This window comes from Sorangium sp. So ce693 (assembly GCF_051521375.1).
Taxonomy (GTDB): domain Bacteria; phylum Myxococcota_A; class Polyangia; order Polyangiales; family Polyangiaceae; genus Sorangium; species Sorangium atrum.
In genome coordinates this window covers 9,765,404-9,996,089 of sequence record NZ_CP150347.1, presented here as the reverse complement: position 1 = coordinate 9,996,089, position 230,686 = coordinate 9,765,404, and the positions used below count along the sequence as shown (strand labels likewise).

The 230,686-nt window shown below is 70.5% G+C and carries 175 protein-coding genes, 1 tRNA gene and 2 pseudogenes (2 of these 178 cut by a window edge); 88 read left to right on the top strand and 90 right to left on the bottom strand.

Translation table 11 applies throughout. The features are described from left to right. The 3 genes in view from ribF to WMF14_RS37345 are tightly spaced (at most 55 nt apart) and all read left to right on the top strand, a layout consistent with a single transcriptional unit that may run on beyond the window. Positions 1 to 201, top strand: the 3' portion of a protein-coding gene (ribF, locus tag WMF14_RS37355; RefSeq protein ID WP_272104380.1) for a riboflavin biosynthesis protein RibF. Its footprint begins 801 nt before the window's first position; 201 of the gene's 1,002 nt are visible here — the last part of the coding sequence; its start codon lies beyond the left edge, outside the window; its stop codon occupies positions 199 to 201. A gap of 31 nt (positions 202 to 232) precedes the next feature. After that, on the top strand, positions 233 to 2,338 hold the full coding sequence (locus WMF14_RS37350; protein ID WP_437794128.1) for a tetratricopeptide repeat protein: 2,106 nt from the start codon (positions 233 to 235) through the stop codon (positions 2,336 to 2,338). A gap of 55 nt (positions 2,339 to 2,393) precedes the next feature. After that, a complete protein-coding gene (locus WMF14_RS37345) occupies positions 2,394 to 3,371 on the top strand; it encodes a hypothetical protein (protein ID WP_437794126.1) in 978 nt (325 codons plus the stop codon). Between the two features lie 36 nt (positions 3,372 to 3,407). On the opposite strand, the gene WMF14_RS37340 is transcribed toward WMF14_RS37345, so the two are convergent. The 3 genes from WMF14_RS37340 to WMF14_RS37330 form a co-directional block, all read right to left on the bottom strand. Next, positions 3,408 to 4,343 carry a hypothetical protein gene (locus WMF14_RS37340; RefSeq protein ID WP_437794123.1) on the bottom strand — a complete coding sequence of 312 codons (936 nt, stop codon included), beginning with the start codon at positions 4,341 to 4,343 and terminating at the stop codon, positions 3,408 to 3,410. 110 nt (positions 4,344 to 4,453) lie between these two features. Continuing rightward, on the bottom strand, positions 4,454 to 5,869 hold the full coding sequence (locus tag WMF14_RS37335) for a protein-disulfide reductase DsbD family protein (RefSeq protein WP_437794120.1): 1,416 nt from the start codon (positions 5,867 to 5,869) through the stop codon (positions 4,454 to 4,456). A gap of 61 nt (positions 5,870 to 5,930) precedes the next feature. Beyond that, on the bottom strand, positions 5,931 to 6,629 hold the full coding sequence (locus tag WMF14_RS37330) for a tetratricopeptide repeat protein (protein WP_272104388.1): 699 nt from the start codon (positions 6,627 to 6,629) through the stop codon (positions 5,931 to 5,933). 648 nt (positions 6,630 to 7,277) lie between these two features. On the opposite strand from WMF14_RS37330, the gene WMF14_RS37325 reads away from it, so the two are divergent. The 5 genes from WMF14_RS37325 (at position 7,278) to WMF14_RS37305 (ending at position 12,767) form a co-directional block, all read left to right on the top strand. Then, positions 7,278 to 7,547: a hypothetical protein gene (locus tag WMF14_RS37325; RefSeq protein ID WP_272104389.1), complete on the top strand. Its 270-nt coding sequence runs from the start codon at positions 7,278 to 7,280 to the stop codon at positions 7,545 to 7,547. Next, positions 7,544 to 7,879, top strand: coding sequence for a hypothetical protein (locus WMF14_RS37320; protein WP_437794117.1), 336 nt, complete (start codon positions 7,544 to 7,546; stop codon positions 7,877 to 7,879). Before WMF14_RS37325 ends, WMF14_RS37320 begins: the two co-directional genes overlap by 4 nt. 204 nt (positions 7,880 to 8,083) lie before the next feature. Then, positions 8,084 to 9,184: a hypothetical protein gene (locus WMF14_RS37315; RefSeq protein WP_437794114.1), complete on the top strand. Its 1,101-nt coding sequence runs from the start codon at positions 8,084 to 8,086 to the stop codon at positions 9,182 to 9,184. 97 nt (positions 9,185 to 9,281) lie between these two features. Then, the gene (locus WMF14_RS37310; protein WP_437794112.1) at positions 9,282 to 10,940 is read left to right on the top strand and encodes a DUF2254 family protein; all 1,659 of its coding nucleotides are present in this window, start codon (positions 9,282 to 9,284) and stop codon (positions 10,938 to 10,940) included. Between the two features lie 195 nt (positions 10,941 to 11,135). Continuing rightward, entirely contained in the window at positions 11,136 to 12,767 is a 1,632-nt protein-coding gene (locus WMF14_RS37305) for a serine/threonine protein kinase (protein WP_437794111.1), read from the top strand. A gap of 69 nt (positions 12,768 to 12,836) precedes the next feature. Here WMF14_RS37305 and WMF14_RS37300 read toward each other — a convergent pair whose 3' ends face one another. Next, a complete protein-coding gene (locus tag WMF14_RS37300; RefSeq protein WP_437794108.1) occupies positions 12,837 to 14,393 on the bottom strand; it encodes a helicase HerA domain-containing protein in 1,557 nt (518 codons plus the stop codon). A 251-nt stretch (positions 14,394 to 14,644) separates the two neighbouring features. Continuing rightward, positions 14,645 to 15,385, bottom strand: coding sequence for an FxLYD domain-containing protein (locus WMF14_RS37295; protein WP_437794105.1), 741 nt, complete (start codon positions 15,383 to 15,385; stop codon positions 14,645 to 14,647). A 736-nt stretch (positions 15,386 to 16,121) separates the two neighbouring features. Here WMF14_RS37295 and WMF14_RS37290 point away from each other — a divergent pair. From WMF14_RS37290 to WMF14_RS37280, 3 genes are all read left to right on the top strand, one after another. Then, positions 16,122 to 17,846, top strand: a complete 1,725-nt coding sequence (locus tag WMF14_RS37290; protein ID WP_437794102.1) for a DUF1592 domain-containing protein — start codon at positions 16,122 to 16,124, stop codon at positions 17,844 to 17,846. A gap of 19 nt (positions 17,847 to 17,865) precedes the next feature. Next, positions 17,866 to 19,497: a DUF1552 domain-containing protein gene (locus WMF14_RS37285; RefSeq protein ID WP_437794099.1), complete on the top strand. Its 1,632-nt coding sequence runs from the start codon at positions 17,866 to 17,868 to the stop codon at positions 19,495 to 19,497. A gap of 205 nt (positions 19,498 to 19,702) precedes the next feature. Then, complete coding sequence (locus tag WMF14_RS37280) at positions 19,703 to 20,467, top strand: hypothetical protein (protein ID WP_437794097.1); 765 nt, start codon at positions 19,703 to 19,705, stop codon at positions 20,465 to 20,467. 198 nt (positions 20,468 to 20,665) lie between these two features. On the opposite strand, the gene WMF14_RS37275 is transcribed toward WMF14_RS37280, so the two are convergent. Further along, positions 20,666 to 21,232 (bottom strand): hypothetical protein, encoded by a 567-nt coding sequence (locus WMF14_RS37275; RefSeq protein ID WP_437794094.1) that lies wholly within the window; start codon positions 21,230 to 21,232, stop codon positions 20,666 to 20,668. A 613-nt stretch (positions 21,233 to 21,845) separates the two neighbouring features. Between WMF14_RS37275 and WMF14_RS37270 the strand changes: the two genes are divergently transcribed. The 4 genes from WMF14_RS37270 (at position 21,846) to WMF14_RS37255 (ending at position 29,258) form a co-directional block, all read left to right on the top strand. Beyond that, positions 21,846 to 23,909 carry an O-linked N-acetylglucosamine transferase family protein gene (locus WMF14_RS37270; RefSeq protein ID WP_437794091.1) on the top strand — a complete coding sequence of 688 codons (2,064 nt, stop codon included), beginning with the start codon at positions 21,846 to 21,848 and terminating at the stop codon, positions 23,907 to 23,909. A gap of 177 nt (positions 23,910 to 24,086) precedes the next feature. Further along, positions 24,087 to 25,709: a DUF1552 domain-containing protein gene (locus tag WMF14_RS37265; protein ID WP_437794089.1), complete on the top strand. Its 1,623-nt coding sequence runs from the start codon at positions 24,087 to 24,089 to the stop codon at positions 25,707 to 25,709. Between the two features lie 460 nt (positions 25,710 to 26,169). After that, complete coding sequence (locus WMF14_RS37260) at positions 26,170 to 27,648, top strand: DUF1592 domain-containing protein (RefSeq protein ID WP_437794087.1); 1,479 nt, start codon at positions 26,170 to 26,172, stop codon at positions 27,646 to 27,648. A 14-nt stretch (positions 27,649 to 27,662) separates the two neighbouring features. Continuing rightward, entirely contained in the window at positions 27,663 to 29,258 is a 1,596-nt protein-coding gene (locus WMF14_RS37255; RefSeq protein ID WP_437794085.1) for a DUF1552 domain-containing protein, read from the top strand. A gap of 130 nt (positions 29,259 to 29,388) precedes the next feature. Here WMF14_RS37255 and WMF14_RS37250 read toward each other — a convergent pair whose 3' ends face one another. Further along, positions 29,389 to 29,958 (bottom strand): hypothetical protein, encoded by a 570-nt coding sequence (locus WMF14_RS37250; protein ID WP_437794083.1) that lies wholly within the window; start codon positions 29,956 to 29,958, stop codon positions 29,389 to 29,391. A 482-nt stretch (positions 29,959 to 30,440) separates the two neighbouring features. On the opposite strand from WMF14_RS37250, the gene WMF14_RS37245 reads away from it, so the two are divergent. Continuing rightward, positions 30,441 to 31,313, top strand: a complete 873-nt coding sequence (locus tag WMF14_RS37245) for a sulfurtransferase (RefSeq protein ID WP_437794081.1) — start codon at positions 30,441 to 30,443, stop codon at positions 31,311 to 31,313. Positions 31,314 to 31,319: 6 nt separating this feature from the next. On the opposite strand, the gene WMF14_RS37240 is transcribed toward WMF14_RS37245, so the two are convergent. The 6 genes from WMF14_RS37240 to WMF14_RS37215 all read right to left on the bottom strand — a co-directional run bounded on the left by WMF14_RS37240 (position 31,320) and on the right by WMF14_RS37215 (position 36,551). Further along, positions 31,320 to 32,438: an arginase family protein gene (locus tag WMF14_RS37240; protein WP_437794080.1), complete on the bottom strand. Its 1,119-nt coding sequence runs from the start codon at positions 32,436 to 32,438 to the stop codon at positions 31,320 to 31,322. 22 nt (positions 32,439 to 32,460) lie between these two features. After that, complete coding sequence (locus WMF14_RS37235) at positions 32,461 to 33,111, bottom strand: histidine phosphatase family protein (RefSeq protein ID WP_437794078.1); 651 nt, start codon at positions 33,109 to 33,111, stop codon at positions 32,461 to 32,463. A 15-nt stretch (positions 33,112 to 33,126) separates the two neighbouring features. After that, positions 33,127 to 33,894, bottom strand: a complete 768-nt coding sequence (locus tag WMF14_RS37230; RefSeq protein ID WP_437794076.1) for an adenosylcobinamide-GDP ribazoletransferase — start codon at positions 33,892 to 33,894, stop codon at positions 33,127 to 33,129. Beyond that, positions 33,891 to 34,979, bottom strand: a complete 1,089-nt coding sequence (gene cobT, locus WMF14_RS37225) for a nicotinate-nucleotide--dimethylbenzimidazole phosphoribosyltransferase (protein WP_437794074.1) — start codon at positions 34,977 to 34,979, stop codon at positions 33,891 to 33,893. Before cobT ends, WMF14_RS37230 begins: the two co-directional genes overlap by 4 nt. 86 nt (positions 34,980 to 35,065) lie before the next feature. Then, positions 35,066 to 35,138: transfer RNA gene (locus WMF14_RS37220), tRNA-Ala, on the bottom strand. Positions 35,139 to 35,381: 243 nt separating this feature from the next. Next, the gene (locus WMF14_RS37215) at positions 35,382 to 36,551 is read right to left on the bottom strand and encodes an acyl-CoA dehydrogenase family protein (protein ID WP_437324752.1); all 1,170 of its coding nucleotides are present in this window, start codon (positions 36,549 to 36,551) and stop codon (positions 35,382 to 35,384) included. Positions 36,552 to 36,890: 339 nt separating this feature from the next. On the opposite strand from WMF14_RS37215, the gene WMF14_RS37210 reads away from it, so the two are divergent. The 3 genes from WMF14_RS37210 to WMF14_RS37200 are packed head-to-tail and all read left to right on the top strand — an operon-like array spanning position 36,891 to position 41,794. After that, positions 36,891 to 37,943, top strand: coding sequence for a RimK family alpha-L-glutamate ligase (locus WMF14_RS37210; protein WP_272104427.1), 1,053 nt, complete (start codon positions 36,891 to 36,893; stop codon positions 37,941 to 37,943). Continuing rightward, a complete protein-coding gene (locus WMF14_RS37205; protein WP_437794070.1) occupies positions 37,940 to 38,695 on the top strand; it encodes an enoyl-CoA hydratase/isomerase family protein in 756 nt (251 codons plus the stop codon). Before WMF14_RS37210 ends, WMF14_RS37205 begins: the two co-directional genes overlap by 4 nt. A 12-nt stretch (positions 38,696 to 38,707) precedes the next feature. Continuing rightward, positions 38,708 to 41,794 carry an ATP-binding protein gene (locus tag WMF14_RS37200; RefSeq protein WP_437794069.1) on the top strand — a complete coding sequence of 1,029 codons (3,087 nt, stop codon included), beginning with the start codon at positions 38,708 to 38,710 and terminating at the stop codon, positions 41,792 to 41,794. A 28-nt stretch (positions 41,795 to 41,822) separates the two neighbouring features. On the opposite strand, the gene WMF14_RS37195 is transcribed toward WMF14_RS37200, so the two are convergent. Beyond that, entirely contained in the window at positions 41,823 to 42,584 is a 762-nt protein-coding gene (locus tag WMF14_RS37195; RefSeq protein WP_437794067.1) for a Uma2 family endonuclease, read from the bottom strand. Between the two features lie 66 nt (positions 42,585 to 42,650). After that, complete coding sequence (locus tag WMF14_RS37190) at positions 42,651 to 43,781, bottom strand: AAA family ATPase (RefSeq protein ID WP_437794065.1); 1,131 nt, start codon at positions 43,779 to 43,781, stop codon at positions 42,651 to 42,653. Positions 43,782 to 43,899: 118 nt separating this feature from the next. On the opposite strand from WMF14_RS37190, the gene WMF14_RS37185 reads away from it, so the two are divergent. After that, the gene (locus WMF14_RS37185; RefSeq protein WP_437794062.1) at positions 43,900 to 44,589 is read left to right on the top strand and encodes an RNA ligase family protein; all 690 of its coding nucleotides are present in this window, start codon (positions 43,900 to 43,902) and stop codon (positions 44,587 to 44,589) included. On the opposite strand, the gene WMF14_RS37180 is transcribed toward WMF14_RS37185, so the two are convergent. Together WMF14_RS37180 and WMF14_RS37175 are read right to left on the bottom strand one after the other, a co-directional pair. Next, positions 44,578 to 45,186 (bottom strand): hypothetical protein, encoded by a 609-nt coding sequence (locus tag WMF14_RS37180; RefSeq protein ID WP_437794059.1) that lies wholly within the window; start codon positions 45,184 to 45,186, stop codon positions 44,578 to 44,580. The genes WMF14_RS37185 and WMF14_RS37180 overlap by 12 nt on opposite strands. Positions 45,187 to 45,277: 91 nt before the next feature. Then, complete coding sequence (locus tag WMF14_RS37175; RefSeq protein ID WP_272104439.1) at positions 45,278 to 45,844, bottom strand: DUF2127 domain-containing protein; 567 nt, start codon at positions 45,842 to 45,844, stop codon at positions 45,278 to 45,280. 336 nt (positions 45,845 to 46,180) lie between these two features. Between WMF14_RS37175 and WMF14_RS37170 the strand changes: the two genes are divergently transcribed. The 6 genes from WMF14_RS37170 (at position 46,181) to WMF14_RS37145 (ending at position 56,205) form a co-directional block, all read left to right on the top strand. Further along, entirely contained in the window at positions 46,181 to 46,792 is a 612-nt protein-coding gene (locus tag WMF14_RS37170; RefSeq protein WP_437794056.1) for a hypothetical protein, read from the top strand. Between the two features lie 251 nt (positions 46,793 to 47,043). Then, on the top strand, positions 47,044 to 49,542 hold the full coding sequence (locus WMF14_RS37165) for a beta-glucosidase (protein ID WP_437794055.1): 2,499 nt from the start codon (positions 47,044 to 47,046) through the stop codon (positions 49,540 to 49,542). A 353-nt stretch (positions 49,543 to 49,895) separates the two neighbouring features. After that, complete coding sequence (locus WMF14_RS37160; RefSeq protein ID WP_437794052.1) at positions 49,896 to 51,662, top strand: protein kinase domain-containing protein; 1,767 nt, start codon at positions 49,896 to 49,898, stop codon at positions 51,660 to 51,662. A 1,137-nt stretch (positions 51,663 to 52,799) separates the two neighbouring features. Beyond that, positions 52,800 to 53,765: a hypothetical protein gene (locus WMF14_RS37155; RefSeq protein WP_437794050.1), complete on the top strand. Its 966-nt coding sequence runs from the start codon at positions 52,800 to 52,802 to the stop codon at positions 53,763 to 53,765. 125 nt (positions 53,766 to 53,890) lie between these two features. Next, on the top strand, positions 53,891 to 54,790 hold the full coding sequence (locus tag WMF14_RS37150) for an alpha/beta hydrolase (RefSeq protein ID WP_437794047.1): 900 nt from the start codon (positions 53,891 to 53,893) through the stop codon (positions 54,788 to 54,790). Continuing rightward, complete coding sequence (locus tag WMF14_RS37145) at positions 54,787 to 56,205, top strand: pyridoxal phosphate-dependent decarboxylase family protein (protein ID WP_437794045.1); 1,419 nt, start codon at positions 54,787 to 54,789, stop codon at positions 56,203 to 56,205. Before WMF14_RS37150 ends, WMF14_RS37145 begins: the two co-directional genes overlap by 4 nt. 42 nt (positions 56,206 to 56,247) lie before the next feature. Here the strand turns inward: WMF14_RS37145 and WMF14_RS37140 are convergent, their stop codons facing one another. The 16 genes from WMF14_RS37140 to aroA form a co-directional block, all read right to left on the bottom strand. After that, the gene (locus WMF14_RS37140) at positions 56,248 to 56,838 is read right to left on the bottom strand and encodes a PDZ domain-containing protein (RefSeq protein ID WP_437794043.1); all 591 of its coding nucleotides are present in this window, start codon (positions 56,836 to 56,838) and stop codon (positions 56,248 to 56,250) included. A gap of 320 nt (positions 56,839 to 57,158) precedes the next feature. After that, positions 57,159 to 58,763: an FAD-binding oxidoreductase gene (locus WMF14_RS37135; RefSeq protein WP_437794040.1), complete on the bottom strand. Its 1,605-nt coding sequence runs from the start codon at positions 58,761 to 58,763 to the stop codon at positions 57,159 to 57,161. A gap of 205 nt (positions 58,764 to 58,968) precedes the next feature. After that, positions 58,969 to 59,124 carry a hypothetical protein gene (locus tag WMF14_RS37130; RefSeq protein ID WP_437794038.1) on the bottom strand — a complete coding sequence of 52 codons (156 nt, stop codon included), beginning with the start codon at positions 59,122 to 59,124 and terminating at the stop codon, positions 58,969 to 58,971. Between the two features lie 111 nt (positions 59,125 to 59,235). Next, positions 59,236 to 60,795: a SulP family inorganic anion transporter gene (locus WMF14_RS37125; RefSeq protein ID WP_437794035.1), complete on the bottom strand. Its 1,560-nt coding sequence runs from the start codon at positions 60,793 to 60,795 to the stop codon at positions 59,236 to 59,238. Between the two features lie 107 nt (positions 60,796 to 60,902). Then, positions 60,903 to 61,571 (bottom strand): carbonic anhydrase, encoded by a 669-nt coding sequence (locus WMF14_RS37120; RefSeq protein ID WP_437794033.1) that lies wholly within the window; start codon positions 61,569 to 61,571, stop codon positions 60,903 to 60,905. Between the two features lie 655 nt (positions 61,572 to 62,226). Beyond that, positions 62,227 to 62,652 (bottom strand): HIT family protein, encoded by a 426-nt coding sequence (locus tag WMF14_RS37115; protein WP_437794030.1) that lies wholly within the window; start codon positions 62,650 to 62,652, stop codon positions 62,227 to 62,229. Positions 62,653 to 62,804: 152 nt separating this feature from the next. Beyond that, positions 62,805 to 63,746 carry a hypothetical protein gene (locus tag WMF14_RS37110; RefSeq protein ID WP_437794028.1) on the bottom strand — a complete coding sequence of 314 codons (942 nt, stop codon included), beginning with the start codon at positions 63,744 to 63,746 and terminating at the stop codon, positions 62,805 to 62,807. A 141-nt stretch (positions 63,747 to 63,887) separates the two neighbouring features. Further along, positions 63,888 to 64,835: a hypothetical protein gene (locus WMF14_RS37105; protein WP_437794026.1), complete on the bottom strand. Its 948-nt coding sequence runs from the start codon at positions 64,833 to 64,835 to the stop codon at positions 63,888 to 63,890. Between the two features lie 124 nt (positions 64,836 to 64,959). Then, positions 64,960 to 66,420, bottom strand: a complete 1,461-nt coding sequence (locus WMF14_RS37100) for an AI-2E family transporter (RefSeq protein ID WP_437794024.1) — start codon at positions 66,418 to 66,420, stop codon at positions 64,960 to 64,962. Continuing rightward, positions 66,417 to 66,968, bottom strand: coding sequence for an HIT family protein (locus WMF14_RS37095; protein WP_272104466.1), 552 nt, complete (start codon positions 66,966 to 66,968; stop codon positions 66,417 to 66,419). The genes WMF14_RS37100 and WMF14_RS37095 overlap by 4 nt, the downstream gene beginning before the upstream one ends. A gap of 129 nt (positions 66,969 to 67,097) precedes the next feature. Beyond that, positions 67,098 to 67,661, bottom strand: coding sequence for a hypothetical protein (locus WMF14_RS37090; RefSeq protein WP_437794022.1), 564 nt, complete (start codon positions 67,659 to 67,661; stop codon positions 67,098 to 67,100). A gap of 189 nt (positions 67,662 to 67,850) precedes the next feature. Further along, positions 67,851 to 69,935: a 30S ribosomal protein S1 gene (locus WMF14_RS37085; RefSeq protein ID WP_437794020.1), complete on the bottom strand. Its 2,085-nt coding sequence runs from the start codon at positions 69,933 to 69,935 to the stop codon at positions 67,851 to 67,853. Then, positions 69,836 to 70,984: a hypothetical protein gene (locus WMF14_RS37080; RefSeq protein WP_437794017.1), complete on the bottom strand. Its 1,149-nt coding sequence runs from the start codon at positions 70,982 to 70,984 to the stop codon at positions 69,836 to 69,838. Before WMF14_RS37080 ends, WMF14_RS37085 begins: the two co-directional genes overlap by 100 nt. Positions 70,985 to 70,988: 4 nt before the next feature. Further along, complete coding sequence (locus tag WMF14_RS37075; RefSeq protein WP_437794015.1) at positions 70,989 to 71,954, bottom strand: hypothetical protein; 966 nt, start codon at positions 71,952 to 71,954, stop codon at positions 70,989 to 70,991. Then, a complete protein-coding gene (gene cmk / locus WMF14_RS37070) occupies positions 71,938 to 72,750 on the bottom strand; it encodes a (d)CMP kinase (protein ID WP_437794013.1) in 813 nt (270 codons plus the stop codon). The genes WMF14_RS37075 and cmk overlap by 17 nt, the downstream gene beginning before the upstream one ends. A gap of 38 nt (positions 72,751 to 72,788) precedes the next feature. Next, the gene (gene aroA, locus WMF14_RS37065) at positions 72,789 to 74,165 is read right to left on the bottom strand and encodes a 3-phosphoshikimate 1-carboxyvinyltransferase (protein WP_437794011.1); all 1,377 of its coding nucleotides are present in this window, start codon (positions 74,163 to 74,165) and stop codon (positions 72,789 to 72,791) included. Positions 74,166 to 74,399: 234 nt separating this feature from the next. Here aroA and WMF14_RS37060 point away from each other — a divergent pair, with 234 nt between their 5' ends. The 10 genes from WMF14_RS37060 to WMF14_RS37015 all read left to right on the top strand — a co-directional run bounded on the left by WMF14_RS37060 (position 74,400) and on the right by WMF14_RS37015 (position 81,348). Further along, the gene (locus WMF14_RS37060) at positions 74,400 to 75,302 is read left to right on the top strand and encodes a nucleotidyltransferase domain-containing protein (protein ID WP_437794008.1); all 903 of its coding nucleotides are present in this window, start codon (positions 74,400 to 74,402) and stop codon (positions 75,300 to 75,302) included. Positions 75,303 to 75,377: 75 nt separating this feature from the next. Continuing rightward, positions 75,378 to 75,659: a cupin domain-containing protein gene (locus tag WMF14_RS37055; RefSeq protein WP_437794005.1), complete on the top strand. Its 282-nt coding sequence runs from the start codon at positions 75,378 to 75,380 to the stop codon at positions 75,657 to 75,659. A gap of 127 nt (positions 75,660 to 75,786) precedes the next feature. Next, positions 75,787 to 76,092: an ArsR/SmtB family transcription factor gene (locus WMF14_RS37050; protein ID WP_437794003.1), complete on the top strand. Its 306-nt coding sequence runs from the start codon at positions 75,787 to 75,789 to the stop codon at positions 76,090 to 76,092. A 47-nt stretch (positions 76,093 to 76,139) separates the two neighbouring features. Next, a complete protein-coding gene (locus tag WMF14_RS37045) occupies positions 76,140 to 76,613 on the top strand; it encodes an ArsI/CadI family heavy metal resistance metalloenzyme (protein ID WP_437794001.1) in 474 nt (157 codons plus the stop codon). Further along, complete coding sequence (locus WMF14_RS37040; protein ID WP_437793998.1) at positions 76,597 to 77,316, top strand: aquaporin; 720 nt, start codon at positions 76,597 to 76,599, stop codon at positions 77,314 to 77,316. Before WMF14_RS37045 ends, WMF14_RS37040 begins: the two co-directional genes overlap by 17 nt. After that, the gene (locus tag WMF14_RS37035; RefSeq protein WP_437793996.1) at positions 77,313 to 77,735 is read left to right on the top strand and encodes an arsenate reductase ArsC; all 423 of its coding nucleotides are present in this window, start codon (positions 77,313 to 77,315) and stop codon (positions 77,733 to 77,735) included. The genes WMF14_RS37040 and WMF14_RS37035 overlap by 4 nt, the downstream gene beginning before the upstream one ends. 346 nt (positions 77,736 to 78,081) lie before the next feature. Continuing rightward, positions 78,082 to 79,002 carry a hypothetical protein gene (locus WMF14_RS37030; RefSeq protein WP_437793994.1) on the top strand — a complete coding sequence of 307 codons (921 nt, stop codon included), beginning with the start codon at positions 78,082 to 78,084 and terminating at the stop codon, positions 79,000 to 79,002. Next, the gene (locus WMF14_RS37025; RefSeq protein ID WP_437793992.1) at positions 78,996 to 80,420 is read left to right on the top strand and encodes a protein kinase; all 1,425 of its coding nucleotides are present in this window, start codon (positions 78,996 to 78,998) and stop codon (positions 80,418 to 80,420) included. Before WMF14_RS37030 ends, WMF14_RS37025 begins: the two co-directional genes overlap by 7 nt. Before the next feature lie 14 nt (positions 80,421 to 80,434). Then, a complete protein-coding gene (locus WMF14_RS37020) occupies positions 80,435 to 80,860 on the top strand; it encodes a hypothetical protein (RefSeq protein ID WP_437793990.1) in 426 nt (141 codons plus the stop codon). Continuing rightward, positions 80,848 to 81,348 carry a hypothetical protein gene (locus WMF14_RS37015; RefSeq protein ID WP_437793988.1) on the top strand — a complete coding sequence of 167 codons (501 nt, stop codon included), beginning with the start codon at positions 80,848 to 80,850 and terminating at the stop codon, positions 81,346 to 81,348. The genes WMF14_RS37020 and WMF14_RS37015 overlap by 13 nt, the downstream gene beginning before the upstream one ends. A 20-nt stretch (positions 81,349 to 81,368) precedes the next feature. Here the strand turns inward: WMF14_RS37015 and WMF14_RS37010 are convergent, their stop codons facing one another. From WMF14_RS37010 to WMF14_RS36990, 5 genes are all read right to left on the bottom strand, one after another. Continuing rightward, on the bottom strand, positions 81,369 to 81,959 hold the full coding sequence (locus tag WMF14_RS37010) for a hypothetical protein (protein ID WP_437793986.1): 591 nt from the start codon (positions 81,957 to 81,959) through the stop codon (positions 81,369 to 81,371). 285 nt (positions 81,960 to 82,244) lie between these two features. Then, positions 82,245 to 82,523 carry a hypothetical protein gene (locus tag WMF14_RS37005; protein ID WP_437793985.1) on the bottom strand — a complete coding sequence of 93 codons (279 nt, stop codon included), beginning with the start codon at positions 82,521 to 82,523 and terminating at the stop codon, positions 82,245 to 82,247. Positions 82,524 to 82,584: 61 nt separating this feature from the next. Next, positions 82,585 to 83,157, bottom strand: coding sequence for a hypothetical protein (locus WMF14_RS37000; RefSeq protein WP_437793983.1), 573 nt, complete (start codon positions 83,155 to 83,157; stop codon positions 82,585 to 82,587). Continuing rightward, positions 83,132 to 84,226, bottom strand: a complete 1,095-nt coding sequence (locus tag WMF14_RS36995; RefSeq protein ID WP_437793981.1) for a hypothetical protein — start codon at positions 84,224 to 84,226, stop codon at positions 83,132 to 83,134. The genes WMF14_RS37000 and WMF14_RS36995 overlap by 26 nt, the downstream gene beginning before the upstream one ends. 388 nt (positions 84,227 to 84,614) lie before the next feature. Then, complete coding sequence (locus WMF14_RS36990) at positions 84,615 to 84,923, bottom strand: hypothetical protein (RefSeq protein ID WP_437793979.1); 309 nt, start codon at positions 84,921 to 84,923, stop codon at positions 84,615 to 84,617. 188 nt (positions 84,924 to 85,111) lie between these two features. On the opposite strand from WMF14_RS36990, the gene WMF14_RS36985 reads away from it, so the two are divergent. The 6 genes from WMF14_RS36985 to WMF14_RS36960 all read left to right on the top strand — a co-directional run bounded on the left by WMF14_RS36985 (position 85,112) and on the right by WMF14_RS36960 (position 95,692). After that, positions 85,112 to 86,140, top strand: a complete 1,029-nt coding sequence (locus tag WMF14_RS36985; protein WP_437793976.1) for a hypothetical protein — start codon at positions 85,112 to 85,114, stop codon at positions 86,138 to 86,140. A 116-nt stretch (positions 86,141 to 86,256) separates the two neighbouring features. Then, positions 86,257 to 86,856 (top strand): hypothetical protein, encoded by a 600-nt coding sequence (locus WMF14_RS36980; protein WP_437793974.1) that lies wholly within the window; start codon positions 86,257 to 86,259, stop codon positions 86,854 to 86,856. A 162-nt stretch (positions 86,857 to 87,018) separates the two neighbouring features. After that, positions 87,019 to 89,733: an ATP-binding protein gene (locus WMF14_RS36975; protein WP_437793971.1), complete on the top strand. Its 2,715-nt coding sequence runs from the start codon at positions 87,019 to 87,021 to the stop codon at positions 89,731 to 89,733. A gap of 570 nt (positions 89,734 to 90,303) precedes the next feature. Then, the gene (locus tag WMF14_RS36970; protein ID WP_437793969.1) at positions 90,304 to 91,557 is read left to right on the top strand and encodes a hypothetical protein; all 1,254 of its coding nucleotides are present in this window, start codon (positions 90,304 to 90,306) and stop codon (positions 91,555 to 91,557) included. Between the two features lie 883 nt (positions 91,558 to 92,440). After that, positions 92,441 to 93,706 carry a hypothetical protein gene (locus WMF14_RS36965; protein ID WP_437793966.1) on the top strand — a complete coding sequence of 422 codons (1,266 nt, stop codon included), beginning with the start codon at positions 92,441 to 92,443 and terminating at the stop codon, positions 93,704 to 93,706. 165 nt (positions 93,707 to 93,871) lie between these two features. Continuing rightward, positions 93,872 to 95,692, top strand: a complete 1,821-nt coding sequence (locus WMF14_RS36960; protein WP_437793964.1) for a hypothetical protein — start codon at positions 93,872 to 93,874, stop codon at positions 95,690 to 95,692. A gap of 22 nt (positions 95,693 to 95,714) precedes the next feature. Here WMF14_RS36960 and WMF14_RS36955 read toward each other — a convergent pair whose 3' ends face one another. Then, the gene (locus WMF14_RS36955) at positions 95,715 to 97,313 is read right to left on the bottom strand and encodes an ATP-dependent DNA ligase (RefSeq protein WP_437793962.1); all 1,599 of its coding nucleotides are present in this window, start codon (positions 97,311 to 97,313) and stop codon (positions 95,715 to 95,717) included. A 759-nt stretch (positions 97,314 to 98,072) separates the two neighbouring features. Here WMF14_RS36955 and WMF14_RS36950 point away from each other — a divergent pair. Further along, on the top strand, positions 98,073 to 99,110 hold the full coding sequence (locus WMF14_RS36950) for a D-alanine--D-alanine ligase (RefSeq protein ID WP_437793961.1): 1,038 nt from the start codon (positions 98,073 to 98,075) through the stop codon (positions 99,108 to 99,110). Positions 99,111 to 99,194: 84 nt separating this feature from the next. On the opposite strand, the gene WMF14_RS36945 is transcribed toward WMF14_RS36950, so the two are convergent. From WMF14_RS36945 to WMF14_RS36920, 6 genes are all read right to left on the bottom strand, one after another. Further along, positions 99,195 to 99,845, bottom strand: a complete 651-nt coding sequence (locus WMF14_RS36945) for a hypothetical protein (protein WP_437793959.1) — start codon at positions 99,843 to 99,845, stop codon at positions 99,195 to 99,197. A 219-nt stretch (positions 99,846 to 100,064) separates the two neighbouring features. Further along, the gene (locus WMF14_RS36940; RefSeq protein ID WP_437804377.1) at positions 100,065 to 100,226 is read right to left on the bottom strand and encodes a hypothetical protein; all 162 of its coding nucleotides are present in this window, start codon (positions 100,224 to 100,226) and stop codon (positions 100,065 to 100,067) included. Positions 100,227 to 100,243: 17 nt separating this feature from the next. Further along, complete coding sequence (locus WMF14_RS36935; protein WP_437793957.1) at positions 100,244 to 104,293, bottom strand: kelch repeat-containing protein; 4,050 nt, start codon at positions 104,291 to 104,293, stop codon at positions 100,244 to 100,246. Positions 104,294 to 104,347: 54 nt separating this feature from the next. Further along, complete coding sequence (locus WMF14_RS36930; protein ID WP_437793955.1) at positions 104,348 to 104,833, bottom strand: hypothetical protein; 486 nt, start codon at positions 104,831 to 104,833, stop codon at positions 104,348 to 104,350. A 151-nt stretch (positions 104,834 to 104,984) separates the two neighbouring features. Then, a complete protein-coding gene (locus WMF14_RS36925; RefSeq protein ID WP_437793952.1) occupies positions 104,985 to 107,354 on the bottom strand; it encodes an alpha-amylase family glycosyl hydrolase in 2,370 nt (789 codons plus the stop codon). A gap of 227 nt (positions 107,355 to 107,581) precedes the next feature. Further along, the gene (locus WMF14_RS36920; protein WP_437793949.1) at positions 107,582 to 108,463 is read right to left on the bottom strand and encodes a glycoside hydrolase family 16 protein; all 882 of its coding nucleotides are present in this window, start codon (positions 108,461 to 108,463) and stop codon (positions 107,582 to 107,584) included. Between the two features lie 251 nt (positions 108,464 to 108,714). On the opposite strand from WMF14_RS36920, the gene WMF14_RS36915 reads away from it, so the two are divergent. The 3 genes from WMF14_RS36915 (at position 108,715) to WMF14_RS36905 (ending at position 116,443) form a co-directional block, all read left to right on the top strand. Further along, complete coding sequence (locus tag WMF14_RS36915) at positions 108,715 to 109,521, top strand: helix-turn-helix domain-containing protein (protein WP_437793946.1); 807 nt, start codon at positions 108,715 to 108,717, stop codon at positions 109,519 to 109,521. Positions 109,522 to 109,852: 331 nt separating this feature from the next. After that, the gene (locus WMF14_RS36910; protein WP_437793943.1) at positions 109,853 to 115,003 is read left to right on the top strand and encodes an AAA family ATPase; all 5,151 of its coding nucleotides are present in this window, start codon (positions 109,853 to 109,855) and stop codon (positions 115,001 to 115,003) included. 390 nt (positions 115,004 to 115,393) lie between these two features. Further along, positions 115,394 to 116,443, top strand: coding sequence for a sialate O-acetylesterase (locus tag WMF14_RS36905; RefSeq protein WP_437793940.1), 1,050 nt, complete (start codon positions 115,394 to 115,396; stop codon positions 116,441 to 116,443). A 662-nt stretch (positions 116,444 to 117,105) separates the two neighbouring features. On the opposite strand, the gene WMF14_RS36900 is transcribed toward WMF14_RS36905, so the two are convergent. Further along, positions 117,106 to 117,561, bottom strand: a complete 456-nt coding sequence (locus WMF14_RS36900) for a GNAT family N-acetyltransferase (RefSeq protein WP_437328983.1) — start codon at positions 117,559 to 117,561, stop codon at positions 117,106 to 117,108. A gap of 214 nt (positions 117,562 to 117,775) precedes the next feature. Between WMF14_RS36900 and WMF14_RS36895 the strand changes: the two genes are divergently transcribed. Beyond that, the gene (locus WMF14_RS36895; protein ID WP_272094494.1) at positions 117,776 to 118,294 is read left to right on the top strand and encodes a GNAT family N-acetyltransferase; all 519 of its coding nucleotides are present in this window, start codon (positions 117,776 to 117,778) and stop codon (positions 118,292 to 118,294) included. 1,060 nt (positions 118,295 to 119,354) lie between these two features. Here WMF14_RS36895 and WMF14_RS36890 read toward each other — a convergent pair. Continuing rightward, the gene (locus WMF14_RS36890) at positions 119,355 to 119,837 is read right to left on the bottom strand and encodes a protein-glutamine glutaminase family protein (protein ID WP_437793936.1); all 483 of its coding nucleotides are present in this window, start codon (positions 119,835 to 119,837) and stop codon (positions 119,355 to 119,357) included. Positions 119,838 to 120,533: 696 nt separating this feature from the next. On the opposite strand from WMF14_RS36890, the gene WMF14_RS36885 reads away from it, so the two are divergent. Continuing rightward, a complete protein-coding gene (locus WMF14_RS36885) occupies positions 120,534 to 120,719 on the top strand; it encodes a hypothetical protein (protein ID WP_437331270.1) in 186 nt (61 codons plus the stop codon). Between the two features lie 515 nt (positions 120,720 to 121,234). On the opposite strand, the gene WMF14_RS36880 is transcribed toward WMF14_RS36885, so the two are convergent. The 4 genes from WMF14_RS36880 to WMF14_RS36865 all read right to left on the bottom strand — a co-directional run bounded on the left by WMF14_RS36880 (position 121,235) and on the right by WMF14_RS36865 (position 126,911). Beyond that, positions 121,235 to 122,509, bottom strand: coding sequence for an MFS transporter (locus tag WMF14_RS36880; RefSeq protein WP_437331109.1), 1,275 nt, complete (start codon positions 122,507 to 122,509; stop codon positions 121,235 to 121,237). Between the two features lie 297 nt (positions 122,510 to 122,806). Beyond that, a complete protein-coding gene (locus WMF14_RS36875) occupies positions 122,807 to 124,705 on the bottom strand; it encodes a recombinase family protein (RefSeq protein WP_437793934.1) in 1,899 nt (632 codons plus the stop codon). A 325-nt stretch (positions 124,706 to 125,030) separates the two neighbouring features. Then, on the bottom strand, positions 125,031 to 125,432 hold the full coding sequence (locus WMF14_RS36870; protein ID WP_437804375.1) for a transposase: 402 nt from the start codon (positions 125,430 to 125,432) through the stop codon (positions 125,031 to 125,033). Positions 125,433 to 125,816: 384 nt separating this feature from the next. Beyond that, on the bottom strand, positions 125,817 to 126,911 hold the full coding sequence (locus WMF14_RS36865; protein ID WP_437793931.1) for a sigma 54-interacting transcriptional regulator: 1,095 nt from the start codon (positions 126,909 to 126,911) through the stop codon (positions 125,817 to 125,819). A 389-nt stretch (positions 126,912 to 127,300) separates the two neighbouring features. Between WMF14_RS36865 and WMF14_RS36860 the strand changes: the two genes are divergently transcribed. From WMF14_RS36860 to WMF14_RS36830, 7 genes are all read left to right on the top strand, one after another. Beyond that, positions 127,301 to 127,642, top strand: coding sequence for a DUF2934 domain-containing protein (locus WMF14_RS36860; RefSeq protein WP_437793928.1), 342 nt, complete (start codon positions 127,301 to 127,303; stop codon positions 127,640 to 127,642). Between the two features lie 272 nt (positions 127,643 to 127,914). Beyond that, positions 127,915 to 131,790 (top strand): protein kinase domain-containing protein, encoded by a 3,876-nt coding sequence (locus WMF14_RS36855; RefSeq protein WP_437793927.1) that lies wholly within the window; start codon positions 127,915 to 127,917, stop codon positions 131,788 to 131,790. Positions 131,791 to 131,818: 28 nt separating this feature from the next. Then, positions 131,819 to 131,962 (top strand): hypothetical protein, encoded by a 144-nt coding sequence (locus WMF14_RS36850; protein ID WP_437793925.1) that lies wholly within the window; start codon positions 131,819 to 131,821, stop codon positions 131,960 to 131,962. Between the two features lie 371 nt (positions 131,963 to 132,333). Next, positions 132,334 to 133,599 (top strand): pectate lyase family protein, encoded by a 1,266-nt coding sequence (locus tag WMF14_RS36845; protein WP_437793922.1) that lies wholly within the window; start codon positions 132,334 to 132,336, stop codon positions 133,597 to 133,599. 176 nt (positions 133,600 to 133,775) lie between these two features. After that, positions 133,776 to 134,750 (top strand): hypothetical protein, encoded by a 975-nt coding sequence (locus WMF14_RS36840; protein ID WP_437793920.1) that lies wholly within the window; start codon positions 133,776 to 133,778, stop codon positions 134,748 to 134,750. An 84-nt stretch (positions 134,751 to 134,834) separates the two neighbouring features. After that, complete coding sequence (locus tag WMF14_RS36835; RefSeq protein ID WP_272095824.1) at positions 134,835 to 135,785, top strand: hypothetical protein; 951 nt, start codon at positions 134,835 to 134,837, stop codon at positions 135,783 to 135,785. Positions 135,786 to 135,871: 86 nt separating this feature from the next. Continuing rightward, complete coding sequence (locus tag WMF14_RS36830) at positions 135,872 to 137,347, top strand: hypothetical protein (RefSeq protein WP_437793917.1); 1,476 nt, start codon at positions 135,872 to 135,874, stop codon at positions 137,345 to 137,347. Here WMF14_RS36830 and WMF14_RS36825 read toward each other — a convergent pair. Then, complete coding sequence (locus WMF14_RS36825) at positions 137,334 to 138,413, bottom strand: GlxA family transcriptional regulator (RefSeq protein WP_437793914.1); 1,080 nt, start codon at positions 138,411 to 138,413, stop codon at positions 137,334 to 137,336. The two genes, WMF14_RS36830 and WMF14_RS36825, sit on opposite strands and share 14 nt — an antisense overlap. 88 nt (positions 138,414 to 138,501) lie before the next feature. Here WMF14_RS36825 and WMF14_RS36820 point away from each other — a divergent pair, with 88 nt between their 5' ends. After that, complete coding sequence (locus WMF14_RS36820) at positions 138,502 to 139,188, top strand: DJ-1/PfpI family protein (protein WP_437793911.1); 687 nt, start codon at positions 138,502 to 138,504, stop codon at positions 139,186 to 139,188. Positions 139,189 to 139,349: 161 nt separating this feature from the next. Beyond that, positions 139,350 to 139,820, top strand: a complete 471-nt coding sequence (locus WMF14_RS36815) for a cupin domain-containing protein (protein WP_437793908.1) — start codon at positions 139,350 to 139,352, stop codon at positions 139,818 to 139,820. A 50-nt stretch (positions 139,821 to 139,870) separates the two neighbouring features. On the opposite strand, the gene WMF14_RS36810 is transcribed toward WMF14_RS36815, so the two are convergent. Further along, a complete protein-coding gene (locus WMF14_RS36810) occupies positions 139,871 to 140,764 on the bottom strand; it encodes a sigma-70 family RNA polymerase sigma factor (RefSeq protein ID WP_437793905.1) in 894 nt (297 codons plus the stop codon). 136 nt (positions 140,765 to 140,900) lie between these two features. Between WMF14_RS36810 and WMF14_RS36805 the strand changes: the two genes are divergently transcribed. Next, positions 140,901 to 141,380 (top strand): carboxymuconolactone decarboxylase family protein, encoded by a 480-nt coding sequence (locus WMF14_RS36805; protein WP_437804372.1) that lies wholly within the window; start codon positions 140,901 to 140,903, stop codon positions 141,378 to 141,380. Between the two features lie 53 nt (positions 141,381 to 141,433). Here the strand turns inward: WMF14_RS36805 and WMF14_RS36800 are convergent, their stop codons facing one another. Together WMF14_RS36800 and WMF14_RS36795 are read right to left on the bottom strand one after the other, a co-directional pair. After that, positions 141,434 to 142,744: an MBL fold metallo-hydrolase gene (locus WMF14_RS36800; protein ID WP_437793902.1), complete on the bottom strand. Its 1,311-nt coding sequence runs from the start codon at positions 142,742 to 142,744 to the stop codon at positions 141,434 to 141,436. Positions 142,745 to 142,866: 122 nt separating this feature from the next. Then, entirely contained in the window at positions 142,867 to 143,160 is a 294-nt protein-coding gene (locus WMF14_RS36795) for a hypothetical protein (protein ID WP_437804456.1), read from the bottom strand. Between the two features lie 146 nt (positions 143,161 to 143,306). On the opposite strand from WMF14_RS36795, the pseudogene WMF14_RS36790 reads away from it, so the two are divergent. Continuing rightward, positions 143,307 to 143,426: pseudogene (locus WMF14_RS36790) on the top strand (carboxymuconolactone decarboxylase family protein); the annotation flags it as partial. 33 nt (positions 143,427 to 143,459) lie between these two features. On the opposite strand, the gene WMF14_RS36785 reads toward WMF14_RS36790, so the two are convergent. Both WMF14_RS36785 and WMF14_RS36780 read right to left on the bottom strand, forming a co-directional pair. Then, entirely contained in the window at positions 143,460 to 143,978 is a 519-nt protein-coding gene (locus tag WMF14_RS36785; protein WP_437804455.1) for a hypothetical protein, read from the bottom strand. A gap of 47 nt (positions 143,979 to 144,025) precedes the next feature. After that, positions 144,026 to 144,643 carry a hypothetical protein gene (locus WMF14_RS36780; RefSeq protein WP_437793900.1) on the bottom strand — a complete coding sequence of 206 codons (618 nt, stop codon included), beginning with the start codon at positions 144,641 to 144,643 and terminating at the stop codon, positions 144,026 to 144,028. 498 nt (positions 144,644 to 145,141) lie between these two features. Here WMF14_RS36780 and WMF14_RS36775 point away from each other — a divergent pair, with 498 nt between their 5' ends. From WMF14_RS36775 to WMF14_RS36760, 4 genes are all read left to right on the top strand, one after another. Further along, positions 145,142 to 151,108: an AAA family ATPase gene (locus WMF14_RS36775; protein ID WP_437793897.1), complete on the top strand. Its 5,967-nt coding sequence runs from the start codon at positions 145,142 to 145,144 to the stop codon at positions 151,106 to 151,108. Next, a complete protein-coding gene (locus WMF14_RS36770; RefSeq protein WP_437793894.1) occupies positions 151,105 to 153,249 on the top strand; it encodes a response regulator in 2,145 nt (714 codons plus the stop codon). Before WMF14_RS36775 ends, WMF14_RS36770 begins: the two co-directional genes overlap by 4 nt. Before the next feature lie 461 nt (positions 153,250 to 153,710). Next, positions 153,711 to 155,939 carry an NADP-dependent isocitrate dehydrogenase gene (locus WMF14_RS36765; RefSeq protein WP_437793892.1) on the top strand — a complete coding sequence of 743 codons (2,229 nt, stop codon included), beginning with the start codon at positions 153,711 to 153,713 and terminating at the stop codon, positions 155,937 to 155,939. A gap of 167 nt (positions 155,940 to 156,106) precedes the next feature. Further along, entirely contained in the window at positions 156,107 to 156,793 is a 687-nt protein-coding gene (locus tag WMF14_RS36760) for a pentapeptide repeat-containing protein (protein ID WP_437793889.1), read from the top strand. 45 nt (positions 156,794 to 156,838) lie between these two features. On the opposite strand, the gene WMF14_RS36755 is transcribed toward WMF14_RS36760, so the two are convergent. Further along, the gene (locus WMF14_RS36755; protein ID WP_437793887.1) at positions 156,839 to 158,383 is read right to left on the bottom strand and encodes a hypothetical protein; all 1,545 of its coding nucleotides are present in this window, start codon (positions 158,381 to 158,383) and stop codon (positions 156,839 to 156,841) included. A gap of 213 nt (positions 158,384 to 158,596) precedes the next feature. Here WMF14_RS36755 and WMF14_RS36750 point away from each other — a divergent pair, with 213 nt between their 5' ends. Then, a complete protein-coding gene (locus tag WMF14_RS36750; RefSeq protein WP_437793884.1) occupies positions 158,597 to 159,016 on the top strand; it encodes a GFA family protein in 420 nt (139 codons plus the stop codon). A 39-nt stretch (positions 159,017 to 159,055) separates the two neighbouring features. Here WMF14_RS36750 and WMF14_RS36745 read toward each other — a convergent pair whose 3' ends face one another. After that, a complete protein-coding gene (locus tag WMF14_RS36745; protein WP_437793881.1) occupies positions 159,056 to 160,393 on the bottom strand; it encodes a hypothetical protein in 1,338 nt (445 codons plus the stop codon). A gap of 313 nt (positions 160,394 to 160,706) precedes the next feature. On the opposite strand from WMF14_RS36745, the gene corA reads away from it, so the two are divergent. After that, on the top strand, positions 160,707 to 161,870 hold the full coding sequence (gene corA, locus WMF14_RS36740; RefSeq protein WP_437793879.1) for a magnesium/cobalt transporter CorA: 1,164 nt from the start codon (positions 160,707 to 160,709) through the stop codon (positions 161,868 to 161,870). A 35-nt stretch (positions 161,871 to 161,905) separates the two neighbouring features. On the opposite strand, the gene WMF14_RS36735 is transcribed toward corA, so the two are convergent. Next, on the bottom strand, positions 161,906 to 163,015 hold the full coding sequence (locus WMF14_RS36735) for a glycosyl transferase (RefSeq protein ID WP_437793876.1): 1,110 nt from the start codon (positions 163,013 to 163,015) through the stop codon (positions 161,906 to 161,908). A 173-nt stretch (positions 163,016 to 163,188) separates the two neighbouring features. On the opposite strand from WMF14_RS36735, the gene WMF14_RS36730 reads away from it, so the two are divergent. Then, on the top strand, positions 163,189 to 164,268 hold the full coding sequence (locus tag WMF14_RS36730) for a PHP domain-containing protein (protein ID WP_437793874.1): 1,080 nt from the start codon (positions 163,189 to 163,191) through the stop codon (positions 164,266 to 164,268). A 52-nt stretch (positions 164,269 to 164,320) separates the two neighbouring features. Here the strand turns inward: WMF14_RS36730 and WMF14_RS36725 are convergent, their stop codons facing one another. From WMF14_RS36725 to WMF14_RS36715, 3 genes are read right to left on the bottom strand one after another with little or no spacing between them, the layout of a single operon-like run. Then, positions 164,321 to 165,541, bottom strand: a complete 1,221-nt coding sequence (locus WMF14_RS36725) for a DUF790 family protein (protein WP_272095807.1) — start codon at positions 165,539 to 165,541, stop codon at positions 164,321 to 164,323. Then, a complete protein-coding gene (locus tag WMF14_RS36720; protein WP_437793871.1) occupies positions 165,528 to 167,024 on the bottom strand; it encodes a DEAD/DEAH box helicase in 1,497 nt (498 codons plus the stop codon). Before WMF14_RS36720 ends, WMF14_RS36725 begins: the two co-directional genes overlap by 14 nt. A 55-nt stretch (positions 167,025 to 167,079) precedes the next feature. After that, positions 167,080 to 167,490, bottom strand: coding sequence for a 6-pyruvoyl trahydropterin synthase family protein (locus WMF14_RS36715; protein WP_272095805.1), 411 nt, complete (start codon positions 167,488 to 167,490; stop codon positions 167,080 to 167,082). Between the two features lie 162 nt (positions 167,491 to 167,652). Between WMF14_RS36715 and WMF14_RS36710 the strand changes: the two genes are divergently transcribed. The 3 genes from WMF14_RS36710 (at position 167,653) to WMF14_RS36700 (ending at position 169,472) form a co-directional block, all read left to right on the top strand. Then, positions 167,653 to 168,252 carry a YqgE/AlgH family protein gene (locus WMF14_RS36710; RefSeq protein WP_272095804.1) on the top strand — a complete coding sequence of 200 codons (600 nt, stop codon included), beginning with the start codon at positions 167,653 to 167,655 and terminating at the stop codon, positions 168,250 to 168,252. 279 nt (positions 168,253 to 168,531) lie between these two features. Further along, entirely contained in the window at positions 168,532 to 169,002 is a 471-nt protein-coding gene (locus tag WMF14_RS36705) for a Dps family protein (protein ID WP_012239415.1), read from the top strand. Positions 169,003 to 169,010: 8 nt separating this feature from the next. Next, positions 169,011 to 169,472, top strand: a complete 462-nt coding sequence (locus WMF14_RS36700) for a formylglycine-generating enzyme family protein (RefSeq protein WP_437793867.1) — start codon at positions 169,011 to 169,013, stop codon at positions 169,470 to 169,472. Between the two features lie 79 nt (positions 169,473 to 169,551). Here the strand turns inward: WMF14_RS36700 and WMF14_RS36695 are convergent, their stop codons facing one another. Next, positions 169,552 to 170,409, bottom strand: a complete 858-nt coding sequence (locus tag WMF14_RS36695) for a CvfB family protein (protein ID WP_437793865.1) — start codon at positions 170,407 to 170,409, stop codon at positions 169,552 to 169,554. A gap of 225 nt (positions 170,410 to 170,634) precedes the next feature. Here WMF14_RS36695 and WMF14_RS36690 point away from each other — a divergent pair, with 225 nt between their 5' ends. The 5 genes from WMF14_RS36690 (at position 170,635) to WMF14_RS36670 (ending at position 180,613) form a co-directional block, all read left to right on the top strand. Then, positions 170,635 to 171,423 (top strand): penicillin-insensitive murein endopeptidase, encoded by a 789-nt coding sequence (locus WMF14_RS36690; protein ID WP_437793862.1) that lies wholly within the window; start codon positions 170,635 to 170,637, stop codon positions 171,421 to 171,423. Between the two features lie 203 nt (positions 171,424 to 171,626). Continuing rightward, positions 171,627 to 173,357, top strand: a complete 1,731-nt coding sequence (locus tag WMF14_RS36685; RefSeq protein WP_437793859.1) for a hypothetical protein — start codon at positions 171,627 to 171,629, stop codon at positions 173,355 to 173,357. Positions 173,358 to 173,801: 444 nt separating this feature from the next. Next, the gene (locus WMF14_RS36680; protein WP_437793857.1) at positions 173,802 to 174,584 is read left to right on the top strand and encodes a M12 family metallopeptidase; all 783 of its coding nucleotides are present in this window, start codon (positions 173,802 to 173,804) and stop codon (positions 174,582 to 174,584) included. Between the two features lie 103 nt (positions 174,585 to 174,687). Then, the gene (locus WMF14_RS36675) at positions 174,688 to 176,856 is read left to right on the top strand and encodes a caspase family protein (protein ID WP_437793854.1); all 2,169 of its coding nucleotides are present in this window, start codon (positions 174,688 to 174,690) and stop codon (positions 176,854 to 176,856) included. A gap of 58 nt (positions 176,857 to 176,914) precedes the next feature. After that, positions 176,915 to 180,613 carry a caspase family protein gene (locus WMF14_RS36670; protein ID WP_437793851.1) on the top strand — a complete coding sequence of 1,233 codons (3,699 nt, stop codon included), beginning with the start codon at positions 176,915 to 176,917 and terminating at the stop codon, positions 180,611 to 180,613. Between the two features lie 148 nt (positions 180,614 to 180,761). On the opposite strand, the gene WMF14_RS36665 is transcribed toward WMF14_RS36670, so the two are convergent. After that, on the bottom strand, positions 180,762 to 182,459 hold the full coding sequence (locus WMF14_RS36665; RefSeq protein ID WP_437793848.1) for a GAF domain-containing protein: 1,698 nt from the start codon (positions 182,457 to 182,459) through the stop codon (positions 180,762 to 180,764). A gap of 194 nt (positions 182,460 to 182,653) precedes the next feature. Here WMF14_RS36665 and WMF14_RS36660 point away from each other — a divergent pair, with 194 nt between their 5' ends. Together WMF14_RS36660 and WMF14_RS36655 are read left to right on the top strand one after the other, a co-directional pair. Next, entirely contained in the window at positions 182,654 to 183,376 is a 723-nt protein-coding gene (locus WMF14_RS36660; RefSeq protein WP_437793845.1) for an SAM-dependent methyltransferase, read from the top strand. A 277-nt stretch (positions 183,377 to 183,653) separates the two neighbouring features. After that, complete coding sequence (locus WMF14_RS36655; RefSeq protein WP_437793843.1) at positions 183,654 to 184,559, top strand: hypothetical protein; 906 nt, start codon at positions 183,654 to 183,656, stop codon at positions 184,557 to 184,559. Between the two features lie 66 nt (positions 184,560 to 184,625). Here the strand turns inward: WMF14_RS36655 and WMF14_RS36650 are convergent, their stop codons facing one another. After that, a complete protein-coding gene (locus WMF14_RS36650; protein WP_437793840.1) occupies positions 184,626 to 186,800 on the bottom strand; it encodes an OmpA family protein in 2,175 nt (724 codons plus the stop codon). Positions 186,801 to 187,566: 766 nt separating this feature from the next. Between WMF14_RS36650 and WMF14_RS36645 the strand changes: the two genes are divergently transcribed. Further along, positions 187,567 to 188,226, top strand: a complete 660-nt coding sequence (locus WMF14_RS36645) for a glutathione S-transferase family protein (protein ID WP_437793838.1) — start codon at positions 187,567 to 187,569, stop codon at positions 188,224 to 188,226. Between the two features lie 336 nt (positions 188,227 to 188,562). Beyond that, positions 188,563 to 188,793, top strand: coding sequence for a VF530 family protein (locus WMF14_RS36640; RefSeq protein WP_272095787.1), 231 nt, complete (start codon positions 188,563 to 188,565; stop codon positions 188,791 to 188,793). Between the two features lie 233 nt (positions 188,794 to 189,026). Here the strand turns inward: WMF14_RS36640 and WMF14_RS36635 are convergent, their stop codons facing one another. From WMF14_RS36635 to WMF14_RS36620, 4 genes are all read right to left on the bottom strand, one after another. Beyond that, positions 189,027 to 189,488 carry a macro domain-containing protein gene (locus WMF14_RS36635; protein ID WP_437793835.1) on the bottom strand — a complete coding sequence of 154 codons (462 nt, stop codon included), beginning with the start codon at positions 189,486 to 189,488 and terminating at the stop codon, positions 189,027 to 189,029. Between the two features lie 424 nt (positions 189,489 to 189,912). Then, positions 189,913 to 191,349, bottom strand: coding sequence for a thrombospondin type 3 repeat-containing protein (locus WMF14_RS36630; protein ID WP_437793832.1), 1,437 nt, complete (start codon positions 191,347 to 191,349; stop codon positions 189,913 to 189,915). Between the two features lie 512 nt (positions 191,350 to 191,861). Then, positions 191,862 to 193,880 (bottom strand): thrombospondin type 3 repeat-containing protein, encoded by a 2,019-nt coding sequence (locus tag WMF14_RS36625; RefSeq protein WP_437793829.1) that lies wholly within the window; start codon positions 193,878 to 193,880, stop codon positions 191,862 to 191,864. A gap of 421 nt (positions 193,881 to 194,301) precedes the next feature. Beyond that, the gene (locus tag WMF14_RS36620; RefSeq protein WP_437793827.1) at positions 194,302 to 196,767 is read right to left on the bottom strand and encodes an arylsulfatase; all 2,466 of its coding nucleotides are present in this window, start codon (positions 196,765 to 196,767) and stop codon (positions 194,302 to 194,304) included. Positions 196,768 to 197,229: 462 nt separating this feature from the next. On the opposite strand from WMF14_RS36620, the gene WMF14_RS36615 reads away from it, so the two are divergent. Beyond that, a complete protein-coding gene (locus WMF14_RS36615; RefSeq protein WP_437793824.1) occupies positions 197,230 to 198,474 on the top strand; it encodes a LuxR C-terminal-related transcriptional regulator in 1,245 nt (414 codons plus the stop codon). Positions 198,475 to 198,877: 403 nt separating this feature from the next. On the opposite strand, the gene WMF14_RS36610 is transcribed toward WMF14_RS36615, so the two are convergent. From WMF14_RS36610 to WMF14_RS36595, 4 genes are all read right to left on the bottom strand, one after another. Further along, positions 198,878 to 199,033: a hypothetical protein gene (locus WMF14_RS36610; RefSeq protein ID WP_437793823.1), complete on the bottom strand. Its 156-nt coding sequence runs from the start codon at positions 199,031 to 199,033 to the stop codon at positions 198,878 to 198,880. Positions 199,034 to 199,721: 688 nt separating this feature from the next. After that, entirely contained in the window at positions 199,722 to 201,509 is a 1,788-nt protein-coding gene (locus tag WMF14_RS36605; RefSeq protein WP_437793820.1) for an FG-GAP-like repeat-containing protein, read from the bottom strand. A gap of 317 nt (positions 201,510 to 201,826) precedes the next feature. After that, positions 201,827 to 202,630, bottom strand: a complete 804-nt coding sequence (locus WMF14_RS36600) for a calcium-binding protein (protein WP_437793818.1) — start codon at positions 202,628 to 202,630, stop codon at positions 201,827 to 201,829. Positions 202,631 to 202,875: 245 nt separating this feature from the next. Beyond that, entirely contained in the window at positions 202,876 to 204,003 is a 1,128-nt protein-coding gene (locus WMF14_RS36595; RefSeq protein ID WP_437793816.1) for an STAS domain-containing protein, read from the bottom strand. Positions 204,004 to 204,060: 57 nt separating this feature from the next. On the opposite strand from WMF14_RS36595, the pseudogene WMF14_RS36590 reads away from it, so the two are divergent. The 8 genes and pseudogenes from WMF14_RS36590 to WMF14_RS36555 all read left to right on the top strand — a co-directional run. Further along, positions 204,061 to 204,330: pseudogene (locus WMF14_RS36590) on the top strand (hypothetical protein); the annotation flags it as partial. 312 nt (positions 204,331 to 204,642) lie between these two features. Then, complete coding sequence (locus tag WMF14_RS36585) at positions 204,643 to 205,656, top strand: DUF4202 family protein (protein ID WP_437804370.1); 1,014 nt, start codon at positions 204,643 to 204,645, stop codon at positions 205,654 to 205,656. Beyond that, the gene (locus WMF14_RS36580) at positions 205,653 to 206,723 is read left to right on the top strand and encodes a CgeB family protein (protein ID WP_437793813.1); all 1,071 of its coding nucleotides are present in this window, start codon (positions 205,653 to 205,655) and stop codon (positions 206,721 to 206,723) included. The genes WMF14_RS36585 and WMF14_RS36580 overlap by 4 nt, the downstream gene beginning before the upstream one ends. 40 nt (positions 206,724 to 206,763) lie before the next feature. Next, positions 206,764 to 207,492 carry a sugar phosphate nucleotidyltransferase gene (locus WMF14_RS36575; protein WP_373372201.1) on the top strand — a complete coding sequence of 243 codons (729 nt, stop codon included), beginning with the start codon at positions 206,764 to 206,766 and terminating at the stop codon, positions 207,490 to 207,492. An 11-nt stretch (positions 207,493 to 207,503) separates the two neighbouring features. Continuing rightward, complete coding sequence (locus tag WMF14_RS36570) at positions 207,504 to 208,307, top strand: TIGR04290 family methyltransferase (protein WP_437793810.1); 804 nt, start codon at positions 207,504 to 207,506, stop codon at positions 208,305 to 208,307. Further along, complete coding sequence (locus tag WMF14_RS36565; RefSeq protein WP_437793807.1) at positions 208,304 to 209,188, top strand: beta-xylosidase; 885 nt, start codon at positions 208,304 to 208,306, stop codon at positions 209,186 to 209,188. Before WMF14_RS36570 ends, WMF14_RS36565 begins: the two co-directional genes overlap by 4 nt. A gap of 299 nt (positions 209,189 to 209,487) precedes the next feature. Next, on the top strand, positions 209,488 to 210,354 hold the full coding sequence (locus WMF14_RS36560) for a PIG-L deacetylase family protein (RefSeq protein ID WP_437793805.1): 867 nt from the start codon (positions 209,488 to 209,490) through the stop codon (positions 210,352 to 210,354). Continuing rightward, positions 210,345 to 211,400 carry a glycosyltransferase family 4 protein gene (locus WMF14_RS36555; protein WP_437793802.1) on the top strand — a complete coding sequence of 352 codons (1,056 nt, stop codon included), beginning with the start codon at positions 210,345 to 210,347 and terminating at the stop codon, positions 211,398 to 211,400. Before WMF14_RS36560 ends, WMF14_RS36555 begins: the two co-directional genes overlap by 10 nt. A 78-nt stretch (positions 211,401 to 211,478) precedes the next feature. Here WMF14_RS36555 and WMF14_RS36550 read toward each other — a convergent pair whose 3' ends face one another. The 9 genes from WMF14_RS36550 to WMF14_RS36510 form a co-directional block, all read right to left on the bottom strand. Continuing rightward, positions 211,479 to 211,949, bottom strand: a complete 471-nt coding sequence (locus WMF14_RS36550; protein WP_437793799.1) for a hypothetical protein — start codon at positions 211,947 to 211,949, stop codon at positions 211,479 to 211,481. Between the two features lie 80 nt (positions 211,950 to 212,029). After that, positions 212,030 to 212,413: a DUF4150 domain-containing protein gene (locus tag WMF14_RS36545; RefSeq protein WP_437324649.1), complete on the bottom strand. Its 384-nt coding sequence runs from the start codon at positions 212,411 to 212,413 to the stop codon at positions 212,030 to 212,032. A gap of 6 nt (positions 212,414 to 212,419) precedes the next feature. Then, positions 212,420 to 213,070 carry a DUF3540 domain-containing protein gene (locus WMF14_RS36540; protein WP_437793796.1) on the bottom strand — a complete coding sequence of 217 codons (651 nt, stop codon included), beginning with the start codon at positions 213,068 to 213,070 and terminating at the stop codon, positions 212,420 to 212,422. A gap of 7 nt (positions 213,071 to 213,077) precedes the next feature. Then, positions 213,078 to 214,169 (bottom strand): pentapeptide repeat-containing protein, encoded by a 1,092-nt coding sequence (locus WMF14_RS36535; protein WP_437793795.1) that lies wholly within the window; start codon positions 214,167 to 214,169, stop codon positions 213,078 to 213,080. A gap of 7 nt (positions 214,170 to 214,176) precedes the next feature. Next, positions 214,177 to 217,284: a DUF2169 family type VI secretion system accessory protein gene (locus WMF14_RS36530; RefSeq protein WP_437793792.1), complete on the bottom strand. Its 3,108-nt coding sequence runs from the start codon at positions 217,282 to 217,284 to the stop codon at positions 214,177 to 214,179. Between the two features lie 82 nt (positions 217,285 to 217,366). Then, positions 217,367 to 219,784 carry a type VI secretion system Vgr family protein gene (locus tag WMF14_RS36525; RefSeq protein WP_437793789.1) on the bottom strand — a complete coding sequence of 806 codons (2,418 nt, stop codon included), beginning with the start codon at positions 219,782 to 219,784 and terminating at the stop codon, positions 217,367 to 217,369. 255 nt (positions 219,785 to 220,039) lie between these two features. Beyond that, a complete protein-coding gene (locus tag WMF14_RS36520) occupies positions 220,040 to 220,873 on the bottom strand; it encodes a hypothetical protein (protein WP_437793786.1) in 834 nt (277 codons plus the stop codon). A gap of 1 nt (position 220,874) precedes the next feature. Beyond that, positions 220,875 to 221,342, bottom strand: coding sequence for an ABA4-like family protein (locus WMF14_RS36515; RefSeq protein WP_437793784.1), 468 nt, complete (start codon positions 221,340 to 221,342; stop codon positions 220,875 to 220,877). A 76-nt stretch (positions 221,343 to 221,418) separates the two neighbouring features. Then, positions 221,419 to 222,090, bottom strand: coding sequence for a TetR/AcrR family transcriptional regulator (locus WMF14_RS36510; protein WP_437793781.1), 672 nt, complete (start codon positions 222,088 to 222,090; stop codon positions 221,419 to 221,421). A gap of 318 nt (positions 222,091 to 222,408) precedes the next feature. Here WMF14_RS36510 and WMF14_RS36505 point away from each other — a divergent pair, with 318 nt between their 5' ends. Continuing rightward, positions 222,409 to 223,002 (top strand): Uma2 family endonuclease, encoded by a 594-nt coding sequence (locus WMF14_RS36505; protein ID WP_437793778.1) that lies wholly within the window; start codon positions 222,409 to 222,411, stop codon positions 223,000 to 223,002. Positions 223,003 to 223,057: 55 nt separating this feature from the next. Here the strand turns inward: WMF14_RS36505 and WMF14_RS36500 are convergent, their stop codons facing one another. From WMF14_RS36500 to WMF14_RS36470, 7 genes are all read right to left on the bottom strand, one after another. Then, complete coding sequence (locus WMF14_RS36500) at positions 223,058 to 224,017, bottom strand: hypothetical protein (RefSeq protein ID WP_272095750.1); 960 nt, start codon at positions 224,015 to 224,017, stop codon at positions 223,058 to 223,060. A gap of 129 nt (positions 224,018 to 224,146) precedes the next feature. Then, positions 224,147 to 225,154, bottom strand: a complete 1,008-nt coding sequence (locus WMF14_RS36495) for a UDP-glucuronic acid decarboxylase family protein (RefSeq protein ID WP_437793776.1) — start codon at positions 225,152 to 225,154, stop codon at positions 224,147 to 224,149. After that, positions 225,151 to 226,317: a CgeB family protein gene (locus WMF14_RS36490; RefSeq protein ID WP_437793773.1), complete on the bottom strand. Its 1,167-nt coding sequence runs from the start codon at positions 226,315 to 226,317 to the stop codon at positions 225,151 to 225,153. Before WMF14_RS36490 ends, WMF14_RS36495 begins: the two co-directional genes overlap by 4 nt. Continuing rightward, positions 226,314 to 227,453, bottom strand: coding sequence for a CgeB family protein (locus WMF14_RS36485; protein ID WP_437793771.1), 1,140 nt, complete (start codon positions 227,451 to 227,453; stop codon positions 226,314 to 226,316). The genes WMF14_RS36490 and WMF14_RS36485 overlap by 4 nt, the downstream gene beginning before the upstream one ends. Next, a complete protein-coding gene (locus WMF14_RS36480; RefSeq protein ID WP_437793768.1) occupies positions 227,450 to 228,595 on the bottom strand; it encodes a CgeB family protein in 1,146 nt (381 codons plus the stop codon). The genes WMF14_RS36485 and WMF14_RS36480 overlap by 4 nt, the downstream gene beginning before the upstream one ends. Beyond that, complete coding sequence (locus WMF14_RS36475) at positions 228,586 to 229,830, bottom strand: glycosyltransferase family 4 protein (protein WP_437793765.1); 1,245 nt, start codon at positions 229,828 to 229,830, stop codon at positions 228,586 to 228,588. The genes WMF14_RS36480 and WMF14_RS36475 overlap by 10 nt, the downstream gene beginning before the upstream one ends. Next, positions 229,823 to 230,686 carry the 3' portion of a TIGR04295 family B12-binding domain-containing radical SAM protein gene (locus WMF14_RS36470; protein WP_437804368.1) on the bottom strand. 438 nt of this gene lie beyond the right edge of the window, so only the last 864 of its 1,302 coding nucleotides appear in the window; its start codon lies beyond the right edge, outside the window — the gene reads right to left on this strand; it ends in the stop codon at positions 229,823 to 229,825. The genes WMF14_RS36475 and WMF14_RS36470 overlap by 8 nt, the downstream gene beginning before the upstream one ends.

Below are 230,686 nucleotides of genomic sequence, written 5' to 3'. Positions count from 1 at the left end.
CTAGAGGTGCACCTCTTCGACGTCGACGAGGATCTCTACGGCGCGGCGCTGCGCGTGCACCTGATCGCCCGGCTGCGCGAGGAGCGGCGGTTCTCCGGGCTGCCGGAGCTCAAGGCGCAGATCGCGCGCGACGCCGAGGCGGCGCGCGCGCGGCTCGCGTCGATCAGCGCGGATCCGGCGGCGGAGGGGGCGTTTCGCTGAGCGGTCCGGCCAGGGTGAGCGAGCGTCGGATGTGGTAGCGTCGGCGGCGATGGAGCGCCGGGAGCTCGACGGGCTGACGCGGGAGGAGCTGATAGCGCGCGCCGAGGGGCTCGGGGTGGCGCGGCCGCGCCTGCTCACGAAGGTCGAGCTCATCGACGAGATCGTGGCGCGCACCGCGCAGAGCGAGCCGGAGCGGGCCCGCCTCCGCGGCTTCCTCGGGCGGGCGCGCGATCTGCTCTCGCGCGTGGTCGAGCGGGGCCTGCACATGCCGGAGACCGCGCGCGCGCTGCGCGGCGAGGCGCCGCCGGAGCAGTGGCCGCCGCCCCCGCCGCCGCCGCCGCCGCGGTCCACCACGACGCTCGCCGAGATCTATGCGTCCCAGGGGCACACGGACCGCGCCATCGCGGTGCTCGACGAGATCCTCGCGCGAGCGCCGGAGGACGAGGATGCGCGGCGGCTCCGGGAGAGGCTCATCGAGAGCGCGCCGCGCGGGCAGGGGGCAGGCGCGGAAGCGCCGGGCGTGGACGCGGAGGACGCGGATGCGGACGCGGAGGACGCGGATGCGGACGCGGAGGATGCGGACGCAGCGGCGGAGGATGCGGACGCAGCGGCGGAGGATGCGGACAGCGCCGCCGCGGAGACTTCCCCTGCTCCGTTCGCGCGGGACGATGGCGCGACTGAGCCACGCGGGGCCGCGATCGCGAGCGAGCACCAGGGGCAGCCCGGGCCCGTTGCCGGAGCGCCTGGCGACGTTCCGGTGCAGCTACCGCGAGATCCGTCGCCTGCAGGTGTCGAAGCGCCGGCGTCGCCCGTCGCCCCAGGGGTGGCGCCGGGTCTTGCGGCGGCCTTGCGCGACGAGCGCGCGGAGCTCCCGGCGCGGTATGACGTCGACGAGATCGTCGGTATCGCGGTCGATCACGAGACAATCTACCTCTACTGGGAAGTGCGACCCAGGACGCTCGCGCGAGCGCGGGCGCGTCGCCCGGAAGGGCAGCTCGCCATCCGCGTCGTCGCGGTGATGCCGAGCTGGGAGCGGCCCGTGGTCGAGCAGCGGGATCTCGCCATCGACGCGCTCTTCGGCGACATGTTCGTGCGCGACATCCCGTCCGGCGCGAACCTCCGCATGTGCACGGGCTGGCTCGCCGGCGAGGTGTTCGAGCCTTTCGCGGTCGGCCTCGAGGTCGCTGTGCCACGCGCGTTGCCGGCTTCGCCGAGGCCGCCCTCGGAGGAGCCTCCGGCCTCTGTGCCGGCGCTGACCGGTGAAACCTCGGAGGAGCGTCCGGCCTCTGTGCCGGCGCTGACGGGTGAAACCTCGGAGGAGCGTCCGGCCTCTGCGTCGGAACTGACAGGTGAGATCCCGCCGAGCAGCCCCAGTGCGTCGATGAACGTCGCGGAGCGGGACATCGAGGGCGACGTCGGCGATGCGGCATCCCCGGCGCGTGACGCGATCACCGCGGGGACGGCGTCCCTGTCGATTCCAGGTGCCCGCGGAGAGCACGGCGAGCCTGTCGCCGTGCTCGGCGCGAGCGGAGGCTCGGTGACCACGGCGCTGCGGGCGTCGAGCGCGCAGGTCGCCAGCGATGGAGCGGAGGTCGAGGCGGCCGCGGCGGCGGTCGTCACGAGCAGCGACGTGGAGCCCGCTGCGCCGGCCGCGACCAGCGACGTGGCCGCCGAGGCTGTCCGAGCGGCCGCGCCTCGCGGCCTCGAGGCGGTCGCGCCTGGGCGCAGCGCGACGCTCGTCGCGGAGCCGACGCTCGCGTTACCCGACCAGGCGCCGGCGCGCTTCGCCTCGGGAACGGCGCCGACGCCCGAGGCGATCGCGCAGGCGGTCGCGGCGACCCGCGGCGCGGCGAGCGAGGGACCAGCCCGCTTCCCGTCGGGAACGGCGCCGACGCCGGAGGCGATCGCGCAGGCGGTCGCGGCGACCCGCGGCGGTTCGAGCGAGCTGCTCCGAGGAGGCGGCGGGGGCGCGGGACCTCACGCCAGCGAGGCGCTCCGGCGCACCAGCGCGGAGCGGGGCCTCTCCCCGGGCAGCGGGCCGCGCCTTGGCGCCGATCGGGGACGATCCCTGGGCGGTGGAGCGGAGCTCTGGCGGAGCTTCGCCACCCGGGCGCGCCCGCCTTCCCGGGGCCGCTGAGCGAGCCGGTCGACCCGCACGCAACTCGCGATGCGCGGCGGTCGACCCTCTTCGCGTGCACCCGAACCACCGATCCATCGCAAGCTCCGCTCTCTTCCTCCTCGGCGCGCTCGCCTGCGCTCTGCTCACGCCGCGCGCACGCGCGGAGCTCCCCCTCGATGACGAGCCCACGGTGCTCGACCCGCGCGTGGACCGCCTCGACACCGCACCCCACGAGCTCTGGGCTGCGCCCCCGGGCAGCGCGCAGCCGCTGTGGCTCGCTGTGGAGCTCGGGATCGCTCGGCTCGAAGGCGGCCAGCGCTCCCTCACCGGCATGCTGCTCGCGAGCATCCCCCTCGAGCGGCTATCCACCCGCTCTGGCGCGCCGTCTCCGCCGTCCGCCGTCGCCGAACCCGCGGCGCCTCGGCTGAAGCCTGCCCCCGTGACCCCGAGCCCGCCACGCGCGGCGCCGGAGAGCGAGCTCCCGGAGCCACCTCCGCCCGCGCAGCCAGCCGAGGCCGAGCCGCCGCTCCCGCTGCCGGTCCGGGTCACGCCAGCGATGGCCCGCGCGATCGTCGAGGCGGCGCTGCGGCGATCCCGCCTCCTCGATCCCGAGGCGCGCATCGACGCGATCGCGTCGCGCGCGCGGACGTCGTCGCTCTTCCCGGAGCTCCGGCTCCGCGTCTCGCGGCTCGTCGATGAAGCCGAGAGCCTGGCCCCCACGGAGTACGATCCGACGCGAAGGACGGCGTCCGGCGGCACGAGCCTGTGGCTCGAGGCGCGCGCGACCTGGCGGCTCGACCGGATCGTCTTCGCCGACGAGGAGATCGCCCTGGAGCGCCTCCGCCGCGAGCGCGCCGAGCTGCAGACGAAGCTCACGGCGCGCGTGCTCGAGCTGCTCTTCGCGTGGCAGCGCGCCGTCGCGCTCGCGGCCGATCCGGGCCAGAGCCCCGAGGAGCACCGCACCGCGACGCTCGCGGCGCTCGAAGCGGAGGCGGCCCTCGACCTGCTCACCGGCGGCTGGATGACGCGGTGGCGCGCTGCGCGCGAGTGAGCCCGCGTGCCTCCGCCCGCGCAGGGCGCCCGCGCGCTACAGGATGGTCTGCGAGAGCGTCACCGCGCGCCTGCCGGTACCGGCGTCTCCGTCGGGATCGGTCACCGTCACCTCGATTTCCACGACCTTCCCGAGCAGCTCCTCGATCTTCCGCTCGCCATCCAGCCGGAACCGCAGCCCGGCGAGCTTGCAGAAGCCGCCTTCGTCGGGATCCAGGGTGAAGATGACCTCGAGCGGCTCGATCGCATAGCCGAGCTCGGGCACGAGGCCGTTCACCACGGTGAGCGAGCCGGACCGGCGGAGGTTCTTGAGCCGGATGGCGACGAAGATGTGGTAGCCGCCTTGCGGCCCAGCCTCCACCTGGACCTCGTCGAGGTCATCGAGCGGGAAGTAGTCGGCCTGCCCCTCCCCGACGAAGACGACCGGCTCCTCCCCTGGGGCCGGCTTGCAGAGGTCCGGCTCGGCGTCCGCGTTCCACGAGGTGGTGTAGGGCTCGAGCTGCCGGGGATCCACGTCGGGGGCGCTGCAGCCGCCGGCCACGCAGGTCTGCGGCGCCGGGCAGGTGGCCGCCCCGGGCGCGACGACGCACTCCCGCTCGAGGCGCACCCGGAGCAGCAGCGTGCGGCCGCCGATCACCCGGGTCGACGCGGTGCGGGTGAGCAGCGGCCTCTCGGCGTCCTCCGGTCCGAACGCCTCCAGGGAGATCTCCACGGCCGCGCCGTCCTCGAGATCGCTGAAGAAGAACTCCCGCGGGAAGAACAGCTGCCCGTTCTTCTGCGCCAGCGCGTCCTCGTGGACGACGTGCCCGTCGGCCCGCAGGACGACGCGCAGCAGGTTGATGTCGGCGCCTGCGCGGAGCTCGCTCGTCACCCCGAACACCACGGTCCCGGTGGTGGGCCCCGCAGCGCCGCAGCCTGCGACGAGCAGGGCGCAGAGCGCGAGGGCGGCGAGCAGGAAGGTGCGGATGTTCATGGCGGCCTGGCCGCGAGGGGCGCGGCGCCCGTCGCTCCATCCTCGCGGCGTTCGGTCCTCCTGGGCCATGCCGACGGCGTGTGCGGCGCGCTGCTGCCGGGCGCAGCGCGCTACTGGATGCCTTCGATCGCGGCCAGGAACACGTCCGGGCCGACGAAGTCGTTGAAGCGCTTCCGCTCGGCGCCGGTGGAGTCGTACAGCACCACCGTGGGCAGGCCGACGACCTTGTACTTGCCCTTCACCGCGTCGATCTGCGGATCCTCGTCGTCCGTCGCGTCGACCTTCACCGCGACGAAGTGCGCCGCCTTGGCCATGACACGAGGATCCGAGAAGGTCTCCTTCGCGAGCTGCTTGCAGGCGCCGCACCACTCCGCGGTGAAGTCCACGAGCAGCGGGCGTCCTTCCGCCTTCGCCTTGGAGACGGCCACCGGCTCCTCGTGCAGCCACGTGAGCTGCGGCGACGCGGCCTCGCCGGCCGCCGCCGACGGGACGGGCGAGGCGAGCTTCGGCAGATCCAGGCTCGCGATGAGCAGGAAGCTGCTGGCCACCGTGAGCGCGATCCCGACCCCCTTGCGGGCCTTCACGCCGGCGCCGCCGTCGTCCCAGGAGAGGTGCACCGCGCCGAGCGCGAGGCCGACCGCGACGAGGCCCGCCATGACGGCCATGAACTGCGGCGTGGGCTGCGCGAGCGACGACAGCGCCGGGAAGGTCGTCTTCAGGAAATAGAGCGCGACGACCATCATCACGATCCCGAAGAACGACTTCACCCCCAGCATCCACTTGCCGCCCTTCGGCAGCGCGAACGCGAACGCGCCGACGAGCCAGAACGGCAGGCCGAGCCCGAGGGAGAAGGTGGCGCCGACCAGCGCGCCGAGGCCGACGTTCTGGGTCTTCCCGATCCAGAGGATGATGCCCGTGAGGACGGGCCCGGTGCACGGCGCGGCGACGAGGCCGCTCACCAGACCGAGCAGGAAGGCGCCGCCGTAGCCGATGCCCCCGACCTGCGAGAGCCGCTGCATCAGGGTGTCCGGCAGCGTCATCTCGAACGCGCCGAACATGGACAGCGAGAGCGCGATGAACACCGCCGCGATGCCGACGATGACCCACCTGTTCGAGAGCACGCCGCCGAACAGGCTGCCCGTGAGCGCCGCGACCACGAGCATCGTCGTGAAGAGCACGACGATCCCGAGCACGAAGCTCGTCGAGAGCAGCATCGCCTCGCGCCGGGACTTCGCCTCCCGCGCCCCGAAGATGCTCACCGTGATGGCGATCATCGGGTACACGCAGGGGGTCAGGCACGTGAGCAGCCCGCCCCCGAGCGCGGCGAGCGCGGCGAAGAGCGGGCCGGCCTCCAGACCGCGGGTGAACAGGTCGCGCTGATCATCGGCCAGCGCGAGCGCAGGGGACGCGATCGTGGCGAGCGCGACCAGCGCCGGGAGCGCGGGTCCGAGCGCGCCGCGCGCGCCACGTCGGACACCCGCCGGCGCGGCGCCGGCGCTTGCCTTGAAACGAGTCGAAGCGGTCATCACGAAGGTTCTATAGCAAAGCGATCGGGGTCGTGCGGCGCGCCGTCCGTTCAGGCCGGCATCAGCGCTCCGCGAGGGACGCGAGCGTCCGGCGCGCCGCCTCGATCTCCGCGCCGAGCGCGATCGCGACCGCGGCCCTCCCCGAGGTGCTCCGCTGGACGAAGGCTTCCAGGTATTTCTTGGCCTCGTCCCAGCGATGGTCGAAGTAGGCCATCTGCCCGAGCACGAACCGGCCGTAACCCTGGCCTGCCGGCACCTCCGAGAGCCGATCGATCAGCGCGCCGAGCCCCTCCACCGCCTTGCCGCTCTCGCACTGCACGACGGCGAGGTGGCCCTGGTAGAGCGGCTTGTCCCGCGTGCCCCAGCGCGCCGCGCGCGTGAGCGCCCCGATCGCCTCGTCGTACCGGCGCGCCAGGTGATACACGCTGCCCAGCGTCCACCAGTGGAACGCCCTCCGGCTCGCCGGGCCCGTGCGCGCCGCCAGCCGGAGGTGCCCGACGGCCCCCTCGATGTCCCCGAGGGCCTGCTTCGCGCGCGCCGCGTCCTGGTGGGCGACGTCGCTCAGCACGCCGAGCGCCAGGATCTGCTCCGCCACCTCGGCTGCCCGCTCGAAGCGGCGTGTCTCGAAATACGCGAGGTAGAGCTGCCGCAGCAGCATGGCCTGCGTCGTCCGGTCGAGCGGCCCCCGGAGCGACAGGCCCCGCCGCGCCCAGAGCGCGCGCGACCGCGGGGTCGCCGCGCCCAGCGCACGCCGCAGCATCTCCTCCGCGGTCAGCGCCGCCGCGGGCGCGCGCCGTCGCGGCGCATTGCTGGGCCGTTTCTCTCGTGGAACAGGGGGGCCAGCGTCATTCCCGCTGCCCGCAACGGACTGCGCCGTCGCTTTCGTGCGTCGTCGCGTACCCCCGGAGCCCGTACGGACGGATCGAGCGCCGCCCACGCTGTCACCGTGCTCGCTCGCCTTGCGCACAGAAAGCAATCCTAACAGACCTGCACACGCGTTCCAGCAATACGCGACGTTTCCATCTTGACTCGGGCCCGGTGGCGGGCGGGTGGGCTGGTCGTGGACGACGGCCGGTTGCCGGCTGGGGTTGGTCGTGCGCCACCGCGGGCTGTCGGCTTCGGCTGGACCTTGTTGCGCCCCATCGAGCGTGGCGCCATCGTCGCGGCCATGCGTCGCCGTCCTGGCTCAACTTCCCTTCAAAGGAGGCGGTATTCCGTCTCCACGGTCTCCGGCAACCTGGGTCGGGTCCTCAACCTGGGTCGGGTCCTCAACCTGGGTCGGGTCCTCAACCTGGGTCGGGTCCTCAACCTGGGTCGGGTCCTCAACCTGGGTCGGGTCCTCAACCTGGGTCGGGTCCTCAACCTGGGTCGGGCCCCCATCCCCTCCTGGCCCGCGCCATGCTTGGCCTTGCTCGCCGGCCTTTTGCTTCTGGCCGGGTGCGGGCACCCGGCGAGCCGCGACGAGTGCGAGGCGATCTTCCGGAGGAGCGCCGAGATCGAGCTCCGGGCGCAGAACGTCGTCGACCCGAAGATCGTGGAGGAGCGCACGGCGGCGGTGCGGGACGCCCGCGGCAAGGAGCTCATCGACAGGTGCGTCGGGCGCCGCATCACGGACGCTGCGATGGTGTGCGTCCGGCAGGCAACGACCCCGGAGCAGGTCGATAAGTGCCTGGAGTGACGCGCCCCGCGACCCGCGCCGATGTCCTGGCAACCCTGGCGATCGTCCTGCTGGTGCTCGGTATCCTCGTGGGGCGCGCCGCGCTCCGCCGTGCCGCTCCGCGCCCGTCCGCCGAGGCGTGCGCCGCGCTCCTCGATCGGTACGTCGAGCTCGTCCTGCGCGCGGCCAACCCCGAGCCCGCTGCGTCCCAGGTGGCCGAGAGGACCGCGATGGCGCGCGAGGCCGCCGGCGAGCGCGGCTTCGTCCGCTGCGAGGCCGACCTCACGCAGGCGGAGGTGGCGTGCGCCCTCCAGGCGGGAACTGCGGACGACCTGGAGCGCTGTCTGCCCTGACGCGACCAGCGTGCGGCCCGCGGAGGACCAGCCCCGACATGCTCCCCTACCGCGGAGGAACGGCGGAGGAGCGGCGGAGGAACGTGAAGGGACGCCGGCGCGCTGCGAATCGTTCCGGGCGCGCCGCGCTGTGATAGTCTCGGCCGTGGCGAGCGCTCCCCGCTGGCGCGATCTCCTCACCTCCCCACCCTCGGATTGCCTGTCGTGAAAGCCCCGTCGCCCTTGCTCGGCTTCAACAACAACGTCCGGCATAAGGGGCGGTTGTTCCACATACAGACTGAGGACTCGGGCATTCGCCATCCTCACATCATCACGCACCTCTTCGCCGACGGCGGGCGCATCCTCAAGACCACGAAGACCTCGTACGCGGAGCACGTCGGTCAGGCCTCGCTCGCGGAGACGGTTCGCGGCCTCATGAAGGAGCAGCACAAGGCGATGTTCATCGCCCTGCGCGACGGTCACTTCGACTACCTCTTCGATGACGCGGCCGCCCCGCCCGTGTCCGCGGGCGCCGTCGCCGCCCCGTCGCATTCCGAGGCGAGCAAGCCCGCGCGGGCGTCGTCGCCGTCGTCGCCCGAGGTGACGGGCGCGCCGAAGCCGCCCCCGCCTTCCCGGCCCCTCGCGCCGCCCGTCGTACCGCCCGTCGTGCCCGAGGCGTCGCCGCGCCCGAAGCCGGCAGCCGCGCCCACGCCGGCGCCCAGGCCCGCCGCTCAGCCCGCAAGGCCAGCGGCCGCGCCCCTCGCCGCAGCGCCGCGCCCCCCGGCGGCCGAGCCGGCGCCCGCTTCGGCCAGCGGGCGCCCCCGGCTCGAGCTCGATCCCGTCGCGCTCCAGGCGCTCGGCAGCGGGCGCGCGGCCAGCCCGCTCGCCGGCAGGGCCGTACGCCCGGCGTCGCCCCCGGAGATCAAGCCCGAACCGTCGATCGATCTCGATCTCGACGCGCTGGAGCGCGCCGCAGCCGAGGCACAGACGCCGTTCTTTCAGCAGATCCAGGACCTCCCGCCGCCGCCTGCGTCGGTGATCGGGCGGCGGGCGGAGTCCGCGGCCTCCGGCGCCGGGGTCTACAGCAACGTCCATCCCGAGCAGCCCGTCGCGCCGCCCGCGCCCCAGGTCGCGGTCGAGCATTTCTCGGGTGGCCCTGGCTCCGGCCGCTACGCGGCCTCGCGCCCGGCCAGCATCTTCGCGACGAACCGGCCGGCGGAAGGCGCATCGATCTTCGGTGAGGACCTGATCAGCGAGAAATCGCTCGACGAGGTGATCCTCAGCTACCTCGCGGAAGATCTCGACAGCCCCCCGGAGAAGAAATAGCCGGGCTGCCGCCTGGCGTGGCGGACGTGTGGAGCAGGTGCGTGGGGGGCAGCGTGGAGCGGGTCGGCAAGCAGGTCGACCAGGCGGTGGTCACCTGATGAGACCGGATCGGACCGCAGACGACGCCGATGGAAAGCGTCGCAGGGGCGCGACCGTGGCCCGCATCTGGCTGCGGCCGATGTCGTATCTCCTGGGCGTCAGCGTCGCGACCCTCGCCGCTGTCCACCTGCTGGACGTCGCGCGGCACGAGAACGCGCACCTCTCGCTCTGGGAGGCGTTCGCGCGCATGTCGCCGGGCGACGCCGAGCACATCATGAGCGGCATCGGCGAGGTCATCGCCGCCATCCTCGGCATCGTCATCACGGTCGCGTCCATCATCGTGCAGCTCGCCGCGAACCGCTACACGCCGCGGATCACCGAGATGTTCTTCCGCGACCGGACGAACATGGTCGTGATGGGCTTCTTCGTCGTCAGCGCGGTGTTCTCGCTCTGGGTCAACTTCTCGATCCGCGTCGGCGGGGGCGGCCCGACCGAGGACGTCTTCGTCCCCGCCTACGGCGTCCTCGTCACGATGGCGCTGCTCACCGCGAGCCTGCTCATGATGGCGCCTTACTTCGGGTACGTGTTCGACTTCGTCGAGCCCGACAACGTGGTCCGGCGGATCAAGACGAGCGGCGTCGAGCAGGCGCTCCGGCCCGCCGGCGGCGAGAGCGACGGCGAGGTCGACGAGCGGCGGGTGACGGCGCTCTCGTCGCTGGAGCAGCTCGCCGACGTGGCGCTCAACGCGATCGACCAGAAGGACAAGGGGATCGCGTCGAAGACGATCGACTCGCTGTCGGAGCTCGTCGTCGCGTACCTGCCCCACAAGGCGACGCTCGACGCGCGCTGGTTCCAGATCCGCGATCGCCTCGCGAAGGACACCGACTTCGTGAGCATGAACGCCGAGGCGCTCGGCAAGCTGTCGACCGCGCGGACCTGGCTCGAATACAAGGCGCTCCGCCAGTTCTTGATGGTCTATCGCGAGGCGCTCACGGCGATGCCCGACCTCATCACGCGCATCGCCATCGACACGCGCTACATCGGGCAGACCGCGATCGCCGCTGGAGACCGGGCGGCCGTCGCGGTCGTGGTGAAGTTCTTCAACACCTACATGCGCAGGTCGCTCAACGCGAAGGACATCGCCGCGGCCTACAACAGCCTGAACCAGTACCGCTACCTCGCGGAGGAGCTGCTCAAGGCGGGCTGGGGGGATGAGGTCCTCGAGATCGCGCGTCATTTCAAGTACTACGCGCAGACGGCGCACGCGATGGGGCTCGCGTTCCTCACCGAGACCGTCGCGTTCGATCTCTGCGTGGTCAACGAGCGCGCGTACGACCTGCACGCACCTGCCCGGGACGAGCTGCTCCAGCTCTTCCTCGAGGTGGACAAGGAGGCGGAGCTCGATCAGCAGGAGCCGTCGCTCCGCGGCGTCCGCAAGGCGCAGGTCAAGCTCGCCACGTACTACCTGCAGAAGGGCGAGGAGGGGCTCGCGCGGAAGATCTACCGCGACATGCGCGACGAGCGGCCCGACAGGCTGCGCTCCATCCGCGCGGAGCTCCTGGCCGTGACGAGCAACGAGTTCTGGGAGATCAACGACCGGGGCGCCGTGTTCGAGTACATCGAGCCCGAGCGGCGCCAGCTCATCCACCGCTTCTTCGAGTGGTTCCCGGCGACGACCATGCGGGAGCCGATCCGCGAGGAGCACACGCAGGAGTGAGCGAGGAGTGAGCCGCGCCCTCTCGGTGAGGCGGGACCCAGTCCACGCAGGCTGTATCTGCGCCGGGCATCGACGCGGTGATTCCGGCGGCGCGCGGGCGGCGGTAGGATCGGGCATGCCTTGCTTGCACCCTCTCCACCCCGAGCAGGAGGGCTAGCCTCGACGGAGTCGAGATCGAGCGCTGCACACCACGAGATGCCCGCCTCCCGCCCGCGTCGCAAGAACGCCGAGTCCGATCCGCCGCCGGAGCTGTTCGCCGGCAAGTACCGGCTCATCCGGATGCTGGGCAAGGGCGGGATGGGGGAGGTATGGCTCGCCGAGGAGGGGCCTCCCGACGCCCGGCGCCACGTCGCGCTGAAGCGGCTGGTCCCGAGGCCAGGGCTCGGCGAGAGCGCGAGGGAGTCGTTCTTCGCCGAGGCGCTGGTGATCGCGCGGCTCGATCACCCGAACGTCGTCCGGCTGGTCGAGTTCGGGGAATTCGAGGGCTCGGTGTACCTCGCGCTCGACTACATCGACGGCCCCGCCCTCGATCGCGTGCTCAAGAAGGCGGGCGCGTTCTCGCCGCGCGCCGTGGCGTACATCGGCCGGGAGATGGCGAGGGCGCTCGAGGCGGTGCACGGCCTGTGCGAGGACGAAGGGCAGAGCTACGCGGTCGTCCACCGCGACGTCTCGCCGTCCAACATCCTGATCGGGCGGGACGGCCGCGTTTGCCTGACCGACTTCGGGGTCGCGCGGATACCGGGCCTCGCGGACGAGCAGTCCGACAGCAGCGTGTTCAAGGGGAAGCTCCCGTACATGCCTCCGGAGCAGGCGCGCGGGGAGCCGTTCGACGGGCGCGCGGACGTGTTCTCCCTGGGAATCACGCTCCTGGAGGCGCTGCTCGGCAGCCGGGTGCGCAAGGCCGAGACGCAGCGGCAGCTGATCATGGGCGTCGCGTCGATGCCGATCCCCCGCGCGCGCGAGCTCCTGCCCGACCTGAGCGCGCGGCTCTCGGCTGCGCTCGACGCGGCGACCGAGTTCTCCGTCGACAAGCGGACCGCCAGCGCGGGCAAGCTGGCCGGCGATCTGGAGCAAGTGCTCCGCGAGATGGGCCACGGCGCCGAGCAAGAGGCCCGGAGCGAGCTGAAGGAGCACGTCGAGGCTTACATCGCGAGGACAGGCTCGCTGAGCGGCGCCGGCTACCGCGCCTCACCGTCGCTCCCTCCGGAGAGCGCGCCGAGACAGAGCTCGCCGGGCGTCGGGCGAAAGGCGCCGGCGGTCGCGACCACCTCCGCTGACCGTAGGTCGGTCCGCCCGTCATCGCCCGATGGACGGCGCAGCGTGCCTGCGGCGGGCCGGAGCGATGCCCCGCTCCCTCTCGGCGCCGCGACGGGCTCGCTCTCGGTGCAGTACCTCGATTTCGACGGCCCGGACGACGTGCCGCAGCGCCCGCTCCTGCACGCGATGTCGACGACGCCGGAGGGGGAGCTCCAGCGAGGGCTGGGCGCGGTCGAGGCTGCAGACGGCGTGGCTTCCACGATGAGCAGGCCGCCCGCCGCGAACAGGCCGACCGGAGCGAGCAGGCCGGCCGGAGCGAGCAGGCCGCCCATCGCGAGCACGCCGCCCGTCGCGAGCAGGCCGCCTGGAGCGAGCACGCCGCCCGCAGGCAGCGAGCCGATCGCGGCGCCGGCGGTGCACACCGGCGGGGAGGTGGCGCCTGGGGAGGAGCCCGCGTCTACCGGGCTCAGCGCCGAGCAGCTGCGGCGCAAGCGGACGATCTTCTATGCGGGGCTGTTCGTGCTCGGGACGCTCGCGACGATCCGCCTGATCTTCGTCTCCTACTGCTAGCGCAGGTCGAGCTGCGCGCCGCGAGTGCCTGGGCGACCCCGTCAGGTCTCGGCACGGAGCCGTCTCTCGTCAGCCGCTCTGGATCGCGCGGAGCACGGCCGCCTCGTTGAGCGCGTGACGGCCGCCCTGGAGCGAGGCGAAGCCCGCGCGCGCGAGCGCGGCGAGCGCGTGCGCGGCGCGCCGGATCTCGACCTGGCTGCGCGAGCCGCCGCGGGCGGCGAGCTCCTCCGCGGTCAGCGCCGCGCCGCGGGCGAGCAGCTTCGCGGCCAGGGCGACGTGCGGCACGGACCGGGGGGATCGGCGCCGCGCGTGGCTCCTCGCGGCGCTCACCATCTGCTTGACGCCGCGCACCTCGAGCATCGTGTTCGCCGGCATCGCGAGATCCCGGAGCGACGGAGAGGCCGGCTTCGCGATGATCTTCACAGCCGCGCCGCCCGACGCCGCAGCGGGCGGGAGCGCGGGCGCCACGGGGACGCGGTCCACGGGCGCGCCGAGCGCGGGAGCCGCGGGGGCGCGCGGAGCGGCAGCCGCGGGTGCGCGCGGGGCGGCAGCCGCCGGCGCCTGCGCGACCTCGTCATGGCCGACGCGCGCCACGATCTCGCTCTGGATCACCACCTTGACGACGCCGGCCACCTGGAGCGCGGTGCGCAGCCGCTCGGCCTCGGCCTCGGCGGCTCTGCGCGCCTCGTCGGCCCGGGCGAGCTGCTGCTGGAGGCGGCGGATCTCGGCCCGCAGCGCGGCGCTCGGATCCGGGCCGTGCTGGCTCGCGCTCTCGGCCGCCAGCGCCTCGCGCAGCTCGTCGATGAGCGTGCTCAGCGTGGCGTCCGCGACGCGCGGCGCGCCGCCGGGCTCGCCGGTCCAGCTCGGCGCCTCGCCGCCGTGGGCCGTGTGGCGGGCGCGCCAGCGCTCGAATCGCCCGGCGGCGGGCAGGAAGAACTCGCCGGCCGGGAGCGCGCGGAACTCCTCGAACGTGTGCCCGTCGACGAGCGCCTTCACCGCGTCGTAGTCGCGCTCGATCTCGAAGCCGCCGATGGCGGGGAAGTTGAGCTGGCTCATGAGCTCCTTCGAGACCGCCTGCGTGCGCTGGCTGGCGACGACGAGGAGGACGCCGCGCTTGCGGCCCTGCTTGGCGAACCGGTGCAGGAGTTCGGAGGTGAGCGACGTCCCCGATTGAGGCGCGAAGACGTGCACCTCCTCGATCACGAGGGCCGCCGGGGCGCGGCGCTCCGACAGGAGGACCCAGAGCCGCTCTAGAAATGGGAGCGCGGCCTCTTGCTGGGAGCGGTTCGTCGGTTGATCCGACAGATCGACGATGAGGCCGAGCCCTTCGCCGAGCACCCTCGCGAGCGCGATCTCCGCCGCGCGCTCGCCGGAGGGCAGCGGCAGGTCCGCGTGGGCGCCGCCGAGGACGAGGACGCGGAACCGCTCGCGCAGCGTGTAGAGCTCCCCCTCGGGATCGATCGCGACGATGGGGATGCCGGCCGCGAGCAGCTCCTCGCAGAGGACCCCGACGCCGAAGCTCTTGCCCCGGCCAGAGGAGGCCCAGATGCCGACGCGCAGCCCGGTGCGCGCGTAGTCGGAGAGGTCGAGCTGGAAGCCGTCGCAGAGGGAGAAGATCGGGCTCACTGGGTCGCTTCGGGCCGGGGGTGGGATCGGCGCGCTCGGTGGAAGACTGTAGGCGAGCGCGCGACCGGGCGGGAGGCGAGGGCAGCGTCGCGGCGGAGTCGAAGGCCACGGGGCACGCCGAGCCTCTCTGCGATCGGGTGTGACGCGCCCCGCGGGCTCATCCGCGTCGTTCGGCTCGCTGCGTCGTATTTCCTGCGTCTCGCTCGCCTGCCCAGCGGCTGCGCCGGGACCCCACGAACCTGCACCCCGCTTCACGGAGGAATCGAGACCGTCGGATAGGCGACGTGATCGACGCCGACATCGTCCACAGGTGTCGTCTCGAAGCTCCAGGTCCCGCCGGGCGGAATGTCGTCAGCCGCGCTGCTCGTCGCCATGCCCAGCGGCCGTCCGACGCGATTCACCGGGAAGACCGTTATCTTGGGGTCACTCACGGCCACATCGAGTCGGTTCTCGAGCGTGCCCGTGTAGGCGCTCCCGGCGCCCCTGCGGACGGTCTTCACCTCGCTGGCGGTGACGGCATCGACAGGGACCACGTCCACGGTGAAGGCCGGAAACCTATGCTGCAGATACGCGAGCTCCTCTATCACGAGCTCGCCGGGGAGATCGGTTGAGCCGGTCATCGCAATCTCGCCCGGAGCGATGCAGGGAATCATGATGCCAGAGCCGTCGTCTATCCGATAGAGCCGGCCGCTGAGCAAGCTACCGCCCCAGGTCGTCACGAGCTGATCGGCCTTGTCGATGAAGTAAAACATCAGGCCGGCGTCGCAGGACGGGGTCTCTCCGTCGTTTCTGACAGCGGCATAAAGCTCGGGGCCCGTCGCCCCCTGCACCAGGGTGAAGGCAACCAGCTTGAGCCCGGCTCCTTCCTCGCCCATCTCGGTGCTGGACAAGCCCTCCGGCGCGAAATGCAGGCCCCCGCCGGGGTCCCCGTCCTTTCCGCCCCCGCCCGTCCCCGAGCCGCTCGAGCCAGCTCCCGCCTCGCCGCCGCCCACGCCTCCGCTGCTCGCGGCTCCGCCGGCTGGCAGGAGGACTCCACCGCTCCCCGACGAGCCGCCACTGGCAGTATCCCCGCCGCTGCCGGGTCCGCTCCCGGCAGTGCCCGCCCCATCATCGAGGGCGCGCCCCGAGCATGCGAGAGAGAGGGCAAGAGCGACAGCCCCGATGACGACCAAGGACTTCGATTGCATCCGCGCCCTTCCCCTGAACCGCGTCGACGACGTCGCGAGCCAACCCGGCTATCCGAGCCAGAAATGACCGCCCTCACCGCAGATGACCCGATTGGCGTGGTGACCCTCACGTCGGGTGATGCGGCGCGTTGTCCACGAATGAGCCTCAGAATGCCATGGTTGCACATTTGGGGACCCACTGGATTCGTGAGGCCTCTCCACTCCGTGGCGGCCGCGCTCGCCGAAGCGGCCGAGCAGAGCATGCTTATGGCTCCGATCGCGCCGCCGCGCCGCGTCGCAATGACGCGCCTGACGGCCTCCGCAGTGGCTCGCGGGCGTCGCTGTTCCGCAGGGAACTCGGCGTTCGCGCGCCTCTCGAGCAGCCTGTCGCGGTCGAAGCGGCATCAGCGCGCCGCTCGTACGCCGGCGTTTCACTATCACGTCTCCAAGAGAAGCCGTCGGCCAGGCACGCGTGATCTCACGGATGGCGACCTCCGGGCCGACCCATAACTTTTGATCCGCTCCCATGATCACTCGGGCGCGGACCGGGAATAGTGAGGTCATGCGAACGTTGCGTCAACTATCGTACATTGGTACGACAACATTTTTGGCGTCATTAACCTTCCTCGCTGGCTGCACTGGCGAGATCGCATCCGGTGAGGATGAGGTCACCGGCGGCGGGAATACCACCGGCGGCAGCGGCAGCGGCAGCACCGGTTCGGGGAGCACGGACGAACCCGACAACGGTCCCCCCGAGGTCTGCATCCCCGGCATCCCGATGACGACCCAGATCCCGCGGCTGCTGAACCGGCAGTACGACAACACGGTGCGGGATCTCCTTGGCGTCACCACTGTCGACAGCAAGCTGCCGTCCGAGCAGCTCGTCGACGACTTCGACGGCCCGATGACCCCGGACGCGTGGCGCCTCTATCAAGAGGTCGCCGAGAAGATCGCCAAGGCAGTGATGGCCGGGCCGAACAAATCCAAGTTCATCAGCTGCGACCCTTCGGCGGCCGGCTGCTTGGAGCAGACCATCAAGACCTTCGGCCGCAAGGCGTTCCGTCGCCCGCTGACCGATCTGGAGGTGGCGCGATTCCAGAAGCTGGGCCAGATTACGCCGGCAGGAACGCCGGCCGAGGTCGCCGAGGCAACGCTGGTCGGCTTCCTCGTGTCGCCCTCGTTCATCATGCTCCCCGAGCTGGCGACCGACCAGGACGCGTCGGGTCAGGGCATCAAGCTGTCCAGCTACGAAGTGGCGACGAAGCTTTCGTACCTGCTCTGGGGCTCCGCGCCGGATGAGGTGCTGAGCGCGGCGGCCGACAACAACGAGCTCCAGACCAAGGAGCAGATCCTGGCCCAGGCGCAGCGAATGATCGCCGTGCGCGAGAAGACCGGGCCGCTCGTGACGTCGTTCCACCGCAACTGGGCGCAGATGAACAACGGAAACGCCCACTGGTGGAAGATGGATCACGACACCGAGACGTATCCGCTGTACTCCGACGCCGCCAAGCCCAGCTGGCAGGCGGAGCTCGACTCCTTCTTCGAGGACGTCGCGTTCGAGGGCGGTTCGTTCGACGACCTCCTCCTCAGCAATGTCGCCTTCGTCAACAAGGACAACGCGGCGATCTACGGGCTCGATCCTGCGAGCTACGGCACCGAGCTGACCAAGGTGGAGCTGGACGCCAACGTGCGGCCGGGCTTCCTGACGCGCGTCGGGTTCTTGAGCTCCTACGCGGGCTACGACGCCACGAGCCCGATCCTGCGCGGCGCGTTCATCTCGGTGTACCTGCTCGGTGTCAATCCGGGGCCGCCCATCCCCGGCGCAACCATGCAGACGGTTCAGGGCGACTTCGCGACGCAGCGCGCGCGCATCGAGAAGCTGACGGAGCCTGCGACCTGCAACGGCTGCCACTCGATCATCAATCCGCCGGGATTCGTGATGGAGGGCTTCGACGGCATCGGAAAGTTGCAGACGACCGATCCGCTCGGTGGAGCGATCGACGCGAGCGTCACGACGAACACCATCGACTTCGGCGACGGTAATGTGAAGGAGATCTCCTCTCCGTTGCAGCTCATGCAGGAGATCACTCAGCTCAAGAAGGCCAAGCAGCTCTACGCCGAGGCGTGGGTCTCCTACGCCTTTGGGCGGGATCCGAACGGGAAAGATAAGTGCGTCGTCGATCAGATCGACACCAAGCTGTCTGAGGGTGGCTACAGCATTCTCAACCTGCTGGCCGATCTCACTCAAGCGGATTCCTTCCGCGTGCGCGTCCGCGAAACGCCGTGAAAGCTGAGGAAACTTGACCATGAGCAAGCAACTGAACCGCAGAATCTTCCTTCGTGGCCTGGGCGGAGCCGCCCTGGCTGCGCCGTTCCTCAGCTCCGTGTGGGAGCGCGACGCCAAGGCCCAGAGCGCTTCCGGTGGGAAGGCGTTCATCGTGATGTTCACCCACTACGGGTGCGTCACGAACAAGTGGTTCCCCACGAAGACCCAGGGGGAGCTCACGGCTGCCGACCTCGAGTCGACGAGCCTCGCGGCCCTCGCTCCCTACGCGAAGAAGCTCCTCATGCCGCGCGGCATCCGCTCGATGAACGAGTGGACCTCCAACATGAAGCGTGGACAGGGGAACGACTCCCATACGCAGATCGTGGGGTCGTTCTTCACCTGCCAGCCGGTCACGCCGAACAGCAACGACCCGTTCAGCTTCAACCAGGCGACGAAGTTCAACGCGAAGCCTGTCGGTCCTTCGCTGGATCACGTCATGGCCCAGCAGCTCAGCCCGCAGGGCACGCCGCTGCTCATGGCCACGGCTGGCCAGAACGACAACTCCCAGTCGGCGATCTCCTACTCCGCCGCCGAGACCATCTACAGGGGCCTCAACGCGTCGCAGGCCTTCAGCAGCCTGACGGGCCTCTTCCAGGCGGGGCAGCCGATGAATCCGGACACCTACGCGACGCTCCGCGGCAAGAGCATCCTCGACCTCGTCAAGGATGATCTGCAGACGCTCGAGCGGTTCGATATGAGCCAGGCCGACAAGCGCAAGCTCGCAGCCTGGAAGGAGCTCCTCAACCAGACAGGTACCGTCGTGGCTTCCGCGCAGTGCAGCGAGGAGCTCGGCGTGATGCTCGGCGCGACGTCCGCGAACGCCTCCAAGGCGGCGGGCGGTGGCCTGGGCGTCGACGTCCTCACGACCAAGGTCTCCGGCGATCTGGATGGAGCGGATATCTATTCGGCCATCGCGGCGCTCGCGGCCGCCTGCAACGCCAACCCCGTCATTTTCCTGAAGTACCCGGGAAACTACAATTTCAAGGGGCTCGGCATCACCATGGAGTCGCACTCCCTCTCGCACCGCCTCGACAATGCAGGTATGACGGGCAGCTGCCTGCCCAACGCGCTCGAGTGGCTCGTCAAGGTGGACACGTATTACGCGCAGAAGTTCGCGAAGCTCGTCGGAATGCTCGACAGCATCCCCCAGGGGAATGGGCAGACGGTCCTCGACACCAGCGTCGCCATCTGGTTCAACGAGATGTCGGACGGTAACGCGCACAACCTCAACAACGCTCCGATCATTCAGGCCGGCAGCGGCGGCGGGTACTTCAAGCAGGGTCAGATCATCAACGTCGACCCCGGGTCGACCCCGACGCAGGGCAACAGCCTGTCGCAGTGCGCCAACGGGTCCGGCCAGGTCAACGGTATCAATCAGGGCACCGGGACCGATCCGAAGGTCGGTAACGCGCCGATCAACAAGTACTTCTGCAACATCATGAACGCCATGGGCGTGAAGGCTGGCGCAGACGGCTTCCCTGCGAAGGGTGGCTCCGCGGAGGTGACCAAGTTCGGCTATTCCGACAAGACGGAAGAGTTCATCGGCGGCAAGGGCGCGGTCGCCGGCGCCTCGATCAAGAATCCGGGCGGGTTCACGGAGCTCAAGGCCTGAGCGCTCTCGAGGCCAGGTCCTGAACACCCCGACGAGCTCGGGTCCAAAGACCCCTTCTTCCCGAAGGGGTCTTTGTGTTTGTGCGCCGTCGGTGACCGCGGGTATCGAGAAATCGCCGCTCGCTGTGGTGTGTCTCACTTTGCGACTTTGTGCTGCTCGACGATGGCGGACAGCGATAAGCTGGACATCTCTTCTCATGTTCCTGATGGCGAAGCGTCTCCTCATCCCGGCTGCGTTGCTCCTCCCGCTGGCCTGCTCGAGCGAGGCGAGCGAAGGTGCCGGGGTGGGCGGGGACACTGGTGACGACGCGCTCGTCGTCCCGGAAGACCTCACGATCATGGCGCTCCCCGGCGGAAACGGCGTGCTCAACGTGATCGCGCTAACTCTTCGCAGAGGGCCGACCAACACCGAGCTCTACGCCGCCTTGAGGAACGACGGGGATACCCCGGCCTGCAGCGCTGCCCTCTCCGTCGAGCTCTACAACAAGGCCCAGCAGTCCGTGGCATCCGGGATCAACGGGCTGCTGACTCAGCATTTCTATCGAGTCACGGACGGCTCGGACGCGATCGCCGCGTGCGTGGGTCCAGGTGACGTGACCATGACCGCGGTGACGGATCTGCCCTCGGACATCGTGATCGAAGACGTGGGATACGTCGTCTACCGGTGCCCTTACTTTGCCCTCGACGTCGTTCCCATCGATGGCCTCACCATCAGCGACGTGAAGGCCGTGACGGGTGGCTCCGGCACGGCGTACACGGGCACGCTCTTCAACGGACTCGACGTCGCGGTGAACGATCCCTCCGCCACGATCTTCTCGGTCAATCGCGTCGGGCGTCCGCTCGGCGTGGCGATCGCCAGCGGCGCAGTCCAGGTGCCGCCGGGCGGCAGCTGGGCCTTCGAGACGAACACCGTGGAAACGCCCGGAGCTGATCAAGCCGCATATCCGGCAGGCGCGATGGCAAAGCAGTAGACCATCCCATGAGCCGCTCGGCTAACCCTGACACGAGGCGTTTCCGAAAAGCAGCCGGCGCCTGCGCGCGTGCAACCCAGGGCGCGCGTGTGCGGAGACGCGTCACGCGCGGTGAAGGAAGCTGCCGTCGAAGGCAGCTTCCTTCACGCTGCGCCTGTAGGGCGCCGCAACCCGTCGGCGGCTACTCGCCAAGCACTGCTACTCCTGAGCGCCGTCGGCGATCCATTGCGTGAGCGCCTGGATGTAGTCGGAGGGTATGCACTTGGAATCCCCATCGTTGACGCATTCAAGGGGCATTCGCGGAGTTGCGCCGCACGGCCCCTTCAGGATCTTGATGAGCCCGCTCTCTTCCGGATTACCGGGATTGATGAGATCGCCGCAATTCTTGGTTGTGTGAGAGCTCACCCTCGCGTGAAGCTCTCCGTCGATCATCAAGTTCAGGGGGTTCATGTCGTCGTTATGGCAACCCGCCCCGAAACAGGCGTTTTGTATGACGAACTGCAGCGTCTCGAAGGTCGGTTCGATCTCGCTGCCGCTGCCGGTCGAGCCGCCGTCGCCACCGGAGCTCGCGCTGGTCGAGCCAGCCCCGCCCGAACCGCCGGACCCGACCGCGCTAGAGGTAGACACACTGGCGCTCGTGCTGCTGGCATCCGTGCCGCCAGCGCCTCCAGCGCCGGTATCGTCAGGGTCGTCGGAGCAGCCTGGAAGCGGTGACAGGATGGCGACGAATGCTACCGCGATGAAGCTTGAGATTCGAACTTTCATGGTTCACGACGAGGATGGTGAGAGAGAAGGTTTAGCTCTCGTTCCCGTTGGATCGAAGCAAAAGGCTTCGAGCTTCGGATTGCAGAGGCGACGTGCGATCTCTGACCGCGTCGCCCGTGGGCAAGAGCTGCGCGAGGCGAGAAACGTCCTCTTGTACGGATAGAATGAGCAAACGCGAGCCGAAAATCAAGCGGTTCGTGGGGGCCATGGTCGTGTACAGCCCTGCTGTACGCGTCGATTGACATTCGTGCCTTGTGCCCTCGAGCCGGTCTCACGTGTCCAAGAGCGCCTCTCAAAACCACGCGTGACCAGGTTACCAGATAGCCGGGGTCGTGCGCATCGCGTCGTTGCTCCTCGTCGCACCATCTCAGCAGGGCTCGTCGCCGCGCCTCGCGCTGCGCCCGCGCTCGGCTGCTTGGCTGGGTCCGGCACGATCAGCGTCGGGGGGCAGGAGATCCAGACGCGAACCGGATGTCAAGCGCCTCGGAGTGGCCGTTTCATCGTACAGCCATGCTGGACGCGCTGGTTGAACTACAAACCGCCTTGCGCCCAGCGCCCGGGCGCAGCCATCCTTCGCAGCGACGACTCGCACTCCTCCGACAAGGAGCTCCCCGTGACCGCCGCTTCGCTCTTCGAATTGGCAGTGCAGTTTCATCGAGCCGGGCAAGTCGATCGAGCAGAGCTCCTCTATCGCGGCGTGCTCGAGCAAGCGCCCGGGCATGGCGATGCGCTGTTTCTCCTCAGCGTGCTCGCTGCCCAAGCCGGTCGGCTCGCGGAGGCTGGCGGGCTCCTCGAGCGAGCCGTCCGCGTCGCCCCGAACAACGCCCTCTACCTGTCGCATCTCGGCGACGTATATCGCTGTCTCGGCCGGAGACCCCAGGCGGTCGCCGTGCTGCTCATGGCCGTCGCTCGAAAGCCCGATTTCGCCGAGGCGGTGTTCAACCTCGCTCTCACGTTCGAGGAGCAAGGCGACCTGGATGCGGCGGCGGTGTGCTACGAGCGCGCCCGCGATCTCGAACCCGGCTTATTGCAGGCGGGTGAGCGCCTCGCGAGCCTGAAGGGCAAACGGGACGCGTCTGCCGCCGGGGTCGGTCCGGCAGCGGCGCGCAGCCCCGAATCGAGCTTGAGCGCGTCCGACGCCCTGGCGGCCCTCGGCGAGACGCTGCGCCTCGGCGGGCTGCCGGACGACGCCGCGGTCTGGTACCGCGTGGCGCTGAGGCTGAATCCGCGGATGGCGAACGCGTACACTGCGCTCGGCGCGATTCACGCGGACGCAGGACGCTTCGACGAGGCGATCGACGATCTGCGTCGAGCGCTCGAGATCGACCGAAACTTCCATGTCGCTCGGGAGTACCTCGCCACCGCGCTCGGCGAGTCGGGGCTCCTCGACGAGTCCCAGGCGATGTACCGCGAAGCCGTCGCCCTGTGTCCCGACGATCCCGCTGCTCACAGCGCTCTTCTCTTCAACATGCCGTTTTGGCCTAACGTCACCGAGAGCGACATCCTCGCCGAGGCGCGCGCGTGGAATGCCCGGCATGCCCGCCCCCTCGCCGCGCAGGCTCCCCCACACAAAACCGATCGCTCCCCCGACCGGCGGCTCCGCATCGGTTACGTGTCACCCGACTTCCGAACCCACGTCCAGTCTCTCTTCACGATCCCCCTGTTCCAGAACCATGACCACCGGCAGTTCGAGATCTTTTGCTACTCGAGCGCGGACAGGCCGGACAACCTGACCGAGCGCATCCGCGGATACGCCGATGTTTTTCGCGAGGTCGCCGCCCTGGACGACGCTGCCCTGTCCGAGGTCATTCGACGGGATCGGATCGATATCCTTGTCGATCTCACCATGCACATGACCGACCGCCGCGTCCTGGTCTTCGCCCGCCGGCCCGCTCCCCTGCAGCTGTGCTGGCTGGCGTACCCCGGGACGACGGGCCTCGAGTCGATGGACTATCGCCTGTCCGATCCCTTCCTCGATCCCCTCGACGCAAGCACGGACGTCTACTCGGAGGAGACCCTCCGGCTCCCCGACTCCTTCTGGTGCTACGACCCGCTCACCGACGTACCCGACGTGAGCTCTCTCCCCGCTCTCGCGGAGGGGAGAGTTACCTTCGGCTGTCTGAACCACTTCAGGAAGGTGAATGAAGGGGTGCTTCGCGTCTGGGCGAGGGTTCTGGCCGCGGTGCCCAGGTCGCGGCTCACGCTCATGGCGCCTCAAGGAAGGGCGCGGGACCGGGTGCGCTCGATCCTCGCGGAAGGGGACGTCCAGCTCGATCGGATCGAGTTCGTCGATCGGTGCGGGCGGCTGGATTATCTGCGAAGGTACCGCGAGATCGACGTCTGTCTCGATACCTTCCCTTCCAGCGGCCACACCACGAGCCTGGACGCGCTGTGGATGGGCGTACCGACGGTGACCCTCGCAGGTGAGACCGTGGTCGGCCGCGCCGGCGTCTGCCAGGCGATGAACCTGGGCCTGCCGGAGCTCATCGCGACGACTCCTGAGCAATACGTTCGGGTCGCCAGCGCGCTCGCCGGGGACCTCGAGCACCTGGGCGAGCTTCGCCGAACGCTGCGCGATCGCATGAAGCGATCGCCGCTCATGGACGGCCCGCGCTTCGCCCGCAACCTCGAGTCGATCTACCGCGACATCTGGCGCCGGTTCTGCGCTCGAACCTGAGGCGAAGGCCGCTCGACGAACGCGCCCGGCCGGACGAATTACAAATACGTTTGCGGGGCCGCGGGGATTGCAGGGGCGATGGAGAGGTGGCACGCGCGGGCATCCGGAGGGCGTTCCGGGTGGCAGCCGGGCGGCTACTTCCATTGAAGCGAGAAAAGTACGACCATGGCAAAGCGTGTGAACCGAAGAATTTTCCTCCGGGGGCTGGGCGGAGCTTGCGTCGCGGCGCCGTTCCTCGGCTCGCTCACCGACCGCACCGTGATGGCGCAGCCGGTCACGCCACCGAAGCGGCTGATCGTGATGTACACGCACTATGGCTGCATCACGACGCGGTGGTTCCCGAGGAAGTCGCACGGCCCGCTCACCGCCGCGGACCTCCAGCCGACGACGCTCAAGCACCTGGCGCCGTACGTCGACAAGCTCCTCATGCCCCGAGGCATCCGCGCGATGAACGAGTGGACGGTGGGGCTGGAGCGGGGGCAGGGGAACGATCGCCACTTGCAGGTGAACGGGTCGTACTTCACTTGCCACCCGGTCACTCCCAACAGCGACGACCCGTTCAGCTTCGACCAAGCGACGAAGTTCAACGCCAAGCCGACCGGTCCCTCGCTGGACCACGTCATCGCGCGACAGCTCAGCCCGCAAGGCATTCCGTTGCTCTTGAACACCGCTGGTCAGAATGACGGCGCTTTCTCGGCGATCTCCTACTCCGCCGCCGAGACCCTCTTCAAGGGCCTCAACGCGTCGCAGGCCTTCAGCAGCCTCACGGGCATCTTCGAACCGGGGAAGCCGACGTCTCCGGACACCTACGCGGCGATGCGCGGCAAGAGCGTCCTCGACATCGTGAAGGATGATCTGCAGAGGCTCGAGCGGCTCGACATGAGCCGTGCCGACAAGCAGAAGCTCGCGGCCTGGAAGGAGCTCCTCGACGCGACAGGAAGCGTGGTGGCTTCATCGCAGTGCGACGCCTCCCTCGCCATGGCGCTCGGCGCGACGCAGGAGAACGTCGACCTGGCGAGCACGACCCCGAGCGTCGACGACCGGCTGACGCGGCGAATCTCGGATGGTCTGGACGGAGCGGACCTCCATTCGAACCTCGCCGTGCTCGCGGCGGCGTGCAACGCGAACCCTGTCATCTTCCTGAAGTACCCCGGGACCTTCCTGTTCAAGGGGCTCGGCCTGGAGTACGAGAGCGCCAGTATCTCGGGTCGCCTGGACAGCGCGAACATCACGGGGACCTGCGTCCCGGGGGTGCTCGACATGCTCCTCAAGATCGACGACTACTATGCGAGGAAGTTCGCCCACCTCGTCGGCCAGCTGAACCGTATCGACGAGGGGGACGGGACGCTCCTCGACAATTGCGCGGCCGTCTGGTTCCAGGACGTGTCGGACGGCTGCGCCCGCAACCTCAACAACATGCCGATCCTCCAGGCCGGCAGCGCCGGCGGCTATTTCAAGACCGGCTGGGCCGTGAACGTCGACGACGGCTCGCCCGATCTCACGACCGGCAACAGCGAGATCACGTGTGCTCCTGGCACGTCGGACCAGGTCGACGGGGTCTCCCAGGAAACGGGGACCGATCCGTCGCTCGCCAACGCGCCGATCAACAAGTACTTCTGCAACTTGATGAACGCCCTCGGCGTCAAGGCAGGCACGGATGGTTTCCCGGCAAAGGGCGGTTCGGAGCCGGTGACCCACTTCGGCAGGTACGACCGGACGGAAGACTTCATCGGCGGCGGGACCAATCCTTCCACCATCCACGATCCAGGCGAGTTCACCGCGCTCAGGGCGAACGCCTGAGCGGTCTCGTTCCCGAGCCTGTCGCGCGCTCGAGTGATGAATGCGCCGCGTGGGCCCGGCGCTCCGCGCTCATGACACGTCCTCGTAAAACCATGCGCGAAGATTCTGCCGCGCGAGCGTTCTCAATAGCGCTTGCGGGCGCCAACTCACCGAATCGGGGGCTTGCTGGTTGGGCCGCGTTGGAATCCTGCGCTAGGGGATCAGTTCGGTGCGGGTCGGGGATAGTGTCGTTATGCGAACGCTGCGGCAACTAGCGTACATCGGTACGGCGACATTTTTGACGTCATCAACTTTTCTCGCTGGTTGCACTGGCGAGATCGCGCCCGGTGAACCGGGGGTCTCCTCCAGCGGTGGGGAGACCTCTGGCGCCGGTACGGGGGGCGGACCGGAGGAGCCGGACCCCGGCGACCCGGATGTCTGCACCCCCGGCATCTGGGCGACATCCCAGGTCCCGCGGCTGTTGAACAGAGAGTACGACGCGGTGGTGAGGGATCTGCTCGGCGTGACGAACCTGCCGAACGCCCCCACGGGCAACCCGTCCTCGCTCCTCGTGGCCGACTTCGAGGGCAGCATGACGGATATCGCCTGGAACTCCTACCTCGTGGCTGCCGAGAGCATCGCCGCCGAGGTGATGGCCGGGGCCAACAAGTCCAAGTTCATCGCCTGCGATCCGGCCGCGGCCGGGTGCCTCGAGTCGACGATCCGCGCTTTCGGCCGCAAGGCTTTCCGCCGCCCTGTGACGGACGAAGAGGTGCAGCGCTACATGCGCTTCAAAACGCTCGAGCCCAAGGGTACGCCCGCAGAGGTCGCCGAGGCCATCCTCTTCGCCATGCTCGCTTCGCCCTCGTTCATCACGGTCCCCGAGCTGACGGACGACGCGGAGAGCGGCGCCATCCAGCTCTCCAGCCACGAGGTGGCGACGAGGCTCGCGTTCCTGCTCTGGGGCTCCATTCCAGACGACACCTTGAACACGGCCGCAGACGCTGGTCAGCTCATCACCAAGGAGCAGATCCTCGCCCAGGCGGGGCGGATGGTCCAGGACCGCGCCAAGACGGCGCCGATCGTGGCCCTGTTCCATCGTGCTTATGCGGACATTCGTCAGGGGTCGCACTGGGGAACGGTCGAGCACGACACGACCCGGTTCTCCGACTACTCCCCGGACATCGTTGCTCCGATGCTGGCCGAGATCGACGCCTTCTTCGAGGAGGTGGCGTTCGAGGGGGGGTCGTTCAAGGACATCTTCCTGAGCAACGTCGCTTACGTCAACAAGGACACCGCTCCGATCTACGGGCTCAACGCCGCGGACTACGGCGCGGAGCTGACGCGGGTGGAGCTCGACCCGACCGAGCGGCCGGGGTTCTTGACCCGCGTTGGGTTCTTGAGCTCCTACTCGTCCTTCGGCGCCACGAGCCCGATCCTCCGGGGCGCGTTCGTCTCCAACAGGCTGCTCGGGCTCACCCTGAAGCCGACGCCCGGCGCGGACCAGACGCCGCGGCCGCCGGGCCCGTTCTCCACGGAGCGTGAGGCCATCGAGGCGCTGACCTCCCCTGCGGGGTGCGTCGAATGCCACAGCAAGTTCGTCAACCCGCCGGGCTTCGTGCTCGAGAGGTTCGACTCCCTTGGCAAGGTGCAGACGAAGGATCCGCTCGGCGGTGACATCGACGCGACGGGCGACGTCTACTTCAGCGACACCAACACCAAGGCGATCACGACGCCCCTGGAGATGATGACCGAGCTCGGCGCGGGGGAGATCGCCAAGCGTCACTATGCCGAGCAGTGGGTCTCCTGGGCTCGCCGGAGGGTGCCGAACACGAACGACGCCTGCACCGTCAACGAGCTCAGCGACAAGCTGTCCAACGACGGCTACACCATCATCAATCTGCTCACGGATCTTACCCAGGCCGACTCGTTCCGCCTGCGTACCATCGTCGGGAACTGAGGAGGAATACGACCATGATGAAGAACCTCAACCGAAGAGTATTCCTCCGAGGCCTGGGTGGAGCTGTCGTCGCTGCACCTTTCCTGGGCTCTGTCGCCGAGCGTGACGCGGAGGCGCAGTCGGCCGGCGGCGGCGCTCCGAAGCGGCTGATCGTGCTCTTCACGCACTATGGCTGCCTGACGAACCGTTGGTTTCCGAAGAAGTCCCACGGCGAATTGACCGCCGCCGATTACGAGGCGACGACGCTCAAGCACCTCGCTCCCTTTGCAAAGAAGCTCCTGATGCCCCGTGGCATCCGGGCGATGAACGAGTGGAGCTTCGGGCGGACCCACGGCCAGAACAATGACCCGCACGGTCAGGTCATGGGGTCGTATTTCACCTGCTACCCGGTGACGCCCGAGAGCGACAAGTTCAACGCGAAGTCGACCGGGCGGTCGCTCGATCACATCGCCGCGGAGCAGGTCAACCCCAACGGCGCGGCTCCCCTCGTGATGCAGATCGGCGGGGTGCGGCAGGATTCTTTCTCCAATTTCTCGTACGACCAGCCCAAGCAGATCTTCCCTGGCATCGGGTCTCCGACGACGATCTACAACAACCTCACGGGCCTCTTCGGTCAAGGCCCCGTGTCGCAGGATACGTACAAGGTGGCCCGCGGCAAGAGCGTGATCGACGTCGTGCGGGAGGATCTGGAGTCCTTCGAGAGGGTCAGGATGAGCAAGGCGGACAAGCAGCGGCTCTCCGACTGGAAGGACCTCCTCCACCAGACGACGAACACGGTCAGGGCCCAGTGCAGCGCCGCCCAGGCAGAGGCGCTCGGTTTGACGGCCCAGTCCGTGCAGGCGGCCTCGCAGGGGGGTGGCCTCGGCGTCGACCTGTCGAAGTCGACGAACGTCATGATGGACCTCGCGGTGCTCTCGGCCATCTGCGACCAGAACCGCGTCATCTTCATGAAGTTCCCCGGGGGCGTCACGTTCAAGTGGGATGGTATCAACCACTCGAAGGACTCCCATGGCATTTCCCACCGCGTCGGCGACGCCAACATGGGCGGGGACTGCGTTCCTGGTGTCATCGAGATGATTCACGAGATCGACGACTGGTACGCGAAGAAGTTCGCCTACCTCGTCGGTCGGCTCGACAGCATCGACGAGGGCGACCGGAAGCTCCTCGACAACACCGCGACCGTCTGGTTCCAGGAAGACTCCGACGGCAACAGCCACAACCTCAACAACCTCCCGATCCTCCAGGCGGGGGACTGCGGCGGCTACTTCAAGGTGGGCCAGGCCGTGAACGTCGAAGGTGGCAAGGCCGACCTGGCGGTCGGCAGCAGCGAGGCTGCCTGCGGACCGGGCCAGACGAAGCTCGACTTCGCCGCGATCGATGGCACAGGGACTCCGCCGGACGTCGCCACGCAGCCGATCAACAAATACTTCTGCAACCTGCTGAACGCCATCGGGGTGAAGGCTGGCGCGGACGGCTTCCCGGCGATCGGCGGCTCGGCAGAGGTGACCTGCTTCGGCAAGCACGACGACACAAAGCTCTTCGTCAGCGAGAACAACCCAGTGTCCATCAAGGATCCTGGTGAGTTCAAGATGCTCCGCGCGAACGGCTGATCGTCGCTGGTGCCGGGTCGACCCGCTTGAGCGGAATGCAAGAAGGCTCCTCGTGAAGGGAGGGGCCTCCTTTCATCAGCACGACGACGCGGAGCTCCGGGGCGGAGCCCGCGTCGTCGTCATCGGCCGCTCACTGCGGCGCGCCGTCCGCGACCCACTGCTCGATCGCGTCGATGTATTCCTGGAGCAAGCAAGTGTATTCCGGGCCGGGCACGCCGACGCATCCGTTGGGCATGCGGGCGATGTTCCCGCAGGGGCCTTTGAGGATCTTGACGAGGGCGCTCTGTTCTGGCTCGCCGGGGGTGACGAGCGGAATGTCTCCGCAAGCCTCGGAGATGTGCGTCGTCAGGGTCGTGTAAAGGGTGTTGTCGTCCACGAGCGTCGGTTTCGCCTCGCCGTTGTGGCAGCTCGCAGTGGAGCAGCCAGCTTGCGCGACGACCGCCCGGACCGTCTCAAAGGTCGGGTCGACCGCCGGGCCGCCACCGCCGGTTCCAGCGGAGGTCGAGCTGGAGGCCGTGGCCCCTCCGGCGCCATCCCCGCCCGAGCCCTCCCCGCCGGACGTGGATGCACTCGAGCTGGACCCTCCACCGGTCGTGCCGGCTTCCGAGGTGCCGGTGCTCCCATCGTCGGAGCAGCCTGAAAGAGGGGACAGGAGGGTGACGATCGCTGCGGCGGCGTAATTTGAGAATCGAAGTTTCATGGATCGTGATTAAAGTGGTTGGAGAGAAAAGTATAGCTCTCTCTCTCACTTGTTGGGACCAAAGGAGAGGCTTCGAACCGTCGGACCTTCAAGGCGAAGCACGATCGATGAATGGATCTGATGAAGCCAAACTTTTGTGAGCACGTCGCCCGTGTCCCCGGCGGCTCGCTCGGTGGGGCGCTGAGCGAGGCCAGAGGTGCCGTCCGGGGTGGGTAGGACGAGCAAGAGCGTTTGAGAATCAAGCGGTTTGTCATGGCACTCCTCGCATCCAGCGATGCTGTACGTGCCGATTGACGTACATGCTTGATCCATCAAGCCGGTCTCGACTGTCAAAAGTGCTTGCAAATGCCGTCGCTTCGGGGTGCGTCGTCGAGCGCTGGAGTCGCGGGCGGCTGCTCGGCGCCGTCGGGCGCAGCCGAGCACGTCGAGCGTGGCGAGGACGCGATGTGGCCCGGCGCGAGCAGGGTGGGTACCCTTCGCCCATGAGCGATCCCTTCCCCGTGCCCCCCGGTCCGCTCGTCGATGCCGCCTGGCTCGCAGCGCACGCGGGCGATCCCCGCGTCCGCGTCGTCGACTGCCGCTGGTACCTCGGCGGTCGCCGCGGCGTCGACGAGTACGCCCGCGGCCACATCCCTGGCGCCGTCCACCTCGACGTCGATGCCGATCTCTCCAGCCCGGCGCACGGAGGACCAGGCCGCCACCCGCTCCCCGACGCGGCGGCGTTCGCGCGCGTGCTCGGCCGGATCGGGGTGGCCCCAGGCTCGGTGGTCGTCGGCTACGACGACGCCGGTGGGGCCATCGCCGCCCGTCTCTGGTGGCTGCTGCGCTACTTCGGTCATCCCGGCGGGCGCGTGCTCGACGGCGGGCTCCAGGCGTGGACCTCCGCGGGACACCCCCTCTCGACCGAGGCACCCTCGTTCGCGCCAGCGCCCACCATGGATCTCGCCGCCGGCGGCGCCCCGGTCGCGGACAAGGCCGCTGTCGACAGGCTGCGCCGCGACTCCGCGGCGGTGATCCTCGATGCGCGTGCCCGCGAGCGCTACGAGGGGCAGACCGAGCCCGTCGATGCCCGCCCGGGCCACATCCCCGGCGCCCGCTCCGCCCCGTTCGTCGAGAACCTCAGCGCCCCCGGGGGCGCCTTCCGCGAGCGCGCCGAGCTCGAGCGGCGCTATGGCGACCTCGGGGCGCTCGATGCATCCACCGTGGTCTGCTACTGCGGCTCCGGCGTCACCGCCTGCCACGACCTCCTCGCCCTGGCGACGCTCGGCCGCGAGGACGCGATCCTCTACGAGGGGTCCTGGAGCGATTGGGCCCGCGACGCCGCCCTGCCGGCAGCCAGAGGCCCCGAGCCCTGAGCGGCGTCAGGCGAGCGCGCGGCCGACCGTGGCCTCGATCGTCTCGCGCAGGTAGCGCACCGCCAGCGCGACCGTGCGCGCCGCGCTCTCCGGCGTCGGCTGGAGCGCGGGCGCGACCTCCATGACGTCGCCGCCGATCAGGCCGACCTCGCGCCCGAGCCGGCGGATGAGCGCCACGACGAACTCGGGCGACAGGCCGTCCGGCTCCGGCGTCCCCGTGGCGTCGGCGTACGCGGCGTCCGTGCCGTCGATGTCGTTCGAGAAATACACGTCCTCGACGCCGGTGCTCTTCACGTGGGCCACGATGGCGTCGAGCGCCGCCGCCGGATCGGCGCGGCACTCGGCCGCCCAGAACTGGCGCACGCCGTAGCGGCTCTCCCAGTGCTCGCGCGGCTTCTGCGACGCGCGGACCCCCACCTGCGTCAGCCGGCCGCCCCGCCCGACAAGCTCGTTCGCGTGGTACGACCACGTGGCGAAGCAGTACGCGATGCCGAGCCGCTCCTCGAGGAGATCGGTGTGCGCGTCCGGCTGGACGATGCCCCACGGCCGCTTCCGCGCGCGGGCGAGCGCGCGCGCGGCCGGCAAGGCCGTGGAGTGATCGCCGCCGAGCACGATGGGGGCGACGCCCGGGTTGATCGAGAAGACGAGATCGAGCGCGCGCTCCGCGATGGAGAGCGGCGAGACCGGCAGCCGCGACGCCGCGGGCTCGGGCACGCCAGGGTAGAGCGCGCGGCGCGACGCGGCCTTCTGCGCCTCCGAGAGCATGTCGTCGTGCAGGAGCTGGGGGACGACGAACACGTCGCCGATGTCGACGAGCCCGACCTCGCGCGCCCGCTCGGGGAAGTCCGGGAAGGCGTCGAGGAGCGCGGTCCGGATGGCCTGCGGGCCCATGTTGGAGCCGCGGAGGAACCCCGCGCCGACGTCGGAGGGCACGCCGAGCAAGACGGCGCGCGCGCCGGCGATGCGGTCGAGCGACGCGCGGAACCGCGCGAAGACCTCCTCCTCGGTCGCGGCGCCGTAGAGCCTCCGCTGGACCTCGAGCTGCTGCGCGCGGCCGGTCGAGACGAGGTAGAGGCCTCCGGCCGCCGGACGCAGCAGGAGCGCGAGCTCTTCTTGCGGGGTCATGCCCGACGAGGGTACGCGCCCCTCAGGGGGCCGCCAGCGAAAGGGCGGACGCGGGCAGAGGGAAGCGCTCGGCCGTGAGGTGAGGGACCGGCGCGCTCATCGCCGCGGGCCAGCTGGCGCCGCGCGCGACGACCCGGAGCGCGCGCAGCACGCCCGCGTGCGCGACAAGGAGGTGCGGGCGCGCGCGGGACGCGACGTCCGCGTCGGACGCGACGTCCACGCCGTCCACGCCGCGCGGCGCGCGCGGGGCGCTGAGCTCGCGCCAGAACGACCGCACCCTGGACTCGACCTCGAGCGCCGACTCGCCCCCGGGCGGCCCGACGCGCTCCCAGCCGTCGAGCCACGCGGCGTATGCGGCCGGGTCGTCGCGCTCGATGTCCGAGAAGGCGCGCCCCTCCCAGGCGCCATAGGAGATCTCGGCGAGGCGATCGTCGAGGGTGTGCGGCGCCCCGAGGCGCGCCGCGAGCTCGGCGGCCGGGAGTGCGCAGCGGGAGAGCCGCGACGACCAGACCACGCCGGGGCGGACGCAGAGCTCGTGGAGCGCGCGCTCGATCGCGGCCGCGGCAGCCTCCGGGGGGAGCTCCGCGGCGACGTCGAGGCGGCCGTAGCAGACGCCGGAGAGCGCGACGGGGGCGTGGCGGAAGGCGATGAGGCCGTGGGCGAGGGGATCCACGCGCGCGCCCGCGGCTCAGCCGCCCCGCACGAGCGCGAGGGCGAGCAGCGCGGCGCACTCGGCGATCTGCTGCGTCGCGCCCAGGAAGTCGCCCGTGAGCCCGCCGGCGCGGGCGCGGAAGCGGAGGCCGCAGATCGTCGCGGCGGCGGCGGCCGCGACGAGCATGCCCGCCGCCTCGGCCGCCGTGAGGGCCCCTGCGGCGTGCGCCGCGGCGAGCGCGAGCGCCGGCCAGAGCGAGCCGAGCAGCGCCTGCGGGAGCGCCGCCTGCGCCACCGGGCGGCTGCGCGAGCCGCTCTGGGTGACATAAGGCAGCGCGACCATCAGCCAGATCGGCGGGGTGCGCGAGAGGCACTGCGTCAGCACGAGGGCGACGGGCGCCGCGGTCTCGAGCCGCGCGAGCAGGGCGACGCGCAGCACGAGGACCACGATCAGCGCCGCCGCGCCGAACGCGCCGATGCGGCTGTCCTTGAGGATCTCGAAGATCCGCGCGCGATCGAGCGCGCCGCCGAGCGCGTCGGCCGTGTCCGCGAGGCCGTCCTCGTGGAACGCCCCGGTCAGCAGCAGCCCGAGGGCCACGGTGACGCTCGCCGCGACGAGCGCGCCGCCCCGGTCGACGAGCAGCCACACCGCGGCCTGGGCGGCGCCGAGCGCGGCGCCCACGAACGGGAACCAGGCCGAGGCCCAGCGCCAGTCCGCCTCGGCGTAGGGGAAGCCGCCGACCGGGACGCGCGTGAGGAAGGTCGCCGCTGCGCGGGCGCCGCGCAGCACCGGCGGCATCGTCATGGAGTCCCGGGCCGCGCGCGATCGGGCACGCTCGCGCTCGCGAACGTCGCCATGCCGGCGTGGAGGGCGCAGGCCGCGTCGAGGAGGGGCAGCGCGGCCAGCGCCGCGCTCGCCTCGCCGAGCCGCATCCCGAGGTCCAGCAAGGGGCGCGCGTCGAGCGCCGCGAGGACGTGGGCGTGGCCGCGCTCGGCCGAGCGGTGGGCGAAGAGCATGCCCGATCGCGCCCCGGCGCACATCCGGACGAGCGCGAGCGCCGCCGCCGAGACGATGAAGCCGTCGACGAGCACCGCGATCCGCCGCTCGATCGCCCGCGCCATGGCGCCCACCAACGCGGCGATCTCCTTGCCGCCGACCGCCTGCACGACGCGGTGCGGATCGGTGCGCTGGACGCCCGAGGCCCCCTGCGCGCGCCGCGTCGCGTCGCGCACGACCTCGATCTTGCGCGACAGCGCGTCGCCGGAGACGCCGGTCCCCGCGCCGACGACGTCCTCCGGCGCGAGCCCGAGGAGCAGCGCCGTCATGGCCGCCGCCGCCGTCGTGTTGCCGATGCCCATGTCGCCGAGCAGGACGACGCGCGTGTCGCCCCCGAGCGCGTCGATCTCCGCGGCGCCCGCGCGGAGCGCGCGCTCGTAGACGGCCTCCGAGAGCGCGTCCTCGATCCGCAGGTCGCCGATGGGATCGTCGGCGACCGGATCGCGCCGCAGCCGCGCTCCATCGCCGCCGTCGACACGCTCGTACGGGTGGGCGACGCCGACGTCCACGACCCGCAGCTCGACGCCGAGGTTCCGGCAGAGGACGCTGGCGGCGGCGCCGCCGCGCACGAAGTTCGCCACCATCGCCGCCGTGACCTCCGGCGGGTACGCGGACACGCCGTGCCGGACGACAGGGTGATCGGCGGCGAAGAGCACCGCCGCCGCAGGCCGGCTCGCGGGCGGCCCGCCCTGGATGCCGGCGAGCGCCACGGCGAGATCCTCGAGCACGCCGAGGCTGCCGCGCGGCTTGGTCAGCGTGTCCTGCCGCGCGCGCGCCGCGCCCACCGCGCTCGCGTCGAGCTCCGGAAAGACCCAGTGAGGCGAGAGAGCCATGTCCGGGTTCTCTACTCCGACACGCCGGCAAGCGGGCACGGCGGTGCGGACTCCTTACGGAAACAGGAGTCCTTCGGTCCTATCGGTGGAGCTGAGGGGGATCGAACCCCTGACCTCATGACTGCCAGTCATGCGCTCTCCCAGCTGAGCTACAGCCCCGGTCGTTGGGAGCGGCATATCTACAGCCTCTCGCGCCGCTTGTCTCTACTTTTTTTCGACCGGCGCGTTTTTGTGTCCAAGGGCGTCGGTTCGCGGCTGCTCGCGTGTGTTTGCTTCCGTTTGCTTCCGTTTGCGCGCGTTCGCTTCCGTTTGCTTCCGTCTGCGCTCGTCGCCTGGTGGGTGTGCCCAGCGGAGGGGTGCGCGCGGCCTGGCGGCGATGCGGCCGCCGGGCCGCGGGGGCCCTCAGAAGTTCATCAGCTTTGCCAGGTAGTACTTCATCGTCTCGGTCGTCCCGCCGCCGATGCGGAGGAGCCGCTGATCGCGCCAGGCGCGCGCGATCGGGAAGTCCTCGATGTAGCCCCAGCCGCCGTGGAACTGCAGGCAGGTGTCCACGACATCGTTCGCCACGTCGCCGGCCAGGATCTTCGCCATCGAGATGAGCTTCACCGTGTCGAAGCTGATCGGCACCTTCCGCACGTACCGCTCGTCGTTGTAGTGGTCGACGCACTTGTACGCGAACGCGCGCGCCGCCTCGCAGCGCGTGTACAGGTCCACGAGCTTGTGCTGCCACGACTCGCGCTTGATGATCGGCTTGCCGAACGCCACCCGCTCGCGCCCGTACTCGACCGTGCCGTCGAGCGTCATGAACGAGCTCGCGATCGCGCTCACCGCAGCGACCAGCCGCTCGGTCTGGAAGTTCTGCATCAGGTACGCGAAGCCCTGATCGGGCTCGCCGAGCAGGTAGCGCCCCGGCACCCGCACGTCCTCCAGGAAGAGCTCCGCGGTGTCCGAGGACTTGTTGCCGATCTTCTTCAGCTTCTTCGCGACGCTGAAGCCGCGGAGCGCCGTCGGCACGAGGAAGAACGAGCAGCCGTGGGCGCCCCTGTCCGGCGACGTCTTGGCGAGCAACGTCACGAAATCGGCGCGCGTCCCGTTCGTGATGAAGGTCTTCTGCCCGTTCAGCACGTAATCATCGCCGTCCTTGCGCGCGATCGTCCGGATCCCGGCCACGTCGCTGCCGGCCGCCGGCTCGGAGACGCCGAGCGCGGCGATCTTGTCGCCCGCGAGCGCCGGCTTGAGGAACTCCTCGATCTGCTCCTTCGTGCCGATGTCGCTGATCACCGGGGTCGCCATGTCGCTCTGCACGAGCAGCCCCATCGAGACGCCCGCCATCGTGCAGCGCACGAGCTCCTCGGCCTTGGCCGCCGAGAACCAGTAGTCGAGCCCGGCGCCGCCGTGCTCCTCCGGGAAGTGCGCGCCCAGGATCCCGAGCTCGCCGGCGCGCTTGAACACCCAGTTGGGAAAGCACTCCGACGCCTCCCACTCCTCCACATGAGGAGCGAGCTCCTTCTCTGCGAAGGCCCGCACCGTCTTCCTGAACTGCTGATGTTCTTCCGTGAACGGCTGCCACATCGCGAACCCCTCCTCGCCGGCACGACCGAGATGATTCGTACACGAAACATTTTTCAGCGCAAGCGCCGCATCTCCGCGCTTCTGCCGCGCCTGGTCCGCCGCGCGGGCCGCGCGGGGAACCTCACGGGGCCGCGCGGCGCCACGCGGGCTCCACGCGGCGCCGAACGGGCCGCGTGGAGCCCCATGGAAAACGAGGGCCGATGGCGCGGCGCGCGACCGTGCGGGCCGCGGCGCGAGCGGCGCCGCGGCGAGCGGTAGAAGAACCGCCGAAGAGCGAAAAATGAATCGGCACGCGCATCCATCCACGCAGTCTGCCGGCTCTGCTAGCCTCCGGGCCACATGCGACTCCTCGTCCTGTCCCGCAACGCGTCCCTCTATTCGACGAGCCGGATCGTGCTCGCGGGGCGCGCGCGTGGTCACGACGTCAGCGTCATCGATCCGCTCGATTTCCAGATCGTCGTGTCGCGCGGTCGCCCGTCGTTGCTCGTCGGTGGTTCGGCGGTGCCCCGCTTCGACATCGTGATCCCGCGCATCGGCGCCAGCATCACGAACTACGGCCTCGCCGTCGTCCGCCAGTTCGATCTCATGGGCGTCCCCGTCCTGAACGGCGCCGTCTCGATCGCGAGGAGCCGCGACAAGCTGCGCGCGCTCCAGCTGCTCACGCGCCGCAAGCTCAACGTGCCGATCACCGTGTGCGCCCGGAGCCCGGCCGGCGTCGAGGCGGCGCTCTCGCTCGTCGGCGGCTGCCCCGCGATCGTGAAGCTCCAGCAGGGGACCCAGGGCATCGGCACCATGCTCGCCGAGACGCCCCACGCCGTGCACGCGCTGCTCGAGACGTTCTGGGCCATGGGCCAGGACATCGTGCTCCAGGAGTACGTGCGCGAGTCGAAGGGGCGCGACATCCGGGTCATCGTCGTCGGCGGCCGCGTGGTCGCCTCGATGCGCCGCGTCGCCAAGCCGGGCGAGTTCCGCTCGAACCTCCACCGCGGCGGCAAGGGCGATCGGGTGAAGCTGCCGCGCGCCTACCGGAGCGTCGCGATCCGCGCCGCGAAGGCGATGGGCCTCGAGGTCGCCGGCGTCGACATGCTCGAGGCGCGCTCCGGGCCGAAGATCCTCGAGATCAACAGCTCGCCCGGCCTGGAGGGGATCGAGCGCGCGAGCGGCGTCGACGTCGCAGGCGCGATCATCACCTACGCCGAGCGGTACGCGGCGGAGCAGCGCGGCCTCAGCCGTCGCACGCTCGAGGCGCGGATCGCCGAGGTGATCCACGACGAGCGCATGCCGGCGCCGCGGCGGCTCAGCCGCGCGGCGGCGGAGAACGGGGCGGGCGCGAGCCGCCGGAAGGCCACGGCGCTCACCGGCGGGAGGGGCGCGCGGAGGGCCCTCTCGTGACCCTGCGGGTCGAGACGGCCGGCGATGCGGTCGTCCTGACCATCGATCGTCCCGAGCGCAGGAACGCCATCGACAGCGACCTCGCGAGCCGCCTCGGCGAAGTGATCCGCCGCGCGAGCGCCGACCCGCGCGTGCGCGGCGTCGTGCTCACCGCGACGAGCAGCGACGTCTTCGTGGCGGGCGGCGACATCCGCGAGCTCCACGCGCTCGCCGCCGGCGGCGCGGAGGGGGGCGAGGTCCTCCGGCTGTTCGAGGGCCTCGCGGCCTTCGAGGAGAGCGAGGTGCCGATCGTCGCCGCGGTGCAGGGCGACGCGCTGGGAGGCGGCTGCGAGCTGTTGCTGCTCTGCGATTTCGTCATCGTCGAGGAGCACGCCGCGCTCTCGTTCCGCCACGTCAAGATGGGCCTGTCCCCGGCCTGGGGCGGGCTGACGCGGCTCTGCGAGCGGGTGGGGCCGCTCGCGGCGGCGCGGCTGCTCCTGACGGCGGAGAGGATCGACGCCGCAGAGGCGCTCCGCGTCGGCCTCGTGAGCGAGGTCGTCCCCACCGGCGCCGCGCGGAGCCGGGCGATCGCGCAGGTCGGCCGCATCGCCGAGGGCCCGCGCGCGTCGGTCGCGGCCATGAAGCGGTCCCTGCGCGAGGTGCGCGAGGCGCTGCGCGCCTCCGCCGCCGAGGTCGAGCGACGGGCGTTCGCCGCGCAGTGGAACGGCCCGGAGCACCGGCGTGCGATGGATACGTTCCTGAGCAAGAAGTGACGGTGGCGCGGCGTGGAGGGCGCGGAGCGGCAGGACCCTGAGGGCGCCGAGCCCCCGCTGGAGGGCGCGGAGCCCGCGCCGGCGAGCGCCGAGGTTGCCTCGGCGAGCGTCGGGGCCGCGCCGGCGAGCGCGGAGGCCGCGCCGGCGAGCGCGGAGGCCGCGCCGGCGAGCGCGCTGCTCCCGCCCGTGCCGCCGGCGATAGAGCACTTCATCGGCCGCCGCCCGCACCTGCGCGCGCTCCAGCGCGCCGCCGAGGCCCTCGTGCTGGAGAAGCCCGTCGCCGTGTTCGTCCACGGCGCCGCGGGCATGGGCAAGAGCGCGCTCATCCACCACTTCTTGATGGGGCTCCGCCGCGACAGGGGGCTGGTCGTCCTGCGGGGGCGCTGCGCCCTCGCGGCGGCCGAGTCCTACAAGGCGTTCGGCGGCGTGATGGAGGCGCTGAGCCGCTTCCTCCGGCGGGTCTCGGGCGACGAGGTGGAGCGCCTCCTGCCGCGCGACGTCCACGCGCTCGCCCGGGTGTTCCCGGTGCTCTCGGGCGTGCCGGCCGTCGCGTCGGCGCCGCGCGCGAGCGAGTCGCCCGACGCGCAGGAGCTGCGGCAGCGCAGCTTCGCCGCGCTCCGCCAGCTGCTCTGGCGGATCGCCGAGCGCAGCCCGCTCGTCGTGGCGATCGAGGACCTGCAGTGGAGCGACATCGACAGCGTGGCGCTCCTGCTCGAGCTCACGCGGCCCCCCGACGCGCCCGCGATGATGTTCCTCGGCAGCTTCCGGGACGAGGACGTCGCCACGAGCGCGCCGCTCCGCGCGCTGCTCGACGGGATGGGGCTCGAGCACCCGGCCGCCGCCGAGGCCGAGACCGCCGGCGCGCGCGGGCGGATGGAGTCGGCGCGCCGGGACGGCGAGCTGCGCGAGATCGCGGTCGGCCCGCTCTCGCCGCTCGAGGCCGAGGAGCTCTCGCTCGCGCTCCTCTTCGCGCGCGACGATGTCACCCGCGCGCGGGCGGACGCCATCGCCCGCGCCTCGCGGGGCAACCCGCGGCTGCTCGGCGAGCTCGCCCGCGACGCGCAGGAGCTCTCGGGCGAGGACGCCGCCCGGGGCGACGCCGCGTGGAGCAGGGCGCTCGACGCGCGGCTCCGCCGCCTGCCGGGGCAGGCGCTCCGGCTGCTGGAGGTGATCGCGGTCGCCGGGGAGCCGATCGACGCGGCGGTCGTGGCGCGCGCGGCGAAGCTCCGCGACGACGAGCTCGCCCCGGCGATGACGCTGCTGCTCATGGAGGACCTGATCTCCGCGCGGCGCGCCGGCGAGGGCGAGCTCGTCGAGGCGTCGCACGACAGGGTGCGCGCGGCCGTGGTCGGCCGGCTCGGCCCGGAGCAGCTCGCGGCGCGGCACCGGAGGCTAGGACGGGCGCTCGAGGCGCTGGGGACGGCGGACGCGGAGGCGCTCTCGCGGCACTGGCTCGGCGCGGGGGACGCGGCGCGGGCGGGGCGGCTCGCCGAGCGCGCGGCCGAGGAGGCGGCGGAGGCGCTCGCGTTCGAGCGCGCGGCGCGGCTCTACGAGCTCGCGCTCCGCCTGCGCTCGCGCGAGGCGGACGTCCCCGAGGCGGAGCGGCGCGCGCTCGGCGTGCGGTGCGCCGACGCCATGGTCAACGCGGGCAAGAGCGCCGAGGCGGCGAGGATCTACGCGGCGGCGGCCGAAGGGGCGGACGGCGCGCTCTCGCTGGAGCTCCGCCGGCGGGCCGCCGAGCAGTACCTGCGGAGCGGGCACATCGACGAGGGGATCGAGCTCGTCCGCGCCGTGCTCCGGGCGGTCGGCCTGTCGTTCCCGGAGACGCCGCGGCGCGCGCTGGTGGCGCTGCTCCTGCATCGGGCGGAGCTGCGCTTGCGGGGCCTCCGGTTCCGCGAGCGGTCCGAGGCGGAGGTGCGACCGGAGGACCTCGCGCGCATCGACGCCTGCTGGACGGTGACGGTGGGGCTGTCCGGCGTCGACATGGTCCGCTCCGCCGAGTTCTCGGCGCGCGCCCTGCTGCTCGCGCTGCGGGCCGGCGAGCCGTACCGCATCGGCCGCGCGCTCGCGTTCGAGGCCTCGTCCGCGTGCATGATGGGGGCGCCGGGCCGGGCGCGCGCGGAGGAGCTCGTCGCCGCGGTGCGGGCGCTCTCGGAGCGGCTCGACAGCCCGCACCTCCTCGGCCTGTCGATGATGGTGTCGGGCATGCTCGAGGCGTTCACGGCCGGGCGCTGGAAGGCCGCGTCCGCGTGGTACGAGCTCGCCGACGAGCTCCTGCGCGACCGCTGCGCCGGCGTGTCCTGGGAGCTCGCGACGACGCAGCTGATGGCGTCGTGGGCGCGGTACTACCGCGGGCAGATCGACGCGCTCGCGCGGACGACGCCGGCGGTGCTCCGCGCCGCCGAGCAGCGGGGGGATCTCTACGCGGTGGCGATCTTCAGCGCGCAGGCGACGTGGGTGGCGCTCGCGTCGGACGACGTGGCGGGCGCGCGCGGCGCGATCGCGGGGGCGCTGTCGAGGTGGACGACGTCGGGGTTCCACCTCGAGCATTTCGTCGGGCTGCTCGGCGAGACCTACGTCGACCGGTACGCTGGCCGCGCCGGCGCCGCGATGAAGCGCCTCACGGACGCCTGGCCGAGGATCGAGGGCTCGATGCTGCTGATGATGCAGAACAGCCGGGTGATGGCCCACGCCGAGCGCGCGTGCACGGCGCTCGCCGTGGCCGAGGCGGCGCCCGATCCGGAGGCGCTGATCCAGGTGGCGCTCCGGGACGCCGCGGCGCTCGCCCGGGAGAAGACGGCGTGGTCGGACCCGTTCGTGCCGCTGATCCGCGCGGGCGCGGCCGAGCTACGGGGCGACAGGGAGGCGGCGATCACGCAGCTGGAGGCGGCGGCGGCCGGGTTCGACGCGGCGGACATGCCGCTCTATGCGGCGGCGGCGCGGCGCCAGGCGGGCGAGCTGCTCGGAGGGGAGAAGGGGCTCCAGCGGCTCCTCGTGGCGGACGCGGTGATGGCGCGGGAGCGGATCAAGAGCCCGGCGCGGTGGGCGGCGATGCTGGCGCCGGGGTTCGGGCGGGGCGAGCGGGTCGGCTGGGGCTGACCCATGGCGTTCGGCGGTCGGGGAGCCGCTAGCCCGAGCCGCCGCCGGGCAACGGGCCGAACTGCTTCTCGTAGGCCGCGAGCCGGGCGGCGAGCCGCTTCGCCTCATCGCCGGCGGCGTGGGCCTGCTCTTCGGCGGCGCGGGCCTGCTCCTCGGCGGCGCGAGCCTGCTCCTCGCCGGTCGGCAGCACGCGCCCATGGGTATCGATCCAGCGCAGCCAGTCGACCGCGAGGCCGCGGTACGTGCCGTGGCGCACCCCGAGGCGCAGGCCGAGGCACGCGCTCACGACCTCGCCGTTCGCCTCGGGCGGCATCGGTAGGTAGGACCGCGTGGCTCGATCGAGCGCATAGGCCTCGAGCTCGCCCGAGAACGGATCGAACAGGTAATACTCCGGCACGTGCAGGAGCTTCGCGTAGATCCGCATCTTGTCGCCGCGATCGACGGCCTGGGTGCTCTCGGAGAGCAGCTCGATCACCACGTCGGGCGTCCTCCCGTCCTCCTGCCAGACGACCCAGGACTTGCGCTCGCGCCTGTTGGTGTCGAGCACCACGAACACGTCGGGGCCTCGAAAGTCGTTCTTCTTCGCCTGCAGCTCGCTGAAATAGATGGCCATGTTGCCGGCGACGTACACGTCATCCCGGTCGCGCCAGAACAGCTGCAGTGCCTCGATGAGCAGGCCCATCTGCGCGAGGTGGCGCTCGGATTCCATCGGCTCTCCATCGTCGTACGGGAGCTCGTCCTCGCCGGGCGGGGGAATCGGGATGAAAGAATTCTCGCTCTGGAAGGGCATACGTCGCTCCAGGCGCAGCGTACCCCATGCCGCGCGCTGGCGCAGCCGGCCGACCGGGGCTGCGCGTCAGCGCACCGCCAGCACCACCTCGTGGGCCTCGGTCCTCGCCGGGATCTCCCAGCGCTCGATCATCCGGCGGATGACCGCCTCCGGCACCGCCGCCTCCCGCGCCCGGTTCTGCGCGAACAGCGTGGACGCTGGCACCTCCACGTAGACGACGCGGATCCTCGCCCCGTAGTCGGCCGCCATCTGCAATAACGGGCCGCGCCGCTGCCGCGAGAGGTTCGTCGCGTTCCACACGAACCGCTCGCCGCGCCGCAGGTATTCCTTCGCCCGCTCGCGCGCGGCCTGGACCACCTGTCCCTGCGTGTCCGCCGGATCGATCTCCAGCTCGCTCCGCAGCGCGTCCAGGGAGACGACCGGCCAGTCGGCGAGGTGGTGGCGAACATAGGTATCCTTCCCGGCGCCCGGGAGTCCGCTCATCACCACGACCTCGGAGCGCGTGTCGTCGTAGACCTCGACGTCCGGGTGGCGGCCGCCAGCGAGATCGGAGCGGAAGTACACGAAGCGCGTGTGAGCCGAGGCGAAGGACCGCGGCGCGGTGTAACACCCCTCCTCGCGGCAGAACTCGCGGAAGAGCTCGATGTTGTCGACGACGCGCCCCATGTCCGCGCAGACGCGCCCCCGGATGTCGGCCTCGGCCACGAGCGCGAGCAGGTCGCAGCGCGCCTGGAGGCTGATCTCGGCGGCGACGCGCCGCGCGTCGTCGCGCTCGATGAGATAGAACGGGATCTGGTGATAGCGCACGAGCGCGCACACCTGCTCGCGCAGCGCGAACGGCGCGCCGAGCTCCCAGAGCAGGCGGCGCGCGAGGAGCTCCCCCGCGCGAGAGTGGCCCTTGGCCGTGATCCGCCCGTCCTCCTCGCGGGTGGTCGCCGGCTTCGCCACGTCGTGGAGGAGGCACGCGAGGTACACGGCGCGCTGCTCCTCGGCCGGCAGCGCCTGCCATTCGGGCAGCCCGAGGAGCGTCTCCAGCACCATGCGGGTGTGGATCCAGACGTTGCCCTCGGCGTGGTGGATCGGGTCCTGCGGGCAAGCCTCGAGCGCGCGGACCCAGTCGAAGACCTGGAGCTCATTCCAGGGGACACGCCCCGGATCGGGCGTGAGCAGGTCGAGGAGCGAGGACGCGGAGGACATGACGGAGGACCCCTGGCGAGCGCGCGGTCGGCTCCGCAGTCAACGCCGCGCGCCGCGCAGCGCGCGTGAGGGCCGTAGCATGTCCGCGAAAGGACGCCGGTGCTACCCTGACGCCGCCATGTCCGCCAAATACCCTCGCTCGTTCCACCTGCCGTGGTCCCCGGGCGGAACGTCCGACGACAAGAGGATGGCGGACGTGTCGGGGCTGCTCGGCGTCGAGATCGTCATCACCGAGAAGTGCGACGGGAGCAACCTCACGTACACGCGGGCGAGCGTCTTCTCCCGCTCGCACTCGGGCCCTCCGTCCCACCCGAGCTTCGACCTCGCGAAGGCCACGCACGCGAGCATCGCGCACCTGCTCTCGGAGGGCATGTCGCTCTTCTGCGAGTACTGCTATGCGGTCCACTCCATCGAGTACGAGGCGCTCCCGGGGTATTCACTCGTCTTCGGCGTGCGGGACGACGTGCGGGGCCTCTTCTGGGAGTGGGACATGGTCGTGGCCCAGGCGAACGATCTGGGGCTCCCCACGGTGCCTGTCCTGTTCCGGGGCACCGTCGAGGGCGAGCGCGAGCTCGAGGCGCTGACGACCGCGCTCGCGCGCGAGCCCTCCGCGTTCGGCGGCCCGCGCGAGGGCGTGGTGGTGCGGGCCGCCGGCGAGTTCCCGGACGCGGCGTTCCAGCGGCGGCTCGCCAAGTGGGTGCGGCGCGGGCACGTGCAGACGGACGAGCACTGGATGCACCAGGAGATCCGGCCCCAGCGCCTCGCCCCGGGGCCGGCGCCGGCGCCGGTAGACGCGTCACCGCCGTGAGGCCAGCGCCGCGAGCCGATCGCAGAGGCCTTCGCGGATCGGGCCGTAGGCCTTGCGGTACTCCTCCCAGTCGAGGCGCTCGTCCGCGACGATCTCGCGCCAGTACGGGTTCGCGGCGCCGTAATCGTGGAGGACGCCCGTCTCGGCGATCTGCACGGCGAAGAGCGGCACCCGGAGGGCGTGGAAGAGCTTCTTCTTCGAGGCCTCCGGTTCGTCGTCGAAGCGGGCGCCGGCCTTCTTGAAGTCGGACGCGGAGCGGCTCGCGGCCGACGCGGCGAGCTTCTTTCTGTCGAGCTTGAACGGGAAGGGCGGCCTCCCTTCCTTGAGCCGGTGCTCGGGCGGCAAGAACAGGCACTCGAGCGCGAAGACGCTGTGCTCGGCGATGGCGCCGCGGAAGGTGTCGAGGCCGTGGACGACGACGTTGACGCCCGGCGCAAAGGCGAGGTCCTGCCGCGCGTCGCGCCGCGCGAGGACGGCGACGAAATCCTCGTCGGACGTCGCGGACGCGGTGCCGTACACGCGCGATCCGGCGCGGAAGACGCTGTGAACCTCGCCGTCGTTGCGGTCGAGGACGCGGAGCACGGTGGAGAGGCTCATGGCAGCGGCCTCGTTCGAGGGACGGTGAGCATCGCGCCGTTGCCATCCCTGCGCAACGGTCGGCGCGCGCGCGACGGAGCTGGCGGGATGGTCAACCTTCGGTCGTCCGCTCGCCGGCACCAGGGGGGAGCGTCGTGTCGTCGCCTGTGGTTGCCGAGCAGCTCCGGTGCTCGCGCCGAGCGCGCCGGCTCAGATAGGCCACGATGACGATGTTGATCACCAGGATGACGATGCGCGTCAGTCGCCATCCATGGCCGACGAGGTCGATGATCTCGAAGGGGACGAGCGAGGCTGTCGCTCCGACGACCAGCCAGGGGGCCCACCTGTAGCCATGGCGGAGCGACGAACCCTCGATGAAGCTGAGCAGGGAGTCCGCCGCCAGCGCGGCGCTCACGACGTGGGCGCCGTGCGGCGTCGTCGCCTTCGAGAGCACGTCCATCAGCGCGGCGCTCCAGGCGCTCGCGCTCTCCCTGCCCAGCGTGACCGCGAACGCGTGAGCCCTGGCGGCGAGCCCGGACGAGGCCAGGAGGAAGATCGCGATCGCCAGCACGATCTGCAGCACCGATTTGGCGAGCTTGTAGACGATGATGACGCGCACGCCGAGCGCCCGCCGCAGAGCATGGGCCTGACCGGCTGCGAATCGATCCCTGGCGGCCATGCGATCCATCCTGGCACGTGTCTCCCGCGCGCGGCGGCCCGTATCGACCTCGAATAGGCCCGCCGGGCTCAACCATCGGGACGCCATGGAACGAACCCGGCCACGAGGCAAGGATGGGCCCGAACTTCGGGACATGCGCGACCGTGGGCTCGCGGAGCTCGACCTCATTGACATCACGCGTGTCGAGGACGGCAGCTGGCGCGACGTGTACGGAGCTCGGGCCGTGGCCTGCGACGTCCCGGCCGGCTGCGTGGCCTTGCCTCGCCAGCGCCTGGCCGCTCCCGCGGCAGCCGTGGCCGACAGCGTGTATAATCATGGTGTTTCGCCGATGATCTCTTGATCAGGGCAGAATCCGCGCGAGGCATTCCTGCAAGTGGGGTACATATGGCCGTCGGGCAGCAGCAAGCGGGTCAGCAAAGCCTGTTCACCGATGATTTTTTCTACTTCATCCTGAGGCTTCGAAAATCCCGTATCCAGTCCGTGGTGGCCCGCGTGCGGCGCATGTATCCAGACGAGTCGCCGGAGCAGCAGGCGCGCCGGCTGATCGCATCGACCAAGGCGATCTCTTTGGCCGCGGGCGGCGTCGTCCATGTGCCCTCCATCATCCCTGGGTTCGGCATCGTGTACGAAGGCGTGGGGTTCGTCGCAGGCACATCCATCCTTACCAGGATGCACCTTTACCTGGTCCTCGAGATAGCCCTGCTCTTCGGGAAGGACATCGACGAATCCGAGCGCGTGAAAGAGCTCGCGGCCGTGGTGGCGGCTTGTGCCGCCAGCGCCGCCGCGCCGGTGGCCGTCCTCGCGGTGAGCTTGAACCCGGCCTTCGCCGTGGCGACGGGGGCGCTCGCCGCGGCGGCCGTCTCCCGCGCGATCGGGGAATCGGCGATCCGCCGCTACCAGCGCTCGACGGCGCCCGAGGCGGCGGTCCCCGCGCCCGCGAAGGGATAGCGCCCCCGGCGGGGAGCCCGGGCTCGGTTGCAGCTGGACCGGCCGGCGTCGACGGCGATGCCGGCCGCCATCGGAAACCCCGGGAAGGAGCCATGTTTGCAGCACAAGGGCGTTGGTCGCCACACCTCCGGCGGAGCGCGAGCTCACCGGCGGCCGTCACGCTCCTGTGGACCCTGTGTTTCCGCGACCGTGGTAGCACTGTGCTCGGCGCCGCCTCCGTCGGCGGCGTCTCCGTGCATCCAGGAGGGTCCATGGCCGTTGCCGACTCGCACGCTGCTCGTCCCCAGAAGACCGATCACCTGCCCGAGGCCGTCGAACGGCGGGTGGCGGACGCCCTCGCCGCGCTGTCGCTCGAGCAGAAGGTCCGCCTGCTCACGGGCGCCGACTTCTGGAGCACGCACCCCGAGCCCGCGATCGGCCTGCGCCGCGTGGTCGTCTCGGATGGCCCGGTCGGCGTGCGCGGCGAGCGCTGGGACGAGCGCGATCCCTCGGTGTGCCTCCCTTCCTCCACCTCCCTCGCGGCCACATGGGACGAGGCCTTGCTGGAGCGCGTCGGCGCCGCGCTGGCGTCGGAGGCGCGGCGCAAGGGCGTCGACGTCGTCCTGGGGCCGACCGTCAACCTGCACCGCAGCCCGCTCGGCGGCAGGCACTTCGAGTGCTTCTCGGAAGATCCCCTGCTGACCGGCCGGCTCGGCGCCGCCTACGTCCGAGGGCTGCAGGCCCACGGCGTCGGCGCCACGCCCAAGCACTACGTCGCCAACGACTCGGAGACCGAGCGGTTCACGGTCGACGTCCGGGTCGATGAGCGCACGCTGCGCGAGCTCTACCTCGCGCCCTTCGAGCGGATGATCACCGGCGCGGGCGCGTGGCTCGTGATGGCCTCGTACAACGCCGTCAACGGGGCGACCCTGACCGAGAGCGCGCTGCTCGCGTCGCCGCTCGAGGACGAGTGGGGCTTCGACGGCGTCGTGGTCTCCGACTGGACCGCGACCCGCTCCACCGAGGCCGCGGCGCGCGCGGCGCTGGACCTCGCCATGCCGGGCCCGGGAGGGCCGTGGGGCCAGGCGCTCGTCGCCGCCGTCCGCCGCGGCGCGGTGCCCGAGAAGGCCATCGACGACAAGGTCCGCCGCCTGCTGCGCCTCGCCGCCCGGGTCGGCGCCCTCGAGGGCGTCGCGCCGGCCGCCCCTGTCCCGGCCCCGCTCTCCGGCGCCGAGGCCGGGACGCTCGCCCGCGAGGCCGCCGCGGCCGGCATGGTGCTCGTGCGCAACCAGGGCGACGCGCTCCCCCTCGACGCGGCCAGCTTGCGGCGCATCGCCGTGATCGGCCCGAGCGCCGCGGCGGGGCGGATCCAGGGCGGCGGCAGCGCCAGCGTCCACCCGCACTACGCGGTCTCGCCGCTCGACGGGCTGCGCGCCGTGCTCGGCCGGCGCGCCGACGTGCTCCACGCCGTCGGCACCCGCATCCACGAAGGGCTCGTGCCGGTGTCCGGGGACCAGGTCGTCGACCCCGTGAGCGGCCAGCACGGCGTCCACGTGCGGCTCCTCGACGCGAAGGGCGGCGTCCTGCACGAGGAGCACCGCGACGTCGGGCGCCTCACGTTCATCGGAGATCAGCGCGCGAACGAGGCCGCGACGATCGAGGTGACGGCGCGGTTCCGCGCAGCCGAGGCGGGGCTCCACCGGATCGGCGTGGCCGGCGTGGGCCTCTACCGCCTCACCGCCGGCGGGCAGGTCCTCTTCGACGAGGCCATCTTGCCGGACAAGGAAGACATCGCCGCGGCCCTGCTCGCCCCGCCGCAGCGGGCGGCCGAGCTGTCCCTGGCCGCCGGCCAGGAGGTCGATCTCGCCCTGACGCACACCGTCCCCGTGGGCACGCTCGCGGTGGCGTTCTCCCTGGGCGCCGAGGTCCCCGCGCTGTCCGACGAGGACGAGCTGGCGCGCGCCGTGGAGCTCGCGCGCTCCGCCGACGTCGCGATCGTGGTCGTCGGCACCACCGAGGCGATCGAGAGCGAGGGCTTCGACCGGACCACGCTCGGGCTCCCCGGCCGCCAGGACGAGCTGATCAGCGCCGTCGCGGCCGTGAGCCCCCGGACGATCGTGCTGGTGAACTCCGGCGGGCCGGTGACCATGCCCTGGCGCGACGAGGTGGCCGCTGTGCTCCTCACGTGGTTCCCGGGCCAGGAGTTCGGCGCCGCCGTCGCCGACGTGCTGCTCGGCGCCGTGGAGCCCGGCGGTCGCCTGCCCACGACCTGGCCCGCGCGCGTGGAGGACGTGCCCGTGCTCTCGACGAAGCCCGAGAACGGCAAGCTGGTCTATGCAGAGGGCCTGCACATCGGGTACCGCGCCTGGGCGCGCGCCGGCGTCGCCCCGGCCTACCCGTTCGGGCACGGCCTGGGCTACACGCGCTGGGAGATCCTCGACGTGGAAGCGCCGAGCGTCGCCGCCGGCGCGGCGGTCGAGGCGCGGGTGCGCGTGCGCAACGCCGGGGCGCGCCGCGGGCGCCACGTGGTCCAGCTCTACCTGTCGCGGCCGGACTCCGGGGTCGAGCGCCCCGCGCTCTGGCTGGCCGGCTTCGCGTCCGTCGAGGCCGAGCCCGATCAGACCGTCGACGTCGCCGTCACCGTCGAGCCGCGGGCCTTCGCGCACTGGGCGGCGGGCCGATGGCAGGTGGAGCCCGGCGCGTACACGCTGCATGCGGGACACTCGGCCGCCGTCCTGACGAGACAGACCGCGGTGCACCTGCACGACTGAGAGCGCAGCTGCGCGGCCCCGGCGCTGCGCGTGCTCGCTGGGATCGATCCGGCGATCCCCGGATCGAATCGATGAGCCCGGAGCGAGGCTTTGCCAAGGATCATGGCGGGCGCCTCGCTCCCCCTCGTCATGCCTTGGTGCAAATTGCCTCAGCGTGACCGATGCGCGCGGCCGATTCCCCGCCGAAAAGGGGAGTCCGTGCTGGTCTTGTCGTGAGGGCGCGCGGGCGAGCGTCGAGCTCGCCGGCGTTTGCGCGCGCGACAGGACGTGGGCTCTGTGTTTCGCCGCGCAGGCGCCGGCGGAGGTGAGGAGACGGCTCCTGGTTCGCCGCTTGCTTTCCTGGAGGGCGACCCATGATGGACGAGCACCATGTCCCCGGCCAGAGCGGATGGCTCGCGCTCGCCGGGAGAGGCGATGAGAGCACGGGCGGCGTTTCGTCGAGCGTCCGTGGATCGCAGCGGGACCGCGCCGTGGGCGAGGTCCTCGCGGGCAAGTACCAGATCGTGGGTCGGCTGGGCGCCGGGGGCATGGGCACGGTGTGGCGGGCGCGCAGCCTTTGGCTCGACGTCGACGTGGCGATCAAGGTGCTTCACGAGGAGCAGCTCGACGCCCACGCCGCCGAGCGGTTGCTCCGGGAGGCGCGCGCGACGGCGAAGCTCGGCCATCCGGCGATCGTGCGCGTGTTCGATTTCGGCGAGACCGACGCGGGCGAGCCGTTCCTGGTGATGGAGCTGCTCGAGGGCACGCCGCTCTCGAGCTGGCTGGAGGCGAGGGGCCGGGTGCCGGCGGAGCAGGCGGTCCAGATGCTCTTGCCGGTCGCGTGTGCGCTCGCGACGGCCCACGCGCAGCGCATCGTCCATCGCGACATCAAGCCTGCCAACATCCTCATCGTGCCCGACGGCGCGGGCGGCCACGTCCCGAAGGTCGTCGACTTCGGCATCGCCAAGCTCGCCAACGCGGCGAGCCCTGCGATCACGCAGCGAGGGATGATCGTCGGCAGCCCGGAGTACATGTCGCCGGAGCAGGCCGACGGTCAGCTGGACGTCGGGGAGCAGACCGACGTCTGGGCGTTCAGCGTGGTGATGTACGAGCTCATCACCGGGCGGCGGCCGTTCAGCGGGGAGACGCTCAGCGCCGTGATCGTGTCGATCTTCAGCAAGGAGCCGGTGCCGACGACGGAGCTCGGCGCCGGCGACGAGGCGCTGTGGGCGATCCTCCGGCGCGGGCTGGCCAAGTCGCCGGCCGATCGATGGCCCAGCATGCGCGCGCTCGGCCGCGCCCTGGCCGCCTGGGCGGTCGAGCGCGGGGTCACCGCGGACGTGGCGGGCACGTCGCTCGCTCACCAGTGGCTCGCGCGAGGGGCCGAGCCGCCGCTGGCGGCGGAGACGGCGGCCACGATCGCCGCGCCTGCGGGCGCGACCTCCGGGGCGGAGGCGGCGGCGCGGCGCCCGGCCGTCGCGCGGGAGGCGCCGGGCGCGCTGCCGACGCCGGCGGCCACGCCCGTCGCGCGCCGGGGCGGCACCATCGAGATGCCCAAGGCATGGCGCGGAGCTCCGCTCGGGCTCACGCCCCCGCCGTGGCTCCAGAAGGCGCTCGTTGCCGGGGTCCTCGCCTTCGCCGCGCCTCTGGTCGTCGTCCTGGGGCTGGACGCGCGGGGTGGAAGGGCGAGCGCGGGCACCGCTCGAACGGCGGTCGTTGCGGCTGCTCCTGCCGTCGGCCTGGGCGCGTCGGAAGCGGTGCGGGGGACGGCGTCGGCCGCCTCCGCCATCGGCGTCGCGCCCCCCGATGCCGGCGCGCGGCGCGCGGCTGCTGCTTCCGAGACGGCCGTGAGGGGCGCGCCGGCGGACAGCGCGCCTCCCGAGCGGGACGAGCAGAGCGATCCGTGGGAGGGGCCGAGCGACCCATGGGACGAGCTGTTGCCGGCCCCGGTGGAGCCGCACGCCCAGGTGGCCGAGCCGCCTGGCCAGCGGATCGCTCCGCGCGCCCAGGTGGCCGAGCCGCGCGCTCAGGTGACCGAGCCGCGCGCTCGGGTGGCCGAGCCGCGCGCTCCGCGAGCTGCGTCCCCGCGTCCGCGGCCTGTCTCCACGTCCATGCCGCTGCCGGCGGCGCCCGACTTCTGAGGTGGTCATGCGCACTCTCGGGGTGAAGCTCCGTTGCCTTCGTGGTTCTGGCGATCTGCTGCTCCTCCTGGTCACGCTCGCCGCGGGGGCGCTCGGGCCGGGAGGCTGCTCCGTTCTCATCAGCGACGAGCTGTCCGACAAGGCCGACGAAACGGAGGGCGCCGGAGGGCTCGAGGACCAGACCGGCGACGGGCGTGGCGGGGGCGACGTCAACGGCAGCAGCGGCGAGGGCACGAGCCGCACCGCCGCGAGCAATGGAGGCAGCGGGAGCGGCGCTGACCCGAGCAGCGGGAGCGGCGCTGACCCGGGCAGCGGAAGCGGCGCTGACCCGAGCAGCGGGAGCGGCGCTGACCCGAGCAGCGGAAGCGGCGCTGACCCGAGCAGCGGGAGCGGCGCTGACCCGAGCAGCGGGAGCGGCGCTGGCGCGAGCGGCGCTGACCCGAGCAGCGGGAGCGGCGCTGGCGCGAGTGGTGCTGGCCCGAGCAGCGGAAGTGGCGCTGGCCCGAGCAGCGGAAGTGAGGCTGGCCCGAGCAGCGGAAGTGGCGCTGGCCCGAGCAGCGGAAGTGAGGCTGGCCCGAGCAGCGGAAGTGGGGCTGGTCCGAGCAGCGGGAGCGGCGCTGACCCGAGCAGCGGGAGCGGCGCTGGCCCGAGTGGCGCTGGGCCGAGCAGCGGGAGCGGCGCTGGCCCGAGTGGCGCTGGGCCGAGCAGCGGGAGTGGCGCTGGGCCGAGCAGCGGGAGCGGCGTTGGCCTGAGCAGCGGTGGAGGCGAGAGCGGAAGCGGCGTTGCCACGAGCAGCGGGAGCGGCGAGGGAGGCGAAGGTAGCGGGAGCGCCGAGGGCAGCGGAGGGGGCGCTGGCGCGAGCGGCGAGGGAGGCGAGGGCAGCGGAGGCGGTGCTGGCCCGAGCGGCGGCGGTGCTGGCCCGAGCGGCGAGGGAGGCGCGAGCAGCGGGAGCGGCGCCGGAGGCGCTGGAGCGAGCAGCGGCCCAGGCAGCGAGGCGACCTGCAATGGCCATTACGCCGATTGCGACGGGGACCCAGCGCACCATTGCGAGACCAACCTGTGGAACAACGACGCTCATTGCGGCGCCTGTGACAACAGATGCCCGGCCCGCACGAAGTGCCGGCAAGGAGAGTGCTCATGAGCGCGCGCCCCGCAGCGCGATCCGCACGGCTCGGCGTCGCGCTCGCCGCGGCCTTGCTCATGGCCGCCGCCCCGCTCCCCGCGTCGGCGCACGACGCGGGCGACGTGGAGTCCGCGCGCGCGCTGTTCGTCCAGGGGGCCAAGCTGGCGAAGCAGGGGCGCTGGGAGGAGGCGCGCGCGCTGTACGCCCGATCGCTCCAGATCAAGGCGGCTCCCCTCACGCGCTACAGCCTCGGCGTCGCGCAGAGGGAGACCGGGCACCTTGTCGAGGCGCTCGCCAGCTTTCGCACCTTCCTGGCCGAGCCGCCGACGCCGACGACCACGCCCTACGTCGGTCCGGCGCGCGAGGCGGTCGCGGCGCTCGAAGGGCGCATCGGCCGAGCGACGATCGCCCTCAAGCCTGCCGAGATCGACGGGCTTGCGCTGGCCGTGGACGGGCGGCCGCTTCGCGGGGCGCCTGGTCAGGTCATCGAGCTGGACCCGGGCGCTCACGAGATCTCCGCGAGCGCTCCAGGGTTCCGCGCTGGGGTCGCCCGGTTCAGCGTCGGCGCGGGCAGCTCGGTCGAGGTCCCGATCGCCCTGGCGCGAGCCACGACCGAGGCGAGGCACGCCTCGGCTGCCGGGGGCGCTCTGCCTCCTGTGGCCGGCGCTGCCGATGCATCGCCGAGCCGGACGCTCCCGTTCGTCGTTCTGGGCGCGGGCGGCGCGCTCTTCGCCGGCGGAGCCATCCTCGGGCTCTCGGGCGTGAGGCAGGCGAGCGATGCCCGCTCGAGCTCGGGCGCGGACGCAGGCGCCGCGCGGGCCAAGGGGATCGCCGGCGACGTCCTCGGCGTCGCCGGTGTCGCGACCGTGGGCGTCGGGCTCTACCTGCTGCTGAAGGAGCCCGCGCCGAGCACGCCCAAGGCGGGCTCCGTGACGCCATGGCTGAGCGCGTCCGGCGCGGGCATCGAGGTGCGGCTCTGAGGCCGCGCGGCCCGCGCCGAGCCCACCGCGGCGGCGAGCGCTCGACGCCAGGACGGGGAAAAGGCGCAAAATAGAGGCGGCGAGGGAACTTCCCGGCGGAAGCGAGGACATGGTACTGCGCGCCGATGCGCTCGCTCGTGACGGTGCTGTCCCTGGCCGCGCTCCTGGCCGCGGGCGCATCCGCCTCGGCCAACGGCGACGGGACCAGCCCGCCCCCTGCGGCCGCGCCCGCGGCGAGCGCTGCTCCTGCGGCCGCGCCCACGGCGAGCGCGCCCGCGTCCCCGCAGGACGCGGCGGCGGCCCGCTGGTGTGCGCCGGAGCTCGCGTCGCTGCCCGGTGAGGTCTGCGCGTTCCTGCCGGCCAGGGAGGCGCCTGGCCCCCGGGTGCTCGTGATCTTCCTGCACGGCGTCGTTCAGCCCGATTCTGGGTGGCAGTGGGCGCAGCAGCGGGGCGCGGCGCGGGCCGGCGCCCGGCACGGGGTCGCCGTGATGATGCCGCGCGGCCGGCGCGGGATCGGTCCGAAGGCCATGGAAGACTGGTGGTGCTGGCCCACCGCCTCCGCCGCGCAGACGGCCCACGGGGACGCCCTGATCGCCGAGTGGGACGCGGCGCGCGCGGAGCTCGAGCGGCGCGCGGGCGGGCGCTTCGAGCGGGTGCTCGTGTTCGGCTTCTCGAACGGGGCGTACTATGCGACGTCGCTGGCGATGCGCGGGCGGCTGCCGGTCGACGGCTACGCGGCGTTCGCGGGCGGATCGGGCGCGCGCTACCTGGAGCGGGCGGGCGCGCAGACGAAGCCGCGCGCGCCCGTCTTCGTCGGCTGGGGCGGGAAGGACCCGGCGCACCAGGACCAGGTGGCGCTCGCGAAGATGCTCCGCAGGCTGAAGTGGCCCTCGAGGTCGCTCGGCAAGCCGCGCGCGGGGCACGCGATGACCGACGAGCAGGTCGACCAGGCGTTCGCGTTCCTGAGCGGCAGGCGAGGCGGCGACAAGGCGCCCGGCCGAGGGCGCGGAGCTGGATCGCGATGAAGGACGCGCTGACGACCGCGCTCTCCCCAGATTTCCTCGAGCGCGAGGCGGCCCGCCTGGGCGCGCTGCTCGCGGATCACGTGCGCAGGGCGCAGCGCCGGGAAGGGCCGGTGCTGGTGCAGCGATCGATCGAGGAGATCCTCGCCGCGCTCGACTTCGATCGCACGGTCGCGCACGGCGGCGCGGATCTCGCTGCCCTCGTCGCCACCGTCCTCGACAACAGCAACCGGCTGCACCATCCCCGCTACTTCGGTCACCAGGTGGCCGTGCCGATGCTGTCGTCGGCGCTCGCCGATCTCGTGCACGGCGTCCTGAACAACGGCATGGCCGTCTACGAGATGGGGCCGGCCGGGACCGCGATCGAGCGCGGGCTCCTCCGCTGGATGCGGGGCAAGATCGGCTGGGGCGCCGAGGGCGACGGCGTCATCACCCACGGCGGGAGCCTGGGCAACCTGAGCGCGCTGCTCGCGTGCAGGGAGCGCGTCGCCCCGGGGAGCTTCAAGACGGGCGTCCCGCCCGGCCTCGTCCTGCTCGCCTCCGAGGCGGCGCATTACTCCGTCGCGCGCGCCGCTGCCATCATGGGCCTCGGCGGCGATGCCGTCGTGAAGGTCGCGGTGGACGACGCGCTGCGGATCGTCCCGGAGGCGCTCTCGCGGGCGTACGAGGAGGTGAAGCGGGCGGGCAAGCGGGCGCTCGCCGTGGTGGCCAACGCGGGCGCGACGCCGAACGGGGCCTTCGACCCGCTGCGGGAGATCGGCGCGTTCTGCCGGCGGGAGGGGCTCTGGCTCCACGTCGACGGCGCCCACGGCGCGGCGGCGCGCTTCACCGAGCGCTACCGGGACCTCCTCGACGGTGTCGAGCTCGCCGACTCGCTGGTCTGCGACATGCACAAGATGCTCGGCACATCGACGCTGGCCTGCGCGGTCCTCGTCAAGGATCCCGCCGCGCTCGCCGGCACCTACGAGCAGTACGCGCCGTACCTGCACGGCGAGGACGAGCGCCAGGGCGTCGATCTGTCCAAGCTCACGTTCGAGTGCACGAAGGCGCAGCTGTCGCTCAAGCTGTTCTTCAACCTCGCCCTCGTCGGCGAGGCGGGCATGTCGGCGCACGTCGAGCGCCTCTTCGACGCCGCCCGGCGCTTCCACGGCCTCCTCGCGCGCCGGCCGGCGTTCGAGTGCTTCGGCGCCCCGCAGGCCAACATCCTCTGCTTCCGGGTCGGCCGCGACTCGGCGGCGCAGGATCGCGTCCGGCGCCAGATCGTGGAGGAGGGGAGCTTCTACATCACGCGCACCACGCTGCGCGGCGAGTCGTGGCTGCGCCTCGTCATCATGAACCCGCAGACGACGGACGGGGACATCGAGGCGCTCGCGGCGCGCATCGAGGCGCTCGTCATCGACCACGCGCCGCCGCCCTGACGAGCACGCGCCGGGCCGCGTCCGCGGGCGGACGCGGGGCGGTCAGCCGCCGCCTCTGGCCCCGGTCGCCGCGGCCGACGGGGGCACCGGAGGGTCGCCGGCCGGCACCTGGAGCATCGCATAGTTGATCGTTGTCTCGTTGCGCAGCACGGTGAGCACCACCATGTCGCCGGGCACGCGGGCGCGCAGGTAGCTCTCCAGGCCTGCCAGCGAGTGGACTGGCTGCCCATCGACCGCGAGGATGACGTCGCCCGGCTCCAGCAGCGGGGATGTGAAGCTGCGGATATCCATGCTCGCGATCCTCGCGCCCTCTCCGGTGGTCGGCTGGATGGTGAGCAGCCAGGGCGCCGGGACGGAGGTGGCCGTCGGCGCGTGGCTCGACCGCTTGTCGCGCTTCTCTGGCCTTGCGATCGCCGCCGGGCTCGCCGGCGCGCCGGTGCGCTGCTGCGTGTCCTCGGCGCGCTGATGCATGTCCTCGGCGCGCTGCTGCGAGGCCTCGACGCGCGGGCAGTCGCCGCGGCACGCGCTGACCGCCAGCGGGACGAGCGGCGTGAGCACCCCTGAGAGGCGTCGAACCCACCCGTACGCGCCGCGCGTCCGGAGGGGCTGATCCCGCTGTTGACTGCCATGCATGGCCCCGGCGTCCTCCGCGTGTCCTCTGCGCGTTCGCCACGCGTGCTCACGTGGCTCACGTCAGTTCACGTCGCTACACGTCGCTCACGTCGCCCACGTCGCTCACGTCGAGAGCTGCAAGATCCCAACCACCGATTCCCCGCCGCTGTCCGGGCCGTTGTTCGGCGCGCGGCGAAGACCGGGGCAAGGCGGGCGCGGAGGCGTTCTTCTCTCTATCTCGCTGCGCCCTCGCAATTCCGTCTCTCGCGAGCCCGAGCGGCGTCCTCGCGCCTTGAACTCACCGGAAAGCAGGGAGGGTGTCCGTCCCCGGCGCGCCGCGCTCATGGGCTGGCGGGCCGTGGCGCCGGGCCGAAGTGCGCGGGGAACACCCGCTCGAGGAACTCGTTGCGCAGGAGCCCGTCGGGATCGACGAGCCGTTTCAGGCGGACGAACTCCGGGAGCGCGTGCGCGTACATCGCCTGGAGGTGCTCCGCTGTCGCGTGGACGTTCTTCACCAGGTAGACGCGGCCGCCGAGCTCGAGCGCGCGCGCGCTGAGCTCGCTGAGGCGGAGGCGGAGCCGGTGGGCGCTCTCTTCCTCCGAGACCTCGAACGCGAGCGTCACAGCGAACCCGTCGGTCCCGTGGTTCGCCGAGAGGAGGAACTGGTCGCCCTGGATGTGGAGCACGTCGATGAGGAGCGGCGGTATTCCGTCTCGGGTAGCGATCTCATCCACCTTGCCCAGGAAATCGACGAGCCGGCGCAGGCTGTCCTCCGGGGCGCGCGGGTCGTAAGGGATCATGAACGCTTGCTGCACCGTGAGCATGGGCATCCCGAAGGTCTGCGCGATGCGCTTCGCGCGGACGTTGCCGTCCATGAAGAACAGGTAGCCCATGAGCTCATCGACGTACGGGCGTGAGACATCGAAGAGGAAGCGGTCGATGAGGGTCCAGAGGCCCCGGCTCACCACGGACGCGCGCATCAGCCACTCGATCGGGACGCGCAGCAGGTGCCGGGGGCGATGGATCAGCAGCGGGCGGAGCTCGTTCGAGGTCCCCGGGACGTACCGCGACCGGAGGACCATGCTCTTGCTCCCCTCCAGGGTATGGAAGGCGATGGAGAAGAGCGCCTCCGGGATCCACCCGTCCTCGAGCGCGGTGCCTCCCTCGGACTGCAGGAGCTGCTCCGGGCGTGGGAGGAGCGCCGTCGCGAGCTCCTCGAGCGAGGTGCAGCGCGTCGCCTGGGTGACGACCCGGATCGGCGTCCCTGCCGGGGCGACGCGCGCGATGCGGTACGTGACATCGATCACCGCGCCGAGGTAGCCGAGCCCGCCGATCACCGCGTGGAACAGCGCGCTCGTCGCGTCATCGGGGCTGAGGGAGAGCAGCTGTCCGTCGAGGCGGAGGAGGGAGAGCCGCTCGACGTAGTGTCCCTCTTTGCTGGCGATGCCCGAGAAGCGCGAGAGGCAGTCCCCCGAGACCGTGCCTCCCGCGGTGGCGTGGCTCGTCGAGACGACCGTGTAGGGCACGAAGCCGCGGGCGGCGAGCTCGCGGGCGATGGCTCCCCAGGTGGCGCCGGCGCCCACGGTCATCCGCGCTCCTTGCGTGTCGATCTCGATGGATCTGAAGTGGTGCATCGAGATCACGATGTCGTCGTTCAGCGCCTGGCCGTCGAACGACTGGCCTCCGGCGCGGAACGTGATCCTGCGCCCTGTCCGCTTCGCCATGCGGAAGAGCACCCTGAGCTCCTCGACCGACGCCGGGAAGTACACGTCTCCGCACGATCGTTGCAGCCCGCTGTAGCCCTGGAGCGAGAAGAGCGGTCTCCGTCGGATCTCGTCGATCCGTGGCGCCAGCGGCGCTTCCCCGACGTGGGCGAGCCCGGCGCCGCCGCGTTCGTCTTCGCGAGGGGAGCCCGAGGGCGACCCGCCGATGAATCGAGCGACCATGTTCAACCCGACGGCTGGCAGCAATGAACCTCGCCCGTCGTCCTGGCCCAATCGGGAGCAGCGCGCATCCTACCAGCTTCGCTCGAGCCGCCCCGGCCGGCCAAATTAGCCGCTGTTTTCGCGTTTCAGCCGTAGATCCCCGGGTCAGCGGCGTTAACCAAGCTCATACCAACGTGAACGTTTACGTGGTCGTGGTCGTGGTCGTTTACGTGGTCGTGGTCGTGGTCGTGGTCGTGGTCGTGGTCGTGGTCGTCAACGGTAAGCCGTGAACGACCACGACCACGACCACGACCACGACCACGTAAACGTTCACGTAAACGTTCACGTAAACGACCACGTAAACGTTCACGTAAACGACCACGTAAACGTTGAGAGGTGGGAGAACGCGGCGCGAAGCGTTGGTTAACGCGTAAGAGCCCCCGGGGAGGGGGCTCTTACGCGGGGCGCCGACGGGCAGGTGTCCGAGTGTCGCTCAGAACCCGCGGAGCTCGACGTGGATGTTGCGCCGGTGCGCCGACTGCTGGAAGCGCCGGAGGAGCTCTGCGACGTCATGGTCGATGTAGGAAACCCCCTGGGCATCCACGACCACGTGGGTGTCGCTCGGCAGCCGCTCGAGCAGCGTGACGAGCTTGCCCTGGGTGAAGAAGTAAGCCGCCTTGTTGAACCGGATGGTCACCCGAGCCCCCTCGTGGATCACGTCGAAGACCCGGGACATCTGGGTCCTCAGCACGAAGAGGACGCCGACCGCCAGGCCGATCGCGATGCCCTTCAGGAGATCGGTCAGCACGATGGCCACGATCGTCACCACGAACGGGATGAAGTGGTTCCAGCCGAGCTGGCGCATCTCGGCGAAGATCTTGGGCTTGGCCAGCTTGTAGCCGGTCACGAGCAGGATCGTCGCGAGGCACGCGAGCGGGATGCGCGAGAGCAGCCCCGCGGCGAAGACCACCGCGAGCAGCAGGAGCGCGCCGTGCGTGAAGGCGGAGAGCCGCGTCCGCGCGCCGGCGTTCGTGTTGGCGCTGCTGCGGACGATGACCGACGTGACCGGGAGACCGCCGGCGAACCCGGAGAGCATGTTGGCGAGCCCCTGCGCGACGAGCTCCCGGTTCGGCGGCGACTTGCGGTGCCACGGATCGATCCGATCCACCGCCTCCAGGTTGAGCAGCGTCTCGAGGCTCGCCACGATCGCGAGCGTCACGCCCAGCACCCACACCTCGGGCCGCAGCATCGCCGATAAGTCCGGGAGCTGGAGCGCGCTGACCAGGTCGCCCGTGGGCAGCGTCACGAGGTGCTTCTGCTCGAGGGCGAGGGACGGGATCGCCGCCTTGAACAGCTCGTTGCCGAACGTCGCGACGAGCACGGCCACGAGGGGCGCGGGGAGCCAGGAGATCTTCGCGAGGCGCGACTTCTCCCACCCGACCAGGATGGCGAGGCAGACGGCGCTGAGGAGGAACGCGCCCCACTCGATGGCCTGCGCCGCCTGGCCGATCATCGTGAAGGTGTTGCCGCCGTCGGCCTTGAACGACTCGGAGGCGAAGTTGTCCTTGTCGAAGCCGACGGCGTGGGGGAGCTGCTTCAGGATGAGCAGGACGCCGATGGCCGCGAGCATCCCCTTGATGACCGAGGAGGGGAAGAAATGGCTGATCGCGCCCGCCCTCAGCAGGCCGAGCCCGAGCTGAAGGACGCCGCCGATCACCACGGCCATCGCGAACGCCTGGAAGCTCTGCAGGCTGGTGATGCCCGCGAGCACGATGGCGGCGAGCCCCGCCGCCGGGCCGCTCACGCTGAGCTGAGCGCGGCTCACGAGCGGGATGACGAGCCCGCCCACGATGCCGGCCACGATGCCGGAGAGGAGCGGGGCCCCCGACGCGAGCGCGATGCCCAGGCAGAGCGGCAGGGCGACGAGGAAGACGACGAGGCCGGCCGGGATGTCGTACTTGAGGTTCGCGGTGAGGCGCGGATCGAGCGGCGGCGCGCTCTCCGCGGGCGGCGATTCCCGGCTCGCACCCGGGCTCTCGGAACTAAGCGCCACGGCGCCGGCGGGATTCACCCCCGCGCCTGCATGGATAGGATTCGGAAGCTGCATCGAACGGGCCCTCTCAATTCGAGTTAAGACGTGGATCGGTGTCGAACAGGCGCTCAGATGGCCCGCCGGTAGACCGCTGTCTCCGGCAGCGCCGACGGGGGCGCCGCGTCACCGATCGGCCCGAACTGGCCGGTCGAAGCCTCGAATTGAAAGACCTGTCCGGTCTCGATCTTGAAGACCCAGGCGTAGAGAGAGAGCTCGCCGCGCGCGAGCCGCGCGCGGATCGTCGGGTGCGTCCGGAGGTTCTCGACCTGGGCGAGCACGTTCTCCTCCACCGTGATCGTCAGCCGATCCGCCCCCTCGATGTGCGGGTAGTTCTCCTGCACCAGGCGGCGCGTCAGCTCCGCGTGCTGGAGCCACGCTTTGACCGCCGGCAGCTCGTCGAGGCCCGAGGGATCGAGCAGCCCGCGCATCGCGCCGCAGAGCGTGTGGCCGCAGACGATGATGTGCTTGATCCCGAGGTGCGCGACCGCGAACTCGATCGCGGCGGCCTCGCTGCCGTTGCTGGCGCCGTACGGCGGCACGATGTTGCCGACGTTGCGCACGATGAAGATGTCGCCCGGCTGGGTCTGCGTGATGAGGTTCGGGTTGATGCGGCTGTCCGAGCACGTGATGAACAGCGCCTCGGGCCGCTGACCCCTCGCCAGGTGGCGAAAGAGGTCTTGATGTGTACCGCACACCTCCGAATGGAACTTGTGCAACCCGTCCGCGAGCTTCTGCATGGAATAAACCCTCTCGTTGGCCGCGCCGATTTGGCGCGGCGATCGTCGTGAACACCTCCGATTCCAGCGACTCCGAGCCGGACCGCGAGCGGCCTCGGCCACGGAGCTAGCCTATCAGTTCAGGAAGCGTGGTGGAGGACGACGGAGGGGAGGGTGGGGGACGGGGGACGGGACGCGGACGGGCCGGAGATCGGCGACGAGGACAGCGCGCGGCGGCGCCGCGCCGGCGCGCGGCGCCGATCGGGAGGCGACGGAACGACGGGCCCCGTCGCGGACCGGCGGCTGCAAGGCCTCGAGCACACCGTCGTTCTCGCTGGCCCCGGTACGAAACGATCCCGAAACATCGGAGTTGCCGGCTTCGATGATGCTGATATTCGCCCGTCCCAGCGCAGCGGGGGCGAGGATCAGCAGGAAGAGCAGCGCGATCCGAGGGAAAAATGACCGGAGGGCCAGCATCGTTCGAGGAGTGACAGGCTGTCGGCCGCGGGAACCAGGGACGCGCCCTGTCTATTCCCTAACCTGGCAGCGGTCTCGGTTCGTCGCAAGACACAACGAGGTGCAGATCGTGTGGGGCAGAATGTCCCGATCTGGGGCGGACGTCTCGCGCCTGAGCCAGCACGGCGCCACGTCCAAATACCCGTACCAGCGACAGAATTCAACCCGCCGTCAATGCCGTCACGATGGCGTCGCGGCAGGCGCGCATCTCGTGCTCACCCGCATATTTATAACGAGGCCAGAAGAAGCCCTTGAGACCGTCCCGCTGACGGCGCGGGACCACGTGGATGTGCACGTGGGGGACGCTCTGACTGACGCGGTTGTTGATGGCGACGAAGGAGCCATCTGCGGAGCATGCGGACTCGACGGCGCGCGCGAGGCGCTGGGCGGTCGCGAAGAGCGGACCGACGAGCGACGCGGGAACATCGGTGAGCACCGCGTGATGGGCGCGCGGGATGAGCAGGCAGTGGCCGGGGAAGAGCGGGCGGTGATCCAGGAACGCCAGGACCTCCGGCTCGTCGAGCACGACGTGGGCCGGCGTTTCGCCCCGGGCGATGCTGCAGAACACGCAGGGGCGGGACGGCATGGTGAGCCTCGCGCACTTCGATGCCGCGCGGCCTGCCTGGCGTCAATGCCGGCCGCGCGGGCAGCGGCGCGCGGCCGCTGTCACGGCGACGCTGGGCGCGCGCGGCCGTGGCCACGCTGGGCACGCGCGGCCGCGCAGGGCGCGCGCGGTCATCAGTGGCTCGCCAGGATGGCGTCGATCGAGCCGTAGGTGGCAGGCTCGCGCGTCCAGTAGTCCAGGAGAAGGCCGCCGGCCGTCATCCAGGCCCTGTCGAAGCCGCCGTCCTGCGACGTGACGCGCACGACGTGGTCGCCGCCGTGGAACGCCCAGTGGCGGCCCGTGTGGTCGAAGTGGTCGATGAGCGCGCCCTGCCGCGTCTTGACGTGGAGCGCGTCGGAGGGATCGTCCCACGACGTGTCGACGATGAGCTCGTAGACCTGCCAGAGGTTGCCGGACGGCAGCACTCCCCAGTCCACCTGGACCCCGGAGTCGTTCGGGAGCCCGAAGACGAAGCAGCGGGGCATGCGCCGCGCCGCGTGCCAGAGATCGCCGTTGCGGCTCTGCTCGTGGTGGAGCGTCACGAGCGTGTCGCGCGCGAGGCCGAACGCGTCGTTGTCGCCGGGGCTGTCCCACACCTGGCGGAAGAGGTGCTGGCAGAGCTGGTCGGCCCCGGCGGAGAACCCGACGGTGAGCAGGCCCCGCTGCCGGCGCTCGTGCAGGAGGCGCCCGAACTTGCCGGGCTCTCCGTCGAACATCGCGCCGAGCTGCTTGTAGCGCCAGAGCCCCGTCGTGCTGTAGCCGCCGCCGAGGATCACCACCTCGGACGACGCGAGGTAGTGCCACAGGACGTCCACGTCCTCCCTGCGCAGGTTGCTGGTCCAGTAGAACGGCACGTGCTCGAGGCCGAACCGCTCGTAGAACCGGAAGAACCAGCTGAAGTTGCCGTACGCGAACTCCTGCCGCTCGCGCTCGTTGCCGTCGCGGGGCGCCTCGGACATCGGCAGGAACAGGATGCGCTTGTTGTCCCGCCCCGAGAGCGCCCGCTGCGCGATGTAGCGGTCGTGGATGAAGTTGCAGCGGTTATGGGAGCTGTAGAGCAGCGCGGTCCCTCTCATGAGGGCGCGCATCTGAGCCGCTCGCCGCGCCTCGCGTCAAGGGGCCGCTCTAGGCGGGCGAGCTCGGCGCGTCGACCTGCGAGGTGCGGCGCCGGTCGGGCTCGGCCGCTCGTTGGTCGACCACGCACCACGCGCCGCGCGTCAGCCGCGCCGCACCTGCTGCATCTTGCGAGGGATGGCGCCCGAGCGCATCAGCATCTCGAACGCCTCCTTCTCGAGCATCGGGTGGACGCCGCGCGGCGGGACGCCCATGGGGCTCTTCTTCTTCGTGACGAAGCCGCTCAGGTACTGCGGGTTGAGCGCGCTCAGGCTCCGCAGCGTGGTCTTCATCTGCTTCGTGTTGTTCGCCCACGCATAGGCGAACGCGCGCGAGCGGAGCAGCTGCGGCTTGAGCTCGGCGAACGCCTCGTCGTTCGGATCGAAGGTCTCGAGCAGCTCGACCGCCTTCCCGGCCTGGCCGGTCCGGGCCCACGCCTCGCCGACGATGGCGGCCATCATGGCGCGGATCCTCGGCTCCTTGTGGCGGGTCATGTCGATCTTGTCGACGAGCGCCCGCGCCTCGTCCGTCTCGCTCAGGATGAGGTGGATCATGCCGCGCTGGGCGCGCGCCTCGTCGGCCATCGGGGCCATCACCTTGTCGAGGTTGATGGTCTCCAGCGTCCGGAGCGCGGCCCGCGGGTCCTCCTGCATCTGGAGCTGCGCCTTCGCGAACGTCGCGGCCGCGTCGTCCTTCTTGAACTCCGTGTCGAGCTTGGCGATCGCGTCCTTGCGGGCCTCGGCGGAGTCGGCGGTCTGCACGATCTGCGCGACGGCGCGCGTCCGGGTCGCGAAGCGCAGCGCCCACACGATGACGCCGCCGACGATGACCGTCAGGACGCCGGCGGCCGCCTTCGGCCAGACCCCCGGGATGGCCAGGGCGATGGCCCAGACGATGAGCGCCGGGATGCCGACGCGGATGGCGAGCGAGCGCGGGTTCAGCTGGGAGAGCGGGTCGGCCGCGGGCTTTCCGCTGCGGAGGGCGGCGATGGCCTGCTCGCGCTGCTGCTTGGGGCTCTGCTTCTTCGGGGTGGGTTTGCCGGGGGTCTTCATCGAGGTCGTGGAGCTGATTTCCTGCGCGGGGCGCGGGGTCTCATAGCCGGCTTGCGGGGGAGCGGCCAGCGGAGGCGGACGGGCGAGCCGATCGGCCCCGGGGAGGGGGCTCGGGCGGGCGGAACTAGCTCGCAGCCCTGTCGGGGTCGCTGCTGCGGGCGCTGGGCTCGCCTTCGGGCTCGGCGGCGGGGACAGGCGTGGAGGCCGGGCGGGAGGATTCGAAGCCGCGCAGCGGCGGGAGCGGCTCGATCGCGGGGGCGATGATCGGGACGCCGCGCTGCGGCGGGATCGTGGCCGTCGGATCGGCGAGGCCCAGCGTCGACTCGCGGAAGTGGAGGAAGATCGTCTGCGCGAGCGAGAGGCAGGGGACCGCGAAGAGCGCGCCGGTGATCTGGAAGAAGTGCTCGCCGACGAGCAGCGAGAGCACCACGAGGACCGGGTGGATCTTCGCCGAGTCGCCGATGATCTTCGGGTTCAGGAAGTTCGCCTCGAGCTGGTGGATGCCCACGATCCACGCGAGCACGCCGGCCGCCGTGCCGAACGACTGCGTGAGGCCGATGAGGACCGCCGGGACCGAGCTCAGGATCGAGCCGAAGATCGGGATCAGCGACATCACCGCCGCGAGGACGGAGAGGATCGGCCAGTACTTGAGGTCGAAGAGCCAGAAGCCGATCGCGGAGAGGACGCCGTTGACGAGGCAGATCAGGAGCTGCCCGCGGACGACGCCGGAGAGCCCCCGATCGAGCCGGCGCAGGAACCGATCGAACGAGTCGCGCGAGGTCGGGTGCCAGAGCTCGCGGAAGAAGCGCAGGATCTTCTCGTGCGTCAGGATGATGTAGCCGGCGAGCATCAACGTCATGAAGAGGTTGAAGATGCCGCGCGAGATGGCCGTCGCGATGGCCTGCCCGATCCGGAGGACCGCGAGCGAGTTCTCCTTCAGGTAGGTGGCACCCTTCTCGTAGCCCTCCTGGAGCATGTTCGCGCTGGAGAGCCCGCGGTGCCTCGGGCGCGCCTGCGCGATCTGCCAGACGCCGTCGCGCGTCTCGCGGACCTCGACGTCGTCGGCGATCTGCACGTCGAACGAGCCGTCCGGCCCGGGCAAGATGCGGATCGGCGGGCGCTCGGCGCTCTCCTCTCCTCCAGCAGGGGCCGCGCTGGAGTCGGGCGGCCGCGCGGCCTGATCGGGCTCCTGGGCGGGCGCGTTCGCCGGCGGCGGCGCCTCGGGCTCGCGGCCCGACCAGCGGTTGAGCCGCGCGTCGAGCGCGGGCAGGTACTCCTCGCGGAGGCGCGCGGCGAGGCGCGGGGCCTCGGCGGTGAGCGCCTTCCCCTCGGCGATGAGGCGCGGGACGCTGAGGGCGAAGAAGCCCGCGATCCCGGAGAGCACGAGCGCGTAGACGACGAGGATCGCCGCCCACCGCGGGACGCGCGCGCGCTCGAGCCGGAGGACCGCCGGCGTGAGCACGTACGCGACCACGAGCGCGAGCACGAACGGGAGCAGCACCGCGTGGGAGACGATGAGCAGCGCCGCCGTGAGGACGGCGCTGACCGTCAGGAACACGGTGCGCCGCGAGGGGCCTTCGCTCACAGCGCCTCGCCGCGCGCGGCCCGGCCGTGGGTGCCCTCGTCGACGAGCGACGCGGGGAGGTCGGCGAAGAAGCCGAGCAGGTGGTCACGCGTCGCCTCGAGCGCCTGCGGGACGACGCGGACGTCGGCGAGCACCGGCATGAAGTTGGTGTCGCCGGGCCATCGCGGGACGATGTGGACGTGCAGGTGCTCGGCGATCCCGGCGCCCGCCGCGGTGCCAAGGTTGATCCCGACGTTCATGCCCTCGCACTTGAGCGCGGCGCGCAGGCGGGTCGTCGACTCGCGCACGAGGCGGAAGAGGGCCTCGTGATCGGCTGGCTCGAGCGCGTCGAGCGAGGCGACGTGCGCGTGCGGGACGATGAGGAGGTGGCCCGACGCGAACGGGTAGCGGTTGAGCATGACGAACGCGCGGCGGGTCGTCGCCACGACCAGCCGGTCGCGCTGTTCATGCTCGGATGCGCGGGGAATGCCGCAGAAGATGCAGTCGGCCTGGCCCTTCGGCGCAAGGATGTAATCGATGCGCCAGGGCGCCCACAGGGGGTTGCCCATGTCGCGGAGACGCTAGCACGGCGGCAACGCGCGCGGGGCCACCGCTCGCTCGTCGCCGCGCCGTCCTCGCAGTTGCCGCGCAGGCGCGCCTCGCCTTCCGCCGCCCCGCCGCAGCGCCGCCGAGGGGGCTCAGAACTGGATCGGCGTGGCCGCGAGATCGAACCAGAGCGAGAGGCCAAGCCCGGCGGAGGTGCCGAGCGCATCCCAGACGAAGTCGCGGACCGAGGGGGTGCCGTGCCCGGCGGCATCGTAGACCTCCTTCGCCAGCCCAGCGCCGAGCGCGACCGCGGCGCCCACCGCGAGCCGCTGGCGGAGGTCGCTGGTCGCGAGCGCGCCGAGCGCATAGCCGCCGCCGGCGAGGGCGATTGACGCGCAGAAATGGCGCATCTTGTCATCGCCGAACCACGGGTCGGCGGCGCGGAGCGGGGCGTAGGCGCGCCCGAGCGGCTGCGCCTGGAACCCCGCCCAGGGAGCGGCCGAGGCGCGGGGGCCGCCGGCGCGGGCAGCGGGAGCGGCCGAGGCGCGGGGGCCGTCGGCGCGGGCAGCGGAAGCGGCCGAGGCGCGGGGGCCGTCGGCGCGGGCAGCGGGAGCGGCCGAGGTCCGGGGGTCGTCGGCGCGGGCAGGAAGAGCGCTGAGCGCCAGGGCGGCGAGGACGGGCGCCCCGAGGGCGGAGCGCGCAAGGAGGCCTCTCATCGCGGCATCGTCCGCGGCCTCGCGGAAAAAGCAAGAGGCGAGGCCCTGGGGAGGGCCTCGCCTCTCGTCGACATCGGGTCCACACGGCGAGCCGAGGGCACCGGGGCGCCCTCGGCCCGCCGCACCTGACGTGCGGCGGGTGAGCGCCTGGCGCGCGGCCGCGTCAGCGACGCCGCGCGCCGGGCAGCGTCACTTCAGGTCCAGCTTGGCGCCGAACTTCTCCTTGATGAGATCACCGATCGTCCCGGCCACCGGCTTGTCGTCGTCGTCCTTGCGCTTCTGCTGCTGCTGCCGGACCGGGGCGGGGCGCTCCATGCCGATGTTCTTCATCGTCAGGAAGAGCCGGCGATCGACCGTGTCGAGCGACGAGATCTCGGCCTTCACCTTGTCGCCGACCTTGAGCTTGCCTTCCTCGGGCTCCTGCACGTCGCCCTGGGAGATGAGCCCCTCGACGCCCTCGCGCAGCCGCACGAACACGCCGTAGTCGACGATGCTCACCACCTGGGCGTCGTCGAGGACGCGGCCGGGCGGGTACTCCGTCAGCATGCTCGGCCACGGATCGTCCCAGAGCTGCTTGATGCCGAGGGAGACCTTCTTCTCGTCGTGGTTGATCGAGAGGATGATCGCCTCGACGTCGTCGCCCTTGTGGTAGAGGTCGCTCGGGTTGTTGACGCGCACCGACCACGAGAGATCGCTCTTGTGGACCATGCCGTCGACGCCCTCCTCGATCCCGACGAAGACGCCGTAGTCGGTGAGCGATCGGACCTTGCCCGCGATCTTGTCGCCGGGGTGGTACTTGTCCGTGAACAGCATCCACGGATCGGGCTCCAGCTGCTTGAGACCGAGGCTGATGCGCTTCGCGCGCGCGTCCACCTCGAGCACCTGGCACTCGAGCTCCTGGCCCACCTCGAGCAGCTTCGACGGGTGCTTGACCTTCTTGGTCCAGCTCATCTCGCTGACGTGGATGAGGCCCTCGACGCCCGGCTCCAGCTCGACGAACGCGCCGTAGTCGGTGATCGACATGACCTTGCCGCGGACCTTCTTGCCCGCCGGGTACGCCTCCTCGGCGTGGTTCCAGGGGTCCTCCTGGGTCTGCTTGAGGCCCAGGGAGACGCGCTCGGTGTCGGCGTTGTACTTGAGGACCTTCACGAGGACCTCGTCGCCGACCTGGAACACCTCGCTCGGGTGGTTCACGCGGCCCCACGACATGTCCGTGATGTGCAGGAGGCCATCGATCCCGCCGAGGTCGACGAACGCGCCGTACTCGGTGATGTTCTTGATGGTCCCCTTGACGGTCATCCCTTCCGTCAACGTCTCGAGCGTCTTGGCCTTCATCTCGTCGCGCTCGCGCTCCAGGAGCACGCGCCGCGAGAGCACGATGTTGCCGCGCTTCTTGTTGAACTTGATGACCTTGAACTTGTAGGTCTGGCCGATCAGCTTGTCCAAGTTGCGGATCGGGCGGAGATCGACCTGAGAGCCCGGGAGGAAGGCCTTCACGCCGCCGCGGATGGTGACCGAGAGGCCGCCCTTCACGCGCTGGCTGATCGTGCCCTCGATGAGCTCGTCCGCCTCGCAGGCGTTCGAGATCTCATCCCAGACCTTCATCTTGTCGGCCTTCTCCTTCGACAAGGTCACGAGGCCGTCGTCGTTCTCCCGGCTCTCGATGTAGACGTCGACCTTGTCGCCCGCCTTGACGGCGCTCTGGCCCGCGGCGTCCGCGAACTCGCGGAGCGCGATCACGCCCTCGCTCTTGCCGCCGATGTCGACCACGACGGAGTCGCGGTTCACTGCGACCACGGTGCCGGAGATGATCTCTCCTTCACGCGCGAAATCGCCCCCCTCCACGCTCTGTTCGAAGAGCGCGGCAAAGCTCTCCATGCTCGCCCCGGACGAGCCAGCCTCCATATGGATGTTACTAGTCATGTTGTTCGTTCTTGTTTCCTTTCCTTCCCTGGGATTCGCCGCGCGGGCGCAGTCGTGGACCCTAGGTGCCACGCACGAGCGGCGGAGGGGCAGGCACACGCGTACCGATGCACCCGGGCCCCTCGGGAGAGGCGAGCCTGTAGTCTGAGGAGGGGCCTCTGTCAATGCAACGACCGAGCCACTGGAGGTTTTTGTAGGTCCGGTCCGTTTTGGTGGGAAGGATGTGCCCGTCCGCTCAAAGCAGCGCGATCTCAGGGCGCGGCGCCCGGCGCGGCGCCGTCGGCGTTGCGCGCGGCGCGGGCGCGGTGTGCGAGCTCTGCGCAGGCGCGATCGAGGCCCTCGTAGGGCCATTTCGTCCGGATCTCGACGAGCTCTCCCTGCGCGAGGGCCTGGGCTCCCTCGAGCGCGGCGCCCGCGCCGACGACGTCGACGGCGTCGGGGAGCACCGCGAGGGCGAGCTTGAGGCTCCCGAGGAGCGCCTGCGTGTCCGGGACGAGCGCCGCGGCGGCCTCGCCCGACGCGGGCGCGAGGCGCATCGAGAGCGCGGGCTCCGCGCCGAGGGCGAGGGTGCCCGAGGCGTGGTCGATGCGGCGGAACAGCGCTCCGGCCCGCGGCAGCACGCGGGAGGCAGCGGTGGCGGCGCCGGACCACGCGGCGCTGGTGAGCGCGAAGGTGACGGCGCCCTGCTCGGGCAGATCGAGGCGCCGCCACTCGTCGGACGCAGGCAGCGCGGCCCTCACGATCTCGGCGTCCGTGCCGAGGACGAGCGTTCCGTCGTCGGCCTGGCCGAGCACGGCGCGCGGCCCGACGAGGAGGAGCTCGCCTTCGCGGCGGACGCCGGCCCAGCCCTCGTCGCGGGCGACCTTCTCCATGCCGGCGACGAAGCGGCCCTTCGGGATGCGCCCGCCCGCGAGCGCGACCCAGCTCGTGGCGTCGGTCGACGCGACGACGATCTCGCGCAGATCCGACGGGAAATCGAGCCCGGTGGCCGCCTCGATGCGCGCCTTCCGCGACGCGGCCTGGGGCGCGTCGTCGAGCAGCGGGAGGAAGTGCCGGCGCACGGGGCCGAAGAGCGCGAGGTCGGCGGCCTCGAGGCGGACCACGATGTTCGCGTCGCCCGGGATGTGCTGCCGGGCCGTCGGCACATAGCGCCAGAAGAAGAGGTAGACGCAGAGCGCCGCGCCGGCGAGCAACGCGGCGATCGCGATCGCGAGCACGAGGCACGCGGCTCCGCGGGGGCGGCCCGGGCGCTGCGGGGCGGCGGGGGAGCCTTCGCCGGGCGGCGCGGGGCGCGCCTCGGCGGGGGCGGCCCCCGGCGCCTCCGCGGGGTCGCCCTCGGGCGCGGCGAGGTCGTCGGTCACGGTCGGTCGGATCGGTTCTTCGATCAGGGTGTCAGGCATCGGCTTAGCCGGGGGAGCGCCCGGACAGCAGGGCGAGCACGAGGGGCGCAGGGAAGAGCCAGCGGAGCCGCACGGTGCTCTCCACCTGCTCGATCGAGAGCTCCTTCATGAGATCTGCGTAACGTACATCCTCGACGTTGTCGCGGAGCACCTCGAGGAACCGGCGGGCGCGCCCCGCGCCGGCCGCGTCGACGCCGACGAGCTCCACGTCGAGGCGCACCCCTTCGTCATGGAGTGACGCCACGGCGCGGACGCGCGCGACGCCCGCGACGAGCGCGCCGATCGACGGGAAGCGCCGCGCGAGGTAGGGGGGCAGCCGGCGCGCGTGCAGGTCGAGGCTCACGAGCCCCTCGGCGGCCGGGTCGCCGCGGCGCGCGTCGGGGCCGTCGCGGAGGACGCGCGCGACGCTGCTCACCTCGACCGCCGACACGAGCGCGACGGCGCGATCGCCGAGCGCGATGATCCGCGCCGTGTCGGCGCGCGATCCCGCGACGCCGCCGCGGCGGTCGAAGACGGCGACGCCGTCCTGCGCCGCCCGCGCCGGCTCCCAGCGGCCGGGATCGGGCGTGAGCCCGGCCATCCGACCCTCGAGGACGACCACGCGATCGCCCTCCTCGAGATCGGCGAGCCGCAGGCCGAGCCAGACGACGTCGGCGCGCTGGAGGGCGCTCTCCAGCGCCTCGTCGGGCACCTCGTCGAGCGCGCGCCGGGCGAGCTCGTCCGAGGCCGCCTGGCCCAGGCCGTCGCGCATGCGGGCGACGTCGACGCGCACGACGAGATCGAGATCGGCCGGCAGCAGATCGGCCGGCTCGATGCGCCGGACGACGCGCGGGCCGAGCGGGCTCGCCGCGTCGCGGGCGGGGGGACCTGCGACCTGCGGCGCGGCGTCCCCGCAGGCCGGGAGCCCGAGCGCCATCAGGGCAGAGGCGGCGGCGACGGCGGCGGCGCGGACCTCAGCCGCCGCGCGCACGGATCTCCACGAGGGTCGCCATCTCGTCGATGATCTCCTGCGGGCTCCTGTGCCCGGAGTCGACGAGGATCGCGTCGTCGGCCTTGCGGAGCGGCGCGACGGCGCGCTCGCTGTCCGCCTTGTCGCGGCGGAGCACGTCGGAGAGCGTCGCCTCGAAGCTGACGTTCATGCCGCGCGCGACGAGCTCGTCGTACCGCCGCTTCGCGCGGATCTCGGCCGGCGCCGTCAGGAAGAACTTCACCTCGGCGTCCGGGAACACCACGGTGCCGATGTCGCGCCCCTCGAGCACCACGCCGCCGCCCGCGCCGGCCTGCCGCTGCATCGCGAGCAGCGCCTTGCGCACGGCGGGGATGGCCGAGACCCGGCTCGCGCCGAGGCTGATCTCGGGCGCGCGGATCGCGCTGGAGATGTCCTCGCCGTCGAGCAGCACGCGCATGCCGCTGCCCCCCAGGCTCGACTGGGCCGGGGCGTTCGCGGGCGGGGGGGCGGAGGAGTCGGGCGGCACGCCGTGCGGGCTCCGCTCCAGCGCGATGCGCCCGCCGCGCGCGAGATCCTCGGCGAGCGCGCCGATCGCGCCCTCCTCTTCCCACAGGAGGCTCGCGCGGCGGGCCGCGAGCGCGACGGCGCGGTAGATCGCGCCGGTGTCGACGAGCAGGTAGCCGAGCCGCTCGGCGAGCCCCCGCGCGACCGTGCCCTTGCCGGCGCCGGCCGGTCCGTCGATCGCGACGCGCAGCCGCCGGGGCTCGTCCCGGGCCGGGAGGTGGTGCGCGTCGTCCTGTCGTTGTCGTTCGGTCACCTGCGCTCCTCCTCCTCTCTCGCTCACCGATCGCGCGCTCACGCGGCGCGGGCGCCCTCGACCTCGATGCGCGCGCCCAGGGCGCGCAGCGTCCCGACGAAGAGGGGAAAGCTGGTCGCGATGCAGCCCGCGTCGCGGACGCGCGTGGGCCCGCCCGCGACGAGCCCGAGCACGGCGGCCGTCATCGCGATGCGGTGATCGCCGCAGCTGTCGACGTCGGCCGCGTCGAGCGGCCGGTCGGGCCTGCCCTCGACGAGGAGCCCGTCGGTGCGCTCCTCGCAGCGCAGGCCGAAGGCGCCGAGCACCGACGCCATCGCCGCGATGCGGTCCGTCTCCTGCGCGCGCAGCTCCCGCGCGTCGAACACCTCGGTGAGGCCGCGCGCCCGCGCGCCGAGGCCGAGCAGGATCGGCAGCTCGTCGATGGCGCGCGCCGCGAGCTCGCCGCCCGCGCGCCCGGCGCGCAGGCCGGCGCCGGAGGAGGCGGGCGCGACGTGGATATCGCCGGTGGGCTCGCCGAGGGCCTCTCCCTTGATCTCGACGGCGACGCCGCCATCCATGTCGCGCAGCACCTCGAGCAGCCCGGTGCGCGTCGGGTTGAGGCCCACGCGCCGCGCGGTCACGCGGCTCCCCGGGACGATCTGCGCGGCGGCGACGAGGAACGCGGCCGCGGAGAGGTCGCCGGGCACGTCGAGCTCGAACGCCGGGAGCGCGCCGGAGAAGCGGGCGGCGTCGAGGCAGACCATCGCGCCGACCGAGTCGATCGGCACGCCGAGCGCGGTGAGCATGCGCTCGGTGTGATCGCGCGAGACGATCGGCTCGCGCACGAACGTGGGGCCGTCGGCGTAGAGGCCGGAGAGGAGCAGGGCGCTCTTCACCTGGTCGCACGGGATGGGGATCTCGTGCTCGATCGACGAGAGCACGTGCGGCTCGGGGAGCGGCCCGACGTCGAGCGGCGCCGTGATCTCGCCGATCTTGCGCGGATCGAGCTGCCCCTCGATGTGCCCGCCGCGGAGCCGGAGCGGCTTCGCGACGCGCTCCATGGGGCGGCGCGAGAGCGACGGGTCGCCGACGAGCCGCGAGGCGAAGCGCTGGGCGACGAGGATGCCCGCGAGGAGGCGCATCGTGGTGCCGGAGTTGCCGCAGTCGATGGGGCCGCCGGGGGCGCGGAGGCCGGAGAGCCCGGCCCCGTGGACGACGAGGTCGCCCGGCGACGGCTCCTCGACGCGGACCCCCATGGCGCGCAGCGCGCCCACGGTCGAGAGGACGTCGCCGCCGAGCGTCCCGCCCCGGATGCGGCTCTGCCCGGTGGCGAGCCCGGCGAGGAGGAGCGCCCGGTGGGCGATGCTCTTGTCCGCAGGGACCGGAACGCTCCCGATGAGCGGCCGCTCCGCCGGGTGGACGATGAGGTCGGGCACGGGTTGCCGTGTAGCAGAACGGCGGGCGCAGGCACAGCGGGCGGGGCGCCGAGGGCGCAGCGCGTGCGGCGGGGCGCCAAGGGCGCGGCGGGACGGCGGGACGGCGTGGGCGCAGCGCGTGCGGCGGGGCGCCGGGGGCGCAGCGCGTGCGGCGGGACGGCGAGGGCGCGGTGGGACGGGGCGGGCGCCCCGATGCTAGGGTCGGCGCATCGCGGCGGGTCGACAGGAGGCGGCATGGACGAGGCAGTGGACGTGGCGGCGCGCGTGGCGGCTCGGCTCGGCGCGATCCCGGGTGTGGTGGCGATCGTGCTGGGCGGATCGCGCGCTCGCGGCGCGGGCCACCCGGACTCGGACGTCGATCTGGGCATCTATTACGAGCCCGAGAGCCCGCCCGACCTCGCGGCGCTGCGCGCGCTCGCGCGGGAGCTCTGCGCGGGCGGCGCCGAGGGCGACGTGGCGCCGCTCGCGCGGGAGCTCCACACGAGCGCCGCCGAGGACGTCGTCACGCCGCCCGGCGCGTGGGGGCCCTGGATCAACGGCGGCGCGTGGCTCGAGATCGAGGGGCACCGGGTCGACTGGCTCTACCGGGATCTCGCGCGCGTGCGGCGCGTGATCGCGGAGTGCCGGGCGGGGCAGGTGACGTGCGACTACCAGCCCGGACACCCGCACGGCTTCCTCAGCGCCAGCTACGTGGCCGATATCCACGACTGCCGGCCGCTCTTCGATCCGGAGGGCGCGCTGGCTCCGCTGAAGGCGCACGTGACGCCCTATCCGCCGGCCCTGCGGAGGGCGCTCCTCGAGAGGTTCCTGTGGGAGGCCGGCTTCGCCATCGACACAGCGAGGAAGGCCGGGCGGCGCGGCGACGTGTTCTACGTGAGCGGCTGCCTGTTCCGCGCAGCGGCCTGCCTGGTGCAGGCGCTGTTCGCGCTGAACGAGCGCTACCTCTCGAACGAGAAGGGAGCCCTGCCGAGGACGCGGTCGCTCTCGCGGTGCCCCCAGGGCTTCGCCGACAGGGTGGAGGCGACGCTCGCCGCGCCCGGGGAGGGCGCGGAGGCGCTGCTCGCGAGCCTCGGGCGCATGGAGGCGATCGCGCTCGAGGTGCGCGACCTCTGCCGCCGCGACGGGCCGAGCTGCTAGCATCGGCCGCGACGATCGCGGAGGGCGCCGCGGGGGCGGGCCCGGCGGCGGCGCGTCGAGCGAGGACGAGGAGCCATGGAGTCGATCAAGCTGGAGCACGGTCCGTCGGAGGAGCAGCTGGCGAAGCTCGGGGCGCGCGGCTGGCCCATCTGGACGAAGGAGGTGTCGACCTTCCCGTGGCACTACGACGAGCGGGAGATCTGCTACCTGCTCGAGGGCGACGTCATCGTGACGCCCGCGGAGGGCGGCGGCGCGCCGGTGCGGATCCAGGCGGGGGATCTGGTGACGTTCCCCGCGGGGCTGACCTGCACCTGGGAGGTGCGCTCGCCGGTGCGGAAGCACTACCGGTTCGGCTGAGCGGGGGTCGCGGCGCCGAGATCCCCCCGCGCTCTCTCTCAGAGCACCAGATACCGCACCAGCTCTTATTTCTATTTACTTGGAAGAAGGGCTTGCGCCGGTGCTTCGATATTATTAGAAGTAAGGCGTGCCGTCGACGCTCGAGCGCCACGCCGAACAGCTCGCCGCGCTGGGTCACCCCGTGCGGCTGGCTGTACTGCGCTTCGTGGTACAGGCCGGCACGGAGGGCGCCTCCGCCGGCGACATCCAGGCGCACGTCGGACTCGCCGCTTCGACGCTGAGCCATCACCTGAAGCGGCTCGTCGATGCCGGCGTCCTGAGGACACGCGGGGAAGGGACGTTTCACTACTACAGCGCCGACTACGAGGCGCTCCGTGTCCTCACAGCGTACCTGTGGGAGGACTGCTGCAAGCGCGGCAAGGGTTGCTGCTGATTTTTTTTTGCCCCTCTATTTCGATATTTTTGGAAGGAGAGCGCGCGATGAATGTCCTCAAGCCTCATATTTCCCTCAACGTCTCCAACATCGACACCTCGGTTGCGTTCTACGAGAAGGCCTTCGGCGTACGCGCCACGAAGCGTCGTCCCGGCTACGCGAAGTTCGACCTCGCGTCGCCCTCCTTGAACCTCACGATGCAGGAGGCGCCGCGTACCGGCGTCAACGCGAGCCACTTCGGCGTGCAGGTGGCGAGCACCGAGGATGTGCTCGAGGCCAAGAGCCGCTTCGAGGCCGCGGAGCTCAAGACCTTCACGGAGGAGGACACGGCCTGCTGCTACGCGGTGCAGGACAAGGTCTGGATCGAGGACCCCGACGGCAACTCGTGGGAGGTGTTCGTGGTGAAGGGCGACGCGGCCGTGATGGGGAGCCAGCCCGCGATTCCATCGAAGAGCGATGCCGCGTGCTGCGCGCCTGGGTGCTGCGTCCCGTCCAAGCAGGGCGATGCCGCCGCGCGTTGAGCTCGCCCGCAGGGCCGTCGCCGAGGCGCTCGGGACGGCCCTGCTGCTCGCGACCGTGGTCGGGTCCGGGATCATGGCCGAGCGTCTCGCTGGCGGGAACATGGCGATTGCCCTGCTCGCGAACACGATCGCGACGGGGGCCGCCTTGGTGGCGCTCATCCTGACCTTCGGGTCGATCTCCGGCGCGCACTTCAACCCGGCCGTCACGCTCGCCGACGCAAGCCAGGGCGGGCTCTCCTGGCGCGAGGTGCCTGCCTACCTCCTGGCCCAGGTCGCCGGCGCCTTCGCGGGCGTCGCCGTGGCTCACGTGATGTTCGGCGAGGCCCTCTTCTCGGCATCGCAACATGAGCGTTCAGGGCTCACCCAGATGGTGAGCGAGTTCGTGGCGACGTTCGGGTTGCTCGCCGTCATCTGGGGCGGTGTCCGGAGGCGGGCCGAGGCGGTTCCTTTCGCCGTCGGCGCCTACATCACGGCTGCTTACTGGTTCACCTCGTCGACATCGTTCGCCAACCCGGCGGTGACGCTCGCCAGGGCCGCGAGCGATACGTTCGCCGGCATCCGTCCGGCCGACGCACCGGGGTTCATCGTTGCACAGCTCGCAGGGGCGGCGGCGGCAACGCTGGCGTTTCGCTGGCTCGTTCCTGCCCTGCCCAAGGTCGCCGATCGCGTGGTCGATCGCGCGCTTCCGGAGGATATTCGATGAAGACCGTGCTCTTTGCCTGCGTTCACAACGCGGGTCGCTCTCAGATGGCGGCGGCGTGGTTCAACGCCCTCTCCGATCCCTCCAAGGCGCGCGCCATCTCGGCCGGTACGGAGCCCGGCCCGCGCGTCCATCCCGAAGTGCTCGCCGCGATGGCGGAGGAGGGGATCGATCTCTCGGCCGTGAAGCCCCAGCGGCTGACCGATGCGCTGGCCAGCCAGGCGGCGCTGCTCGTCACCATGGGATGCGGGGAGGTATGCCCCGTGGTTCCAGGGCTTCGCCGTGACGACTGGCCCCTCGAAGACCCCAAGGGCAAGCCGGTGGAGCGCGTGCGAGAGATCCGCGACGAGGTCCGCGTTCGCGTGTCCGAGCTCGTGTCTCGCGAGGGGTGGGCTGCTGCGCGACCGGTCGAGGAAGGCTGAGGATGAGCCGCGAGCCGGCGGGCGCAGCGGAGCACCGGCGATCGCCGCCGGGCGGCGCCTCGGCGCAAGGGGACTGCCGGCAACCCAGGAGGGCGATTTGGTGAGAATTTGTGACCGTGATTTGCAATGCGTTCGCGAGAGCAAATTCGGTTTGTGGGGGATTCAAAGCGCAGGCAGACCTATGTTAGTGCACGTCTGCCCGAGGGATGGACGCCGCTCCGGCCGAGGCCGAGGCTGAGCTGAAAAGGCGGTACCGCGCCGGATTGGGCCGGCGCGGCATCCGGCCCCCTTCGTAGGGCCGAGGTGCGCTTTGCTGCGTTCTGCGCTGGTCATCTGTTGGTCGCACGTGGCGGCCGTCGCGATGTTCCTCCTCGCGCTCGAGCCAGCGTTCGCCGCGCAGCCGCCGCCGCGGTCGCCGCGCGTGACAGCTTTGATCAAGGAGGCAGAGGCCGCCCTGGAGCGGCTCGACGTCGCGCGCGCTCGCGACCTGTGGGCGCAGATCTACGATATCGAGCGTTCTACGGTGGGGATCTGCCAGCTCGGGCAGCTCGACCGCCGACTCGGGCGCTGGGTGGACGCCGTGGTGGAGCTCACGCGCTGTGTGCAGGAGATGCGCCCGCCGGCCACGCCGAGGGAGCGGCGGCTCCACGAGACGCGGCATGCGGACCTGGCGGCGGCGCGGCTCGAGGTGGCGCAACTCCACGTGTTCGCGCCCGCCGGGGCGGCGCCCGTGCTCGTGGACGGGCGCCTCGTGGACGAGAGCGGTCAGATCTACGTGGCGCCCGGGCAGCATGAGATCACGACGATGTTGCCGGATGGCCGCAAGGCACGCTCCATGGTGCACGTCACCGCGCGAGAATCGCGCGTTGTCCTTTTGAGCGCCGAACCGGCGAGCGTGCGCTCGGTCGCTCCGTTGAAGGCGACGCCGGCGGGGGCGCCGGTACGGCCAGCGAGCCCCCCGGCCCCGTGGCTGCTTTATACGGGGTCCGCGGCGTCGGGCGTATTCCTCGTGTCGGGGATCGTGCTGCACATCTTGGCATCGACCGAGGACAGCGCCTTGAGGGAGGAGATGTGCAAGCCCGGCTCGGCGGAGAATCCGAAGTTGGTCGAGGACTTGCACGCCGTGGAGGTGCAGCAGCACATCAGCACGGCAGCCCTCGTTGCAGGTACCGCGCTGGGGGCCGCGACGGTCGCGATGGCGGTGCTGCCGCGCGGCGCCCAGATCCGCGCGAGCGCGGCTGGCGCGGAGGTGCGGTTCTCGTGGTAGAGCCTGGTACCGTCTGGGAAGGTCACCGGATCCTCAACGAGGTTCACGACGGCATGGTCCGCACGTTCCTCGCCCAGCAGGTCGGCGATGAGGCCGCGATCGTCTGGTTGCACCTGCGCGAGGGTCAACCGATGGACCGAACGGCCTTCGCATCCGAGCTCCAGCGCCTGCAGGAGATCGCGCGAGCGGTTCCGCAGGTAGAACCCGTTCTCTACGGTGACGCAGGAGGCCTCTCTGCCTGGGTCGCCTACCGGCGGAGCGACAAGATTAGCCTCATGGACGCGATCCGCGGGGTGGATCTCGGGGTTACCGCGCTGCACACGGTAATCGAGGTCGCCCACGCCATCCAGCGGTGCCACACGCTGGGCGGGTGCCATGGGGCGCTCGGGTCCGACCGGGTGTTCATCACATCGAAGCGGGACTACAGCATCAGCCAGTTCGGTCTGGTCGGGCTATTCCGTATCGAGCCGCACGAGGCCGCGCGGGAGCCGCTGGTGGCGTCTCCTGAGCTGCTGCGCGGCGACCGAGTGAGGCCACAGACGGACGTCTATGGCCTCGGGACGCTGCTGTACGAGCTCGTTTGCCGTCGGTCGCTCGACGTCGGCCAGCCAGGTATGTTGGGGGTGCGGCGCGGTAGGCCCGCGATCCCCGTCGACACACCGCCCGCTGTGGCTGCCGCCATCGAGATGGCCTTGGAAGAGGATCCGCGCCGCAGGTACAGAAACGTGGGCCACTTCATCGCGGTGCTCGAGGGCCTTGTGGACGCCTGGCCCACGCTGGACCGGGCACCGAGCCGGCGCGATAACCACGCGCCCGTCGCCGGCGCGGCGCCGTCGACCTTGCGCAGCTCCCATCTCCAGAGTCGTCGCTTGTCAGCGCCGGTGACGGAAGCTCCGGACACCCGGACGTCCGAGGTGGCGCCGGTGGCAGCGCCTTCGAGCGACGATGAGCATCAGCTGCCGCAGATCCCCCCTCTTGACGGACCATCGCCGACTGCTCCCGCTTCGAAAGAGCCGGTGACGCCACCGCCGCCCTCCCTCCGCCGAGAACCTGGAGGAGAGCCAATGATGGTCCGGAGCGACCCTGTCGCGGCGCCGCCCCACAAGCTGGTGAGGCGCCTTGCTATTCCGCTCGCCGCGACGGCTGCGCTGTGCGCCGGCGCTCTCTGCCTGACGCCCCCGGCGGGGATTGCGCCCCGCGCGGAGAAGCTTGGGACGATGCTCGTGGAGCGAGCATCGCCGCGATCTGGGCAGCGCCGTTTGCCGTCGCCGGAAGGGGCGGCGAGGACCGACTCGAAGGAAGCGGACAGCCGCCCGCGTGCTGCGGACACGCAACGAACGGGCGTGACGGCGAAGGCCGAGCTGCGCCGGCCGTACTGCGAGGCCGGCGATTTTAGCTGTGGTCCTGCGATGTACTAGGAGGGCTTCTGTCGATGCGATGCGTTCTTCTGCTCATGGGCGCGAGCGCTGGGCTAGGTTGTGTCTCCGATCGCGGCTGTCCTGCCCCAGGCCCCCACGAGGGAGACCCTGCGGTATGGCTCTGGGATGGCACGCAGAACGAGGCGCCGAGCTGCGCGGAAGACAGGGATGTCCTCTGGGACGGGTGGCTGAAAGGCTCCTCTACCGCCCCGGAGTCGCCGACGTTCGCACGCGCCTGCGCCGGCGTCGTTCGAGACGACATTCCGGACGGGTATACACTCTGCGTGATCCCTACCGAGGTGCCGGAGATTTGCTGGGAGGGGTACGAGGACCGTTCCATTTACGTGGAAGAAGATGGCGAAGAGCACGTGATGTGCTGCACCCCCGCGGGCAACCCGCCGATGGTGATCCCGCAGAGCTACGGCGCATGCACGACATGAGCGATCCGATGACAAATGCCCTCGCAGTTGCATTCTCATCCCTGCTCTTGGCTGCCGTGTGCGTCTCGTCCGGCGGATGCATCGCCCATCCCGAGATCTCGGGCAAGGCGGTCGTCACGCGGGATGGCGAAGAACTGGTGATCGACACCGGCGGCAACGGAACCAGGCTCGTGGATGCAAGCGGCGAGGTCGCAGGGGGGTGCATCGTACCCAATCAGGGGAAACTCGGGGTAGCGGTGCAGAAGGAGGGCGCTGCCTTCTCGTTCTTTGATATGATGGATGAGTCCGACTCGCCTTACGCGTCCGTGACGATCGACGGAGGACGGTACCAGGGCGCGTGCGAGATCATCGTCGAGGATCTGCAAGGTGACCCGTATGAGGCCGACGTGTCGGCGGGGCCGTGTGACCTCGTCCGGCTCTTCGACGGTGCAAAGGTGCGCCTCGAGACGGCGGTATTTCACGTCTCGGACTGCAGCGGAGCCGATTAGCCGGGCGGCCTCTCCTGGGGCTATCGCGCCCTCTCCGGCGGACCGTCGTCGGCCTGCGCCTTGGCTCGAGCAGCGCGGACCGCTGCGAGCCAGTGCGCCTGGTCGGGGTCGCTGTTCCACGGCGGGGCCTCCCGGTAGAGCGTGTCCCAGTACTCGCGCGCTGCCGCCTCGGCCGTCTCGATCTCGCTCTCGCCGTCGGGAGCGTCCTCGACGAGGTCCGCGAAGGCACGCCAGGGTTCAGAGGCGTGGTGGCTCAGATTCGGCCACGGCCGGCCGGGCGCCCCGTCGAAAACCTCACCGCTGCTCTGGAGATAGCTCTCGTAGGCGCTCTGAGCGATGGCATCGCGCCGGCGGCGGTTGACATGCCTCGTGCAACAATCACGAACCGCTTGGGCCCATTCGCGGTCCTCCTCCGGCACGTCGTCTCGCCATGCGCTCGCATAAAGATCGCGCATCTCCTGCTGGCGTGTCAGCCACCCATGTCGATCGTCGGGGACCGGCGGTGCCCGGAGGGCCTGGTCGCGCGCGGCGCGGAGGGCTCGCTCGCACGCGGCGCTCGGTCCGGGGTACTCCGGCAGCCCGGCGCCCCAGTACCACGGTGGTTCCAGCATCGGAGGGATGGGCCTCTTCATCGAACTCGGGGTTCCGCGGAGAGCGAGCCGAAAACCCCGCTGGAAGGCGCGGAGCATCCCGGGCCGGTGCTGCTCGGCCGTGTCGTCGGAAGCAAGGGTCCGCCAGAGGTAGGTACGGTGAAGGCGCGAGGCAGCCGCGGCCGCGGCCCGTTCACTGTCGCTGGCGGGCGCTTCCTCGAACGCGTCAACGAACGCGATGAACGCGCTCTCGATGGCGGCGAGCAGCATTGGCCACGGCGGGGTGAACGCCCGGGGAATGTGCCCCTAGCTGCCCCGGAGAGCGCTTTCGCTGGCTCCAGGCTCTATGCCGGTTGATCCCTCATCGTCGACCCACTTCCTGAAGCTCTCGCGGTGGGCCGCCGACCATGCGCAGTCCCGCTCCGGCAGATCGTCGTGCCACACTTCGGCGCACAGCTTGCCCAGATCCTCCGAGCGCGACCTCCATTGTTCGGGATCCTTGGTCGAGAACAGCGCGTGTCCGAGCGCCGCTTCGCGCACGACGCGAGGTACGAAGGGCTTCGTCTCCCCCAGCGAAGGGTTCATGAGCAATCTCCGGGTTGATCGCCCGTGGGGTCGGTGGGCTTTACGCCCGTCGGAGTCATACTTACCAGAAGATTCGACCCGCCGCTGCGGGCTCGACGCTGACACCCGACCACGCGAGCGTCCTGATGAAGCGGACACCGCACGTCGCCACGATCGCCACATGCTGCGTCGATAGATAGGCCGCGCCGGCCTCCATGGCCGGGAAGAATCCAAGATACCGCAGGCACAACCCCCATGCGTTGCACACAGGGATGCGCCCGAAGTCGAGCCGCGCCGCGAACTCGAACGACAGGGGCGCACGGAACGGCATGCTCCGGACGGCCGCCGTGGGGCCGGTCAGCACGCCGAGCCAGCGCGCGTCGCCGCCCAGACCGAAGAGGCCCACGTCGGCGCCGATGCCGATGTCCACGGCGTTGCGGACGGGCCATCGGCGCAAGCCGGTGACCGACGGCATGATGCCGCCCGTCGCGCGCGTGGCACGCGACCCCAGCACGACATAGGTCGCCTTGACGTCGATCTCCCATCGCGGCGGCGCGCCCTCTTCCGCCCGCGCGACCGTGGGCAGGAGCGACACCGCGACGAGCCCGGCGCGCGACCCCGTCCGAGCGCTACCTGCCCATCGCCCGTGGACCATCGTCGGCCTGCGCCTTCCTTCGAGCGGCGCGGACTGCCGCGAGCCAGTGCGCCCGGTCGGGGTCGTTGTCCCATGGCGGGGCGTCCCGGTAGAGCGCATCCCAGTATTCCCATACTGCTGCTTCGGCCGTCGCCGGCTCGCTCTCGCCCTCGGGGGCGTCCTCGACGCGGTCCACGAGAGAATACCAGGGTTCCTTGGCGAATGTGCCCACGCCACGCCACGGTCCAGCAGGCTCGTTGCCGAAGCGCCCATCGCTGCTCTGGAGATAGCCTTCATAGGCGCTCTGCGCCAGGGCAGTTCGCCGGCGATTGTTGACCCACAGCATGCAAGTGTCGCGGTACAGCGCTACCCAGAGGCGGTCCTCCTCCGGCACGTCATCTCGCCATGCGCTTGCATACAGCGCTCGCAGCTCCTGCTCGCGTGCCGTGACCTCCTTCGGATTGTCCGGGCCCGGTAGCGCCCTGAGGGCCCGCTCGCGCGCGGCGCTCGGACCGGGAAGGGCAGGCGCTGCAATCTCCCAGATCGCGGGAGGCTCCAGCATGGGGGAGATGGGCCTCGTCAGCGTCCTCGGTCTTCCGCGGCGTCCGATCCGAAAACCCCTCCGGAAGGCGCGGAGCGCGTCGACTCGGTGCTCCTGGGCCGTGTCGTCGGATGTCAGCGTCTGCCAGAGATAGCTCCTGTGGAGGCGCGACGTGGGATCCTCCGCCGCACGCTCGCTCGCGCCGGGGCGCATCTGTTTGGCGGCCTCGACCATCGCAAAACAAGCGCTTTTGACGGCCTCCAGCAGCATGGGCCAGCGTGGCGCGGGCTCTCCGTCGAAACGGCCATGGCGGCTCTGGAGATCCGTCGCATTCGCCTTGTGGCCGATGCCAGCGTGTCCAGAATCGTCAATCCACCTGCTGAATTTCTTGCGGTACGGATCTGCCCATGCGCTGTCTTCCTCGGGCAGGCCATCGTCCCATGCTTCGGCGCACAGCTGGCCGAGATTCTCGAGGTGCCATTTCCAGAGATCGGGGCTCTTGGTCGTAAACAGGCCGTATCCGTAGCCTGCCTCCTGCACTGCGAGCATTCCAGGGCGCTTCGCCAGCCACCTCATGGCCGATCTCCCGGCTGTCCGCCGGTCGGGTCTGTGGGCTGTCCGCCGGTCGGGTCCGTGGGCGTGGGCGGGCATCCCCAGCCTGGTCCAGCGCCGAGCGGGCAGAGGAGAGGGACGAGCCGAGGAAAGGCCCATCCAGGAGGCGGCGCGGGTAGCGCGATCAGGGTATTGATGATGTCGTCTATGTCGACCGCGTCGGGGTCCGTCAGCTCGGCCGGTCCCTTCTCAGGGTCGTAGCGGAAATCCCACACGAATCGGCACTCGACGGTCGCCCCACCCGGGATCGGTAGACTGTTCTCGAGGTCGGTTTTTCTGAGTTGACGCTGCAGCGCTTCCCATTCGTCCTTGCACATCAGGTAATTTACCAAGAAAGGTCGCTTGATGAGACAGTCGCGCATATCGTCGACAATAAACGATGGTTCTTGGTCGGCCAGTTGGTCCACTGACCGCCTGCCTGGTAGCGGCACTGGATTTTGCCCATTTGATCCCCCGGTGGCCTGCCTTCGAGCCAGTTGATCGCCGCCGAGTTCATCCCCAACAGCCTGAGCCTTGATACTTCTTCGAGCGGCATCGCCGCGATCTGGTGTCTCAGCTCGTCGCGATCGCTGGGATCCACGATGGAGCAGCCGCAGGCAAACACGACGAGCAGAACGCCGCGCCGATGGTTCATCGGTTCCCCCCCTGATTCACCGATCCACGTACCCGCAGACGGTGGCCGACCTTACCAGCGGTCGCCGCCGCCGGTCAAGCCGCGACGGACCGCAAACGTCGCGCGTGTGGTTCCTCATACGGCGCATCGATGTCGAGGCGGGCACGGCGAGTTGCCTATTTGCGCCCAAAGATATTTGGGGTCGGAACATGGATCTCGAGACCCTGGGCAGGCTGTGCGCCGAAGCATGGCACGACGACCTGCCCGAGGCGGACCACGCCTGGGCCGAGGCGCATCGCGAGAAATTCGGGAGGTGGGTCGACGATTCGCGGCCCGAGGCCATCCGCCCGAGGGTGGACGCGGGCTCTCCCGAGAGCCTCACGGGCAGGTTCGACAAGGAGCCCGCTCCGCCGTGGCCGATGCTGCTCGAAGCCGTCAAGAGCGCGTTTTTTACCTTCGTCGTGGACTTCGGGCAGACGGTCGCGGGCGAGGGCGAGGGCGCGACGGGCGATCCGACAGCGCGCCTCCACCGGACGTCCGTCTGGCAGGCGCTGACGGCCGACGACGCCCCCGAGGTGGACCGGCCGTCGGCGCTCCGCGCCTTTCGGAGGGGGTTTCGGCGCGGGCGCCGCGGGCTCCCGAGATCCATGACGAGGCCCATCCGCCCGATGGTGGATGTTGCGCGGTCCTGGACGTTTAGGGTGCCTCCTCTCCCCGGACCGAGCGCGGCGCGCAACCGAGCCCTCGCGGACGCGTTGCGTCACACGACGGTTCTTAAGGAGTCTGCGGTGCTCCTGCAGGAACTGCGCGATCTCTATGCGAGCGCCTGGCGAGACGACGTGCCGGAGGAGGACCGCGAATGGGCCGAGTCCTACCGCCACTCCTGCGTGGACGAGGTCAACCGTCGCCGGCGAGACGCCGTGGCCCAGAGCGCGTACGAGGGCTTTCTCCAGAGCAGCGATGGGCTCTTCGACGGAGAGCCCGCAAGGCCGTGGCCGAACCTGAGAGGCTACGACGCGGACCCATGGCGTGCTCTCGTGGATGCCGTCGAGGACGCGCCCGAAGGCGAGAGCGAGCTCGCGACCGCCGAGGCGGCAGCGCGCGAATTCTGGGACTCGCTCTACCGGGAAGCCCCGCCGTGGGACAGCGACCCGGCCAAGGTGCACTGGCTCGCGGCGGTCCGCGCCGCGCGACGAAAGGAACTGTCCAGCAATGTTCCGCCGGACGGGGGGGCGTAGCGCTCACGGACTCCCATTTGCCTTTGGCACGGAACTGCCGCTCCCTCCGCCCCGGGTCTCGACTAAAATAAGGCCCCATGCGCTTTTTTCATCGCTCCGGTGGGATCGGTTTCTCCATGAAGAGCGCTCGCGTGCTCGCGCGCGCCGCCGGGGTGCTCGGCGCCGTGCTCTGCGCGGCGTGCGCTGCAGACCCCGAGGCCCCGCCGCCCGAGATCTCGGTCGGCACGGTCGACAGCACGGACGCGGTGCTCGCCCTCGTGCGCGGCGAGGGCGCGGTCACGCTCTACGTCTGCGGCGGCGTGAGCAGCTACGCGAGCATGACCCGATGGTTCGAGGGAACCGAGGACCCGAGCGGCGCGTTCTCGCTCGAGAGCGACGGGTGGACGGCGACCGCCGATCCGGGCGGCGAATCCGGCCGGCTGCGCACGCCGGAGGGCGCGGAGCTCGCCTTTCGAGCTCGCCCCGCGGCGCTCGATCGCATCGAGGGCCTCTACGCGGCTGTCGACGGCGGCTGCCGCACCGGCGCCGTCGTCTTCACGCCCGACGACGCCGAGGCGCCCGCGCTCCAGGGCACCTGGTGCGGCGCCGGCGATCTCTATGCCCAGGTGACGCCGATCCGCCCGCTGTCGGTGCTCGATCGGCGCGGGATCGAGGTGCAGGTCGAGCTCAGCGGCGCACGGAAGAAGCTGCTCGTGACCCCGCTCGTGCGACCCTGAGCCCCTGCCGCATCTCCACCGTCCCGCCCTATCTTCGCCGTCGCGCCGCTTCTCCGCCGCCCTATCGCGTCTCCGGCGCCCCGCCGCGCCCGTCCCGCCGCATCCCCGCCGTCCGCCCGCTCTTGCGTTGAATCCAGCCCCCGTCCGATCGAAGGTCGGCGCATGGCGGACGCAGCTCGGCCGCGGAGGCGGCACCTTGCCCTGCCCGCGTCGCGCTTCATCGGCCGGGAGGGCGAGCTCGTCGCGATCGCCGGGCTGCTCCGGGGCGGCGAGCGGCTCGTCACCCTCTGGGGCCCGGCCGGCATGGGCAAGACGCGGCTCGCCCTGGAGCTCGCCAGCCGCTGGGCCGAGGCGCAGGCCGGCGAGGCCGTGTGGCTCTGCGAGCTCACCGCCTGCCGCGACCTGCGCGCCGTCTGCGGCGCGGTCGCGCGCGCGATCGGGGCGCAGGTCGCGGCAGGGCGCCGGGAAGCGACGCTCGTCGAGCGGATCGGCCGCGCCCTCGCGACCGAGGGGCCGGCGCTGCTCGTGCTCGACAACCTGGAGCACGTGCTCGAGCAGGCCGCGCCGGCCCTCGACGCGTGGGTGCGCGCGGCGCCCGAGCTCCGCTTCCTCGCGACGTCGCGCGAGCGCACCCGCGTGGCAGGGGAGATCAGCTACGAGCTCGGCCCCCTCGGCCTCCCCGCGGAGGGCTCGGCCGAGCGCAGCGCGGCCGTGGCGCTCTTCCTCGATCGCGCCGCGGCCCACCGCGCTGCCGCACCGCCGCCGCCGCCCGGCGACGAGCACGTCGCCGACGTCGCCGCGCTGGTGCGGCGGCTCGAGGGCATCCCGCTCGCGATCGAGCTCGCGGCGGCGCGCGAGGGCGTGCTCGGCGTGCGCGGCCTGCTCGCGCGGCTCGGGAGCCGGCTCGACCTGCTCGCGGGCGCGGCGCGCGGGAGGGAGGCGCGGCAGGCGACGCTGCGCAGCGCGATCGAGTGGTCGTGGGACCTGCTCGACGACCGCGAGCGACGGGCGCTCGCCTGCTGCTCCGCCTTCCACGGGCCGTTCACGCTCGCGGCGGCCGCCGCCGTGCTCGCGGAGCCCGACGCCGCCGCGATCGATCGGATCGAGGCGCTGCGCGACAAGTCGCTGCTCCGCGCGGCGCCCCCGAGGAGCGACGGGGCGACGCGCTTCGCGCTCTACGAGGTGGTGCGAGAGCTCGCCGCCGAGAAGCTCGCCGAGCGCGGGGAGCGCGAGGCCGCGATCGAGCGGCACGCGGCGTTCTACCTGGGCGCCGGCGAGGCGGCGGCCGCGGACTTCGAGCGGCGCGGCGCGCTCGACGCGCTCAACCTCATCGCCGGCGATCTGGAGGAGCTGCTCGCCGTCGCCGAGGGCGCGCTCGCCCTGGCGACGGCGCCTCGCGCCGGCTCCGAGGCGGCGGCCGAGCGAGCGCTGCGGGCGCTCTGCGCCATCGAGCCCGTGCTCAGCACCCGCGGCCCGTTCGGTGCGCAGCTCGAGCTGCTCGACCGCGCGATCGCGGCGGCCGAGGCGCTCGCGGCAGAGCCGCGCGTGGTGGCCCGCGCGCTCGCGGCGCGGGGGCGCGCGAGGCGGCTCCGAGGGCAGGCGGAGGCCGCGCTCGAGGACCTCGAGCGCGCCCGCGCGCAGGCGGCGGCGCTCGGCGCAGAGGCGCTCCTCTCGGGGATCCTCGCGGACCTCGGCGTGCTCCACCACGGCCGGCGCGCCATGGAGCGCGCGCGCGACCACTACGCGCAGGCGCTCGCGCTCCACCGCGCCCTCGGCGACCGCCGCGCCGAGGGGCGGGTGCTCGGCAACCTCGGGGCGCTCCACCACGACGAGCGCCGCGAGGGCGAGGCCGCCGCCTACTACGAGCAGGCGATCGCGATCGCGGCGGAGATCGGCGACGGCCGGATGGAGGGCATCTTCTCGACGAACGCCGGCCTGCTCGAGCAGGAGCGCGGGGCGCCCGCGCAGGCGCGCCGGCGCTACGAGCGCGCCGCCGCGATCCTCGGCGAGGTGGGCGATCTCCGGCTGCTCGCGATCACGCTCGGCAACCTCGGCGCGCTCCACCACGAGGAGGGGCGCCTCGCCGATGCGCGCGCGTGCCACGGCCGCGCGGTGGGGCTGCTCCGCGAGGTCGGGGACCGCCGCTCCGAGGGGATCGCCCTCTGCCGCCTCGGGGCGGCGCTCGCGTCGGTCGGCGAGGTGGAGGAGGCGCGGCGTGCGATCGAGCCGGCGGAGCGGCTGCTCGCGCAGCTCGGGGACGAGCCTGACGTGGAGCTCGCGCGGGTGGCGTCCGGCTTCGTCGACCTCGCGCTCGCCCAGGCGGCGCGCCGCGCGGGGCGGGGGGAGGAGGCGGCGGCTCACGCGGGCGCGGCGCGGCGCAGGATCGCGCGCGCCCGGGAGGGATCGCCGTCGAGCGCGAGCCGATCCGACGACGTGCGGCTGCTGCTCCGGATCCTGGAGCGCAGCCTGGCGGCGCTGGGCGGCCTGCCCGAGGCGCGGGCGGAGGGCGAGCTCCTCCTGACCGAGGGGGCGCGCTTCGTCCGCCCGCCGGGCGGCGGCTGGCACGACCTGCGCGAGCGCCACGCGGCGCGGCGCCTGCTGCACGCGCTGGCCGAGCAGCAGCGGTGCGCGCCGGGCCGAGGGCTCTCCCTGGCCGCGCTGAAGGAGGCGGGGTGGCCCGGCGAGCGGATCTTGCCGGAGGCGGCGGCGAACCGGATCTACGTGGCGATGAACCAGCTGCGGAAGCTCGGGATGAAGCCGTGGCTCCGGAGAGACGCAGAGGGGTACTCGCTGGATCCGGCGCTGCCGGTCCACTACGTGGCGGTGGAGCCGGCCGCGGGGGGAGGGGGCGATCCGCGCGGGGGGAAGCGGCGGTAGGGGGCTGCTGCCGGGCGCCTGCCGAATGGATGGGAGAGCAAGGGCGATGGCGCCCCGGAAGGGAGCACGCGAATCGCTTTAAGACAGGATTAAGGAGCGGTCCTGCGGCGGGGACCTAGCCTGTTCGGCGGAGGTCACGCCATGCGCATCATTGCTTCTGCTCTGCTGATCCTTGCCCCTGTCATCACCCTCGCCGGATGCGGTGAGATCCGTTTGACCGAACCGGAGGTCGATTCGAGCAGCGCCCCGGGCGCGGGATCGGGAGCATCCAGCGGCGACGGCGTGGGGGGCGGAGGCGCCGCTGGGGGCGCAGGCTCGGGTGGAGGCGGAGGTGCCGGTGGGGGCGGAGGCGCGGGTGGCGACGCAGGCGCCGGTGGGGGCGGAGGCGCGGGTGGCGACGCAGGCGCCGGTGGGGGCGGAGGCGCGGGTGGCGACGCAGGCGCCGGTGGGGGCGGAGGCGCGGGTGGCGACGCAGGCGCCGGTGGGGGCGGAGGCGCGGGTGGCGGCGGGGCATCGCCGCTGGCGGAGGCCTGGTACCGGCAGATCTCGGGACCCGAGACGGAGGAGGCCATGGCCCTCGCGATCGATGGCGAGGCAAACGTCGTCCTGGCCGGCAGAACGAGGGGAGCGGCCGATTTCGGCGCCGGCGCCACGCCGCTCGTCGGCTCCGCGGACATCTTCGTCGCCACGTATGCAAACGACGGCGCCCTGCGCTGGGCGCGGCGCTTCGGCGGCGGCAGCGAGGTGATGGCCACGGGGGTCGCGGTCGACGGAAACGACGGCATCGCCGTCATCGGCCACTACGCCAACGGTCCGCTCCAGGCCGGCGACCTCGTCCTGGAAGAGCTGGAACGAGACGACCCGAGGACCTCCTCGAGCGACATCTTCGTCCTCGCGCTCGATCGGGACGGCGCCCCGCGCTGGATGCGCCGCCTGGGCGGCGGCGACTTCGACTACGGAGGCCGCGTGGCCGTCGGTCCCGGAAACGACGTCGTTGTCGCCGCTCAAGCCGGGGGCCGCCTTACCCTCGCCAGGTTCACCGCCGACGGGACGGCTCGCTTCGCGACGGACGTGGGAAAGCTGAGCGGATCCATCACGTACGCGATCAGCGGGATGGCCGTGGACCTCCGCGGCGACATCCTCGTCGCAGGGACCTTCTCCGACGACGCCGACCTCGGCGGGGGCTCCACCACCGGGCTGAGAGGCGCTCAGGCCTGGGTGGCGAAGTACTCGGGGGAGGACGGCGTCCACCTCTGGTCGAGGCACTTCGGCGCCCCCGAAGACAGCAGTGAAATCAGCGGCGACGTGGCGAAGGCGATGATCGTGGACGAGCACGGCGACGTGCTGATCGCCGGCCAGTTCGCGCGGGGCGCCGACCTCGGGGAGGGGCGGATCGACCGTATATGGGGCAATTTCCTCATGAAGCTCGCCGGCGAGGACGGCGCGACCCGGTGGGTGAACGCGTTCCCGGGCGCACAGTACTACGGCTCGACCAGCCTCTCGTTCGCGCCCGACGGCAGGGTCGCGCTCATCATCTCGCTCGCGCCGCCCTTCGACCGCTTCGACCTCGGCGGCGGCTCGGTGGACACGCGGGGAACCTACATCGCCACCTACGAGCCAGGCACCGGCGCGTTCGTCGCGCAGCGGCGGATCGTCGAGCTCGGCACGGACATCGGGAACATCAGCCTCGCCGCCTCCGCGCTCGACGCGAAAGGACACCTGTCGTTCGTGACGAGCTTCAGCTACTCCGTGCCGACCGGCTTCGGCGTCCTGAAGAGCGAGGGCTGGGGGACCGACGTCCTCCTCGCGCACGTGCCGCTCTGAGACGACAAGTCCTGCTGCGCGGCATTGGCGCTCTGCTGCTCGGTCCAGGCGCCCCTGCTGTGCGCCCCGGCGCTCTGCTGCGCGGCCTCCGCACCCCTCCTGCGCGCCCCTCCGGGCCCCCTGCGCGTCCGACGTGCCCTCCTGCGCACGCATCCACGTGAGCTATGCAACACTTCCCCCTCCTGCGCACGCCTCCGTGGGATCCATGGTGCGCGTCGCAACGGGGGCGCCGCGATCTCTCCTCCGGCCAGAGAGCCCAGGGTGGACCGATACGCTTGTCGATCATCCGCCCTTCCGTCCGGAGGGGCGCATACCCCGACAAGGAGGAAACGTTGCCGAACGTGACGGAGACATCGGCCCATCCCTCACCCCGCCCCGCGAACACGCTCTCCGCGGGCCTGCGGAATGGATGGGAGAGCAAGGACGATGGCGCCGCGGGAGGGGCGGCGCGTGAATCGGTTTAAGAGGGGATTAAGGGGCGGTCCTGTGGCGGGGACATAGCCTGCTCGGCGGAGGTCACGCCATGCACATCATCGCTTCTGGTCTGCTGATCCTTGTCCCTGCCATCGCCCTCGCCGGCTGCGGTGAGAGTCGTGAGCCCGAGCCGGCCGCCGCATCGAGCAGCGCTAGCAGCGCGGGATCCGGAGGATTCGGCGGCGATGGAGCGGGGGCCGGCGGCCTGGCTGACGGCGGTGGCCCAGGTGACGGCGGCAGCACGAGTGAGGGCGGCGCCCCGGGTTGGGGCGGCGGCGCGGCTGACGGCGGCGCCCCGGGTTGGGGCGGCAGCACGGGTGAGGGCGGTGGCCCCGGTTGGGGCGGCGGGGGATCGCCGCCAGCAGACGCCTGGTATCGACAGATCTCGAGCCCCGATAGCGAGTGGGCCATGACCCTCGCGCTCGATAGCGAAGCCAACGTCGTCCTGGCTGGCAGCTCGATGGGAACGGCCGACTTCGGCGCGGGCGCCACGCCGCTCGTCGGCTTCGAGGACCCCTTCGTCGCCACGTATGCAGACGACGGCGCCCTGCGCTGGGTCCGGCGCTTCCGCGGCTACCAGGCGATGGTCACGGGGGTCGCGGTCGACCGAAACGACGGCATCGCCGTCGTCGGCCACTACGCGGAGGGTCCTCTCGAAGCCGGTGACCTCGTCCTGGAAGAGCCGGATGTACTGGTTGTAGACGACCCGGAGGTCGCGGGGGTCCCCTCGTCCGACATCTTCGTCCTCGCGCTCGATCGGGAGGGCAGCCCGCGCTGGATGCACCGCCTGGGCGGCGGCGGCATCGACCAGGGAGGCCGCGTGACCGTCGGTCCCGGAAGCGATGTCTTCGTGGCCGCCCTGTCCGCGGGCCGCCTCACCCTCGCCAGGTTCGCCGCCGACGGGACGACCCGCTTCACGACGGACGTGGGACACCTGTCTGGACTCGACTCGTCGTGGGCCCCGATCGGCGGGCTGGCCGTGGACTCCCGTGGCGACATCTTCGTCGCCGGCGACTTCACCGGCGACGCCGACCTCGGCGGGGGCGCCACCCTCGGGCTGAAAGGCAATCAGGCCTGGGTGGCGAAGTACTCTGGGGAGAACGGCGCCCACCTCTGGTCGAGGCACTTCGGCAAACTCAGGGACCTGGGTTCCAGCGCTGGCGATCTGGCGAAGGCGCTGATCGTGGACGAGCACGGCGACGTGCTTGTCGCCGGTCAGATCGAGCAGGGCGCCGACCTCGGCGAGGGACCCGTCGGCGATGTCCGACGCGGCGCGTTCCTCATGAAGCTCGCCGGCGAGGACGGCGCGATCCGGTGGATGAAGTCGCTCCCGACGTCCATGGTCCGCTCGACCAGCCTCTCGTTCGCGCCCGACGGCCGGGTCGCGCTCATCGCCTCGTTCGGCGCGCCCCCCGACCTCGGCGGCGGCGCGTCGGACGAGCTGGGAACCTACGTCGCCACCTACGAGCCAGACACCGGCGCGTTCGTCGCGCAGCGGCGGCTCGCCGAGCTCGGCACCGAGCTCGGGGTGTCTGTCGACCACGCCGTCTCCGTGCTCGACGCGAAAGGACACCTGTCGATCGTGGTGAGCTTCAGCAGCGAGCTACAGACCGGCTTCGGCACCCTGAAGAGCAAAGGCTGGACCGACATCCTCCTCGCGCGCCTGCCGCTCTGAGACGGACGGCTCTCCCCGAGCGTCATCCGTCCCTCTCCGCCTCCTGTCGTCCGGCCCCAGCAGGGCGCGCGCGTCGCTTTAAGAGGGGATTAAGGAGCGAGCCTGCGGCGGGGACCTAGCCTGTTCGGCGGAGGTCACGCCATGCGCACCATCGCTTCTGCTCTGTTGATCCTTATCCCTACCATCCCCCTCGCCGGATGCGGTGAGAGCCGTGAGCCCGAGCCGGTCGCCGCATCGAGCAGCGCCAGCAGCGCGGGATCCGGAGGATCCGGCGGCGACGGCGTGGCGGGCGGGGGCGCTGGCCCCGGCGAGGGAGGCGGAGGCGCCGGGGGTACTGGCCCCGGCAAGGGAGGCGGAGGCGCCGGGGGTACTGGCCCCGGCGAGGGAGGCGGAGGCGCCGGGGGCACTGGCCCCGGCGAGGGCGGCGGAGGCGCCGGGGGCGCTGGCCCCGGCGGGGGCGGCGGAGGCGCCGGGGGCACTGGCCCCGGCGAGGGCGGCGGAGGCGCCGGGGGCACTGGCCCCGGCGAGGGCGGCGGAGGCGCCGGGGGCGCTGGCCCCGGCGGGGGCGCCGAGGGCGGTGGAGGCGCTGGCCCCGGCGGGGGCGCCGAGGGCGGTGGAGGCACCGAGGGCGGTGGAGGCGCCGATGGCGGCGGGGGCGCCGGGGGATCGCTGCCAGCGGGGGCCTGGTACCGGCAAATCATTGGACCCCGTAATCTGTCTGCCGCGGCCCTCGCGCTCGATGGCGGGGCGAACGTCGTCCTGGCTGGCAGCGCCCTGGGAGGGGTCGACTTCGGCGCGGGCCCCACGCCGCTCATCGGGTTCAAGGACCTCTTCGTCGTCAAGTATGCAGACGACGGCGCTCTGCGCTGGGCCCGGCGCTTCGGCGGCAAGCTGCTGATGACGGCCACGGGGGTCGCGGTCGACGGAAACGACGGCATCGCCGTCGTCGGCGACTACTCGGGAGGTCCGTTCGACGCCGGAGACTTCGGCCAGGAAGATCCGGAGCCACACGACCCGGACGGTGCCTCATCCGGCATGTTCGTCCTCGCGCTCGATCGGGACGGCGCCACGCGCTGGGTGCATCGCCCGGGCGACAGCGGCTCCTCCGGCGGAGGCCTCGTGGCCGTCGGTCCCGAGAACGACGTCGTCGTCGCCGCAGAGTCCGAAAACCGCCTTACCCTCACCAAGCTCGCCGCCGACGGGACGACCCGGTTCGCGACGGACGCGGGAGACCTGCACAGAGCCGCCAGGTTGGCGGTCCCGCCCCCGATCGGCGGGGTGGCCGTGGACCTTCACGGCGATATCGTCGTCGCAGGGACTTTCTCCGAGGACGACATCACCGGCGGGACTTCTCTCGGGGTGACGGGCGGCCTGGCCTGGGTGGCGAAGTACTCGGGGACGGATGGCGCCCACCTCTGGTTGAGGCGCGTCAGCGCATCCCAAGACATCGGGTTGGGCAGCGGCAACGTGGCGCTGGCGTTGAGGGTGGACGAGCACGGCGACGTGCTGATCGCCGGCCAGCTTGCGCAGGGCGCCGCCCCCGGCGGGCGCCCGCCGATCCACGGCAGTGCCGGCGCGTTCCTCACGAAGCTCGCCGGCGAGGACGGCGCGATCCGGTGGGCGAAGGCGTTTCCGGCCCCGGCCAAAGAGGTCGGCTCGACCAGCCTCTCGTTCGCGCCCGACGGCCGGGTCGCGCTCATCGCCTGGTTCAGCGCGCCCACCGATCTCGGCGGCGGCTCGTTGGACGAGCCGGGAACCTACGTCGCCACCTACGAGCCAGGCACCGGGGCGTTCGTCGCGCGGCGGCGGCTCGTCGAGCTCGGCACAATGGACGGGTCCTTCCCCCGCACCGCCTCCGCGCTCGACGCGAAAGGGCGCCTGTCGATCGCGAGCAACTTCATCAATGCCTACGCCCCACAGACCGCCTTCGGCACCCACGAGGCCTTGGGTATGAATAGCATCCTCCTCGTGCGCCTGCCGCTCTGAAACGGGCGGCTCTCCCTGAGCGTCACCCGTCCCCCAACTCCTCTCCTCCACCCTCCGCCTGCCCCTTCTCGGCCGCCTCGCGCGCAAGCGCACCCGCATGGATCGCCCGCACCTCGTCTATCGTGCCGATCTCCTCTGCAGCCTTGTCAGGCCGGTACCTCCTCACCCGCGCAGACCGCAGCGCGATGCCCCCGGGGTACCGCGGACTCGCCTGCACGTCTTCAAAGGCGACCTCGACGACGATCTCCGGCCGCACGTACACCGTGCCGGCGTCGCGGCCGATCTCGAGCTCCAGCAGCCGCTGGGTCTGCAACGCGAGCACCTCGTCGCTCACGCCCTTGAACGTCTTGCCGAGCAGGACGAAGCCCCCGGCCGAGGGATCGCGCGCCCCGAGGTGCAGGTTGCTGAGCAGCCCCCGGCGCCGGCCGGTCCCCCACTCGGCCGCGAGCACCACCAGGTCGAGGGTGCGCGCCCGCTTCACCTTGAGCCACGAGCCGCGGCGCCGCCCCGCCTCGTAGGGCGCGGCGAGCGACTTGGCGATCACGCCCTCGTGGCCGCGGGCGAGCGCGTCGGCGAAGAACGCCTCGGCTTCGGCCGCCGTCGGCAGCTCGATGCGCGGGACGCGCAGCGACCGGTCGAGCACCTGCCGGAGCGCGGCGGTGCGCTCGCTGCCGGGCCGGTCGAGCAGATCCTCGCCGTCGAGGTGCAGCACGTCGAAGAACAGGGCGCGCAGCGGCAGCTCGGCGCGCAGCGCGGCAGCGTCGTGCGCGCGGCCGAAGCGGCGCATCGTGACCTGGAACGGGTGCGGCGGGCCGTCCGAGCGAAAGGTGAGCGCCTCGCCGTCGAGCACGACCGAGCGGACCGGGAGCGCCCGGACGATCTCGACAATCTCGGGGACCGCCTTCGTGACCGGGCCGAGGCCGCGGCTGAAGACGCGCACCTCGTCGCCGGCCTTGTGCGCCTGCACGCGCACGCCGTCGAGCTTCCACTCCAGCGCCATCGCGCGGAGCTCGCTCAGCGCCGTCGCGACGTCGTCGGCCGACTGCGCCAGCATCGGCTGCACCGGGCGGAGCAGCTGCAGCGAGAAGCGCTGGAGGCCGAGCGCCCCCTCGAGGAGCGCGGCCTTGGCCACCTCCGCCGCGTCGCCGGCGAGCATCACCGCGCGCCGCAGCGAGGTTGGCGGCACCCGCGCCGCACGCGCCACCGCGTCGATCATGACCGGCTCGATCCGCTCCTGGCGGAGCTCGCCGGCGAGGAGCCGCGCGAAGAAGTCGCGCTCGCGATCGGTGGCGCGCGCGAACAATCCCCCCAGCGCCGCGCGGCGCGCCCCTGCCGCCCCCGGCCCCGAGGCGCGCGCGATCTCCGTGAAGACCGCGTCGGCGTCCCCCAGGGTGAGCGCAGGCTGGGCGACGGAAGGAGAGGCCCGGCGGGCCTCGGCGACCACCCCAGGCCCGAGGCCGAGCCGTCCCTGGCGCAGCCGACCGGCGAGCCAGTCGACGCCGATCTGCACCTCCGCGGGCGAGAGGCGGCGCAGTATCGCGGCGAGCGCGGCGATCTTCTCGACACGGCGAGAGAGCGCGGCGACACGCCCGGAGGTGGCGACGAAGTCGGAAACGAGCACGCGGACAACCCTACCCTGGCACCTCGAGAGCTCACGCTCGACGGGTCTCGTGATCAGGCCGCTGCAGGGTGTCCTCCGCAACCGAGCCGGGGAACTCCGCAGGATCGGACCTGGCCCACGGGCGCCAAGTGTTCTCCGCATGGGCCAAGAGAGCCTACCAAAGGGTGTACGGCGGCGGAGCAGAAAAGCGCTCTCCCGCGCCGGGATCGTGGCCATTCGCGATTGCAACCACTTGCGGGGGGGAGCGAAGAATTATCACGTCATCTGCAGTCGAATTCCCCGCTCGGCCGCCGCCAGCGCCGCGAGCAGGCAAGAGCGCGATCGCCCATCAGACGATCTCGTGTGCTGCTCGCCATCGATTCACCAGGTGCGAAGCGCATGACGCGCCTGCGCCGCCGCGCGGGGGGAGAGCGCGCGGAGCTGCCCCGCCGTGGCCGCGGACTCCCGAACACGCCGCGAGATGGCCCGAGCCGCGCCGGTCTCCCTCGACGGCGAGATCGCTCCGTTTAGTTGACCTCCGACGCGGGCCTTGATACCGGATTGGCGGTCGGCACGCCGTGGGCAGGTGAACACGGCGGGCGGGCGCGGTTTTCCTCAACCACAGCTCAGGAATAGCGCCCTCCGCTGACAAGGCCGCCGGTTTTGGCCTTGGGAGCAGCTGGCTTGGTTTTTGCGCAGCACCTCTCCGGCAGCTGGACTGTACTGGAAGGAGCTGACGTGGTGTTGGTGTCCGCACGGGAAGGCGACGGAGGTTCTTCGATGGTGGAGCGGCAAGTCCGGAAGCGGGTGGGCGTCGTGATGGGCGGCTCGTCGGGTGAGCGCGACGTGTCCCTGCGCTCGGGCGCGGCCGTCGCCGAGGCGCTCGAGGCGCGCGGGTACGATGTCGTGCGGATCACGCTCGGGGACAGGTTCGGCGCGGAGCTCTGCGCGACGCTGCAGCGGGCGCGGCTCGACGCAGCCTTCCTGGCACTGCACGGACGTCTCGGTGAGGACGGGTGCGTGCAAGGCGTCCTGGAGCTCGCCCAGGTTCCGTACACGGGGTCGAGCGTGCTCGCGAGCGCCCTCGCGATGGACAAGCTGAAGGCCAAGGAGATGTTCCGGCTGCACAACGTGCCGACGCCTCCCTACTACACTGTGGGTGCGAATCAGGACCTCGAGGAGCTCGATGCCATCCATGGCTCGTTCGGGTTCCCCGTGATCGTCAAGCCGCGCGGCGAGGGGTCGAGCCTGGGCTTGACCAAGGCCGGGTCGCTCGAGGAGCTGAAGTCGGCGCTCGCGCTGGCGTTCGAGTTCGACGACGCCGCCATCGTGGAGCGGTTCGTGGCGGGGACCGAGGTCAACGTGGGGATCCTGGACGGGAAGGTCCTTGGCGCGATCGAGATCGTCCCGAAGAAGGGGCTCTATGACTACGAGGCCAAGTACACGCCGGGCATGACCGAGTACCACATGCCGGCGCGCCTCCCGCCGACCCGCTACCGCGGCGTCCTGAACCTGGCGGAGCGGGCGGCCCAGGCGCTCGGGTGCACGGGCGCGGTGCGGGTGGATCTGCTCGTGACCGGCGGAGAGAACGAGTACGTGCTCGAGGTGAACACCCTGCCTGGCATGACCCAGACAAGCCTCCTTCCGAAGATCGCGGAGGCCGCAGGCTACGAGTTCGGCGACCTCTGCGAGGCCATCCTGGCGAGCGCCAGGCTGCACCAGCCGGTGCGGCGCCGCGCGCCCGCCGCCTCGGAGCTGCGGCTCAGCGAGCGGGGACAGGCCGAGAAGCGGCTGCGCCTCGTGAAGTCGGCGATCTGAAGCGAAGGCGAGCGCGGCTCCGGGGCCCGCGCCGGAGCCGGGGCGCGGCCAGCCAATCCAAGCGTAACCCGAACAGTCAAGCTCTCAAGGCACCCGCTTCATCGTGATGAAGTCGGTCGCCATGCCCTCGACGATGGGCTTGAGCTTGAACACGTCGCCTTCACAGCGGTACTCGAAGAGGGTCCCGGGGCGGTCCATGCCAGAAAAGGCGTTGGTCGCGGGCACGGGCATGTCGCGGCCGCCGAGCGTGGCCTTGGTCTCGACGCGCAGTCCGCTCATGTCGGCGCGCGTCGTCTTCCAGCGACCGGGGCCAGCGGGCTCGTATTCCGCGCTGGAGCGGCCGTTCATCTTGAGCGTGATCGTCAGCGCCGTCCCGGCCGTGGGCGCCTCGAACACGTTCTCGACACCGCCCTCGCTCGTCTCGCACACGTAGCTGCCACGCTCGTTGCCGCTGAACGTGCAGATGTACTTCCCGCGCTCGCTGACGACGCGCGCGCCCGACGAGCTGCGCGCCAGTGTCTCGAGGAACTGATCGGCATAGTCGTATTCCCACTTGCCCGCCGGGCAGCTCGCCGCCGGCGCCACGGCGGACGCGCCGCTCGGGGCAGGCGCGGCCGGCGCGGCCGCGGCGGTCGCGCCCGCGGACGCAGGCGCGCTCGCGGACTCGGAGCGGTCACAGGCTGCGAGCGCAGCAATCGACATCACGGTGAACGGGAGCAGGTGCGGGCGTGCCATGCATCGAGGGTACGCGCCCAGGCGCTCGGCTGCACCAAGAAGGGACGTGCCGGCGTCGAGGGGGAGGGTCGTCGGGAAAGCGAGCGCCAGGGCGGGCACGCCGCCCGGTCAGGCGATCGACGGCGGGCTCCGCTCGAGCTGTCCTACGCGCTCGGGGTGGAGACTGTCATCTTGCCGAGCAGCTCCTCGAGAAATACCTTGTAGTTCAGCTTGCGGGGCTCAGCCCCCGTGGAAAGGCACGAGGGGAACGTCTCGAACACCGCATCCTAGTTGGGGTTGCCAAAGTACACGATGCTCAGCCGCGCGCTCCCTGGGCGTCACGACCTGGTGCCTCGTGGCCTTGAGGCGACCGTTGCTGATGAACTCCATCATGTCGCCGATGTTGAACCGGCGGTGAGTCAGGCTGCCTCGCGGAAACGCCTGGACCGCGCGGCGAGCAGCGCGGCGAGCAGGAGCCAGGGCGCGGACGAGCCGGCCGGGTCAAGGCCAGCGCCGCGCGCCAGGGCGCAGCCGTTGCCGTGCGCGCGCGGCGGGGCGCTCCCCTCCGGTGCAGGCGCCGGAGGCGCGCCACCGGCGCCCCCGGCGTCGCCGCCGGAGCCCGTTGCGGCTGCGTCGCCACCCTGGCCCCCGCCACCGTGACCCTCGCCGCCCTGGCCCCCGCCGCCCTGGCTGTCGCCGCCAGCGCCGCCCCCGGAGCCGCTGGCGGCCTCCGCGAGCAAGCAGCCCCCGGCGATGCACTCGCCGCCTGGACAGGGCGCGCCGTCGAGCTTGTAACGCCGCTCGCAGGCGCCGGTGGCCGGCGCGCAGACGGCGCGCCTGCAGGTGGAGGTGTCGGGCTGCGGGCACACGAAGGGATCGCCGCCGACGCAGGCGCCGTTCTGGCAGGTATCGGTCTGCGTGCAGGCGTTGCCGTCGTCGCAGGGGCTGCCGTCGGGCTTGCGCGGGTTGCTGCAATCGCAGGCGTCGCCGACCCCATCGCGGTTGACGTCGGCCTGGTCGGGGTTCGCGATCAGGGGGCAGTTGTCCACCATATCGCTGACGCCGTCGGCGTCGTCATCATCGTCGCAGGCGTCGCCGAGGAGATCGCCCGCCGGCAGGCCACCATCGGTGTTGGCCTGGAGCGTGTTCGGGACCGCAGGGCAGTTGTCCTCGCTGTCGGCGATGCCGTCCTCGTCGGTGTCGAGCTCGCAGGCGCCGGCCCTGCACTGCCCGCTGAGGCACTCCTTCGGGAGCACGCACGCGGCGCCGGCGGGCTTCTTCGGCACGCAGTCGCCCCCGGTCGCCGCGCAGTAGGCCGAGTCGGCGCACTGGGTGTCGAAGGTGCAGCCCGTGAGGCAGGCGCCCGCGACGCAGCGGTACTCGGCGCAAGATCGCGTGTCGCCCTCGGCGCAGACCCCGCGCCCGTCGCAGAGGGGGGCCTCGACGAGCTCGGAGGCGCCCTTGCACGAGGCCGCGCCGCAGGGGCTGCCCTGCGCCCGCAGCTGGCAGCCGCCGCGGCCGTCGCAGAGGCCGTTGGTGCCGCAGGAGAGGGCGGGCTCCGCGGCGCAGTCGTCGTCCGGATCGGCGCCGGCCTGGATGGGCCCGCAGGCGCCGTCGGGGCCGGCGCCCTTCTTCGCGGCGGAGCAGGCCATGCACACGCCCGCGCAAGGGGCGTCGCAGCAGACGCCATCGACGCAGGAGGCGCCGGCGCAGTCCGCGTCGGTATCGCAAGGGTCGCCGGGGAAGGCCGCGGTGTAGAGCTCGGCGCTGGCGATATACATGCCGGGGCCCACGCCGCCGGTGATCAGGACCTTGCCATGGCGCAGCAGGGTCGCTGCGTGTCGAGATCGCTCGGAGTACATCGTCCCTGCCGGAGACCAGCTGTCCGTGGCGAGGTCGTACACCTCCGCGCTCGCGCTGCCATGACCATTGACAGTGTCATTGCCGGCGACCAGGACCCGCCCGTCCAGGAGCCGCGTCGCCGTGTGGTTCTGGCGCCCGGTGCTCATGGGAGCTCGCGTCGTCCAGCGATCGGTCGCCGGGTCGTACAGCTCCGCGCTCGCGAGCCCGCTGATCCCCTCCGAATCCGGGGAGCCGCCCGTGACCAGGACCCGCCCATCGTCCAGCAGCGTCGCCGTGTGCGCCCGGCGCCCGGCGCTCATCGGTGCTGCCGCTGTCCAGCTGCGCGCGTCGGGGCTCCAGAGCTCCGCGTTCGGGGCCTCACCGCGGGGCCCGTAGCCGCCTGTGACCAGGACCCGCCCGTCGCCCAGCAGCGTCGCCGCATGCGCATTGCGCGCGGCGATCATCGTCACCGCTTCCGTCCAGGTGCCTTCCTCCGGGTCGTAGATCTCCGCGCTCGCGAGGTTGACATAGTTGGCCCCGACGCCGCCCGTGACCAGGACCCGCCCGTCGTCCAGCAGCGTCGCCGTGTGCCCCTGGCGTGCGGCGATCATCGGCGCTGCCGCTGTCCAGCTGCGCGTCGCGGGGTCGAAGAGCTCCACGGTCGCGAGCGCGCCCTCCGCCCTGCTCGCGTACCCGCCCGCGACCAGGACCCTCCCGTCGTTCAGCAGCGTCGCGGTATGCTCATAGCGCGCGTCGCGCATCTCCTTCACCCCGGCCCATGTTCCGTCGGCCGGGTCGTAGATCTCCGCGGTATTGAGGTCGATGGCGTCGGCCCCGTAGCCGCCCGCGACGAGGACCCGCCCGTCGTCCAGCAGCGTCGCCGTGTGCACGTAGCGCGCGTCGCGCATCGGCGCGGTCTCCGACCACGGGCTCGTGCCCGGCGGGTCGTAGACCTCGGCGTTCGCCTCGACGCCTTGATTGCCGCCCGTCACGAGCACGCCGCCGCCCGGGAGCAGCGTCGCCGTATGAGAGCTTCGGCCGACGGCCATCGCCGGCGCGTTCGACCAGGAGCGCTCCGCCGGGTCGTAGATCTCCGCGTCCGCCAGGTGGAGGTACGACTGGAGTCCGCCTGTGATCAGGACACGCCCGCCGTCGAGCAGCGTCGCCCTGTGGTCGAAGCGCCCGAAGCTCATCGGCGCCGCCGCGGTCCAGATCCCCTCCCGCGGGTCGAACAGCTCCGCGCTCGCGAGGAACGTGCCGTCGCTCGTCAAGCCGCCCGTGACGAGGACCTGCCCGCCGTCGAGCAGCGTCGCCGTGTGCCCTCGGCGCACGGTGCTCATCGATCGCGCCGGGGTCCAGGTGTTCGTCGCCGGATCGTACACCTCCGCGGTCGGGACCTCGCCCTCCGCCCCGATGCCGCCGGCGACCAGGACCCGCCCGTCGGCCAGCTGCGTCGCGGTGTGCCCATAACGCGCGGTGCTCATCGGCGCCGTCGCGGTCCAGATGCCCTCCCGTGGGTCGAACAGCTCCACGCTCGCGAGGAACTTGCCATCGTTCCAGCCGCCCACGACGAGGATCCGCCCGCTGTCCAGCCGCGTCGCCGTGGGACCCTGGCGCGCGCCGTTCATCGGCCGCGCTGGCGTCCAGCTGTCGTCCGCCGGGTCGTACAGCTCCGCGCTCGCCACCGTCGTGCCCGAGCCGTCGGAGCCGCCCACGACGAGGATCTGCCCGCTGTCCAGCAGCACGGCGGCGTGATCGTGGCGCTGTGCGCTCATCGGCTGGGCTGGCGCCCAGCTGTCGTCCGCCGGGTCGTACAGCTCCGCGCTCGCGAGATAGGTGTCGCCACCCCAGCCGCCGGCGACAAGGACCCGCCCGTCGTCGCCGCCGAGCAGCGTGGCCGTATGCCCGCCGTCCCGCCTCGTGGCCATCGCCCCGACGGCGTGCCACAGCGGATCCACGAGCAGGAGCTCCGCCGACGCCTCGACAAGCAGCGCGATCTCCGCCCCGCGCGCCTCGAGGCGCGCCGCGATCGGTCGCCCGCCTTCCGCGAACGCTCGCGGCGCCGTGACGCGCAGCCGCGGCGTCCCCGCCGCGTCCACCACCTCGACGGCCTCGCCGCGCTGCCGCAGCGCCGCGCCGTCCACCTCCCAGACGGCCGCGGGCTCACCCGCCGGCACGGCGCCCGGCGCCACGGTGAGCCATTCCTCGATGCCCCCGGCGGCCGCCCGCCAGAACGACGCGCCGCCCGCGCGGCCATAGATCACCGCGCCGTCGACCACCGTCCCCTGGCCGGATGCGCCGGCCTCCCGCACCCGCACCTCGAAGCCGCCAGCGCCCGAGAGCCGCATCCAGCCGCCGCCGTCGTGCGGCAGCTCGGCCGCGAGCCGCGGTCGTCCGCCGCCCGGGCCGGCCGCGCCGAGGGCGAAGCCGCCGCCGGTCGCCGCCGGCGCGCCGGGAGCGCCGCTGCCCAGCACCTCGGCGGCCTGCGCCGGGAACCGGCGCTGCACGAGCGCCGCCGCCGCCGCGCCGTCGTGCCCCGCCGCGCACCCGAGCGCGCCCATCCACCCCACAACGGCCAGCACCAGGACGGCCATGACCAGCACGCGAAGACCCGAGCCAGCTCGCATGCCAGCGAATGTCTCACGCGGTCACGCCCGCAACAACAGCGCCGCGAGCGCGGCTCACACGAGCGATGTGCAGATCCCGAACCGGGGATGATAGACCCCGACTCGGCGCTTGCCGCTCCGCGTCTCGGGCGTCACGAGGACCACCACGCTCCTGTCGAGCGGCGCGTTCGCGCGAATCCGCACGTGCTGGCCGGCGACGACGACGTGCCAGATGTTCACCGTCCCGTACCTCGTCACGACGGCTCCCTCGTAGATGTGCGCCGTCGACGGCGCGCCGCGGAGCGCCAGGCGGCAGGCGGTGTAGCTGCCCAGCAGCTGATACAGGAGCACGAACGGCATGACGCCGAACGAGACCGTGAGGAGCATCGCGACGAAATCGACGTGCCGGTAGAAGGCGCCGACCCCGAGCAGCCCCGCCCAGAAGAGCAGCGAGTACCCCACGCCGGCCAGCTGGTGCCGGACGTGCCGCAAGGCCGCCCAGGGGCGCGGGGGCGGCGCGCGGAGCTCCTCGGGCAACTGGATCGCGTTGGGGGGCTCCATGGCGTACCGCTCCGGCATACCCGGGGCGGCAGCGGAGCTCAATCGGACAGCGCGGGAGTCGCCGCGTCCTCCCGCGCTCCTCCAGCCGCTTCGCCGCTCCCGCTGCGCCTGCGCTCGCCGTCGGAGCCCGCTCCCCCCGGCACGCCGGCGATCACGGCGCGAAGATGACCGCTCCGCCCGGCGGGATGCTCATCGAGAGCACGCCGGCCGCGGAGACGATCTCGCGCGAGCCGCCGAGCACGTCCCTGAGCTCGGTGCCGGGCGGGAGACCGAGCGCCTGAGCGACCTCGACCGAGATGCGCTGCTCCGTCCCCGCGCGCGTCAGCGCCACCACGGCCGACTCCCCCCGGCCGTGCCGGCGGCCGAAGACCAGCGTGTCCTCCGTGGCGGTGAGGTTCACGTAGGCGCCGCGGCGGAGCGCGGGGATCGCCCGCCGCGCGGTCCCGAGCGCGCGCACGAAATCGAGCGTCTCCCGCTCGTCCGCCGTGAGCTCCTCCTCCGGACGCCACACGCTGCGGTTGTTCGGGTCGGCGCCGCCCCACTCTCCGTACTCGTCGCCGTAATAGAGCAGCGGCGCGCCCGGGAGGCCCAGGAGCCACGCCATCGCGAGGCGCGTCCGCGCGTACACCTCGGGCGACCCGGGCGCTTCCGCGGTGTCCGACCACTGGCGGCCCGGGACATCCCGGCCGCGAGGCCCCGCGTCGTCGCGGTAGTCGGCGAGCGTCGCGAAGCGGGCCGTGTCGTGGCTGCCGAGGTACGGCGTCATGATCGCGCCCTCCGGCCACCGCCGCTGCCCGTGCTCGACCCAGTAGGCGGCGTGCAGCATGCCCTCCTCGCCCCAGCCGAACGTCCGGTAAGAGACCCCGTGATAGAGGACGAAATCGAGCTGGCCGTCGAGCCCCTGAGGGCCGATGTACCTAGCGATCGTCCCGTAGTTCTCGTCGTTGCACGGGTCGGCGCAGTCGCTCCAGCCCATCGCCGTCTCGCCCATCAGGAAATAACGTGTGCCGGCCGGCTCGAACGCCTCTCGGACCTCCGCGGCGAGGTTGCGCGTCGCGATCTCCTCCACGTGCTTCACGGCGTCGACGCGGAGCCCGTCGAGATCGAACGCGTCGAGCCAGTAGATCGCATCCGCCACGAACGCGGCGTTGGCCTCGGGCACCGTGTGATCCACGTCGGGGAGGTAGCTCGCGAACATGCAATCGAGCGCGTGCGACGTCCAGTCGCACCCGTCGGTCCCGCAGACGCACCCCATCCTGAACCAGCCCGGGTGAGACGAGACGTACTCGTGCTCTTCGTGCACGTGGTTCACCACGAAGTCCTGGAGGACGCGGATCCCGTGGCGGTGCGCCTCGGCCACCACCGCGCGGAGCGCCTCGGCGCCGCCGAGCCGCGGATCCACATCGCGCGCCTTGATGGGCCAGTAACCGTGATATCCGGTGACCTGGTGGACTCCATCGCTCGCCAGGGTTGCGCCGGAAGGGTTCTGCTGGAACGGCGTGAGCCAGATGGCCCGCACGCCCAGGGCGTCGAGGGTGCCGTCCTCGATCGCCTGCCTCAGCCCCTCGAGATCCCCGCCGGCCCAGTCGCCCCGTGGATCGGCGCCCGGCGTGGCGGGCGGGTTCAAGGTCGGATCGCCGTCGCGGTAACGATCGGTGACGACCATGTAGATGAGCGCGTCCTCCCAGGAAAACGCCTCGGCCTCGACCCAGAACACAAGCCGGAGCGGCTCACCGGCGCGGCCGCTCCGGGTCGCCCCGCGGAGGGTGACGCGGTATTTGCCGTCGCCGAGGCCCCCCAGCTGGATCCGCACGTCGCCGCGCGCGTCGACCGAGAGCTCCTGATCCGTGAGCGGGCGCGCCCCGCCGTCCTGGTCCTGTAGAACCCCCTCGAACGCGGCCGCCTCCGGGCCCGCGCCTTCGATGCCGTCCTTGTACACGAGCCGAGCCTCGAAGGCGCCCTGTCCGGCGGCAGGCCGCGTCGCCTGGCTGGACGCGACAGAGAACGACGGGAGGCGGCAGTCAGGGACCTTGACGGCCGAGTTCTCGATCCCGTCGACGTACTTGCGGCGCCCCTCCGCCGGGTCGAGCACCCACGAGATCTCGCCGCCCGACCGATAGGCGATCTTGTAGCCGTGCAGCCCCGGCGGCAGGTCGAGGGTGGCCACGAGCCGGCCCTGCGTACCGCCCTGCAGCTGCGGAGCAGCGCCGAGATCGAAGCCGTTCCACTCCCCAGGGACGCGGACGTCCGTGGCCCCGGGAGGGGCGTTGAACGTGAACGAGGTCGGACAGAGCACGTTCCCGTACTGCGCTCCTCCGCCCGCCCCGCCAGCGCCTGCGGCCTCGCCGCCTGCGCCAGCCGCCTCGCCGCCAGCAGCACCGGCGCCTGCCGTCCCGGCGCCGCTCGTACCCTTCCCCTGGCCCGCGTCGAGCTCGCGATCGCCCCCACACGCGAGCGGGACGGCAGGGAGCATGACGGCGCAGACAGCGGCGATCACGACGGCAGAACGGCGGCGCGACATGGCCTCGAGCAGTATCCGATCGCGAGGGGCATGTCAGCGCGCGCATCGCCCTGAACCACCGCAGCCGCTGCGGAGAACAGCGATGCTCCGCCCATGCTGTCGCGTCGCTAACAGACCCGCGCAGTTTCCGTCGGGGCTCCGCCCCGCACCCAGGCGTTCGCTTGGCGCTTTGTCGGGCCGAACCGCGCGAGCTCACGCGCTCGGAGCGGCCTGATCTCGCGACCCGATCAAGGCGTGTACCGATAGAGCTCGATCCAATCGTAGGTCGCGCTCGCCTTGCCCGTCTCGGCCGTCACGGCCCCGGCCCACTCCGCGCTCGACGACGCCCAGATCGTCATGAGCACGTTCTGCGGCAGCACCATGAGGTCGATGCGCTCCGTCCACGCGTGTCGGAGCACGTCATCGACGGAAAAGCGGGCGCCGGACGGTGTCCATTCGATCTGGTAGGTGTGAAAGTCCGCGCTCGGGTCGAAGCCGAGGTCCACCTTCTGCGGATGCTGAGTCGGACTGACGGATTGCGTCACCGGAGGCCGTACCGGAGCGCCAGTGTACACCATGGCGTTGAACTGCACGTCATTCGGCTCGGCCCCGAGGCACTCGATGTCGAGCTCGTTCCAGTTGTCCGCTGGCCAGGGGGTGTAGATCGTGACCAGTGACGAGACGACCGCCGAGCCTCGGGCCAACTTGACGCGAGCGCGCACGCGCCCGTACGTGAGCGCGTCGATGGAGCGAACCTCGGCGCCCAGGAAGGTCTTGGCGGCTCCGGAGCTGTCGGCGGTGCCCTGGGGGGCCGGCGTGAGCCGGAGCACCAGCTGGCCACGTTCGATGGTGGCGGCGGATCGCGAAAACAGCGCCAGATTGCCCGTCCAGGAATGTGTCATCAGCTGCCAGCGAGCTGCGTCCAGCTGATCGAAATCGTCTCGGAACAGCAGGGTGAAGGCCTCTTCGGCCGGGGGAGGGCCGCCCGCTGAGCCGCCGTTCCCCGTGGCGCCTGCCGCTGCTGTGCCATCCTCCGTTCCCCCGGCGCCGCCCGCGCCGCCGGCGCCGCCCGCGCCGCCGGCGCCGGCTCCGGCGCTGGAGGCGCCAGCCGCAGCCCCAGCCCCCGTCATGGAGCTACCCGTTCCGGCGCTGGAACCACCACCAGCACCCGCGCCGGTGCCGTCCCCGCCAGCCCCCGTCGCAGAGCCCGGGGGCTGGCTGGAGTCGCCACAAGCCAGCGCGGTGAATGCGGAGAACAGAAGCGAAGCGACCGTGCAGCGCGTCGAAGACATCATGGGCTCCACTTGGCGCGCCGGGTGCGAGAGCGCTTCGCATTTTTTGCTTCCTGTCCGCGTCACCGCTGCCGCACACTGACCTGGCCTTGAGCGCTCGGCCCGCGTTGTTCCAGCCCTTTCCGATGCTCGCCGGCCGGCGCGCCCAGGTCTTCCGTCACCAGCCGCAGTACCGTCGGCCCCGGCACTTCCACGAGGAGCCGGAGATCAACCTCGTCGCTCGCGGCACGGGCATCATGGGCGTGGGGAAGCGCGTGGTGCCGCTCGTGGCGGGCACGCTGCTCTATTTCGCGCCGGGGCAAGATCACGCGCTCCTCGAGGAGAGCAGCGATTTCGTTCTGTACGTCGCGGCGCTCCGCCCCGAGCTGGGGGCTCGCGTCGCGGGGGCCGCGTCGAAGGTCGCGCTCGACGCTGTGCAGCTCACGCCGGCCGTGCTCGCCGACGAGCTCGCGCTCCTCGGCGCGCTCGACCGAGCGCGCGACATCTCGGTCGTGGAGCATCGCCTCGCGGAGCTCTTCGAGCGGTCGCTGTCGAACGTGCCGCTCCCCCACGTGGTAAGCCGCCGCATCTTCGAGCTCTTGCGCCTCGATCCGAATCTCCCCGGGGCGACCCTCGCGGCGCGCCTGCACACGGGCGAGAGCGGGATCAGCCGGCGTTTTCGCCAGGACGTGGGCGTGAACGTCGTCGAGTACCGTGCGCGGCTCAAGCTGATGCAGTTCGTCGCCGAGGTGGATCGCGGCGCGAGCTTCGCGCGCGCGGCGTACGCCGTCGGGTTCGGGAGTTATGCGCAATGCCACCGCGTCTTCACGCGCGCCCTCGGCTGCGCGCCCCAGGACTATTTCGGCGGCCAGCGCGCGGTGCTGACCGAAATGACCGTGCCGATGCACGGATGGTAACCGTGAACTCCGGTGACCCGGCGGACTCGATCGCTCGCCAGGGTTGCGCCGGCAGGCTTCTCCTGGAACGACGTGAGCCAGATAGCCCGCACGCCCAGGGCGTCGAGCGTGCCGTCCTCGATCGCCTGAGGCGCGTTGAACGTAGCGGCTCTCGGCCGAGGCGGCCTGGTGATGGCGCCTCGGGGCCGCGCGCGGCCGAGCCCGTCGGCCGATCCGAATTCGCGCAGGATCACCCGCAACGCTGGCCATGATGCGGGAGCGGGGAATGGTATACCTTGCCGGGGAGGGGGCTCCTGTTGCCACTGTCGAGGCTGCCTCGCCCAGCGCCTGAATGACGAGCCCGTCCCCTCCCTTTCCCTACACGATTCGCGAGACCATTCACGAGGGCCGCGGTACCGCCGTGTACCGCGCTGTTCGAAACGCCGACGGCCATCCGGTGGTCCTCAAGGTGCTCGACCCGAGGAGCTGCCGGCCGAAGGACCTCGCCCGGCTGAAGAGGGAGTACGAGACGGGCAAGATGCTCGACGTGGGAGCCGTCGTCAGGCCCCTCGCCCTGGAGATGTACGATGGGGCGCTCGCCCTCGTCATGGAAGACTCCGGCGCCGAGCCGCTGGATCGACGGCTCGGCGCGCCGATGGCGATCGGCAGGTTCCTCGAGCTCGCCGTCCGCATCGCGGATGCCGTCTCCGACATCCATCAGCGAGGCGTCGTTCACAGAGACCTCAAGCCCGCAAATATCCTGGTCATTCCCGCCACGGGCGAGGTGAAGATCGCCGATCTCGCGCTCGCCTCACGGCTCTCCGGCGAACAGCACGCCCTGGGGCCAGCACGCCTCATCGAGGGGTCCCTGCCTTACATGTCGCCCGAGCAGACAGGGCGGATGAACCGTGGGATCGACAGCCGCACCGATCTGTATTCCCTGGGGGTCACTTTCTACCAGATGCTCACGGGGAAGCTCCTGTTCGACGCCCGCGACCCGCTGGAATGGATCCATTGTCACGTCGCCCGCGCGTTCGCGGCCCCGTCCGAGGTGGTCCCCGACGTGCCGGAGGCGGTCGAGCGTATCGTGATCAAGCTCCTCGCGAAGATGCCCGAGGAGCGCTACCAGACGGCCCGCGGCCTTGGCCATGACCTGAAACGGTGCTTCGACTCATGGCGCCGCGGCGGGAGCGTCGCGCCCTTCCCGCTGGGCGAGCAGGACGCGTCGGGCCGCCTGCGGATCCCGCAGAAGCTCTATGGGCGCGACGAGGCGATCGCGGCGCTGCTGCGCGCCTTCGAGCGCGTGCTCGACACCGGATCTCCCGAGCTCGTGCTCCTCTCGGGCTACTCCGGCATCGGCAAGTCGACGCTGGTCCACGAGCTGGACAGGGCCGTCGCCCGCGAGCGGGGGTTCTCCGCCTCGGGAAAATTCGATCAGCACAAGCGCGAGATCCCTTACTCCACCATCGTGCAGGCCGTTCAGGAGATCGTGCTCGAGCTCCTCGCCGACGGCGAGAGGATCGCCGCATGGAAGCAGCGGTTGCTCGAGGTCCTCACGGTCAACGGGCAGATCATCGTCGACTTGATCCCGCAGCTCGAGCTGGTCATCGGCCCGCAACCGCCGGCTCCCGAGCTGCCGCCGGTCGAGGCGCAGAACCGGTTCCGCATCGTCTTCCGGCACTTCATCGGGGTGTTCGCCCGGAAGGAGCACCCCCTCGTGCTCTTCCTCGACGATCTCCAGTGGGCCGACTCGGCGAGCCTCTCGCTCTTGCAAGATCTGGTGACGCACCTCGACACGGGGCACCTCCTCGTCGTCGGCGCGTACCGCGACAACGAGGTGACCCCCTCGCACCCGCTCATGACGGCGCTGGGCGAGGTGAGGAGGGAGGGCGCGCGCGTCCGGGATATCGTGCTCGGCCCGCTCTCCCGCGAGCACCTGTCCATGCTCGTCAGCGATATGCTCCAATGCCGCCCCGAGGACGCCGCGCCGCTCTCGGCCTTGGTCCACGAGAAGACGGCCGGCAACCCCTTCTTTGCGATCCAGTTTCTCCTCGCCCTCCACGAAGAGCGGCTGATCGAGCTCGACCCGAGCGCGGGCGCCTTCCGGTGGGACATGGCGAAGATCCGCGCCAAAGGCTTCACCGACAACGTGGTCGACCTGATGGTCGACAAGCTCGCGCGGCTCCCTGCGGAAACCCAGGAGGCGCTGAAGCAGCTCGCCTGTCTCGGGAACGCCGCGGACGTCGGCGTCTTGACGATAGCGTGCGACCGCTCGGAGGAGGCGCTGCACGAGGATGTCTGGCAGGCCATCCTCGCGGGGCTCGTCCTCTGCCACGAAGGCACCTACAAGTTCCTCCACGACCGCGTCCAGGAGGCAGCCTATTCGCTCATCCCGGAGGCTCGGCGGGCCGCGGTGCACCTCGAGATCGGCCGACGCCTCGCGTCTCGTCTGCCAGGCGGGGCGGTCGAGGAGCGGGCGTTCGACGTCGCGACCCAGCTCAATCACGGCGCTCACCTCATCACCGATCCACGCGAGAAGGAGGCGCTCTGCCGGCTCAACCTCCTGGCAGGGATCAAGGCGAAGGCCTCGGTCGCCTACGCTTCGGCGCGCAGCTACCTGGCGCAGGCGACGTCTCTCTTGCCGGCGGACGCCTGGAGCGCGCGGTACGAGGACACGCTCGCGCTCTACCTGGAGCTCGCCGAATGCGAGTCCATCACCGGCAACTTCCAGCCCGCCGACGGGCTGTTCGATCTGATCCTCCAGAACGCCCGCTCCAGGCCCGACCGCGCCAGGGCCCACCGGCTGCGCATGCGGCTCTACCAGATCGCCGGGCGACACCGCGACGCCATGACGGTCATGATCGAGGCCCTGCGGCTCTACGGGGCGACGCTCCCGGAGGCCGACGAGGAGATCCAGGCCGCCGTGGAGGCCGAGATCCGGCAGGTCCCGATCGCCTTGCGCGGGCGTCACATCGGCGATCTCGTCGATGCGCCCGTGGCGACCGACGAGGACGTGCGGGCGTTCATCAGCCTTGTCGCCGAATCGGCCCCCCTCGTGTTCTCCGTGCGACCGGCGCTCTGGCCGCTGCTCACCGCCAAGGGGGTGAACGCGTCCCTGCAGCACGGACCCGCCGAGGAGTCCTCCTTCGTTTATAGCTGTTACGCCGCGGTCATGGTGTCCATCCTCGGCGACGTCTCGGGCGCGTTCCAGTTCTCCGAGATGGCGCTCAGGCTGAACGAGAAATTCAAGAGCGTCACGGCCATGCTGAAGGGGAGGCTGCTCTTCCACCACGCGGGCGTCATCAGCATCTGGTACAGGCACTACGCGACGAGCATCCCGCTCATGGACAAGGCATTTTTCGATTGCCTCGACGTCGGAGACTTCATCTTTGCCGGCTATTTGACGTACAACATGGTGTGGCTCGTCCTGGAGAACGGCGACCCGCTCGACCGCGTGATCGAGGTCGCGCGGAAATACGCCGCCTTCGCCCGGCAGACCCACAACGATGTGGTGTACCACGTGGTCCGGCTCGAAGAGCAGCTCGCGGCGAGCCTGAAGGGAGCGACGCGGGCGCCGACGAGCTTCGACAGCGGCGCCTTCGACGAGGCGAGCTCGGTCGCGATCTGCCAGAAGGCGGGCTTCGGCCTTGGGATCGCTATCTATCATATCATGAAGCAGATCGCCGCGTTCACGCACGAGCGTCACGCCGAAGCGCTGGAGTCCGCGGCCGCCGCCGCGCTGATGCAGGGGCAGGCGGCGTCTCTCGCCATGGAAGTGACGCACCACTTCTACCACGCGCTCACGGTGACGGCGCTCCACGCGCAGGCGCCGGCCGAGCAGCGGCGGCGATTCGCGGAGGCGCTCGAGAAGCCGCTCCAGAAGCTGAGGCGCTGGGCCGCGGGCTGCCCCGAGAACTTCCAGAGCCGCTACGCCCTGGTGTCCGCGGAGGTCGCGCGCATCGAGGGCCGGGACCTCGACGCGATGCGCCTCTACGAAGAGGCCATCCGCTCGGCGCGCGAGAGCGGCTTCGTCCACGTCGAGGCGCTCGCCTACGAGCTCGCGTCTGGGTTCTATCGAGCGCGAGGGTTCGAGCGCTTCTCCGATACGTACCTGCGTGAAGCCCGCTCGTGTTACGTGCGCTGGGGGGCCGACGGCAAGGTGAAGCAGCTCGAGCAGCGCTATCCGCAGCTCCTCGAGCGGCGGCCGCTCGAGCCGACCGCCACCTTCGCGGCCCGCACGGAGCTGCTCGACGTGCTTGCGGTCGTCAAGGCGTCGCAGACGATCTCGGGCGAGATCCTCTTCGAGAAGCTCCTGCGAACCCTGCTCGAGTCCGTCCTCGAGCAGGGAGGCGCCCAGAAGGGCTGCCTCATCCTCGTGCGGGACGGCGATCTGACGATCGAGGCGGAAGCCGCGATCGAGGAGCGACAGGGGACCGTGACCAGGGTTCTCCAGTCGTTGCCGGTGTCGTCCTCTCCGCTCCTCCCTGCCTCGCTCCTCCACTACGTGCGGCTCACGAAGGAGCGTGTGCTCCTCGATGACGCCGCCGCGAAGGCGGGCAGGTTCTCGGGGGACGAGTACATCGTCCGGCACACTCCGAGGTCGGTCCTCTGCGTCCCCATCTTGCGGCAGGCCGAGGTGCTCGGTCTGCTCTACCTCGAGAACAACCTCACGACGCACGCGTTCACGCCCGAGCGGCTCCTCGCCCTCGAGCTGCTCGCCACGCAGGCGGCCATCTCCCTCGAGAATGCGCTCCTGCTCGCCAGGGAGCGAGAGGCGCGGGCGGCGGCGGAGGCCGCGGAGCGGCGCACGGCGTTCCTCGCCCACGAGCTGAAGACGCCGCTGACTGGCCTCCATCTGAAGCTCGACGCGCTCGCGCGATCGATCAAGCAGCAAGAGGCGGTGTCCGCGTCCTGGCTGTCGTCGTCCCTCACGTCGTTCAAGCGCCAGCTCGGCCGGCTCAACCTGCTGATCGACAGCCTGCTCGACCTCTCACGCGTCCAGAAGGGGCGGCTCGCCCTGACGCGTGAGCCGGTGGATCTGACGGCGCTCGTGCGGGACGTCGTCGGCCGCTTGAGCGAGCAGGCCGAGCTGGCTGGATGTGCGCTCCACGTGCGGGCGGAGCGCGCCGTCGTGGGCCGGTGGGATCGGCTGCGGCTCGAGCAGGTCGCGACGAACCTGCTCACGAACGCCATGAAGTACGGCGCCGGAAAGCCGGTCCGGATCGTCGCCGACGGGGACGGGGCCGTCGCTCGCCTCTCGGTCTCGGATCAGGGCATCGGGATCTCCGAGGCCGACCAGCGGCGCGTGTTCGAGGCGTTCGAGCGCGCGACGGGGCTTCATCAAGCGCAGAGCCTCGGCCTCGGGCTGTACCTTGTCCGGGAGATCGTGCGAGCGCATGGAGGGCGCGTGGATCTGCGCAGTCAGCTGGGCTCAGGGACCACGTTCATCGTCGAGCTGCCCGTCGAGCCGGAGGGAGAGCTCGGCCTCGCGCAGCCGTCCTGAGGAGAGGGGCGCGCGGGCCGCCTGGTGCCAACTGGGCCCTGCGGCGCGGAGCCGAGGGGATGGAGTACTTTGGCCGAAGGTGGGGTCTTTTGAACCGCCAGGACGCCATAAGACGCCATCACGATGTGATGTCGAGGCGGGCGGCGGGCCACCGGCCGGCTGATTCGGGTTGACACCGCTGATGTGAGCGTTCACATTTGTCTGGGTATCCTTCCGCTTTGCCCTGGATAGCGTCATGTGCACCGGGCCCTTCGTCCTGGGGATCGGGATCGAGCTCAGCGCCGACTCCTTTCGCGAGCAGCGGCGTGGGGGCATCGGTCGCGCCCTACTCCCGCCGGGCGCGAGAGCTCGACTCGTCATGGGCAAGCGGCAGCTGTCGGAGAAGTCCTCATGAAAAGCATACTTCGATGGTCTCTCGGGCTCACGCCTTCGCGCATCGCGTTCTCGCTCATCGGGCTCCTTGCCTGCAGTGAAGCAGATGCCCCGGTCGAAGAGCCCGGATCCGCAGGCACCGGCGGGGCAGGCGGGGCAGGCGGCGCGCCTTCCAGCGTCGTGTCCTCGGCGTCTACAGGGGCTCTCGCTGGCGGAGGGCCCGCAGAGGGGAGCGCGCAGAGCACAGGCGGGGTGGGCGGAGAGGCCGCGGGGCCGAGCACAGGTGGCGTGGGCGGAGGGACCTCGGGGGCAGGCGGCGCGGAGGATCCGGGCGTCGGCGGGAGCAGCGGCGGAGGATCGGCCGAGCCCGTGTTTCATGTCTTCCTCCTCCTCGGGCAATCGAACATGGCCGGGTACCCGAAGGCCCTGGCCGCAGACAAGACCGAGAATCCCCGCATCAAGGTCCTCGGCTTCGATGCGTGCGCCGCGACCGGGCGCGTCGAAGGCGCGTGGGACGTCGCTGCCCCGCCGCTCCACGAATGCTGGAACGGCGCGATCGGGCCCGGCGACTACTTCTCCAGGACGATTCTCGAGCATTACCCCGCCCAGGACACCGTCGGCCTCGTCCCGTCCGCCATCAGCGGGGAGAAGGTGGAGACGTTCATGAAGGCGGGGGGAAGCAAGTACAGCTGGATCCTGTCGCGCGCGAAGGCGGCGCAGGAGATCGGCGGCGTGATCGAGGGGATCCTGTTCCATCAAGGCGAATCGAACTGCGGCGATCCCGCGTGGCCCGGCAAGGTGAAGACGCTCGTCTCGGACTTGCGCGCCGATCTCGGTATCGGTGACGTGCCGTTCCTTGCAGGAGAGCTCCTCCATTCGGGGTCGTGCGCAAAACACAACTCGCTCGTGAACCAGCTCCCGGGGCTGATCCCCAAGGCCTACGCCGTTTCGGCGGAGGGGCTCGCCATCGATCCTGCGGACACCTGGAACCTCCACTTCGGCCACGACGCGCAGGTCACCCTGGGCAAGCGCTACGCCGAGAAGATGATCGGCGCCCTCGGTCTCTGAGCGCGTCCTGCGCGCCGCGCGGTGGAGCGTTCAGGTTCGGCTCCTGGCGGGACGATTCCGCGGGGGCGAACCGTCGCGATCCGGTGCTTTGCCCCGAATCTCAGGGAGGCGTGACGACGGATCGCTGCCCGTCGGTGGGGTTGGGCCCAACCCGGGCCCAACCGGCGAGCCTCGATCCTGGGAAGCTCGCGTCGGCCGACGCGTCGCCTCGGGCCCTCGTGGTTGCCTCGCTCGCCGGCCCCCTGAACCGCGCCGTCGCCCTTGGGGATGAGGACGCGGCGCGGATCGTTCACGAGACGATCGGTCGGCTGCTCGGCCTGGTGCCAGCACCGGAGGGGAGAGAAAGGTCGCGTCGACGGTAGCAAGCCGCATTGACGAGGCGCCCGGATAGGACAGGTGCGGAGATCCACGGAAACCGAACTGTCTTGGCCTTGGCCGGCACTGTCGGAGATGGCGGCCGAGGTGGCACAGGACAGGTGTTCGCGCCCGATCGAGTGAACGAGCTGAGCCCTTGGGTCGCTGCGTCTCCGACGCCTGCTCTCCGTGTTCACGGAGACCAAGCCCCGGGCCGACCGAACATTCAGTACGAGGACCAACAGGATCCGGAGATCGATTCACGTTGCCGATATCGTGGAGGCTCGGCCAGCGCGAGCGGCGGCGCGTCAGCGCGACAGGTCGAGCTCGAAGAGCGGGAGCAGCCGGCCAGGGATGCTGGCAGAGCCCTTCTCGCCCACGCGCCGCGCGCCGCAGGCCTCGTAGAACCGCCCGGCGTTCGGATCGCCCTGGATCACGAGGACGCGGTACCCGCGTCGCCGCGCTTCGTCGCGCGCGTGCGCCAGGAGCGCGCGGCCATGACCGCGCCCGATCTCCTCCGGCTCGACGAAGAGGTGGCCGAGCTCCACCCGGGTCGAGCTCAGGGCCTCGAGCGTGTAAAACCCGAGCGCCTCGTCTCCGCGCACCAGGACGAAGGTCGGATGCCGCGCCACGTACGCCGGCGAGATCGAGAGCTCCGCGCGGCACGCCTCCATGAACTCGCGCGTGTAGCCCCAGTGCACCTTGGAACGGAGGGCGAGCGCGCCGAGGAGCTCAGCCTCCTCGGGGCGAGCGGCCCGGATCACGGGGACCTCAGGCAGGCGAGCCGACCGGGCGCGCCGGGGACGGCGGCGCGCCGGTCTCCGCCGGGCGGTGTCTGCTGGCGCAAGGGCATGGCTTCGGCCTGCATGGCTTCGGCATTCTAGCGACGGGCTCCTGACCTCGCGATGTGCTGCGAGCGGACGAGCTCTCCGCGTGACGGCGTCTGCAACCGGCCCCGTCGAGTGATAAGAGAACGTCATGGGGTTCGATGTGCCTTTGATCCGAGAAGCACGGCCGGAGGACGCGCCGCTGCTCGCGGCAGCCGAGCGCGCGATCGCGAGCGTTCCGGGGAAGCTCGCCTCGATGCCCGACGAAATCGTCGACGACGACCTTCGAAAGAAGATAGTCGAGCTCGACGATCGCTGCGGCGGCATCTATCTCGTCGCCGAACACGCGGGCACGGTCGTCGGGCATGCGTTCTTGGAACCGCTCTCACTTGCCGCGACGTCGCACGTCGTCAGGCTGATGATCGCCGTTCACGAAGGCCATCAACGCCAAGGCGTTGGCAGAGCCCTCATGAACTCGCTCTTGCGCTGGGCGCGGTCAAACCCGCGCGTTGAAAAAGTCGAGCTTCAGGTGCGCTCGTCGAACGAGCCCGCGATCGCGCTTTATCGATCACTCGGGTTCGTCGAAGAGGGGCGTAAGACGAGGCGGCTGAAGATCGGTCCGAACGAGTATCTTGACGACGTTTACATGGCTCTGTGGGTTGGTCCGTAAAGCGCGAACCTTGCGAGCTCTCTAGAACGATACTCTTGCGTTTTGGTTTGTATGGGAAGGTACCGGCCACTGCGAATCGCCAACGTTGACGTTGCGTGGTTCTGAGTGCGGCGATGCAACTACCAGTCCCGCTGCCAAGCAATTCTACGCAATGCTCGATCGCCAAAATCGATAGGTGATTTTTGTGTCGGCTGCAGGCTGCCAAACCGTTGAGATACGGAGGAAGCGGGTCGCCGATGATGACCTATCCAATAGCCGACCGGTTCCAGTGATACCGATGAGGGGGCCGACGACGACCACGACCGGAAGTGGCGTGTGTAACGCGAGGCCAGCTCGGTCGCAGCGTTGGTTCAGTCCTCGTCGGGACACCCGTGCTCAGCCAGCACGTGGGCGGCGATGTCGCGATCGATGACGAATGCGCGGCGCCGCGCACTGACCTTCAGATTAGACCAGTGCGACGACTCCCCGCAGGCTGTGGAGTGAAGGCTGCCTCATCGTCGATGCATGGATAATTTGTTGATACAGCGTCACTTTTCAAGGAGCGCCGTCGTCCTTGGGGATGAGGAGGCGGCGCGGATCGTTCACGAGGCGATCGGTCGGCTGCTCGGCCTGGTGCCAGCACGTGGTCCAAGGCCGGGAACTCCTCGGCGACAACGGGGAGGGTGCGGGGGTCGGCGCCGAAGTGCCCGCGGAGGCGGCCGAGGAAGAACGGCTCCTGCGCGGCCTGGGCCGCCGCCATCGCGCCCATCAGATCCGTGAGGGAAGGCGTGGGGGTTTGGGGCTTGTCGTTATCCATGGTCTTGTCGCCAGCGTGGGGTGGACAATCTCACACGAATGAGTGAACTCAATGCTCCGTTCCTCGAACGCCGCCGTTCCAGAACGCCCCCTGGCATCGTTCCGGCCATCTTCGCATACTCCGGACGTAATCCTCAGCGTTGCGGCGACGGGGCGGCGTCCCTCCTTACCCGTCGCACGGCCCGCGCGCCGTGCATTGGGTGCAGCTCTGGCTCGACGGACCGCGACGTGCGTTCGCCATGACGGGCTCGGGCCGGGTGCCCACCTACGCCGCGTCGAACCCGAACGCCATCGGTTCCCACGTTGGATCGCGCGCGGGTGCTGCCGTTCGGGGCTGCGAGGGCAAGTTCAGATGATCGAGGATGCGGCGCACCACCGCTGAGTCGGTGATCGTGGAAGCGTGGTCGCGGCACAAAGCGACGTCGATGTCGTCGGCGACGCTGAACCGAGAGAGCCACTCCGCGATCGGGAGGGGCCGCGACGGATCGATGGCGACGTCCAGGATCATGAGCTGTCCACCGACCCGGACCACGGGCGCGACGTGGTGGGACCACGTCACGGTTCCGGACGGCTCGTTGGTTGTCTGGAAGACCAGCCGCTTGCGCGGCTTTGCCCTGACTCTGGCAAAGTAGGGCGTCGGATAGTCCCATTGGTGGAAGAAGTAGACCGCTGCCTCGGCCCGCTCCTCGCAGCCGTTGTCGGCCGCGAGCCAGGGAATCCGCCGCAGAAACTCGGCTTGCTCCGGCACGGTGAGCAGCCGGCTGTCGCGGATCGCGGCGAACCCGGAGCTCAGCTGCTCCCCGGTCCACGTGGGAACGCAATCGGCTGCCAGGCTTCCGGGCGGGCCCTTGAGCTCGTCGAACGAGCGCGGACCGTCGGGCAGCTGGCAGGTCCCGCTCGCGTTGCCTCCGGGGGAGCCTTCGTCACCCGGCGAGCCCGCGCCGGACGGCGGGGAGTCGACGGCGTCCTCTAGCTAGCAGCGATCCCGTGCCGGCGCGCTCGATGTCAGGAGCCGGATCGGAATAAGCGCCCTCGTCGCCTCCACAGGCCGAGGCGGCCAGGGCCGCCCCGCGACACACAACACTCTTGCAAGAGTAAAATAAGACTGTCGCATGAATCTGATCTCCCTGCGTAAGACATGAAGCGCCCCGAGAGGAGCCGTCACGCTCGGAGCATGTCGGGGACCACGGGGTGCGGCGCACCATAGCACCGCTCGCGGTCCCCGCACGGCGGACATCGGCGATTCTCGAGGCTCGGCTGGCTCCTGCGCCGCCGCTCGACGGTTACCGGGTGGATGCCGGCAACCCCGGTCGTCCTTCGCTCGAACCGCATCGGATCGCGCCGTTTTCCTGCTGTGCACAACCACGCACCGCGACGCGAGAACTTCCCTCTGCAGGGGCGCAGTGCCTCGGTGTACAATGCTCATCATGAAGAGCTTTTCCTGATGAGCACGCTGTGTCTGCCTGTCGCGTGCAGCCCCGAGAACCCGGACTTCGATCCAGCGAGCTCCGACGCCACGAGCACGGGGACGTCCGGCGGGGGCGGCGGCTTGCCCGCTTGCGATGATGGGCAGACCTTCTGCTCCGGATCCTGCGCGGACACGAGCTCCGGCATCGCCCACGCATCGTGAGCGAGCTGATCGAGTCGGCACCACTCATGGCGTGTCTGTCGGATCGCGAGCGGCTTCTCCGCTCGATGCTGCGCCGTGCGACCGGGCAATGTGCTCTTGTCTTTGTTGAGCTCCTCGTGACGGTGAGCGACTGGTCCACGAGGACGTCGTCGCCGAGCTCGACCCAGTTCGGGTGTGCGTAGAAGTCCTGCACCGCGTGAAGCGAACGGGAAAGGGCCAGGCGACACCTCGCCACGCGCGTCCGCGCAGGGCGCGTGTTGGTCGAGGCTCCTTCCGGGCGAGTTTGCGGTGCAGGACCGTGGTTATCGGCTTGGCCTGCCCAGGCCGCACGGCACCACGCATCACTGCGTCATGAACCGTCCGCGCGACGCGGGCGAGGTCAGCGCTCTCTCCGCCACGCGGACGGAGCCCACTGCACTGCCACGCGACATTCGCTCGCTGGCCTTGCGGACGCTGGGTAGAAGTTGCGGATGCTGGCGGCGGCCTGCGGCCGCCAGGCCTGATCCGCCGGCGCCCTACCAGCCTGCCAGCCGGGGGACGAGCACCCGGATGCTGACGCCGGCGATGAGCAGGCAGCCGGCCAGAAACAGCATGGGGGCGAGCTGGCTGCCGGTCGCGTCGTAGATGCGCGGCACCACGTTCTGGGCCACGAAGCCGCCGAGGTTGCCCACCGAGTTGATGGCGGCGATGCCAGCGGCGGCGTGCGGGCCCGCGAGGAGCTTCTGGGGCACGCTCCAGAACACCGGCTGGCCGGCGAAGATGGCGGCGGCGGCGACGCACAGCAGGGCGAACTTGGGCGCTGCGCCCGGCACGACCACGCTCAGCACCAGGGTGACGGCGCCCAGCAGCATGGGGCCGGAGATGTGCCAGGCGCTGACGCCGTTGCGGGCGGCATGGCGCGGCACCCACCAGAGCGCCAAGGCGACGAAGACCCAGGGGATGACGTTGATGAAGCCGTTCTGGATGTTCGAGGCGCCGAAGCCCTTCACGAGGGTGGGCAGCCAGTAGCTGAGGCCGTAAGCGCCGAGCGGCAAGCCGACATACAGGCCGGCGAGCGCCATCACTCGTATGTCCAGCAAGGCCCGCCAGGGGGAGCCTTCCGCCTGTTGGCGGGGCTCCGCGGCGAGGGTCCTGGCGAGCCAGGCCTTCTGGTCGGGGGTGAGGAAGCGGGCCTGCTCGGGGTGGCTCGGCAGGCGCCAGAGGACGTAGGGCGCGAGCAGGACGGCGGGAGCGCCGGTGGCCACGAACACCCACTGCCAGCCAGCCAGTCCCAGGAGGCCGTTGAGATCGAGCAGCGCGCCGCCGACGACCGAGCCCACCGCGTTGGCCACGGCGCTGGCCATCATGAAGGCGCCGATCATGCGGGCGCGGTGCGCATGCGGGTACCAGAGGGTCAGGACGTAGAGCACGCCCGGGAAGAAGCCGGCCTCCGTCACGCCCAGCAGGAAGCGCAGGACGAAGAACATGGCCGGGCTCTGGGTGAACCCCAGCGCGATGGTGACGAGGCCCCAGGTGCCCATGATCCGGCTGAACCAGACCCCGGCGCCGACGCGGACGAGGATCAGGTTGGCCGGCGCCTCGAACAGGAAGTAGCCGAGGAAGAACAGCGAGGCGCCGAGGCCGTATGCGGCTTCGGTGAGGCCCAGGGCGCCCACCATCTCCAGCTTGGCATAGGAGACGTTCTGCCGGTCGATGTACGCGATCAGGTACATCAGGCAGAAGAGCGGCATCAGGCCACGGGTGATCCGCTTCAGGGTCGCGGCGCCGATGTCCGGGGTCGCGACGCCCATGTCCGGGGCCGCGGGGCCCATGTCCGGGGCCGCGCCCCCTGCGTGCTGCATGCCATCCTCCAATCCTCTCGATAGGCTAAGAAATCCAAACTCGATCCGAAAGTCAAGCTCCTCTCGTAGCGGCCGTCCAATCGTACAGCCACGCTGCATGCGATGGTTGACATGCGCTTGGCTGTGGGTTGCCGTGTCGCCGCTCCGCGGAGCGGCTACTCCTGCGGAACAGCCATCTAAGCGGATAGGAAACGATAGAGCTCTCGCCCGTGTCAAGCCCCGCGGGAACGGCGCCTGGCGAGCCGTCTATCGCGCATCAAACACCCGCTCGCCCCGTCGCAGGGCCCGCGCGCCGTGCATTGGGTGCAGCTCTGGCTCGACGGACCGCGACGTGCGTTCGCCATGACGGGCTCGGGCCGGGTGCCCACCTACGCCGCGTCGAACCCGAACGCCATCGGTTCCCACGTTGGATCGCGCGCGGGTGCTGCCGTTCGGGGCTGCGAGGGCAAGTTCAGATGATCGAGGATGCGGCGCACCACCGCTGAGTCGGTGATCGTGGAAAGCACGCGCATCCTCCGTTCGCATTTCGGGCAGCGGAGCGCATCGATCCTGCGAACGTAAAGCCGAAAACCGGCCGGAGAGCGGGATCGCGTGCTCGATAGCGACGTGGTCGCCTGTCACGACGACACGCTCGATCAGCAGCCGGACGAGGCGTTGCCGCCCTGCAAAGTCCAGCTTGTCCAGTCCTTCCCGCAACGTCACCGCAAAGGCCGTCAGGTCGTCGGCCAGCTGATTGAGCCGAGTTCGGTCCTGGTCCTGGGCCGCGAGCTCCTCGATGCGAACGCGCACCGCGCGCTGCTCGGCATCGAGGCGATCGCGCCGCGCCTTGAGCTCCTCGACGGATATCGCGCCGGCCTGATAGGCGTCGACCAGCCGTTCGACGTGAGTCTGGAGCTTGCGCTCGGCGCTCTCGAGACGGGCACGGTCACGGCGATTCTGGTCCTCTCCTGCGCGGCTCGAACGCCATGCCTCAACCTCTTGCAGCAGCATCTGCGGGGACTGAATCCACGATACCAGCGCGTCCCATACCACCGCATCGAGCTCGTCGCGACGGATGTACTTGGCTTTGCACCGCTTGTCATGGCCGCGCACTTCGGCGAGGCGGCGTCGGCATCCATAATAGAAGTACTCGTAGGGCACGCCGGACCGCGGGGCCTGTCGATGGCCCTCCATGCGCCACCCGCATTCACCGCAGACGACGAGCGACCGGAGAAGGTAGTCGTACTTGAGGTGCCGCGGCGCCTGCCACCGGTGCTTCGCGAGGATCGCGCGGACCTCGGCTTGCTCCTTTTCGTCAACGATCGGAGGGACCGGAATGATGAGCCACTCCTGCTTGGGACGGAAGCGGCTGGAGCTCTTGAGGTGCTTTCGGTAGGAACCCGGCTTTTTCGGTCGTGCCGGTTCGACCGACATCCGACGACCGTAGGTCGCCATGCCAGTATAGGTGGGGTCGGTCAGCACCCCATAGACGCGGCCCTCGGTCCACCGCGCCGCCCTGCGGGGACGTATCCCCTGTGCGTTCAGTCGCCTGGCGACGGCGCGTGAGCTGAGATCCTCCTCGCACACCCACCGGTACATCGCCCGTACATGCTGGGCTTCGACCTCGTCGATGACGACCGTGCGCCGCAGCCCATCGGCAGAGCGTTCGATGGCATAGCCATAGCGTGCGACAGAGCTGTAAGGGAGCATCTGCCCGGCACGCAGTTTGTGAATACGACCGCGACGCGTGCGTTCCATGATCTTCGCGCGCTCATACTCGGCGATGATGCCCTGCATCTGCACGAGCAGGCGGTCCTCGGCACGCTCGGTCGCGGGGCATTCGACGAAGTGTACGTGGACTCCGCGGTTCGTCAGCTCCTCGACCAGCACAACCTGATGCACGTAATTGCGCGCGAGCCGATCGGGAGCGTGTACGAGCACCACGTCGATCAGCCCATCGGCCGCTGCGTCGCGCAACGCGTCCAATCCCGGCCGATCGAGGCGAGCGCCACTGATGCCGTCATCGATGTACCGTCGCTCTGCCGGCACCGTGAGTCCCATGGCGGTCGCTGCGTTCTCGAGCGCTTCGAGCTGCGACGCCACCGTTTGCTCCTGTTCCTGCCGCGCCGTCGAGACGCGCGCATAGAGGGCGGCTCGTTGGCTCATGGTCTCTCCTTTCGTTGCTGTTGCTTGCGTTGGGTTCGTTGCTCCTCTTGGCGCCGTCGTCCCCGCTCCTGCGCAGCCCGATCGGGGGGCTTTCCGCGGCGTCGATCACGAGGCCGACCGCCAGGCTGAGCCGAGATGAACCGTCGGGCTGGGGCCGCGCTCTCCACTCGATCCTCCACGCACGCTGGGTCATGGATCCCCGCCTTCCTTTCGGGGACCCCCTCACGACCCCACCCCGTTGACGGGAGCGACCCATCCGCAGCCTCATTCCCACCCTTCCCGGAATTCCTGCGGATCTTGAAAACACGCCGGTGCAGCACCAGCCTCAGCAGGTTTTCATGCTTTGCGTTCGCAGGATGTCGATGCCGAACGAACGCTTCATGAGCACGGCCCACTCGACGTAGCGCGACGTTGCGAACAACTCCCCTTCGAGCAGCCGCTCCCAGTGCAAGACCGAGATCAGGGTCGGCTCGACTCGCACCGTGGGCTCGGCATGCGCGAGCGACCTCGCTGAGAGCGCCGGCGGAGCGCACGGCGACGCGGGCGCGGCGGGCAGAGGCGCGTGCCCCGCGCACGGCTCAGACTTCGCGGCGCGGGCCGGAGGTTTGGGTGTCACGAGAGAGCGCCACGACGAGCGAGGCGCGAACACGCCATGGTATCTCACAAGCGGGATCTTCGGCGGAGGAATCAAAGCCGCGAGCCGGGCCATGAACTCCATTGGACTCATCCCATGATGCGCGACCAGGCACCGCCCAACACAGAATTGGACCTGACGGCGCTTCGCGCCGCAGGTCAATTCAACGTTGGGCTGGCAGAGTGCGGGCACGCAGGCACGATCCCGAAACAGGCCGCAGCGCATCGAGGGGCCCGACAACAGGGCGGCGAGCGAAGGAAAATCCCGCGGCGCTGCGCCGCCAGGCCAGGCGCCGACCCCGATCGGTGATGCCGCGGGCCCTTCACCGCGGGCGACGCGACGGCGGAGGGCGCCCCGTTGGGCCACACCAGAGCCGCCCTCGGCGGCGAAACAGGCGGAAGCCATGAGAATCGCTACTGTTTCCAGCAACCGCTCGCCATCCACCGGTTTCTCTGGCGGGATTCCTGACGCGCCGCCCTAGCGGTCGCTCAGCGGCTCCTTGTCGCGCGCGTCCGCGGCGAGGTACTGGCGCAGGTGCCGGCGGAGGGAGACCCGCGTGATCCCGAGCGCGCTCGCCGTGTGGGTCACGTTGCCGCCCTGGGCCGCGTAGACCGCGAGGATGTGGCGGCGCACGGCCTCGCCGAGCGACGCGCTGCCGCGCGCGGGCGGCGACGGCCGCAGCGCGCCCGGCGGGCCCGAGCGCGGCGGCGCCAAGGGACGCGTCGCCGCGCCGATCTCCGGCGGCAGGTGCTCCAGATCGAGCGGCGCGCCGTGCGCCCGGAGGAACGCGCGCTCGACGACGCTCCGCAGCTCGCGGACGTTCCCCGGCCAGGGATACGCCTCGAGCTGCGCGAGCGCGCGCGGGGAGAGCCCGGCGCTCGCGAGCCCCGTCGCGCCGCTCTGGCGCTGGAGGAAGTGCTCGACCAGCCTGCGCACGTCGCCGTCGCGCTCGCGCAGCGGGGGGAGCGAGAGCGCGAGCGCGCCGACGCGCCGGTGGAGCGCCTCGTGGAACGACCGCTCGAGGACGCGCGCGGCGAGATCCTGGCTCGTCGCGGCGATGACCCGCACGTCCGCGACCAGCGCCTCCCCGCCGCCGATCCGGCAGAGCGGCTCCCCGTCGAGGACGGCCAGGAGCCGCGGCTGGAGCTCGAGCGGGAGCGCGCCGATCTCGTCGAGGAACAGCGTGCCCCCCCGCGCGAGCTCGAGCAGCCCGGGGCGCGCAGCGGGCCGCCCGTCGGCCCCGGCCGCCACGCCGAAGAGCTCCTCCCGGAGGCGCTCGGCCGGCAGCCGCGCCGCGCTCACCGCGACGAAGGGGCCGCCCGCGCGCGGGCTCGCCGCGTGAAGCAGCCGCGCGCAGAGCTCCTTGCCCGTGCCAGGCTCGCCCGTGATGAGCAGCGGCGCGCGCTCGTGCTCCGCCAGCCGGCGCAGCTGCTCCATCGCGCGCGCCCAGCGCTCCGAGGCGCCGATGAGCCGCACCTCGCTGTCGTCCTCGACCCAGACGACGCGCGTCATCCCGCCGCCGGACGAGCAGAGGTGTTCCGTGCGCCGGGAAGGGGCCGCGCTTTCTTCCACATCGCATCTCCTCGATTCATGGGCAGACGGCGAGCGACGCGCCTGCCGTTTTCTGGATTACCGAGCTGTCCTCAGCGCAGTCGGCGACCGGGGATGGGCCGCCGTGAGCGAAAACGGGAACGACGGTGGGAACGATGGCTGGACGATAGATGGACGATGGCGGATGAACGTCGGCCACGAGGCGGCGACGAACAACGAGGGATGATGGCTGACACATGCCGGGTGATCTCACCCGGTCAGCGACATCCACTCTACCGCGAACCACGGTCTCTTGGAAGGGAGATCCCGACCGGCGGCGGCCGGGCGCCGAGGAACTACGTGCTCAAAATTTGTGCGTACGCGCGGACCTGGGTTAGTCGACCCGTGTACCCGAAAGGAGAGACGACGAGATGAGCTCGAAGCGCAAGACCCCGGCCCGCACGAAGACCACCCGGGCCCAGAGCCTGGTCGCCGCCCCGGTCGCCTCGGCGCAGCCCGAGAGCGCGGTCTCTGCTCCCGCCGCCGTCGAGAGGCCCTCTGCGGCCGTGAAGCTCGCCGCCGAGCGCGCGAGCGCCGATGCCCCGAAGGCCGCGCCTCCGCGCCCGCGGGTGTCGCGCGAGGAGCGCCACGGCCTGATCGCCAAGGTGGCCTATGGATATGCCGAGAGGGCCGGCTTCCGGAACAACCCCGTTGAAGACTGGCTGAACGCCGAGCGCGAGGTCGACGCGCGGCTCGAGCGCCTCGCCAGCTGACGTCTCCGCCGCGGCGGCGCGGGCGGCGCGGGGCCCCGCGCGCGCCCACGCGAGCGCGACAGGCGCGCTCGCGTGGGCGTGGGCGGCGCCGTCGGCCGGCGAGGGAGGGCCGCGCTCCCGTCGGGCCGGCGGCGGCGGTGGGCCTTCGAGGCTCGTAGCCGCGCCGCGGGACGAGTATCCTCGCGCTCCGCGTGGGCGGTGGGCCCACGGTTCGCGGTCCACGCGCGCCCGGCCGTCTGGACCGCGGAGGTCTGCACACCGATACTTGCGCCATGCATTCAGGTCACGTCCTCGCCAACCGCTTCCAGCTGGAACGCCTCGCGGGCTCCGGCGGGATGGGCGCGGTGTGGCGGGCGCTCGACCGGCAGAGCGGCCACGCGGTCGCGCTCAAGGTGATCTTCAACCAGGGCAGGGAGCACGTCGTGCGCTTCCAGCGGGAGGCGCGCCTGCTCGCCGAGCTCGAGCACCCCGTCGTCGCCCGCTACATCGACCACGGCGTCACGGCGGACGGCCTCTACTACCTCGCCATGGAGTGGCTCGAGGGCGAGGACCTCGGCGCGCGGCTGTCGCGCGGGCCGCTCGGGATCGAGCACAGCCTGATGCTCGTCGGCCGCGTCGCCGAGGCGCTCGCCGCCGTCCACGCGCGCGGCATCGTGCACCGCGACCTCAAGCCGACCAACGTGTTCCTGCCCGGCGGCGACATCGGGAGCGCGAAGCTCATCGACTTCGGCATCGCGCGCCAGGCCGACGCGACGTACGAGCTCACCCTCACCGGCTCGGCGATCGGCACGCCCGCTTACATGGCGCCGGAGCGCGTCCGCGGCGACGTCGACGTCGACGCGCGCGCCGACCTCTACTCGATCGGGTGCCTCCTGTTCGAGTGCCTCACCGGGCGGTCGCCGTTCGTCGCCCAGCACCCGCTGTCCGTCCTCGCCAAGGTGCTCTTCGAGGCCGCGCCGCGCCCGAGCACCTTCTGCCCGAACATCCCGCCGCCGCTCGACCTGCTCGTGGCCCGGCTGCTCGCGAAGAACCCCGCGGAGCGCCCCGCGGACGCGGGCGAGGTCGCCGCCGAGCTCAGGATGCTGAGCGTGGTGGAGGGCAACATGTCCACCGGCAACGGACTGCCGACGCCCGCGCTGACGAAGAGCGAGCGGCGGCTCGTCAGCGTCGTCCTCGCGGCCGAGATGAGCGCCGGCAGGCGCGGCCCCCCGTCCGCTCGCCCGCAGGCGATCGCGGGCCCCCAGCGGGCGAGCGACACGATGCTGTCGGGGCACCACGCGACCGTCGTCTCCGGCAGCAAGGAGGCGCTGCCCGAGGGCCTGCTCGCGCCGGCGCCGCCGGTGAAGCCCCGGCCCGCGCCGCCGCCGACGACGCCGTTCCACGAGGTCCGGCAGGCCGCGCAGGCGCACGGCGCGGTCCTCGAGGTGCTCGCCGACGGCTCGGTCGCGGCGGTCGTCGCGGGCGCGGGCTCGCCGACCGACCTCGCCGGCAACGCCGCCCGCTGCGCGCTCTCGATCCACGCGCTCCTGCCCGGGGCCTGGGTGGCGCTGGCGACGGGCTGGGACGTCATCGCCGGGACGCAGGCGGTGGGGCAGGTCATCGACCGCGCGGGCGCGCTGCTCGACGCGCGGGTCCGCCACGCCGCGGAGGATCCGTCCTCGGGCCGGCCGGTGCTCATCGACCAGATGACGGCCGCGCTGCTCGGCGATCGCTTCGAGATCGCGGCGGGCAGCCAGGGCCCGACGCTGCTCGGCGCGCGCGAGCCGCAGGACGGCGGGCGCAAGGTGCTCGGCAAGCCCACGACCTGCGTGGGGCGCGAGCGGGAGCTCCGCGCGCTCGAGGATGTGCTCGACGAGTGCGCCACCGAGGGGGTGGCGCGCGTGGTGCTGGTCACGGCGGGGGCGGGCGTCGGCAAGTCGCGCCTCGCGCACGAGCTGGTCCGGCGGGTCGAGGCGCGCAGCGAGCCGGTCACGGTGTGGCGCGCGCATGGCGATCCGATGCGGGGCGGGGCGCCGCTCGGGCTGCTCGCGCAGACGGTGCGGCGCGCGGCGGGCCTGCTCGACGACGAGCCCGCCGAGGCGCGGCGGGAGAAGCTCGCTGCGCGGGTCGCGCGGCACGTCGGCGAGGCTTCGCGGGAGCGGGTGACGGAGCTGCTCGGCGAGCTCGTCGGGGCGCCGTTCCCGGAGAGCCCGGCGCTGCGCGCGGCGCGGCAGGACCGCGCGGTGATGGAGGAGCAGGCGCGGCGGGCGTGGCTCGATTTCCTGCGGGCCGAGTGCGACGCGCAGCCGGTGCTGATCGTGCTGGACGACCTGCACTTCTGCGATCGCGCCACGGTGGACACCCTCGACGCGGCGCTCCGGTTCCTCCGGCACCAGCCGCTCATGGTGCTGGCGCTGGCGCGCCCCGGGGTGCGCGAGGCGTTCCCGGGCCTGTGGCAGGATCGCGAGGCGACGGAGATGCGGCTCGGGGAGCTGTCGCGCCGCGCGTGCGAGCGGATCGTGCGGGAGGTCCTCGGCGACGCGCCGCCGGAGGCCGAGCTCGCGGCGCTCATCGACCGGTCGGCGGGGAACGCGTTCTTCCTCGAGGAGCTCGTGCGCGCGACGGCGGACAGGCGGGCGGGGGAGGTGCCGGAGACGGTGCTCGCGATGATGCAGTCGCGGATCGCGGCGCTCGAGCCCGAGGCGCGCCGGGTGCTCCGGGCCGGGGCGGTGATGGGCGAGGTGTTCTGGCGGGGGGGTCTGGAGGCGATGCTCGGCGGGGGCGGGCAGGTGCCGCAGCTCGAGTCGTGGCTCCTGACCCTCGAGAAGCGCGAGCTGCTCGAGCCGCGGCCGGAGTCGATGCTCCGCGGCGAGCCGGAGTTCGCGTTCCGTCACGCGCTCGTGCGGGACGCGGCCTACGAGATGCTGACGGACGCGGATCGGGCGCTCGGCCACTGGCTCGCGGCCGAGTGGCTCGAGCGCGTGGGCGGGGACGATCCGGCGGTGCTCGCGCTTGTCGACTGCCACTTCGGCCGCGCGGCGGACGGGGCGCTCTCGCTCGGGAACGCGGACGGCGCGGCGGGGCACCTGGCGCGCGCGGCGGGGGTCCGCGTGCGCCGGGGCGAGTTCGACGCGGCGATCGGCGCGATGACGCGGGCGTTCGAGCTCTCGGACGTCGCGCGCCGCGATCCCGACGAGCTCGGCCGGTGGGTGGAGATCCTCTCGAAGGCCGCCGGCCACGCGCGCCGCGCGCCGTCGCTGCCGGCGGCGTCGGACCGCATCCTTGCGCGCGTCGATGCGGTCGGCTCGCTGGAGCTCCGGGTGAAGCTGCGCATCGAGCTCGCCCGCGCGCTCGGGGCGACCAACCTGTTCCGGCTGTCGCACGACCTGCTCGACGACGTGGTCGAGATGGCGGTAGGTCGCCGCGAGCTCCTGCAGGAGGCGCTGACGGTCGACGTGGACGTCTCGTGCCTTCAGGGGCAGCTCGCGCGCGCGCGGCGGGCGGCGCTCGACCTCGCCGCGCTCGGGCCGACGGACGACCCGCGGGCGCTCCAGTCGGTCGCCCTGGCGCGGGCGACCTCGGGGGATCGGCCCGGGGCGCTGGAGGCGATGTCGCGCTGGGAGGCGGCCGCCCCGGGCGATCGGGTCGCGGAGGCGGTGCGGGCGAAGCTGCTCGTGACGATCGAGCTCTACGCGGGGGATTTCCGGGCCGCGGCGAAGGCGTGCGAGCGCGCCATCGAGCTGGACCGGGCGCTCGGGCTGCGGTTCGACGGGGTTGTGAACCTTCACAACCTGGCCTACGCGTGCGTGCGGCTGGGCGAGCACGAGCGGGCGCGGTCGCTCTTCGCGGAGTCGCTGGAGCGGGCGGACGAGGCGGGGTACGACCGGGTGGCCGCCTCGAACCGGATGTACCTCGCGTACCTCGACGGGGTGGCGGGGGCGGGGGACGCGCGGGAGCGGCTGCAGGCGCTCATCGCGCGGGCGGAGGAGCAGGGCTACTGGCACGACGTGCTGCAGGGGCGCTGGGCGGCGGCGATGCTGCTGAAGAACGCGCGCAATGACGCGCTCGCGCGGCGGGAGTTCGAGGATCTTTTGGAGCTGTCGGTGCGGCTCGGGGATCCGCTGCTGGAGAAGGACGCGCGCGCCTGGCTCGACCGCGTCGAGCGGTGAGGGGAGTCGGGGCGCGCGGGAGGGCACAATGCCAGCCCCCGCCCCCTCGGTCACCAACGTGGTCGTAGTCGTGGTCGTGGTCGTGGTCGTGGTCGTGGTCGTCGACGACACGACCGTGGACGTAAACGTTCTGCCGAACCCTCGGTCGGCGCTTGTCGCCGCCTCCGCCTGACTGGCCACATCGAGCGCCGCTTTCCGTTCCGCTCAACATCGCGGAGGGAGAGATGCCACTTCCCGGAAGACGTTTACGTTCACGAACGAGCCGTCGACGACCACGACCACGACCACGACCACGACCACGACCACGACCACGACCACGACGGTGAGCGATGGTGGGGGAGGGCGTCGTGCCGTGAGCGCGACCGAACGAGCTTGGTGAATACCGATGCCTCATCCGCCTGGCTCGGTCCGATTTTGTTCGGCGCTCTCAAGGATTCGACGCGGATCGCGGTTCGAGAGCGTCCTGGCGATTTGTGACGGCTGCCGGGAGCGCCGCGCAACCTGAGGGAAAGAAGCTTGGCTTCCATCACCCGCAGAGGAACCATGACCCACTCGTACCGACTCGCCTCCTTCTCGATTCTCGGCTTGCTGATCGCTTGCAGCTCGACGGATCCCGATGTCACGTCCGGCCCCGGCTCGGGCTCTGGAGGAACCCCCGACGCGGCCGGGGCGACCAGCGGCGGTGGCACGACCGCCACCGGCGGTTCCGGTACCACCACGGCCGGCACAGGCGGCGCCGGAGCCACCACCGGCGCAACGGGCGGCGTCACCGGGGAAGCGGCCGGCACGGGTGGAGCGGACACGGGTGGAGCGGGCACTGGTGGAGCGGACACGGGTGGAGTGGGCGCCGGTGGTGAGGGCACCGGCGCGTCGACCCCTGTCGGGGACCTCCACATCACGGATCCGGTTCCGGGCTTCGCGAGCGTCGCCGGCGGCACGACCGGCGGCGGCACGGACCTGAGCTCGGCCATCACGGTGGCCTCGATGAGCGAGCTCCAAAACGCGGTGAAGGGCTCGACCCCGGCGATCATCCTCGTGAAGCCCGGGAACTACAGCGGGACGCTCGCGCCAGGCGCCAACAAGACGATCATCGGCATCGGCCCCGGGGTGACCATCGCGGGCAACATCCGGATGAGCGGCGCCGACGTGCACAATATCATCATCCGCAACCTCGCCGTGCGGGGCGCGCGTTGCGCCAGCTACGACGAGTGCAAGGGCGGCGCAGACGCCGTCTACACGGGGAACGGCGCCCACCACGTCTGGCTGGACCATCTGGATATCTCCGACGGCCAGGACGGCAACTGCGACATCACCCAGGGAGCCGATTACGTCACCGTCTCCTGGGCGCGGTTCTACTATACGTACGCCAAGGAGCATAGATTCTCGAACCTGATCGCCGGCAGCGACGACGAGCCCGCGAGCGTGGGCAAGCTGCACATCACGTACATGAACAGCCACTGGGGCGATCGCGTCGATTCACGCCAGCCTCGCGGGCGGTACGGCAACGTGCACATGCTCAACAACTATCACAAGACCGGCGGCGGGCAGATCCACGGCGTGGGCAAGGACATGGCGCTCATCGCCGAGAACTGCGTCTATGATGAGAACAGGTCGATCTGGACGGACATGGGCAGTCCAAGAGGCTGGAAGGGGATCGGCAACCAGGGAACGGGCGACGACTTGAACGCCTCGGGGGGCACCGTCTTCGAGATCCCGTACCACTACACGCCGATGCCGGCGTCCCAGGTCGTCGCGGCGGTCACCTCCAAAGGGTGCGGAGCCGGAAACACCTGCACGCTCGCTTACTGACCTTGCGCGCAGCGCCGCCCAAGTTGCGCAGGTTCCTGCGCAACTTGCGCAGGACCAGCCCGTGCTCGCGCTCCTCGGCATCGCGTCCGCGAAGCACCTGGCCAGGTCATGGGCCCTCGAAGCGAAGCGAGACGTGGCACGGAGTGTGATTACTCAGGGCCACAGAGGATCGCACCATGACCGACACAATGCACCGGCACCTCACCAACAATTCTCGCCGAACCTACGGCGTCGCATCTCTGCTCGCCGCGGCGTTCATGATGGGCTGCAGCGCCGAAGCGACCGAAGCGACCGAAGCGACCGAAGCGGAGGACGCCGCCCCGCTCGAGCGGGCCGCGGCTGCCGACGGGCTGCGCTTCGCGAGCCAGCATGACGCCCTCGGCTGGGTCGCCAGGCGGGCCGAAGAGCTCGACATGGGCACCACGACGGTCGAACGAGACGAGGACGGCCGGATCACCAGGGTGGCCGGCGTGTCGATCGGCTCGCCCGACGAGCTCGCCCTCACGAAGGCGCAATTGATAGGCGAGCTGGGGGGCGAACGCCATACGGTCGAGATCGCGGGGGAGCGCTTTCTCCTGCAAGGCCAGGAGCCCATCGTGATGGCCGCGGCGACGCACTGCAACGGCGGCCTTTGTACGCAGGAAGAGTCGTTCAAGAACGATTACTACGTGTATCGAGAGCTCGGCAGCCGAACCTCGGTGACGTCAGGGGGGTTCGAGACCCAGCGCAAGACGATCCAGGGCACCGGGGAGTACGAGTGCGTCGACCTACCGGGGCCCCTGCCCGTCACGTGCAACGGCTACTGCAACTATTCGGCCGGCTGCCCATCGGGCTTCACGAAAGAGAGCTCCGTCGGGTACCCCACGTGCAGGACGACCTGCGTCGGCCAGGTGCGAAACGTGTCGCTCTCGATTTCCATCGCGGGCTTCGAGTTCTTCGACTCGAGCGGCATCCTCGTCCCCTCCATTCCGGAGCGAAGCGGCTCGACCCACGATTCGAGCCTCGAGGTCAAATACTGGGAGTATGGCATCGGCATCGACTCCGTGATCTCCGACGCCGACGGCCTGTGCGGCTCGCATTCGACGTCGGGTCCGGACGGGTTCGTGGTCGCCAAGAGCCACTGGGGCAGCGTGCCCAGCGGTTGCCTGTAGCGCTCGCCCGGAGCGCGCGGCCCGAGGTCCGCTCGACGAGGCGGCTGGATGGCCTCGGTCCGGAAAAATAGATACCCTGTCCGCATGCGCCAGCTTGCTTCGCCCTTCGCCGCCCTCTCGCTCCTGCTCTCGTTCACCCCGCCGGCGCTCGCCGAGGAGACCGTCACGGAAGGGCAGTGGGCGAAGTCCTATGGCTTCCGCCTCGGCGTGGAGGCGGACGTGCTCACCAGCACCATCGAGGCGAACCTCCCCGACTGGGAAGCCGTGAGCGGCGACGGGACGAGCGGCGCGTGGGAGGGGAAGTCCTTCGTGGCGTCCTTCGCGGCGGTCGCCCAGATCAAGCTCGTCGCGGGGCTCCACCTCGACGCCGAGCTGCCGTTTGCGTACGGGAGCAGCCACGCGAGCGCGCCCGGCCCGGGGCAGGGCGACGCGGCGGAGGGCGACGCGGCGACCGTCGCGCCGGAGCTCGAGGGGTTCTTCTTCGGCAATCCCTCGATAGGACTTCACTACGCCGCGAACATTTCCCCCATGCTGATGCTCGTCGGTGGGCTCTCGGCCTCCATCCCCATCACGCAGGATCCGTCCGACGACACGAAGGCGGCCGCGGCGGCGGCGCTGGCCGTGCGGGGGTACTTCGACACGCAGCGGGCGCTCCTGGAGCACGTCCCGCTGCGGGCCCGGGGCGGCATCGAGCTGCGCCCGATCGAGGCGCTCTATGTGCGGAGCGATCTCGTGGCGATGTTCGCCATCCCCACGGGCGGCGGGGACACGGAGTTCTTCATCGAGCAGAGCAACGAGGCGGAGCTGCGCAGCGTGGGCGGGTTCGGGGTCGGCGCGCGGCTCCAGGCTGCGTTCCCGCTCACACAGACCGACAAGCTGCAGCTAGCGGCCGAGCCCTTCGTCGGGGTGGAGCCACCCACGTCGGGCCTGTACTTCCGGGCCGGGCTGCTCGTGGCGCTGGACGAGCCGCTCGGGTTCGGTCTGGAGCAGGGAAAGCTCGCGACGGTCCGTGTCGCGGCGGGGGCCAGATTCTGAGTTGGCTGCGGCCGCGTGGCGCGAAGGGACAGGGCCTGCGGGACGGACCTGTGCTGGCTCGGGGGGTCTGCTAAATATCCCTGTGAATGAAGCGACGGACAGCCGAGCTCAGCGCCGATGATCTGCAGACGCTGGCGCGCTCCGCCGATGAGGGGCTGCGCGTCAAGGCGGCGCTGCATCCGCGCACGCCGCTCGCGACGCTCCTCTCGCTCGCCACCGACCAGGCCATCGGCGTTCGTCGCGCCCTCGCCCGCCGCATGGACGCTCCACGCGAGGTCCTCGCTCAACTCGCGCGTGACCCGACGCGCGCCGTCCGGTGCGCTGTGGCCACCCATCCAGGCTGCGACGAGCCGCTCCGCCGCCTGCTCTGGACCGACAGCGACGGCAACGTGCGCGCGGTCGCAAAACACGCCGCAGCGATTCCGCGTCCCTTTGGCGAAGATCTCGCGCGAATCGTACGCGACGAGTCGGTGCCCGCTTCGCTGCTCGCCGAGTTTGCCGAGCTCGGAGGACAGGCACGCTGTGCCGTCGCTTCGCATCGCGAATGTCCGCGCGAGTGGCTCGAACGCTTCCGTCACGACGCCGACGCTGCCGTGCGGCTCATCGCCGAGACGCGCATGGGTCTCTCGCTCGACACACGGCGTGCCTTCGCGCAACACCGATTGGCTTCCTATCGCGCCACCGCCGCCGGGTCGCTGCCGTGGGACGACGCGAAGATGCCAGCGCTGCTCGCTGATCGGAATGAACGCGTCTTGCTCGCGCTCCTGCGACGGCCGGACTTCCCCGCCGCGTTTTACACCCAGATCACAGACAGTCCGCCGCCCGCCGTGCGTCTGCTCCTCGCGACCCACGACGCGCTCGATGCCGCGCACTTGCAGCGCTTGCTGCGCGACCCGCTCGCGGATGTTCGTCGACGTTTGGCGCGGCGCCGCGCGCTGAGCGCCGAGCAGTTCGAAGTGCTTGCGAACGACGACGACACCTGGGTGAAGCTCGAGCTCGTGAAGCGCCCCGATTGTCCCGAAGCGTGCCTACGCCAGTGGAGCCGTGCCCCGAGCGAATTGTTGCGTCGCGCCGTGTTCAGGCATCCAGGCGTGACGCCGGACATCCTCGCCACGGCGAGCGCCCTGCCCGACAACCATGAGGAGATCGCAAAGCACCCGCTCACACCGCAGCAGATACTCGTCAAGCTGGCAGACTCCGCCGACCTCTTCGTTCGTGGCGCCGTCGCGCAGAATCCGAGCACGACCGAGCGCATGCTGTCGCAACTCGCGCGTGACCCCGATTCGTATGTGCGCTTGCACGTTGGCAGAAACGAGACATGTCCACTGTCCCTGCTGCTCGACCTCGAACACGACCCAGACTTCGTCGTGCGCCGTCACATCGTATGGCGCGCCGACTGTCCGCTCGATATCCTGGAGCGGCGCGCCACCGACGAGAACGCGAATGTCCGCTACGCCGTCGCGGACCACCGGCGAGCCACCGCCGCCGTGCTATCGGTTCTTGCGCGTGACGCAGCGTTGTTCGTGAGTGGGCGCGCCAAGGAGCGTCTCAGCGGCTCCTGACGACGCGGTTGGAGCGGGGGTGGGACGATTCAGAGGGGGCGCGTGCTGATTCGATCGGGGCGAGCCGGACGGGGGGAGCGCGCCGCGGGGAGGGGGCGGGGGCGCGGCCGGACCCGGATGCCGGTATCCGCCCCGTCCGGCGCAGCGCCGACGGCGGTGCTCCGAAGAGCCGGATGAAGGCGCGGCGCATGCGCTCGATGTCGCCAAAGCCGGTGCGGTCGGCGATGTCTTGCAGCGACAGCGCCCCCGCGTCGAGCAACGAGCGCGCCGATTCCACCCTGAGGCGCTCGACGGCCTTGGCGGGGGTGACGCCGGTCTCCGCCACGTAGGCGCGAGCGAAGGTCCGGGGGCTCATGCTCACGCGGGCGGCCAGGTCCGAGACGTCGAGCTTGCTGCCGAGCCGCTGCCGGATCCAGCCATGCAGCTCGGCGAAGCGACCTCCGGCGGGCCCGAGCTCCAGCAAATCCGAGTGCTGCGTCTGCCCGCCGGGCCGCTGCGCGTACACGACCAGCTGGCGCGCCACGTCGCGGGCGACCGAGGCGCCCAGATCTTCCGCGATCATCGCCAGCGCGAGATCGATGCCGGCGGAGATGCCCGCCGAGGTCCAGATCGCACCGTCCCGCACCCAGATGCGATCGCCCTCGACCGCGACGTCAGGAAACTCTCTCCGCAGCTCGGCGACGCGGCACCAGTGCGTGGTGGCGCGCTTGCCGTCGAGCAAGCCGGCGCGGGCGAGCAGCAGCGCCCCCGAGCAGACGCTGGCGATGCGGGGGACGCGCGCGCCGGCGCGGCGCAGGAACGAGAGCAGCCGCGTGTCTCGCTGCGCCTCTCGCACCCCGTCCCCTCCAGCGACCAGCAGGGTGTCGACCTGCGGCAAGCGGGGCAGCCGCTGCGCCTCGAACGCCACGCCCGAGGACGAACGCACGAGTCCGGGCTCCACCGCGCAGAGCCGGAGCACGTACGAGCCGGGGACGAAGCCCGCCGCGATCTCGAACGCCGCGATCGGGCCCGCCGCGTCGAGCAGCTGAAAGCCCGGAAAGACGACGACGCTGATCGCGTGGGGCATGGGCTTGGCAGGAAAGGAGGACTATTTGTCCTTTCTGCCAAGGTGCCATCGTGTGATGATCTGGTCAACTCCGGCAGAGAGGCGCGCCATGGAAAGGCCGTTCACGATCGTCTTCATCCTGTACCCCCAGCTCACGCAGCTCGACTTCACGGGCCCGTTCGAGGTGTTGCAGCGCCTGCCCGGCGCGCGCCTCGTGGTGGCCTCCCGCGAGGGAGGCTCGCTGTCCGCCGACAGTGGCCTCACCTTCAGCGGGCTCGCCCGCCTGTCCGACATCACCGAAGCGGACGCGATCTGCGTGCCCGGGGGCTATGGCCTGACGGCGGCCCTCGGTGATCGGGAGCTCGTCGCGCATGTCCAGCGGCTCGGTCGCGCCGCGCGCTACGTCACCTCGGTGTGCACGGGCTCGTTGCTGCTCGCCGCCGCGGGCCTGCTCGAGGGCAAGCGCGCCACCTGCCACTGGGCGTTCCGGCCGCTGCTCGCCGAGCTCGGCATCCAGACCGAAGCGGCGCGCGTCGTGCGCGACGGCAACGTGATCACGGGCGGCGGCGTCACCGCCGGCATCGACTTCGCGCTCACCCTGGTGGCGGAGATCGCCGGCGCGGACGTCGCTCGTTCCATCCAGCTCAGCATCGAGTACGATCCGCAGCCTCCCTTCGACGCCGGCTCCCCCGAGACCGCGCCCGCCGAGGTGCTCGCCCGCGTCCGCGATCGCGTCCTGCTCCAGGTTCCCGAGCGCCGCGCCGCCCTGCTGGCCGCGCGCGCCTGGCCGGTGTGACGGCGCTCCCGAGAGCCTCCTCCCTCTCCATCCGGGAGAGGATCGGGGTGCGGGGCTGGTCGTGAGCCCCCGCGATCCCCTTGAGCCTGGCGACGTTCGCCTCCACGCTCATGCCCACACAGCGCGGCCGCTGAGCGCAGCCGCTTTGCTCGGAGATGATCATGCCCCTCAAACGCCCTGCCCTGAACCCCAGCGATCTCGAGCCCCGCACCGGCTCGACGTACCCCGAGTCGCTTCGCGCGCGCGTCACGCCGCGCGAGAAGCGCGCGCTCGGCGACGCGCTCGGCCTGACGGCGATCGGCGTCAACCTCACCACGCTCTTCCCGGGCAAGGAGTCGGCGCTGCGGCACTACCACTCTCACGAGGACGAGCTCGTATTCGTGCTGGAGGGCGAGGTGGTGCTGCGCACGGACGACGGCGAGCAGGTGCTCACGGCGGGTCAGTGCGCGGGTTTTCCGGCCGGCGCGCGCAACGGGCATCACTTCGTCAACCGCAGCGCCGCGCCAGCGCGTTACCTCGAGATCAGCAACCGCGATCCCGAAGACAGGGCCGAGTATCCCGACGAGGATCTCGCCGTCCGCAAGGTGGGCGGCAAGTACGTCTACACGCACAAGGACGGAACACCTTACTGAGCGGATGAGGTGGTGAATGACCACCGCGAGAGATGGGATCGGGTCCACGCCTAGATCTCCGGGTGCGGTCCGCCGTCGAGGACCAACACGTCGAGATCGCGGAGCTGCTCGCGGTCGCCCACGACGTCGATCCGGGCGATCTTCCCCTGCGCCAGCGTGAAGCGGAGCACCCGGAAGAGCCGCCCCTGCGGGGCCAAGACGATGCCCACCGTCCCGTCCACGAGGGCAGGGCGGGCGAACTTGGCGCCGCGCGCGGCCGGGATCGCCTGCTTGGCCCAGGCGCGCGCGCCGCGGACCTCGCCCCCGGCCGGGGGCTCGGCCGTGGCGTCGGCGTGGATCACGACGTCCGGATCGAGGATCGCCACGAGCGCGTCGAAGTCGCCGCCGCGCATGGCCGCGATGAAGGCGTCGACGACCTCGCGCTGGCGGCCGACGTCGGCGTCCGGAGACGGGGGCGCGCCCTGCACGCGGCGGCGGGCGCGGCTCGCGAGCTGCCTCGCCGCGGCCGGGGAGCGGCCCACGATGGAGGCGATCTCCTCGAAGGGCACAGCGAACAGGTCGTGCAGCACGAACGCGAGCCGCTCGGCGGGGGTCAGCGTGTCGAGCACCACGAGCAGCGCGAGGCCGACGGAGTCGGCCAGCACCGCCTCGCGCTCGGGGTCGGTCCCGGCCTCTCGGTCCACGGCGGGGTCGGGCGCGGCCATCGGGTCCTCGCGCCGCGCCTTGCGCGAGCGCAGCATGTCGAGGCACACCCGCGCCACGACCGTCGTCAGCCACCCGCCCAGGTTCTCGACGCCGCTCGTGTCGGCGCGGCTCAGGTGAAGCCAGGACTCCTGCACGGCGTCCTCCGCCTCGCTCAGGGAGCCGAGCATCCGGTACGCCACGGCCTGCAGGTGGGCCCGGTGGGCCTCGAACCGCTCCGCCAGCCAACTATTTTCATCCATCGGTCACACTCCCTCGTCGTGCTTCGTCATGGCTGTGACGGACGAACCCTAGCCGATGTGACGACGCGAACGGACGTTCTGCGTCCTGTCACGGTTGGCGAGCACACCCGAGCCCCTCGGGAGGAGCACGAACATGCTGAAAGCACGGATGAAGAACCCCGCCATGGTCATCCCCGACGTCATGCAGCCGATCTACGCCCTGATCGGCGCGGTGAAGAAGAGCGGCGTGCCGGCGCGGACGCTCGAGCTCGTCCACCTGCGGGCGAGCCAGATCAACGGGTGTGGCTTCTGCGTGGACATGGGCGCGCGCGAGATGAAGAAGGCGGGCGAGACCGACGAGCGCCTGTTCGCCGTGGCGGCCTGGCGCGAGGCGCCCTATTTCACCGACGCGGAGCGCGCCGCGCTGGCGCTCGCCGAGGCCGCGACGCGGCTCAGCGACCGCGCGGACCCGGTGCCCGACGACGTCTGGGAGGAGGCCGCGAGGCATTACGACGAGCCGGCGCTCGCGGCGCTGACCCTGCACATCGCGCTGACCAACCTCTTCAATCGCGTCAACGTCACCACGAGGCAGATCGCCGGCTCGGTGAAGCTCGACGCGCGCGCGGAGAACCGCTGACGAGGAGCGCGCGCCGGCAACCGCGGACGAGGCGAAGGTGTGGAGCCTGCGTCCTAAGAGCGACCAGAAGCGGCGCTCGTGTCCCGGCGCGCGGTGAGCCACACGGCCCCGCCGGCGGCCAAGAGCGCGGCGGCGCCGAGGAGATAGAGCCGGCGCAGGGCGACCTGCGTCTTGTCGGGATCGAAATCGGTGAGCGAGCTCCGCGCGCCGCGCGGCAATACCCAGGCGTCGCTCCCGCCGCCGATCGCGCGCAGCGCGCGGCCGAGCGTCTTCTCGGGCGCCATCCGGCTCTGAACGTACAGGATCCAGCGGCCCAGCGGCGTATGCCCCTTCGGCTTCTGCTCCATGGACGTGATGACGCGGCGGAGCTCGGTGGCCGTCTCGGCCGCGCTCCCCTCGCCCGGCAGGCGGGCCCATTCCCCGTGACCCGGCAACACCCACGCGAACCTCAGCCAGCCGGCCTCGGCCGCCGCGAGCAGATACCGCACCGAGCGGATCTGGCGCTCCCAATCCTCCCAGCATTGCAACCGATGCGCCACGAGTCGACCCAGGAGGCGCGAGTAGCTCAGGTGATCGCCGGTGAACAGGAAGCGGCCTCGGTACAGGAGGCATAACGAGCCCGGCGTGTGCCCGGGCTGCGGCAATATCATGATCTCGGCCTCTTTGGCCGCCTCTCGCGAGAGCGACTCCCCCTCGAGCGAGAGCGGGCCGAGCTCGTTCCCGAGCTTGATCTCCACGTCGCCGGTCGAGGTCATGTACTTGTCCTCACGGAGGTTCACGTCTGCGGCGCCGATGATGCGGCGGCAACCCGGGAAGCGGCTGGCGAACTCGGCGTGGTGGTGCGTATGATCCCGGTGCGTCAGAAAGAGCCACCGCACGCCGCCGTGCTCCGCGAGCCAGCGGAAGACCTCCTCGCTCGGCTTCGGGGGATCGATCAGCACCCCGCCTCCGTCCCGCTCGATGAAATAGGACAGGGCGCCGAAGTTCTTGATGGATGGCTGTCCGATGATCCAGACGTCATCCTCGATGGCCCGCGGGAAACCGCGCCAAGGTGACCCGAGATCGCCCCGACGAGCCCGCGCCGCGCCCGGCTTGAGCTTGATGGCGCCGAACGGGCACGCCGCGGCCGCCGTCCGCGCCGCCATCAGATCTTCCTTGCTCCGCGGCTGCCGCAGCACACCCGTGAAGGCGCCGTCCTCGTAGGAGCCCGGCAGCACCGAGAGGCGGCGGCCTTCCCGGAGGTCGCTGGCCGGCGCCACCTCGCCCAGGAGCTCCGGCGCGTAGTTCCGGCACGTGCCGGCGCCGCAGCACTTGCGCGTGACGAAGAGCTCTCCCCAATCCTCGACATGCGTTTCGTCTTGCATCGCTGTACCTCGTGGATGGCAATCGCCAGTAGAGCGTCTGTCAGCCGAGCTCGGCTCGCGAATCGCGCGCGAACTCCAGGAAGGTGCTCGCCTTTGGCCCGCGAAACGGCACACCTCCACGGTCAGATGAGGATCATGGGGTTCTCCATTCCTTCGCTGCCAGCCGTGGCCATGTCAAGAGCCACGGTACGTTCTCCCGCTGCGCTTGACCAGGCAGCGACCGGCGAATAGCCTGTTCGACCAGGCTGCACAATGTTCGACTTCGACGCGATGGCGACGTTCGTGGAGGTGGCGCAGCTCGGGAGCTTCAGCGCAGCGGCGAAAGCGCTGCGGCTGCCGCGATCGACGGTCGCGTGCTCGCCGACTGGTCGATCAACCGCAAGGATCTGCGCGTCGTCTACCCCAGCAAGCGCCACCTCTCGCCGCGCGTCCGCCTGTTCGTCGACATGCTCGTCGCCGAGTTCCGCAGGCGCGCGGCGGCGACCGCCGAGCCTCCCGCGGGCGACGAGCGAAGCGCACGCGCAAGGCGAACGACGAGAAAAAGAGGAGCGCGGCGAGAGTAGCCGCGGCGGCGTGGCACGAGGCGCCCTGCTTCACCGACGCGGAGCGCGCGGCGCTGGCGCTCGCCGAGGCCGCGACGAGGCTCAGCGACCGCGCGGATCCGGTGCCCGACGGCGTCTGGGAGGCGTCGTGGACCCGGAGGGGGTCGTCGTGGTCAGTCGGATTCGACGGTGTAACCGCGCAGCACGGCCGGAGTGGGGCCGCAGTTCTCCCCGTCAGAGCCACCCATGCGGATGAACAAGTAACCAGCACCCAAGGGGTAACCCGAGTGCCACGCGCCGAGGCTGCTGCTCGAGAGCTCGATGGCGTTCGCGCCGGCGGACGATCGGGTCCATGAGGTGGTCTCCAGGCTGCACGTCGATCCGTAGGTGCTGCTGTTGTGGCTGGCGTAGATAACACAAGCCTTCGCGGTCGGCGGGGCGCATGCATACTCTGACGGCAGATGGGCGATCGTCAGATTGACGAGCACCCTGTTGACGTCGGCGAGTCCGCCAGGAAACCAGTTCAGAACGGGGCAGGTGTACGTCTGGTCGTAGTATGGGTCTGGCGGCCAGACATACCCCTCGCACTCGAATCCTGAGTACCGATCGACCTGGAGGGCTGCGGCGTTGTTCGAGATGGCGGCGAAGGCGACGAGCGCGACGCTGCTTGCGGTAAACGTCTTCATGCGCATCGGTGTTGACCTTTCTGTTCTTGAGCTTCGACGATCCGGGTTGGTAGCTACAGGCAGTCGGAGAAGACGACGGACATGGGGGAACCCTTGTCCTCGCCAGGGTCGAGCTTGCCCATGACCTGGATATTGCAGTTGATCGAGTACCGCGCTTCGGCGATGCGCTGGTTGTTTCGAATGGCGTCCGCCGCGCTGTCCCAGTGGACGTTCGCGACGCACGTCTTCGATTTGCAAGCGAGCGACTCGACCTTGAAACCCTCTCTCTCTGACAGCGTGCTCAGCTCCGAGCGCAGCGCGCCCGCTGCGTGCGGCGCCCAGCCACGATCCTCGGGCGCCGCCTCGAACGCGCGGAGCTTGGCCTCGAATCGCGCCTCCGCGAGCGCGCTCGCCTCCTCGTCGTCCAGCGCCGGAGCCGTTCGCGCCGGCGACGTCGGCGAGGTGCGCTCGGGGGACGCCGGCGGCGATGGGGGCGCGGCGGCCGTCTCGTAGGGGTTGCCGCCCTGCGGCGGTGACGTGTGAGATCGGGATCCCGGCGCGTCGCGCCTCGATACCTGCGCCGCAGGCGTCCTCTCGGCGGACGCGTATCCGGCTCTGCCGAGGCCGAGCACGAAGGCGGCGCCGAGGATCGCAGCAGCGAGGGCCAACAGGCTGGCTTTCAACGTAGACATGGACGTGTACTCCTGGCGTCGTTCGGGGGTTCGTTGCGGGCGAGGGGAGTCCCCCCTGGGTGCTGGTCCCAGACGGCGCGTGGCGGAACGCCACCGCGTGCTCCCGGCGGGCGCCGACCTGCGGGATGAATGGACTGGAGCGCCGCGGCCGGCTGCGAGGACCTGGGTGCAATGACCGAGCCGAGTGGCCATGTCCGGAAGAGCCGGGTGAATTCTGGGCTGGGGGCCATCTCCAGCCCTCGATAGCGTGACATGTCACGTGACAGGTCACGTGACATGTCACGCTCCGCGCCTGACAAGCTGGCTGGAGCGGGGGGCCAGATCGAGCAGCAACCTGCTCGCTCGCCGGGAAGCGCGGGGACGAGCACGGCCTCGTCGTGCAGCAGAGGCTGCCCGAAAAATTCCCCGGAGGGAGGATCGCCGGTCGCCTTCCGTCCTGCTCGGCACTACGATGATGATCCGACAGCGGCGCCCCTGAAGGATGCGAGGGGGGCAACGATGGAGCTGCGGGATTACACGCTGGAAAAGGTAATCTACGACGGCAACGAGACACGGGTATGGCGCGCGGTCCATGTCCCCTCGGGGGCGCGCGTGGCAATCAAGATCCCCGTGGCCGAGGTGGCCAGTCCGCGTGTGATGGGTCGGCTGATCCACGAGCACCAGGTGCTCGTGCAGCTCGCACAGGTGCCCGGGGTGGCGCGCGCACGGGCGCTGGAGCAGCGGGGCGGCACGGCGGCGCTGGTGCTGGAGGATCCTGGCCTCGGCTCGCTCGATCGCCTGCTCGCCAAGCAGGGGCGCGTGCCGGTCGGGGCCGCGCTGCGGTTCGGCCGGCTCCTGTCACGGGTGCTCGAGGGGGTGCACGCCGCTGGCGTGATGCACAAGGACATCAAGCCGCAAAACGTGCTGGTGGACGAGGCCTGCGAGAGGGTCACGCTGCTCGACTTCGGCATCGCCTCGCTGTTGTCCCAGGAGGCCACCGAGGCGAGCATCCCCGAGGCGCTGGAGGGGACGCTTGTCTATATTTCCCCGGAGCAGACGGGGCGCACAGCGCGCGCGCTCGATACGCGCACGGACCTGTACTCGCTGGGGGTGACGCTCTTCGAGGTGATGTCGGGGCGGCTGCCGTTCACGGAGCGCGATCCGCTCTCGCTGGTGCACGCGCACCTGGCCAAGGACCCGCCTCCGCTCGACGCCGTCGCCCCGGAGGTGCCAAGGACCGTGGCAGCCATCGTGGCGAAGCTCCTGGCCAAGGATCCCGAGCGGCGCTACCAGACGGCCCGCGGCGCGGCAGAGGATCTGGAGGAGGCCCTCCGTCGATGGGACGAGCGGGGCACGGTGGAGCCGTTCGGCCTGGGAAGAAAAGACTTCTCGCGCAAGCTCCGGTTGCCGCAGGTGCTCGTGGGACGGGAGCGCGATGTCGAGCGGGTGGGCGAGTCCTTTGCGCGCGCCGCGCAGGGCACGACGGAGCTCCTGCTCGTCGGCGGCCCCTCGGGCATCGGCAAGACGGCGCTGGTCCGCACGGTCTATAGGGATATCGCGCAGGCGGGGCGCGGGCTCCTGATCGCGGGCAAGCACGATCAGCTCGCGCGGTCGACGCCTTACGCGGCGCTGGCGCAAGCGTTCGGGGCGCTGATGCGCCAATGGCTCTCCAGCTCGGAAGCGGTGCTCGAGGCCTGGCAGGAGCGGATCCGGCGCGAGGTCGGGGACAACGCGCGGCTCATCGCGGACGTGGTGCCGGAGCTCGACCTGGTCATGGGCAAGCTGCCGCCTGTGCCGCCGGTCGAGGGCGAGCAGGTGCTCAACCGGCAGAAGCTGACGTGGCTGAATTTCGTGCGAGCCGTCACGGCGCCGAACCCGCCGCTCGTGATGTTCCTGGACGACATGCAATGGGCCGACAGCGCCACGCTGATCATCCTGGAGACGCTGCTGACGGACGTGGAGCGCAAATCGCTGCTGGTGATCGCGGCGTACCGCGACAACGAGGCGCCGCCCGAGCACCCGCTGTGGAAGCTCGTCGAGGCGGTGGAGAAGAGCGAGGCCAAGGTGTCGCGGATGACGGTGGGCCCGCTGTCGGGAGAGCAGGTGCAGAAGTGGTGCTCGCGGACGCTGGAGAGCGAGCCCGCGCGGGTGGAGCCGCTGGCGCGCGTGCTCTCGCGCAAGACCCGCGGAAACCCCTTTTTCCTGGAGCAGCTGCTGCTCTCGCTGCACCGGCAGAAGCAGGTGGTGAGGGATCCGGAGAGCGGGGCGTGGCGGTGGGATCAATCGTCGCTCGAGAGGGCGGGCGTCACCGATAACGTGGTCGCGCTCCTGACAGACAAGGTGCGTGAGATGCCCGAGCCGACGCAGCAGCTCCTGGGGCTCGCGGCCTGCGCAGGCCACACGTTCCACCTGCAGGATCTGGAGCGGCTCAGCGGGTGGGAGCGCGCCCCGGTCACGGGGGCGTTATGGCCGGCGCTGGATGCAGAGCTGGTGGTGCCGGTCGACGGGGCTTACCGCCCCGCGCAGGCGCTCGGCGTCATTGGCGCGGCGGCGATGGACGCGGCGTACCGGTTCCTCCACGACCGCGTCCAGCAGGCGAGCTACGAGCGGATCTCGCCGGAGCAGCGGGTGCTCGCGCACCTGGAGATCGGCCGGCGGCTCCATGCGCGTCATCTCGCCGAAGGGGGCACGGTCCAGCAATTCCTGGAGCTCGTGCGGCACCTGAACCTGGGCTCGGCGCGGCTCGAGTCCGTGGAGGAGCGCAAGGAGCTCGCGCGGCTGAACCTGGAGGCCGCTCGCTGCGCGAAGGCGGCGAGCTCCTACCGATTGATGGCCAACTTGCTGGACAGCGCGCAGGCGCTCCTCGGCGGACGCGCCTGGGAGCGGGAGCGCGCGCTGTCGGCGGAGATCGGGCTGGAGCGCCTGGAGGCCGCCTATCTGCTGCGGGAGTTCGACGACGTCGAGGCGCGGGCGCTCGCCTTGCTGGACAGGCCTCTGCCGGAGGTCGCCTGGCTGTCGGCGCAGGAGATCCGCACGCGCTGCTGTGTCGCCACGGGCCAGTACGCGCGCGGAATCGGGCTCGGGATGGCCGCCCTCGCGAAGCAGGGCATCACGTTCCCCGACACGGATGAGGCGTGTCAGGTCGCGCTCCTGCAAGAGTCCACCGAGCTGGATCAATGGCTGGACCGTGACCCGGACGGGTTCGATCGAATGCAGGTCGATCCGTCGCTGGAGCACCGGCTCATCGATGCCCTGATGACGCAGGCGCAGCTCTGCGCGATCTACGGCGGCCGGCCGATGCTGTATACGCTCGTCATCGCCCGCATCGTGTCCGAGGCGATACGGCGGGACGCGCTCACGCCTGCTGCCACCCTCATGATCTGCAGCTTCGCCAACGCGTGGTCGGTGGCGACGGGCATGTATCGCCGTACCATGCGCTGGCTCACGCCCGGTGTGCGCGCCGCAGAGCGCGTCGGCTCCGCGATGCTCCCCGAGTGCCTCGCGCTCAAGGGGATCTACCTGGGCTACTCGAGGCCCATCGATGAAGCGTCCCCCGTTTACGAGCAAGCCATCGCTGCCGGCCTGAAGATCGGGTCGTTTCAAGGCACGAGCTGGGGGCTCCTGTGCGACTTGCTCTACTACCGGCTGTGGCGCGGCCTGCCGCTCGGCCAGGTCGACGCGCAGCACAAGGCGCGCTGGGAGCTGGTGCAGCGCGCAGGGGACGCCGTCGGGCGACACCATTTCGAGCTGGTCGCGTCCTTCTGCGAGGTCTTGATGTCTCCTGACGGCGCCGAGCGCCTCCTGGAGGAGGAGCCATTGCCACGAGGTTCGCGCTCCCTCCTGGCCGACGGGGACAGGTACACCGGAGGGTTCGCTCGTACGCTGGAAGGATATCTGTTCTGCGCTGTTGGCAAGTGGGAGCGGGCGCTGTCGAGGATGCGGGAGGCGGAGCAATTCCAGGCAGACATCCTCGGGATCCCGATGGTGACAGACATCGCGCTCTTCCTCGCGCTCGCAGCGGCGAAGCGCTGGCCCGTCGCCGTCACGGACGAGGAGCGGGCGCGGCTGCGGGAGCACATCGAGCACAGCCTCGCGCGATTGCGCTACTTCACCGAAGGCTGCGAGGCCAATTTCCTCCACAAGCTGCGCCTCGCCGAGGCCGAATACGCCCGCGTCCTCAGCAAGCCCGATGAGGCGGCGGCCAGGTACGACGAGGCCATCGAGCTGGCCCGCGAGCACCGCTTCCTGCACATCGAGGCCCTGGCAGCCCAGCTCTCCGCCGAGTTTCGGCTGGAGGCGGGCAAGACCCACGTCGGGGCGATGTACCTGCGCGAGGCGCGCGACGCCTACGCGCGCTGGGGCGCTGACGCGGTGGTCGCCCATCTGAACGCGAGGTATCCCGCCCTGCTGAAGGCGTCCCTGCACGAGTCGGCCTCCGAGCGTACGACCGTGATGGCGACCACCACGACCACGGGCAGGTCGACAGGGGCGCATTTCGACGTGAAGACCGCGGTGCGCGCGGCGCAGGCCCTCTCGGGCGAGCTCGACCCGGGGCGCGTGGTGGGCCGGCTGATGGAGCTCACGCTGGAGAACGCGGGGGCGCAGCGCGGCGCCCTGGTGCTCAGCGAAGGGGACGCGCTCTCGGTCGTCGCTCGGCTCTGGGTGGAGGGGACCCGCATCGAGGCAGGGCTGTCGGAGCCCCTCGGGCAGAGCCACGACGTCCCCGTCGCGGTGGTGCAATACGCGGCCCGCACGGGCGAGCCGGTGGTGACAGGCGACGCGAGGTCCGACGCGCGCTTCGCCGGCGACCCGTACCTGGCGTTGCACGCGGTGCTCTCGCTGCTGGCGCTGCCCTTGACGCATCGGGGCCACGTGGTGGGCGTGCTGTACCTGGAGCACCGCGACGTGCCGTCGGCGTTCCCTCCCGCGCGCGTGGAGCTCCTGTCGGTGCTCGCCTCGCAGGCGGCGATCGCCGTCGAGAACGCGGTGCTGTACCGGGACCAGGAGGTGAAGATCCAGGAGCGCACGGCGCAGCTGCGGATCGCCAAGGAGGCGGCCGACCGCGCCAATCGAGCGAAGAGCGATTTCCTCTCGAGCATGAGCCATGAGCTGCGCACGCCCCTCAATGGCATCCTGGGTTACGCTCAGTTCCTCATGCGAGCGCCCGAGCTCTCGCCGAAGAGCCGCGAAGGGGTGCAGATCGTGAAGAAATCGGGCGAGCACCTCCTGGCGTTGCTCAACGACCTCCTGGATCTCGCGAAGATCGAGGCCGGCAAGATGGAGCTCGTCCCCCGGAGGTTCGACTTCCCCTCCTTCGTGCACAACGTGGTGGACCTCTGCAGCGTGCGCGCCGAACAGAGGGGCATCGCGTTCACCCACGAGGTGCGGGGCCCGGCGCTCGCCGCCGTGTACGCCGACGAGAAGCGCTTGACACAGGTGCTCCTGAACCTGCTCGGCAACGCCATCAAGTTCACGGAGCACGGCGCGGTCACCCTGCTCGTCGACGCCCTGGGCGAGGGCGGAGACGGGCAGCGCGACGTGCGCTTCCGGATCGAGGACACGGGCACGGGCATCGCCCCGGAGCACCTCGCGCGCATCTTCGAGCCCTTCGAGCAGGTGGGAGACCAGAGGGTGAAGAGCGAGGGCACCGGGCTCGGCCTCGCCATCAGCAAGAGGATCATCGAGCATATGGGCGGGACCATTTATGTCGAGAGCGAGCTCGGCAAAGGCAGCGCGTTCACCGTGACGCTCACGCTCGCCGAGGCGCTCTCTTCCGCGGCCGCCGACGAGGCCCTGGCGTGGGCCACGATCACCGGTTATCGCGGCGAGCGCCGCAAGATCCTCGTCGTGGACGACAACCCCGGCAACCGCGCTCTGTTCTGCGATCTGCTGGTGCCCATAGGCTTCGACCTCGTCGAGGCCGACGGCGGCGAATCCGCGCTGCGGCTGGCCCTGGAGCACAGGCCGGCGCTGATCCTGATGGACCTGGCCATGCCAGGCCTGGACGGCTATGAGACCACGCGCCGCCTGCGGCAGATGCCCGAGCTCGACGGGGTGGTGATCCTGGCCTCGTCGGCGAACGTCAACGCCGCCGAACAGCCGAAGGGGGCCCACGCCGGCTGGGACGACTTCTTGCCGAAGCCGGTGCATGCCAACCTGCTCTTCGAGAAGATCGCGCGTTTTCTGCGCGTGGAATGGACGCACGAACCGGTGAACGCCACGGTCCCCGCGGCGGTGAGGGGGGATAGCGCGCTGGTGCCGCCCTCGGCCGAACAGCTATCGCTGCTATCGCAACTGGTGGCGTCGGGCCGTATCCGGAAGGTGCTGGCGGAGGCGGAGCGGATGCAGCAAAGCGAGCCGCGGCTCGGCCCCTGGCTCGAGCAGCTCCAGACGCTGGCGCGGACGTACCAGATGCGGAAGCTGCAGGAGTTCGTCGAGGAGCATGCCGCGGTCGGCGCGGCGGTGGCCGACGGTCAACTGTCATGAGCAGAGCCTCCGCGCCCGGTGCTCGTGAGGGCACGATCCTCGTCGTGGATGACATGCCCGCCAACCTGGCCCTGCTCGTGGATCATCTGGAATCCGCAGGTCATCAGGCGCTCGCCGCCGAGGACGCGGAGGCGGCCCTGAAGCGGGCCAGCCTCATGAGACCCGACCTGATCCTGCTGGACGTGGTCATGCCCGGGATCGACGGGTTCGAGACCTGCCGGCGCCTGAAGGCGGCCGAGGGCACCCGAGACATCCCGGTGATCTTCATGACCTGCCTCGGAGAAGTGGCGGACAAGCTCGTGGGGTTCGAGGCGGGGGGCGTCGACTACATCACCAAGCCGTTCGAGATTGAAGAGGTGCTCGCGCGGATCAGGACGCACCTGAGCTTGCGCGAGGCGCAGAAGGAGCTCGAAGCGAAGAACGCGCAGCTCGTGCGCGCCCACCAGGAGCTGGAGCAGCGGGTGCGAGATCGCACGGCCGAGCTGGCGAGCTCGAACGCCGCCCTCGAGGCGGAGAACGCCGAGCGCCGGCGCGCAGAAGTTGCTTTGCGCGAGAGCCAGCACCTGCTTCAGGCCATCTTCGACAACTCCACGGCGGTCATCTACGTCAAGGACCTCGAAGGACGCTATCTGATGATCAACCGCCGCTACGAAGAGTTGTTTCATGTGACCGCGCGGTCGATCGCCGGCAAGACCGACCATGATCTGTTCCCCGCGGAGTGCGCCGATGCGCTTCGCGCTTTCGATCGGCAGGTGGTGGCGGCCGGGGGGCCGCTGGAGATGGAAGAGATCGTGCCGCAGGACGATGGGCTCCACACGTACATCGCGATCAAGTGTCCGCTCTTCGACGAGTCGGGCCGGTCGTACGCGGTTTGCGGGATCTCCACGGACATCAGCGATCGAAAGCGGACCGAGGCGGAGCGGGAGATGCTCCTCTCCCGCGAGCAGGCGGCGCGGGCGGAGCTCGAGCGCACCGGGCGGCTGAAGGATGAGTTCCTGGCGCTGCTGAGCCACGAGCTGCGGACGCCGCTCACCGCGATCCTCGGCTGGTCGCAGCTGCTCCGTATGCGCGGCCCATCGGACGAGATCCTGGGCCGGGCGCTCGGGACGATCGAGCGGAACGCGCGGGCGCAATCCAAGCTCATCGACGATCTGCTGGACATGTCGCGCATCATCGGCGGGCGGCTGAGCCTCGACGTGGAGGCGGTCGATCTGACCGAGATGCTCGAAACGCTGCTGGAGTCGACCGAGCCGGCGGCGAAGGCGAAGGGGATCCGCCTGGAGCTCAGCGTCGAGTCGCCAGGAGAACACGTCATCGGGGACCCGAATCGCCTCCAGCAGATCGTGTGGAACCTGCTCAGCAACGCGATGAAGTTCACGCGGCAGGGCGGGCAGGTGAGGGTGTCGCTGCGCCGCGAGGGGTCGTACGCGCGCCTCGCGGTGAGCGACACGGGGATCGGCATCGCACCGGAGTTTTTGCCGTACGTCTTCGAGCAATTCCGGCAAGCAGACGCCTCGACCACGCGCGAGTACGGCGGGCTGGGTCTGGGCCTCTCGATCGTGCAGCACCTGGTGGAGCTGCACGGGGGGACGGTGGAGGCGGCCAGCGCAGGGAAGGACCAGGGGGCGAGCTTCACGGTGAAGCTGCCGCTGGAGGTCAAGCACGTGGCGGCGCTGGCCGGAGGAGAGCCGCCCTCGGCGCCGCAGCGCCGGCCATCACGGCCTCGTGGCGGGGAGCTCTTGAATTTGAAGGGGGTGCGGGTGCTGGTGGTGGATGACGAGCCGGACACGCGAGAGCTGCTCCTGCGGATACTGGCGGAGTGCCAGGCGGAGGTGCGGACGGCGGGCTCGGTCGTCGAGGCCCTGGCGGAGCTGGAGCGAGACCAGCCGATGGTCCTGGTGAGCGACATCGGCATGCCGCACGAGGGCGGGTATGAGCTGATCCAGAAGGTACGGCAGTTGCCGGAAGAGCGTGGGGGGAGCGTGCCGGCGCTGGCGTTGACCGCGTTTGCGCGCGCGGAGGATCGCGCGCGGGCGCTCAGGGCCGGATACCAGATGCACCTGGCCAAGCCGGTGAAGCCGCCGGATCTGGTGGCGCACGTGGCGACGTTGGCCGGGCGAATCCATGGCGGGGCGAGGTGAGTCGAGGCCGAGCGCGGACCTGTGGACGTTCATCGGCTCCGTAGGGTGTAGCTTCGGCCAATCAAAAGAAGCGAATGATGAGATCGTCGGCGAGCGCTGGCCTGATGCCGCGCGACTGTCACCGTTCGTGGTGACGCTCGGCACCCGCTTGCGGGAGAAGCGTATTCCTGCGCGGAGAGCCCGACACTTCGGCTTCTTGTATTGCGCGCTGCGGCATGGCCGTGAGCGAGCCGGCGCCGGGGTCCGGCTCCCACTCCCGCGGCTGCGGACCGCGCTGGGCCCGTTCAGCTCTCCCGCGGCCCGCCGCTCGTGCATCCGGGGGCTGGTCGGCGGCGAGTCGGCCCGAAGCCAGGGGCAGCTTGCGCAAATTTCGATGCCGGGCATTCTGCCTGTGCGACGGGCCCTTGGCGTCCGGCGAAACCTTCCCGATAATCCCGACCCGTTCAACCCTCGAGAAAACAGTGGAAACGAAAAATTCTACCATCATTTACACGAAGACGGACGAGGCGCCGGCCTTGGCCACCTATTCGCTCCTCCCGATCGTCGAGGCGTTCACGAAGGCCGCCGGGGTCCGGGTCGAGACGCGCGACATCTCCCTGGCGGGCCGCATCCTCGCCAACTTCCCCGAGCGCCTGACGGACAACCAGAAGCTAGGCGACCACCTGGCGGAGCTCGGCGAGCTGGCCAAGACGCCAGACGCCAACATCATCAAGCTACCCAACATCAGCGCCTCCATTCCGCAGCTCGTGGCCGCCATCAAGGAGCTGCAGCAGCAGGGCTACGCCGTGCCGGACTATCCCTCCGAGCCGAAGACCGAGGAGGAGAAGGCGACCAAGGCGCGTTACGCCAAGGTGCTCGGCAGCGCCGTGAACCCCGTCCTGCGCGAGGGCAACAGCGATCGTCGCGCCTCGCCGGCCGTCAAGGACTACGCCAAGAAGCACCCGCACTCGATGGGCGCGTGGAGCCGTGAGTCGAAGAGCCACGTCGCGCACATGTCGAGCGGCGACTTCTATGGCAGCGAGAAGTCGGTCGTGGTGGACAAGGCGCAGGAGCTGAAGATCGAGCTCGTCGCCGGCGGCAAGACGACCGTGCTCAAGGCGAGCGTCAAGGTGCAGGCGGGCGAGGTCGTCGACGCCAGCGTGATGAGCGCCAAGGCCCTGCGCGCGTTCTACGCCGAGCAGGTGGCGGACGCGAAGAAGCAGGGAGTGCTGTTCTCCCTGCACCTCAAGGCCACGATGATGAAGGTCAGCGACCCGATCCTCTTCGGGCACGCCGTCAGCGTGTTTTACGCCGAGGCGCTCGAGAAGCACGCGGCCACGCTGGCCAAGGTCGGCTTCGACCCGAACAACGGCATCGGCGACCTGTACACGAAGATCCAGAGCTTGCCGGCAGACGAGAAGGCGGCGATCGAGGCGGACATCAAGGCCCTCTACGAGCAGCGCCCGACGCTCGCCATGGTCGACTCCGACCGCGGCATCACCAACCTGCACGTGCCCTCGGACGTGATCATCGACGCCTCGATGCCGGCGGCCATCCGCTCCAGCGGCAAGATGTACGGCACGGATGGCAAGCTCTACGACGCCAAGTTCACGATCCCCGATCGCTCCTACGCCGGCATCTACCAGGCGACGATCGAGTTCCACAAGCAGCACGGGGCGTTCGATCCGCGCACGATGGGCACCTCGCCGAACGTGGGGCTCATGGCGCAGGCCGCGGAGGAGTACGGCTCACACGACAAGACCTTCAAGATCGCCGAGAGCGGCACGGTGCGCGTCGTCGACGCCGCCGGCAACGCCCTGCTGGAGCAGAAGGTCGAGGCCGGCGACGTCTTCCGCGCTTGCCAGACGAAGGACATCGCCATCAAGGATTGGGTCAAGCTGGCCGTCTCCCGCGCGCGCGCCACCGGCGCCCCGGCGGTGTTCTGGCTCGACGAGAACCGCGCCCACGACAAGAACCTGATCGCCAAGGTCAAGGGCTACCTGCACGAGCACGACACCAAGGGCCTGGAGCTCCCGATCAAGAGCCCTGTGGAAGCGATCAAGTTCACGCTCGCCCGCATGAAGGAGGGCAAGGACACCATCAGCGTCACCGGCAACGTGCTGCGCGACTACCTGACGGACCTGTTCCCGATCCTGGAGCTGGGAACCAGCGCCAAGATGCTCTCCATCGTGCCGCTGCTGGCCGGTGGTGGTCTGTACGAGACCGGCGCCGGCGGCTCGGCGCCGAAGCACGTCCAGCAGCTGCAGAAAGAGAACTACCTGCGCTGGGACTCGCTCGGTGAGTTCCTGGCGCTGCAGGTCTCGATCGAGGACCTCGCCAACAAGACCGACAACGCCAAGGCCAAGGTGCTCGCCAAGGCGCTGGACACGGCGATCGGCCTGTTCCTCGAGAACAACAAGAGCCCGGCCCGCAAGGTCGGCGAGATCGACAACCGCGGCAGCCACTTCTACCTCGCGCTCTACTGGGCGCAGTCCCTCGCCAAGCAGACCGAGGACAAGGAGCTGGCGGCGAAGTTCGGCAAGCTCGCCCAGACCCTGACGGACAACGAGTCCAAGATCGACGGCGAGCTGATCGGCGCGCAGGGCAAGCCCGTCGACCTCGGCGGCTACTACCATTTCGACGATCAGAAGACGTTCGCCGCGATGCGGCCCAGCGCCACGCTGAACGCGGCCATCGACGGCTTCTCCTGAGCCGCGCGGGGTCCCCGCCGAGCGCGCATGTGCCCACAGGCGACGCGCTCGGCGGCCACGGCCATTCAACCACCGCACGACCGAGTCACGCGCCGGGAGCGCGCCTTGACGCCCACCATCAAACGATGACACCATGTCTGAAATCGTTTGGTGGACTGGAGCAGGGAATGGCCGGACGAGGACGATCGATCAGCGGAGATAAGCCCAAGCCCGGCGCTGGCGGCGGTGGAGAAATCTCTCCAGGGAAGCTGGATCCGTTCGAAGGGAAGGACTCCTTCGACGGTGAGACGTTCGATGGGCTCACCCTGGAACGAGCGGACCTGAGCGACCGAGATTTCTGCGGCTGTGTGTTCCGGCGTTCGAAGCTCGGCGAGAGCCGCTGGACGCGCGTTCGGCTCGAGAACTGCGTCTTCGAGAGCTGCGATTTGACCAAAGCCGACCTCACCATGCTCTCGCTGCGCGGCGTGGCGTTCAACTCCTGCAAGCTGATGGGCGTCGACTGGACGAACATCGCGAAATTCCCCGACGTGTCGTTCGAGGATTGCGACTTGCGGTATGTCATCATGGATTCGCTCGCGCTGCGCAAGACGCGCTTCGAGCGGTGCGCGATCACCGAGTCGGTGTTCGCCGCGACAGACCTCGCCGGGGCCGTGTTCGAGGAGTGCCGCTTCGCGGGGACGCGCTTCGAAAACTGCGACCTTCGAAACGCGCAGTTCCCTCGAGCCCAGGATCTGTTCATCGATCCGGCGAAGAACAACGTGAAGGGCGCCCGCATCTCGCTCGAGGCGGCGATCCTCCTCGCGGCCTCGTTCGGCATGCACGTGCTCGGCTTCACGGAGAAGGACGGCAGATAACGGCCCGGGTCGCCGTGCGCCGCGGCCTCGAAAGACCTGCATCCTTCACGGCTTCGCGGCGCTCCCCAGCTCGGCCGGGAGCGCCGCGTCGAGCCAGGCCTCGAAGGTGCTCGACAGCGCGCAGGTCGCCGCGCCGCCGCAGAGGTCCGCGCGCTTGGCCGCGAGCTCGCCCTCGATCGCCTCCCGCGTGGCTCCCAGCGCGCGCGCGCAGACGAGGTTCTTCGCCGTCTGAGCGACGTTCACGCCGCTGCCGGCCGTCACAACGATCGCCGCGGGCTTCTTGCCGCACGCGCGGCCGAGCGCCGCGGTCGCGCTGGCGTCGGTCGCTGAAAACGAGCCGTCCTGCACCGAGTGGAAATAGAACTTCGGCCCGGTCACACGCGACGGGCAGCTCTTCACGCCGCAGTCCGCGCCGAGCCACGCGACGAAGGGACCGTAGCTCCCGATGTCGGGCCGCATGTCGTGATCGAGGTGCTCGATGCCGAGGCCGCCGGAGACGCTCGGGGCCTTCGCATAGGCGGACACCGCTCCGTTCGAGAACGTCCAGACCGGGCTCGGCGCCGCCGGCTTCGCGCCCGCGGCAAGCGCGTTGAGCTCGTAGGGGACGATGAGCTCGTCGTTGCCGTCGTCGTCGAAGTCATACACGTTCAACGCGGAGATCGCGAGTCCACCGGGCGCGACCTCGATCGTTCCGAGCGGCGCCGCGGAGCGCTTGCCTTCGAGGTCGATCCGCACCACCTCGATGTCGAAGGCGAGCGCCCGCGCCGCGCCCTCGCCGGCGCCCGCGAATCGCGTCAGCGACAGCGCCCAGGAGCCGAGCCCCGCCGGCTGGCAGACCCCGAATTTCGGCAGGCGCGTCGCCTCGGCCGCCGAGACCTTCTCGGGCCCTTCGAGCTTCTGCGCGTTGGAGATGCGCGCTCGGTTCTGATCGAGGAGCTCCTGGCAAGCGCGCCGGTGCGACACCACGGAGCCGGCCCAGTCGAGCTTCGCGGTCGTCCCGTCGATCTGGAGCTCGTAGCGCGTGTCGGTCCACTCCAGCGTGACGCTCTGCTTCGCTTCGGCCCGGAACGGAGCGACGAGCCGGAGCTCGCCGCGCTCGTCGGCGAGGACCTCGTTCGACGGGCCCGCGTCGGGATCCTCGCCGGCGTCGGCGGTCGCCGCGGGCTCGCTCGGCTTTTCGGCTGCGGCCTCCGCGCTCGGATCGTGGAGCACCGCGCGGACGGGGTGCCCTCCGGTCCCGTTCTTCTTCCGGCAAAGCAGCTCGAGCCAGCCGTCGAGGCTCTTCGCTTCGCAACCGAGGCCGACGGCCGCTGCGATCGGCTCGCTCCGGCCGTCCTTGAAGGACGCCGGCGCACCAGAAGGCGCCGGCGCAGCCGACGGCGGAGTCGGCTCGGTGGGCGCCGCAGCCGCGGGCGCGGGGGCCGACGAGGCTGCCTCCGCGGCGGCCGGCGACGCTGACTCCGCGGCGGCCGCCGCCGGTGCGCTCGATCCGGCGCTCGGTCCCGAGCTCGCCGCCGGCAGGCCGGCCTCCTCGGATTTCTGACAGCCAACGAGAATCCCCAGCAGAAAGCAAGCGCTCAGTCTCTTCATGGTCCGGTCCCCTGGATCTAGCAGCCTGCGTACCAGCTCGGAGGCACGGGTGAAATGCCTCTGCTGGCCCAAGGATCGGCCGTGGCGCGTGTCGGGGCGGCCACGGCGTCGTGTTCCGGGCGCGCCGGGCGAACCGAGCTCGATCCTCGCCCGCCAGATCGGATAGGCTGAGCGTCCCATTCAATCGCGGCGTCAGGCGCCTGGAGAGAGCAGATGAGCGAGTCCAGCATTCACGGGGGTTGCCTTTGCGGGGCGGTGACATTCGAGGTCGACCCGCCGTTCCAGTTGATGGCCCATTGCCATTGCTCGCGCTGTCGCAAAAGCACGGGCGCGGGCCACGGCACGAATCTGGCCGTCGATCCCGGCCAGCTCCGATGGCTGTCAGGGGAAGAGGCCATCACACGCTATGAGCTGCCCACGGCGAAGAGCTTCGGGAAGTGGTTTTGCAGCCATTGCGGGTGTCCCGTCCCGCGCATGAGGCGGGGCGGCAAGATCATGGTCGTCCCGGCGGGGTCGCTGGATACGGCGCCGCCCATCTCGCCGACGGATCACATCTTCTGGGCATCCAGAGCACCGTGGGGGTGCGCCAGCGGAGGGCTTCCGACCCACGATGAGTACCCAGCGTCGTGGTAGGACGACCGGGCGTGTCGTCCCCTTGAGCGTCGCGCAGGGTCAGCGGGTCACGCTGCTGTCCGGTCCGGCGCCCTTGGGGGGCTCGTAAGGCTCGGGGCTCTTGCCGACGGTCCTGAGGTTCACGAGCTTGTTGAGCAGATCGAACCAGAACGGCGCGCCGAGGGAGGCCGCGGCCGCGGTGATGAGGATGCCGGGGGTCAGGAGCCTGTCGAGCACCCCGCGGATCCAGCCGACGATGCCCTGGCCGAGGATCGCCGCGATCGCGTTCCAGAGCTTCGGAACGCTCGTGTGCTCGGGGGCCTTCACGCCCCAGGTGATCTCGACGTCGAGCCCGGTGAGCCGGGAGCGAGCGCCGCTGGCCTCGGCGATCGCGGACATGATGTCCTCGTTCTGGTCGACGCCGCCGGCCTGAGGCGCGGCGCGGGGCGGCGACTTCGCTATCTCCTGCGCCGCCGCGATCAGCCGGGCGCGCACCACCGCGTCGCGCGAGAGCGCGCCCGCGAGGCGGATGCTGTCGGCGTTGAACCCGACGCAGAGGACGAGCGCCGTCGCGCTGATGATCAGCTGCGCGCGGCGCTTGTACCGGCCGGCGGCCCGGTCCATGGCGTCATTGAACCAGCGCTCCAGCCGGATGTTGGCCTCGCGCATGTCCTTGACCGTGGAGTCGACGATCGTTGTGAGGGCGCGCCGGAGATCGCTCTTCGGCGGCATGCTCCGGAGGATGTGCTTCAGCTCGTCGAGCGGGTCCTCGTCGCGGCTCGGCGCCGCCGCGATCTCGCCCGGCAGAGGCGCGGAGGCGCTCGCCTGCGGCGGCGGGACGCCGTCGCTCGCCTGCTGCGAAGGCGCGGAAGCGGCGTCGCTCGTCGGCGAAGGCGCGGCGCCGGCGCCGCTCGGCGAAGGTGCGGCGGCGGCGCCGGCCTGCGGGGGCGGCGCCGCTGCGCTGTCGGGCCAGGGGACCTGCCGCAGGGTGTCGATGAGCGCGGCCACGAACGCGTGCGACGGGATGTAGGACGGCCCTACCCAGCCGTACTTGAGATCCTTGATCAGCGGGTGCTCGCGGAGCCTCTCCGCGAGCGGGCTCGGGTGCGGTCCCGGCATCACCCGGGTGCGCACGAACACGACAGCGACCCGCGCCACGCGCTTCATGACGTGCTCCAGCGGGGGGCTCTTGGGGGCGGCGGTATCGGCGGCGCCGGGCGACCGCTTCACGTGCGCGTCGAGCTCGCTATCGGCCAGCATGATCTCGATGCTCTGCGCCAGGTTGAGCGCGCGCAGCCGGAGCACGCCGGCGAGCGCCTCGTGGATGGCCGAGCAGAGGACGCTGAGCAGGAAGAAGACGCTGACGAGGCCGATCGCGATGTCGAGGGTCGTTCCCATGGGCATCCGGAAGGGCAGGGCGCGCTGCGGCGCGAGGCGCAGGCCGGCGCGCGTCGCGCGCTCCCCCGGCCAGCAGGGACAGGGAGGAAGAGGCGGCCCTGCGAGCGCCCGTTCCCCGCCGCGGCCCGACCAGCAACTCCCCTCCGCGGCCCCATAAGCATACGCCACCCGGCGCCGCGGAGCGAGCGCGAGAGCGAGCTCGCTCCCGCGCGTCATCCCGCGCGTCATCCCCGCTCGATACCCCGGGATCTTGGTCTACCATCACGCCCCCGTGACGAGCTCCACGCTACCCCCCGAATCGCGGCGCAGCAGCGTGCCGCAACCGCACGCCGCCTGGGTCCAGGAGAGGGCCGACCTCGACCGGACGACGCTGCGGCCCAGGCGCGCCCGGCTCGTGCACGAGCCGCCGCCGGCGTCGCCGCCCGGAACGCTCGTCATCGAGGAAACGCAGCGGCCGAAGATCTTCGTCATCGACTACGACGCCGAGGTCGTGTCCGAGAAGGAGATCCAGCGCGTCGACGAGTGCATCCCCTACCTCACGGACGACCGGCCCTCCATCACGTGGGTCGATGTCCGGGGGCTCGGGCACAAGGGCACCTTCGAGCGGCTGGGCGAGATCTTCCGTGTCCACCCGCTCGCGCTGGAGGACATGGTCAACGTGCCCCAGCGGCCGAAGGCGGACGTCTACGGCGGCGAGCACGTCCTCATCATCGCGCGGATGGTGCAGGTCAACGAGCGCTGCGTGCTGCGCACCGAGCAGCTGGCCATCCTGGTCGGCAAGAGCTTCGTCCTGACGGTGCAGGAAGAGGCCGACTGGGACGTCATGGAGGCCGTGCGGGAGCGAATCCGCACAGGCCGGGGCACGATCCGGGAGCGGGGCGCCGATTACCTGGCGTACGCGCTGCTCGACGCGGTGGTCGACGGCTTCTTCCCGGTGCTCGAGCGGCTCGGCGAGCACATCGAGGACCTGGAGGTCGAGGTGATCGACGCGAAGCGCCGGATGTCGAAGCCGATCCACGATCTGAAGCGGGATCTGCTCACGCTCCGGCGCGCGATCTGGCCGCAGCGCGATCTCGTCAACGCGCTGCTCCGCGAGGACAACCCGATCATCGCCAAGGACACGCGGCTCTACCTGCGCGACACGTACGATCACGCGGTGCAGCTGATGGACATGGTCGAGACCTACCGCGAGCTCAGCTCGGGCCTCATGGATCTCCACCTCTCCGGGATATCGAACCGGATGAACGAGATCATGAAGGTGCTCACGATCATCTCGACGATCTTCCTCCCGGTCACCGCCATTGCAGGCATCTACGGGATGAACTTCCACCACGAGACCTCGCCGTACAACATGCCGGAGCTCGACTGGTATTACGGCTATCCGTTCGTATGGCTCCTGATGCTGGCGAGCGTCGTCGGGCTGCTCACGTACTATCGCCGCAAGGGCTGGATCAGGAAGGACGACGACGGCGCCTGAACGGCGGCGCCGGCGGCGATGGCGAGCGCGGCGCGTCAGCGCTTCTTCGCGGGCGCGTAGAACGCGAGGTTCCTGAGCAGGCGCGGATCGCCGGGGCGGCGCGCGAGGGCCTTGCGCAGCGCCGCCTCGCCGGCGGCGAGCTCGCCGACGTGGAAGGCGCTGGTGGCGACGAGGTCGAGCAGCTTGTGCTCGTAGACCTCGGCGTCCACGAAGAGGGTGGCCTGGGCGGGGAAGGGGAGGGCGGCGCCGCGGGAGGCGAAGAGGTAGGTCAGCGGCCAGCACCGCTGCCCGTACCAGTGCCAGGCGACGGCGAAGAGCGGCTCGGCGCGGTGCGGGCTGTGGGCGTGGGCGTCGAGGTAGCGCTGCTGCACCTCGGGCCAGGGGCGCCCGAGCGCGGCGGCGGTGCGCGCCATGCGGAACAGCGATTCGTAGGCCTCCTCCTGCCAGCCGCCGAGCGCGGCGCGCCGCTCGTAGGCCTCGAACGCCTCCGCGTGCCGGCCGAGGCACTCCAGCGTCTGCGCGAGGTAGAAGGCGGCGCGGGCGTCGCGGGGGGATCGGGCCAGCGCGGCGGAGAGCAGCTCCAGGTCGCGCTGCCATCTCCGGGTCTGGGCGGCGGCGTCGCGGCGAGAGAGGTCGTGGACGATGTGGGCGTCGGGGACGCGGATCGAGGGGGGCGGCTCGCCTTCCTTGGAGAGCACCTCGTGGGTGGCGCCGACGTAGCGCCACCCGGCCGAGGCGCGGGCGAGCCGGGCGGAGTCATAGACGGAATCGCCATAGCGTACGCGGACGTGGTAGGCGCCGTGCCCCGGGCCCGACGCGTCGCGGCGCTCGTCGCAGAAGCGACGGAGCGCGTCGCCCGCGACGAGGCGCTCGTCGCCGCTCAGCATGAGGGTGAACACGGCCGCGTCGCCGGCCAGATCGAGGGCGCGGCTGCGCGTCGTGCCGAAGTCGATGAAGGGCTCCTCGACGAGGTCGCCGGGGACGCCGGCCATGGCAGAGCGCACCAGGGCCTGTGTGCCGTCGGTGGAGCCGGTGTCGAGGACGGTGAATCGGTCGACGTGGGGCCTGACGGAGGCGAGGGTCTCGCGGATGGAGGGGGCCTCGTCCTTGACGATCATGACGAGCGCGAGGAGGGGGGGCGTCACGGGAGCAGTATGCCGCCGGACGCCGGTGGACCGGGGCAATTAAAAATTGAAGAGGAGACGGGCGCGCGCGCGCCGGAAAGCGGGAGAGGTAACGCGCGGCGGCGGAGGTGCGGGCGTGCTCTCTGCGAATTGGTCGCGGCCCTGGCGTTCTGTATACTCTCCATGTCATCGCAATGAACATGCGCGGACGCTGGAGTGCTCTCCTGTTCATCGGCGCGGCGGCGCTCCTCGCGCTTGCCGGCAGGGCGGAGCGCGCCTCGCACGATTCGGGCTCTGCTCCCGGAGGGCGCGGACCGCCGGGCCACCCGCACTTCGAGAAGGCGCTCGACGTGGAGGTGTTCCAGCGCGGAAACATCCACACGCACACGTCCCTGAGCGACGGGGACAGCGAGCCGCGCGACGTCGTCCGCTGGTACCGCGAGAACGGGTATTCCTTCGTGGCGCTGACAGACCACAACCAGCGCGTCGATCCTGCGATGTTCCAGGATCCCTCGTCGACGTCGAATTTCGTCGTGATCCCCGGCGAGGAGGTCACGATGTGGGCAGAGGGGAAGCCCGTGCACGTGAACGCGCTCTGTACGCGCGCGACGATCGGCGGGGGCGCCTTCCTGACCAAGGGGGAGGCGCTGAAGTGGGCGATCGGCCGTGTGTGGGCGGAGGGGGGTGTGGCGCTCATCAACCACCCGAATTTCGACTGGACGTTATCGGCCGGCGACCTCCTGGCGGCGCCCGCGGCGGAGCTCCTGGAGATCCACAGCGGGCACCCGTATGTGTACACGGACGGCGACGCGACGCGCCCATCGCACGAGGCGCTATGGGACGCTGTGCTGACGGTGCGCGGCGCCGCGGGAGGGGGGATCGTCGGCGTCGCGGTGGACGATCTGCACCAGCTCATGGCCGGATCGGGCGCGCCGCCCGCGGGGCCCGGCCGCGGGTTCATCGAGGTGTTCTCGCGGGAGGCGTCGCGCGCCGCGATCTGCAGCGCGCTCGCCGGGGGACGGCTCTACGCGTCGTCCGGGGCGAGGCTGCGGAGGATCGCGATCGCCGGGGACGCGTTCTCGGTCTGGCCGGTGGCGGCGGGCGCGGTCGTCGAGTTCGTCGGGCGGGGCGGGCGCGTGCTGGAGCGGCAGCAGCCCACGGAGGGCCGGGCGACGTACCGGCTCCGCGGCGGGGAGCGGTACGTGCGGGCGCGGATCACGCGGCCGGACGGGAAGCGGGCGTGGACGCCGGCGTACGCGACCGTGGAGCCGTGAGCGCCGCGGGCGTCGCGGGCGCTGCGGACGCCAGATTGCCCTCCCCAGCGGCTCACGCCCCCCCGCGCTTCCCGTCCAGCCGGGCCAGCACCGCGCGCGGCGACATCGTCGCCCGGTAGACATAGATCTCCCCGGCTTCGTCGTCGCCCAGCACCTCCTCGCTCACGCGGAGCTGCTTGCCGACCGCGAGCAGGATCCTCGCCGGAAACCCCTTCCGGATCAGCTCGACGCGCCGCCACACCGCGTCCCGGCTCCAGAACCCGAACGCCTCGAGGTACACCTCCTCCCCGGTCTCCGCGTTCAGGAACACCAGGTCAGGGACGCACACCACCTCTCCGGGCAGCGCGAACAGCCGCTCGTTCGGCGACACGGTCCAGGGCGACCCGAGCTTCCTGAACCCCTCGCAGAACGCGTCCAGCTCGGGTGTCGTCTCTGCGAGCTCGCGCCCATGGTACAGGAGGCCGTCCGCCGGGCCGATCTCGACCGCGAGCGGCTCCTTGTCGCGCCCCCAGCGCAGGTCGGCCCGCAGCCGGAACGAGGCGCACGAGAGCACCGACGGCAGGAACATCGCGAGCCGCAGGCCATACCGCTGCACCGCGTCGAACAGGCTGAACGGGCCGTCGAGCGCGATCGTGTAGCCGGAGACCGGATCGCCCTGGACCACGTGGATGAGCCCGTGGAAGCGCGCCGCCCGGAAGATCCGCCGGTACCGCTGGGCGCTCTCCCCCTCGATGCGGATCGTCACCTGCGTCGCCCGGAGGAGGATCGACTGCGCCAGCGCCAGGTTGTACCGATCCAGCAGGATCTCGGGCGCGTCCGCGGCCGCGCGCCGGAGGATCTCGGCGCCGCGCAGGTCGGCGTACAGGCCCGCCTCGATCGCGGCGGGCGTCGTGCCGAGCCGGGCGGCCACCTCGTCGAGCACGGCCGCGCGATCGAAGCGGGCGCGGACGTCGAGGGCGCGGTGCGCCGCCGCCGCCGCGTGGAACAGCTCGCGCCGGAGCGCCTCGGGATCGACGCCCTCCTGCACCTCGTACTCGCAGCCGTCCTCGAGCACCTTCCTCAGGCCGAGCGAGGCCACGCGATCCCGCGCGGGCACCTCGATGGCGTCGAGCGCGGCCTCGACGTCGTCGCGGCGCTCGCCGACGCGCTGCGAGAGGATGTCGAGGTACGCCCGCGCGACCGGCAGCAGGCGCTCGGCGGCCGCCCCGCGGAGGTACTGCGGCACGACCATCCCGCCCCGGCGGCGGACGCGGACGAGGTCACTGGTAAGCAACGTGCTCCCGGCGCTTGTCGCTCACCCGCTGCTCGCTCGTGCCGAGGGCCACGAGCTCGTAGAGGATCGCCGTCTTGTTCTCGCTCCGGCGCAGGATGCGGCCGAGCCGCTGGACGTGCTCCCGCACCGAGCCGCTGCCCGACAGGACGATCGCCACGTTGGCCTCGGGCACGTTGACCCCCTCGTTCAGCACCTTCGAGGTGACAACCGCCGACAGCGCGCCGCGGTTGAAGGCGTCGAGGATGGCGCTGCGCTCCTTCACCTTGGTCTGGTGGGTGATCGCCGGCAGCAGGAACTGCCGCGAGATCTGGTAGACCGTGGCGTTGTCCTCGGTGAAGACCAGGGTCCGATCGGCGCGGTGGGCGTGGAGCAGCCGGGCGAGGACGTCGATCTTGCCGGGCGCGCACAGCGCGAGGCTGCGCTGGCGGCGGTACGCCTCGAAGGCGCGGCGGCCGGCGTCGGACTGCGAGCTCAGCAGGATGAACTGGCCCCACCCCTCGGGCATGCGGATGCCGCTCGCGCGCAGAAAGCCGATGTACACGGCGCGCGCCGTCTCGTACGCGGCGCGCTCGTCGTCCGAGAGCGGCACCTCGAGCCGGACGACGTCGTAGGCCGCGAGGTACTGCCCGGAGAGCTCGGTGATCTCCCGGCGGAAGACGATCGGGCCGATGAGGTCGTCGTAGCCCCGGCCGTCGGCGCGCTCGGGCGTGGCGGTGAGGCCGAGGCGGAAGGGCGCGAGGCACATCTTCGCGGCGAGCGCGTACGACGGGCTCGGCAGGTGGTGGCACTCGTCGAAGATCACGAGGCCGAAGCGGGCGCCGAGCCGGTCCATGTGGGCGTGCGCGGAGTCGTAGGTGGTCACCGTCAGGTCGAGGACGTCGTGATAACCGCCGCCGAGCAGGCCGATGGGGACGCCGAACGCGGCGGAGAGCCCGTCGTACCACTGGTTCAGGAGATCCAGGGTGGGGACGACCACGAGCGTGCTGCGCTGCCGCGCGGCGATCGCGAGCGTCGCGACGAACGTCTTGCCCGCGCCCGTCGGGAGCACGACAACGCCCCGGCTGCGCCGCCCGGCCCAGGCGTCGAGCGCCTCGCGCTGGTAGGGGAACGGGTCGTGCTTGGCGAGCGGCGCGAGCGGGAGCGCCTCGTACTTGCGGGCGCCGTCGGTGAACGGGACGCCGCGGGCGCGGAGCCTCAGGACGAGCTCGGCGTAGTCGATCGCCGGCACGCGGTAGACCCGCTCGCGCGCGTCCCAGCGGCAGGACGCGGGCAGGCACGCGGGGTCGAGCGGCGCGCCCTCGGCGGGATCGCCCGCGTCGCCGCCGTCGGGCTCGTCCGCGCGCTCGTCTGCGTTTGATGCCAGCGCGCTGCTGTCGATCGCAGGCGCAGCCGCGAGCGCCGGGCGCGGGGCGAGGCCTTCGATGCGGAGGGTGCCGCCCTGGAAGCTCAGGGCGATCGGCGCTGTGCGGACCGGCTCGGTCATCGGCGCGCTCTTTTGCCGCGGGCAGGGCCGCGTGCCAAGCGGAGATGGCCGGCGATCAGGCCAGCTCGGTCGGCATGACCGAGGCGCCCCGGAGCGGCGCGCGGTAGCGCACCCAGACGAGGGGGGACTCGTGCAGCGTGATCGTGAGGGCGCTTCCGGCGCTCACCGGGAGCTTGCGGCCGAGCTCGCGGTGGATGTAGCGCGCGATGAGCTCCGGCGTCGAGCGCTTGCCCTCGAACGCGGGGTGTTCGTCGAGGTTCCGGTAGTCGATCTCGGCGAGCACGGCGCGCAGGCCATCCCGCAGCGCGCTCGTCTCGACCACCTGGCCGAGGGGCGAGAGCTCCTCGCGCTCCACCTCCACGCTGACCGTGTACGTCGCGCCGTGCAGGCGCTGCGCAGGGCCGAACTGCACGCCCTTGAGGCTGTGGGCCACCATGATGTGATCGCGGACGCCGACGGTGTACATGGGTCCACTATACCCGCCCCACCGGCGCTGGAGGGAGATCCCAATCGCCTGTCACGGCACACCGGAGTAAGGTGGGGGCGACCCCCCGTCCAGCCCCCGCCGCGGCGGACGGGTTCGTGCGGGACGCAGTGACCGGTTGACCGTTGCCAGGGAGGATCGCCGATGAACAGCGAAGCGAGCGTGCTGGCCCCAGGGTTCCTCATCGCGTCGCCGCCGCTCGGCGATCCGAACTTCGACCGGACGGTCGTGCTCTTGGCGGTGCACAGCGAGGGCGGGGCGCTGGGGTTCGTGGTGAACAGGCCAGCGCCGATGACGCTGGGGGAGCTCCTGTCGTTCGCGGGTTATGGCAACGACCTGAAGGACCCGGCGCCGGTTTACCTCGGCGGGCCGGTCCAGCCGAGCTCGGGGTGGATCCTGTGCCTCGATCCGGCGCTCGGGGCCGAGGAGACAGGCGTGATCCCGGTGGGCTCCCGGGTGCGGGTCACGTCGTCCCGGAGCGCGTTCGACACGCTCGCGGCCGACGCGGTGCGCGGCACGGCCGCCGCGGACGACCCGCGGCGCAGGACGGTGCTCCTCGGTTACAGCGGCTGGGGGCCCGGCCAGCTGGAGCGAGAGATCGCCGGGGGCGCGTGGCTGCCCGTGGCCCTCGACGAGCGGATCCTGTTCGACGTGGCGGCGGACCAGCGCTGGGAGCAGGCCTATGCGCTGCTCGGCCTGCGCCCCATCGAGGTAATGTCGATGCGAAGCATCGGCGAAGCCTAGGTGAGGGGCAGACCCGCTTCGGATACGGGCCCATCTCGACGTTTTCGGTGCTCGGCGTACAAGAGTACGCCTGTGCGCCGAAAACGCCGATCTGGGCCCGTCTCCTGTGCGGGTCTGCCCCGCTGGCGTCCTCCTATGGGAAGAGGGCAGGGGATGACCCGATTGACGCGGCGGCCGTGAGGACGAACGTTGGCGGCCCGTCACGACTGGGCACGGAGGGCGCTCCCGGCGCCGGATTCGGTCCAGCGAGCGAAGAACACACGATCTACGAGAGGAGCGATGATGGAGATCAATATCGGAATCGATGCGAAGAACCGCGAGCTGATCGGCGCCGGGCTGGGACGCGTCCTCGCGGACACGTACACGCTCTATCTGAAGACCCACAACTTCCACTGGAACGTCACGGGGCCCATGTTCCAGACGCTCCACCTCATGTTCGAGCAGCAGTACAACGAGCTGGCGCTCGCCGTGGACCTGGTCGCCGAGCGCATCCGGGCCCTCGGCCTCCCCGCGCCGGGGACCTACAAGCAGTTCGTCGCGCTCTCGACCATCAAGGAGGACGACGGCGTCCCCAAGGCCACAGACATGATCAAGCGCCTCGTCGAGGGCCACGAGACGGTCGCGCGCACGGCGCGTGAGCTCTTCCCCGTGGCCGAGAACGCCAACGATCAGCCCACCTGCGATCTGATCACCCAGCGCCTGCAGGTCCACGAGAAGACCGCCTGGATGCTGCGCAGCCTGCTCGAGTAGCCCCCGCGTTGCGATGCGACCGCCGGCCGAGCGAGGCCGAATGGCACTACGCAGCGGCCGGCGGCGACGAGGAGCGCACGTATCCCTGGGGCGACACGTTCGTCGATAACCACGCGGTCTTCGGCTGCTACGGGGCCACGGAATCGTCAGGCGGCCCGTGCACGATAGGCGACATCCTGAAGGTCGGCGCGGGATCGAGCGAGGGAGGAGACGGACGGTGGGGGCAGGCGGACCTGGCGGGGAGCCTGTGGGAGTGGACGCTGGACGGGTACAGCAACAGCTATACGATCTCGAGCGGGGACATCGATCACTGCGACAACTGCGCGAACCTGACCGATACCGGCGATCGCGTCATCCACGGCGGATCGTTCGAGGACGATCCGGATCGCCTGATGGCGTCCGAGCGCCTTCCCAGCAAGCCCGCCGAGCGCTACTACGGCATCGGCGCCCGGTGCGCGAGGGATAGGTAGCGTCGCCCGCGCGGCGCTCCGGACACGGCGTCCGCCGCGGGGCGTCGCGTCGCCTTCCGACTTCCGACTTCCGCCCGGCTCAGCGCGCGTTCTTGACGAGGAACCCCTCGCCGTCGATCGCCACGGCGCGCTCCTTCAGCAGGCGGCCGACGGCTCGCTTGAACGCCTTCTTGCTCAGGCCGAAGAGCGCCCGGATCTCCTCCGGACTCGAGCGATCGCCGACCCTCGGCGCGCCCGGGCGCGAGAGCCGCGCGAGGATCGCCTGGGCGTCGTTCTCGACCTCCTCGTGCGCGTGACCGCGGAGCGAGAGCTCGATCCTCCCGTCGGGCAGCACGCTCGCCACGCGGAACCGCGCCGCCTGGCCGCGGGAGAGCGCGTGCGGCTCGTGGGCGGGGAGCAGGCCGACGAACCTGCGCTCGACGATGACGAAGAGGCCGATCCCCGGCTCGTTGCGCCACGCCTCGCCCTCGACCCACTCGTCGAGATCGAACTCGCCCTCGTCGCGCAGCATCTCGCTCACGCGCATCGTCCCCGCGAGGCGCCCGGTCCTGTCCACGAGCAGCCCCACCGGGTGCCGCTCGCCGACCCGCGGGTCGCGGGTCTGCTCCGCGCGGGGGATGAGCAGCTCCTTGAGCAAGCCCCAGTCGACGAAGGCGCCGAAGGGCGCGACGTCGGTGACCGTCAGAAAGGCGACCTCGCCAAGCGTGACCTTCGGCCGGCGCGTCGTGGCGATGGGGCGATCCTCGGAGTCGAGGTACACGAAGACCTCGAGCGCGTCTCCCTCCCTGGCGCCCTCGGGCACCTCGCTGCGCGGCAAGAGGAGCACCGGCGCGTCCGGGCGAAGGTCGCCCGGATCGGCCGAGAGGAAGGCGCCCGGCGGGCCGAACCGCCGCACCGGCAGGGTCACCACGCGCCCGAGGAGATGGTCGTACGGCATCGGCGCGCAGTCTTGCACAGGGCCAGGGCGCGCGGTCGGTCGGTCGCGTCTCTTTTTGACGCGATGACCTCCCGATCCCACAAATGAAGTCGAAGCTGCCTGAAAGATGCCAATGGTGAGCTGCCAAGGCGCCAGGGACGCCAAGGGCGGCATGTCCTCTCGGCGGCCTTGATGGTTCATTTCTCGCTTGAACGACGCGAGCGATCTTCTAAGAAGGCGAACGGGGTGAAGCTCTTCCAGGTCCTTCGGGGCGCGCCGCCCGCTGTGGCTCCGCGCGCGACGAGCGCGTCTCGTCGGGCGTGGAAGCGACTCGCGGTCGCCGCCGGTCTCCTGCTCGTCGCGCCCGTCGTCGTGGCGCACGGCCGCGTATGGCTCGACGGCGCGACGCCGTCTGAGAGCTCTGGCAGCCCCGCGCGCGGCCGGCTGCTGCACGGGCACCCGCTCCGCCCCTCGGGGCCCGGCTACGTGACCTACTCCTACCTGGGCGCCAGCCTCGGGCGCCAGTACGTGCACGGCGCCGTTCGCGGCGCGCTGGAGGAGGCGTTCGCCGCGTGCGCGGCCGCCAGGCCAGGGCGGCGCTTCGTCGTCGGGGAGACGGGCCACCGCGATGGCGGCCGGTTCTGGCCGCACCGCACGCACCAGAACGGGCTCAGCGTCGATATCTTCGTCCCGCTGCGCGACGGCGCGGGGCGGCCCGCGGACGTGTCGACCTATCCCTGGAACGAGCTCGGTTATGGCCTCGAGTTCGACGCGCAGGGCCGGTGGGGCGAGCTGATGATCGATTTCGACGATCTCGCGCGGCTCCTGTCGGCGCTGGACGAGAAGGCCAGGCCAAGGAAGCTCCGGATCCAGCGGATCTTCCTCGCGCCTGAGTACGTGCCGCTGCTGCTCGCGAGCCCCGCGGGCCGCAAGCTGGGCTCCCTCGCAGGGGCGATCCCACTCGGCCCGGTGTGGTGGCGACACGACGAGCACGTGCACATCGATTTTGCGTTCGCGGCCGGCGGCCCACTCTGAGCGAAGTCATCGACGGGTTGATGGCGCCGGAGCCGCTCGCGCTGCTCCTTCTGCCGGCCCAAGCCACGACCGAATCAGGCCCGTCGCTCGCCTCCACGCACGAGGCCGGCGGCTTGACGAGCCGGTTCCATGACGTTACCGCTGGGAAGGCCCGCGAGCGGCGCGGGTCGCGTGTCGCGCAGCGGGGAGGCGTGGAGCCCGCCATGGACGACCGCTCCGGATACCGCATGTACGTGTTCCGCAGCGGCCGCCGCGACGTCCCGGGGCGGCGGCTCGTCGACGAGCTCGCGGTCGACCTCCAGGCGATCGCCGGCCCCGGAGGCGCGGAGCGCCCTCGGGACGTGGTGCTCCGCGCCTTGATCCGCGCTGGCGAGCTCGAGTCCATCCTCACCGACGCCGGCGCGGAGGGCGCCTCGGCGCTGGCGCAGCTCACCGACGATCTCGCCGCCGCGCTGATCGACGGTGACGGCGCGCTCGCGATCGCGGACGGCCCGACGTCTGACCACGGACAGCCCGACGTCGGGCCACGACCAGCCAGACGTCTGGCCACGCCCGAGGCCCTCATGGCCGTCGAGGTCCCGGTGACCGTCTCGACCTCGCCGCCCGAGGGGTTCTCGTTCTACGCGCTCCACCCGCTCGATTTCGCCCGGCTGGCCGAGCGGCTCGCGTCCCCGCCGGCGCCGGTCCGGGTCGTCGGCATCCGCAGCATCGGCACGACCCTGAGCGCGGTGACGGCCGCGGCGCTTCGCCGGCAGAGGATCCGGGCCGGGCGCATGACCGTGCGCCCATCAGGTCACCCCTATGACCGCCGCGTCGAGCTCGATGCCGGGCAGCTCCGCTGGGTCGAGGACGGCATCGCCGAGGGAGCGCGGTTCTGGGTCGTCGACGAGGGGCCGGGCCTCAGCGGCTCCTCGTTCCTCGCCGCCGGCGACTCCCTGGTTCGCGCGGGCGTCCCGCGCGCGAGCATCGTTTTCCTCGGCTCCCGCGCGCCCGACCCCGACGCGCTCGTCGCGCCGGACGGCGCCCGCCGCTGGCGGTCCTTCCGCTCGGAGCGCGCCGAGGGCGGGGCGCAGCTCCCCGGAGACGCGGGCGAGCCCATCGGCGCCGGGGCGTGGCGCCGCCGCTGCTACGAGGACGAATCGCGCTGGCCGCCCTCGTGGACATCCATGGAGCGCCTCAAATACCTTTCCCGCGACGAACGCCGGATCCTCAAGTTCGAAGGGATGGGCCGCTACGGCGCGGAGTGTCTGGAGCGGGCTCATGGCGTCTTCCGGGCTGGTTTCGGGCTGGAGCCGCGCGACGAGGGCCAGGGATTCTTCTCGTATCCATGGCTCCCTGGCCGCCCGCTCCAGGCCGATGAGCTGTCCGCCGCGGAGCTCGAGCGCCTGGCCGACTACTGCGCCTTTCGCGCCTCGGCCTTCCCTGTGCCGAGCCCTGAGGCCGACGAGCTCATGGCGATGGCACGCACCAATTTCTCGCTGGAGATGCGGAGGGAGCTCCCGGGTGAGCTCCACCTGGAGCTCGCGCGTCCGGTGATCGTCGATGGCAGGATGGATCCCCACGAGTGGCGCAGATCCGCCTCGGGCGAGCTGGTCAAGGTGGACGCCTGCGGGCACGGCGACGATCACTTCCTCCCTGGCCCCGCGGACATCGCCTGGGATCTCGCCGGCGCCATCGTCGAGTGGCGGATGCCGCGAGGCGCCCGGCGCGCCTTCCTGGAGCGGTACCGGCGCCGCTCCGGCGATGATCCCGGGCGGCGCCTGCCGGCGTATCTCCTCGCCTACACGCTCCTGCGTCTGGGTCACGCCGCGATGGCGGCTGCGTCGCTCGCGGACGAGGGCGAGGCGCTGCGCCTCTCCGCGGCGCGACACCGCTATCGAGCGGCCCTGATCGAGGGCCTCCGCCCCGCGGCCGCCTCGCGGGCGCTCGGCTAGCATTGCGTGCCGGAAATCGCGCCAGGAATTCTGCGACGGCGAGGCGGGCGCGGATGACATCTCAATGAATTTCATTCTGTTCTGAGTGATTCACCGCCGAGCGGCTAACGCGTCGCCGGTAGCCGTCGCGTCGCCCGCTGCGGGCGGGCCGGCGTCGACATCGACCGCGCCCGTCGCGCGGTTGCGCAGCGGGCCGTTCGCAAGATGGATCGTGATCGACGACGGAGAATGCATCTCCTCCCACATTCTCCGTGATGCCTTCCTGCCTGGCGGATAGCCGCCGCTCTCTCTCGAAGTCACCTTTGCGCATTGACAGGCTCTCCGGGAGTGGAGCGCGGCACCGAAGAGAGCCGACGCGCGACGGTGAGCACCGGGGAGCTGTGCTTTGCGGTCGGCTCGCCTTAAGAAAGGAGCGTTCCAGCAGGGTCGTATCGGAGGGTCGCCATGAAAAACTCGTTCGCAAGTCAGGTCCCGGTCTGCATTCCCAAGCTTCCGCCGCCGGAAAAATGGAAGGAGCTGGCCGTGCAGGCGAAGGCCGTTCGTCCGGACAACCTGCCGCCGGGCTTCAATATCGACGACATCGATCCCACCGAGCACGGCAGGCTTGCGCTCGTCATCAGGCTACGGTGGCCGAAGACGGGGGTGAGGCTCAGCGTCGGCTTCCTCGACAATCCGGAGCCCGCGCTGCGGCGCAAAATCCTCGCGTACGCGAACATGTGGAACAGGACTGGAAATATCCAATTCGTCGAGACGCAGTCCTACGCGGCGAGCGCGGACGTCCGCCTCGCGCGTGGCGAAGGGGGCTACTGGTCGTGGCTCGGCATCGACATTCTCAACCACCCGGGTCAGCAGACGATGAACCTCCAAGGGTTCACGCTGAACACGCCGGATTCCGAGTTCGAACGGGTCGTTCCACACGAGTTCGGCCACACATTGGGGTTCCCGCACGAGCACCTCCGCGCGCAGATCGTCGAGCGCCTCGATTTCGAGAGGACGATCGCCTACTTCATGCGGACCCAGGGCTGGAGCCGAGAAGACGTGATTTTCCAGGTGCTGACGCCGCTCGAGGAGAGCTCGATCTTCGGCACGGCCAGGCCCGATGAGGAATCGATCATGGCCTACCAGATCCCCGGCGAGTGCACGAAGAGCGGGAGACCGATCCTCGGCGGAGTGACGATCAGCGACAGCGACTACGCCTTCGTCGCGCGCGAATATCCGAAGCCCTAGCGCTGAGCCGAGCCGAGCGCTGGTGCCGTAGGCGTCCGCCGCGCGCGCGTCCGTCGCGCGTGGCGGATTGACGCTCGGTAGTCCCCTACTATGAAGGTTCGCCATGAAGACCAGGAAGACCAAGCCAGCTGCTCCCCGCGCTCCCAGGGCAATGAGGCGGCCCGAGATCCCGCTCTCCCCGCACGCGGAGCGCGCTGCGGCGAGCCTCCACGTGGTGCTGATCGGTATCGACGTTTACTCCGGCGGAGTCTCCCCGCTCCGCGGCTGCGTCAATGACATCGACGAGATCCAGGAGTTGCTGCTGAATCGGCTGGGCGTGCCGGCGAATCGGATAAAGCGGTTCGCCGCCCCCCTGCGCGGCGGCCCGCCGCGGCCGACGACGGTGCCGACGCAGGCGCCGACCCAGGCGAACCTGATCGCGGCGCTCACCGCGCTCGGGGATGAGGTGCAGCCGGGCGACCGGGTGTTCATCTATCACTCCGGTCACGGCACGCGCAGCGAGGTGATCGATCCGAGGGACAACAGTCGCTATTATCGCGAGGCGCTGCTGGCGACGGACAGCAATATGGCGGATGGGGAGAGGCTCCTCTTCGATTGGGAGCTGAACAGGCTGCTCGGGAGGATCGCGGAGCGAACGCCGGCCGTGACGGTGGTGCTCGATTGTTGCTTCTCCGCGGGGGCGACGCGGGAGGTGCCGGAGAAGGGGGTACGCCCGCGGTTCGTCGAGTCGCCGCGGCCGTTCGTGCTTCGGCCCGAGGTCGCGCCGCCCCCGGCGACGGGGGAGCGAGGTGCAGCGAGGAGGCTGGGCGTCGGTGCGGGCGATTTCATGGTGGTAGCGGCCTGCCTCGACGACGAGCGGGCCCGCGAGTCGGACGGCAGCGGCGGTGAGCCTCCCGCACCAGGCCGGCAGCAAAAGACGCATGGCCTGCTCACGCGCGCGCTCGTGGATCAGCTGAGCGCGCTCGAGGATACCACGCTGTCGGAGCTGCGCTGGGGCCAGATCTGGCGCACGGTGGTCGCCAAGGTGGAGGCGCTGAACGCGAATCAGCACCCGTGGCTCTCGAGCTCCCCGGTGAGACGGGTGTTCGGCGGGCCGCCGGAGGAGGGAGACATCGGCTATTCCGTGACCTTCGATGCGGCGAGCGCGACCTATCGACTCAACGCTGGATCCCTGGTGGGCGTCACCGAAGGCGCGGTCGTGGCGCTCTATCCGGAGCTAGGGACGCCAGGCGCGACGGCGGTGTTTCCGCCGGTCGGCACGCCAGAGGATGTGAGAGAGCGAATCGGCCTCGTTCGCGTGATTTCGACCGCCCCCGCGACGTCGTCTGCGAAGGCCGATCCTGCGATGCCCCCGCCTTCGCCGCCGCCGAGCGCGCTCATGCGCGGTCGATTGATCCGGCCCGGCGAGGCAGCGAAGCTCGTCGTGGCGCTCGCGCCGCACGACGAGGCGATGGCGAACCGGCTCGCCGCCTCGCCGTTCCTGAAGATCGCGCAGGCGGGGGACAAGGGCCAGATCACGGTGGTGCAGCGCTCGGACAAGTCCTGGGCGATCACCGACGACATCTACGGGACCGGGGAGGAGCCGGGGCCGCCCCTGCCGACGCTGCCGTTCCTGGCGAACACCGCGCCGCCGGCCGACGCCAGGGACATCGCGGTCGCTCTGGTGGAGCACTATTACCTCTACGCCGCGCCCCTGCGAATCGCGCGCAACTGCGCCGATCTAGAGCATTGCCTCCAGATGACGCTCCTCGATTGCAACAAGCAGATCGGAGTGCTGCCGCCGGAGCTGGCCCAGAACCCGCCGCTGCCAGCGCTGCAGCCAGGCAGGCGGCCCAATTACGAGGTGAAGGCGGGCCGCTTCGACACGGTGAACGACAGGTGGATCACGCTCGGAGACTGCTACTGTATCCAGATCGAGAATACCTCGGACATCGACCTGTGGGTCACGCTCGTCAATTGCGACGGCGAGGGGCGCGTGAGCATCTACGCGAGCCGCTACCTCATCGCAAGGAAGAGCCGCGCGACCTTCTGGTCTTCCTCCGGCGTCCTCGGGGATCCGATGTGCGCGACGCTCGCGGCGGGGCAATCGCTCGGGGTGGATCGCTTCGTGGCAATCGCGACGACGAACAACACAGCGTCGCTCGATTACCTCAGGCGTGATACGTCCTTCGCCGAGATAGCGAGCGGAGTCGAGGAAAAGGGCGAGCACGCGCGCGGCGCATCGGAGCGCTGGACCGCGGACGTCGTGGTGGTGCGAATGACGGCGAAATAGAGCGGCTTCGGGTCGATGGCGGGGGGCGGTGACGAGTGGCCACGGGAGAGAGGAACTCATGATATCCCGGCATGATCTGTATGGCCTCCAGTGTGGCACTCTCCATGTGTTCGTTGATTTGCCGGAACGTGCGGTCCGTGATGCATTCGTCGACGAGGCCATCCGCGAGATGGAAGAGGCACGGAAAAAGGGGAAAAAAAGACTCCTGACCGGGCGCTTCGCCCGGGAGGAGCTGCAGCGCAAAATCGAGCGATTGGCGGCGCATCTCGCCACGGTAATCGATCTGGCCGCGCGAATGAAGGCCGCGCGCGATGGCGGCGACGCGCGCGAGGAAAACCGGCTGTTTCGTGCCATCGTGATCGCGAAATGGTTGGGTAGCGCGCTCATCAAAGCGCTGCTTGGTGGCCTAACGGCGGGGATGTCGCGCGTGGCGCTGGTGGGCGGCAAGAAGTTAGAGCTGGTGGCGCAGACGGGACACAGCGGCCTGATTCGCCTGATCTCTTTCAGCGCCGACGGCTCGCGGCTGATCACCGCAGCTGGCGACGGGCGCGCCATCTCATGGGCCGCGGCGACGGGTGACGAGCTCTACACCTTCTGGCTTGATTCCGCGAAGATGGGCGAGCCGGCCGGCGTGGCCCTGTCGCCTGACGGAAGGCAAATGGTCGTCGTGGGCGGCGAAGGGGCGGCGATCCGTTATCCGCTGCTGGATGAGATGAAGTGGCTATCTCTGCACGCTCCGTTCAGACTGCGCAAGGTGCGATTCGCTGCGTTCTCGTCGGACGGTGCGAGGCTCGTCACGTCGGGCGCGGAGACGATCGTGTGGGCCGTCAAGGAGGGGAGGGTCGAGGCAGCGCGCCGGTTCGGTGAGCGGAGCGACCCGACGGCGACCGTGGCGGCGTTCTCGCCGCGCGGCGATCTCGTGCTCACGGAGGGGCCCAATCACGACGCTATTCTCTGGAATGCAAGGACGGGGGCCCAGCTCCAGGCACTTTCAGGGCATGCGGCGCCGGTGCGGGCCGCCGCCTTCTCTGCTGACGGCGCTCGCGTTGCCACGCTCGACACGGCGGGTGTCGTGATCGTGTGGGACGCGCACACCGCGGGTCGGCTCCTCGAATTGGCGATCTCGAGCGCGCCGACCTCGATCGCGCTCTCGACCGACGGACGGTTGCTCTTGACGGTGTCGCCCGGAGCGGCGGTGCAGCTGTGGGAGCTCGACGCCCAACCGCCCGCGCCGCGCGCTTCGGTCGCGCAGGCGCTCGCCATGATCGGTGGAGCGATCCAGGCGGCGGATCTGTCGCCTTCGGCGCTGTTGACGTTGCTGGTGGTTGGCATGGCAGACGGCTCGCTTTACGCCATAGATTGCGTAAGCGGTGACGTGGTGTGGTCGGTCAAGGCGATGCGGCTCGCGCCGACCTGGATTGAATTCGCCGCTGATGGGCGCCGCTTCACAGTGGCACGCGAGGACGGGATGGCGCACGTGTGGGACGCCGGAACCGGCGGGCTCGCCGAGGTGCGCCCCGCGCCGGCGCCGACGCCCTCGCTGGAACTCGAAGCCATCCTTCCTGGCCAGGTGATTCGCAGTGCGCAGAGCGGCGAGGAGATTGGCTATTACGAGCGCGAGAGCATACGGAATAATCCTCTGGTCCGCGTGGAGCGATTGGGCTCGGTGGGGCGCTGGCTGCTCACGCACCGGGACGGCCAAGTGAACGTGCTTGACGAGAAGCAGCTCCCCGGACAATGGCTGCTCACCGCCGAGTGCCAGTGGGGCGCGATGATCGCGCACGCGACCACGACGGCGCTCTCACCGGACGGGCGCTTCGTGCTCGGCGGTACGGCGAGCGGCACCGTGGAGCTGTGGAGGGTCGGCGTCGCAGCGCGGCTGTGCACGCTGCTCTCGCTGGCCGACGGGAGATGGGCGGTCGCTGACGACGAGGGTCGCTACGACACGTCGCAAGATGGTGAGGCGGCGGGGCTCCACTGGCTGCTCGATCTGGAGCCGCTCGCGCTCTCGCAGCTCAAGCTGCGTTATTACGATCCGGCGCTGCTCGCCAAGAAAATGCAGCTCCGCGCGGAGCCGGTGCGCGCTGTGACGCAGCTCGCGCCAAAGCTGTTTCCGTTGGTGAGGACGACCATCCTGGAGAGGGGGCCGAGGAGGCCGACGGTGCACGTGGAGCTGGGTGGTCAGGGCAGCGGAGCCCGAACGATCCTGGAGCACGAAGCGAAGGGGCCGACGCTGTACGTGGAGCTGCGCGACCAAGGTGGCGGATTCGGAACGATACAGATCGCCATCAACGGCAAAGAGGCGCTCGTCGGCCGCCTCGCGCAGGACGAGTCTGGTCGGCCGTTCCTGGTGGCGGAAGGGCGCCGTCAGGAGTTCTGGGTCGACGCGCTCCGTGACGAGGCGACGGGTGCCATTCGCGAGATTTCGTTCGAGTTCTCGCTCGCCGGCCACCCCTACCTGCACCAAGGCGACGCCAGCAATCGAGTCACGGTCGTGGCGATGGACGCTGACGACGTGCTGGCGAGCCGCGGCAGCGAATCGCGCTTCGCGGCGGCCGGTACGCCGGGGCGCGCGCCGCCCATGCTGTGGGGCATCATCGTCGGCATCTCGCGGTACCAGGGCCCCAGTCTCCGCTTGGCCTACGCTGGTAAGGACGCCGCGGACTTCGGGAAGGCGCTGCGGTTCGTCGCCGAGCCGTTGTTCGGGGACCGCGTGAAGGTCAAAGTGCTGAGCACGGATTCCGGCGACACCGCGGAGTGGCCGACGCGCGCGAACATAGAGGCCGCCTTCAGGTGGGCCGAAGGCGCGAAGTCGGAGGACGTCCTGGTGGTGTATCTGTCGGGTCATGGCGTGCAGGTCAATGAGGGGAAGGAGGACGAGTTCTATTATCTGACCCAGGACGCGGTGGAGCGAGCGTACGCCGATCCCGTGGTCTGGCGCGCCAGCGCGCTCTCTAGCCAGGAATTGACAAAGTGGATCAAGCGCGTGCCGGCGCTCAAGCAGGTGGTGCTGCTCGACACCTGCCACGCCGGGCGGTTCCTCAAGGATCTGACGGAGGAGCGCGAGGTGCCGTCGAGCTACCAGCGCGTGCTCGAGCGGATGAGGGACCGAACCGGGCTGTGGTTGCTCGCGGGGGCGGCGGCCGACGCGGTGAGCTACGAGGCGAGCCGTTATGCGCAGGGGTTGCTCACCTACGCGCTGCTGTCCGGCATGCGCGGAGCGGCGCTGCACGGGGGCAACCTCATCGGCGTCGGCGAGCTCTACAACTACGTCGTGGATCAGGTGCCGCTCCTGGCCAAGGGGATCGGCGGCGTACAGCGCCCGTTGCTGGCGGTGCCCGCGGGAGGGTCCAGCTTCGTCATCGGAGCGGTCGACGCGGCGCGGCCCGGGAGCTTCCGTCTCGCCGTGCCTCTGCCGCTCGTCGAGCGCAGCTCGTTCCAGGATGAAGAGGAAATGGACGACGGGCTCGCGCTCGGCATGGACGTCGATGAGGCGCTACGCGATCTGGCGGAGGGGCAGCCCCCGCCGTTCGTGTTCGTCGATGCCACCGGGGTGCCGGATTCGCTCCGTCCGGCGGGGCGTTACCGCCGTGCGGCTGACGGCTCGATCCGCGTGACGGTGCGCTTGTTCCACGACCACCAGCGCGCGCTCGACCGCATGGTGGAAGGGCGCGCCGACGCCGTGGACGCGCTCGCTCGCCGCATCGCGGCGATGATGGCGGAGAGCATCCGCCAGGCGCGCGGTCCGATTGCCTGAGGTCTAGCAAAGGCGGGCAAGTCGCGGCGAAGCGCCTCGCGGGCGACCCAGGTTGAGATCGCGGTATCCGCGCTCGATCCCTGGCAACGAAACACGCTCGGCGTCCACGTGATCCGCGTTGTGGAGGCTTCCTCCTCTCGCGAGCGCTTCACCGGACCTTGCGGAGCCTGGCTCCGCCGGCGCCGGGCGGCGGCGCCGCCGCCGCGGCCTGGAGCGGGCGGATCTCCAGGCCCCGCCGCCGCAAGGCGTGGGCGATGCCCGCCTGGAGATCACCGCGGGTGGTCACGCCGCTCAGGTCCACGCCGAGCTGCACGATGGTCTGCGCGACGGTGGGCGCGATGCCGACGAGCACGACCTCGGCGCCGAGCAGCGCCGCCGCGCGGACGGCCCGGAGCAGATGGTCGGCGACCCCCGTGTCCACCATCGGGACGCCGGTGACGTCGATGAGGACGACCGAGGCCTGCTCGCGCTCGATCGCGGAGAGCAGCGAGCCCATGATCTGCGCGCTCCGGTTCGAGTCGACCGTGCCCACGAGCGGCAGCACAAGGATCCCGTCGTGGACCGGGATGACGGGCGTCGAGAGCTCGCGCACGACCTCGAGCAGCCGCGCCTGGTGGTCGTAGGCTTGCTCGAGCTGCGCGAGCTGCTCGGTCCGCTCCCGGTCCCTCCGCGCCCGGAGGATCGCGGCGGCGAGCTGGTTCCCGAACGCGGCGATGAGCGCGACCTCGTCCTCGGTGATGCGCTCGTCCGAGCTGCCGACGCCCAGCACCCCGAGCGCCTCTCCGCCCGCGCGGAGGGGCACGTACACCCCGGTCCGCAGGCCGGCGTTCGTGGCGGCCTCACCCCAGGCTTCGGCCTCGCGGCGCTCGTGGAGATCGTGGCGCACCACCGGATGGCCCTGATGAAACGCCGCGACCGCCGCGCTCCGAGGGCTGTCCAGCGGGTGCACGATGGAGAGATCAACTCCGAAGTTCCTGCCGAGCCCGGCGCGGGAGGCGAGCGCGCCGCGCTCGGGGTCCACGAGCCCGATCCAGCTGATCACGTAGCCGACCTCGTTCACCAGGAGCTCTGCCGTCCTGTCGAGCAGCGGCGCCTCCTCGGAGATCACGGCGACGGCGTCGCCGGCGCGGTAGAGCGCCTCCACCAGCCGGACCTTCTCGTCGATCTGCTTGCGGCTCCGGATGCCGAGCAGCGTCACGGCCGAGAGCTGGGCGACGAGCGTCAAGAGCTGCCGCTCCTCCGGCGAGTACACGTGAGGCGCGCCGTAGTTGGCCGACAGGGAGCCGAGGAGCCGGTCGCCGTGCATGAGCGGGAACAGCGCCATCGAGAGAATGCCCATCTTGTCGACCATGAGGCGCCGCGTCGTCTCGTGGAGACGCGGGTCGGTGGCGCAGTCCTCGTACAGGATCGGGTCGCCCGCGGCGATCTTCTCCAGGCCGGGGTAGGCCGAGCGCTGCAGGCGCGTGCCGGCCGGGACGGGCGGCGCGCCGCCGCGCTTCCAGACGCCCACGATCTCCAGGACGCTGTTCGCGTCGTCGCAGAACCTGCTGAGGTAGAAGGCGTCGTGGCCCAGGCAGGACAGGCTCTCGACGGCCGCCGTGAACAGGGACGCCTCGTCGGTCGCGCACGTGATCGCGCGGGTCGCCGCGATCATGGCGGGCACGAGATCGAGCGGCGCCGGCGTCCCGCCGACCTCACGCGCCCCGTCGCTCGCCGGCTGTCCGTGCTGGTGTCCGTCCGGCCCTGACGTGATCGTGGGCGCTTGCCGGGACGCCAGCGGCGCAGGGATTTCATCGCGTGTCCCGTCGCGCGCCGCGGGCGATCGGCGGTCGTCTGAGTCCGTCATCCGTCCATGCTACGTCTGGTTCGCGCCAGGTGGAACCTGACGCATTCATCGCCCTACTGCGCCTGCACCCGCGGCGGTCGCGACAGAAAGCCCCGCCGGTCGGATCGAAATCGCCGCCATGTCGAGGCTGCACGACGGGTGATACTCCTCTGCTGAAGGCGGTCCGGGCGACCGTCCGCCGAGGAGAAGGCGTGATGAAGACGGACGAGCATGAGAAACACGCAGTTGGCTTCGGGCGCGAGCGAGCATTGAGCTACGACGACCAGGTGCGCCGCTTCTGGGCGGGTTATGGCGTCATGCAGCAGGTCATCGCCGAGGTGATGGTCGCCGCGCTCCCCGACGAGGAGGCCGCGTCGCTGCTGATCGTCGGCGTCGGGACCGGGAGCGAGCTGAAGCCTTTCGCGCGTTATGCGGGGGCCGGCGTTCGTTTCACGGGCGTCGATCCCTCGCCGGAGATGCTCGCCGTCGCGAGAGAGAAGCTCGCGGCGGAAGGCCTCCTCGAGCGGACGAGCCTGCATGCCTGCGAGCTGCGCGATCTCGCGCGCGGGCCCTTGTTCGACGGCGCCCAGATGATCGGCGTCCTGCACCACGTCCCGGGCGATGAGGCGCGCATCGAGCTCTTGCGGGAGGTCGCAGGGCGCCTGAAGCCGGGGGCGCCCTTCGTGATCGGCTGTCGGACTGGAGACGATCCGCTGCTGAGGGCCGTCGAGGACCGGCGGGCCCTCGCGGAGGGGCGGCCGCCCGAGGCGGCGGAGCAACGACGGAAGGCCATGGCGTCGTTGAAGATGCCGGCCTCGGACGCCGAGGTCTTCGCGCTCCTGGCCCAGGCAGGCTTCATTGCGCCTCGCCTGATCTTCTGCGAGCTGCAAATCAAGACCTGGGTGACGCGCTACGAGCCATCCACGCTCGGCGCGTGACGCGGCGACACGCGGCGACACGCGGGGCCGCGGCTCCGCCCGATGTTGCTCCTCGTCAACCTGGCAGAGCTCGACGCGACGGTACGGGAGAAGCGTGGCAGAACGCCGCAGTGAGGCACGCGCGCGGTTCGCGCGTGGAAGGGAACGACAGGCGATGAGGTGCGCTCATCGGGCGCAAGCGCGTTCACGCAAGCTCCTTCCGCTCGTTTCTCTCGACGAACGCTCAGCCCGCACGCCTGGATCGCGCTTTGCAGTTACGTAAGACATGCCGCAAGACATGCTGCAAGACGTACATCGACACGCCGCGTTCATCGTGGGAGTCGTGGGGTTCTCGCTGACGCTCGGCTGCGCCGGCGAGCCTGGAACAGCCGAGGCGATCGAGGAGAGCGCCGATGCGTTTTCAACGGCGCCGGGGGAGCCGAACCACGAGGAGATCACCAGCACGGCGCTGTCGTTCCTGAAGCCTGCGGTGATCAGCGCTCTGAAGATCGGCAATGTGTCGACGGACGCCGAGTTCCACTTCAGCAATGCTGCCCACTTCGATGACTGCAACTTCAGCGGAGGAGCCGCCTTCATCGCCGAGAAGCAAGCCGAGGCGGTGGCGGCGCTGGGCCCGGGCATCGCGCAGCTGGACGGCGATGCGCTGGCATTGCTGGCGTTTTCCCGTTCGCTTCACGCGGTGCAGGACTTCTACGCACACACGAACTGGGTCGAGCTCGGCGGCGACGTCCTCGTGGACCAGTCGCTCACGGCGTTCCCCGCGCTCACGCCGTACTCCGCCGTGCCTTCGACGGGCTTCATCGTTGTGCAGGGCAAGAAGCCGAGGGAGACGGCGGTGACGCGCGACGACGATGCGCCGTACCCGGAGTACGCGATCGTGACCTTCCGCCAGCGGCGGACGACCGCCTACGGCCTTGTCTCGGGCACCGTCGACTACGAGCCAGGCGACCACTGTCCGCCCCCGGTGGCGATGACCCACGACGAGCTCAGCAAGGACAAGACCTCCTTAACCGATCGCGTCGAGCAGCACCTCGCGGCGAAGTCGCTCGCGATCCAGCAGACGCGTCATGAGTGGTGCCGGCTCAACCAGCTCGCTCACGACGCGTGGGGCGACGCCGGGACCGCGCGCCTCGCGGCGTGGGTGGCCGACCCGAGCTCGGCGCCCGACTGCACCACCGAATGAGGCGGAGGCGTTCTGGCGCGCTTCGTCAGCGAGGCGCGCCGGGTCGAGAGGGCGAGTCGCCGCCGCTCACCGACCTTCGATGACCAGATCGCGGAGCGTGTCGTCGAGCTCGGCGCGCGCCATGGCCACGTCCTCGATGCGCTGGGTGATCTTCGCGCCGATCTCCTCCGATTGTCGGGTCACCTCGGCGAGCCGGTCGAGCATGGTCTGGCGGAGCTTGCCGGCCTGGGGCGTGCGCTCGATGGTCCTCAGGCTCTCGCGCAGCTCGGCGGCGCGGTCGATCAGCTCGGAGCGCCTCCGCCGCAGCGGGTCGAGCTCGTCGTTCGCCGCGTCGAGCGCGCGCCGGAGCGCGAGCGCGCGGTCCAGCCTCGCGCGGAGCTCGGCCGGGAGGCTCGAGCCCTTCAGGTAGAGCGAGAGCCGCTCGCTGTCGGCCTGGACGAGCGGGATCTCGCTCTGAGACACCCGCGTCTCCTCGACCACGACCTTCTGGGGCGCGCCGGGCGCGAGCTTCTTCTCGACGAGGCAGGCGTCCGGCGTCGCGTCCGTGCACCCTGCGAGGCCCTGCGGCTCGAACCCTGTCGCCCTCGCGTGGCGGATGAGCAATGTCTCCGGCACGTCCCGGCCGGGCCTCACATCGTAGACCGTCACGCGCCGGTACCGATCCTCCACGCGCAGCGCGCCGCGGGACAGCGACACGAACCGCACCGGCACATCCGTGGTCATGCTCGTCGCGCGCACCTCGGTCGAGCTGTCGATGGCGTACGGGATCGTCGCGCTCTCCCCGGGCAAAAGGCGCGTGAGCGCCCCCTCGCCCACGAAGGTCCCGCCGGAGAAGATCGACACGGATCCGGGCTGGAGACCGAGCGCGCTCCGGTTCTCGATCTGCGCGGCGCGGAAGGGGTGGGTCGCGCTCGCGGGCGCCGCGGGATCGGGGCGGAACAGGAGGACGTCCGCGCCCGCGACCGGGCGGTTGATGAGCGTGATCAGCGCCGACGACTTCTTCGGGAGCGTCACCGGGTTCGCGATCGCGTACCGGAAGGCCCCGGCCACGGCGTCCACGCTCGCCGCGCCCTCCGGCACCTTCTCCATCGCCTCGGGCGTGACGGCCGGCGCCTCGCGCCCCCGGCTGGGGGCCTGCGGCTGCCCGACGTCCAGGGCGCGCAGGGCGACGCGGCGGTTGCGCTGCCGGGCTTCCTCGGTGTCGCCGGCGACGAGGGGCATCTGGGTGCCGTGCGAGCGCGTCACGAGTTCGGCCGTGACCCCGAGCTGGAGGAGCGCCGCGCGCACGGCCGCGGCGCGCCGGGCCGCGAGATCCGCCGCGCCGGCCTCGTCGGACGACGCGTGCCCCTCGACCTCGAACGCGCGGAGGTGCGGGACGCTCTTGAGCGTGCGCGCGAGCTCCTCGATGAGCGGCCTCGCGCGCGGCGGGATGACGTCCGAGCCCTTGTCGAAGGGCACGGCGGTCAGGATCTGGATCTCGCTGCTGCTGGCGACGCGGACCGCGTGCGGGCAGCCGTGCCGGTCGGGTTGCGGGCTCGCCGAGCCGGGCTCGCGCGGGCAGGCGTCCTCGTGGTCGAGCACGCCGTCTCGGTCGGTGTCGGGCCCGGGCGAGCGCTCTGCGAGCACGGGGGCGAGCGCGCCGCCCTCGCCGTCGTAGACGCCCTTCAGCTCCGGCCTGTCGAGCATCGCCGGCGCGCGCAGGTTCGAGACGTAGGAGAGCGGCGCGCCCGTCGCGAGCGTCACGTCGACCTCGCTCCAGTCCTCGTCGCCGATGTTGCTGATGAGCGCCCAGGCCTGGAGGAGCGCCCGCTTCTCCTTCTGCCCCTTGGCCGGCAGGATCACGCGGTAGGTCGCCTTCCAGGCGGCGGTCGGCACCGCGTACGCGATCGACACGGGCCTCCGCGCGGCCGGCGAGAAGACGAGCTCGAGCTCGGTGGGCTCCTCGGGTCCGCTCGCCTGCCCGGAGCGCGGCAAGAGCGCGCTCACGGTGGAGGGGGTCTCGTTCGGCCCGAGGTTTTGCTCGACGACCACCATGCTCTTCAGCACGTCGTCGACCTCGCGCTCCCGGAACCGGAGCGTGAGCCGCTCGCCCGACATGACGCCGGTGCGCTCGAAGTAACCGAGGCCGTTCTGGTACAGGACGACGTGCCGCAGGCGGAGATCGACCGACGGCCCTTTCGCCAGCGGTCCGGCGCACGCGCTGAGGGCCAGCGAGAGCGCCGCGAGGAACGCGTGCTTCATGGGGGCGAGTTCCGTGGAGAAGTAGGAAGTAGGTGGAGGCGCTGGTGCGCCGGCAGTGTACCCGACGCCGATCGACGGCAAGCGGTCGAGCACGGCGGCGGCGCAGCAGCTCCCGGCTCGCCCGGCCGCGGCGAAGGCGCATACCGCCCGGCCTATCCCTGCCGCCGGACCTGCGGCCGCTAAGCCGCGGCCGCCGCGCTGGCGTCACCGCCCGCGCGCCAGCGGATCGGCGAGGCCAGGGCTTGAGCCTGAGGTAGGGCGCGGGCGCTACAGCGGGAGATGTTGCTCATCAGCGCAGCGGGACCTGCAACGATGCAGGCAGCTCCCACCTCCGCTCCCGGCGTCGTCCGCCTCGTACGAGGTCGTCGTGCTCGCGCCGCCGCTCACCGGATTCGCGACAGATTTGTTGCTCCCAGGGGCGCTCCCCCTGCGTTAAACCTTTCCTTGCCGGCGGACGGCGCGTGAGCGCGCGACGCGCTCTCCGCGGAGCGGCACGAACTCCTCTGGATGAAGATCGAAAAGGAGTACGTCTTCGTGGGCCGAGCGGGCGCGCGGCGCTCCGCGATTGGTTCGAGAGACCGTCGTCACGTGGACGCTCGCCAAAGTCCACGACGGCACCCGGATTCGCCTGCTGCATGCCGGTTTCTGCGCGACGAAGAATGATTTTTTTGTTTCGCTCGAGAGCATGAGCGAAGGATGGCCGAAGGTCGTCCGAGGACCGGCGCCATCTCCAAGGAACACAACTCCACAGAGGCAAAGAATTCAAATGGATAAGATCACCGTTACGGGATTGCCCTGGGCCCCGCCGTTCGCGCAGGGGCTTGTTCGCGACTTGCGCGTGCGCTGGGCGCTGGAGGAGGCCGGGCTTCCTTATGAGGTCAGGCTGATCGATGGCGGCGAGCGGAGCTCGCACGAATACCGTCAGAAGCACCCCTTCGGGATGGTGCCGGCTTTCGAGGCGGATGGTCGGTGGCTGTTTGAATCGGGCGCCATCGTGCATCACATCGCTGCCGACTCCGAGGCGCTGATGCCCCCCGATCGGCACGGCCGCGCCAACACGGTCGCCTGGATGTTCGCCGCGCTCAACACGGTTGATCCGCCGATCCAGAACCTCTTCGCGATGGACCTGCAGCACGGCGAAGAACAGTGGGCGAAGCTGCGGCGTCCCGCCGCTGTGGATGCGGTGAAAGTTCGGCTGGGCGCGCTCTCCGCTTGGCTCGACGGGCGCGACTATCTGGTCGATCGCTTCACCGCGGCGGACGTCCTGATGACGACCGTGCTGAAGTTCCTTCGGCACACAGACCTGGTGACCGAATTTCCCGTCCTCGACGCCTACGTCAAGCGCTGTGAGGCGCGGCCAGCCTTCCAGAAGGCCTTGCGCGACCAGATGGCGGACTACGCTCGAAGCGCTCCAGTCGCAGCCTGAGGCTGTGAATGGCCAAGGACTTCGCTCGCCGCGGCGGGCTCGACGTTCGGTCCAAGCTTGCTCACCGGCGCAGTGCCACCGGCAGCCCGATCAACCGACCGATCGCATCGTGAACGACCCGGGCCGCTACCTCGTCCCCGAGGGCGACGGCGCGGCTCTGGACGGTTCGCCGCCGCGGAATCGTCCCGCCAGGGTCGCTGCGGCGACGGGGCGGGGCCGATGAAACCGAGCGCTCCTCGGGGCGAACGGGCGGCGTGGGTGCGGCGGCCGCCGCGCGACGTGCTACACCGCGGGCTCACGCTGGCCCTCCGGGGCGATCGCCCTCCGAGCATCGATATGACTCAGCCCCAGCCCCACAATCCTCTTCACGGTGTCACGCTCCAGATGATCCTCGAGCACCTGGTCGCGCAGCATGGCTGGGAGCAGCTCGGACGCATGATCAACATTCGCTGCTTCAAGTACGATCCCAGCATCAAGTCGAGCCTGCAATTCCTGCGGCGGACCCCGTGGGCCCGACAGCAGGTGGAGGCTCTCTACCTGCGGGACAAAGCCAAGCCCAGCCCGTGATCGGCCTGCTCGATCGCACGCCGAGTACCGGGATCCGGGAGCGACGCGGTGTCCCGAGCTTCATCAGCGTCGAGAGCTTCAGGTCTCGTTCGCTCACGGCGAGCAGCCAGGTGTCCGAGGTGGCTGCCGCCTGCCATATCCGACGGCCACCCCGCCCTGTCAAGCATCGCCCCGGGACGACCAGGCCCCGGTCTTGATGCCGCGGGTGCGCATCACTTCCTCCAACGCTGGGGTCAGGCGCCCGGGGCGCGCACGAACTGCTCGTAGACCACGAGCGTGACCGGCTTGTCGTTGGCGACCTTGACGAGGATGCTCTTGACGCGCAGCCATTCGAGGCCGGTCTTGCCGGCGCCCACGCGCGGTACGCCGATCCGCGCGATCCCCGCCTCGGCGGCGTGCGTCACCATCGCGACGAGCGAGCGCTCGAGCGCGGCGAGCGAGGGCCTCTTCGTCGCGTTCTCCTGGATCGCGAGGGTGTACACGGTGTCGCCGCCCTCGTTCCAGACGAAGGCCTCCCCGAGCTGGAGCTTCCGCTCGGCGCTCCGCTGCTCGAACGCCGGGAGAAGGCCCGGCCAGCGCTTCTTGAAGGCCACGGAGATCCCCGTGTCCATCTTGCCCACGCAGCTCACGCCGTGCGCGTACGCGTGGAGATCCGGGGTGTTGAGGAGATCGCCCTTGGTGAAGATCGTCGGCACGCGGCGCACCCTAGCACTGCCGCGGTCAGTTTCGTGAGATGCCGACGGGCTCGCGAATGCGAGGCGAGGGGCCGCCTATGCCCCTGCCACTCGAGCGCGCCGTTCCGGCCCACCCGGTACGTCCGCACCGGCGCTCCCCGTACGAGCCGGTCGTGCTCGCTCCGGCGCGCGGCGTCCTCCTCCAGCCCGAGCAGCCGACCGATCGCCTCGTGAACGACCCAGGCCGCCACCTCATCCCCGAGGGCGGGCGACGGCGCGGCTCAGGGGGCCGACGAGTGAGGCGACCACGGCCGCCCGGGGCGACGGATCGGCCACGGCGAGCTCCCCAGGCCCGGCGCCTGACCGCTGGGCCCGGGTCGCATTTCATGAAGACCTGCGGCGCGGCGAGGAGATTTTCTGGGATGCCTCCCCCGCTGCTGTCGGTCTAGCGGGATCGCGAGCGCTGGCGCCGCACCCCGAGCGCGGCCACCGCGATCGTGAAGAGCGAAGCGTAGGACGCGCTCCGCGGCGACTCGTCGCCGGTCACGCGGCAGCCGCAACCGCCGTCATCCTCGCTGCCGCCCGCGCTGCCGGTACCGGTCGTGGCGGCCGTGGTCGCGGATGTCGTGTCACCGCCAGTGCCCATACCGCCGCTGCCATTGCCTCCGGCGCCGCCGGTGCCCATACCGCCGGTGCCGCCGGTGCCATTGCCGCCGGTGCCATTGCTGCCGGTGCCATTGCCGCCGGAGCCGCCGGTGCCATTGCCGCCGGTGCCGCCGGCGCCCATGCCGCCGCCGCTACCCATACCACCACCCATACCACCCTCGCCCGACGCGTCGCAGGCGTCGCCGATGGCATTGCTATTGGAGTCCGCCTGGTCGGGGTTCGGCTCCGTCGGGCAGTTGTCGCAGGCGTCCCCGACGCCGTCGGCATCCGCATCCGACTGAACAACGTTGACCACGGTCGGGCAGTTGTCGCAGGCGTCGCCGACGCCGTCGGCGTCGGTGTCGGTCTGCGCGGTGTTGGACACCGTGAGGCAGTTATCCATGCTGTTGAGGACCGTGTCGAGGTCGATGTCGGCGGCGCTCGGCACGCCGCACGCGGTCCAGGTCGTCGACCAGGGCTCGCTGGCCTCGTCGCGGCCGCTGACGCCATTGCTGCCCATCGTGACCTGGCCGGTCTCCGTGAGGTCAACGCGACACGTGTTGACCGTTGTCGTATTCGTCGAGAGGGGCGCGTGCAGCGCGGGATTGTCCGCCGTGTCCGGCAGATACGTCGAGCCGCTGACCGTGACGCCCGTCTTGCTCACCGGGGCCTGGGGCCCCGCCGTTCCATAGAACACGTAATCGACGTCGGTCACGAGGTTCGTCATGCCATCCCAGTAAAACAGAATGACCGGCTCGCCCCCATTGGTGAATCCCCACGCGGTGCCGACCCCGTTCGTGACTGGTACGAGCATGTCAGGGACAGCGGGGCTCGTCGTGGTCGCGGCGCCCGTTGCGATCTCGTACGTGGGATAGATCCCGTATCCGGTGAACGGGCTCGTCACGCCGCAGGAGGTCCTGAAGCACTCGCCGCCGGCGATCGCCACGTACTGGGTCTCACCCGGCTGGATGACAGCGCCGGCGGGGAATCGCACGATGAAGTCGCTGGTGGCGGCGGGCGCCCCGGCGACGGCCACGTTGTAATACGTGTTGTAATCGGCGAGGTAATAATCGGTCAGGACGATCGGCGTGTTTCCGGGGTTCCGGAACGCGACGGACTCCGCCTGTGTCGGGGAGACGACGACCTCCATCAGCACGAGCTTCTCCGCCGCGGCGTGCGCCGCCGCTGGAAGCAGGACCATCGTGGAGAAGGAGAGAATCGAAGTGAGGCGCTTCATGAAGCGTACCCTAAACCAAACCCGGAGAGAATGAAAGGCCCAGGGGGCGTCAGTCTCGATCATCTCAAAGCGTCTCCGAGGGCGGCGCGCGCGCTCGACGCAGCCACCACATCGGCGCCAAGAGAAAGCTGTTCGACCTCCGGCGCGCGACAGCGATCCAGAATCTCGAGGCTGCCCAGCGGCAGATGAAGGCGGCAGCGTAACCTATTGGACTCAGACGGTTTTCAACATGCTCGGCGCTCTAGCTAGGTCTCAATGCGGCAACGGCCGGCGATGGTATCGCCCGGTGACAAGGTTCCTCGACCCACCGACATGGGCCGAGTGTACACCCCCAGAGCCCAAGGCGGAGATCAGGGTGAGAGAGAGTTCGGAGACCTGCGGATCTGGTGGCCCCCCTTCTACGAGCACGATGGCGGCCTCATGATCCAGGCTGCCCCTGCCCGCCAGGGTTCTTCGATTCCGACGACGCTTCGTAGCCGCACGGCGATCGACGCGCGGCCCACGTCGCGCGCTCAGCAGCTCGTCGCCGTGTCGCCCCCGTCGGTGATGCACGTGTCGAATCCGAGATCGCCGTTTGCCGTATCGCCACCCTGACCATCCGCCACGTCGATCGTATCGTTGCCGAGGCCGCCGGACATGATGTCCGTGCCCTCGTGATCGATCAGCGTGTCGTCTCCTTTCTGACCGTCGAGGTTGTCGTTGCCGGGCCCGCCGTAGATGGTGTCGTTGCCGTTGTCGAACAGGTACAGCAGGCTGCCCAGGAACGTTTCTCCGTAGTTCGAGTCGTTCCCCGCCTCTCCATACAGCGTGTCCTGACCGTTGCCGCCGCCCAGCGTGTCGTCGCCGTCCCCGCCGTGCAGTACGTCGTCACCGTTGCCGCCATCGAGCACGTCGTTGCCCGAGCCCCCGTACAGGGTGTCGTTGCCGTTGTTGCCTTTGATGGTGTCGTTGCCGCCCAGGCCGCAAATCACGTCATTCGAATTGGTGCCGTTGAGCGTGTCGTTGCCGCTGGTTCCAATGATGGTGCACCCATGTCCATTATTGACGGTCGTCGACTCGCTGTCGGAATTGTCCCCGGGATTCGGATCATTTTCGGTGGCGCTCACCGCGCTGCTCGCGGTGATGGTACCGGTGGCACCAGGCTCCACCGTGATGGTGACCGTGGCCTGTCCCGAGGCAGAGAGCGTACCCAGCGCACAGTCGATGGTGGCGCCCGTCACCGTGCACGAGCCCTGGGATGCAACGGCAGCAGTCACGGTACCCGTCGCGCCGGAAAGCGTCGTGCTGGCATCGACGTTCGTCGCATCGGCCGTGCCCACGTTGTCGATGGTCAGCGTGTAGCTGTAGCTGTCCCCGAGCGAGGCGGGATCGGCCGAGTCCGTGAGCGCTGCAGTCAGGTCGGGCTCGGTGTCGCAGGCGTCCCCGACGCCGTCGGCATCCGCATCCGACTGCACCCCATTGGCCACGGTCGGGCAGTTGTCGCAGGCGTCCCCGACGCTGTCGGCGTCGGTGTCGGTCTGCGCGGCGTTGGACACCGTGAGGCAGTTATCCATGCTGTTGAGGACCGTGTCGAGGTCGATATCGGCGGCGCTCGGCACGCCGCACGCGGTCCAGGTCGTCGACCAGGGCTCGCTGGTCTCGTCGCGGCCGCTGACGCCATTGCTGCCCATCGTGACCTGGCCGGTCTCCGTGAGGTCCACGCGACACGTGTTGATCGTTGTCGTATTCATCGACAGGGGCGCGTGCAGCGCGGGATTGTCCGCCGTGTCCGGCAGGTACGTCGAGCCGTTGACCGTGACGCCCGTCTTGTTCACCGGGGCCTGGGGCCCCGCCGCTCCATAAAACACGTAATCGACGTCGGTCACGAGGTTCGTCATGCCATCCCAGTAGAACAGAATGACCGGCTCGCCCCCATTGGTGAATCCCCACGCGGTGCCGACCCCGTTCGTGACCGGCACGAGCATGTCAGGGACAGCGGGGCTCGTCGTGGTCGCGGCGCCCGTTGCGATCTCGTACGTGGGATAGATCCCGTATCCGGTGAACGGGCTCGTCACGCCGCAGGAGGTCCTGAAGCACTCGCCGCCGGCGATCGCCACGTACTGGGTCTCGCCCGGCTGGATGACAGCGCCGGCGGGGAATCGCACGATGAAGTCGCTGGTGGCGGCGGGCGCCCCGGCGACGGCCACGTTGTAATACGTGTTGTAATCGGCGAGGTAATAATCGGTCAGGACGATCGGCGTGTTTCCGGGGTTCCGGATCGCGACGGACTCGGCCTGTGTCGGGGAGACGACCACCTCCATCAGCAGGAGCTTCTCCGCCGAGGTGAGCGCGTCATGGGCCTCGCCCACGGCCTCCCCGCTTTCGTCTCCGTCGGCCGCGGAGGGGCCGGCGCTGGTGCAGCCCGCGAGCAGCAGGGAAGAGAGAGCCGGGATCGTCAGAGCGTGGAGAAGTGAGCCTGCAAGAGACCGCATGGGTGTCATCCTTTCAATGTCGTGCTTGCGCTGGCTGGAGAAGGGTCGGGCCGAATTCAAGTTTGATGCCAGCGTCGAATCGGCGCATTCGGAGGTGATGTTGACGCAGCCCCTGCATGGCATTCGGTGGGTGCGCGCCGCCGGTCCCCGTCGTCGAGGTCCAGTCGCGCGCCGCCGCCTGCCGCTGCCTGAATGCCTCACTTGCGGAGACCACGACGCAGCGCCGTGGCCGACCGCGGCGACCCTGCCGAGCTCGATGACGGAGCGATCTTCCACCATAGGTTCAGGCGAGGATGCAACAGCGACGAGCTCGGCCGAGCGCTTGTCTTGCCGTTCGTGGACAGTTCGCTGTCATTTCTGGACAGGCGCCATCGTTCGCGCGCGCGAACGATGGCGATCTGCGCGATACGTCGAGGTCGAGCCCGACGACCGGTTCGCCATGGGGAGCTGCGGGCGGCTGGCCCGCGGCCGGGTCAACGTGTCACTGGATCGCCTCCAGCGCGTGCAATCTGTGTTCGGGGCTCACCTTGGCGGGTTCGCCCGTCAGCTCGATCTCCGCCCAGTGCACCTTGCCGGGGAAGCGGTTGTTCCCGCTACCTGCGAAGTCGGGGCACAACGGGCCGCCAGTCTTCTTGCCGACCATCAGGAAGGCGTCCACGTTGAAGATGATCGGATTGGTCTTGAGGATATGGCCCGGCGGCATATCCTTCGGTGTATAGTTGAGCGGGTCCTCACCGATGGCCGGGAACGGGACGAGCGGGAAAGGCTTGAAGTCGTTGTCCCTGGGCCACTTGACGAGGAGCTCCACTCTGCCGCCCTCGCCCGTATCCGTGCCAGTGTAGGTGAACTTCATGCGGACCTCGTACGCTTCGGACAGAGGCAGCAGCAGAGGTTCGGCTTGGACGTAGTACCGTTCGAGCCCAAGGTAGTTGTAGACGTAAGTAAGCCTTGCGTTTTTGACATAGAGGCCAAATCCGCCGAAATCGTTGCCCCGCGCTAGGATCACGCCGTTCGGCGCATCCCCGTGGGGGCCCTCGATCTTTGCCGTGATCATGAATGAACGATTGAAGTTGTTGATCACGCACGGGTCGGAGACGAAGCTGCCGTCGACGTACTTCTGCTTCGTGCCGACCGGGGGGGGCGACTGTTCTAGGCGCTCGGTCTTTTCGTCGTTGAGGGGAAAGACGTTATATCGGGCAGCAGTGATCTCAAAAAGCTTCTTCAGCTGCGCTAGCCTTTCGGGCTCCCTTTGGGCGAGGTTGTTTGCCTGGGTCCAATCCACCTCATGCGTCGACTCCTCGCCCCATGGGTACGTGTAGTAGAGCTCCCACGTATCCTTTTCGTAGTCCGGATTGGATTCCCAGTCCCAGGGCTTCGAGTGGAGGGTGACGGCGGTCCAGCCGTTATGGTAGATGCCACGGTTGCCAAACATCTCGAAGTACTGGGTCGTGCGGAACTCGGGCGCATTCTGCTCTTTGAACGTCCGGAGGAAGCTCGTACCCTCGATCGGCATCTGCAGCACTCCGTCGACGCTCAACGGCTCCGGCAATCCGGCCGCTTCGAGGATCGTCGGAAGCACATCGATCACGTAAGTGAACTGGTGTCGCAGCCCCCTGTCGCCCCGGTCGATGTGGCCAGGCCAATGGACGATCATGCCGTTGCGCGTGCCGCCGAAGAAGCTGGCAACTTGCTTGGTCCACTTGTACGGCGTGCACATGGCCTGGGCCCAGCCGATGGCATAGTGATTGTAGGCTTCCTTGGTGCCGAACTTGTCTATGTTGTCCTTGATGATCGTCTTCTGCTCATCGAGAGGTTTCTGGATGCCATTGAAGCCGATCATCTCGTTGAAGGTGCCCATGAAGGTTCCTTCGGCGGAAGCGCCGTTGTCGCCGAGGATGTAAATAATCAGCGTGTTATCCATGAGGTGGAGGTCCTCGAGCGTTTTGATCACCCTGCCGACCTCTTCGTCCGTCTGTTGGAGGAAAGAGGCGTAGAGCTCCATCTCGCGGCGCAGGGAATCCCTTATGCCGTCGAACATTTCATCGTCCCACTTTGGAACGTCCTCGTTGACCGCCGCCTCCGCGTCCTCTGGAATGACGCCAAGCGATTTTTGTTTTTTGCAAATCGTTTCGCGCAGTTCGTCCCAGCCCTTGGCGAAGTTTTCGTTGTCCTTGTACTTGTCAAGCCAGTCGTCCGGGATCTGGTGGGGCGCATGGGTCGCGCCGGGAGCGAAATAGATGAAGAATGGCTTGTCCGGCGCCATGGCCTTCTGCTGCTCGATCCACTTGATGGTCTGGTTTGTCAGATCTGTGGTCAGGTGGTAGTCCCCGTCGTGAGGCGTTTCGATGTAGGTCGTTCCATCGTAGAGGGTAGGGTAGAACTGGTTGGTTTCGCCTGCCACGAAGCCATAGAACTTCTCGAAGCCCATGTAGGTGGGCCAGTGGTCGAAGGGCCCCGATGGGCCGGTTTCCCAGACGGGCACCTCGTGGCACTTGCCGAAGTGAGCCGTCGAGTAGCCGTTGTACCTGAGGATCTTGGCGATCGAGGCGGCGGTGTTGGGGATCATCGAGGTGTAGCCAGGCGCGTCGGTATACAGCTCGGTGATGCAACCCATGCCGACGGAGTGGGGGTTGCGGCCAGTCATCAAGGCGGCGCGCGTCGGGCTGCACAGGGCTGTCGTGTGGAAACGGGTGAATCTGAGTCCGCCCTCGGCGAGCCGCTTGGCTGTCGGGGTATGAATGACCCCCCCGAAGGGCTCCGCGGCGCCGAAGCCCACATCGTCGAGCAGGATGAGGAGCACGTTGGGGGCTTTCGAGGGCGGTCTGATCGGCTCGATCGGAGGGAAGTGGGAAGCTGGATCCTGGGCATTGTACATCACCGGGCCGACATAGGGCCGGTCCGGAATCGGCAGGATTTCGCGCTTGAGAAGGTCTCGATCTAACGGCATGGGTGACTCCTTTCGATGGAAAGTTACCAAGGAATATACATAATCATTGGTAATTATAGAAATGGTACTGGATAAGGGTTTCAGAATGCTAAGGAAAAAATAGCTCGCTGATTTCAGGAGCACGATACGTCCGAGACGTCCACCAAAGGCGGCGCATCAGGAGCTTCAGCGGCGTCCTCCCTGCAGCCGGGCGCCTTGGGGCGCTCGAGGCCGACGTGCTCCGGACACGCCGTGCCGTCCAGCATGGGCGGCGCCTCGGTGTCCGTGGGGCACACGAGGGGCTGACACGCGGCCGGCGTCGTGCAGGACCACGCGCCGCCCTGAAAATGACAGACCGGCCCACAGTCCGAGTACCCGCCGCAGGTCATCCCACGATTGCGTCGTTAGGGCGCGCTTGCTTTCCTGACAGCGCTGACGTTTCATGCCGTCCGATCCGCGATCGATCCTGGAGGCGAACCCCCCATGCCCCGCGCGACTCACGAGGACGTGCCCCGCCGGTTCGAGATCCACACCCGCGACCACCACACCGCCGTATCCATATGGGAGGGGCTTTACGGGGAAGTCGACCCCGCGCTCCCGCGCGGTTTCGAGTGGCGCGCCCACGCCGTGGACTTCGGCCCCATCCTCTTCGTCCAGGACCATACCAGCGACGCGATCTACCTGGACGCCCAGGTGGACGCGCCGATGCTCGTCATTCCCGTCCGCGGCAGCGGACGCGCGGCGCTGGGACGCGACCGCGCGACCCTGGGACACGGCGGCGGCCCAGCCATCTTCTCGGCTCACGGCCGCTCGAAGGTGAACTACGACGGCGCGATGGACGTCATCACGGTGCGCTTCGACCGAGGCTATCTCTGCTCCCAGCTCGAGTCGATCACCGGCGAGGTCGTCCGCGAGGACTTCCAGTTCCAGCTCTCGCTGGACTCCCGCCCCGGAAGCGGATCCTACGTTGAACGACTCTGCCGCTTCATGGCCGCCGAGATCAACGCGGGCACGGACATCGATCACCCCCAGGTGTTCGCCGGGCTGACCGAGTCGCTCTCGCGCGCCCTGCTGCTGGGGCAGCCTCACAACCTCGCTCACCTGTTGGAGCGACCCACGCCGCCGTCGAGCCGGACGGTGCTCCGGCGGGTCGAAGAGTACGTGGACGCGCACGCCGCCGGGCCGATCAGCGCGATCGATCTCGCCGCCGTTGCCGGGACGAGCGCCCGCTCCGTCGAGGCGGCGTTCCGCGCGCACCGCGGGACCTCGCTCGGAACGTTCCTTCGCGATCGGCGCCTTGTCCGCGCGCAGCGGGCGCTGCTCGCCGAGCCGCACCTCGCCGTGCTGCACGTCGCGCGTGCCGCCGGCTTCGCCCGGCGCGAGGTCTTCGAGTCGGCGTACGTGCGCGCGTTCGGAGAGCGCCCGGAAGAGACTCGCCGGCGCGGTCTCCTCGCCGCCGGAACGGCGCCCGGCGAGGCCGAGCCGAGCCGGTGCGCGGCGCCTTCCGCCATCGAGCCTGCCACCCTCGCGGGGCGGATGGCGCTCCTCTCCGCGCGAGAGCGCGAGGTCTGCGAGGCCGTCGCGCGGGGGCTGCTCAACAAGCAGATCGCGGGGGAACTCGGGATCACCGAGCGGACGGTCAAGGAGCACCGGGCGCGCGTGATGGCCAAGCTGGGGGCGAGGTCCGCGGTGGAGCTGGGGATCCTGCTGCAAAAGGCACGTGAATAGCTTCACTCCTACGCCTCCTCGTCGCGACGACCCGTGACGCTGCCCAGAGGCTGAGGTCGCCACCGAGCCCGTTCAGCGTCTCGACGGCCGCCGCGCGCAGCTCGCCGAGCGCCTCGCGCGCCTCGCCGGAGACGGCGCCGCTTCCGGGAGCGCGATGCCGCCCTCGATGGCGGCAAGCCAGATCCAGTCGCCTGTCCTCAATGGCAGGTCGCGCCCTTCTGCTGTGCCCAGCTCAGGATCTCCGCCTGGCAGGCCGAGTTCTCCGCCGGGGTCACCGGGAGGGATATTTCTGGCACGGGCTCGGCGCGCAGCGGTCGGAGACGTTGGCGACGCAGGTCCCGCTCTGGCAGTGGAAGCCGTCGCAGCATGGCAGCGCGGCGTCGCAGGGCGCGTTCTCGGGCAGTCACCCGCCGCCCTGGCAGGTCGGATCGTTCACCGCCACGTAGTCGCCGGCGTGCAACGCGTGCGCGTTGATGCACGCCTGCTCGCTGATCTTGAGCACCTGGTACGGGTTCTCGGCCGACCCGGTACGGTGGCAGATCTGGACCTTGCCGTTCACCGCGAAGTAGTTGCACTCGGAGTGCGGTGATCGCCTGCTCCGCGCTCCCGAGGTGGTCGTCCTCTGCCGGCGTGGAGGTACACCCGCTGAGCGTTGTGACGGACTTCGCGCCCAGGAGCGTGAAGAGGGACATGAGGACGAGCGGTGTCTTGCGCCTCATCGGCGATACTCCTTTTCCGGTGGAAGGTCCCGCGCGCAAGCTAGCGATACGAAGTGGGGACGACCATCCGTACCTTGGTACGGCTTGTGGGCCCCGGCGAGATGTGGTTCAATCGCGAGGCCGCCGGCTTCGTCCTGTCGTCGCTCACTTGTCCTTTATCATCGTCTCCAGCGCCCGCCGGGCCGCATCGTTCAGCGAATTCAGGACGAGATCGCCGTACACCCTGGCTCGATCGTCCCTGAGCCTGGCGACCGCGGGCAGCACCGCCGCCGCGATGGTCGTTCCCTGCAGCCCTCGCCGTGCGCCATGGCCGAGAGCGCGCGCAGTTCGGGCTGGCGGGCCGCCTCGGATTTCGATGAGGATACGCTGGCGCGCGTCGTTCGCGCACTCTGGGAAGCTCCTCCATTGGCATGTACGGACGTCGTGCCGAGTAGAACGGCGACCGTGCCGCGACGCACGGTCGCCGCACGGAGCGCCGCGCAGGCTCGTACAGCGCTGCGCGGCGTCCAATTGGCAACGCCGTCCCAACTAGAACGACTGGTTGATCAGCACGCTCACGTTGTTTTCGAGCAAGTTGGTGGTGGCGACGTCGAGCTTGCCGTCGCCGTTGAGGTCCACCTCCGCCAGGCCGTAAGGCCTGTTGTTGCCGGTGGAGACGAAGGTGACGGGCTGGAAGGCGCCGGCTCCGTCGCCCAGCAGCACGCCCACCGCGCGGTTGTTGAAGCTGGTCGTAGCGATATCGGGCCTGAGATCGCCGTTGAGATCCGCGATCGCGACGTCGAGCAGGAAACCGCCGCCGACGGGATGAACGACGGGGGACTGGAAGGTGCCGTCGCCGTTGCCCAGCAGCACGGTCACGTTGGCAGAGCTCTGGTGGGCCGCGGCGATGTCGGGCTTGCCGTCGCCGTTGAGGTCCCCCACCGCCACGGCTCCGGGGAAGCTGCCGCCGGAGGCGTAGAGGAGGGCGGACTGGAAGGTGCCGTCGCCGTTGCCGAGCCACACGCTCAGGTTGCTGCTGTTGGCGTTGGCCGAGACGAGATCGAGCTTGCCGTCACCGTTGACGTCCGCCACCGCCACGTCGTTGGGGGTGCGGGCGCCGAGGTCGGTGTAGTCGACGGCGGGCTGGAGGGTGCCGTCGCCGTTGCCCAGCAGCACGCTCAGGCTGCTGCCGACGAAGTTGGCCGTGACGACGTCGAGCCTGCCGTCGCCGTCGAAGTCCGCCACCTCCACGCCGACCGGTTGATTGCCCACGGCATGAAGGACGGGGGCCTGGAAGGTGCCGTCCCCGTTGCCCAGCAGCACCCGGAGGCCGCCGATGCCGGGGACGTTGAAGCCCCCGATGAGGAGATCGAGCTTGCCGTCGCCGTCGAGGTCCGCCAGCGCCACGCCGCCGGGGTTCGTGCCGATGCCGCCGACGGGGGCGGCGGCCGTGAGGGTGCCGTCGCCGTTGCCCAGCAGCACGCTCGCGTTGGCACTGCTGACGTTGACCACGATGAGGTCGGGCTTGCCATCGCCGTTGACGTCCCCCGCCGCCACGCCCTGAGGGCGGTTGAAGCCGGCGTAGTCCTGATTCGCCTGGAAGCTCAGGGTGGGCATGTAACATGCCCCGGTCTTGCAGATCCCCGTGCTGCAGTAGATCCCCTCCGGAGCGTTGGGGTTGGAGCAGACGCCGCTGGAGGAGTCGCAGGTGCCGGCCACGTGACACTCGTCGCTCGCGGTGCAGGTGACGGGGTTGCCGCTGGTGCAGGTGCCGGCCTGGCACGCGTCGGTCTGCGTGCAGGCGTCGCCGTCGTCGCAGCCGGTGTCGTCAGGGGCGACGGGGTTCGAGCAGAGCCCGGTCTGCGGGTCGCAGGTGCCGGCCACGTGGCACTGGTCGGACGCCGTGCAGGTCACGCCCTCGCAGAGGTCTTTGCAGACGCCGTTGATGCACTGCGTGCCGTCACAGCAAGGTAGGGTGGCGTCGCACGGCGCGTTCACGGGGAGGCACCCGCCGCCCTGGCAGGTCGGGTCGTTTACCGCGACGTAGTCGTGCGCGTGCGCCGCGTGCCCGTTGATGCAGCCCTGGTCGCTGATCTTGAGGACGGTGTAGGGGTGATTGGCCGAGCCGGTGTAGTGGCAGATCGTGACCTTGCCGTTGACATCGAAGTACTCGCACTGTGCCGCGGTGACGTGCTCGTCAGCCTCGCCGACCTGCTCCGCGCCGGCGGAGTCTGACGAGGCCGCGCTGCACCCGGGACCGAACGCGAAGACGCCCAGGGAGGCGACGCAGAGGATCGAGCCGAACGTTGCATGGCGGTTCTTGGGAAGCGTTCTCATGACGAAACGTCTCCTCGGGCAATGGCCGGTAAGGGGCATCGTGGAAGGGTGCGGCATATCCTTGCGAGGGTGCGCGCTTGGTAGCTTCGAAGCGCATCTCGACCGCAACTCCGCCTCATATTGCGCCGGCGAAACCTCGTCATGTGAATTCACGTGCGAACGATGGGATTTACATGTTAACGGCTCGGGCCGAAGCGGGGGTGGGATCTCGTCGGGCTAACGCCGGTGTCGTGCCCGCTGCACCGCAAGTCGCGCAGCTCTCGCTCGCTGCGAAGCGGCACAGCACGCCGCTTGCCCGGGTGAGCACCGCGCGGCGCTCATCGACGAGACATGTACACGTCGGTCACCGTCCCCCGGCGCGCCACGCCAGCGGCGTCCGTGAAGGCAAACGCGCTCCGCTCGCCCTCGCAATTGCCGCGCGCGTCGCAGCGCCACTCGCGGAAGTCGCGGAGATCGATCGACGTCACGCCGAGCGTCTCGAGGGGCGTGATCTCTCTGGGTTCGCTCGTCCTGTCGAGGTTGTTATCCGACCAGACGACCACCCTGGCGAACGCCGGATCGTGCTTGTCGAAGACGCCGTTGTTGTCCGCGTCGAGCTCCCGCAGCGCTTCGAAGCCGTTCTTCGCGAATCCCCCGCTCCCCAGCCGCGCGGCCGAGCCGAACAGCTCGCCTCCATCCTGGATGACGCCGTCGCCGTCGCGATCGAGCGCGAGCCAGGGCGTCGCCGAGGTGGGCCAATCGCTCGCGTGGCACACGCCGGTGCCGGTCAGATCGAAGGCGGCGCCCGCCTCGGCGGTGAACTCCACCGGGCGATTGTCGAAGGAGAGCACGAGAGGCGTGAAACAGGTACATTCGGGCGATGTTCCGATGTGCCACGCCGATTCAACGAAGGGGCACTCGCGCCAGGTGGTCCTGAGCCCCCAGACGGCCTCGCCGTCGATGTTCACGCACTTTTCACGGCAAAACCCGCTCCCCGAATGGGGATCGTTGTCAGGGCATTCCCGCTCCTCGCCGATGGTGCATTCGCCGGGCGCCTCGGGGCCGAAGTCAGCCCAGCAGGCGGTCTCCTCCTCTTTCACTTCATCCCGTGCTTCATCGGTGCCGTCCACGACCTCGGCCATGCATCCCCCTCCGAAGGACGCACTCGCCGCCAACACCCCGACCCCAACCGCTCGCCTTGCCATCTCGGTGTTCATGATGGCCCGGAGGAGCATGCTTTGTGCCGTCCTGAATGCAATGAAATCTTGAGAGGTTACGAATCGTGGTGCCGCTTTGTGCCAATCGTTGACCGACGTGTGCCAGGTGGTCGAAGGTCTGCGGCAGGACGAGGGCGGATGCCCGGCCGGAGCACGACGGTGGCTTCGACTCAGCGCTTCCTGGAGCGCGAGAGGCCCTGGGCGATGGAGCCGACGATGGTGATGCCGGTCCCGTCAAAGCCCGATGCCACCAGGGTGCGGGCCAGCGCGGGCTGGATACCCGTGATCATGGCGGACGCGCCGAGCAGCCGGATGGCTCCTACCATCTCGATCAGGTGCCTGGCGCCGGCCTCGTCGAGCGCCGCGGCGCCGGTCATATCGAGGATCACCCGGTCGACCCCGGAGCCGGCGATCGCAGGCAGGAGCCGCGCCGCGATCTCCGCGCTCCGCTCTCGGCTCAGCGCCCCGATGATCGGCAGCGCCAGCGCGCGCTCGCCCACGTCCAGGATGGGCGCGGAGAGGGCGAGGATCTCACCGCGCTGCTGCTCGACCAGCGCCAGCGTCGCGTTCAGCTCCTCCAGAAGGCGGCCGCGCTCCTCGGCGGAGCGCTCCGCGCCTATCCGCGCCGTCTCGTCGGTGTGGTGGAGCAGAACCCCCAGGCCGCCCGCCACGGGATCACGCACCGCTCGCCCCTCGATCGCGTGCAGGCGCTCTCCATCCACCGTGCGGACGAGTATCTCTCGCGCCACGATGTCGCCGTCCAGCGCCGCCTTGAGCATTGCGTCCGCCTCGCCGGGCTCGCTCAGCCAGGCGCTCCACATCCTGGTGCGGCCGAACGCCCGCAGCGCCGCCGGGTTCTGCATCAGGAGCTCTCCGGTCGGGGCGACGAACGCGATCATCACGGAGGTGTGGCGCAGCGCCTCGATGCCTCGGAGGAGCTCCGGCTCAGGGGCTCCATCCGGGGGAAGCGCCTGGTTCAGGAGCGCGAATCGCCCATCGTCGAGCTCGACGCCCGAGGAGTGGAGCGTCACCGTCACGGGCACCCCGTGCGGGTAGAAGGTCCAGCTCTCGCGCACGACGCGGCGCTCGCGTACCTGCGCGGCGAGGGCCTGGATGCGCGTCCGGACCGGCGCAGGCACCGTCGAGAAATCGCGCGCGAACAGCTCGTCGCGATCCTGCGCCCGCCACAGCTCCAGGCCGGCCTCGTTCACCCAGCAGACCCGCGAGCGGTCCACGTCGAGGATCCACACGGGGACGGCCGACATCTCAAGCCCGGCCAGGCGCTGCGCAAGCTGCATCGGCGTCACCCTCGCTTACCGGGCCGCGGCGCGCAATGGGAGCCGGTCCGCTGTGTGATGCGCCTCATAAATTCGGCCTGCAGCGGCGGCAGGAACACCTGGCCGCGCTGCGATCATCCTGGGCCAGCTCCCGCGCCGACGGGAAACACGCCGCCTTGTTCTCCTCGATCCGCCGCCCTGGGGAAGAGCCAGGATGACGCGCACCCGTTCCACGTCTCGACGTACATGTCGCGCGGCGCGGCGTTCAATGGGATCGTGGATCCCGAGTTCGTCAATGGGGTCCCGGCAGCGCACTACCTGTCGCGCTATGTCTTCGTCACAGACCCGACCTACCCGGAGATGCGGTATCAGGGGCAGTGGGCCACGCCCGGGCGACCCCAGGCGGCGGGCGCACAGCACAGGCGGACCCAGTGCGGCTGTCGTGGCAGGGCGGCCACGGGGCGGGGCTCGGGGCGGAGCGCCGAGAGGAGATCGCCGCGGCGGGCTTGGCTACGGCGATCCCACGTCTCGCGCTCATTTCTTTCCCGACGGTGCTCTACGGAATTTCCGCGATGGTGCGGTGAGGACCACGGCGATAGGTTCCCACCTGCGGTCCCTGTTCGTCCGCGGCAGCCGCGCGCGGCAGCTGTGTCGAGCTCCATGCCCGGGCTGACCGGAGAGCGCACGCTCATGCTCAAGCGCCTGATCCTCATCGACGGCCCCCCCTCGAGCAGCGATGGACCATCGATCTGCGGGGCGCAGCTCCTCTCCCCGTCCGACAGGGCGGCGCTCTCCAGGGAGTTCCCCGGCGTGGCGGTGGAGAGCGGCGCGCCCGGCCCATCCGGGGGTGGGCTCCACGCCGTCGTCGACGGCCGCGCGTGGCGCTCGTCGGCGCTCGACCTGTGGGCGCTCGACACCCGCCTGCACGCGCTCGACGCCGGCGGCCTCTTCGACCTCCGGATCGAGGGGCTCGATCGAGCGGGCGCCGCGCGCGCCGCCTACGAGGTCCTCACACGGTGTCAGCGCTTCATCCGCAGGAGGAACCTCGCCTCCGCGACCGCTGTCTTCGCCCGGATCCTCGGGCGGCACCGGGAGCTCCACGATCTCGACAGGCCGCTCGTCCGCGCCGATTACGATCATGCGGTCGACGTCTGGCAATGGATGCTCCGCCTCGAGCCGCGCGCCGGCGTCGCGGTCCAGGCGGCGGCGCTCTTCCACGACGTGGAGCGGCTCGTCTCCGAGGCGGACGTCCGGCGTGAGCACCGCGCCCCGGACTACCAGGCGTTCAAGGACGAGCACGCGCGGCGCGGGGCGGCCCTGACGCGCGCCGCGCTCGCCGGCGTCGGGCTCGCGCCGGAGGTCCTCGACCGGATCGGCGCCCTGGTGGCGTCGCACGAGCGGCCGGGAGACGACGCCGAGCTCGCCTTGCTCAACGACGCCGACGCGCTCTCGTTCTTCTCGCTGAACAGCGCCGGGTTCCTCGACTGCTACGGGCCCGAGCACACCCGCGCCAAGGTGGCGTACACGCTCCGCCGCCTCCGGCCCGAGGCAAGGGCGCTCTTGCCGCGGATACGCTGCCGCCCCGAGGTGGAAGCGATGATCCTCCGCGAGCCGGACAGGCCGGCGGCGCCGGCGCCGGAGATGCAGGCATGGAGGAGGTCCGCTCCGCCATGAGGCTCGTCATCTTCGGTCTGACGATCAGCTCTTCCTGGGGCAATGGCCACGCCACGCTGTGGCGCGGCGTCGTCTCCGCCCTCGGGCGGGCCGGGCACCGCGTCACCTTCTTCGAGCGCGACGTCCCGTATTACGCCGCGCACCGGGATCTGAGCGCGCTCTCGCACGGCAACACGCTCCGGCTCTACACCTCGTTCGAGGACGTCCTCCCCGAGGCCAGGCGCGCCGTCCGCGAGGCCGACGCGGCGATGGTCACGTCGTACTGCCCAGACGGCGGCCCCGCGACCGACGTGGTCCTCGAGTCCGGCGCGCTCAAGGTCTTCTACGATCTCGACACGCCTGTGACGCTGGATCGCATCCAGGCCGGACAGCCGGTCGGCTACATCGGCCCTCGAGGCCTCGTCGATTTCGACTGCGTGCTCAGCTACACCGGCGGCGCGGCGCTCGATCAGCTAAAGGCGAAGCTCGGCGCCCGGCGGGTGTTCCCGCTCTATGGCAGCGCGGACCCGGCGGTGCACCGCCCGGTCCCGCCGCGGGACGGCTTCCGCGGGGATCTCTCGTACCTCGGCACGTACGCGGCCGACCGGCAGGCGGCGCTCTCCCGCCTCTTCCTCGACGCGGCGAGGCGGCTGCCCGAGAGGCGGTTCGTCATCGGGGGCTCGCTCTATCCCGGGGACTTCCCGTGGGCGCAGAACGTCTATTACGTGCGCCACGTGGCGCCGCCGGATCACCCGGCGTTCTATTGCTCGTCGCGGCTGACGCTCAACGTGACGCGGGGGGCGATGGCGGCGATGGGGTACTGCCCTTCCGGCAGGCTCTTCGAGGCCGCCGCCTGCGGGACGCCGATCCTGAGCGACGGGTGGGAGGGGCTCGACCGGTTCTTCACGCCGGGGAGGGAGATCCTCGTGGCGGCGACGACGGACGACGCTGTCGCGGCGCTCTCGCTCCCGGCGGGCGAGATCGCGGCCATCGCCCGCGCGGCGCAGGAGCGGGTGCTCGCGGAGCACAGCGCGGCGCGCCGCGCGGCGGAGCTCGTGACCATTCTCGAGTCGGTCTCGGCTCATTGAACGCAGTCGAGGTCGGCTCATGCAACGGAAGGACGACGCGATGTGGGGAGTGATTCCGGCGGCGGGCCTGGGCAGCAGGATACAGCCGCTCGCGTTCTCGAAGGAGCTGCTCCCGGTGGGGACGCGCAGGGACGGCGACGTGGAGCGGCCGCGCGCGGTCAGCGAGTACCTCATCGATCGCATGGTGCTCGCCGGGGCGACCCGGCTCTGCATGGTGATCTCGCCGGGCAAGTCGGATATCGTCGAGTACTACGGCGCGAGCGTCGGCCCGGCGCACATCTGTTATGTGGTGCAGCCGGCCGCCGCCGGGCTCTGCGACGCCATCTTCAGGTCGCTCCCCTGGATCCGGCCGGAGGAGGACGTGCTCGTGGGGCTCCCCGACACGGTGTGGTTCCCGGAGCACGGGCTCTGCTCGCTCGGCGGCGGGGGGCTCTCGTTCCTGCTCTTTCCGGTCGAGCATCCGGAGCTCTTCGACGCGGTCGTCACCGACGAGGAGGGCCGGGTGCTCGAGATCCAGGTCAAGCAGCGAGGCGCGCGCTCGCGGTGGGTCTGGGGCGCCTTCAGGCTCACGGGGGCTGTGATGCAAGAGCTCCACGGCCTCTGGTGCGAGCGCGGGCGGGAGGACCCGTACATCGGGACGCTGGTGAACGAGTACCTCGCCCGCGGCGGCAGCGCGCGCGCCGTGCGGGCCGGAGAGGCCTATGTCGACGTGGGGACGCTGCACGGCTACCACGAGGCCATCCAGCTCCTCAGCCGCGCCGCCGCGTGAAGGGAGGGGCCATGGAGAGGTGCGTCGAGGGAGCGACGAAGTGGACGCGGGAGCAGATCCAGGAGCGGGTGCGCGGGCTCGGGCCGTGGTTCCACAACCTCGATCTCGGCGGGGTAAAGACGGCGCCCGACCATTTCCTGGGCGATTACCCCGCGTTCAAATGGAGGGGCTTCGCCGACGCCGTCCCGGCGGATCTCACGGGCAAGACGGTCCTCGACATCGGCTGCAACGCCGGCTTCTACTCGCTCGAGATGAAGCGGCGCGGGGCGGCGCGCGTCCTCGGGATCGACAGCGACGAGGACTACCTGGCGCAGGCGCGCTTCGCCGCGGAGGTCTCCGGGGCGGACATCGAGTTCCGGAACCTCTCCGTGTACGACGTCGGCAGCCTCGGAGAGCGCTTCGATCTCGTGCTCTTCCTGGGCGTCCTGTACCACCTCCGCCACCCGCTCCTGGCGCTCGATCTGCTCCACGAGCACGTGGTCGGACACACGCTCATTTTCCAGAGCATGCAGCGCGGCAGCGCGGAGGTGGCGCCGCTGGAGGAAGATTTTCCCTTCTCCGAGGAGGAGATATTCGACGAGGCGGGTTATCCCCGGCTCCATTTCGTGGAGCACAGCTATGCGCACGACCCGACCAACTGGTGGGTACCCAACCGGGCTTGCGCCGAGGCGATGCTGCGGAGCGCCGGCTTCGAGATCGTGAACCACCCCGAGCCCGAGGTCTACCTCTGCCGCCGGCGCGAGAGGGCCGGCGGCCGTCCGCCCGGCGCCGTCTACCCGGCGAGGCGAGCTTTCGAGAAGGGAGAGCTGGCGTGATCGAGGCGGTGATGCTCTGGAACGAGCCCAACAACAAGTCGCACTGGGATTTCGAGATCGATCCCGAGTGGACGACGTATGGAACCATGGTGAAGCTCGCAGCGGACGCGATTCGGAGCGAGCGCCACTGGTTGCTGCGGGTGCTGGGCGGCATCTCGCCGATCGATCCGGGGTTCATCGCCAACATGGGGCGGCAGGGCGTGCTCGAGCACGTCGACGTGGTCGCGGTGCACGGCTTCCCCCTCGACTGGAATCACTGGCAGATCCACGAGTGGCCCGCCAAGCTCGAGGAGATCCGCGCGGTGACCGACAGGCCTCTCTGGATCACCGAGGTCGGCGTCTCCACGTTCGGCGCCGAGGAGGTGCAGGAGTTCGGCCTCCGGCGGAGCGCCGAGCTGCTCCGCGGCAAGGTCGAGCGGATCCACTGGTACAGCCTCTATGACCTGCCGCGCGCGTGGCCGGCGACGACCCGGCACCGCGAGGCCGAGGGCTCGTCGTATTACCGGCATTTCTACATGGGCCTGCTCCGCGAGGACGGGACGCCCAAGCGCGCGCTCCGGCTCTTCCCGGAGTACACCCCTGAATTCGGTCTGTGCCAGTGGTTCCACTTCGAGGACCACCGGCTCGACGACGCGGTGGCGTGGCTGAAGGAGCTCGGGGTGCGCCACCTCCGCACGGGCCTCAGCTGGGCCGACAGCTTCCGCCCTGGCGCGGAGGCCTGGTTCGACCGGCAGATGAAGGCGCTCGAGCCGTTCGAGGTGACCCTGACCTACTGCTTCACCCCCGAGCACGCCGGCGTCCGGCCCCACCACACGAGCCCTCCCCAGCAGATCGAGGAGTTCGCCGACTTCTGCGCCCGGATGACGCGGCGCTACGCATGAGATGCCGCCATGCGTAACGCCGTGCGTGCTTGCGTACGTGCGTACGTAAAGGAGCGCGTAGGCGCCTGCTCGTCTGTCCGCGTTTTACGCGCGTCTGGCGCGCCGCGTCGCCGTTTGGTAGTGTGGAGATCGCTGCGTTTTTCGCCAGGACGACCTGACCGCATGCACTCCAGGTGGCTCATGTCCCACGTCGCGAGCACGCCGAAGCGAAAGAGGAGACCCGAGGAGCACCGCGGCATCCCGGGGGGGCGATCCAAGCCGCGCACCGGGCTGCGCAGCAGGCGCGCGGAGGTGCTGTCGTGAACCTCGCCGTGCTGCGCCGTCAGGGCCCCTCCGCCCAGGAGCTCGCGTGGCCGCCGTTCTCGTGGCTCTCGTCGGGCCGGGCGCCGCGCTGTCTCGTCGTGCTCGCCCATCCGGACGACGAGACCATCGGGCTCGGCGCGCGGATCGGCCGGCTCAGCCCGATCGAGGTGGTCCACGTGACCGACGGGGCGCCCCGCGACGAGCGCTTCGTGCCGGCGGGCCTCGCCGGCATCGGGCGCGAGCGCTACGCCGCGCTCCGGCGCGAGGAGGTGACCCGCGCCATGTCGGCCGGCAACGTGCCTGCGGGGCGGCTCAGGTGCCTCGGCGCGGTCGACCAGGAGGCGATCGAGGAGGCGCCGAGCCTCACCCGGCGGCTCGTCGAGCTGTTCGCCCGGACGCGGCCCGAGGTGGTGTTCACCCACCCTTACGAGGGCGGCCACCCCGATCACGACGCGGCGGCGCTCGCCGTCCACGCGGCGGCGGTGCTCGCCCTCTGGAACGGCGTCACCTCGCCGCTGATCTTCGAGGCGGCGTCGTACCACGCCGCGCGCGGCCGCCTCCTCACCGGCGAGTTCATCGCGCACGCCGGCGTCCCCGAGATCGCCCTCCGGCTCTCGGACATCGAGGCGTCGCGGAAGCGCGCCATGCTGGCCTGCTTCGCCAGCCAGCGGGAGGTGCTCGCCCCGTTCGGCGCGGAGGTCGAGCGCTTCCGGCCGGCGCCCGCGTACGATTTCCGCAGGCCCCCGCACGACGGCCCGCTCCATTACGAGCGCCTCGGCTTCCCGATCGACGGCGCGCGCTGGCGGCGGCTCGCGGCGAAGACGCTCACGCTGCTCGGCCTCGAGCGTGAGCTGTGCCTCTGAAGGTCCTGCTCGTCGGTTATCCGCTCGCGCCCGTGGGTCCGGACGCCGTCGGCGGCGCCGAGCAGGTGCTCTCGATGCTCGACGAGGCGCTCTCGCGCGGCGGCCACCGGTCGATCGTTGTCGCTCCGGAGGGCTCCGCGTGCGCGGGGACGCTGGTCGCCACGCCGGCGCCCCCGCCTGGCGCGGCCCTCGACGAGGCGGCGAGGGAGCGGGCCTGGAGCCATCACCGGAGCGCCGTCGCCCGGGTCCTGGACAGGTATCCGATCGACCTCGTCCACATGCACGGCGTCGATTTCGATCGCTACCTGCCCGAGCCGGGCGCGCCGGTGCTCGCGACCCTCCATCTCCCGCCGGGCTTCTATTCGCCTGCGGTGTTCTGTCTCGAGCGGCCCAGGACGTTCCTCCACTGCGTGTCCGCGACGCAGCGGCGCGCCTGTCCGCCGGAGGCGCGGCTCCTGCCCGACATCCCGAACGGCGTCCGGCTGGAGCACTACCGGCCGAGGCGGTACAAGCGCGGCTTCGCGCTGGCGCTGGGCCGGATCTGCCCGGAGAAGGGCTATCACGTCGCCGTCGAGGCCTCGGTCCGCGCCGGCGTGCCGCTCGTCATCGCCGGCCAGGCGTTCGGGTACGAGGAGCACACGCGGTATCTCCGGGAGGTCCTGCTGCCGATGCTGCGCGGCCCCGGCCCTGTGCGGCGCTTCATCGGCCCCGTGGGCCTCGCCCGGAAGCGCCGCCTGCTCGCGGCGGCGCGGTGCCTCCTCGTCCCCAGCCTGGTGCAGGAGACCAGCTCGCTCGTGGCCCTGGAGGCGCTGGCCTCGGGCACGCCGGTGATCGCGCTGCGCGGCGCCGGCGCGCTGCCGGAGATCGTCGAGCACGGCCGGACGGGGTTCCTCGTGGACGGCGCGGTGGAGATGGCCGACGCGATGGCGAGGGTCGACCGGCTCGATCCGGCGGCGTGCCGTCGCGCGGCCGAGGAGCGCTTCTCGGCGGCGACGACGGCGGCGGCGTACCTCGAGACGTACCGCCGGATCCTGCGCGCAGCGTGAAGCGCCGGGTCGCCCTGCTGGAGGATGGAGGACGACGCTCGCAGCCTGCGGCCGCGCCGCAGGCATCGCGCGGGCCGCTCAGCGAGCGTTGCAGGCGAAGACGTGCTCGATGGCGTCCACGCACATCTGCTCCGCGACCTCTCGGGTGACCCGCGACAGCACCCGGAACCGCGTGAGCTCGGTCAGGGTCTGGTACACGTTGACCTCGGCGATCACCTCTCCGTCGCCCGCGGCCTCGGCGCTGTAGAAGAGCCGGATCAGGTTGTTCGCGTTCGCCGGTACGCCCCGGAGCAGGAGGTGAAACTCGATGCTGGGCGTCTTCTCGCCCACGTCATGCTCGATCCGGTAAGCGTGGCCTGACGAGGCGAGCTCACCGCCGATGGCTTCGAACGTGGGCACGAAGATGTCGGTCAGGATCCGCCGGAATTCATCGATGAAAACCTGGCGCCGATCCGGCGTGTTGGCGCCGCTCGTGCTCCGGGCCAGGCGCTCGCCGTATTTCTTTTGAATGATCCCCAGGCGGATGCGGGTCGTTTCATCGATGGCCACGTGGGTGTCCCTCAGGGGTCAGAACAGGGCGGGCTCTCGGGGCGCTGTCGCGGACGACCGAGTGGACGACCGGGTGGACGTCACTTGAGAACCAGGACCTTGATCTGGCTCGGGACAATGGTCGTCGAGTTCGTATTGATCTGGTTCCCGAAGCCGTTGGCGGAGAGCACCACCGCGGGTTTTCCCTGCCACAACGTGTTGCGAGAGAATCGGAGACGCCTCGCGGGGCCCATGTTGCGGCCGGAGATCACGCCACCAAGCAGCCCAGGGTTGTCGCCGGAGGTGAGCGGAATGGTGGTTGTCAGGGTATGGGCGGGAGCGACCCCGATGCGCACTTTGTACGCGGGGGACGTCCCCATGGGCTTCGCTGCAAAGTTTGGAAATGGGACGGGGACCATCGTCGGAAGACGGCAGACATCCGGCATGCCAAAGTCCATTCCACCGCTCGACGTGATTGCAAACATGTTCGGTCACCCTACCTGGATCTGATCGGCGTCGATTTTCACGACGTGGCACGCGGTGATCTTGGCGTTCTCGCTGTGGATGGCGAGGTTGCCCTTGGCCGCATAGTCGATGCGCTCGGCGCGCACATGGTCCGCCTCTTCCACGATGCGGTAGGAGCGCTTCACCCTCTGCGACAGCCGTTCGAGCGTCGCGTCGAGGCTCCGGCCGATCAGCTTGGCCCGGTCGACCTCCCCGCGAGCCACCTTGCTGAGGAACGAGAACAGCTCCAGCGCGACGTGCCCCTCCTTGGCCTGGACACGGAAGGTCGACGCGGCCATCGAGAGGTCCTTGCCGGCTGCCACGTGTACACCGTCGGGCGCCGAGAGGCCCAGCGAGCCGCGCCGCAAACGAATCTGGAGATCGCCTTCGGAGACGAGGTGTGAGGGCGCGCCCTCCTCCCGCTCGAGGACGGCGAGGATGTAATGCGTGCCGTTCACGGCGGTGAGGAGCACCAGGTCTCCGGTGGCAGGCTCCAGCAGGCAGCTCGTCGCGCGCTTCGCGCGGACCTCACCGTGCTCGGTCTCGACGATGTACGCGGAGCCATCGATGCGGAGCACGGCGCCGTGTTCGCCGTAGGCGTCCCGCTGGTATTGTCTCGCTCTTGCTGCGCTCTGCATGGTTTCCTCATGAGTGAGGGGTGCGTTGACTGCCGGCAGGCCTCCCAAGGACGTTGGCCTGCCAGTCTTCTGCTTCCTTGAGCTCCTGGTCGTCTCCGTGCGCCAGCGCCTTGCTCGGCGGCCAGATCGTGCCCTTGTCCGTCACACGGTGCAGCCGCGCGCGCGACAGCGTCGCATCGGAGAAGTCGGCGGACGACACGTCGGCGTGGGAGAAGTCTGCATGGCTCAGGTCTGCCCGGCAGAAGCGGGCACCCGGGCAGCTCGCCCGGTGCCAGACGCTCATCTCGAGCCGCGCGCCCGAGAGGTCCGTGGCGCCCGCGCGCGCGTCGACGAAGAGCGCTTGGCTCAGGTCGGCCTGGGTGAGGCTCGCGTTCATCAGGGTCGCTTCGACGAAGTCGGCCAGCCGGGCGACGGCGCCGTCCAGTCGAGCCCCGGTCAAGTTGGCGCCCTTGAAGCCGCATTGCGTCAGCGTGGCCCCTGAAAAGTCGCAACCCTGCAGGTCGGCGCTGGTAAGCTGCGTTCTGCTGAGGTCCATCCGTCGGAAGTCCTTGGGCCCCATCCGCACCTCGATCAGGATCGCTTCCACGAGGGTCGTCCCCGTGAGAATGGCCTGGGACAGGTCCTGACGGAACAAGACAGCCCTGGTCAAGTTGGCCTGAGAGAAGTCCGTGCCCTCGAGCGTGACGCCAAACAGGGTGCCGTCGGTCAGGTTGGCACGGACGAATCGGGCGTTCTTGAGCTCGGCATGGTCGATGGTAGCCGACGAGAGGTCGGCTCCGGTCAGATCGGCCGACTCGAGGTCCACGGCCGAGATGTTCGCTCCAACCAGCGAGGCGTCGGCGAGCACGGCCCCCGCGAACGTACAGTCCATGGCCGTGCCAAGGTGAAAATCCAGCCCCTTCAGGTTGGCTCCCGCGAGGTCACAGCGGTGAAAAATCGCCTCACGCACCTTGACGCCGGTGAAGTTGGCGTTGGTGAAGCGGACATCTTCGAAGATCCCGCCGGAGAGGTCGAGCCCCGACAGGTCGAAGCCCGACAAGTCCAGCTCCGAAACGACCTCTTCTTGTTCGATCAGCTTGCGCAGCGCTTCCCTGTCCATGCTCCCTCTAGGCCGGTATTACCCTGAGTCGCTTGAGGTTGGCGCCGGCAAAGCTCGTGTCGTCATCTCCAACCATTCGATCGGCGCACACGCTGAACAGGTTGGCTTTCTCGAAGTTGGCCCCCTGGACGCACGCATGGTTCATGATGCTCTGCCTCAGGTCAGCGGCGTAGAGCGACGCCCCGGTGAGGTTGGCGCGGGTCAGCATGGCCTCGGCGAGGTTCGCGCGATCGAGGCTCGCCTCCGTCAAGTCGGCCTCGTTGAGCAGCGCGCCGCGCAGGTCGGCGTCGGAGAGGTCGCTGCCGGCGAGGCTCGTCCCCATCAGGTTCGCGCCGGCGAGGGTCGCGCCGGCGAAGTCTGCGCCAGCGAAGGACGAGCCCATCACGCTCGTGAGGTCCTTTGCCATCACGTTCCGGAAGATGGCGCGGTCGCCCTGGGCGGCGATGAAGGTGGCGGAGCTCAGGTCGACGCCGGTGAAATCGACCTCGGTCACGTTCACCTCGTTGAAGGTGCACCCCGAGAGCCGCGCGCCCACGAGGCGCGCCCCCGTGAGGTCCACCTGCTGGAACGTCGCCTCTTCCGCGACGGCGTTCTCGAGGTTGGTGTCGCAGAAATTGGCCTCGGAGAGGTCGGCGCGCGAGAGATTGGCGCCGGACAGATCCGCTCCCCAGAGGTCCGCCTTGACGAGCACGGCCTCGCCGAAATCGACGCCTCCACCAGCCTTCACGTCCCGCAGGCACGCCGAACCGAAATTGGCTCCGTTGAGCTTGGCCTCCGAGAGATCCGCGGCCTCCAGGTTGGCTCGCGCCAGGACGGCTCCTGTGAGCTTCGCCCTTCGCAAGATGCTCCCGGTGAGAAAGGCCGACTCGAGCATGGCGCCCTCGAGGTCGATCCCCTCGAGGTTGAGGTGAGAGAGATCGGCGCCCGTGAGGTCGCACCCCGCGAAGCTCCGCCCCTCCTTGTGCCCGGCCTCCACTTCGCGGCGAAGTCGCAGGGATTCTTCGGTGTCGAGGGGCGCGGAGGCCGCCAGGAGGTGCGCGAGCCGAGGCCCGTCTTCGCCCAGCTCGGCGAAAGACGAAGCCCTGTCGTCCAGATCCTCCGCAGACGCGAAGCCCTCGTCGTCCGCAGGCTCACCGCCCCAGGCCTCGTCCTCTGGCAGCGCGTGGGCAGCCTCGGGCGCCTCGTCGGGGAGGTTGAATGTGTCGTCGAGGTCCTCATCGGCGGCGGCCTGGGTCTCGTCCTCGAATGCTTGCCAATCCAGCGACGACACCAGCTCTTCGCTCTTCTCCGGCGTGAAGCCCTCGCTCGTCAGCGACTGCCGCACGCGCTCGCGGACCTCCGACATCCTGATCTCGCTCGGACCGTCGGCGGCGTTCTGACGCGCCCTCGCCAGCAACGCGCCGACGTCGACCCCGTGCGCTGTCAGCCCGCCGCTGAGCCGACCCTCGACCAAGCGGACCACGGCCTCTTCGGATTCTTCCGAGTCATCGAGGGACGCAAGGTCGTTGGAGGGCTCTTCCTGGGCGAGGTGCGCCTCTGGATCGATGCCACGGTCTCGCAGCTGCTTCTTGCCCCATTCCATGAGCGCTTCCTGCGCGCGAAGCGCTTCGGCCTCCTCGGGGTCGTCTTCCAGGGCGGGCGTCGTCGTCGGGGCCGCAAACGCGAGTGGCTCCGTGTCCGCCTCGTGGCTCACCCCCGCGTCCGCCTGGGACCATGCAGGGCTCTCTTCTTCCTCCGTGCCCTCCGGGAAGTCCGTGGCTGGCTCCGCCCCTTCCGCGTCGGCTGCGGCGGCGAGGTGCCCGGGGTCGATCCCCATCTCGGCGAGATCGGCCTCGGTCGCCTCGATGTCGGGGTCCCTCTCGAGCTCGGCCTCGGCCGCTTCGACGTCGAGGCCCTCCGCTGCTCCCGCTCCGTGGACACCGGCGGTGACGACGCCGGCGCCGGCCGCGGCCGCAGCCGCGCGCTTGACGGATCGAGCCGGAGTGCCTCCCAGAAACCCTTCCCGCCTGAGCTTTGACGCGAGCCCGGAGAGCGTGTCATCGGGCAGCGGCGGCGCCTCCGGATCTTCGGGCTCGGGCATGAGCGTGTCGTCCTGGTCATCCGGGAGATCGTTGCTCTCAAGGCCAAGCCGGGGGATGAGGTAGTCGTGGTAATACGCGACGGGCCTGGGGGCACCCATGGCTTCACAGGCAACCAGCACCGCCACCACGTCGTCTGCGTCGTCCTCGGAGATCTCGATGCCGCCGCGGAAGAGGACGACCCCCCGCTCGCGGTGCGGGAACAGACGCACCGTGTCGAGCTTCATCGCGGGCTCGTGGATCTCCACGCCGTCGCTCGTCTTGAGGCAGACGAAGCATCGACTCACGACCCCGGGAAGGGCGCCTTCGATCCGAGGCCTGTCGGGGTGCATGTTCTCGACCACGAAGGTCTCGTCGCCCCTGAAAAACCCGTCGATCTGCTGGTCTTCCGGAGCCATGTTGAACAGCGTCGGGTCCAGATCCCGCGCAAAACCAGGGAAGCACTCGTCGCGCCACGCGGCGTCGTAGGTGCCGATCTTGGAGAACCGCTGGGGCCACGTCATGTCGTAGCCGTCGAGGCCGGCGGGCGTCGGGCAGTCGCTGCGCGCGTGGATGAGGTGCTTGGGCGACTCGATGTTGGGGAGCGCCGCGCTCTTGTCGCCGTGGCCTTTGCCCAGCGGGTTCCTGGCAAAATCCTTCCCGCCAAAGGCGTTTCGCCAGGTGACGGGCATCTCGGTGAAGGGCGTCGGATCCGACATGCCGAGCATCCCCCACGTCCGGTCGCCGATGACGTAGAGGCTCTTGTTGATGGGCCCGAGCTGGACGCGGACCGAGCTCGCGGGGCGGGCGGTGCGCCCCGGCGGATAGCAGCGGCCCGTGACGAGGAGCTCGCCCCGGGTCTTGGGGTTGAACTCGTCGAGGAGGCCGTCCTCGCCGAGCTCCTCCATGGCGATCTTCCAGACCGTGGGCTCATAGAGCAGCCGGGCCGGCCGGTCGTAGGAGAAGCCGACGAAGGTGGTGACCACGAGGTGCGGGGTGCGCTGGTGCATGAAGACCCTCGGCACCACCCCGAGGCGCATGGGCTTGACGATTTTCATCCGACGGACTCCAGGGTAGCGGGCTCGATGGATCGTTCGGCTCAGCGCCGGGCGCGAGCCTGTTCCACGCTCGATGGGTGAATTACTTCAGGATGTGCAAGTCCGCATTCGAGAGACCGAGTCGAGTTTTGATCGTCATGATCTCTGCTGAGGCCTTGTAGCCCTTTGCCGAGATCTCTGCTGCGTTCAATTTCTTTATCTCCAAGGGGGCGCGTTTGAACGCTAGCCCCTTGATGTTCTCGTATTTGGTTCCGTTGATGACCTCGACGCGCGACCCGATCTTGGTCGTGTAGAGGCCTGTTATCTTGCTTTCGGCGGTGCCATGGATGGTGCTCGAGCTCGGTCCATAGACCGTGGTTTTTCTGCCGCCATAGATCTTGGCGGTGTTACCGCCCCTGATCGTCTTCGAGCTTCCCCCCGCGTGAACGGTGGTCGTTCGCCCTGCGTAGAAGTTGCCGGTGGCATGGCCGCGGACGTCTGTGCGTCGGGTCCCGTTGACATCGGTCTCGCTGGTGCCGTTGATCGTGTTTTTGTTCGATACGAAGACCGTCGTCTCTCGCCCGTTGAAGAAGGTGCTGTCGTCCTTGCCTCTGATCTGGGTGTTGCGCTTCCCCATGATGCGCAAGCTGCTGTTGCCCCTGATGGTGGCGAGGCGATCGCCCACGAGCGTGAACGTGTCGTCGCCCCCGATCTTCGTGGTGCGATCCTTCGTGATGGTGGTCTTTCGGTTGCCGCGGAGGATCGTCTTTTCATTGCCGAGGATGGTCGTGTGGCGATAGCCCAAGATCACGTTCTGTGAGTATCCGGCGATGAAGCTCCCGGCGTACCCTCCGACGGCGCTCAAGCTGAAGCCCCCGATCACGCTCTCGGAGATGCCCACGGTGATCGCCGTTCGGTTGCCGGTCACGATGTTCTCGGAGCTGCCTCCGATCCACACATAAGCGTGGCCTTGCGACTTGACCTCATACGACGCGCCGCCGTTGGGCGCCCCCATCCGGAGGTAGGTGTTGTCATAGGGCGTCGACAGCGTGACCCGCTCTTGCCCGGCCTGGTCTTCGAGCTCGAGCCGGTTCCGCCCGCCCGTCTGGATCACGTTCCGCGTGTTGTTCCCCGACGTGACCGGGCTCGGCGTGAGCGCGTTGGGTGCGACGCCGACGATGGCCGGCCGGTCGGGATCGCCCCCCTCGAAGGCGCACATGACCTCGACGCCGGCGCGCAGCGGGAAGTGGAAGCCCTCGATGCCGCCGCCGTGGGGCTGGAGCATCCGGACCCAGGTCGACGCCTTCCCCCCGCTCAGGTCGCTCTCGTCGAAGAGGAACTTGATCCGGTAGCGACCATGGCTGTCGATCTGCGCGTACTCGCTGACCGCGGCGCCCTCGACGATCGCGATCTCGGTGCCGTAGATGCGCGGCCACTCGGTGACCTGCGGCGCGCGGAACTGCGTCGTCGTGGGGATGGCCTTGGCCTCCATGCGGTAGTTCTCGGTCCACGTCGTGAAGTCGCGGAGCTCGGGCATGTCCGGGGCCTGGTTGGACCAGTGCTCGACCTCGATGGCCAGGTACTTCGTGTTGAAAGCGGCCCGCGGGTGGTCCTCGATCTCGAAGGTGAACCCGGGGACCACCGTCGCTGCCTTGCCCATCGCCTGGTACACGACGCCGGTCGCGGCGAGGCTCTCGGCCTTGATCCGCGCCAGCCGCGCCCCGTCGCCCGACGAGAAGAACCGCGCGCCGTACAGGCTGACCTCGCCGAAGCCGTTGGGGCTGACCGACGCCTGCCCGGTGACCGGCACGGCCGGCGTGGCGTAGTTGTAGTCCTTGAGGCGGACCGTGCCGGGCATGGCGTCATGCCGGCAGGTGAAGGCGTGGAAGGTGTCCTTCGCGGTGTTGGCGCCGCCCGGCTGCGGGAAATAGCGAATGGGCTTGCCGCCATGGGGCTGATGGGTCGACTTGTCATCGACCAGCACAAGCGTCTCGCCGCCCTCTCCATGCTCGAAGTAGTAATAGATGCCTTCGCGCTCCATCCACCGGGTGATGAAGGCGTAGTCGCTCTCGCGGTACTGACAGATATGCTCTTCGGCGACGTAGGAGCCCTGGAGCTGGAGGGCGCAGTCCGTGACGCCGCCCTTTTGCAGGACGGCTTGAATGATCTCCGGGATCGCCTGCGCGGTGAAGACACGGCTGTGATACGACATGGCGAGCAAGGCGAGGCGCGGGACCATGGTGGCCCGAAAGACGGACCGACCGACGAACTCGTTGATGAGCTCGATGCTCCCGAGGACGCCGCTTCGAAGGAAGGGCTCGCCGCCGTCGCTCCGCTCCAGGGAGATGGTCACCGGCTGCCCCACGGCCGCGGCCATATCGACGCTCTGGCCGGCGTCGTTCGTCATCACCAGGTAGAGCTCGAAGCGATAGAGCTTCGAAATGCCCTCGGTGCCATGAAAAGCTACGAGCTTGGTGGAAGAGGGCAGGGCGCTTGATTGAACGACGAAATTGTCAGGCATGGCGAGCCTCACGGGTGGGAAAAAGCGGCAGGCGCAGACGCGCTGGAGAGTCTAGACGGAATTTGTGTCAGTTGTGTGGCGTGGCGCCTGCTTGTTGTTGTCCGTCGGTGACGACGACGCGACGGATTCGTCGCAGGCGACGTCATGGGCTTGACGACTCCCTGCTCGCGCCCATCGTCACGCGCCACCGTCGGCGGTCCGCGCGGGCTCGCCTCGTCGCCTCGAGCAGCGCAGGACCGCCGTTCTGGTGGCGCGCTACATTCGAATCAGCGGTCGCCCTGCGAGGGCTGTCAGGAAGAGCGCCAGCGCGACGGCGCCGTAGGCGACGCCGAACGCGATGACCCATCGCACCGCCCGCCGCATGCGCGGCGCCGACCCCGAGGCCCGCGCCGACAGCCAGTACCCGACCAGCGGGACGGCCTGCAGCGCGTGCATCCCGAAGAAGTGCGCTATGCGCAGGTCGCCTCCTCGGGTGCTCCAGTTGACGACGGGGAGCCCGGGCCCGCCGTCGGCGACGCCGACGCCGTGCGCGTTGTGCGCCGACATGACGCCGCCTTCCGCGCAGGCCAGCAGGAACAGGAGGAGACCCAGCCGGATGCCCCAGAGGTAGGGAGCCGGCAGCGGAGGTCGCGCCGCCCAGAACCTGTACGCGAGGTACGCCGCGAGCGCCGTGTTCACGAGGATGGCGATGCCCATGAGCGCGAACACCGCGCCGTCGAACAGCGTCGATTGATTGAAATGCGACGCCACGCCCCGCGCCGCCTGCGCGGTGATCGCGATCATCTCGAAGCTCACCAGCGCCACCGTGCCCCAGACGACCGCCCTGCGGCCCCTCGGCGGGAGCGCGACATCGCCGACGAGCCAGTTGATCGTCAGGAGGTAGATGGCGATCGAGGCGGCGAATTTGGCCGGCTTGATCCACGGGTTCACCCCCATCACGAGGCGCGCGTCGAGCGGGGCGACGGCGAGCAGCAAGACGAGCAGCGCGACGTGGGCGGCGGCCGCCGCGAACAGGACGGGGCTCCGGCTGAGGAGCTCCTCGATCGGGCGAGGGAGCTGGAGCGAGGTGGTCACAGAGCGCGCGCTCATGTCAGGCCTCCTCGACGCGGCGCTGCGCCACGGTCCTGTCGAGGGCGCGCGCCGATCGATCGGCGATCGCGCGGACGGCGAGGTAGAGCGAGAACCCCATCGGCCCGAGCATCAGCGTCAGATAGAGCACCGGGGCCATGAGCCACGGCGAGATGTCGCGATCGCGGCTGTCGAGGTACACCCACCGGCCCACGAAGAGATCGAAGGTGAGGAAGTGAACCCAGCCGATCGTGGCGCCCGCGGGCGAGCCGAGCAGCGGGGCGACCGCCGCGAGGCTCGGCTGGTTGACGATCGGCAGCACCTCGCCGATGGCCGGGAGGACGAGCGCCGTGTAGAGCAGCGCGGGCGCGACGACGACGAGCGGCGACTCCATGATCCGCCGCGTCCATCGAGCGCGGGGCAGAAAAATCATGAGGAACCAGAACGGCAGCACGAGCAAGCCGCTCAGTCCAAAGACCTTATCCATCATACCCTCCAGCGACTGCTGATTGTAACGATGAAACTATTAGTAACAGTGTTAACTTCGCGGGAAAAAAAGAGAGCGATCAGGGGCGCAGGCCCCGGACCATCATCTTCATGGCGATCGCCATGGTCCGGTCGACGTCGTCGGCCGTGAAGCGGCCGCGGTCGGCCAGGCCGAGGGCGGTGATCCCGTGGACCAGGGCCCAGACCACCTGGCTGTGGCGCTCCACGTCTCCGCGCTGCATCACGCCGGCATCCATCGCGGACGCGACCGCGTTCTGCAGCACGTCGAACGAGTCGATCATCGGCTGCTGCCGCGCCTTCCGCTGGTCGAAGACGAAATCGAAGCGCTGCATGAACATCAGCCGGTAGTGCACCGGGTTGTCCATGCCGAAGCGAACGTACGCGGCGCCGAGCGCCACGAGCCGCTCGATCGGGTCCGCCGTGCTCTCGGCGGCCGCGACGAGCGCCCGCTGGAACTCGGTGAAGCCGTCGTGGACGATCGCGAACAGGAGATCGTCCTTGTCCTCGTAATAGCGGTAGATCGTCGTCGCCGAGTAGCCGATGCGCTCGGCCACCTGGCGCATCGAGAACGCCTCGTAGCCCTGCTCCAGAAACAGCTCGCCCGCCGCCGCCAGGATCGCGCCCCGCAGGTTCTCCTTCTGCTGCTCGCGGCGCTGCAAGCTCGACGCCTGCAGGCGCTCCGCCTGGGTCGTGCCGCTGGTCTTCGTGGTCTTCGGGCGCGAACTCGCCATGTCCTTGTCGCCTGGTCTCCGGGCGGCGCAGGGGCCGTCCACGTCCTCGTTCGTAACAGTGTTACTTTTTATAACGACATGATTATGTGCCGTCAAGGATCTTTTCTGGAGCGCGTTTCGGCGGTCTCCCGGGCATATCGTGCCCGCCGTCACCCCTGCCAGCCCTCATGGTTCGCCGAGGTTCGGCGGATGCATGCGCGCGCCTGGTGGGAGCGGAGGCGGGCCGCCGTCGCGGTACACCCCTTGCGTCGGGCGTGATAGGCTCTGTTCATGGTCCAGGCCGCGGCTCGTTCACCCGCACCCGCGTCAGGCCGGCGAATGTCGCTCGTCGAGTGGGCGGCCTTGCCCGAGGATGAGTCGGGCGAGCTCGTGGACGGGCTGCTCGTGGAGGAAGAGGTGTCCGGCTACGTTCACGAGGTCGTGGTCGGCTGGTTGATCCACATGCTCCGCGTCTGGATCACCCCCCGAGGCGGGCTGGTGGGCGGCTCGGACGCGAAATTCGCGGTCAAGGCGCAGCGGGGCCGGAAGCCCGACGTGACCGTCTTTTTTCCCGGGAACCGGAGGCCGCCGGCGCGGGGGCTCGTGCGTATCCCGCCCGATATCGCCGTCGAGGTCGTCTCTCCCACGCCGAGCGACGGGCGCCGCGATCGTGTCGAGAAGCTCCGCGAATATGCCGCCTTCGGGGTGCGCTGGTACTGGATCGTCGATCCGCAGCTCCGGAGCATCGAGGTCCTGGAGCTCGGGGCGGATGGGCGCTATGCGCACGCGCTCGACGCGACCGATGGGAGCATCGATGTGCCTGGGTGCGAAGGGCTCCGGCTGGATCTCGATGCGTTGTGGGAGGAAGTCGATCAGCTCGGCGCCGAGGAGGGCGAAGCGCCGGAGGAAGACCAGGAGAGCTTGCCGCGGTAGCCTGCCGGCGGCGCCTCATGGCGCCGCCCTTCGTCGGCTCGCCTCGCCGGCGCGGTCAGTTGATGGGCACGAACTCCCCACACGCCTGTTCGATCGCCGCGAGGGCGTTCGTGAGGCCGTCCTCGAGGTGCCCTTCGCACAGGTCCCAGAAGAACCCACGGCCGTCGGCGGCGAACAGGTCCACGAGCCTCTGCATGTCCTCGGCCGCTTCCGCGTCCCCATAAGCGCCCGCGCACTCCCGCCTCCCGCCGATGCCGAGGAACACCACGTTCTTCGCGTCACCCTTCGCGGCGACCAGCCGATCGTGGATCTGTTGCGGCGTCTGGCGCGGGACGGGCTGCTCGTCCTCGTCGGTGATCGCCACCACCACGAGCAGCGCGTCGTTGCGGAGGAACCCCGCGTTCTCGGCGGTCGAGAACGGCGGCTCCAGCGCGGCGGCGACGGTGGACGCGGGCTGCTCGTCGTCGCTGTCGCCGGTGCACTCGACGTCGTCCGCATAGAGGTCGGCAGCGCACTGGAACTCGCCCGTGAGGTCGGTGCTCGTGCTCTCCATCCACGCCTTGCCGCTCTGGAACGAGCAGTCGCCCGCGGCGCCGCGCGTGTGGAAGTTGGCGGGGAGCGGGCAGGCGTCCATCACGGCCGCGCGGAAGTCGATGATGCCATCGATATCGAGCAACGCCTGCGCGAACGCCGGGAACACGACGTCGCGCATCGATGCCTTCTCCTCGTCCATGCTCGAGGAGTTGTCGAGCGCGAACACGACATCGACGTGCTCGCACCCCGTCGCGCCGTTGCCTCCTGCTCCGCTGGTCCCGCTGCCGGACCCGGACCCGATGCCGGAGCCAACCCCCTCGCCGAAGGAACCCCCCTGGCCGCTGGAACCCCCCGCCGGCGCATCGCCCGAGCTCGAGCCGCCCGGCGAACCGCCGGTATCGCCCGTGCCCGAGTCCCCGCCGCAGCCCGCGATACCCACCGTCGCCGCGCAGAGCGCCGCGCACCATGCCCTGAGATCCATGCCGCTCTCCTTCGCTCTAAGTTAAGGGCGTAGTGCCCCTGCCGTTCGCCGCACGGCCCTGTGCGACAATCGGGCGTCAGAGCGCTCACGGTATCATGAGCGCCGCACCGGCTCCACGGTCGGCTCGACTCAGCCGTTCGCAGCCCGGGGCAATGGTGCGTCATCGTCCGACACAGGGAGCCCAGGTGCGCGATGGCCCAGCCCGAGCGCGCCCCGGAAACCCTCGATCGTGCGGCGAAGACCCGTGCGCAACGGCACCTTGGGCTCGAACCCGAGCACCCGCCTCGCGCGATCGATGACCGGCTGCCGCTGCCTCGGATCGTCCTCGGGCAGCGGGCGGAACACCACGCGACCGCGGCTCCCGGTCAGGTGGAGCACCTCCTCGGCGAGCTCCAGCACCGTGAACTCCTCGGGATTGCCCAGGTTCACCGGGCCCGTCTCGGCCGGGTGCTCCATCAGCCGGACGATCCCCTCGATGAGGTCGTCGACGTAGCAGAAGCTCCGTGTCTGGGAGCCATCGCCGTACACTGTGAGGTCCTCACCCCGGAGCGCCTGTACGATGAAGTTCGACACCACCCGACCGTCGTCGAGCGCCATCCGCGGGCCGTACGTGTTGAAGATCCGCGCCAGGCGTACCTCCACGCCGCGCCGGTGGAAGTCCATCACCAGCGACTCGGCGCAGCGCTTCCCCTCGTCGTAACAGGAGCGGATCCCGATCGGGTTCACCGCGCCCCGGTAGTCCTCCGGCTGCGGGTGGACCTCGGGATCGCCGTAGACCTCGCTGGTCGACGCCTGGAAGACCCGCGCCCCGCAGCCCTCGGCGAGCTTCAGCGCGTGGAGCGCGCCGACCACGTTGACCAGCGTGGTCCGGACCGGATCGCGCTGGTAATGCGGCGGGCTCGCCGGCGAGGCGAGGTTGTAGATGCGATCGACCTCCCGCTCGTACGGCTGCATGACGTCGTGCTCCACCAGCCGGAAGCGCCGGTGAGAGAGGAGATGGGCGACGTTGTCCCGGGAGCCCGTCGAGAAGTCGTCGAGCGCGACGACCTCGTGGCCCTCCCGGATCAGCCGATCACACAGGTGGGAGCCGACGAATCCGGCGCCCCCGGTCACCAGGATGCGCAGCGCTGCGCTCATGTCTCTCTGACCTCCTCTCCAGGTCGACTCGCCACGTCGACGTCATCATCCCCGGTCCCCCCCCGGTCCCCCGGGCGCTCCGGCGCGTCCTGCTCGTCGAGCAGCTCCCGGGTGTACCTCTCCAGCGCCTCGGCGCGGTGCGCCGCGGTGTGTCGGGCGAGCACGCGCTCGCGCGCCCGCTGGCCGATCGCGATCCGCTCCCGCTCGGGGAGCTCGCGGAGCAGGTGGAGCACCTCCTCCGGGGAGCGGGCGACCAGGATCTCCTTGCCAGGCTCGAAGAGCTCGTCGAGCCCAGGCCAGTCGTCGCTGATCACCGGCACGCCGCACGCCGCCGCCTCGAAGAGGCGCACGCTCGGCGAGTACCCCGCCTCGATCATGTCCCGGCGGGTGACGTTGAGCGTGAAGCGCTGCGCGCCGTAAAAGCCGCGGTGATCGCCCGGCGGGACGTGATCCGTGCGATCGACGTTGGTGGGCCAGCCGAGGTCCGCCGGGTACTGCGGGCCGGCGACCACGAAGCGGCCTCGCCCCCAGCGGCGCGCCGGCGCGACGAGGAGCCGGTCCAGCGTGGGCTGGCGATCGGCGCTGTACGTGCCGAGGTAGCCGAGATCCCACCGGGGCGGCGCGCGCTCAGGGAAATACTCGTCCGGATCCACCGAGCAGTAGAGCGCTCGCGCCCGCTTCGCCCCGTGGCGGCGCTCGAGCCGCTCGAGCGTCGGGCCGCCCGTGAACGAGAGGTACAGGTCGTACCGCGGGATCAGCGCCGGAGACAGGTACCCGGCGCCTCCCCGCTCGATCTGCTTGAGCGTCACCGGCGTGTCGATGTCGTAGAACGCGGTCTTGCCGCGCGCCGTCTCCGTCACCCAGGCGCCGACCTCGGCGCCGTCGGGCACGTAGGACCCGACGACCACGAGGTCCGCGTCGCGCACCGCGCCCGCGAAGCGCGCGCGGAGATCGTCGAGCCCCCGGTAGAGCTCGGTCCGGCCGTAGGGCGGGCTCGGGAGGTCGCGGTTCTCCGCGTAGAACCAGAGGTCCCGCTCCAGGAACAGCACGCTGTGCCCCCGCTGGGCCAGCCGCCTGAGCAGCCCGCGGTACGTGGTCGCGTGGCCGTTGCCCCACGACGAGGTGATCGACAGGCCCAGGAAGACGAAGGAGATGGGCTTCACGGCGGCGCGTTCGCGGTGAGGGTTGCGCCGTCGGGGCGGGCCAGCAGGGCCTCGACCTGCCTCGCGCGCTCGGCGTAGGTGTGCCCCGCGAGCACGCGCTGCTTCGCCGCCCTGCCGATCGCGCGGGCCCGCTCGGGCGTGAGCGTCCGGAGGATCTCGGCGACGTCGTCGCCGCTCCTCGCGACCAGCACCTCGCGCCCGGGCTCGAGGAAGAGCTCGATCCCCTCCCACGCGTCGGTGACGAGGCACGCGGCCGCGCCCGCGGCCTCGAAGACGCGGGTCGCCGGGGAGAAGCCGACCGACGCCATGCTGTCGCGGGCCACGTTCAGCACCGCGCGGGCGCTGGCGTTGAAGGCGTTGTGGTCCACCGTGTAGACGTGCCCGACGTAACGGACGTTCGGGGGCAACGCCTTGTCCTGCCAGCCGCTGCCGCCAAGGAGGAACCGGAGCCCGGGGAGCGCGGCCGCGGGCCGCAGGAAGAACTCCTCCACGCGCCGCTCCCGGTCCGGCAGGCGGTTGGCGAGCAGCGCAAAGTCGCAATGAAATCGAGGATCCGGCGCGACCTCGAGGTGGGTCTCGGGATCGAGCGCGTTGTAGATGGGCGCGCAGCGCCGCGCGCCGAGCGCCTCGTAGCCGCGCACCACCGGGTCGCCGCCGCCGTAGGTGAAGACCAGGTCGTAGCGCGGGATCTGCGCGCGGAAGGGATCCGACGGCGCGGCGCGGACCCGCTCGAGCGTGGCCGGGGCGTCGACGTCCCAGAAGATCGTCGTGAGCCCCGGCCGATCGAGCGCGGCGACCTCGGCCTCGAGCAGCTCGTCGAAGACGCCGACGCCGCTGGCCTTGACGACCACGTCGGCGCTCCGGGCCTGCTCGACGAGCCGCCTGGGCTCCGCGGGGTCGGTGCCGGAGTAGACGACGACGCGGGCCCACGGCGGGTCCTCGATGTCGCGGTGCTTCTGCCGATCGTAGGCGTCCGGCTCGTGGAAGGTGATGCGGTGCCCTCGCGCCGCGAGGGCGCGGAGGATGCCGCGGTAGTAGGTGGCGGCTCCGTTCCAGTAGGCGGAGACGAGGCTCGATCCGAAGAAGGCGATGTCGAGCGATCGGCTCGGGGTCGGGCGTGGGTTGCGTCGGTTCATGACGTGGCTCGCTGGGGTGGGGCGGCGGGCGCGGGGCGGTCGACCTCGACGCCGAGCTCGGCGGAGATGGCGAGGAGCTCGTCGACCCGGTGGGCGCACGTGTGGCGCGCGAGGATCGTCGCGCGCCCCCGCTCCGCCAGCTCGGCGGCCAGGGCGGGCTCGGCGAGGAGGGCCGCGAGGTGGCGCTTCATCTGGTCGCCGTCCCGGGCGACGAGGTAGTCGAGGCCGGGCGAGAAGAGCCCCTCCGCGTCGCTCCACGGCGAGCAGACGAGCGGGATGGCGCAGGCCATGGCCTCGAACGGCCGGATGGTCGGGATCCCCGGGAGCGAGGCGACGTAGGGCCTCCTCGGGACGTGGACGGTCACCCTGGCTTGCGCGAACGCCTCGGGAGCGCGGTAGTTGGGGAGCCAGCCCCGGTGCTCGATGCCGGCCGCGTCGAGCGCGGCGCGGGCGTGCTCGGGGTAGCGCACCCCGTACACGCGGGCGGAGAGGCCGAGCTCGCGCGCAGGGCCGATCAGGAACGCGTCGAGCTCGCGGGTGCGCTCCTCGTCGCCCCAGTTGCCGATCCACACGAGATCGCGCTCCGGCCGGGCCCCGCGGCGCGGGCGGAACACGCGGACGTCCGCGGCCTCGTGCCAGACGAAGGCCCTGCGGGCCCAGCGGCGCGCGAGGTAGATGTCGCGGATCACCCGGCCGAAGGCGAGGACGCCGTCGTAGCGGGTGAGGTCGTAGCGCGCCATGGCCCCGGGATCCGTGGCCGACCGGTGGTGCGTGTCGTGGAAGAGCAGCCGGTACGCCGCGCGCGGCGCGCGTGCCCGGTGCGCGCCGATGCGGGCGACCAGCTCGGGCTCGCTCCACTCGTGGACGATGACCAGCGAGGTCCCCTCGAGCGCCTCGTCCAGGTCGAGCGAGGCAAGGTCGTAGCGGATCGGATCGACGCGCGGGTAGACCTCCCTCACCTCGCGCAGCGGCGCCTCGCCGTGATCGGCGACGAGGTTCTGGAGGCTCCAGGCGTCCCTCGGCTCGAAGGCGCGGACCTCGTGCCCGCGCTCGGCGAGCTCGGTGACCACGCCGCGGAGGAAGTGCGCGTTCCCGTGGTTCCAGTCGGAGAGCAGGGAGTGGCAGAACAGGGCTATGCGCATGGCGCGCTCGCCTTCTTCGCGGGGAGCGCGGCCGCGAGCCCCGAGGTCCCGCGCCGCTCGAGCACCACGGCCGCATCGCGCGCCGGCGAGCGCGCTTCCCTCGCCGGCGAGCGCCCTTCTTCGCTGGGCCCGCGGCCGAGGAGCTCGCCGTAGAGGCGCAGGTAGCCCCGGGCCATCCGCCGCGGCGAGAAGCCGAGGGCGCGGGCGCGGGCGCGCGCAGCCATCTCGCGCCGCGCGCCGGGCGCGTCGATGAGCGTCCGGAGCGCGCGCCGGAGGGCCTCCGTGTCGCCGGGATCCACGTAGAGGGCCGCGTCCCCCCAGACCTCGCGCAGGCTGGGGATGTCGCCCAGGACGAGGGCGCACCCGGAGAGCGCCGCCTCCAGGACCGACAGGCCGAACGGCTCGTAGCGGGCCGGGTGAGCGTAGATCGACGCGCGGCCGAGCGCGGCGGCGACGGCGGAGGGCGAGAGCACGCCGAGGTGCTCGAGCGAGGGGTGGGGGATCGCGCCCGCGCCCCCGCCGGGACGCACGTCGCTCCCGGCCACCTGGATCGGCCAGGGCAGGTGAGGGGCCACCTCGCCGAGCGCCTCGATGTTCTTGGCCTGGTCCCAGAGCCGCCCGACCGCGAGGACGAGCTCCTCCTTGGGGCGCGGGGCGAACCGCGCGGGATCGGCGGCGTTGGGGATCACCTCCGCCCGCGAGCCCGCGGGGAGCGGGCCGTGGTGGCGCAGGAGGGCGTCGAGCATCGCCCGGGTCGGGGCCACCACCGCCGGCGCGGCGGCGAGCCCCCGGGCCACCTCGCGCCGGTAGCGATCGTACCGCGGCGGCGCCTCCCCGCCGAGGACCGCCGCCCACCAGGAGAGGACGCACGAGTGGGCCACCACGAGCTTCGGGGCGCGGAAGTCGAGCGCGCCGTGCGCATAGCCGTTCAGGTGGATCAGCGCCGGGCGGAGGCGCTCCTCGAGCTCGAGGAGCCAGTCCCCGGCGCGCGCGACGTCGTCCCAGGGATCCTCCATCCACTCGAGCCGGAAGGAGCTCTCGAAGACGGCGAGCCCGGGCACGCGGCCCGCGGCCTCGCGCTGGGGCGCGGAGAGCGGCCCGCCCAGGGTGGCGAGCGACGTCCTGACCCCGCGCGCCGCGAGCGCGCGCGCGAGCTCGATCGCGTAGGAGAAGACGCCCCCCATCGTGTCGGCGGTCATCAGGACGGAGCCGGGGGCGCGCGCGGCGTCAGCCATGGCCGGGGGGCGCGATCTCCAGCGCGGAGAGCGGGAGAGGGCGGCTGTCCTGGAGGTCGCTGAAGCGATCGAACCGATCGAGGTAGTGCGCGACCGAGCGCTCCCACGCCTCATCGTCGGGTGCGCCCCAGCGCATCGTGTACTCGGGCGAGCCCGGGTAAGGGAACATCGGCACCGGCTCGTTCGCCCACACGCCGTGCTGCCGCAGCCGCTCCCGGAAGGCGGCGACGTCCGCGGGATCGTCGGTCGGCGACTGGATCAGGTTCGCCTGGACGAAGGGGACGCTCTTCTTGGCGTGGATCAGGAGATCGCCGAGCTGCTCGGTCGAGAGTTTGCAGCGCTTGGCCAGGAGGCTCCTGCCCTCCCGGGTGATGCTCTCCACCCCTGCCTCGATCGAGACGCACCCCGCTCTCCCGAGCAGGTCGAGCATCTCCCGGCTCCAGTTGTCGACGCGCATCTGGACGCCGAACGACACCGGGCGATCGACGAGCGCCTCGAGCAGCGGGCGATCCGGCAGGAAGATCTCGTCGATGAAGTAGACGTAACGGACGCCCTGGGCGACGAGCCCGTCGAGCTCGTCGAGGAGCACGTCGAGGGGGCGCTTGCGGTAGCCCTCGCGGAAGTTGTCCTTCGCGCAGAAGGTGCAGTGGTAGGGGCACCCTCTCGACGCCTCGACCTCGGCGCCGGGGCCGATCGGCGCGGCGTCGAAGCGGTGGTGGTGGTGGGCGTGGCGCGCCACCGTGGCCTCGTCCCAGCGGAGGGCCGGCAGCCGGCCCATGTCCGAGGCGCGCGGGCCGCCCTGCACGCGCGCCTCGTCGCCTTCCAGCCAGGCGATCGAGTCGATCTCGCCCCAGCG

Bases quoted from the DNA above. Each gene is read 5' to 3' on its own strand.
- WMF14_RS37340 (WP_437794123.1), bottom strand. From the start codon at position 4,343: ATGAACATCCGCACCTTCCTGCTCGCCGCCCTCGCGCTCTGCGCCCTG.
- WMF14_RS37335 (WP_437794120.1), bottom strand. From the start codon at position 5,869: ATGACCGCTTCGACTCGTTTCAAGGCAAGCGCCGGCGCCGCGCCGGCG.
- WMF14_RS37330 (WP_272104388.1), bottom strand. From the start codon at position 6,629: ATGCTGCGGCGTGCGCTGGGCGCGGCGACCCCGCGGTCGCGCGCGCTC.
- WMF14_RS37310 (WP_437794112.1), top strand. From the start codon at position 9,282: ATGAGACCGGATCGGACCGCAGACGACGCCGATGGAAAGCGTCGCAGG.
- WMF14_RS37305 (WP_437794111.1), top strand. From the start codon at position 11,136: ATGCCCGCCTCCCGCCCGCGTCGCAAGAACGCCGAGTCCGATCCGCCG.
- WMF14_RS37290 (WP_437794102.1), top strand. From the start codon at position 16,122: ATGCGAACGTTGCGTCAACTATCGTACATTGGTACGACAACATTTTTG.
- WMF14_RS37285 (WP_437794099.1), top strand. From the start codon at position 17,866: ATGAGCAAGCAACTGAACCGCAGAATCTTCCTTCGTGGCCTGGGCGGA.
- WMF14_RS37280 (WP_437794097.1), top strand. From the start codon at position 19,703: ATGGCGAAGCGTCTCCTCATCCCGGCTGCGTTGCTCCTCCCGCTGGCC.
- WMF14_RS37275 (WP_437794094.1), bottom strand. From the start codon at position 21,232: ATGAAAGTTCGAATCTCAAGCTTCATCGCGGTAGCATTCGTCGCCATC.
- WMF14_RS37255 (WP_437794085.1), top strand. From the start codon at position 27,663: ATGATGAAGAACCTCAACCGAAGAGTATTCCTCCGAGGCCTGGGTGGA.
- WMF14_RS37250 (WP_437794083.1), bottom strand. From the start codon at position 29,958: ATGAAACTTCGATTCTCAAATTACGCCGCCGCAGCGATCGTCACCCTC.
- WMF14_RS37245 (WP_437794081.1), top strand. From the start codon at position 30,441: ATGAGCGATCCCTTCCCCGTGCCCCCCGGTCCGCTCGTCGATGCCGCC.
- WMF14_RS37240 (WP_437794080.1), bottom strand. From the start codon at position 32,438: ATGACCCCGCAAGAAGAGCTCGCGCTCCTGCTGCGTCCGGCGGCCGGA.
- WMF14_RS37230 (WP_437794076.1), bottom strand. From the start codon at position 33,894: ATGACGATGCCGCCGGTGCTGCGCGGCGCCCGCGCAGCGGCGACCTTC.
- cobT (WP_437794074.1), bottom strand. From the start codon at position 34,979: ATGGCTCTCTCGCCTCACTGGGTCTTTCCGGAGCTCGACGCGAGCGCG.
- WMF14_RS37215 (WP_437324752.1), bottom strand. From the start codon at position 36,551: ATGTGGCAGCCGTTCACGGAAGAACATCAGCAGTTCAGGAAGACGGTG.
- WMF14_RS37210 (WP_272104427.1), top strand. From the start codon at position 36,891: ATGCGACTCCTCGTCCTGTCCCGCAACGCGTCCCTCTATTCGACGAGC.
- WMF14_RS37195 (WP_437794067.1), bottom strand. From the start codon at position 42,584: ATGCCCTTCCAGAGCGAGAATTCTTTCATCCCGATTCCCCCGCCCGGC.
- WMF14_RS37190 (WP_437794065.1), bottom strand. From the start codon at position 43,781: ATGTCCTCCGCGTCCTCGCTCCTCGACCTGCTCACGCCCGATCCGGGG.
- WMF14_RS37185 (WP_437794062.1), top strand. From the start codon at position 43,900: ATGTCCGCCAAATACCCTCGCTCGTTCCACCTGCCGTGGTCCCCGGGC.
- WMF14_RS37180 (WP_437794059.1), bottom strand. From the start codon at position 45,186: ATGAGCCTCTCCACCGTGCTCCGCGTCCTCGACCGCAACGACGGCGAG.
- WMF14_RS37175 (WP_272104439.1), bottom strand. From the start codon at position 45,844: ATGGCCGCCAGGGATCGATTCGCAGCCGGTCAGGCCCATGCTCTGCGG.
- WMF14_RS37165 (WP_437794055.1), top strand. From the start codon at position 47,044: ATGGCCGTTGCCGACTCGCACGCTGCTCGTCCCCAGAAGACCGATCAC.
- WMF14_RS37160 (WP_437794052.1), top strand. From the start codon at position 49,896: ATGATGGACGAGCACCATGTCCCCGGCCAGAGCGGATGGCTCGCGCTC.
- WMF14_RS37155 (WP_437794050.1), top strand. From the start codon at position 52,800: ATGAGCGCGCGCCCCGCAGCGCGATCCGCACGGCTCGGCGTCGCGCTC.
- WMF14_RS37150 (WP_437794047.1), top strand. From the start codon at position 53,891: ATGCGCTCGCTCGTGACGGTGCTGTCCCTGGCCGCGCTCCTGGCCGCG.
- WMF14_RS37145 (WP_437794045.1), top strand. From the start codon at position 54,787: ATGAAGGACGCGCTGACGACCGCGCTCTCCCCAGATTTCCTCGAGCGC.
- WMF14_RS37140 (WP_437794043.1), bottom strand. From the start codon at position 56,838: ATGCATGGCAGTCAACAGCGGGATCAGCCCCTCCGGACGCGCGGCGCG.
- WMF14_RS37135 (WP_437794040.1), bottom strand. From the start codon at position 58,763: ATGGTCGCTCGATTCATCGGCGGGTCGCCCTCGGGCTCCCCTCGCGAA.
- WMF14_RS37120 (WP_437794033.1), bottom strand. From the start codon at position 61,571: ATGCAGAAGCTCGCGGACGGGTTGCACAAGTTCCATTCGGAGGTGTGC.
- WMF14_RS37115 (WP_437794030.1), bottom strand. From the start codon at position 62,652: ATGCCGTCCCGCCCCTGCGTGTTCTGCAGCATCGCCCGGGGCGAAACG.
- WMF14_RS37110 (WP_437794028.1), bottom strand. From the start codon at position 63,746: ATGAGAGGGACCGCGCTGCTCTACAGCTCCCATAACCGCTGCAACTTC.
- WMF14_RS37105 (WP_437794026.1), bottom strand. From the start codon at position 64,835: ATGAAGACCCCCGGCAAACCCACCCCGAAGAAGCAGAGCCCCAAGCAG.
- WMF14_RS37095 (WP_272104466.1), bottom strand. From the start codon at position 66,968: ATGGGCAACCCCCTGTGGGCGCCCTGGCGCATCGATTACATCCTTGCG.
- WMF14_RS37090 (WP_437794022.1), bottom strand. From the start codon at position 67,661: ATGAGAGGCCTCCTTGCGCGCTCCGCCCTCGGGGCGCCCGTCCTCGCC.
- WMF14_RS37085 (WP_437794020.1), bottom strand. From the start codon at position 69,935: ATGGCCCTACGAGGGCCTCGATCGCGCCTGCGCAGAGCTCGCACACCG.
- WMF14_RS37080 (WP_437794017.1), bottom strand. From the start codon at position 70,984: ATGCCTGACACCCTGATCGAAGAACCGATCCGACCGACCGTGACCGAC.
- WMF14_RS37060 (WP_437794008.1), top strand. From the start codon at position 74,400: ATGGACGAGGCAGTGGACGTGGCGGCGCGCGTGGCGGCTCGGCTCGGC.
- WMF14_RS37055 (WP_437794005.1), top strand. From the start codon at position 75,378: ATGGAGTCGATCAAGCTGGAGCACGGTCCGTCGGAGGAGCAGCTGGCG.
- WMF14_RS37045 (WP_437794001.1), top strand. From the start codon at position 76,140: ATGAATGTCCTCAAGCCTCATATTTCCCTCAACGTCTCCAACATCGAC.
- WMF14_RS37040 (WP_437793998.1), top strand. From the start codon at position 76,597: ATGCCGCCGCGCGTTGAGCTCGCCCGCAGGGCCGTCGCCGAGGCGCTC.
- WMF14_RS37035 (WP_437793996.1), top strand. From the start codon at position 77,313: ATGAAGACCGTGCTCTTTGCCTGCGTTCACAACGCGGGTCGCTCTCAG.
- WMF14_RS37020 (WP_437793990.1), top strand. From the start codon at position 80,435: ATGCGATGCGTTCTTCTGCTCATGGGCGCGAGCGCTGGGCTAGGTTGT.
- WMF14_RS37015 (WP_437793988.1), top strand. From the start codon at position 80,848: ATGCACGACATGAGCGATCCGATGACAAATGCCCTCGCAGTTGCATTC.
- WMF14_RS37010 (WP_437793986.1), bottom strand. From the start codon at position 81,959: ATGCTGGAACCACCGTGGTACTGGGGCGCCGGGCTGCCGGAGTACCCC.
- WMF14_RS37005 (WP_437793985.1), bottom strand. From the start codon at position 82,523: ATGAACCCTTCGCTGGGGGAGACGAAGCCCTTCGTACCTCGCGTCGTG.
- WMF14_RS37000 (WP_437793983.1), bottom strand. From the start codon at position 83,157: ATGGTCCACGGGCGATGGGCAGGTAGCGCTCGGACGGGGTCGCGCGCC.
- WMF14_RS36995 (WP_437793981.1), bottom strand. From the start codon at position 84,226: ATGCTCGCAGTGCAGGAGGCAGGCTACGGATACGGCCTGTTTACGACC.
- WMF14_RS36990 (WP_437793979.1), bottom strand. From the start codon at position 84,923: ATGAACCATCGGCGCGGCGTTCTGCTCGTCGTGTTTGCCTGCGGCTGC.
- WMF14_RS36985 (WP_437793976.1), top strand. From the start codon at position 85,112: ATGGATCTCGAGACCCTGGGCAGGCTGTGCGCCGAAGCATGGCACGAC.
- WMF14_RS36980 (WP_437793974.1), top strand. From the start codon at position 86,257: ATGAAGAGCGCTCGCGTGCTCGCGCGCGCCGCCGGGGTGCTCGGCGCC.
- WMF14_RS36975 (WP_437793971.1), top strand. From the start codon at position 87,019: ATGGCGGACGCAGCTCGGCCGCGGAGGCGGCACCTTGCCCTGCCCGCG.
- WMF14_RS36970 (WP_437793969.1), top strand. From the start codon at position 90,304: ATGGCCCTCGCGATCGATGGCGAGGCAAACGTCGTCCTGGCCGGCAGA.
- WMF14_RS36965 (WP_437793966.1), top strand. From the start codon at position 92,441: ATGACCCTCGCGCTCGATAGCGAAGCCAACGTCGTCCTGGCTGGCAGC.
- WMF14_RS36950 (WP_437793961.1), top strand. From the start codon at position 98,073: ATGGTGGAGCGGCAAGTCCGGAAGCGGGTGGGCGTCGTGATGGGCGGC.
- WMF14_RS36945 (WP_437793959.1), bottom strand. From the start codon at position 99,845: ATGGCACGCCCGCACCTGCTCCCGTTCACCGTGATGTCGATTGCTGCG.
- WMF14_RS36935 (WP_437793957.1), bottom strand. From the start codon at position 104,293: ATGCGAGCTGGCTCGGGTCTTCGCGTGCTGGTCATGGCCGTCCTGGTG.
- WMF14_RS36930 (WP_437793955.1), bottom strand. From the start codon at position 104,833: ATGGAGCCCCCCAACGCGATCCAGTTGCCCGAGGAGCTCCGCGCGCCG.
- WMF14_RS36925 (WP_437793952.1), bottom strand. From the start codon at position 107,354: ATGTCGCGCCGCCGTTCTGCCGTCGTGATCGCCGCTGTCTGCGCCGTC.
- WMF14_RS36920 (WP_437793949.1), bottom strand. From the start codon at position 108,463: ATGACGGGGGCTGGGGCTGCGGCTGGCGCCTCCAGCGCCGGAGCCGGC.
- WMF14_RS36910 (WP_437793943.1), top strand. From the start codon at position 109,853: ATGACGAGCCCGTCCCCTCCCTTTCCCTACACGATTCGCGAGACCATT.
- WMF14_RS36905 (WP_437793940.1), top strand. From the start codon at position 115,394: ATGAAAAGCATACTTCGATGGTCTCTCGGGCTCACGCCTTCGCGCATC.
- WMF14_RS36895 (WP_272094494.1), top strand. From the start codon at position 117,776: ATGGGGTTCGATGTGCCTTTGATCCGAGAAGCACGGCCGGAGGACGCG.
- WMF14_RS36885 (WP_437331270.1), top strand. From the start codon at position 120,534: ATGAGCACGCTGTGTCTGCCTGTCGCGTGCAGCCCCGAGAACCCGGAC.
- WMF14_RS36880 (WP_437331109.1), bottom strand. From the start codon at position 122,509: ATGGGCGTCGCGACCCCGGACATCGGCGCCGCGACCCTGAAGCGGATC.
- WMF14_RS36875 (WP_437793934.1), bottom strand. From the start codon at position 124,705: ATGAGCCAACGAGCCGCCCTCTATGCGCGCGTCTCGACGGCGCGGCAG.
- WMF14_RS36870 (WP_437804375.1), bottom strand. From the start codon at position 125,432: ATGAGTCCAATGGAGTTCATGGCCCGGCTCGCGGCTTTGATTCCTCCG.
- WMF14_RS36860 (WP_437793928.1), top strand. From the start codon at position 127,301: ATGAGCTCGAAGCGCAAGACCCCGGCCCGCACGAAGACCACCCGGGCC.
- WMF14_RS36855 (WP_437793927.1), top strand. From the start codon at position 127,915: ATGCATTCAGGTCACGTCCTCGCCAACCGCTTCCAGCTGGAACGCCTC.
- WMF14_RS36850 (WP_437793925.1), top strand. From the start codon at position 131,819: ATGCCAGCCCCCGCCCCCTCGGTCACCAACGTGGTCGTAGTCGTGGTC.
- WMF14_RS36845 (WP_437793922.1), top strand. From the start codon at position 132,334: ATGACCCACTCGTACCGACTCGCCTCCTTCTCGATTCTCGGCTTGCTG.
- WMF14_RS36840 (WP_437793920.1), top strand. From the start codon at position 133,776: ATGACCGACACAATGCACCGGCACCTCACCAACAATTCTCGCCGAACC.
- WMF14_RS36835 (WP_272095824.1), top strand. From the start codon at position 134,835: ATGCGCCAGCTTGCTTCGCCCTTCGCCGCCCTCTCGCTCCTGCTCTCG.
- WMF14_RS36830 (WP_437793917.1), top strand. From the start codon at position 135,872: ATGAAGCGACGGACAGCCGAGCTCAGCGCCGATGATCTGCAGACGCTG.
- WMF14_RS36825 (WP_437793914.1), bottom strand. From the start codon at position 138,413: ATGCCCCACGCGATCAGCGTCGTCGTCTTTCCGGGCTTTCAGCTGCTC.
- WMF14_RS36820 (WP_437793911.1), top strand. From the start codon at position 138,502: ATGGAAAGGCCGTTCACGATCGTCTTCATCCTGTACCCCCAGCTCACG.
- WMF14_RS36815 (WP_437793908.1), top strand. From the start codon at position 139,350: ATGCCCCTCAAACGCCCTGCCCTGAACCCCAGCGATCTCGAGCCCCGC.
- WMF14_RS36810 (WP_437793905.1), bottom strand. From the start codon at position 140,764: ATGGATGAAAATAGTTGGCTGGCGGAGCGGTTCGAGGCCCACCGGGCC.
- WMF14_RS36800 (WP_437793902.1), bottom strand. From the start codon at position 142,744: ATGCAAGACGAAACGCATGTCGAGGATTGGGGAGAGCTCTTCGTCACG.
- WMF14_RS36785 (WP_437804455.1), bottom strand. From the start codon at position 143,978: ATGCGCATGAAGACGTTTACCGCAAGCAGCGTCGCGCTCGTCGCCTTC.
- WMF14_RS36780 (WP_437793900.1), bottom strand. From the start codon at position 144,643: ATGTCTACGTTGAAAGCCAGCCTGTTGGCCCTCGCTGCTGCGATCCTC.
- WMF14_RS36775 (WP_437793897.1), top strand. From the start codon at position 145,142: ATGGAGCTGCGGGATTACACGCTGGAAAAGGTAATCTACGACGGCAAC.
- WMF14_RS36770 (WP_437793894.1), top strand. From the start codon at position 151,105: ATGAGCAGAGCCTCCGCGCCCGGTGCTCGTGAGGGCACGATCCTCGTC.
- WMF14_RS36760 (WP_437793889.1), top strand. From the start codon at position 156,107: ATGGCCGGACGAGGACGATCGATCAGCGGAGATAAGCCCAAGCCCGGC.
- WMF14_RS36755 (WP_437793887.1), bottom strand. From the start codon at position 158,383: ATGAAGAGACTGAGCGCTTGCTTTCTGCTGGGGATTCTCGTTGGCTGT.
- WMF14_RS36750 (WP_437793884.1), top strand. From the start codon at position 158,597: ATGAGCGAGTCCAGCATTCACGGGGGTTGCCTTTGCGGGGCGGTGACA.
- WMF14_RS36745 (WP_437793881.1), bottom strand. From the start codon at position 160,393: ATGGGAACGACCCTCGACATCGCGATCGGCCTCGTCAGCGTCTTCTTC.
- WMF14_RS36730 (WP_437793874.1), top strand. From the start codon at position 163,189: ATGAACATGCGCGGACGCTGGAGTGCTCTCCTGTTCATCGGCGCGGCG.
- WMF14_RS36720 (WP_437793871.1), bottom strand. From the start codon at position 167,024: ATGACCGAGCCGGTCCGCACAGCGCCGATCGCCCTGAGCTTCCAGGGC.
- WMF14_RS36715 (WP_272095805.1), bottom strand. From the start codon at position 167,490: ATGTACACCGTCGGCGTCCGCGATCACATCATGGTGGCCCACAGCCTC.
- WMF14_RS36710 (WP_272095804.1), top strand. From the start codon at position 167,653: ATGAACAGCGAAGCGAGCGTGCTGGCCCCAGGGTTCCTCATCGCGTCG.
- WMF14_RS36705 (WP_012239415.1), top strand. From the start codon at position 168,532: ATGATGGAGATCAATATCGGAATCGATGCGAAGAACCGCGAGCTGATC.
- WMF14_RS36695 (WP_437793865.1), bottom strand. From the start codon at position 170,409: ATGCCGTACGACCATCTCCTCGGGCGCGTGGTGACCCTGCCGGTGCGG.
- WMF14_RS36685 (WP_437793859.1), top strand. From the start codon at position 171,627: ATGGACGACCGCTCCGGATACCGCATGTACGTGTTCCGCAGCGGCCGC.
- WMF14_RS36680 (WP_437793857.1), top strand. From the start codon at position 173,802: ATGAAAAACTCGTTCGCAAGTCAGGTCCCGGTCTGCATTCCCAAGCTT.
- WMF14_RS36675 (WP_437793854.1), top strand. From the start codon at position 174,688: ATGAAGACCAGGAAGACCAAGCCAGCTGCTCCCCGCGCTCCCAGGGCA.
- WMF14_RS36670 (WP_437793851.1), top strand. From the start codon at position 176,915: ATGATATCCCGGCATGATCTGTATGGCCTCCAGTGTGGCACTCTCCAT.
- WMF14_RS36665 (WP_437793848.1), bottom strand. From the start codon at position 182,459: ATGACGGACTCAGACGACCGCCGATCGCCCGCGGCGCGCGACGGGACA.
- WMF14_RS36660 (WP_437793845.1), top strand. From the start codon at position 182,654: ATGAAGACGGACGAGCATGAGAAACACGCAGTTGGCTTCGGGCGCGAG.
- WMF14_RS36655 (WP_437793843.1), top strand. From the start codon at position 183,654: ATGCTGCAAGACGTACATCGACACGCCGCGTTCATCGTGGGAGTCGTG.
- WMF14_RS36650 (WP_437793840.1), bottom strand. From the start codon at position 186,800: ATGAAGCACGCGTTCCTCGCGGCGCTCTCGCTGGCCCTCAGCGCGTGC.
- WMF14_RS36645 (WP_437793838.1), top strand. From the start codon at position 187,567: ATGGATAAGATCACCGTTACGGGATTGCCCTGGGCCCCGCCGTTCGCG.
- WMF14_RS36640 (WP_272095787.1), top strand. From the start codon at position 188,563: ATGACTCAGCCCCAGCCCCACAATCCTCTTCACGGTGTCACGCTCCAG.
- WMF14_RS36630 (WP_437793832.1), bottom strand. From the start codon at position 191,349: ATGAAGCGCCTCACTTCGATTCTCTCCTTCTCCACGATGGTCCTGCTT.
- WMF14_RS36620 (WP_437793827.1), bottom strand. From the start codon at position 196,767: ATGCCGTTAGATCGAGACCTTCTCAAGCGCGAAATCCTGCCGATTCCG.
- WMF14_RS36615 (WP_437793824.1), top strand. From the start codon at position 197,230: ATGCCCCGCGCGACTCACGAGGACGTGCCCCGCCGGTTCGAGATCCAC.
- WMF14_RS36605 (WP_437793820.1), bottom strand. From the start codon at position 201,509: ATGAGAACGCTTCCCAAGAACCGCCATGCAACGTTCGGCTCGATCCTC.
- WMF14_RS36600 (WP_437793818.1), bottom strand. From the start codon at position 202,630: ATGGCCGAGGTCGTGGACGGCACCGATGAAGCACGGGATGAAGTGAAA.
- WMF14_RS36595 (WP_437793816.1), bottom strand. From the start codon at position 204,003: ATGCAGCTTGCGCAGCGCCTGGCCGGGCTTGAGATGTCGGCCGTCCCC.
- WMF14_RS36585 (WP_437804370.1), top strand. From the start codon at position 204,643: ATGCCCGGGCTGACCGGAGAGCGCACGCTCATGCTCAAGCGCCTGATC.
- WMF14_RS36580 (WP_437793813.1), top strand. From the start codon at position 205,653: ATGAGGCTCGTCATCTTCGGTCTGACGATCAGCTCTTCCTGGGGCAAT.
- WMF14_RS36575 (WP_373372201.1), top strand. From the start codon at position 206,764: ATGTGGGGAGTGATTCCGGCGGCGGGCCTGGGCAGCAGGATACAGCCG.
- WMF14_RS36570 (WP_437793810.1), top strand. From the start codon at position 207,504: ATGGAGAGGTGCGTCGAGGGAGCGACGAAGTGGACGCGGGAGCAGATC.
- WMF14_RS36545 (WP_437324649.1), bottom strand. From the start codon at position 212,413: ATGTTTGCAATCACGTCGAGCGGTGGAATGGACTTTGGCATGCCGGAT.
- WMF14_RS36540 (WP_437793796.1), bottom strand. From the start codon at position 213,070: ATGCAGAGCGCAGCAAGAGCGAGACAATACCAGCGGGACGCCTACGGC.
- WMF14_RS36535 (WP_437793795.1), bottom strand. From the start codon at position 214,169: ATGGACAGGGAAGCGCTGCGCAAGCTGATCGAACAAGAAGAGGTCGTT.
- WMF14_RS36530 (WP_437793792.1), bottom strand. From the start codon at position 217,284: ATGAAAATCGTCAAGCCCATGCGCCTCGGGGTGGTGCCGAGGGTCTTC.
- WMF14_RS36525 (WP_437793789.1), bottom strand. From the start codon at position 219,784: ATGCCTGACAATTTCGTCGTTCAATCAAGCGCCCTGCCCTCTTCCACC.
- WMF14_RS36520 (WP_437793786.1), bottom strand. From the start codon at position 220,873: ATGAGCGCGCGCTCTGTGACCACCTCGCTCCAGCTCCCTCGCCCGATC.
- WMF14_RS36515 (WP_437793784.1), bottom strand. From the start codon at position 221,342: ATGATGGATAAGGTCTTTGGACTGAGCGGCTTGCTCGTGCTGCCGTTC.
- WMF14_RS36510 (WP_437793781.1), bottom strand. From the start codon at position 222,090: ATGGCGAGTTCGCGCCCGAAGACCACGAAGACCAGCGGCACGACCCAG.
- WMF14_RS36505 (WP_437793778.1), top strand. From the start codon at position 222,409: ATGTCGCTCGTCGAGTGGGCGGCCTTGCCCGAGGATGAGTCGGGCGAG.
- WMF14_RS36500 (WP_272095750.1), bottom strand. From the start codon at position 224,017: ATGGATCTCAGGGCATGGTGCGCGGCGCTCTGCGCGGCGACGGTGGGT.
- WMF14_RS36495 (WP_437793776.1), bottom strand. From the start codon at position 225,154: ATGAGCGCAGCGCTGCGCATCCTGGTGACCGGGGGCGCCGGATTCGTC.
- WMF14_RS36485 (WP_437793771.1), bottom strand. From the start codon at position 227,453: ATGAACCGACGCAACCCACGCCCGACCCCGAGCCGATCGCTCGACATC.
- WMF14_RS36480 (WP_437793768.1), bottom strand. From the start codon at position 228,595: ATGCGCATAGCCCTGTTCTGCCACTCCCTGCTCTCCGACTGGAACCAC.
- WMF14_RS36475 (WP_437793765.1), bottom strand. From the start codon at position 229,830: ATGGCTGACGCCGCGCGCGCCCCCGGCTCCGTCCTGATGACCGCCGAC.